The organism is Pantoea sp. B270, assembly GCF_018726825.1.
Classification (GTDB): Bacteria; Pseudomonadota; Gammaproteobacteria; order Enterobacterales; family Enterobacteriaceae; genus Pantoea; species Pantoea dispersa.
Genome location: NZ_JAHCSX010000001.1, coordinates 3,191,429 through 3,422,114 on the forward strand (window position 1 = coordinate 3,191,429; position 230,686 = coordinate 3,422,114).

The 230,686-nt window shown below is 57.5% G+C and carries 200 protein-coding genes, 1 tRNA gene, 3 pseudogenes and 1 riboswitch (2 of these 205 cut by a window edge); of the genes and pseudogenes, 115 read left to right on the forward strand and 89 right to left on the reverse strand.

Annotation, left to right across the window (positions count from 1 at the left end; all coding sequences use genetic code 11):
* A protein-coding gene (gene ftnA / locus KOL70_RS15125; protein WP_058759556.1) for a non-heme ferritin crosses the window boundary here: on the reverse strand, nt 1-8 show its 5' end (the start). It extends 499 nt beyond the left edge of the window; the window shows 8 of its 507 coding nt (coding positions 1-8); it begins with the start codon at nt 6-8; its stop codon lies off the left edge, out of view.
* 457 nt (nt 9-465) lie between these two features.
* Between ftnA and KOL70_RS15130 the strand changes: the two genes are divergently transcribed.
* From KOL70_RS15130 to KOL70_RS15140, 3 genes are read left to right on the forward strand one after another with little or no spacing between them, the layout of a single operon-like run.
* On the forward strand, nt 466-1,134 hold the full coding sequence (locus KOL70_RS15130; protein WP_021507665.1) for a nucleoside recognition domain-containing protein: 669 nt from the start codon (nt 466-468) through the stop codon (nt 1,132-1,134).
* Nucleotides 1,124-1,597 carry a YjiG family protein gene (locus KOL70_RS15135; protein ID WP_021507664.1) on the forward strand — a complete coding sequence of 158 codons (474 nt, stop codon included), beginning with the start codon at nt 1,124-1,126 and terminating at the stop codon, nt 1,595-1,597. Before KOL70_RS15130 ends, KOL70_RS15135 begins: the two co-directional genes overlap by 11 nt.
* A 10-nt stretch (nt 1,598-1,607) precedes the next feature.
* Complete coding sequence (locus KOL70_RS15140) at nt 1,608-2,711, forward strand: M20 peptidase aminoacylase family protein (RefSeq protein WP_058759555.1); 1,104 nt, start codon at nt 1,608-1,610, stop codon at nt 2,709-2,711.
* Between the two features lie 6 nt (nt 2,712-2,717).
* On the opposite strand, the gene KOL70_RS15145 is transcribed toward KOL70_RS15140, so the two are convergent.
* Nucleotides 2,718-3,206, reverse strand: coding sequence for a hypothetical protein (locus KOL70_RS15145; RefSeq protein ID WP_215480840.1), 489 nt, complete (start codon nt 3,204-3,206; stop codon nt 2,718-2,720).
* Nucleotides 3,207-3,642: 436 nt separating this feature from the next.
* Between KOL70_RS15145 and prfC the strand changes: the two genes are divergently transcribed.
* The 10 genes from prfC to mrdA all read left to right on the forward strand — a co-directional run bounded on the left by prfC (nt 3,643) and on the right by mrdA (nt 15,156).
* Nucleotides 3,643-5,232, forward strand: a complete 1,590-nt coding sequence (gene prfC, locus KOL70_RS15150) for a peptide chain release factor 3 (protein WP_021507661.1) — start codon at nt 3,643-3,645, stop codon at nt 5,230-5,232.
* Nucleotides 5,233-5,491: 259 nt separating this feature from the next.
* Nucleotides 5,492-6,082, forward strand: a complete 591-nt coding sequence (gene osmY, locus KOL70_RS15155) for a molecular chaperone OsmY (RefSeq protein ID WP_021507660.1) — start codon at nt 5,492-5,494, stop codon at nt 6,080-6,082.
* 98 nt (nt 6,083-6,180) lie between these two features.
* On the forward strand, nt 6,181-6,342 hold the full coding sequence (locus tag KOL70_RS15160) for a DUF1328 domain-containing protein (protein ID WP_007893192.1): 162 nt from the start codon (nt 6,181-6,183) through the stop codon (nt 6,340-6,342).
* Nucleotides 6,343-6,520: 178 nt separating this feature from the next.
* The gene (locus KOL70_RS15165) at nt 6,521-7,573 is read left to right on the forward strand and encodes a patatin family protein (protein ID WP_031279725.1); all 1,053 of its coding nucleotides are present in this window, start codon (nt 6,521-6,523) and stop codon (nt 7,571-7,573) included.
* On the forward strand, nt 7,570-8,346 hold the full coding sequence (locus tag KOL70_RS15170; RefSeq protein WP_132465909.1) for a TatD family hydrolase: 777 nt from the start codon (nt 7,570-7,572) through the stop codon (nt 8,344-8,346). Before KOL70_RS15165 ends, KOL70_RS15170 begins: the two co-directional genes overlap by 4 nt.
* A gap of 413 nt (nt 8,347-8,759) precedes the next feature.
* The gene (deoC, locus tag KOL70_RS15175) at nt 8,760-9,539 is read left to right on the forward strand and encodes a deoxyribose-phosphate aldolase (RefSeq protein WP_058770662.1); all 780 of its coding nucleotides are present in this window, start codon (nt 8,760-8,762) and stop codon (nt 9,537-9,539) included.
* 111 nt (nt 9,540-9,650) lie between these two features.
* A complete protein-coding gene (gene deoA / locus KOL70_RS15180) occupies nt 9,651-10,973 on the forward strand; it encodes a thymidine phosphorylase (protein ID WP_215480841.1) in 1,323 nt (440 codons plus the stop codon).
* A gap of 94 nt (nt 10,974-11,067) precedes the next feature.
* Nucleotides 11,068-12,291, forward strand: a complete 1,224-nt coding sequence (gene deoB, locus KOL70_RS15185) for a phosphopentomutase (RefSeq protein WP_021507655.1) — start codon at nt 11,068-11,070, stop codon at nt 12,289-12,291.
* A gap of 34 nt (nt 12,292-12,325) precedes the next feature.
* Nucleotides 12,326-13,039 carry a purine-nucleoside phosphorylase gene (deoD, locus tag KOL70_RS15190; protein WP_021507654.1) on the forward strand — a complete coding sequence of 238 codons (714 nt, stop codon included), beginning with the start codon at nt 12,326-12,328 and terminating at the stop codon, nt 13,037-13,039.
* A 227-nt stretch (nt 13,040-13,266) separates the two neighbouring features.
* Nucleotides 13,267-15,156, forward strand: a complete 1,890-nt coding sequence (gene mrdA, locus KOL70_RS15195) for a penicillin-binding protein 2 (RefSeq protein WP_021507653.1) — start codon at nt 13,267-13,269, stop codon at nt 15,154-15,156.
* On the opposite strand, the gene KOL70_RS15200 is transcribed toward mrdA, so the two are convergent.
* The 5 genes from KOL70_RS15200 to KOL70_RS15220 all read right to left on the reverse strand — a co-directional run bounded on the left by KOL70_RS15200 (nt 15,157) and on the right by KOL70_RS15220 (nt 19,461).
* Entirely contained in the window at nt 15,157-15,867 is a 711-nt protein-coding gene (locus KOL70_RS15200; RefSeq protein ID WP_215480842.1) for a GGDEF domain-containing protein, read from the reverse strand.
* A complete protein-coding gene (locus KOL70_RS15205; RefSeq protein ID WP_021507651.1) occupies nt 15,864-16,250 on the reverse strand; it encodes a DUF1987 domain-containing protein in 387 nt (128 codons plus the stop codon). Before KOL70_RS15205 ends, KOL70_RS15200 begins: the two co-directional genes overlap by 4 nt.
* A gap of 6 nt (nt 16,251-16,256) precedes the next feature.
* Complete coding sequence (locus tag KOL70_RS15210; protein WP_058780400.1) at nt 16,257-16,808, reverse strand: SiaB family protein kinase; 552 nt, start codon at nt 16,806-16,808, stop codon at nt 16,257-16,259.
* A gap of 10 nt (nt 16,809-16,818) precedes the next feature.
* Nucleotides 16,819-18,042 carry a SpoIIE family protein phosphatase gene (locus KOL70_RS15215; protein WP_141496221.1) on the reverse strand — a complete coding sequence of 408 codons (1,224 nt, stop codon included), beginning with the start codon at nt 18,040-18,042 and terminating at the stop codon, nt 16,819-16,821.
* A 93-nt stretch (nt 18,043-18,135) separates the two neighbouring features.
* A complete protein-coding gene (locus KOL70_RS15220; RefSeq protein WP_215480843.1) occupies nt 18,136-19,461 on the reverse strand; it encodes a PAS domain-containing methyl-accepting chemotaxis protein in 1,326 nt (441 codons plus the stop codon).
* Nucleotides 19,462-19,654: 193 nt separating this feature from the next.
* Here KOL70_RS15220 and KOL70_RS15225 point away from each other — a divergent pair.
* Nucleotides 19,655-19,730: transfer RNA gene (locus KOL70_RS15225), tRNA-Phe, on the forward strand.
* Between the two features lie 243 nt (nt 19,731-19,973).
* On the opposite strand, the gene KOL70_RS15230 is transcribed toward KOL70_RS15225, so the two are convergent.
* Nucleotides 19,974-20,135: a TIGR03758 family integrating conjugative element protein gene (locus KOL70_RS15230; protein ID WP_371824660.1), complete on the reverse strand. Its 162-nt coding sequence runs from the start codon at nt 20,133-20,135 to the stop codon at nt 19,974-19,976.
* On the reverse strand, nt 20,126-20,464 hold the full coding sequence (locus KOL70_RS15235) for an RAQPRD family integrative conjugative element protein (RefSeq protein WP_254185843.1): 339 nt from the start codon (nt 20,462-20,464) through the stop codon (nt 20,126-20,128). Before KOL70_RS15235 ends, KOL70_RS15230 begins: the two co-directional genes overlap by 10 nt.
* Before the next feature lie 103 nt (nt 20,465-20,567).
* On the opposite strand from KOL70_RS15235, the gene KOL70_RS15240 reads away from it, so the two are divergent.
* A complete protein-coding gene (locus tag KOL70_RS15240; RefSeq protein WP_215480844.1) occupies nt 20,568-21,128 on the forward strand; it encodes a hypothetical protein in 561 nt (186 codons plus the stop codon).
* A 4-nt stretch (nt 21,129-21,132) separates the two neighbouring features.
* Here KOL70_RS15240 and KOL70_RS15245 read toward each other — a convergent pair whose 3' ends face one another.
* The 8 genes and pseudogenes from KOL70_RS15245 to KOL70_RS15280 form a co-directional block, all read right to left on the reverse strand.
* Entirely contained in the window at nt 21,133-21,543 is a 411-nt protein-coding gene (locus tag KOL70_RS15245; RefSeq protein ID WP_215480845.1) for a hypothetical protein, read from the reverse strand.
* A gap of 57 nt (nt 21,544-21,600) precedes the next feature.
* On the reverse strand, nt 21,601-21,756 hold the full coding sequence (locus tag KOL70_RS15250) for a hypothetical protein (protein ID WP_215480846.1): 156 nt from the start codon (nt 21,754-21,756) through the stop codon (nt 21,601-21,603).
* A gap of 261 nt (nt 21,757-22,017) precedes the next feature.
* Complete coding sequence (locus KOL70_RS15255; RefSeq protein WP_215480847.1) at nt 22,018-22,926, reverse strand: hypothetical protein; 909 nt, start codon at nt 22,924-22,926, stop codon at nt 22,018-22,020.
* Nucleotides 22,927-23,197: 271 nt separating this feature from the next.
* Nucleotides 23,198-23,958, reverse strand: a pseudogene (locus tag KOL70_RS15260) (TIGR03747 family integrating conjugative element membrane protein).
* A pseudogene (locus KOL70_RS15265) lies at nt 23,958-24,353 on the reverse strand (conjugative coupling factor TraD, PFGI-1 class); the annotation flags it as partial. The pseudogenes KOL70_RS15265 and KOL70_RS15260, both read right to left, overlap by 1 nt.
* Nucleotides 24,354-24,430: 77 nt before the next feature.
* On the reverse strand, nt 24,431-24,937 hold the full coding sequence (locus KOL70_RS15270) for an integrating conjugative element protein (RefSeq protein ID WP_215480848.1): 507 nt from the start codon (nt 24,935-24,937) through the stop codon (nt 24,431-24,433).
* The gene (locus KOL70_RS15275) at nt 24,934-25,569 is read right to left on the reverse strand and encodes a lytic transglycosylase domain-containing protein (RefSeq protein WP_215480849.1); all 636 of its coding nucleotides are present in this window, start codon (nt 25,567-25,569) and stop codon (nt 24,934-24,936) included. The genes KOL70_RS15270 and KOL70_RS15275 overlap by 4 nt, the downstream gene beginning before the upstream one ends.
* Entirely contained in the window at nt 25,548-26,111 is a 564-nt protein-coding gene (locus tag KOL70_RS15280; protein ID WP_215480985.1) for a TIGR03759 family integrating conjugative element protein, read from the reverse strand. The genes KOL70_RS15275 and KOL70_RS15280 overlap by 22 nt, the downstream gene beginning before the upstream one ends.
* A 519-nt stretch (nt 26,112-26,630) precedes the next feature.
* Between KOL70_RS15280 and KOL70_RS23610 the strand changes: the two genes are divergently transcribed.
* From KOL70_RS23610 to KOL70_RS15290, 3 genes are read left to right on the forward strand one after another with little or no spacing between them, the layout of a single operon-like run.
* Entirely contained in the window at nt 26,631-27,683 is a 1,053-nt protein-coding gene (locus KOL70_RS23610) for a hypothetical protein (RefSeq protein ID WP_254185844.1), read from the forward strand.
* Nucleotides 27,655-29,142: an AAA family ATPase gene (locus KOL70_RS23615; RefSeq protein WP_254185845.1), complete on the forward strand. Its 1,488-nt coding sequence runs from the start codon at nt 27,655-27,657 to the stop codon at nt 29,140-29,142. The genes KOL70_RS23610 and KOL70_RS23615 overlap by 29 nt, the downstream gene beginning before the upstream one ends.
* A complete protein-coding gene (locus KOL70_RS15290; protein ID WP_215480850.1) occupies nt 29,139-30,977 on the forward strand; it encodes a hypothetical protein in 1,839 nt (612 codons plus the stop codon). The genes KOL70_RS23615 and KOL70_RS15290 overlap by 4 nt, the downstream gene beginning before the upstream one ends.
* Nucleotides 30,978-30,986: 9 nt before the next feature.
* Here KOL70_RS15290 and KOL70_RS15295 read toward each other — a convergent pair.
* A pseudogene (locus KOL70_RS15295) lies at nt 30,987-31,268 on the reverse strand (DUF3577 domain-containing protein); the annotation flags it as partial.
* A 106-nt stretch (nt 31,269-31,374) separates the two neighbouring features.
* On the opposite strand from KOL70_RS15295, the gene KOL70_RS23620 reads away from it, so the two are divergent.
* A complete protein-coding gene (locus tag KOL70_RS23620) occupies nt 31,375-31,551 on the forward strand; it encodes an antitoxin Xre/MbcA/ParS toxin-binding domain-containing protein (protein WP_254185846.1) in 177 nt (58 codons plus the stop codon).
* An 87-nt stretch (nt 31,552-31,638) separates the two neighbouring features.
* Here KOL70_RS23620 and KOL70_RS15305 read toward each other — a convergent pair whose 3' ends face one another.
* The 6 genes from KOL70_RS15305 to KOL70_RS15330 form a co-directional block, all read right to left on the reverse strand.
* Entirely contained in the window at nt 31,639-33,699 is a 2,061-nt protein-coding gene (locus KOL70_RS15305) for a pyridoxamine 5'-phosphate oxidase family protein (protein WP_215480852.1), read from the reverse strand.
* A 14-nt stretch (nt 33,700-33,713) separates the two neighbouring features.
* A complete protein-coding gene (locus KOL70_RS15310) occupies nt 33,714-34,328 on the reverse strand; it encodes a glutathione S-transferase family protein (RefSeq protein ID WP_371824661.1) in 615 nt (204 codons plus the stop codon).
* A gap of 159 nt (nt 34,329-34,487) precedes the next feature.
* Nucleotides 34,488-35,843 (reverse strand): PTS cellobiose transporter subunit IIC, encoded by a 1,356-nt coding sequence (gene celB, locus KOL70_RS15315; protein WP_215480854.1) that lies wholly within the window; start codon nt 35,841-35,843, stop codon nt 34,488-34,490.
* A gap of 153 nt (nt 35,844-35,996) precedes the next feature.
* Nucleotides 35,997-37,304 (reverse strand): 6-phospho-beta-glucosidase, encoded by a 1,308-nt coding sequence (locus KOL70_RS15320; protein ID WP_021507629.1) that lies wholly within the window; start codon nt 37,302-37,304, stop codon nt 35,997-35,999.
* Nucleotides 37,297-37,641: a PTS lactose/cellobiose transporter subunit IIA gene (locus tag KOL70_RS15325; RefSeq protein ID WP_254185847.1), complete on the reverse strand. Its 345-nt coding sequence runs from the start codon at nt 37,639-37,641 to the stop codon at nt 37,297-37,299. The genes KOL70_RS15320 and KOL70_RS15325 overlap by 8 nt, the downstream gene beginning before the upstream one ends.
* 59 nt (nt 37,642-37,700) lie before the next feature.
* Nucleotides 37,701-38,006, reverse strand: a complete 306-nt coding sequence (locus KOL70_RS15330; protein ID WP_021507627.1) for a PTS sugar transporter subunit IIB — start codon at nt 38,004-38,006, stop codon at nt 37,701-37,703.
* A gap of 291 nt (nt 38,007-38,297) precedes the next feature.
* On the opposite strand from KOL70_RS15330, the gene KOL70_RS15335 reads away from it, so the two are divergent.
* A complete protein-coding gene (locus tag KOL70_RS15335; protein WP_215480856.1) occupies nt 38,298-39,242 on the forward strand; it encodes a MurR/RpiR family transcriptional regulator in 945 nt (314 codons plus the stop codon).
* A gap of 16 nt (nt 39,243-39,258) precedes the next feature.
* Here the strand turns inward: KOL70_RS15335 and KOL70_RS15340 are convergent, their stop codons facing one another.
* The gene (locus tag KOL70_RS15340) at nt 39,259-40,347 is read right to left on the reverse strand and encodes a tartrate dehydrogenase (RefSeq protein ID WP_058770650.1); all 1,089 of its coding nucleotides are present in this window, start codon (nt 40,345-40,347) and stop codon (nt 39,259-39,261) included.
* Between the two features lie 16 nt (nt 40,348-40,363).
* Nucleotides 40,364-41,674: an MFS transporter gene (locus KOL70_RS15345; RefSeq protein ID WP_150059223.1), complete on the reverse strand. Its 1,311-nt coding sequence runs from the start codon at nt 41,672-41,674 to the stop codon at nt 40,364-40,366.
* A 130-nt stretch (nt 41,675-41,804) separates the two neighbouring features.
* On the opposite strand from KOL70_RS15345, the gene KOL70_RS15350 reads away from it, so the two are divergent.
* The 4 genes from KOL70_RS15350 to KOL70_RS15365 all read left to right on the forward strand — a co-directional run bounded on the left by KOL70_RS15350 (nt 41,805) and on the right by KOL70_RS15365 (nt 45,967).
* Nucleotides 41,805-42,713, forward strand: a complete 909-nt coding sequence (locus tag KOL70_RS15350) for a LysR family transcriptional regulator (RefSeq protein WP_031279716.1) — start codon at nt 41,805-41,807, stop codon at nt 42,711-42,713.
* A 118-nt stretch (nt 42,714-42,831) separates the two neighbouring features.
* The gene (locus KOL70_RS15355; protein ID WP_058759668.1) at nt 42,832-43,377 is read left to right on the forward strand and encodes a helix-turn-helix domain-containing protein; all 546 of its coding nucleotides are present in this window, start codon (nt 42,832-42,834) and stop codon (nt 43,375-43,377) included.
* Entirely contained in the window at nt 43,374-44,414 is a 1,041-nt protein-coding gene (locus KOL70_RS15360; protein WP_127833650.1) for an HlyD family secretion protein, read from the forward strand. The genes KOL70_RS15355 and KOL70_RS15360 overlap by 4 nt, the downstream gene beginning before the upstream one ends.
* Entirely contained in the window at nt 44,411-45,967 is a 1,557-nt protein-coding gene (locus tag KOL70_RS15365; protein ID WP_254185848.1) for a DHA2 family efflux MFS transporter permease subunit, read from the forward strand. Before KOL70_RS15360 ends, KOL70_RS15365 begins: the two co-directional genes overlap by 4 nt.
* A gap of 17 nt (nt 45,968-45,984) precedes the next feature.
* Here KOL70_RS15365 and uxuA read toward each other — a convergent pair whose 3' ends face one another.
* From uxuA to KOL70_RS15380, 3 genes are all read right to left on the reverse strand, one after another.
* Complete coding sequence (gene uxuA, locus KOL70_RS15370; protein WP_166719824.1) at nt 45,985-47,049, reverse strand: mannonate dehydratase; 1,065 nt, start codon at nt 47,047-47,049, stop codon at nt 45,985-45,987.
* A 132-nt stretch (nt 47,050-47,181) separates the two neighbouring features.
* On the reverse strand, nt 47,182-47,886 hold the full coding sequence (locus KOL70_RS15375) for a response regulator transcription factor (RefSeq protein WP_215480857.1): 705 nt from the start codon (nt 47,884-47,886) through the stop codon (nt 47,182-47,184).
* The gene (locus tag KOL70_RS15380) at nt 47,886-51,137 is read right to left on the reverse strand and encodes a transporter substrate-binding domain-containing protein (RefSeq protein ID WP_215480858.1); all 3,252 of its coding nucleotides are present in this window, start codon (nt 51,135-51,137) and stop codon (nt 47,886-47,888) included. The genes KOL70_RS15375 and KOL70_RS15380 overlap by 1 nt, the downstream gene beginning before the upstream one ends.
* 370 nt (nt 51,138-51,507) lie before the next feature.
* Between KOL70_RS15380 and KOL70_RS15385 the strand changes: the two genes are divergently transcribed.
* Nucleotides 51,508-52,470, forward strand: a complete 963-nt coding sequence (locus KOL70_RS15385; protein WP_150059227.1) for a sensor domain-containing diguanylate cyclase — start codon at nt 51,508-51,510, stop codon at nt 52,468-52,470.
* A 27-nt stretch (nt 52,471-52,497) separates the two neighbouring features.
* Here KOL70_RS15385 and KOL70_RS15390 read toward each other — a convergent pair whose 3' ends face one another.
* Nucleotides 52,498-54,366, reverse strand: a complete 1,869-nt coding sequence (locus tag KOL70_RS15390; RefSeq protein WP_215480859.1) for an amidohydrolase — start codon at nt 54,364-54,366, stop codon at nt 52,498-52,500.
* A gap of 162 nt (nt 54,367-54,528) precedes the next feature.
* On the opposite strand from KOL70_RS15390, the gene KOL70_RS15395 reads away from it, so the two are divergent.
* Nucleotides 54,529-55,437, forward strand: coding sequence for a LysR family transcriptional regulator (locus KOL70_RS15395; protein WP_021507614.1), 909 nt, complete (start codon nt 54,529-54,531; stop codon nt 55,435-55,437).
* On the opposite strand, the gene KOL70_RS15400 is transcribed toward KOL70_RS15395, so the two are convergent.
* Complete coding sequence (locus KOL70_RS15400) at nt 55,438-57,027, reverse strand: MFS transporter (protein WP_132465957.1); 1,590 nt, start codon at nt 57,025-57,027, stop codon at nt 55,438-55,440.
* Nucleotides 57,028-57,242: 215 nt separating this feature from the next.
* Between KOL70_RS15400 and KOL70_RS15405 the strand changes: the two genes are divergently transcribed.
* Nucleotides 57,243-58,064, forward strand: coding sequence for an alpha/beta fold hydrolase (locus KOL70_RS15405; RefSeq protein WP_215480860.1), 822 nt, complete (start codon nt 57,243-57,245; stop codon nt 58,062-58,064).
* A gap of 293 nt (nt 58,065-58,357) precedes the next feature.
* Here KOL70_RS15405 and treF read toward each other — a convergent pair whose 3' ends face one another.
* Both treF and KOL70_RS15415 read right to left on the reverse strand, forming a co-directional pair.
* Complete coding sequence (gene treF / locus KOL70_RS15410; RefSeq protein ID WP_058759659.1) at nt 58,358-60,016, reverse strand: alpha,alpha-trehalase TreF; 1,659 nt, start codon at nt 60,014-60,016, stop codon at nt 58,358-58,360.
* A gap of 348 nt (nt 60,017-60,364) precedes the next feature.
* Entirely contained in the window at nt 60,365-61,219 is an 855-nt protein-coding gene (locus KOL70_RS15415; RefSeq protein WP_058770640.1) for an SDR family oxidoreductase, read from the reverse strand.
* A gap of 101 nt (nt 61,220-61,320) precedes the next feature.
* Here KOL70_RS15415 and KOL70_RS15420 point away from each other — a divergent pair, with 101 nt between their 5' ends.
* A complete protein-coding gene (locus KOL70_RS15420; RefSeq protein ID WP_021507610.1) occupies nt 61,321-61,692 on the forward strand; it encodes a helix-turn-helix domain-containing protein in 372 nt (123 codons plus the stop codon).
* 22 nt (nt 61,693-61,714) lie between these two features.
* Here KOL70_RS15420 and yghX read toward each other — a convergent pair whose 3' ends face one another.
* Complete coding sequence (gene yghX / locus KOL70_RS15425; protein ID WP_215480862.1) at nt 61,715-62,605, reverse strand: YghX family hydrolase; 891 nt, start codon at nt 62,603-62,605, stop codon at nt 61,715-61,717.
* A 568-nt stretch (nt 62,606-63,173) separates the two neighbouring features.
* Here yghX and KOL70_RS15430 point away from each other — a divergent pair.
* From KOL70_RS15430 to nhaR, 7 genes are all read left to right on the forward strand, one after another.
* Nucleotides 63,174-64,598, forward strand: a complete 1,425-nt coding sequence (locus KOL70_RS15430) for a cytochrome ubiquinol oxidase subunit I (RefSeq protein ID WP_021507608.1) — start codon at nt 63,174-63,176, stop codon at nt 64,596-64,598.
* Complete coding sequence (cydB, locus tag KOL70_RS15435; protein WP_021507607.1) at nt 64,599-65,603, forward strand: cytochrome d ubiquinol oxidase subunit II; 1,005 nt, start codon at nt 64,599-64,601, stop codon at nt 65,601-65,603.
* 1 nt (nt 65,604) lies between these two features.
* Entirely contained in the window at nt 65,605-65,772 is a 168-nt protein-coding gene (locus tag KOL70_RS15440) for a DUF2474 domain-containing protein (RefSeq protein ID WP_021507606.1), read from the forward strand.
* Between the two features lie 297 nt (nt 65,773-66,069).
* Entirely contained in the window at nt 66,070-66,936 is an 867-nt protein-coding gene (locus KOL70_RS15445; RefSeq protein WP_215480863.1) for a helix-turn-helix domain-containing protein, read from the forward strand.
* A gap of 251 nt (nt 66,937-67,187) precedes the next feature.
* Nucleotides 67,188-67,331, forward strand: coding sequence for a hypothetical protein (locus KOL70_RS15450; RefSeq protein WP_164861030.1), 144 nt, complete (start codon nt 67,188-67,190; stop codon nt 67,329-67,331).
* 189 nt (nt 67,332-67,520) lie between these two features.
* Nucleotides 67,521-68,699: a Na+/H+ antiporter NhaA gene (gene nhaA, locus KOL70_RS15455; RefSeq protein WP_031279712.1), complete on the forward strand. Its 1,179-nt coding sequence runs from the start codon at nt 67,521-67,523 to the stop codon at nt 68,697-68,699.
* Nucleotides 68,700-68,728: 29 nt separating this feature from the next.
* Nucleotides 68,729-69,631 (forward strand): transcriptional activator NhaR, encoded by a 903-nt coding sequence (nhaR, locus tag KOL70_RS15460; RefSeq protein WP_127833659.1) that lies wholly within the window; start codon nt 68,729-68,731, stop codon nt 69,629-69,631.
* Nucleotides 69,632-69,682: 51 nt separating this feature from the next.
* Here nhaR and rpsT read toward each other — a convergent pair whose 3' ends face one another.
* Nucleotides 69,683-69,946, reverse strand: coding sequence for a 30S ribosomal protein S20 (gene rpsT, locus KOL70_RS15465; protein ID WP_013507813.1), 264 nt, complete (start codon nt 69,944-69,946; stop codon nt 69,683-69,685).
* 319 nt (nt 69,947-70,265) lie between these two features.
* Between rpsT and ribF the strand changes: the two genes are divergently transcribed.
* From ribF to folA, 10 genes are all read left to right on the forward strand, one after another.
* Nucleotides 70,266-71,204: a bifunctional riboflavin kinase/FAD synthetase gene (gene ribF, locus KOL70_RS15470; RefSeq protein ID WP_058774845.1), complete on the forward strand. Its 939-nt coding sequence runs from the start codon at nt 70,266-70,268 to the stop codon at nt 71,202-71,204.
* Between the two features lie 27 nt (nt 71,205-71,231).
* Complete coding sequence (gene ileS, locus KOL70_RS15475; RefSeq protein WP_215480864.1) at nt 71,232-74,051, forward strand: isoleucine--tRNA ligase; 2,820 nt, start codon at nt 71,232-71,234, stop codon at nt 74,049-74,051.
* A complete protein-coding gene (gene lspA / locus KOL70_RS15480) occupies nt 74,051-74,551 on the forward strand; it encodes a signal peptidase II (protein ID WP_021507598.1) in 501 nt (166 codons plus the stop codon). Before ileS ends, lspA begins: the two co-directional genes overlap by 1 nt.
* Nucleotides 74,552-74,560: 9 nt before the next feature.
* Nucleotides 74,561-75,031 (forward strand): FKBP-type peptidyl-prolyl cis-trans isomerase, encoded by a 471-nt coding sequence (gene fkpB / locus KOL70_RS15485; protein ID WP_021507597.1) that lies wholly within the window; start codon nt 74,561-74,563, stop codon nt 75,029-75,031.
* Nucleotides 75,012-75,965, forward strand: a complete 954-nt coding sequence (gene ispH, locus KOL70_RS15490; RefSeq protein ID WP_021507596.1) for a 4-hydroxy-3-methylbut-2-enyl diphosphate reductase — start codon at nt 75,012-75,014, stop codon at nt 75,963-75,965. Before fkpB ends, ispH begins: the two co-directional genes overlap by 20 nt.
* Before the next feature lie 223 nt (nt 75,966-76,188).
* Nucleotides 76,189-77,004, forward strand: coding sequence for a 4-hydroxy-tetrahydrodipicolinate reductase (gene dapB, locus KOL70_RS15495; protein ID WP_021507594.1), 816 nt, complete (start codon nt 76,189-76,191; stop codon nt 77,002-77,004).
* A 470-nt stretch (nt 77,005-77,474) separates the two neighbouring features.
* Nucleotides 77,475-78,623, forward strand: a complete 1,149-nt coding sequence (gene carA / locus KOL70_RS15500) for a glutamine-hydrolyzing carbamoyl-phosphate synthase small subunit (RefSeq protein WP_215480867.1) — start codon at nt 77,475-77,477, stop codon at nt 78,621-78,623.
* 13 nt (nt 78,624-78,636) lie between these two features.
* Nucleotides 78,637-81,861, forward strand: coding sequence for a carbamoyl-phosphate synthase large subunit (carB, locus tag KOL70_RS15505; RefSeq protein ID WP_021507592.1), 3,225 nt, complete (start codon nt 78,637-78,639; stop codon nt 81,859-81,861).
* Nucleotides 81,862-82,096: 235 nt separating this feature from the next.
* Nucleotides 82,097-83,239 (forward strand): porin, encoded by a 1,143-nt coding sequence (locus tag KOL70_RS15510; RefSeq protein ID WP_058774843.1) that lies wholly within the window; start codon nt 82,097-82,099, stop codon nt 83,237-83,239.
* Between the two features lie 288 nt (nt 83,240-83,527).
* Nucleotides 83,528-84,010: a type 3 dihydrofolate reductase gene (folA, locus tag KOL70_RS15515; RefSeq protein WP_031279709.1), complete on the forward strand. Its 483-nt coding sequence runs from the start codon at nt 83,528-83,530 to the stop codon at nt 84,008-84,010.
* Between the two features lie 249 nt (nt 84,011-84,259).
* Here folA and apaH read toward each other — a convergent pair whose 3' ends face one another.
* The 6 genes from apaH to lptD are packed head-to-tail and all read right to left on the reverse strand — an operon-like array spanning nt 84,260 to nt 91,070.
* Complete coding sequence (gene apaH / locus KOL70_RS15520; RefSeq protein WP_058774842.1) at nt 84,260-85,114, reverse strand: bis(5'-nucleosyl)-tetraphosphatase (symmetrical) ApaH; 855 nt, start codon at nt 85,112-85,114, stop codon at nt 84,260-84,262.
* A gap of 52 nt (nt 85,115-85,166) precedes the next feature.
* The gene (apaG, locus tag KOL70_RS15525) at nt 85,167-85,544 is read right to left on the reverse strand and encodes a Co2+/Mg2+ efflux protein ApaG (protein WP_021507588.1); all 378 of its coding nucleotides are present in this window, start codon (nt 85,542-85,544) and stop codon (nt 85,167-85,169) included.
* Between the two features lie 4 nt (nt 85,545-85,548).
* Nucleotides 85,549-86,373, reverse strand: coding sequence for a 16S rRNA (adenine(1518)-N(6)/adenine(1519)-N(6))-dimethyltransferase RsmA (rsmA, locus tag KOL70_RS15530; protein ID WP_021507587.1), 825 nt, complete (start codon nt 86,371-86,373; stop codon nt 85,549-85,551).
* Nucleotides 86,366-87,358 carry a 4-hydroxythreonine-4-phosphate dehydrogenase PdxA gene (pdxA, locus tag KOL70_RS15535; protein ID WP_059010320.1) on the reverse strand — a complete coding sequence of 331 codons (993 nt, stop codon included), beginning with the start codon at nt 87,356-87,358 and terminating at the stop codon, nt 86,366-86,368. Before pdxA ends, rsmA begins: the two co-directional genes overlap by 8 nt.
* On the reverse strand, nt 87,348-88,643 hold the full coding sequence (gene surA, locus KOL70_RS15540; RefSeq protein ID WP_031279707.1) for a peptidylprolyl isomerase SurA: 1,296 nt from the start codon (nt 88,641-88,643) through the stop codon (nt 87,348-87,350). Before surA ends, pdxA begins: the two co-directional genes overlap by 11 nt.
* Nucleotides 88,644-88,697: 54 nt before the next feature.
* Complete coding sequence (gene lptD / locus KOL70_RS15545) at nt 88,698-91,070, reverse strand: LPS assembly protein LptD (protein WP_223815704.1); 2,373 nt, start codon at nt 91,068-91,070, stop codon at nt 88,698-88,700.
* A 182-nt stretch (nt 91,071-91,252) separates the two neighbouring features.
* Here lptD and djlA point away from each other — a divergent pair, with 182 nt between their 5' ends.
* The gene (gene djlA, locus KOL70_RS15550; protein ID WP_021312869.1) at nt 91,253-92,065 is read left to right on the forward strand and encodes a co-chaperone DjlA; all 813 of its coding nucleotides are present in this window, start codon (nt 91,253-91,255) and stop codon (nt 92,063-92,065) included.
* A 14-nt stretch (nt 92,066-92,079) separates the two neighbouring features.
* On the opposite strand, the gene rluA is transcribed toward djlA, so the two are convergent.
* The 3 genes from rluA to polB form a co-directional block, all read right to left on the reverse strand.
* Nucleotides 92,080-92,739 (reverse strand): bifunctional tRNA pseudouridine(32) synthase/23S rRNA pseudouridine(746) synthase RluA, encoded by a 660-nt coding sequence (gene rluA / locus KOL70_RS15555; protein ID WP_021507583.1) that lies wholly within the window; start codon nt 92,737-92,739, stop codon nt 92,080-92,082.
* A 21-nt stretch (nt 92,740-92,760) separates the two neighbouring features.
* Nucleotides 92,761-95,667: an RNA polymerase-associated protein RapA gene (rapA, locus tag KOL70_RS15560; RefSeq protein WP_058774837.1), complete on the reverse strand. Its 2,907-nt coding sequence runs from the start codon at nt 95,665-95,667 to the stop codon at nt 92,761-92,763.
* A gap of 151 nt (nt 95,668-95,818) precedes the next feature.
* Nucleotides 95,819-98,179: a DNA polymerase II gene (gene polB / locus KOL70_RS15565; RefSeq protein ID WP_088517914.1), complete on the reverse strand. Its 2,361-nt coding sequence runs from the start codon at nt 98,177-98,179 to the stop codon at nt 95,819-95,821.
* A gap of 169 nt (nt 98,180-98,348) precedes the next feature.
* Here polB and KOL70_RS15570 point away from each other — a divergent pair, with 169 nt between their 5' ends.
* The gene (locus KOL70_RS15570) at nt 98,349-99,113 is read left to right on the forward strand and encodes a DedA family protein (protein ID WP_021507580.1); all 765 of its coding nucleotides are present in this window, start codon (nt 98,349-98,351) and stop codon (nt 99,111-99,113) included.
* Here the strand turns inward: KOL70_RS15570 and thiQ are convergent.
* The 4 genes from thiQ to sgrR all read right to left on the reverse strand — a co-directional run bounded on the left by thiQ (nt 99,110) and on the right by sgrR (nt 104,239).
* On the reverse strand, nt 99,110-99,811 hold the full coding sequence (gene thiQ, locus KOL70_RS15575) for a thiamine ABC transporter ATP-binding protein ThiQ (RefSeq protein ID WP_215480868.1): 702 nt from the start codon (nt 99,809-99,811) through the stop codon (nt 99,110-99,112). The genes KOL70_RS15570 and thiQ overlap by 4 nt on opposite strands.
* A complete protein-coding gene (thiP, locus tag KOL70_RS15580) occupies nt 99,795-101,405 on the reverse strand; it encodes a thiamine/thiamine pyrophosphate ABC transporter permease ThiP (protein WP_215480869.1) in 1,611 nt (536 codons plus the stop codon). Before thiP ends, thiQ begins: the two co-directional genes overlap by 17 nt.
* A complete protein-coding gene (gene thiB / locus KOL70_RS15585; RefSeq protein ID WP_141496242.1) occupies nt 101,381-102,367 on the reverse strand; it encodes a thiamine ABC transporter substrate binding subunit in 987 nt (328 codons plus the stop codon). Before thiB ends, thiP begins: the two co-directional genes overlap by 25 nt.
* A gap of 46 nt (nt 102,368-102,413) precedes the next feature.
* Nucleotides 102,414-102,507: riboswitch (TPP riboswitch) on the reverse strand.
* Nucleotides 102,508-102,577: 70 nt separating this feature from the next.
* Nucleotides 102,578-104,239 (reverse strand): HTH-type transcriptional regulator SgrR, encoded by a 1,662-nt coding sequence (gene sgrR, locus KOL70_RS15590; RefSeq protein WP_058770626.1) that lies wholly within the window; start codon nt 104,237-104,239, stop codon nt 102,578-102,580.
* Nucleotides 104,240-104,492: 253 nt separating this feature from the next.
* Between sgrR and KOL70_RS15595 the strand changes: the two genes are divergently transcribed.
* A complete protein-coding gene (locus KOL70_RS15595; protein ID WP_215480870.1) occupies nt 104,493-105,674 on the forward strand; it encodes an MFS transporter in 1,182 nt (393 codons plus the stop codon).
* A gap of 204 nt (nt 105,675-105,878) precedes the next feature.
* Here KOL70_RS15595 and leuD read toward each other — a convergent pair whose 3' ends face one another.
* The 4 genes from leuD to leuA are packed head-to-tail and all read right to left on the reverse strand — an operon-like array spanning nt 105,879 to nt 110,555.
* Nucleotides 105,879-106,484: a 3-isopropylmalate dehydratase small subunit gene (gene leuD / locus KOL70_RS15600; protein WP_021507574.1), complete on the reverse strand. Its 606-nt coding sequence runs from the start codon at nt 106,482-106,484 to the stop codon at nt 105,879-105,881.
* Nucleotides 106,485-106,487: 3 nt separating this feature from the next.
* A complete protein-coding gene (gene leuC / locus KOL70_RS15605; protein WP_127833668.1) occupies nt 106,488-107,894 on the reverse strand; it encodes a 3-isopropylmalate dehydratase large subunit in 1,407 nt (468 codons plus the stop codon).
* A gap of 4 nt (nt 107,895-107,898) precedes the next feature.
* Nucleotides 107,899-108,990, reverse strand: coding sequence for a 3-isopropylmalate dehydrogenase (leuB, locus tag KOL70_RS15610; RefSeq protein WP_058759633.1), 1,092 nt, complete (start codon nt 108,988-108,990; stop codon nt 107,899-107,901).
* Between the two features lie 2 nt (nt 108,991-108,992).
* Nucleotides 108,993-110,555, reverse strand: a complete 1,563-nt coding sequence (leuA, locus tag KOL70_RS15615; RefSeq protein ID WP_021507571.1) for a 2-isopropylmalate synthase — start codon at nt 110,553-110,555, stop codon at nt 108,993-108,995.
* Between the two features lie 309 nt (nt 110,556-110,864).
* Here leuA and KOL70_RS15625 point away from each other — a divergent pair, with 309 nt between their 5' ends.
* The 22 genes from KOL70_RS15625 to secA all read left to right on the forward strand — a co-directional run bounded on the left by KOL70_RS15625 (nt 110,865) and on the right by secA (nt 136,738).
* Nucleotides 110,865-111,044: a hypothetical protein gene (locus KOL70_RS15625; protein WP_125308878.1), complete on the forward strand. Its 180-nt coding sequence runs from the start codon at nt 110,865-110,867 to the stop codon at nt 111,042-111,044.
* A gap of 419 nt (nt 111,045-111,463) precedes the next feature.
* Nucleotides 111,464-113,188, forward strand: coding sequence for an acetolactate synthase 3 large subunit (gene ilvI, locus KOL70_RS15630; RefSeq protein ID WP_031279705.1), 1,725 nt, complete (start codon nt 111,464-111,466; stop codon nt 113,186-113,188).
* Nucleotides 113,189-113,190: 2 nt separating this feature from the next.
* Nucleotides 113,191-113,682 carry an acetolactate synthase small subunit gene (ilvN, locus tag KOL70_RS15635; RefSeq protein WP_010615603.1) on the forward strand — a complete coding sequence of 164 codons (492 nt, stop codon included), beginning with the start codon at nt 113,191-113,193 and terminating at the stop codon, nt 113,680-113,682.
* A gap of 197 nt (nt 113,683-113,879) precedes the next feature.
* Complete coding sequence (cra, locus tag KOL70_RS15640) at nt 113,880-114,890, forward strand: catabolite repressor/activator (protein ID WP_010615604.1); 1,011 nt, start codon at nt 113,880-113,882, stop codon at nt 114,888-114,890.
* A 492-nt stretch (nt 114,891-115,382) separates the two neighbouring features.
* Nucleotides 115,383-115,841, forward strand: coding sequence for a division/cell wall cluster transcriptional repressor MraZ (gene mraZ / locus KOL70_RS15645; RefSeq protein ID WP_021507569.1), 459 nt, complete (start codon nt 115,383-115,385; stop codon nt 115,839-115,841).
* Nucleotides 115,842-115,843: 2 nt separating this feature from the next.
* Nucleotides 115,844-116,785, forward strand: coding sequence for a 16S rRNA (cytosine(1402)-N(4))-methyltransferase RsmH (gene rsmH, locus KOL70_RS15650; protein WP_021507568.1), 942 nt, complete (start codon nt 115,844-115,846; stop codon nt 116,783-116,785).
* A complete protein-coding gene (gene ftsL / locus KOL70_RS15655) occupies nt 116,782-117,102 on the forward strand; it encodes a cell division protein FtsL (RefSeq protein WP_021507567.1) in 321 nt (106 codons plus the stop codon). The genes rsmH and ftsL overlap by 4 nt, the downstream gene beginning before the upstream one ends.
* A 16-nt stretch (nt 117,103-117,118) precedes the next feature.
* Entirely contained in the window at nt 117,119-118,888 is a 1,770-nt protein-coding gene (locus KOL70_RS15660; protein WP_215480871.1) for a peptidoglycan glycosyltransferase FtsI, read from the forward strand.
* Nucleotides 118,875-120,362 (forward strand): UDP-N-acetylmuramoyl-L-alanyl-D-glutamate--2,6-diaminopimelate ligase, encoded by a 1,488-nt coding sequence (gene murE, locus KOL70_RS15665; RefSeq protein ID WP_058780438.1) that lies wholly within the window; start codon nt 118,875-118,877, stop codon nt 120,360-120,362. The genes KOL70_RS15660 and murE overlap by 14 nt, the downstream gene beginning before the upstream one ends.
* A complete protein-coding gene (murF, locus tag KOL70_RS15670; RefSeq protein WP_215480872.1) occupies nt 120,359-121,720 on the forward strand; it encodes a UDP-N-acetylmuramoyl-tripeptide--D-alanyl-D-alanine ligase in 1,362 nt (453 codons plus the stop codon). Before murE ends, murF begins: the two co-directional genes overlap by 4 nt.
* Nucleotides 121,714-122,796: a phospho-N-acetylmuramoyl-pentapeptide-transferase gene (gene mraY / locus KOL70_RS15675; protein ID WP_021507563.1), complete on the forward strand. Its 1,083-nt coding sequence runs from the start codon at nt 121,714-121,716 to the stop codon at nt 122,794-122,796. The genes murF and mraY overlap by 7 nt, the downstream gene beginning before the upstream one ends.
* Before the next feature lie 2 nt (nt 122,797-122,798).
* Complete coding sequence (gene murD / locus KOL70_RS15680) at nt 122,799-124,115, forward strand: UDP-N-acetylmuramoyl-L-alanine--D-glutamate ligase (RefSeq protein ID WP_058774827.1); 1,317 nt, start codon at nt 122,799-122,801, stop codon at nt 124,113-124,115.
* Nucleotides 124,115-125,329, forward strand: coding sequence for a cell division protein FtsW (gene ftsW, locus KOL70_RS15685; protein WP_021507561.1), 1,215 nt, complete (start codon nt 124,115-124,117; stop codon nt 125,327-125,329). The genes murD and ftsW overlap by 1 nt, the downstream gene beginning before the upstream one ends.
* On the forward strand, nt 125,326-126,384 hold the full coding sequence (murG, locus tag KOL70_RS15690; RefSeq protein ID WP_215480873.1) for an undecaprenyldiphospho-muramoylpentapeptide beta-N-acetylglucosaminyltransferase: 1,059 nt from the start codon (nt 125,326-125,328) through the stop codon (nt 126,382-126,384). The genes ftsW and murG overlap by 4 nt, the downstream gene beginning before the upstream one ends.
* Before the next feature lie 70 nt (nt 126,385-126,454).
* Complete coding sequence (gene murC, locus KOL70_RS15695) at nt 126,455-127,930, forward strand: UDP-N-acetylmuramate--L-alanine ligase (protein WP_215480875.1); 1,476 nt, start codon at nt 126,455-126,457, stop codon at nt 127,928-127,930.
* A complete protein-coding gene (locus tag KOL70_RS15700; RefSeq protein ID WP_058770620.1) occupies nt 127,923-128,843 on the forward strand; it encodes a D-alanine--D-alanine ligase in 921 nt (306 codons plus the stop codon). Before murC ends, KOL70_RS15700 begins: the two co-directional genes overlap by 8 nt.
* A gap of 1 nt (nt 128,844) precedes the next feature.
* Entirely contained in the window at nt 128,845-129,684 is an 840-nt protein-coding gene (gene ftsQ, locus KOL70_RS15705) for a cell division protein FtsQ (protein WP_058780440.1), read from the forward strand.
* A complete protein-coding gene (gene ftsA / locus KOL70_RS15710; protein WP_013507861.1) occupies nt 129,681-130,937 on the forward strand; it encodes a cell division protein FtsA in 1,257 nt (418 codons plus the stop codon). The genes ftsQ and ftsA overlap by 4 nt, the downstream gene beginning before the upstream one ends.
* Before the next feature lie 71 nt (nt 130,938-131,008).
* The gene (gene ftsZ, locus KOL70_RS15715) at nt 131,009-132,163 is read left to right on the forward strand and encodes a cell division protein FtsZ (RefSeq protein ID WP_021507556.1); all 1,155 of its coding nucleotides are present in this window, start codon (nt 131,009-131,011) and stop codon (nt 132,161-132,163) included.
* A 101-nt stretch (nt 132,164-132,264) separates the two neighbouring features.
* Nucleotides 132,265-133,182, forward strand: a complete 918-nt coding sequence (lpxC, locus tag KOL70_RS15720; RefSeq protein WP_031279703.1) for a UDP-3-O-acyl-N-acetylglucosamine deacetylase — start codon at nt 132,265-132,267, stop codon at nt 133,180-133,182.
* Nucleotides 133,183-133,454: 272 nt separating this feature from the next.
* On the forward strand, nt 133,455-133,961 hold the full coding sequence (gene secM / locus KOL70_RS15725) for a secA translation cis-regulator SecM (protein WP_058774823.1): 507 nt from the start codon (nt 133,455-133,457) through the stop codon (nt 133,959-133,961).
* 71 nt (nt 133,962-134,032) lie between these two features.
* A complete protein-coding gene (secA, locus tag KOL70_RS15730) occupies nt 134,033-136,738 on the forward strand; it encodes a preprotein translocase subunit SecA (protein ID WP_059010287.1) in 2,706 nt (901 codons plus the stop codon).
* A gap of 40 nt (nt 136,739-136,778) precedes the next feature.
* On the opposite strand, the gene KOL70_RS15735 is transcribed toward secA, so the two are convergent.
* On the reverse strand, nt 136,779-137,165 hold the full coding sequence (locus KOL70_RS15735) for a transcriptional regulator (RefSeq protein ID WP_021507552.1): 387 nt from the start codon (nt 137,163-137,165) through the stop codon (nt 136,779-136,781).
* 185 nt (nt 137,166-137,350) lie between these two features.
* On the opposite strand from KOL70_RS15735, the gene mutT reads away from it, so the two are divergent.
* A complete protein-coding gene (gene mutT, locus KOL70_RS15740) occupies nt 137,351-137,746 on the forward strand; it encodes an 8-oxo-dGTP diphosphatase MutT (RefSeq protein WP_058774821.1) in 396 nt (131 codons plus the stop codon).
* Between the two features lie 26 nt (nt 137,747-137,772).
* Here the strand turns inward: mutT and yacG are convergent, their stop codons facing one another.
* The 3 genes from yacG to coaE are packed head-to-tail and all read right to left on the reverse strand — an operon-like array spanning nt 137,773 to nt 139,335.
* Nucleotides 137,773-137,970, reverse strand: a complete 198-nt coding sequence (gene yacG, locus KOL70_RS15745) for a DNA gyrase inhibitor YacG (RefSeq protein WP_058770616.1) — start codon at nt 137,968-137,970, stop codon at nt 137,773-137,775.
* Nucleotides 137,971-137,978: 8 nt separating this feature from the next.
* Nucleotides 137,979-138,722: a cell division protein ZapD gene (zapD, locus tag KOL70_RS15750; protein WP_058759493.1), complete on the reverse strand. Its 744-nt coding sequence runs from the start codon at nt 138,720-138,722 to the stop codon at nt 137,979-137,981.
* A 4-nt stretch (nt 138,723-138,726) separates the two neighbouring features.
* A complete protein-coding gene (gene coaE, locus KOL70_RS15755; protein ID WP_058780442.1) occupies nt 138,727-139,335 on the reverse strand; it encodes a dephospho-CoA kinase in 609 nt (202 codons plus the stop codon).
* A 208-nt stretch (nt 139,336-139,543) separates the two neighbouring features.
* On the opposite strand from coaE, the gene KOL70_RS15760 reads away from it, so the two are divergent.
* Nucleotides 139,544-140,584 carry a GMP reductase gene (locus KOL70_RS15760; RefSeq protein ID WP_150360697.1) on the forward strand — a complete coding sequence of 347 codons (1,041 nt, stop codon included), beginning with the start codon at nt 139,544-139,546 and terminating at the stop codon, nt 140,582-140,584.
* A 30-nt stretch (nt 140,585-140,614) separates the two neighbouring features.
* Here the strand turns inward: KOL70_RS15760 and hofC are convergent, their stop codons facing one another.
* The 4 genes from hofC to nadC form a co-directional block, all read right to left on the reverse strand.
* A complete protein-coding gene (gene hofC / locus KOL70_RS15765) occupies nt 140,615-141,814 on the reverse strand; it encodes a protein transport protein HofC (RefSeq protein WP_215480877.1) in 1,200 nt (399 codons plus the stop codon).
* Nucleotides 141,807-143,195: a type II secretion system protein GspE gene (gene gspE / locus KOL70_RS15770; protein ID WP_058770613.1), complete on the reverse strand. Its 1,389-nt coding sequence runs from the start codon at nt 143,193-143,195 to the stop codon at nt 141,807-141,809. Before gspE ends, hofC begins: the two co-directional genes overlap by 8 nt.
* Nucleotides 143,188-143,637 (reverse strand): prepilin peptidase-dependent pilin, encoded by a 450-nt coding sequence (gene ppdD, locus KOL70_RS15775; protein ID WP_058759497.1) that lies wholly within the window; start codon nt 143,635-143,637, stop codon nt 143,188-143,190. The genes gspE and ppdD overlap by 8 nt, the downstream gene beginning before the upstream one ends.
* Nucleotides 143,638-143,813: 176 nt before the next feature.
* Nucleotides 143,814-144,710: a carboxylating nicotinate-nucleotide diphosphorylase gene (gene nadC, locus KOL70_RS15780; protein WP_215480879.1), complete on the reverse strand. Its 897-nt coding sequence runs from the start codon at nt 144,708-144,710 to the stop codon at nt 143,814-143,816.
* 182 nt (nt 144,711-144,892) lie between these two features.
* Between nadC and ampD the strand changes: the two genes are divergently transcribed.
* Nucleotides 144,893-145,444, forward strand: a complete 552-nt coding sequence (gene ampD, locus KOL70_RS15785) for a 1,6-anhydro-N-acetylmuramyl-L-alanine amidase AmpD (RefSeq protein ID WP_010618114.1) — start codon at nt 144,893-144,895, stop codon at nt 145,442-145,444.
* A gap of 16 nt (nt 145,445-145,460) precedes the next feature.
* Nucleotides 145,461-146,315, forward strand: a complete 855-nt coding sequence (ampE, locus tag KOL70_RS15790; RefSeq protein WP_058780446.1) for a beta-lactamase regulator AmpE — start codon at nt 145,461-145,463, stop codon at nt 146,313-146,315.
* Here the strand turns inward: ampE and KOL70_RS15795 are convergent.
* The 3 genes from KOL70_RS15795 to aroP form a co-directional block, all read right to left on the reverse strand.
* The gene (locus KOL70_RS15795; protein ID WP_215480882.1) at nt 146,297-147,250 is read right to left on the reverse strand and encodes a family 43 glycosylhydrolase; all 954 of its coding nucleotides are present in this window, start codon (nt 147,248-147,250) and stop codon (nt 146,297-146,299) included. The genes ampE and KOL70_RS15795 overlap by 19 nt on opposite strands.
* A complete protein-coding gene (locus KOL70_RS15800) occupies nt 147,247-148,653 on the reverse strand; it encodes a glycoside-pentoside-hexuronide (GPH):cation symporter (RefSeq protein ID WP_058780448.1) in 1,407 nt (468 codons plus the stop codon). Before KOL70_RS15800 ends, KOL70_RS15795 begins: the two co-directional genes overlap by 4 nt.
* A 154-nt stretch (nt 148,654-148,807) precedes the next feature.
* Nucleotides 148,808-150,163: an aromatic amino acid transporter AroP gene (gene aroP, locus KOL70_RS15805; RefSeq protein ID WP_058759500.1), complete on the reverse strand. Its 1,356-nt coding sequence runs from the start codon at nt 150,161-150,163 to the stop codon at nt 148,808-148,810.
* 512 nt (nt 150,164-150,675) lie between these two features.
* On the opposite strand from aroP, the gene pdhR reads away from it, so the two are divergent.
* The 4 genes from pdhR (at nt 150,676) to lpdA (ending at nt 157,739) form a co-directional block, all read left to right on the forward strand.
* Complete coding sequence (gene pdhR, locus KOL70_RS15810) at nt 150,676-151,440, forward strand: pyruvate dehydrogenase complex transcriptional repressor PdhR (RefSeq protein ID WP_021507539.1); 765 nt, start codon at nt 150,676-150,678, stop codon at nt 151,438-151,440.
* Between the two features lie 126 nt (nt 151,441-151,566).
* Complete coding sequence (aceE, locus tag KOL70_RS15815) at nt 151,567-154,233, forward strand: pyruvate dehydrogenase (acetyl-transferring), homodimeric type (RefSeq protein WP_021507538.1); 2,667 nt, start codon at nt 151,567-151,569, stop codon at nt 154,231-154,233.
* Nucleotides 154,234-154,247: 14 nt separating this feature from the next.
* Nucleotides 154,248-156,140, forward strand: coding sequence for a pyruvate dehydrogenase complex dihydrolipoyllysine-residue acetyltransferase (gene aceF, locus KOL70_RS15820; RefSeq protein WP_215480884.1), 1,893 nt, complete (start codon nt 154,248-154,250; stop codon nt 156,138-156,140).
* Nucleotides 156,141-156,314: 174 nt separating this feature from the next.
* Nucleotides 156,315-157,739 (forward strand): dihydrolipoyl dehydrogenase, encoded by a 1,425-nt coding sequence (gene lpdA, locus KOL70_RS15825; protein WP_058759502.1) that lies wholly within the window; start codon nt 156,315-156,317, stop codon nt 157,737-157,739.
* 149 nt (nt 157,740-157,888) lie between these two features.
* Here lpdA and KOL70_RS15830 read toward each other — a convergent pair whose 3' ends face one another.
* Nucleotides 157,889-158,035, reverse strand: coding sequence for a Hok/Gef family protein (locus tag KOL70_RS15830; protein WP_021314460.1), 147 nt, complete (start codon nt 158,033-158,035; stop codon nt 157,889-157,891).
* A 766-nt stretch (nt 158,036-158,801) separates the two neighbouring features.
* On the opposite strand from KOL70_RS15830, the gene acnB reads away from it, so the two are divergent.
* Together acnB and yacL are read left to right on the forward strand one after the other, a co-directional pair.
* On the forward strand, nt 158,802-161,399 hold the full coding sequence (acnB, locus tag KOL70_RS15835; protein ID WP_088516643.1) for a bifunctional aconitate hydratase 2/2-methylisocitrate dehydratase: 2,598 nt from the start codon (nt 158,802-158,804) through the stop codon (nt 161,397-161,399).
* A gap of 168 nt (nt 161,400-161,567) precedes the next feature.
* Entirely contained in the window at nt 161,568-161,930 is a 363-nt protein-coding gene (gene yacL / locus KOL70_RS15840) for a protein YacL (protein WP_031279698.1), read from the forward strand.
* Between the two features lie 39 nt (nt 161,931-161,969).
* On the opposite strand, the gene KOL70_RS15845 is transcribed toward yacL, so the two are convergent.
* The 4 genes from KOL70_RS15845 to KOL70_RS15860 form a co-directional block, all read right to left on the reverse strand.
* Nucleotides 161,970-163,289, reverse strand: coding sequence for an MFS transporter (locus KOL70_RS15845; protein ID WP_215480885.1), 1,320 nt, complete (start codon nt 163,287-163,289; stop codon nt 161,970-161,972).
* A gap of 41 nt (nt 163,290-163,330) precedes the next feature.
* Nucleotides 163,331-164,284: a phosphoglycerate dehydrogenase gene (locus KOL70_RS15850; RefSeq protein ID WP_215480887.1), complete on the reverse strand. Its 954-nt coding sequence runs from the start codon at nt 164,282-164,284 to the stop codon at nt 163,331-163,333.
* A 152-nt stretch (nt 164,285-164,436) separates the two neighbouring features.
* Nucleotides 164,437-165,321 carry a dihydrodipicolinate synthase family protein gene (locus KOL70_RS15855; protein ID WP_127833687.1) on the reverse strand — a complete coding sequence of 295 codons (885 nt, stop codon included), beginning with the start codon at nt 165,319-165,321 and terminating at the stop codon, nt 164,437-164,439.
* Nucleotides 165,322-165,332: 11 nt separating this feature from the next.
* Entirely contained in the window at nt 165,333-166,487 is a 1,155-nt protein-coding gene (locus KOL70_RS15860) for an iron-containing alcohol dehydrogenase (RefSeq protein ID WP_215480889.1), read from the reverse strand.
* A 188-nt stretch (nt 166,488-166,675) separates the two neighbouring features.
* Here KOL70_RS15860 and KOL70_RS15865 point away from each other — a divergent pair, with 188 nt between their 5' ends.
* Genes KOL70_RS15865 through KOL70_RS15875 form a run of 3 tightly spaced genes read left to right on the forward strand, consistent with a single transcriptional unit; the run spans nt 166,676 to nt 169,688 of the window.
* Nucleotides 166,676-167,947 carry a four-carbon acid sugar kinase family protein gene (locus tag KOL70_RS15865; protein ID WP_021507529.1) on the forward strand — a complete coding sequence of 424 codons (1,272 nt, stop codon included), beginning with the start codon at nt 166,676-166,678 and terminating at the stop codon, nt 167,945-167,947.
* Nucleotides 167,892-168,920, forward strand: a complete 1,029-nt coding sequence (locus KOL70_RS15870; RefSeq protein WP_216864062.1) for a D-threonate 4-phosphate dehydrogenase — start codon at nt 167,892-167,894, stop codon at nt 168,918-168,920. Before KOL70_RS15865 ends, KOL70_RS15870 begins: the two co-directional genes overlap by 56 nt.
* A gap of 6 nt (nt 168,921-168,926) precedes the next feature.
* The gene (locus tag KOL70_RS15875; protein WP_022547144.1) at nt 168,927-169,688 is read left to right on the forward strand and encodes a DeoR/GlpR family DNA-binding transcription regulator; all 762 of its coding nucleotides are present in this window, start codon (nt 168,927-168,929) and stop codon (nt 169,686-169,688) included.
* Between the two features lie 78 nt (nt 169,689-169,766).
* Here the strand turns inward: KOL70_RS15875 and speD are convergent, their stop codons facing one another.
* The 3 genes from speD to KOL70_RS15890 form a co-directional block, all read right to left on the reverse strand.
* Nucleotides 169,767-170,576 (reverse strand): adenosylmethionine decarboxylase, encoded by an 810-nt coding sequence (gene speD / locus KOL70_RS15880; protein ID WP_021507527.1) that lies wholly within the window; start codon nt 170,574-170,576, stop codon nt 169,767-169,769.
* A gap of 19 nt (nt 170,577-170,595) precedes the next feature.
* Entirely contained in the window at nt 170,596-171,450 is an 855-nt protein-coding gene (gene speE / locus KOL70_RS15885; RefSeq protein WP_141496261.1) for a polyamine aminopropyltransferase, read from the reverse strand.
* A 109-nt stretch (nt 171,451-171,559) separates the two neighbouring features.
* A complete protein-coding gene (locus KOL70_RS15890) occupies nt 171,560-171,907 on the reverse strand; it encodes a YacC family pilotin-like protein (protein ID WP_021507525.1) in 348 nt (115 codons plus the stop codon).
* A 177-nt stretch (nt 171,908-172,084) separates the two neighbouring features.
* On the opposite strand from KOL70_RS15890, the gene cueO reads away from it, so the two are divergent.
* Nucleotides 172,085-173,698 (forward strand): multicopper oxidase CueO, encoded by a 1,614-nt coding sequence (gene cueO, locus KOL70_RS15895; protein WP_141496262.1) that lies wholly within the window; start codon nt 172,085-172,087, stop codon nt 173,696-173,698.
* Here cueO and KOL70_RS15900 read toward each other — a convergent pair.
* On the reverse strand, nt 173,685-174,980 hold the full coding sequence (locus tag KOL70_RS15900) for a cystathionine gamma-synthase family protein (RefSeq protein ID WP_215480891.1): 1,296 nt from the start codon (nt 174,978-174,980) through the stop codon (nt 173,685-173,687). The genes cueO and KOL70_RS15900 overlap by 14 nt on opposite strands.
* 154 nt (nt 174,981-175,134) lie before the next feature.
* On the opposite strand from KOL70_RS15900, the gene hpt reads away from it, so the two are divergent.
* The 4 genes from hpt to KOL70_RS15920 all read left to right on the forward strand — a co-directional run bounded on the left by hpt (nt 175,135) and on the right by KOL70_RS15920 (nt 178,769).
* Complete coding sequence (gene hpt / locus KOL70_RS15905) at nt 175,135-175,671, forward strand: hypoxanthine phosphoribosyltransferase (protein ID WP_021507522.1); 537 nt, start codon at nt 175,135-175,137, stop codon at nt 175,669-175,671.
* Between the two features lie 245 nt (nt 175,672-175,916).
* A complete protein-coding gene (locus KOL70_RS15910; protein ID WP_021507521.1) occupies nt 175,917-176,843 on the forward strand; it encodes an ABC transporter ATP-binding protein in 927 nt (308 codons plus the stop codon).
* The gene (locus KOL70_RS15915; protein ID WP_021507520.1) at nt 176,840-177,610 is read left to right on the forward strand and encodes an ABC transporter permease; all 771 of its coding nucleotides are present in this window, start codon (nt 176,840-176,842) and stop codon (nt 177,608-177,610) included. Before KOL70_RS15910 ends, KOL70_RS15915 begins: the two co-directional genes overlap by 4 nt.
* 151 nt (nt 177,611-177,761) lie before the next feature.
* Nucleotides 177,762-178,769 carry an acyltransferase gene (locus KOL70_RS15920; protein WP_215480893.1) on the forward strand — a complete coding sequence of 336 codons (1,008 nt, stop codon included), beginning with the start codon at nt 177,762-177,764 and terminating at the stop codon, nt 178,767-178,769.
* 36 nt (nt 178,770-178,805) lie between these two features.
* Here the strand turns inward: KOL70_RS15920 and panD are convergent, their stop codons facing one another.
* The 9 genes from panD to thpR all read right to left on the reverse strand — a co-directional run bounded on the left by panD (nt 178,806) and on the right by thpR (nt 185,912).
* Nucleotides 178,806-179,186, reverse strand: a complete 381-nt coding sequence (gene panD / locus KOL70_RS15925) for an aspartate 1-decarboxylase (protein ID WP_021507518.1) — start codon at nt 179,184-179,186, stop codon at nt 178,806-178,808.
* Between the two features lie 85 nt (nt 179,187-179,271).
* Entirely contained in the window at nt 179,272-180,126 is an 855-nt protein-coding gene (panC, locus tag KOL70_RS15930; RefSeq protein ID WP_021507517.1) for a pantoate--beta-alanine ligase, read from the reverse strand.
* Between the two features lie 15 nt (nt 180,127-180,141).
* Nucleotides 180,142-180,936 (reverse strand): 3-methyl-2-oxobutanoate hydroxymethyltransferase, encoded by a 795-nt coding sequence (gene panB, locus KOL70_RS15935; RefSeq protein WP_088516660.1) that lies wholly within the window; start codon nt 180,934-180,936, stop codon nt 180,142-180,144.
* A gap of 82 nt (nt 180,937-181,018) precedes the next feature.
* Nucleotides 181,019-181,504 (reverse strand): 2-amino-4-hydroxy-6-hydroxymethyldihydropteridine diphosphokinase, encoded by a 486-nt coding sequence (gene folK / locus KOL70_RS15940; RefSeq protein ID WP_058780459.1) that lies wholly within the window; start codon nt 181,502-181,504, stop codon nt 181,019-181,021.
* Nucleotides 181,501-182,916 carry a polynucleotide adenylyltransferase PcnB gene (gene pcnB, locus KOL70_RS15945; protein WP_206099480.1) on the reverse strand — a complete coding sequence of 472 codons (1,416 nt, stop codon included), beginning with the start codon at nt 182,914-182,916 and terminating at the stop codon, nt 181,501-181,503. The genes folK and pcnB overlap by 4 nt, the downstream gene beginning before the upstream one ends.
* 38 nt (nt 182,917-182,954) lie before the next feature.
* A complete protein-coding gene (gene gluQRS / locus KOL70_RS15950; protein ID WP_371824662.1) occupies nt 182,955-183,890 on the reverse strand; it encodes a tRNA glutamyl-Q(34) synthetase GluQRS in 936 nt (311 codons plus the stop codon).
* 70 nt (nt 183,891-183,960) lie between these two features.
* The gene (gene dksA / locus KOL70_RS15955; RefSeq protein ID WP_021507512.1) at nt 183,961-184,416 is read right to left on the reverse strand and encodes an RNA polymerase-binding protein DksA; all 456 of its coding nucleotides are present in this window, start codon (nt 184,414-184,416) and stop codon (nt 183,961-183,963) included.
* Between the two features lie 239 nt (nt 184,417-184,655).
* Nucleotides 184,656-185,372: a DNA/RNA nuclease SfsA gene (gene sfsA / locus KOL70_RS15960; RefSeq protein WP_021507511.1), complete on the reverse strand. Its 717-nt coding sequence runs from the start codon at nt 185,370-185,372 to the stop codon at nt 184,656-184,658.
* Entirely contained in the window at nt 185,373-185,912 is a 540-nt protein-coding gene (thpR, locus tag KOL70_RS15965) for an RNA 2',3'-cyclic phosphodiesterase (protein ID WP_215480895.1), read from the reverse strand.
* A gap of 35 nt (nt 185,913-185,947) precedes the next feature.
* Between thpR and hrpB the strand changes: the two genes are divergently transcribed.
* The 6 genes from hrpB (at nt 185,948) to fhuB (ending at nt 197,303) form a co-directional block, all read left to right on the forward strand.
* Nucleotides 185,948-188,425 carry an ATP-dependent helicase HrpB gene (hrpB, locus tag KOL70_RS15970; protein ID WP_127833695.1) on the forward strand — a complete coding sequence of 826 codons (2,478 nt, stop codon included), beginning with the start codon at nt 185,948-185,950 and terminating at the stop codon, nt 188,423-188,425.
* Nucleotides 188,426-188,523: 98 nt separating this feature from the next.
* On the forward strand, nt 188,524-191,052 hold the full coding sequence (gene mrcB / locus KOL70_RS15975; RefSeq protein ID WP_104188135.1) for a bifunctional glycosyl transferase/transpeptidase: 2,529 nt from the start codon (nt 188,524-188,526) through the stop codon (nt 191,050-191,052).
* Between the two features lie 328 nt (nt 191,053-191,380).
* Entirely contained in the window at nt 191,381-193,600 is a 2,220-nt protein-coding gene (gene fhuA / locus KOL70_RS15980; protein ID WP_215480896.1) for a ferrichrome porin FhuA, read from the forward strand.
* Between the two features lie 44 nt (nt 193,601-193,644).
* On the forward strand, nt 193,645-194,439 hold the full coding sequence (gene fhuC / locus KOL70_RS15985; protein ID WP_215480898.1) for a Fe3+-hydroxamate ABC transporter ATP-binding protein FhuC: 795 nt from the start codon (nt 193,645-193,647) through the stop codon (nt 194,437-194,439).
* A gap of 9 nt (nt 194,440-194,448) precedes the next feature.
* Nucleotides 194,449-195,327, forward strand: a complete 879-nt coding sequence (gene fhuD / locus KOL70_RS15990) for a Fe(3+)-hydroxamate ABC transporter substrate-binding protein FhuD (protein WP_215480900.1) — start codon at nt 194,449-194,451, stop codon at nt 195,325-195,327.
* Nucleotides 195,327-197,303 (forward strand): Fe(3+)-hydroxamate ABC transporter permease FhuB, encoded by a 1,977-nt coding sequence (gene fhuB, locus KOL70_RS15995; RefSeq protein WP_211726669.1) that lies wholly within the window; start codon nt 195,327-195,329, stop codon nt 197,301-197,303. Before fhuD ends, fhuB begins: the two co-directional genes overlap by 1 nt.
* Nucleotides 197,304-197,338: 35 nt before the next feature.
* Here the strand turns inward: fhuB and hemL are convergent, their stop codons facing one another.
* Entirely contained in the window at nt 197,339-198,619 is a 1,281-nt protein-coding gene (gene hemL / locus KOL70_RS16000; RefSeq protein WP_021507502.1) for a glutamate-1-semialdehyde 2,1-aminomutase, read from the reverse strand.
* Nucleotides 198,620-198,840: 221 nt separating this feature from the next.
* Here hemL and erpA point away from each other — a divergent pair, with 221 nt between their 5' ends.
* Nucleotides 198,841-199,188 (forward strand): iron-sulfur cluster insertion protein ErpA, encoded by a 348-nt coding sequence (gene erpA, locus KOL70_RS16005; RefSeq protein ID WP_021507501.1) that lies wholly within the window; start codon nt 198,841-198,843, stop codon nt 199,186-199,188.
* Nucleotides 199,189-199,221: 33 nt separating this feature from the next.
* Here the strand turns inward: erpA and KOL70_RS16010 are convergent, their stop codons facing one another.
* The 3 genes from KOL70_RS16010 to mtnN all read right to left on the reverse strand — a co-directional run bounded on the left by KOL70_RS16010 (nt 199,222) and on the right by mtnN (nt 201,077).
* On the reverse strand, nt 199,222-199,473 hold the full coding sequence (locus KOL70_RS16010) for a hypothetical protein (RefSeq protein WP_058780468.1): 252 nt from the start codon (nt 199,471-199,473) through the stop codon (nt 199,222-199,224).
* 106 nt (nt 199,474-199,579) lie between these two features.
* The gene (gene btuF, locus KOL70_RS16015; RefSeq protein ID WP_150360719.1) at nt 199,580-200,386 is read right to left on the reverse strand and encodes a vitamin B12 ABC transporter substrate-binding protein BtuF; all 807 of its coding nucleotides are present in this window, start codon (nt 200,384-200,386) and stop codon (nt 199,580-199,582) included.
* Nucleotides 200,379-201,077, reverse strand: coding sequence for a 5'-methylthioadenosine/S-adenosylhomocysteine nucleosidase (gene mtnN, locus KOL70_RS16020; RefSeq protein ID WP_021507498.1), 699 nt, complete (start codon nt 201,075-201,077; stop codon nt 200,379-200,381). Before mtnN ends, btuF begins: the two co-directional genes overlap by 8 nt.
* Nucleotides 201,078-201,175: 98 nt before the next feature.
* On the opposite strand from mtnN, the gene dgt reads away from it, so the two are divergent.
* The 3 genes from dgt (at nt 201,176) to KOL70_RS16035 (ending at nt 205,603) form a co-directional block, all read left to right on the forward strand.
* Nucleotides 201,176-202,669 carry a dGTPase gene (gene dgt / locus KOL70_RS16025; protein WP_215480902.1) on the forward strand — a complete coding sequence of 498 codons (1,494 nt, stop codon included), beginning with the start codon at nt 201,176-201,178 and terminating at the stop codon, nt 202,667-202,669.
* Between the two features lie 136 nt (nt 202,670-202,805).
* On the forward strand, nt 202,806-204,245 hold the full coding sequence (gene degP / locus KOL70_RS16030; RefSeq protein ID WP_058759526.1) for a serine endoprotease DegP: 1,440 nt from the start codon (nt 202,806-202,808) through the stop codon (nt 204,243-204,245).
* A 200-nt stretch (nt 204,246-204,445) separates the two neighbouring features.
* Nucleotides 204,446-205,603 carry a CdaR family transcriptional regulator gene (locus tag KOL70_RS16035; protein ID WP_215480908.1) on the forward strand — a complete coding sequence of 386 codons (1,158 nt, stop codon included), beginning with the start codon at nt 204,446-204,448 and terminating at the stop codon, nt 205,601-205,603.
* Between the two features lie 38 nt (nt 205,604-205,641).
* On the opposite strand, the gene KOL70_RS16040 is transcribed toward KOL70_RS16035, so the two are convergent.
* From KOL70_RS16040 to map, 4 genes are all read right to left on the reverse strand, one after another.
* Nucleotides 205,642-206,034 (reverse strand): DUF3461 family protein, encoded by a 393-nt coding sequence (locus KOL70_RS16040; RefSeq protein WP_010616197.1) that lies wholly within the window; start codon nt 206,032-206,034, stop codon nt 205,642-205,644.
* Nucleotides 206,035-206,328: 294 nt separating this feature from the next.
* The gene (gene dapD, locus KOL70_RS16045) at nt 206,329-207,153 is read right to left on the reverse strand and encodes a 2,3,4,5-tetrahydropyridine-2,6-dicarboxylate N-succinyltransferase (protein ID WP_021507493.1); all 825 of its coding nucleotides are present in this window, start codon (nt 207,151-207,153) and stop codon (nt 206,329-206,331) included.
* A gap of 172 nt (nt 207,154-207,325) precedes the next feature.
* Nucleotides 207,326-209,980 carry a bifunctional uridylyltransferase/uridylyl-removing protein GlnD gene (gene glnD, locus KOL70_RS16050; protein ID WP_021507492.1) on the reverse strand — a complete coding sequence of 885 codons (2,655 nt, stop codon included), beginning with the start codon at nt 209,978-209,980 and terminating at the stop codon, nt 207,326-207,328.
* Between the two features lie 197 nt (nt 209,981-210,177).
* Entirely contained in the window at nt 210,178-210,972 is a 795-nt protein-coding gene (gene map, locus KOL70_RS16055) for a type I methionyl aminopeptidase (protein WP_021507491.1), read from the reverse strand.
* A gap of 317 nt (nt 210,973-211,289) precedes the next feature.
* On the opposite strand from map, the gene rpsB reads away from it, so the two are divergent.
* From rpsB to accA, 17 genes are all read left to right on the forward strand, one after another.
* Nucleotides 211,290-212,009, forward strand: a complete 720-nt coding sequence (gene rpsB, locus KOL70_RS16060) for a 30S ribosomal protein S2 (protein WP_031279692.1) — start codon at nt 211,290-211,292, stop codon at nt 212,007-212,009.
* A 180-nt stretch (nt 212,010-212,189) separates the two neighbouring features.
* On the forward strand, nt 212,190-213,041 hold the full coding sequence (tsf, locus tag KOL70_RS16065; RefSeq protein WP_141496275.1) for a translation elongation factor Ts: 852 nt from the start codon (nt 212,190-212,192) through the stop codon (nt 213,039-213,041).
* A 153-nt stretch (nt 213,042-213,194) separates the two neighbouring features.
* Nucleotides 213,195-213,920: a UMP kinase gene (gene pyrH / locus KOL70_RS16070; RefSeq protein WP_010616191.1), complete on the forward strand. Its 726-nt coding sequence runs from the start codon at nt 213,195-213,197 to the stop codon at nt 213,918-213,920.
* 148 nt (nt 213,921-214,068) lie between these two features.
* Entirely contained in the window at nt 214,069-214,626 is a 558-nt protein-coding gene (gene frr, locus KOL70_RS16075) for a ribosome recycling factor (protein ID WP_021507488.1), read from the forward strand.
* Between the two features lie 115 nt (nt 214,627-214,741).
* On the forward strand, nt 214,742-215,944 hold the full coding sequence (gene ispC / locus KOL70_RS16080; RefSeq protein WP_215480909.1) for a 1-deoxy-D-xylulose-5-phosphate reductoisomerase: 1,203 nt from the start codon (nt 214,742-214,744) through the stop codon (nt 215,942-215,944).
* A gap of 165 nt (nt 215,945-216,109) precedes the next feature.
* A complete protein-coding gene (ispU, locus tag KOL70_RS16085) occupies nt 216,110-216,862 on the forward strand; it encodes a (2E,6E)-farnesyl-diphosphate-specific ditrans,polycis-undecaprenyl-diphosphate synthase (RefSeq protein ID WP_058759529.1) in 753 nt (250 codons plus the stop codon).
* An 18-nt stretch (nt 216,863-216,880) separates the two neighbouring features.
* Nucleotides 216,881-217,738, forward strand: a complete 858-nt coding sequence (gene cdsA / locus KOL70_RS16090; RefSeq protein ID WP_010616187.1) for a phosphatidate cytidylyltransferase — start codon at nt 216,881-216,883, stop codon at nt 217,736-217,738.
* 12 nt (nt 217,739-217,750) lie between these two features.
* The gene (rseP, locus tag KOL70_RS16095) at nt 217,751-219,100 is read left to right on the forward strand and encodes a sigma E protease regulator RseP (RefSeq protein WP_215480910.1); all 1,350 of its coding nucleotides are present in this window, start codon (nt 217,751-217,753) and stop codon (nt 219,098-219,100) included.
* A 51-nt stretch (nt 219,101-219,151) separates the two neighbouring features.
* Nucleotides 219,152-221,563 (forward strand): outer membrane protein assembly factor BamA, encoded by a 2,412-nt coding sequence (bamA, locus tag KOL70_RS16100; protein ID WP_021507483.1) that lies wholly within the window; start codon nt 219,152-219,154, stop codon nt 221,561-221,563.
* Between the two features lie 113 nt (nt 221,564-221,676).
* Nucleotides 221,677-222,174 carry a molecular chaperone Skp gene (gene skp / locus KOL70_RS16105; protein ID WP_021507482.1) on the forward strand — a complete coding sequence of 166 codons (498 nt, stop codon included), beginning with the start codon at nt 221,677-221,679 and terminating at the stop codon, nt 222,172-222,174.
* A 3-nt stretch (nt 222,175-222,177) separates the two neighbouring features.
* The gene (gene lpxD / locus KOL70_RS16110; protein WP_021507481.1) at nt 222,178-223,203 is read left to right on the forward strand and encodes a UDP-3-O-(3-hydroxymyristoyl)glucosamine N-acyltransferase; all 1,026 of its coding nucleotides are present in this window, start codon (nt 222,178-222,180) and stop codon (nt 223,201-223,203) included.
* 194 nt (nt 223,204-223,397) lie between these two features.
* Nucleotides 223,398-223,853 (forward strand): 3-hydroxyacyl-ACP dehydratase FabZ, encoded by a 456-nt coding sequence (gene fabZ, locus KOL70_RS16115; RefSeq protein WP_013507953.1) that lies wholly within the window; start codon nt 223,398-223,400, stop codon nt 223,851-223,853.
* 3 nt (nt 223,854-223,856) lie between these two features.
* Nucleotides 223,857-224,645 (forward strand): acyl-ACP--UDP-N-acetylglucosamine O-acyltransferase, encoded by a 789-nt coding sequence (lpxA, locus tag KOL70_RS16120; RefSeq protein WP_021507480.1) that lies wholly within the window; start codon nt 223,857-223,859, stop codon nt 224,643-224,645.
* A 3-nt stretch (nt 224,646-224,648) separates the two neighbouring features.
* Nucleotides 224,649-225,797 (forward strand): lipid-A-disaccharide synthase, encoded by a 1,149-nt coding sequence (gene lpxB / locus KOL70_RS16125; RefSeq protein ID WP_058759532.1) that lies wholly within the window; start codon nt 224,649-224,651, stop codon nt 225,795-225,797.
* Nucleotides 225,790-226,416, forward strand: coding sequence for a ribonuclease HII (gene rnhB / locus KOL70_RS16130; RefSeq protein ID WP_215480911.1), 627 nt, complete (start codon nt 225,790-225,792; stop codon nt 226,414-226,416). Before lpxB ends, rnhB begins: the two co-directional genes overlap by 8 nt.
* Nucleotides 226,417-226,447: 31 nt before the next feature.
* Nucleotides 226,448-229,930 (forward strand): DNA polymerase III subunit alpha, encoded by a 3,483-nt coding sequence (dnaE, locus tag KOL70_RS16135; protein ID WP_058770581.1) that lies wholly within the window; start codon nt 226,448-226,450, stop codon nt 229,928-229,930.
* Between the two features lie 12 nt (nt 229,931-229,942).
* A protein-coding gene (accA, locus tag KOL70_RS16140) for an acetyl-CoA carboxylase carboxyl transferase subunit alpha (protein ID WP_021507476.1) crosses the window boundary here: on the forward strand, nt 229,943-230,686 show its 5' portion. The gene runs 216 nt beyond the window's last position; 744 of the gene's 960 nt are visible here — the first part of the coding sequence; its start codon is at nt 229,943-229,945; the stop codon falls past the right edge of the window.

Sequence of the window (230,686 nt, forward strand, 5' to 3'; positions counted from 1 at the left end):
GTTAACATGGCTGAGTCCTTTTTAATTTGTCAGGTGAAGTACGGCGAATTATGCATCAATCTATACTTTTTTGTGAAGGTTTTTTCGTAAAAAAGTTGAATTTATCTTATTGATTATAAATGGAATTATTCCGCTAGTTGAATGCGAAGAATTCTCAACTTTGACTAATTTTCATTCACGGTCCGCAGCACTGTTTTAGTGCAGCTGTGTTGCCTGCTGGCGGTGCAGCGCACAACCGCACCGATCACTTCTTCGCCAGTCAACCCGCCGATAAAATAAGCACTGGCGCGACCAGCAATAAACCTGGCACGGCGATATAAACGCTTATTCCGGCTGCTGCTTGTTACTGAACAAAATTAGCCATAGCGAAATTAAAGAAAGTGCGCATTGGCATAAATCCTGCTTGGTTAATAGTTCCGTATATTGCAACCACGTCTGGCAGAAATAGGGTCAGCAGGAGAAACGATGTCTGAAGAAAAAATCATGGCCGCGCCACAAACGGTCACGGCGAGCGCCGGAAATTATCTCGCGCTGATACTGGCAATACTGTTTTTTTCCGGTTTGCTTTATAAGGTCGAAGGCTTTAGCTGGCTGGGCGCGTTTGATTTCACCACGCTGGGCGGCAGCTTTGGCACCATCAAAGAGTCAGGTTCCACCTTTCTCGGCGCTGGTGGCATCAGCGCCAAAGCCGGCTTCCTGTTCGCGCTGTCGCTGGCACCCACTGTGATGCTGGCACTGGGCGTGCTGGAGATTTTCACCCACTACGGTGCGATTCGTGCCGCCCACACGCTGCTGACGCCACTGCTGAAACCGCTGATGGGGTTGCCGGGACGCTGCGGCCTGGCGCTGATTACCGATCTGCAAAGTACCGATGCCGGCGCGGCGCTCACCAAAGAGATGGCGGATCAGCAGCAAATCGGTAAAAAAGAGCTGGTGGTGATGAGCGCCTGGCAATATTCCGGTGCCGGACTGATCAATAATTATTTTGCCATTGGCTCGGCGCTATTTGCGTCCATGAGTGCACCAATCATTATTCCGCTGTTGCTGATGTTTGTGCTGAAATTCGTCGGTGCGGCATTTGTCCGTTTTGTGTTAAACAGTGTTTATAAGAAGGATTTTGCTGATGTCAAATAACGTACAGACGCGGGTCAATAATAATCCGTTTGATATTTTTATTGTCGGCGCGCGTAAAGGCTTCCATATTGCTATTCACAATCTGATGCCCAATGTGGTGATGGCCTACGTACTGGCGGAAGTGCTGAATCTGCTCGGCATCATGCAGTTTCTTGGCCACGCGTTTGCACCGCTGATGGGGATTTTCGGTTTGCCCGGCGAGGCGATCACCGTGCTGCTGACCGCATGGCTGTCATCCTCGGCCAGCGTCGGGGTGGCGGTGAGCCTGATGGCCAAAGGCCTGCTGAGCGGTACCGACATCACTATCCTCGCACCGGCGATTTTTCTTATGGGGTCGCAGTTGCAGTACATGGGCCGCCTGCTGGGCGTTGCTGATGTGCCGAAAAAATACTGGCCGCTGCTGATGCTCACCAGCATTATCAATGCGGTTATCGCTATGTTCGTGATGCGTTTTTTTGTTTAGGAGCGAAACGGTGTCCAGAGTTCTCGATCACTACCATTTTCTGCATGAAATCCCCGAGCTGGGGTTTCAGGAAGTTAAAACCTCGGCCTACATCGCCGGCCAGCTGGAACAGGCTGGCATTAAGGTCACGCGCGGCATCAACCAGACCACTGGCATCGTGGCGGAGATCGACAGCGGCGTGCCCGGCCCGGTGCTGGCATTGCGCGCCGACATGGATGCGCTCGGGCACGTGATCGACGGCGTTGCCTGCGCCCGCCATACCTGCGGCCATGACGGCCACTCGTCGGTGGTGCTGACCGCCGCGCAGGAGCTGCTGCAGGAAGGCGCTATTAAAAAAGGGCGGCTGAAGCTGCTGTTCCAGCCGGCTGAAGAGCTGGGGGCCGGCGCGCTGGCGATGATTGAGGGCGGCGCGCTGGATGACGTGGAGATGATCCTCGGCTTCCATTTGCGCCCGCTGGAGGAGTGTCAGGTCGGGCAGGCGACGCCTGCGGTGATCTATTCAGCGTGCAGCACGCTGGAGGCCACCATTAAAGGTGTTCCGGCCCATGCCGCACGACCGCATCTGGGCGTCAATGCGCTTGATGCGGCAGTCCAGGCGGTGCAGGCGGTGAACAGCATTCATCTGGCACCGGGCCTCACCTGGAGCGTAAAAGCGACGCGCTTCCTGTGCGACGCCGGCGTGACCAACTCGGTGCCGGACGAGGCGCGCGTGGTGTGGGATCTGCGTTCGCAGGAGAACGCGCCGATGGAACTGCTTAAAGAGAAAGTCAGCCAGGCGATTCAGCACAGCGTGGCCGCGCTGGGCGCAACCGCTGAAGTGGTGGTGCTGAAAGAGATGCCGGCGGCGGAAATTGATGCCGATGCCACCGCGCTGCTGAGCGCCGCGATTGTCGATGTGCTCGGCGAGCAGGGATTACTGGCGGCGAAAACCACGCCGGGCAGCGAGGATTTCTTCTACTATCCGGTGAAAAATCCGCAGGTGAAAGCCGGTTTCTGGGGGCTGGGAACCAATCTGGTGCCGGGACTGCACCATCCGCAGATGCGCTTTGAACTGAGTTCGCTAGAGATCGGCGTGAAGATCTTCAAGGCGGCGGTGGTGCGCATGCTGGGATAACGCGCCTCAGCGCGCGCCCGCGCCTACGGTCTGGTTCCACACCATCTCATCAAGCAAAATCGAGCTGTGCTGGCTGGTCTCAATCACCAGTGAGACCGGCTTCATGCCGGCGAAGCAGAACACTTCGTGGCGCTTTTTGCTGGCGTTCAGGCGACGAAACGCCACGATGCGTCCGGCACGGTTGTAGAAGCGCACTTCGCTAAAGTAGGTGTTGAGACCGATGTAGCTCAGCACCAAATCGTGCAGCGGCGGCAGATCAAACTTCACCAGCGTCTGCCGCTCAATCACCAGCGCGCACTTGTCACTGTCGGCGTGATATGGTGCTAACGACACCGCGCCCCGTCGGGCGGTGACCGACAGCGCGGCGTCCAGCATGTACGGATACTCCGGGACAAAATGCTGACCGGCAGAAAAACCGGGGCGCGGCGTGAGCAGATGATGCAGGTGCGCCGGCAGGCTGCTGCGGGAAAAATCAGCGCGGCCGGTGGCTGGCACGGCGGCGTTACGCGTTGATCAGCAGCATCTCGCCGGGTTTGCGGTACATCTGCGCGGGCGACGACAGGGCGGCGTTTCGGTGCGACGGGCTGTAGGTATGTGGGTTAAGCTGTAGAGTCATTTTGCTGTCCTTGCCGGGGTGACGGTTCCGGACAGGCATTCTCAGCCACACATCGCTTAGTGTTTACAAGACATGTCCTGAACTGCGCGAGCATCGTCTCATTCTGCCGCAGATTCCCCCGCCTGCTGAAATATTGTATGCTATGCCGCCTCAATGCTGATGGGATAACCGGACTGCCGCCAATGTAGATCGCACACACCCTGCTGTGACCCGACGCGCATGCGTCGCCATTGGCACCGTTATCCGCCGGACTGGCTCCGGAATGATTTATTCGCAGCGCGCCGCTCGCGTGTTGCCCTGAAGAAGAATTCACTCATGTCTATTGCTCCCTTTTTAGAAGAAGTGGCGCGCCGCCGTACCTTTGCGATCATCTCGCACCCGGACGCCGGTAAAACCACAATCACCGAAAAAGTCCTGCTGTTCGGACAGGCGATCCAGACCGCCGGTACCGTTAAAGGTCGCGGCTCCAGCCAGCATGCCAAATCAGACTGGATGGAGATGGAGAAGCAGCGCGGTATCTCCATCACCACCTCGGTGATGCAGTTCCCGTATCGCGACAGCCTGGTTAACCTGCTGGATACCCCCGGGCACGAAGACTTCTCGGAAGATACCTACCGTACGCTGACGGCGGTGGACTGCTGCCTGATGGTGATCGACGCCGCGAAAGGGGTTGAGGATCGTACCCGCAAGCTGATGGAAGTGACCCGTCTGCGCGACACGCCGATCATCACCTTTATGAACAAACTGGACCGCGACATTCGCGATCCGATGGAACTGCTGGATGAGGTCGAGAGCGAGCTGAAAATCGCCTGTGCGCCGATCACCTGGCCGATTGGCTGCGGCAAGCTGTTCAAAGGCGTGTATCACCTCTACAACGACGAAACTTACCTGTATCAGAGCGGCAAAGGCCACACGATTCAGGAAGTGCGCGTGGTAAAAGGGCTGGCGAACCCGGAACTGGACGCGGCCGTCGGCGAAGAGCTGGCGCAGCAACTGCGCGACGAGCTGGAGCTGGTGCAGGGCGCATCGCACGAGTTCGACAAAGAGCTGTTCCTGAGCGGCGAAATTACGCCGGTGTTCTTTGGTACCGCGCTGGGCAACTTTGGCGTCGATCATATGCTGGATGGTCTGGTTGCCTGGGCGCCGGCGCCAATGCCGCGCCAGACGGATACCCGTAAAGTTGAAGCCAAAGAGGAGAAGTTCAGCGGCTTCGTGTTTAAGATTCAGGCCAACATGGACCCGAAACACCGTGACCGCGTGGCCTTTATGCGCGTGGTGTCCGGCAAATATGAGAAGGGCATGAAGCTGCGTCAGGTGCGTACCGGTAAAGATGTGGTGATCTCCGATGCGCTGACCTTCATGGCGGGCGACCGTTCGCACGTTGAAGAAGCTTATCCGGGCGATATCATCGGCCTGCATAACCACGGCACTATCCAGATTGGCGACACCTTCACCCAGGGCGAAACCATGAAGTTCACCGGTATTCCGAACTTCGCCCCGGAACTGTTCCGTCGCATTCGCCTGCGCGATCCGCTGAAGCAGAAACAGCTGCTGAAAGGGCTGGTCCAGCTGTCGGAAGAGGGCGCCGTGCAGGTGTTCCGTCCGGTGCACAACAACGATCTGATCGTGGGTGCGGTGGGCGTGCTGCAGTTTGATGTGGTCGTGGCGCGTCTTAAGAGCGAGTACAACGTTGAGGCGATTTACGAGGCCATCAACGTGTCGACCGCCCGCTGGGTTGAGTGCAGCGACGCGAAGAAGTTCGACGACTTCCAGCGCAAAAACGAGATCAACCTGGCGCTCGATGGCGGTGACAACCTCACCTATATCGCCCCGACCATGGTCAACCTCAACATCACGCAGGAGCGCTATCCTGACGTGACCTTCCGTAAAACGCGCGAGCACTAAGTTTGCCGTCTTCACCGGGCTGCTGCTTTCTGCCGCCCGGTTTTCTCCGATACAGACTCCTCTTAATTGCGCTGCGGTTATCGCTTTTTGGCGATATATCAACCACAAAAGCCAGCAAAAGCTGTAATCCCTACTATGATTATTCTGTCGGACGAGAAAACGGACCTGTGGGTCTGATTACGTCCATCACGCAGCAACGTGGTGTGTTGCTGGCGCATTCGCGGTTGCGAGTGGGTTAACTGATAGAAGGATGATATCGATGAATAAGACTAAGATTGCTAAAACCCTGATTGCTGCACTGGCCGGTACTGCGCTGTTAAGCGGCGCGGCAATGGCGGCTGATACCAGCAGCAGCGCGGGTTCCAAAATCGATAGTTCTATGAAAAAAGTCGATGGCTTTATGGATGACAGCGGCATCACCGCCAAAGCCAAAGCCGCGCTGGTGGACGATGAAGCGATTAAAAGTACGGATATCTCGGTAAAAACGCAGCAAGGCGTCGTGACGCTGAGCGGTTTTGTCACCTCGCAGGACCAGGCCGAGAAGGCTGTGGCGCTGGTGCAGAAGGTGGAAGGGGTTAAATCCGTCAGCGACAAACTACACGTCAGAGACAGCAAACAGAGTTCATTGAAAGGTTATGCAGGTGATGCAGCAACCACCAGTGAAATAAAAGCTAAACTTTTAGCAGATGACATTGTGCCATCGCGCAACGTGAAGGTGGAAACCACCGATGGCGTGGTACAGCTGTCCGGGGAAGTGGCGAATCAGGCCCAGTCCGATCGGGCTGAGAAGATCGCCAAAGCCATTGAAGGCGTGAAAAGCGTGAAGAATGACCTCAAGGTGAAATCTTAACGCAACCGGAACGGCATCACCAACGGTGCCGTTCCGTATTAAAAACAGTGATGTGAAGAATAAGCAGTTCGATTTTCACTATGGTAAAGGAGAGGCTTATGTTTCGTTGGGGTATTATCTTTCTGGTCATCGCTCTGATTGCTGCAGCATTAGGTTTTGGCGGTCTGGCGGGTACGGCAGCATGGGCAGCTAAAATTGTCTTTATTGTCGGTATTATTCTGTTCCTCGTGAGCCTGTTTACCGGGCGCAAACGACCCTGACCCACTGCGTTAACCATGTTAACCCGCTAGTCACATAAAGCGGAGGCCAGTCATTGCCACCATTGAAGGTGCGCCGCGACGATTGCAGGATGCGGTTGGTCAGGGAACGACAATGACTGGTTCTCCGGGATGCTGATTGAGCGCCTCCCTCAGAGCAGCAAACACTGAGGGACATCCATTGGGAATACGCATCCCGGTGTCGCTGGACACCTTTGAGCCACTGGCACTCACGCCATTCAAATCCAAAAAAATCGCGCTGGTCTGCGAAGGCGGCGGGCAACGCGGCATCTTCACGGCGGGCGTACTGGATGAATTTCAGCGCGCAGGGTTTAACCCCTTTCAGTTAATGCTCGGCACCTCAGCCGGGGCACAAAACCTCTCAGCCTTTGTCTGTGCTCAGCCCGGTTATGCGCGGCGCGTGATTACCCGTTACACCACCAGTAAACTGTTTTTCGATCCGCTGCGTTTTGTACGCGGTGGCCACCTGATCGATCTTGACTGGTTAGTGGATATCACTAAACAGGAGTTCCCGCTGGCGCTGAGCAGCGCCGAAAGCCTGTTTGCCAAAGGCAGCGAATTTTACATGTGCGCCTGCCGCAGCGATGATTACAGCGCGCAGTATTTCAATCCCACCAACCTGACCTGGCATGACATCATTAAGGCTTCCAGCGCGATCCCCGGTTTCTACCGCAGCGGCGTGTTGATGGATGGCGTGAGCTATCTCGACGGCGGCATCAGCGACGCCATTCCGGTGCGCGAAGCGGCGCGGCGTGGCGCCGATACCATTGTGGTGATCCGTACCGTGCCGTCACAGATGGCGTATACGCCGAAGTGGTTTAAACGCATGGAGCGCTGGCTGAGCGACAGCGCCCTGCAGCCAATGATCAATATTCTGCATCAGCACGAAGAGAGCTACCGCCAGATTCAGCAGTTTATTGAACAGCCGCCGGATAATCTGCGCATCATTGAAATCTTTCCGCCAAAGCCGCTGGCCAGCATGGCGCTGGGCAGTCGTCTGGCGTCACTGAATCAGGATTATCATCTGGGCCGCCGCAGCGGGCGCTATTTCCTGGCGACGCTGGGCCAGTGGCTGAGCGATGCTGAACCGCTGGCGCGACCGATTGCCGTGACGCCGCCAGCCGCCGTCGCCAACGCGCCGGATAACCGGCCGGTCAGCACGCCGCCGCTGGCGGGTAATGACGCCGATTACGATGCAGGATCGCTGGCATGAGATTTATCGACACCCACTGCCACTTTGATTTTCCGCCATTTGTCACCGCTGCCGAACACAGTATCGCGCAGGCGGCGCAGGCGGGTGTGGAACGCATCATCGTGCCGTGCGTGGATGCCAGCCGTTTTGCCGTGGTGAGCCAGCTGGCACAGCAGCATCCGGCGCTGTATAGCGCGCTCGGGCTGCACCCGATCAATATTGCACAACATCAGGATGACGATCTCGATCGCCTTGAGCAGCACCTGCAAACGCCGGATGTAAAACGCGTGGCGATCGGGGAGATCGGGCTGGATCTGTATATGGAAGCGCCGGATTTTGCGCGGCAAACCCGGCTGCTGGAGGCGCAGCTGAAGCTGGCAAAGCGCTATGATTTGCCGGTGATCCTGCATTCGCGACGTACGCACGATCAGCTGGCGCAGCATCTGCGCCGTCACGACGTGCCGCGACGCGGCGTGGTGCACGGCTTTGCCGGCAGCCAGCAGCAGGCGGAGCGTTTCATCGCCCTTGGCTACGCGATTGGTGTCGGCGGCACCATCACCTATGCACGCGCCAGCAAAACCCGCCACACCATCGCCAGCCTGCCATTGCAGGCGCTGCTGCTGGAAACTGATGCGCCGGATATGCCGCTGCACGGTTTTCAGGGCCAGCCAAATCGCCCGGAACGGGCGCGTAATGTGTTCGAAGTATTGTGCCAGCTGCGCCCGGAACCGCCCGATGAGATCGCCGATGCGCTGTGGCACAACAGCCTGCGTTTGTTCGCGCTGCCGGATTGAGTAATGATCCTGCGCCTGCCACTATCTCACTTCAGGTAATAGCGCCGTCACGGTTAATGGCCGTTGCAGTTTTGCCAGCGGCACAATTTATTGCGCGATGAATCGCGTCGCTGCAACCCCTCTGCCACTTCTGATGATGTGCTGACAACCCCCGCTCATTCTCAAATTAACTACGCTTTAACGATATCCGATACCTTTTTGCGGCAACATTTGTGATAATAATCACAATCGCATCGTGCCGCGCTGTTGAGTAAAATAGCGATTTAATGTGATTAATATCGCTAAATGCATGTATATCAGAGCGCGGTTTCCTTTTCCTTGTGACAAGTCTCGCAATTCCACGCGGCGTGGGTTGTTATAATTATCACATTCTCCGGTGAGCAGATTTCACCGGCCTGACTTTGGAGAGCACCATGACCGATCTGAACGCGGCCGCGCAGCGCGCGCTGCAACTGATGGACCTGACCACCCTGAATGAAGACGATACCGATGAAAAAGTGATCGCGCTGTGCCATCAGGCGAAATCACCAGCCGGTAACACGGCGGCGATCTGTATCTATCCGCGCTTTATCCCGATTGCACGTAAAACGCTGCGCGAGCAGGGCACGCCGGAAATTCGTATCGCGACCGTCACTAACTTCCCGCACGGTAATGACGACATCGACATCGCGCTGGCGGAAACCCGTGCGGCAATCGCCTATGGCGCGGATGAAGTTGACGTGGTGTTCCCGTACCGTGCGCTGATTGCCGGTAATCGTGACGTCGGCTTTGCGCTGGTAAAAGCCTGTAAAGAGGCCTGCGCGGCGGCGAACGTGCTGCTGAAAGTGATCATCGAAACCGGCGAGCTGAAAGAGGAAGCGCTGATTCGTGCGGCGTCCGAAATCGCGATCGATGCCGGCGCGGATTTCATCAAAACCTCTACCGGTAAAGTGCCGGTCAACGCCACGCCAGAGGTAGCGGCGATCATGATGCAGGTAATCCGTGACAAAGGCGTGCAGCAGCAGGTGGGCTTCAAACCGGCTGGCGGCGTGCGCACGGCGGAAGATGCCGCTATCTATCTGCAGCTGGCCGACGACATCCTCGGCAGCGGCTGGGCGGATGCGCGTCATTTCCGCTTCGGCGCTTCCAGCCTGTTAGCCAGCCTGCTGAATACCCTGGGCCACGCTACGGCGACCAGCAAAGCCGGTTATTGATCCACGCGGCCGCCAAAATGGCGGCCCACGGTGTCACTGCCGTCAGGTGCGCATTGCTGCGCAGCTGGCGGCTGTCATTCAGCGATACATCGCTTTTCCGGGGAGGCAACCTTGTTCCTGCCACAAGAAATTATTCGTAAAAAACGCGACGGCCAGCCGCTGAGCGAAGCGGAAATCCGCTTTTTCATCAACGGCGTGCGTGATAACAGCGTGTCTGAAGGGCAAATCGCCGCGCTGGCGATGACGATTTATTTTCACGACATGAACCTGGAAGAGCGCGTGGCGCTGACCATGGCGATGCGCGATTCCGGCACGGTACTCAACTGGCAGGCGCTGAATCTCAACGGACCGATTGTTGATAAACACTCGACCGGCGGCGTGGGCGATGTCACTTCGCTGATGCTGGGTCCGATGGTGGCGGCCTGCGGCGGCTACGTGCCTATGATTTCCGGGCGCGGCCTCGGTCACACCGGCGGCACGCTGGATAAGCTGGAAGCCATTCCCGGCTTTGATATCTTCCCCAGCGACGATCGCTTCCGCCAGATCATCAAACAGGTCGGCGTTGCCATTATCGGTCAGACTAATTCGCTGGCGCCGGCGGATAAGCGGTTCTACGCCACGCGCGATATCACCGCCACCGTGGATTCTATTCCGCTGATCACCGCCTCGATCCTCGCCAAAAAATTAGCCGAAGGATTAGACGCGCTGGTGATGGATGTCAAAGTCGGATCCGGGGCGTTTATGCCAACCTTTGAGGCCTCGCAGCAGCTGGCGCAGGCGATTGTCGGCGTCGCCAACGGTGCGGGATGCAAAACCACCGCGCTGCTCACCGACATGAATCAGGTGCTGGCATCGAGCGCCGGTAATGCGCTGGAAGTGCGCGAAGCAGTGCATTTCCTCACCGGTGAGGCGCGCAATCCGCGGCTGCTGGAGGTCACGCTGGCGCTGTGTGCTGAGATGCTGATCTCCGGCAAACTGGCGGCGAACGAAGCCGAAGCGCGGCAAAAACTGCAGCAGGTGCTGGATAATGGTAAAGCGGCTGAGGTGTTTGCCCGCATGGTGGCGGCGCAGAACGGCCCGACGGATTTCATCGAGCAGATGGACCGCTACCTGCCGGCACCGATGCTGAGCAAAGCGGTGTACGCCGATCGTCCCGGCATCGTCAGCGCCATGGACACGCGGACGCTGGGCATGGCGGTGGTGGCGCTGGGCGGTGGTCGTCAGCGCGCCAGCGACAGCATTGATTACAGCGTGGGCCTCAGCGACATGATTACGCTGGGCAGTGAGGTCAATGCACAGCAGCCGCTGGCGGTGATTCATGCCGCGTCGGAAGCGCAGTGGCAGCAGGCCGCTGCGGCAGTGAAAGCGGCAGTGACGCTCAGCGACCACGCCCCGGAGGCCACGCCGGTGGTGTATCGCCGCATCAGCGAATAGTGGCGTAACTGCGTGCCAGGCAGCGGCCGTTCGGGTATACTGATCTGATCGCTTTTTTTTGACTTGTCATCGCGCTATGGCGCAGGAGACTTGCATGAAACGTGCTTTTATTATGGTTCTCGACTCCTTCGGGATTGGTTCCAGCAAAGACGCCGATAAATTCGGTGATGAAGGATCGGATACGCTCGGCCATATCGCCGAAGCGTGCTTTGAAGGCCGCGCCAATGAAGGCCGCGAAGGTCCGCTGCATCTGCCCAACATGACCGCGCTCGGCCTTGGCAAAGCGGCGGAACTCTCTACCGGCCGCTTCCCGCCGGGACTGGATCCGCAGGCGGAAATTATTGGCGCTTACGCCTATGCCAGCGAACTCTCTTCGGGCAAAGATACGCCGTCCGGCCACTGGGAAATCGCCGGGGTGCCGGTGCTGTTTGACTGGGGCTATTTCAGCGACAAAGAGAACAGCTTCCCGCAGGAGCTGCTGGATACGCTGGTAAAACGCGCCGATCTGCCGGGCTACCTCGGCAACTGCCACTCCTCCGGCACGGTAATTCTCGACCAGCTGGGCGAGGAGCACATGAAAAGCGGCAAGCCGATTTTCTACACCTCGGCAGATTCGGTGTTCCAGATTGCCTGTCATGAAGAGACCTTTGGCCTCGATCGCCTGTACGCGCTGTGTGAAATTGCGCGTGAAGAGCTGACCAACGGCGGCTATAACATTGGCCGCGTAATCGCACGTCCGTTTGTCGGCGATAAAGCCGGTAACTTCCAGCGCACCGGTAACCGTCACGATCTGGCGGTCGAACCACCGGCACCGACCATGCTGAAAAAGCTGGTGGATGAGAAGGGCGGCGAAGTGATTTCAGTGGGTAAAATCGCTGATATCTACGCGGAGCAGGGCATCACGCAAAAAGTTAAAGCCACCGGTCTGGATGCGCTGTTTGATGCCACCATTGAGCAGATGAAGAAGGCGCCGGACAACTCAATTGTGTTCACCAACTTCGTCGATTTTGACTCGACCTGGGGCCATCGCCGCGATATCGCCGGTTATGCCGGTGGGCTGGAGCTGTTTGACCGTCGTCTGCCGGAGCTGATGGCGCTGGTGAAAGAGGGTGATATCCTGATCCTCACCGCTGACCACGGCTGCGATCCGAGCTGGCATGGCACAGAGCACACGCGCGAGCACATCCCGATTCTGATCTACGGTCCAGAAGTAAAACCGGGCTCGCTGGGTTACCGCGATACCTTCGCCGATATCGGCCAGACCATCGCCAGCTATTTTGGCCTGTCCAGCATGGACTACGGCAAAAGCTTGCTGTAAAACAGCCACCACTTTTTGATAAGGAAGAACAACAATGGCAACTCCTCATATTAATGCCGAAATGGGCGATTTCGCGGACGTGGTGCTGATGCCAGGCGATCCGCTGCGTGCAAAACACATTGCCGAGACTTTCCTCGACGATGTGGTCGAAGTGAATAACGTACGCGGCATGCTGGGCTTCACCGGGACTTACAAAGGCCGCAAAATCTCCGTGATGGGCCACGGTATGGGTATTCCATCCTGCTCGATCTACACCAAAGAGCTGATCACCGATTTCGGCGTGAAGAAGATCATTCGTGTGGGTTCATGCGGTGCCGTGCGTGCTGACGTGAAACTGCGTGATGTGGTGATTGGTATGGGGGCCTGCACCGACTCAAAAGTTAACCGCATGCGTTTCAAAGATCACGATTTTGCCGCCATCGCGGATTTCGACATGGTGCGTAACGCGGTTGACGCAGCTAAAGCGCTGGGCGTGGACGCGCGCGTCGGTAACATCTTCTCCGCGGATTTGTTCTATACGCCGGACCCGCAGATGTTCGACGTGATGGAGAAGTACGGCATCCTCGGTGTGGAGATGGAAGCGGCCGGCATCTACGGTGTGGCGGCAGAGTTTGGTGCCAAAGCGCTGACCATCTGTACCGTATCGGATCATATCCGTACGCATGAGCAAACCACCGCGGCAGAGCGTCAGACGACGTTCAACGATATGATTAAGATCGCGCTGGAGTCGGTGCTGCTGGGGGATTGATTTTCCTGGGTTTTCCTTCGCCCTCACCCTAACCCTCTCCCGCACGCGGGAGAGGGAACTGATCGAGCAACATTTAATGCCCGGTCAACGCCCTGTCCCGCATTCCTGACACAGCAGCCCCATCGTAAACATCTGACACACTTTTACCCAGGCTTGTGCATCTTCCTGCTGGCTCTGCGGCGATCTCTCCCTATCATTAGCGTGATAATGAAGAGACTAAGCCCCTGATGAATTTCCGCAATTTCGAAGCCGAAGAGAAACTGTTTGTGCGCCGCGCGCTGGTGGCGTTTGCCCTGGTTGTTATCTGCTTCACCATTCTTGGCATCAACCTGTATCGCTTACAGGTGGATCAGCACAGCTATTACCAGACGCGTTCCAACGAGAACGACATCAAAATGATCCCCATCGCGCCAACGCGCGGGCTGATTTTCGATCGCAACGGCATCCCGCTGGTGCGCAACGTTACCTGGTACGACATCCTCGTCACGCCGTACAAAATCGACAACATGCAGGCGACGCTGAAGGCGCTGACGCCCATCGTTGATCTGACTCCGGATGATATCGAAACCTTTGAGCATGAACTGAAGCAGAGCAGCCGCTATAAACCGGTGGAGCTGAAGGCCGAGCTCACCGACGAAGAGGTGGCGCGCTTCTCGGTCAATCAGTTCCGCTTCACCGGGGTCACCATTGATACCTATCAGGATCGGGAATACCCGTACGGCGCCGATCTGGCGCACGTGGTCGGCTACGTGTCGAAGATTAACGATAACGATTACAAGCGGCTCAATGCCGAGGGCGTGGGTGAAAACTATGCCGCCGACCATAACATCGGCAAGCAGGGTATTGAGGGCTACTACGAATCCCTGCTGCACGGCAAGACCGGCTATCAGGAAGTGGAAGTAGATAACCACGGCCGCATCGTGCGCGTGCTGAAAGAGGTGCCGCCGGTGGCGGGCAAAAACATCTGGCTGACGCTGGATCTGCATCTGCAGCAGTATGTGGAGAGCCAGCTGGCCGGGCAGCGTGCGGCGGTGCTGATTGAGGATCCGCACGATGGCGGCGTGCTGGCGATGGTCTCCAGCCCGAGCTACGATCCCAACCCGTTCGTGAAGGGCATCAGCTACAAAGCCTATAAAACGCTGCTGCAGGATAAAAACCTGCCGCTGATCAATCGCGTCACCCAGGGGCTGTATCCACCGGCATCGACGGTAAAACCCTACATGGCGATGTCGGCGCTGCTGAGCAAAGTGATTACGCCGGGCACCACCTTCTTTGGCGCGCCGACCTGGACGCTGCCGGGCACCGATCGCAAATACCGCGACTGGAAAAAGTCCGGCCACGGCATGCTCGACGTCACCAAAGCGATTGAAGAGTCCGCCGACACCTTCTTCTATCAGGTGGCGTTCATGATGGGCATCGACCGCATCCACAGCATGCTCAGCCAGTTCGGCTACGGCAAACCTACCGGTATCGATTTGAATGAAGAGTACGCCGGGCTGCTGCCAAGCCGCGAATGGAAGCAGAAAGTGCATAAACATACGTGGTATCAGGGCGATACGGTATCGGTGGGCATCGGCCAGGGCTACTGGATCGCCACGCCGATTCAGATGGTGAAAGCCATGGTAGCGCTGATCAATAACGGCCGGGTAATTAATCCGCACCTGCTGGCCAAAGCGCAGCGCGGCACCTGGCAGCAGGTTTACCAGCCGACCGCGCCGCAGCCGCAGATTGGCGATGCGAAATCACCGTACTGGTCGCTTGTGCGCCACGCCATGTTTGGTATGGCTAACGCGCCTAACGGCACCGGTTATAAATATTTCCATACCGCGCCGTACGGCATCGCCGCCAAGTCCGGTACGTCGCAGGTGTTTAGCCTGAAGCAGAATCAGACTTACAACGCGAAGATGATCCCGGTGCGCCTGCGCGACCACATTTTCTATACCGCCTTTGCGCCGTTTAACAACCCGCAGGTGGCGGTGGCGCTGATTCTGGAAAACGGCGGTAACGAAGGTATTACGGCCGCGCCGGTGATGCGCAATATCCTCGACCATATCTTCCTGCCGCCGCCAGATAGCAGCGTGCCGATGCAGACGGCCAGCACCGCGCAGGTGCACTGATCAGCGGAAAAATACCCGGTTGCGACCGTGGTGTTTGGCATCGTAGAGCGCGGCATCGGCATTGCTGTACAGCGTGTCGAAATCGGAGCCCGGCTTGCCGTAGCTCACGCCGAGGCTGGCGGTCACCAGTTGCTGCGGCAGCACCGCGAGCGGCGAGGCGTTAAGCGAGGCGTGGATCGCACCGGCGACAATCACCGCGTCGGACAGACGATAGGGCGGCAGCAGCACGGTAAACTCTTCGCCGCCGATGCGGCCAATGCTGGCACCGGCCGGGCAGTGCGCCTGAATGCGCGTCACCAGCCCGCAAATCACCTTATCGCCCATCGGATGGCCGTATTCGTCGTTGATTTTTTTGAAGTGGTCGATATCCAGAATGATCAGCGCCGCCGGACCGCTCTCCAGCGTCTGGCTGATGCGCTGAATAATCGCGCCACGATTCCACACCGCCGTTAGCGGATCGTGGCTGGCTTTGTACTCCAGCTCCTGCGCCAGCTGGTTTAACTGCTCATTCACGCGGTTCAGCTCGCGCTCCGCGCGATCGCTGCGGGAGATGAGCCGCCAGGTTTCGCGCATCAGGCGCTGATAGTGGCGATTCAGGTGCAGCAGCGCCTCGCGGTAATCCTGCGCGCTCAGCGTGTTTTGCGCCGCCACATGCTGTGAGCGATTCAGCACCTCGCTCTCTTCACGGAACAGCTCATTGAGATCCATCATGACGCCAGTTCCGCCTGCAGATTAACCTGCAGATCGGTAAAATCCAGCGCCAGTTCCTGACCAAACTCTTCCGCGATGTCATCTTCCGCATCAAACAGCCAGTTCAGCGTGACGCGCTGACCGCGCTGTGCCAGCTGGTTGAACAGATCAAACAGGCTGAACAGCATTTTAGTGCTGGAGCTGTTGAAGTAGCGCAGCGCGATAGTGACGACCACCGCGTCGTTGTCGGTGGGTTGCCATTGCTCAAGGGCATCCAGCAGCGGGCGATAAAACGCCGCCGCGTTCTCCGGCCACGACTCGCCGCGCAGCGCAAACTGGCGGGTGGCAAAATCAAAACTCACTTCGGGCGTGCTCTCAGTGGCAGCGATAATCAGGTTTTGCATACAACCTCAATCCTGGTGAATGGTGGCTTTAAGCCAAAACGTGGCGTAGCCGCTGGCGGGCAGCGGACGCAGTTCATACTCCAGCGGTTCACTGACATCACGGGCAAGCGTCAGCAAACCGATATTGGCCCCTTTGCTGGTGGCGGGGCTCTCGGTGCGCAGACCGACACGGTAGGCCTGCTTAATTTCGTCGTTACTCATGGTACGCAGCAGATCGAGCCAGTCGCGCAGCTGCTCGCAGGCGGCCTGTTCGACCTGATTACTGCTCTCCAGCACATAGCTATCGCCGTCCACGTGCAGCGTTACGGTGCCAAAGCGAAAGTGCTGTTCGGCGTGGCTCAGGGTACGGCTGTCCTGCGAATAGCGTAGGATGTTCTGCACAATCTCGACAAAGCTGGAGAACAGCCGGCGGCGCACTTTCAGCGGGGCCTGCTGGTTTTCCAGAAACACTTTGATCACTTCACCCATCGCGGTGATGTTCTGCGGCGAAAAGAAGCCGGTATAGTGCAGCGCAACGCTGTCGGGCGGCAGGTGCGTGCCGGTGGAAGCTGGATGCATAAGAGGCTCGTTAATAACGCAGACCAAACCAGGTGACGTCATCGCGTCGCGGCTGGTTGCCCTGCCAGTGGAGAAATGCCTGCGCAAACGCCGTGGAGAGCTCGGCCATCGGCAGGGTTTTATGTTGTGCAATGACCGTCTGAATCCGCTTTTTACCGAACATAATCTGCCGCGCGCCGCCGGGTTGATCGGTCACGCCGTCGCTCATCACCAGCAGCACATCGCCGGGCTGCAGTGTGCGCTGCTGCTGCGGCCAGCAATAGTCGTGCGGTGTATCGGTGTAGCCAACGCCGACGCGATCGGCCTGCAGCGCGGCGGCTTCACCCTGTACCGGCTGCAGCACGGCGTGCATGCGCGCGCTGGCCCAGCTCAGCTGATGGCTGGCCGTCTCCAGCCGCAGCGCAATCGCATCGCAGCCGTCGTTGGACAGCGAAGTCTGTTGCGAGGCGTTAAGCTGGCCCAGGGTTTGTTTGATGTGGCGGTTAAGCGCCTGCAGCAGGGCAGACGGCGTACGATGGTTGTGCTGCAGCGCACGCTCCAGCGCCGCATGCAAAATCACCGTCATAAACGCGCCGGGAATGCCGTGACCGGTGCAGTCGGCAATCAGCGCCAGCCAGCCGTGCTCGTCGCGGTGAAAGGCGTAATAGTCGCCGCCCACGCCGTCGCGCGGCTGCCAGTGCAGGCACCAGTCGCTCAGCTGCTGCGCCATCTGCTGCCGCGAGCGGTCCAGCATCGCGTCCTGAATCACCCGCGCGTAATCGATGCTCTGTAAAATCTGCTGATGCTGCTGCGCCTGCAAATCGGAGACGGTACGAATCAGGTCGATACCGAGGCCGATGCCAATATAGCGGCCCTGTTCAGTCACGATAAAACCATCGGTCACTGATTTATCCCCGCTGGCGACCACCTGCTGCGCGACCCGATCGAGTTCGGTTTCGGCATCGATCACCAGCGGTTGTTTATCCATAAAGGCGATACAGCTTTTACGATCGTACAGCTCGCGGAAGAACGGACGCGTCATTTGCGACAGAAAGATGTGGCGGTTGATCATGCCGAACGGCGTGCCGTTTTCCACCACCGGCAGGCCAATCAAATCTTTGTGTTCGCTAAACAGCGCCATTACCGCCGTGTTGTCCATCGCTGGCGTGACGAACGGCACCGCAATACACAGCGAACGCGCGCGGGCACGACCCGTCAGGGCGCTAAGCCCGGTGCGGAAATCAGGCTGCTGCATGAGAAAGAGTCTGGCGTTGATTAGGAATAATCTTAGGTTACGGCACGGCGATGACACTTTTATGTCACCGCCGGCCAGCGCTCGCTGCTGCGCTTACTGCGGGGCTTTTAGTGTATCGGCGACGTGGCTGATGGCGCGCACCACCTCACTGGAGCTGCCGCGAATTTCGGCAATCACACCGCCCGCCTGCTGCGCGAGCACTACGCCCTGATCGGCACGTTTCAGGTTCGACGCGATGCCTTTCTGCGCCTTATCCGCCAGCAGGTGGTTATGTCTCACCCGATTCTCGATTTCGCTGGTGGCGCGATTGATGTTCGCTGCGAGGGTGCGTACTTCACTGGCAACCACGGCAAAGCTGCGGCCGTGATGACCGGCGCGCGCGGCTTCCACTGCCGCATTGAGCGCCAGCAGATTGGTTTGGTCGGCAATACGGCGAATACTCTCCACGATGGCGCCGATGCGATCGGAAGAGTCGCTCAGATCATTGATATCACCAGAAATACCGTGCAGTTCGCTGGCCAGCGCATTGATATTCTGCACGCTGTTTTCAATGACCGCCGCTCCCTGTTGCGTACTTTCACTGGTATGCAGCGCGGTTTGCCATGCCTGCTGCGCTGCTTCGCGCTCCAGCTGGTTCTTTTCCACCTGCGCGGTAACGTCGGTGGCGAACTTCACCACTTTGTACAACTCGCCGGCGCTGTTAAACACCGGATTATAGGTGGCGCGCAGCCAGACGGTGTTGCCCTGCTTATTGACGCGCTCGAACTGGCCGGAAATATATTCACCCTGATTGAGCTTGTGCCAGAAGCGACGATAGGCCTCGCTGGTGCGCATCTCAGGCGGACAGAACAGGCTGTGATGGCGACCGATGATCTCATCAGCGCGATAGCCCATGGTATTAAAGAAGTTATCGTTGGCCATCAGCACTTCACCTTTGAGGTTGAAGGCAATCACCGCCATCGAACGCTCAATGGCGGTGGTCATGGCGCGCTGCTCCTGCGCATCCATGATGCGCGCGGTGATATCACTCGCCAGCTTCACGATTTTAATCACCCGACCGTGGCGATCCTGCACCGGTACGTAGTTGGCTTCCAGCCAGATCGGACGGCTGTGCTTCGCCACGCGCAAAAACTTATCGCTGAAGCCTTCGCCGCGATTCAGACGCTGCCAGAACTCGCGATACTGCGGTGACTGCACCATATCCGGCGTGCAGAACAGGCTGTGATGCTGGCCGACAATTTCTGCCAGCGTGTAGCCCATGCGCTCCAGAAACAGCGCGTTAGCGGTGAGGATGTGACCATCAGGCGTAAACTCGACCATGGCGATGGCCTCCTGCAGCGAACTGAGCGTTGCGCTGTTGTGACTGCGTTTCTGCCACGCGAGGCGCGACAGGATTCCCGATGTAATAGTGCTGAACATGGTGGACCTTATTATGGTTATGGGATGTCAGCACGGTTATCGGCGTTGGTGGCTAAAAATTCACCACTAAATGACGCGGTTGCGCAGGTTTTTACCATCGGGTCCGGCGGTTGCTGCAAAAGGCAGCAGTCAGCTGATTTTTACCGAAAAGCGTTTGACGGTACGGCGCGAGTAAGGTTTAATGCGCCCCGTTGCCCGGATAGCTCAGTCGGTAGAGCAGGGGATTGAAAATCCCCGTGTCCGTGGTTCGATTCCGCGTCCGGGCACCAACATTCTGAAAACCCAGCCTTTATGGCTGGGTTTTTGCTTTTTGAAGCACCATTAGATTTCTGGTCACTTTGACTGCTGAGGTCACTGTACTGCTTCAGCTATCCAGTATGAGTCTTCCTCTTAAGTAACCTGACGGGTAAAGCACTTCAAAAATGGCTGCGTTAACTGGCGAACATCCAGATGCAGACGATCGGTTAAGCCATAGAACGGATAACAAATCGGACTAGCGCGGCATCCCTGACTTAGGTATTTTCCCGTCCATGCCTGACATCCACTGCAGCCCAGGCTGCCCAGAGAAACAGCACGCACAGTAGTAGCCCAACGGACACCAGATACAGAACGCTAATATCGATGTTGCCGGATGCCTTTTTAAACGCGTTAATCTGCGCGGTAATCATCGCCATAGCGTACGGCCTCGCGTGTAATCGCCGCTGACCTTGCCGTAATCCAGCGGTTGCGCACGCGAAGGCTGCGTGTAGCGGTCGATGCCAGCACGTATGGTGTTGAGGTCTTCGCTGGCTTTCTTGTAGTCGAACAGGTAACGGCGGCGGTTATTGGGATCGGACTGTGCAGCGACAGTCCGGGCGCGGTCGAGGGAGAGTTGAACCTGATCTAAAAGGCGTTGGGTGGTGGAGAGTTCATCGAGTTCTGAGCTATAGGCATTTCCAGTTAAAATTAGAAGAGAGATTGCACCGATGCTCACAGCCAGACTTGTTTTTTTCATTGCATTCATTAGAAGATCTCATGATATGATATGGTCAACATGAGGTTGTAATATTTTCAAAAAAATGTCCGTGAATAATTAAATGTTCAAATATAAAATTTGATAGGCGATTATGAATATAAAGAGGTTATTAAAGGCATTAGTTTCATACAAAGCAATATCTTTATATATCCCCACCATCTTAACATTGTATTTTGGATTTCATCCTTTTTCATCTAACAATGAAAAAACAGGTTTTCTAATTGGACAGTGGCGATATGATTATAACTACAACAATGAAGGAATGATGGTGAATGTGACTGGGAATACAACGTATTTTAGAAACGGAAAGTATAATTCAATTGCCAACATGACTCTTCAGGATGAAAAGACTTTCGATATTACTTGCCACTTGAATGTAGCTGGTTTCTGGGAAGAATTTGATGAAAACATCACCACAACTACTCAGGATGTGATCTTCTCGACTAATTCTTTAAAGTTAAACGGTTCAGAAGTCAGTGGTTATGACATTTGCAATGGTGGTACTAAAGCCACAACAGGTAAAAGCACCCTTGCGGCTATAGGTCAAAGTCAATCTTACAGAAAAATTTCAGAAAGTAAGGATAAGATAATCTTGCTAGCACAGAACTCTGTTGGAGAAGACTACACGATATATATGAAAAAAATAAAGTAAAAAGCTATCTGTTTTCTAAGAACCTTTTTGCAGGACCAATAAGAGTTATAGAGTTGGCTTTCTTATCATAATGAAACATTCCTGCTGCACAAATTACTGGAGTAGTAATATTCACAATTAGTGAGATTAGAACAGCTATACCACTGTCTATTGTAGCAGCTCTAATTAGACTTTCAGCATCATTATTTAAAAAGAAACGAAATGACAATCCAAAGAAAATAACAGATAAAAAATAAAGAACAATCATCAAAAGCAAGTGAAAGTTTCGCTTCAAGCTTATGGCTGTACTACTCTCCCAACCGTCGTTAGCAATAACGACAATCCCATCACCTCCTGAGTTAAGAGTGAAAACATCAACGTTTCGCCTAACCATCAGCAGGTTATTGATAGCTTTTAGAGGGGTTGGAAGGCTCATCAAAACAACTATTTCCCTGAATTGGATGTTGTCTGTTTTATAAATTTTAGAAAATAATTATTCGACAGAGTATTTATTTGATGAATCCTTCGCTAACTCTTTCATCATTTCCATCATTAAACCGCTTTCATCTTTTCTTATGTTGTTCCTATATGCTAAATAGCTAACTGCTGCTGCAGCGAAAGGTATGATGATAGCAATAATTGTATTCATACATGACATCCATAATAGTTGAGAAATTAGCGTATCTTATTTTCTGCCGCGCCGCCATAGTAGGTAACCTGCGGACGACAGAGAACAAAGTCGAGCTTTGAACATATAGGATTTGATATAAATTACGCACAACAGCTTATAGCAATATTACGATAGTATAAACCTCGGTGGCAGGAGTAACAGTCGTTGGCGCGGGGCGAAATGGTGACATAACCCAGGGGTGGAAACATCGCTCCGGTCACTTAATAGCAACTGAGAATCCTAATCGATAAATAATGCCACTTTTATTGCTTTCGCAATTGGTGTGTATTGGAACTTATGCATCCTTTTATAACTTCCTTTCCATCTGGTATAAATTTCAGTTCTTATGTTTGTGATTATTTCATGATGATCTTTATCACTTAGAATGTTTTTATATACTTCATTTTCAATTCCATACAAACCTTGTTTACCTGGCTCTTCATGCAAGTGGTGTATTGATATAATTAATGTTAACTTTGAAATGTAGCTTGCGAAATAAGCTGCACCTTCATCATTGGTACAAAAATATACATTATCACCATCGTCAATGAGTTTGTTTATTGTGTCTATTATTAAAAGATCGAACAGGAAGTTTTTCACTTCCTTTAAGCTGTATTTAAATTGAGGGTAATGAATCAAGCCTTTAAAATGATTATTTTTATCGCAATTTAAACTTATATTCATAAGGCATAAAAGAAGATAAAAGCTAATCTCACCTTTTTTAGAGTGTTCTTCATGATGCTTGATGAGGCAATTTATTCTTTCTAAGTTACTCCTCCCTTTAAACTTAGGTATGCTATTCATATAATCCTGATAGCGAATAAACATATTCTCATTGAATGCATTCTCATGCCATTTGCGAAGTGACTCCTTGATCCCCCTTAATTCACTGTTATCAGGAAGAGTCTCAAATGGTGAGTTTATAATAGCTGATTCATTATTGATGGACTGCTCTACTTCAGCAAGTACCGTTATAATATCACACGATAATGAGCTTAAGGAGTGAAAATAAGTTGAATACCTTCCAGAAACATTAGAGTCTAGGAAAACTTTTGGTGATTTACCCAATTCATTCATGGAAATTTGTGTGAGTGGCTTGAGGAAATCACGACCGTAAATCCATAAATCACTTTTATTTTTTGTTTTCATATTTAACTTCTCCTTTTTAAATTTCATTCCTGATTATACTTTTTATTTTTTAGGCGATTTTTCGATATGTAGAAATTATACCATTAAAGCAGTTGTTAGCGTCGAGGATAAACATATTATCTCAACTTGTCAGTGATAAAAATGAGCCCTGCACACTATAAGCCCGAAATCACTAAATTAATGCATAGGAATCGGATTTGATTCTGCCGCGCCTACGGCTTGCCTGCTGACGACAGCGCACAAAGTCAAGCTTCGCACGCTGTCGTCCAGCTCACAAATACTTCTTGAATGAAGCTGCTAGCACCGCCAGCGCCATTCCCAACATCAGCGCCGCAGGCAGCAGTAACAGATTCGGGTAAACCGCCGATGGCCATGACAGATACACCATGCAAGGTACATATAACGCGGGTTTAACGAAGCGTTTCGCATGATGATAAACAAAGCTAGATTCACACGCCGCACCATAGCGCCGCAGATCTCGCCTCCCCAAACCATCAACCACTGCGACCAGCACCACCATCAGAAACAGCGGTATTGAAAGCACCAAAATCGTCACGCGGATTAGCGTCACCACAGCGACATAAACCGTAGCCAATAGATATTCCTGCAGCGCCGATGCCAGCCAGCGGCTACCGGCACTCATCCGGCGGCAACGGCATTCCCACCGCTTTCCATTGCCTGATTTTGCTGAGCGATCCATCCCTGCAAACCGCTATCAACAACCAGCCACTGATAAACCTGAGTTACCCAGGCAGTGACTGTTTCCGTGGGCTGTGACAACATCAGGCTGCGCGTAAACTCAGTGGATAGATAGCCGCTCTCGATTTGCATCACTTGCTGACTATGCGCCGCGCCTTGTTCTGGCCAGAAGAAAGCAATGTCGACGTACTCCATTACCAGGTTGAAAAGCAACGACGCCAGCAACATGCCGATCAGCTTTCATGGCCATCCCCATAGCAGATTTAACAAAAAGCCATGCTCTTTGGGCTGCTGAACGCGAGCTGGAGGTGCTGAAGTGTTTGGTGGTGGCATCATTCACCTCCCGGCGGTTCTGCGCCAGCAGCGCCAGACCACCACGCTTCACTGGTGCGATAATTACGGCGCATCTCAGCAGCAATCTTCTGTAGGCTTTCCGGCATCAAATCGGTTTTATCAGCAGCAGGCAGCGGCATGCGAATCCTCCACAGCTTGCCGCCTTCCAGCAGCGCGAACGCTTGGCCTTTGGGCTGGTTGATGATGTCAGCCGGAGTGAGCATCGGCGTTTTCACCATGCTCACGCGGTCCTGCGTATTGGAGGTGAAATCGGTGCCTTGCTCCTGGTTGGTGATGTCGGTGTAACCAGAAACCAGCGTTTTAGAATACACATCCACTTCAGGCAGCTGGCTGGTAAGCAGCTCGGCGGTACGGTTCTCACGCACGCGCAGCAGTGCTCGAGAAAGGATGAAGAACAGTGAAAGCAGCATCAGCGCTGCATGGGGCACTCCATGCAATCTAGCGAATCCCATCACTCGGCTGATACCTGCTGGCTCAGTGAATGCTCGGTGATCAGCACCGGGTAATGTTCCAACTTGAGGCTGCGCGCCAAATCGCTACCTGATACCGGTGCGAGCTGCAGATCGGGCGCAATCTGGCGCAACTGCTGCAAGTATGCCGGGCTGCTTACGTTGACCACCATCCCAACCGCACCACGACGGGTTATTAGTTCAGCATTGCGTGATAACCATTTCTGCGATTGACCATCGTCACCAATAAGAAACAGCGCCCCAATACACGGCAACTCCAAAGCGCGTGGTTCAACCATGCCGGGAGTAAGTTCAGGTGTTGCCACTGGCAACACTGAACCTTCGCTGTAATCAGGTTGGATTGATTGTTGTTGCGGCTGAGGCTCAGCGTTGATTCCCTCATAAAACGGCGCTGCCGATTGACCGCCGAGATCAGCGATAACGTTGAGTTCCGCATGTGAGAGAAATGGCAGTGCGGCGATGGCGCCAGCCAGCACCAATTTTTTCATTGCTGCCTCCAGGGTTCTGTCCAGATGATTTCAGTTGAAGGTGTTTGGTTACTCGCGAGGTTGACGGGTGCCTGCGTTATGATTGGGCGAGGTTGAGCAGGCGTTAGTGAAGCCAGCTTTTGGCTGACAATCTGCCGATAGCATGCAGCAGGTTTACCGCCAGCCAGATGGTGATAGCAGCCAGCCGCTTTCAACCAGCTGCCGGGGCTTCGCTCCCAGCACTCGCGAAGAATGCGCGCCTCTGCGTTCAGGTTGATATAAGGATCAAACGCATCCCACGTTGAGCTGAAGCGATGGCCATTCCAGCCGAGATTGACCTGTGCGATACCGACATCGATTCTCTTAAGCGAATGGATTTTCATAAACTGCTGCTGCGCCTGCCAGGCAGCTTGTCGGCTTTCATAACGATAACCTTTACCCGCGGCGTTGATTTTCCAGGGCCACGGGCGTGTGCCGTGTGGCAGCTGGCGCGATGATTCAGCCAGCGCCAGTGAGTAGAGTGATTCAGCAGGCACGCCATGTTGCAGCGCGACTTTCTTATAACCCGACGGCACGCTTTGCATGTTGGTTGACGCCACAGAGCTGGCGGCACTCAGCAGCAAAGCGGCGGTTAGAACGCTGAGATATGCCATCCGCTTTCCCCTTGCTGGAGGAGAACCGGCATGATGCCGTTGCCGTAGCGCATCCAGCGGCCTGCATCGTGGTTCAGGGTGATACGGCGCTCGCGGACTTGCTCGGCGGGAATGCGGTGCTGTTGCGCCCAGTTGCGGACTTTCTGATCGCTGCCTTCACTATCGACAAGATAGGTATCTACGGGGCGTTTATCAGCGAGAACGGCGGAGAGTCGGATATTGCAGCGCTGGCAATCTCCTTCACGCACGAACAGCACCAGGCGACCACCTGAGTCATGCGCTATTCCTGCAGCGTTGCCTATATTCACCGACAGCATGTTGGGCATCAAGCGCTTCCAGGCAGCATCAACTTCGCGCTGGAATTTGAGTTCCTTTTCGGTACGCTCGTATTCTTGTTTTACCCAGAGTTCAGCGTAGTGATGGCGCTCGGCGTCGTTGCGGGCTTCAATTCCTAGTATGCTTATTGTGTCTAGATTTGGTGAAAGCTCTCCCCTTAATTTTTTCCTCAATGAATCAAGCCGTAATCTTCTAATTGATTCAATTCAATTGAAGATGTTTGGGTATGGTTTGTGCTTAATTTAAATGATTGCTTCTCCTATGATTTTAATTTCATTTTAGCTACTGATGAATGGCTAATCGTTAAGAACGACATCATGATGATTTTGGAAAAAATATCTATGCATTGAATAACTCCATATCCCTCAAATTCTTTAAGTGACCACTTTTTAATGATTTCATCGCGCTTAATCCTTTTATTCGTTCAATAAATAAAAAATGATAATCTTAAGGCATATATGCATTTATCAGCCGTTCTGATGTTAGATAAATGAACTCAAGGCACAGCTCCTTAACTTGAAAGGATAAAAGGCTTGATAATTTAATTTTTTTGGGATTTTATTCTGGTGGTGTGTATTAATATGGTTTTTAAGTTCTTTAGATAGTTTTTCTAGCAGGTTAGGTAGTCAATGACTTGATTACCACAATGAAATGTTGCTAATTATTATGTGTGTTTCAAAATGAAAAAGAAATTAAATCATTGATTTTAAATGGAAAATTAGAAAATGAGTCAACTTGAAAGAAGAGTCCTTTGCACTATTGAAAAAGGTTACAGCTCCGAACGAGAAGAGCAGATAGGAAAGCTTAGAGTCTTTTTTGAAATTCTAAATAATGGGGATATATCCCCAATTAATGAAAGCGAGCCTTTTTGCGAGACTGAGCAAGTTTTCGTCACAAGCGGCTATGCTGACATTAAAGAGAAATTCAAAAATACATTATTTGAAGTGATATGTATGCCTACCACGTTTGAACAAAAAGATGGGAACTGTAAATATGTTACACGCGCTAGCTCTTGCGAAGAAATAAAAGGATTGCAAGTTTGCCAGGTTTTTGATGAAAAGGTTCCAACACCAAACGAACCAATTATCGTAGTTAGTGATAGCCCTGCAACAAGAACTTTATTAGTTAGAGATGATAACTTTATATATGGACCTTTCGATTACACAAATACATATGACGAAAAAACAGATAGACATATCTTATCATTGAAGTCTATTAGCACTCCACTTAGTAAAATACCTCAGTATCATATAGGGAAAGTCGGTGCGCAAAAATGCGTTGCATATATTTCAGATAATAAATTTGGCCCAGTATTTTTAGCTAATGTTAAAAAAGTAATAGATTCTCTTGATGAAGAAATTGACTTCATTACTGACGACCAGATTATGTCTAATTATGGGAATAAAATTGCTTTAAATTCGGATTTTCGCTCATTTACCAAAGGTACTATAGCTCAGATTAGAAAACACTTCTCATCAATGACTGAGTATAGAACATTTCCTAATCGCTTTAGTCGCTTATTCCAATGCCTGGAAGACTCCTTGGCATGGGATGATACAAAAACTGAACTCATTCAAAGTTTTCTAGCAACAAAAGAGGGGAAGGAAGTTTTAATAAATTATATTTCACAAAATAAAGATGATTATTTTAAAGAGGAAAAAGCCAATCATCTGAAGAAAATAGCAGAAGAAACAAAAAAACAACATGAATTAATCGAGGAAATGAAGCAGAAGCGAGAAGCTTTAGAACTTGAAATTAGAAAAAAAACTAGGGAATGATTTTGAGCTAAATAATGATAATAATATTTCTAATTTGACTGATGAAAGAAGAAAACAAATTGAAGTTCAAATCACCGCAGAGAGAAACAAGCTCGATGGATTAATGAGTGAAGTTAAGTCCTTGGAGGAAAAGTATAAGAAATTTAAAGAATACGATAAGATTGATGAAGAAATTAAGACACTTGAGAACGATCGAGATCGTGCCCGTGATAAAAAGAAACAAATGGAAGAACAAGTCGATGAGGTAAGAGCTAAACTTAAAGAAAATAATGAGAGCCTAACAAGCAGATTAGTCAAATTAAAACCTGATGTTGATGCATTATGTGGATTAAGACCAAGAGCAGAGGCAAAACATCTTGATTATGATGTTGTGATAAAAGAACGTTATTCTTCAACTGATATTGAGGATATTAGAGAAGACTTTATCGATACCGTATTAGAAAATCTAAATAAGCAAGGCAGGAAAACTGACTATGCCACAGCAGCAAATATTCTAACTACAATATCACAATGTCAGTTTACTCTATTTAGTGGTTTACCTGGAACAGGAAAAACCTCGTTAGCAAAAATGTTAGGTAATTGCTTGGGTTTGAAAAATAGGTTTTTAAACATCCCTGTGGCAAGAGGTTGGACATCATCAAGAGATATTATTGGATTCTATAATGCATTGTCTCAGTCATTCTCACCTGCTGCGACAGGTCTTTATGAGCTTATCCAGCACTTAAATTATGAACTTGAGGAAAATAGAGATGCCGCGGCATCTATTATTCTTTTAGACGAGTTCAATTTATCTCAACCCGAGCACTACTTTAGTCCATTCCTCGAAATGGCTGACCCAGAATCCAAAAGAATATTAAATACGGGAAACCCGGATAAAGCATATTTGAATATTCCTGACTACCTCCGTTTCTTAGGGACAATCAACCAAGACGAATCAGTTCAGGCTCTGACACCAAGATTGCTCGATCGCGCTGCTATCATTAGTTTTGATGATTTTGAACAGAACTATGACTTGAATGTTTTAGGTGCTGAGAATTTACTGGAAAAAGCTCCTGATGCAATTAGTGGCAGGAAATTCATAGAAATATTTAAAGCTAATAGTTTAGATATGCCAGCAGATATCGAAAAAATATTGCAATCCGTCATCATGACATTAAGAGACGATAGTCCTGAGTTTGGAATTCCTGTGATAATTTCTTATAGGAAAATAAAGGCGATTCGATCATATTATAATGTTGCAGGTCCACTGATGTCGATGGAGAGTAAATATTTAGGGCTGGACTATGCTATTTGCCAACACATTATTCCTTTACTTAATGGATATGGACAAGGATTTGGAAAAAGGCTTGAAGCATTACTGATGATAATTCCAGATGAAATGGAAAAATCAATAAGGATGCTTAAAAGAGTCTTAAATCATGGCAACCAGAACATGTTTGGTTATGGACATAATTTATGATTCAGTGGAAAGTCTTCATCAATTCCATTGATGAAAGCTCATCATTTGAGCTTTCTCATGGAGTAACAATACAGATTAAAGAAACTGATAAATTATTATTTACTGTAAAGATGAATGCTGAAGACCTCTCATTGAGAGGTACGCCCACAGTAGTTGTAGGTGATATTCCTTTAATTATGATTATTGATGAGAATATCAATGATGATGGCTTTAACTTTATTTCTAATGAGGCTATTTATTCGCATAAGTCAAAGTATTTTTACAATTTCTTTGGGGAGAGTGAAGTCACTCTTTACTTTGATAATAAATTTGATGATGCAGTAAGTGCTAAATTTGATATTCTTGCAAGGAAAGAAAATGCCACTTTAGCAAATGAAATGCTGAGTTTTTTAACCACCAATCTGGAAGATGCGATTGCTATTTGCTTTTCAAGAAGTAGAAAGGGGGCAGACCTAGTTGGTGAGGATGGTTATAACTTCAACAAAATAGATGCTATTGAACAAGCAATATCCTATCTAAATGATTCAGTCTATAAATTTTTAAGGGACAGGAAATCCCTGATAAAAAGCGAAATTATTTTATCTGAAAATGGTCAGCCGACAGGACCAGATTCGGTATATTGGGCTCTAACCAATTTAGATAAGCTGTCTCCTGCAAATCAAGATGATGTAAATATATACTTTAATAATCGAGGTTATCATTACGAAAAGTTACCTAAAGAGATATCCTCAAGTGATTATGATGTTTACGAAAATAGAGTCATAAATTCTTTCCTTGCTGCTTCTGAAGATTTTTTATATCAATTAAAAGATCAGTATAGCATTTCTGAATCAACTCATCACCATGCCGAAAATAATGAGTATGTCAGATTCGATCATACAATGGCTAAGTTCTCACGAATGGCTTTAGATGTGAAAATTAAAGAGGTTGAAGCTTTAATTCTAAAGGTAGTAAATGTAAGGGTTTTGTTCTTAAAAATAATCCCATCAAAATACAAAGTGATTGCACCGCCACATATGACATCTTACGCAGCAAGGAAACATCATTACAGGGAGGCTTTCCATTTAATCGAGAAGTGTTACAGAGCGCAAGCTCCAGACTTCTCTAAGAACAAACTTCTATTAGGTCTAAAAAACCTATCGATTATTTACGAACTTGCTGCCTTGCTGATGCTTCATAAAAGCATATCAAAAGTTTTTGATACTGAACTCTCAGTGCAGAATTTCAGACAGCACGCTGATACTAATCCTTTCGGAGGCATTGATGTTGATCGGCCTGAAGGAGTGATCAATAATCACTTCTTATTTGAAAGTGAAGAGTTCTTAATTGAGCTTCTCTATGAAGCTAAAATATATCCTTACAGCCTCGAAAGTCGACCTGGAGATTTGATAGATACCAGTAATACTTACGGATCGATAAAATATGGGCGACACCATTTTTGCCCTGATTTTATATTAAAGGTAACATCTAAAAAGTGGGGTAATTCTTTTACTGCCATTTTAGATGCAAAACTCAAGGATCTGAATACTGTCAAAGATTATGATATTGACTCACTTACAAACAAATACCTATTAAACATTCATTCGGTGGGCGCAAATGGTGGACTAAAGATGTCTCCTGTAGATATTTTGATTATTTTATTTGCGCATGATAAAGGTGGGAGTATTTTGAGAAGAGTCGCGCCAAGACACTGTTTAACTGGCCAATTCCCTGTATTTCCACAATCAACTGCTATAGCTCTAAATCCCGGAGAGTTGTCAATACTTGATGAGCATTTGGCAAGTTTAAGGAAAATAATATCAAATGGAAAGGATGCAAGATTTTCCAACCTTTAGTTCAATAAACTACAAATAAATTAAAAGCCCCAGTCGGGGCTTTGGTTTAAATGAATTATTAACGTAGTTACGTTCTTTAGCATTCGACTTAGGCGGTGCAGACTCACTCTTTTCTGCTTTAAACACCATCGTCTGACCAATCTTGATCCAATCTACCTTAATCAGCCTAGCTTTCAGGCTAACCCACTGCTCGCTCGCATGATCACCTTTGTTGAGCGTGAAAATTTCAGACGTCAGGTTGCTGAAGGTAAACCCAAGCATAACTTTCTGGTCCTCGTCTACGGCTATCTGACCGAACCGCTGGAAGCGGGCCGATAAAATTTTTGCCATTACTTCTGAAGGCAAAGATCTTTATCCTGCTTACGCGCTGGACGTAGGCGGGCAACCGCTGCCGCAGATGAAGAAAATTATTCAGCTGTTTGGTGAAACAAAAACCCCCTGGTCACTGGCGCTCTGGTTTGGCTCACCGAATAGCTGGCTGGGAAATCAAAAACCGAAAGATCTTCTCGCCTCTGTGCCTGAACGGGTGCTGGAAGCGGTCGCGCGGGCAAAAGAGGGACCGGTACATGGATGAGAAAATAAAAACGCCAGCGGTAAATGACGATCTCACGGCCAGAATGGTGATCTGACCGAAGGCAAAACGATTTGCGGGGCACTCACCTCACAACGCCAGCTGCACCCCCGCGTCCCTGTCTTCGACCTGCGCTGGCACCGCGCAGCAGATCAGCACTTCATCCTGCGCCAGCGTGATGCCTGGCCGGGAAGTGTAAGTCACCGCGCCTTGCACCAGTCTGGTTTTACAGCTGCCGCAATGTCCGGCGCGACAGCTGTAGGCCGGGCTCAGGCCGCGCGCTTCGGCCAGCTCCAGCAGCGTGCCGGACTGCGGCGTCCAGCGCGCTTCTTTCAGCGACTCTGTAAACACCACCGGCACCGCTTCGGTCGCCACTGGCGGCAGCGCGGCGGGCGCTGGCGCATCCTCCTGCTGACGCTGCAGCGACGACGGACCAAACGCTTCGGCGTGAATACGCGCGTCGGCAATATTCAGGCCACGCAGTCCGTCATACATCGCCTGGGTAAATGACGGCGGGCCGCATAGATAGAAATCGTAATCGTTGAAGGGCAGCACCTGCGACAGCAGTGCCATATCGATGCGTCCGGCAACGTCATAATCCACGCCCGCTTCGGCTTCGCCCGGCTGGCTGAGCACCCGTACCAGTTTCAACGCACCTTCGCTGGCTGCCAGCAGCGCATCGATCTCACGCGCAAACGGGCGTTCGGCCAGATTACGCGCCGACTGCAGCAGATACACCGGGCGCATCCGGCGTTGGCGTCGGCCTTCATAAATCAGGTGACGCAGCATCGCCAGCAGCGGCGTGATGCCGACGCCCGCCGCCAGCAGCACCGCTGGCCGCGTTTCGTGTGCATCAATAGTGAAGTCGCCGGCCGGTGCGCGCACCTCCAGCCGATCGCCGACGCGCAGAGCATCGTGCAGATACTGTGATACGGCACCTTCACGCTTCACGCTGATGCGGTAATAACCATCCGACGGCGCAACTGACAACGTATATTGCCGAATCAGTGGTTTAGTGCTGCCCGGCAGCGTCAGGCGGATCGGCAGATGCTGGCCCGCCAGATGCGGCAGCACGCCAGCGCCATCATCCGGCATAAGATGAAACGAGCGAATCTGCGCGCTCTCATCGATAATTTGCGTGATGCGAAATGGTCGCCACTGCGCCGCCAGCTGCTGCGCCTGCAGGCGTTCGCTGGCGGACGGCCAGTCACCGGTCATCAGCGAGGCGGGCGATATGCCGTCTGGCTGATCGGCCCAGCGCAGGGCGAGGGCAGCGCGCCGGCGCACGATGCGGCGCGCGCTAAAGCGCCACAGCCGCTCGGCACCCTGAAAGGCCGCGATTTCGGCGGAATCGGTTATCACCGTGGCATCGCCGCTCATCTGCAATACATCGCCGCTGGCGTAGTCGATAAACAGCAGCCCGGCCTTGCCGTTGAGTACGATATTGCCGAGGGTGGAGAAGAACAGGTTGCCGTTGAAGTCCGGAATGGTCAGTACATCATCGGCAGCGATGCGCACAAAACCAGCTTTGCCGCCGCGATGCGAAACGTCCACCTGCCGGCGCGCCTGGTCGGCATAAGTGGTGACATAAAACGTGTCGGCTTGCCGGATGGCGGCGCGCGCGGCGTCATCCAGCGCGCTGAGCGTCTCAACCTCGCCCTGATAAGCCCTGCCGGGCGCATGGTCGAAGCGGAAATCGCGCAGCTGAATATAGCGCGGACAGTTGCCGAAGCTCTGGTCAACCTGCACGCGCAGGCCGCCGCCAATTGCCGTCAGCACGCCGTTCATGCGGTTGCGCCGCCGCGTGTGCAGCTCAATGCCGAGCAGGCCCACCGGCGCGCCATCGGTCATCCCGGCGGCCGCCGGATCGCTGGCGTCAGGACCGGCCGCGATATCCAGTGTGGTGGCGTTGGGCGAGAAGATAAAACCGGGCTGGCCTTCCAGCAGCGTGGCCCAGGCATCACCCTGTGCATCAACGCTGCCGGCAACGATAAACGGCAGCTGCGCGTAAAAGTCACGATGCTGATCGGGCATGTAATCGCGGATCACGCGCTGCCCGACATCGGCCATACGTTCTGCCACTCCCGCCTGCTGCTGCAGCGCAATTTCACCGTCATGCCATACCGGCAGCGTAATCAGTTTCTCGCCCATGATGCTGGCTCCTGTCAGGCGCGCAGGCCGGCGGCGGTCTGCGGAAAAGGCACAAAGCCGCGCAGCGCTTCAATCCGGCGCAGCAGCTGATTCACCGCAGGGTAACCGGACATCTCGACATTGCCTTCCGGCGCTCCGGCCAGGTAGCTGTATAAAGCGATGTCAGCAATGGTGGGATGGTCGCCCACCAGCCACTCACGCTGGCTGAGATGGCTTTCCAGCCGCGAAAGAATCAGATGCGCGCGCGCCAGCACCTCTTCCGCGTTGAATTTGGCACCAAACACGGTAATCAGGCGCGCCGCCGCCGGACCGTAAGCCAGTTCACCGGCCGCCACCGACAGCCAGCGCTGCACCTGGGCGGCACCCAGCGCATCTTCCGGCAGCCAGTCGCTGCGGTTAAATTTCTTCGCCAGGTACACCAGAATGGCGTTGGAATCTGCGATATAAACACCTTCGTCTTCCAGCACCGGCACCTGACCGAACGGGTTGATGGCGAGAAACGCCGGGGTTTTATGTTCGCCGCCAGGCAGGTCAACTTCGACCGTTTCATGCGCTATGCCGAGCAGTGACAGCGCCAGCAGTGCGCGGTGGGCGTGGCCGGAGAGCGCTAAATTGTACAGTTTCATCATGCGATTCCTCAGGTAGTGGCCGGGGTGATCCCGAGCCGTGGCCTAAGGTTCGCACAGCCGTATTGCTGGCAGAATAGCCAGATCTGCGAAGTCATTATTGCAAAAAGTGGAAGGATGCGGCCGGGTGCGCAGCAGGGCGCACCCGGCAGAGGGAGTGGTTCAGGAAGGCACGACGGCACTGCCGCTGGCGGCCTGCGCCTGCTGTTCGTTCTGCTGCTCTTCGCGCAGTTTCAGGCGATCCCACACGCGGAAAAACGGATAGTAGACCACCAGCGAAATCGTCAGGTTGACCACCTGCAACACCGTGCCGGAAATATGGCCGCCGGTGGCGAGATAGCCGCTGACGAAGATCGGCGTAGTGAAGGGCAGGGCGATGCCGGCCGGCGGCGCCACCAGACCGCTGCTCATTGCCGCCCACGAAACAATCACCAGCAGCACCGGCGTCAGGATAAACGGCAGAAACAGGTACGGGTTCATCACCAGCGGAATGCCGAACACCAGTGGCTCGCTGATGTTGAACAGCGCTGCCGGCGCGGCGATTTTCCCCAGCTGTTTCATCTGACGGCTGCGTGCGCGGATCAGCATAAAGATCACCAGTCCAAGCAGCGCGCCGGTGCCGCCGGGCGCAATCCATAAATCATAAAACTGCTGGGTAAATATGTGCGGAATCGGCTGGTTATGCTGAAAGGCTTCGAGGTTTTCACTCATGTTCGACAGCCATACCGGCTGAATGAACACCAGCACGATGGCATCGCCGTGCAGGCCGAGCGTCCACAGAATGCCAATCAGCAGCACCGAGAAAATCATCCCCGGCAGCGTGCCGCCGACGTGGTGCATCGGCAGACCAATCACCGTGGCGATCAGGTTGTTGATGTCGTGGAACGGTGAGGCTTCAACGGCCAGGCGCAGCAGCAGCACCACGGCCAGCACGCAGAAGCCGGGAACCAGCGCGAGGAACGATTTCGCCACCGCCGGCGGCACGCCTTCCGGCATCTTAATCACCAGGTTACGGCTGTGCACAAAGCGGTAGATTTCGGTGGAGAGCAGCGCAATCACAATCGCCACGAACAGGCCCTGACTGCCGATCAGCGAAATCGGCAGCACGCCGGTGACCAGCTGCGCGGGCGCGCCTTCAACCGGGGCGAACAGCGTCTGCTGCGGAATGGTCATCACAAACGCTACCAGCGCCATCGCGCCGCTGGTCAGCGGATCGAGCGTGCGGTATTTCTCCGCCAGCCGGTAAGCGATGCCGAAGCTGGAGATCAGCGCCATGATGTCGTAGGTGGCACGCACCGGATAGAGCAGTTTATTGCGCCAGCTGTCGCCGAACAGGTCGGCCATCAGATGGCTCCACGCCGGGATCGGCAGGTAGGCGAAGATCAGAAAAAAGCTGCCGATCAGCATGAACGGCATGTTGAGAATGATGCCGTCCCGCACGGACAGCACATGCTTCTGCCCGGCCACCTTGAGCGCGGCGGGCAGCACATAACGTTCGATGATATTACGGTTGGACATAGGGCCTCCTCGGGCACAATGGCGCAACAAATTAACAGGTCAATGCGTGTCATTTCGGCGCGGCAGCGGATACCTGCACCCGGCCGTCGCGGCGCAATTTATTGCGCGATGAAGCGCGCCGCGACGGCCAGGGTGCGGTTTGCGACAGGGATATCACGCAAACTGCGGCAGCCACGGTTGATTCAGCGTCAGCACTTCGTCCAGCAGCGCTTCGGCGCTGGCGACATCGCCGACCAGCGGATTGCCGACCAGCGCCAGCAGCGCGGCACCGCGATCGCCGTGCACCGCCGCATCGATGGTCAATCGCTCGAAGGCTTTGATCTGCTGCGTCAGCCCGTGCATCAGCGGTGGCAGCGCCCCAAACACCAGCGGGTGCGCGCCCTGCGCATCGACCACACAGTTCACTTCCACCACCGCGTCGTCCGGCAGACCGTGAATCGCCCCACGGTTCTGGCAGTTCACCACCAGATTTTGCCCGCTATTGTTATGGATGGCGCTGATGAGCTCAACGGCCACTTCGGAGTAATATGCGCCGCCGCGAAAACTCAGCTGCTCCGGCTTGTGCGCCAGCTGCGGATCGGCATACAGCGCGAACAGCTCGGCTTCCACCTTCATCACTTGTTCGGCGCGCGTTCCGGCCTGGCCGTGCTGCGCTTTTTCCTGCTCTTCGGCCAGCATCTGCGGTGTTTGCCAGTAGTAGCGGTGATAAGGGCAGGGAATCGCCTGCAGCGCGCGCAGAAACGCCGGCGACCACGGCATCTCTTTGATGTTATTCATGGTCAGCGCCTGGCCTTCGCACAGCTGTTCGATCACCCCGGCGGTCACGTCCTCGCCGCGGCACAGCACCTGATGCACCCACACCAGATGGTTCAGCCCGGCGAAGCGCAGCGCCACCTCGTCAAACGGCGCCTGTAACATGCCGGCGATCATATGGTGCATATTCACCGGCACGTTACACAGGCCGATGATCTTCGCGTTGCTGTAGCGCGCCACGGCTTCGGTGACGATGCCCGCCGGATTGGTGAAGTTGATGATGAAGGCGTCCGGCGCCAGCTGTTCCACTTTGCGCGCAATCTCCAGCATCACCGGAATGGTGCGCAGCGCTTTGGCGAAGCCGCCGACGCCGGTGGTTTCCTGGCCGAGACGGCCATACTTCAGGCCCAGCCGCTCATCGGCGGCGCGTGCCGCCAGCTGGCCGACGCGCAGCTGTGTCAGCACAAAGCGCGCGCCGCGAATCGCCTCATCCAGCGCAAAGTGCACGCTGACCTTAACCTGCTCCAGCCCGTTTTTTTGCAGCATGCGGCGCGTGAGATCGGCGATGATCTGCACCTTTTCGCGTCCTGCCGCCACATCCACCAGCGCCAGTTCGGTTACCGGCAGCTGCGCATAACGGTTGATGATTCCCTCCACCAGCTCCGGCGAATAGCTGCTGCCGCCGCCAATGATTGCTATCTTAAGCATCGTTTTCTCCTGCCGTGGTACGGCGATAGAGTTCAATGATTTCGCCCGCTAAATCCTGAATCAGCATGGCGTTCATCAGGTGATCCTGGGCATGAACCAGAATCAGGGTAACCGGCAGCCGGCCGCTGCCTTCGTCCAGGCTAATCAGCGCCGTCTGCTGCTGGTGCGCGCTGCTCACGTTTTCCCGCGCCGCCGCCAGCTGCTGCTGTGCCGCATCAAACTGGCCGGCGCGCGCCAGCCGCAGGGCGCTGAGGGCGGCACTACGCGCAGCACCGGCCTGCACCAGCAGCAGCATGATCTCCTCTTCCGGAACCACCATTTCGTCATCTTCAGGCATGCAGAATCTCCCACAGCGCAACGCCGTGTGTTATCAGTCAGATTGGGGGAAACGAAGAATCAGGAAGCGCGCAGCGCCAGCGCTTTATCCAGCACCTGTTCGCCGCGCATCATGCCGTAATCCATCATGTCGATAACGGCGACCGCCTTGCCCTGCGGGGCCGCGATGGCGGTGAGGCGGGCAGCTTCAAACTGCACCTGCGGGCCGAGCAGCACCACGTCTGCGTCCGGCAGGATACGTTCGAAATCGGCCACCGGGACGGCCTGAATGTTGATCGCCAGCCCGCGCGCTTGTGCGGCGTGCTGCATTTTATTCACCAGCATGCTGGTAGACATGCCGGCGGCACAGCAAAGAACAATGCGCATAATTTATCCTCCTGTGAATTGACTCCGGCATTTAAGACCTGTCGCAGTCGCACTGTAAATACCCTGCGGCCAGATGATTTTGTGATGAAAGTTATTTAAAGTATTATTTATCAATAGCTTAATCATTAAACTGCCATGAAAATAATTTTCATTGGTGTGATCGGCACGATGATTTTCTGTTGCGAGTGCTTTAATTCCAGGAAAATTCAGTGCGCTCAGCTGAAAAAAATCTCACCATGAAAAATATTTTCATGCATCATGAGAGTTCGTTACTGAGGATGTGATGAGCTAATGGATATTGTCTGGCAACTGCAGCAGCAGTCGGCGCGTTTTGATGCGCAGGAATCAAAGCTGGCGCGATTTATTCTGGATAACCTGCACGCCAGCGCGCAGGCCACTATGGAGAGTCTGGCGACGCAGGCGGGTGTCAGCCCGGCTGTACTCCAGCGCTTTGCTGCCTCGGCGGGCTACCGCGATCTGGATGATTTTCTGCACCAGGTGCGCCAGGCCGGCCAGCAGGAAAGTGCGTTTATGACGGTGATTCGTCAGCGGCAGGCTTCGCTCAGCCAGCAGGAGCAGCGGGTGGCGCGCGCCATCCTGCGTGACGCCGCGTTTGCGGCCTCGGCCACCATTGAACAACTGGCCAGCCGGGCGGAAGTCAGTGCGGCGACCATTACCCGCTTTGCCCGTTCGGTCGGCTGCGACGATATTCGCGATCTGCGTATGCGGCTGGCACGCGCCAGCGCCGAGCCAGCCAGCGCCAGCCACGGTGCGCTGCCGCAGCTGGTGAGTCTGCATCAGGCGCTGACCCAGCAGTGGCAGCTGCTGGATGACAGCCGCTGGCAGCAGGCGGCGCAGGCGCTGCGTCAGGCACGCAGCGTGTTGCTGATCGGTGCCGCCGGCCAGCACACGCCGCTGGTGGCGGAAGTGCAGCAGCGGTTGAGTGAAGCCGGGCTGGCGCTGGCGTGGATCCAGGACGACAACCTGCTGCGTCTGACGCTCAGCCGTTTGCAGCCGGACGATCTGCTGCTGATCCTCGCGCCGGACACCATCAACAGCAGCGTGCTCAGCGCGGTGCATCACGCTCACATCCAGCAGACCCCAGTGATGGCGCTGTGCCCGGCGGCGCTGGATCTCGCCAGCCAGGCCAACTACTGGCTGCCGCTGCCGGATGCAGCACCGGCGCGGCGCTATGGCATCCTGCTGGCGCTGGACCGGCTGGCGGCGGCGCTGTAACACCCCGGCTTTCGACTCAGGCGGTTGCCGCCACCTGAGATTTGGCTTCAATAAACTGCACCAGCGCGCGCGTCACGTCAGCGGTGGTGGCGCTGCCGCCGATGTCCGGCGTCAGAATGCCCGCCGCACACACGTGCTCAATGCCCTGCATTATCAGCGCGGCCGCGTTGCGCTCGCCCAGATGCTCCAGCATCTGTACCGCGGTCCAGAAGGTGGCGATCGGGTTAGCGATGCCTTTGCCGGTGATATCAAACGCCGAGCCGTGAATCGGTTCGAACATCGACGGAAAGCGCCGCTCCGGATCGATATTGGCGGTTGGCGCGACGCCGAGACTGCCGGCCAGCGCGCCGGCGAGGTCGGAGAGAATATCCGCATGCAGGTTAGTGGCGACAATGGTATCCAGCGATTGCGGGTGCAGCGTCATGCGGTGCGTCATGGCATCCACCAGCATCTTGTCCCACTGCACATCCGGAAACTCCTGCGCCACTTCCGCCGCAATTTCATCCCACATCACCATGCCGTGCCGCTGGGCATTGGATTTGGTCACCACCGTCAGCAGTTTGCGCGGCCGCGACTGCGCCAGTTTAAAGGCGTAGCGCATGATGCGCGTCACGCCGACGCGGGTGAAAATCGCCACTTCAGTGCCCACCTCTTCTGGCAGGCCGCGGTGCGCACGGCCGCCGTTGCCGGAGTATTCCCCTTCCGAGTTCTCGCGCACGATTACCCAGTCAAGATCGCCCGGTCCACGGTTGCGCAGCGGCGAGGTCACGCCCGGCAGAATTTTGGTAGGCCGCACGTTGGCGTACTGATCGAAGCCCTGACAAATCGGCAGGCGCAGCCCCCACAGCGTGATGTGATCCGGCACGTCCGGCGCGCCCACCGCGCCAAAGTAGATGGCATCAAACTGCTTCAGCGTCTGCAGGCCATCTTCCGGCATCATCACACCGTGCTGTTTGTAGTAATCCGAGCCCCAGTCAAAGGTCTGCACGTCAAACGTCAGCTGTTCATCGTGCCGCGTCAGCGCCTGCAGCACCTCAACGCCAGCCGAAATCACTTCCGGGCCAATACCGTCTGCCGGAATCGCGGCAATTTTGTAGTTACGCATAGTGTTCTCCAGTCAATTAATGGGTATGAGGATGAGGCAGATCGGCGCTTTGCGGTTTTGGCGTGTGCGCGGCGAGAATCAGCACGATGAGCGCGGACAACGCCAGCAGCGCGGCGACGAAATAGAGTCCCCAGGTGTAGCTGCCGGTTTGCTGGCGGATCACGCCAATCATCATCGGGCCGACAAAACCGCCGAGGTTGCCGATGGAATTAATGGTGGCGATGCCGGCAGCTGCGGCCGGCCCGCTGAGAAACAGCGTCGGCATGCTCCACAGCGGCGGTTTGGAGGCGCTGATGCCGACCGTGACCAGCGTCAGCGCAATAATCACCGCCAGCAGCGTGCTGACGTTGCCGGCGTAAATCAGCCCGGCGGCAGCCAGTAAACAGGCGCCAATGACGTGCCAGCTGCGCTCTCCGCGACGATCGGAGTGACGCGCCCACAGGATCATGCCGATCACGCCGATCACCGCCGGGAAAGCATTGAGGAAGCCGATTTCCAGCGAGGAGGCGCCGAAGCTGCGGATGATTTGCGGTGACCAGATCCCCAGCGTATACAGCCCGGCCGACGTGCCGAAGTACACCAGCGCCAGGGCCAGTACGCGCTTGTCCGCCAGCCCGCGCCAGGCGCTGCTGTGGCCGTGCTGCGTCGACCGCGCCTGCTCTTCAGCCTGCATGGTCTCCTGCAGCCAGCGCCGCTCTTCTGCGTTCAGCCATTTAGCCTGCGCCGGACGGTCGGTGAGGAAAAACAGCACTACGATGCCCAGCAGCAACGCCGGAATCGCTTCTAATACAAACATCCACTGCCAGCCGGCGTAGCCCAGCAGACCATGCATCTCCAGCAGCGCGGCAGAGACCGGCGAGCCAAGCGCGGTAGAGAGCGGGGCGGCAGCCATGAAGATGGCGGTAACCTGCGCGCGCTTCGCCGCCGGAAACCAGTAGCTGAGGTAGAGAATGATGCCAGGAAAGAAACCGGCTTCCGCCACGCCGAGCAGAAAGCGCAGGAGGTAGAAGCTGGTGGTGCCCTGCACCAGCGCCATGCAGCCGGAGACCAATCCCCAGCTGATCATCACGCGGGCGATCCAGATGCGTGCGCCCACTTTGTGCAAAATTAAATTCGACGGGACTTCAAACAGAAAATAGCCGAGGAAAAAGATCCCGGCGCCAAAACCAAATACCGTGGGCGAGAAACCTAAATCCTGATTCATGGTTAACGCGGCAAAACCAATATTGACGCGATCGAGAAATGCGATGAAATAGAGCAGCATGATGAAGGGCACAATGCGCAACGTCACTTTACGCATCACCCTTTTTTCGAGGTGAGATTTCATATTAAAGTGCTCCAGATTGTGTAGGGTAGTATTATTTTCTGGTTGTCGAATGCAGTATGCAGGTTTGTATTGCGCGATCATCAGGCGTGGATTATATAAACTATTTGAATAATCGTGCGGTGAGGGAAATGTGGATATAAATCAATTGCGTTGTTTTGTCGCGGTGGGTAAAGAACTGCATTTCGGTCGGGCGGCACAAAGTATGGAAATGATGCCTGCATCACTTTCCCGCTTTATTCGCCTGCTGGAGGAGGATCTCGGCGTGCGCCTGTTAAACCGCTCAACGCGCAATGTTTCATTAACCGCCGAGGGAGCCCTGTTTTTTGACGAAGCGGGAAAACTGATCGATCAGTTTGATGCGCTGGCGCTGCGTTTTAAAGGCGGATTAAAAGATGAACGCCGGACATTACGCATTGGCGCTATCGATAGCGCCGCGCGCGGTTTAGTTCCGGCACTGCTGAATTTATTTGTGCCGCGTCATCCGCTGAGCGATATCCATATTATCGAAGATAAAACCCTTAACCTGATTCCTAAATTAAAATCCGGCTGGCTGGATATGATTATTATCCGCGCGCCGCAGCGCATGGATGCGTCACTGGCGCTGCGTTTTATTACCCGCGAAAGTTGCGTGCTGGCAGTGCCGCTGACGCATCCGCTGGCGGATAAAGCGCAGGTGACGGTGGCGGATTTTCAGCATGAAGCCATGATCATTCCGGACCGCCGCACCCGGCCGCACAGCCACGATCTCACCATCAGCCTGTTTAAGCAGGCCGGCCTGACGCCACATATCGCGCAATATGCCGAAGAGAAGCAAACCATTCTCAGCCTGGTGTCCGCCGGCCTCGGTCTGGCGGTGGTACCAGCCTCTTATCGCACCATGAACAGCGACAGCGTGCGCTATATCGCGCTGACGTTACCTGAGCAGATCAAAGGCTTGCCGCTGAGTATTGCGTGGCAGAAGGGCAACGAAGATCCGCTGTTGCGTGAAATGCTGCGTCTGCTGCATGACCACCGGCAGGAATTGATCGACAGGCTGTGAGGCTGCGCCAGAACGCGCGCTGACGTTCTGTTTATTACTTTCATTATGCAAGTGACTTGCAAAATGAAAGTTACCCTGCCACAGTATCCCGCATCGACTTCACATCGGGAACTGGCCCATGAAAAACCAACCTCTGTGTAATATGCCGTGCCCTATCGCACGCAGCCTTGGACGCGTCGGCGACGGCTGGAGCATGCTGATCATGCGCGATGCGCTGGCCGGCTTTACCCGCTTTGATGAATTTCAGAAAAGCAGCGGCGTGGCACCCAATATTCTGTCGCGCCGGCTGAAAGAGCTGGTAGAGGATGGATTGCTGGAAAAGGTGTGTTACAGCGACACTCCGGCACGCTACGAGTACCAGCTCACTGCGGCGGGCCGCGATTTTCGTACGGTAATACTGGCGCTGGCCGAGTGGGGTAGCACCCACTTTTCACCGGAAGGGCGGCAGATGCAGCTGGTTGAAAGCGCCACCCAGCGCCCGGTGACGCCGCAAATGGTCGACAGCGCCACCGGCCAGCCGCTCTCCAGTGACAAATACCAGATGGTGCCAGGCCCGGCGGCCAGCCCGATGATGCACTATCGCCAGCAGTATCTGGCGAGAAAGCGCGCAGGCGATACGGCGCAAAAATTCGCCCCGCAGACGGTGGCCGGGAACGAACCATGAGCCTGACGCGGAAAAAAGCGGCACTGCTGCTGATGCTGGCCTGCGGCGGCGTGGCGCTGGCCGGCTATGGCTATTACTGGTGGCACAGCGCGCGCTTTATGCCTTCGACCGATGATGCTTACGTCGGCGCGGATATCAGTGCGATTTCGGCCAAAGTGTCCGGCTATGTCCAGACCCTTACGGTGCAGGATAATGCGGCGGTTAAAAAGGGCGACCTGCTGGTGCAGCTGGATAACCGCGACTATCGGGCGGCGGTTGACCGTGCGGCGGGCGAAGTCGCCGCGCAGCAGGCGGCGCTGCAGGATATCGTCGCCACGCGCCAGCTCCAGCTGGCCACCATCGACGGCGCGCGTGCTGCGCTGCTGGCGGCGCAGGCGGTGACGCAGAAAACCACCGCCGACCAGCGCCGCTATGATGCGCTGGTAAGCAGTGCGGCGGTGTCGCAGCAGATTCGCGATCATGCGCAGGCCGATTACCATCAGGCGCTGGCGCAGGAAGGCAAAACCCGTGCCGATCGCGCGGTCGCCGAACGTCAGCTGCAGGTGCTGGATGCGCGCGAGCAGCAGACGCACGCCGCGCTGGCACAGGCGCAGGCCGACCTGGCACTGGCACAGCTCAATCTGGAATACACCGCTATCCGCGCGCCGTTTGATGGCGTGATCGGCAATCGCCGCGCCTGGGCCGGTTCGTATGTCAGCAGCGGCACGCAGCTGCTGTCGCTGGTGCCGGCGCAGGGGCTGTGGATTGACGCCAACTTTAAAGAGAGCCAGCTGGCGCACATGCGGCCAGGCCAGACGGCAACAATTGTGGCGGACGTGCTGCCAGGCCGCACCTTCAGCGGGCATGTCGCCAGCCTGTCGCCCGCGACCGGTTCGCGCTTCAGCATTCTGCCGGCGGAAAACGCCACCGGTAACTTCACCAAAATTGTCCAGCGCGTGCCGGTGCGCATTGCGCTGGACGGCGATGCGGCCACGCTCGGGCTGTTGCGTCCGGGACTGTCGGTGACCGTGACCGTCGATGAGCGCAGCGCGCAATGAGCCGCGTGGTCGCCGCGCCGATCGCGCCCGCGCAGATGCCGGTCAGCCGGAAAGTTTTCGCCTTTGCCACCCTGTGCATCGGCATGTTTATCGCGCTGCTGGATATCCAGATTGTCTCAGCTTCGCTGCGCGACATTGGCGGTGGCCTGTCGGCGGGCGATGATGAAACCGTGTGGGTGCAGACCAGCTACCTGATCGCCGAAATCATCATTATTCCGCTCTCCGGCTGGCTGGCCAGCGTGCTGTCTACGCGCTGGCTGTTCGCCGCTTCGGCCTGCGGCTTTACGCTGATGAGCCTGCTGTGCGGCTGGGCGTGGAACATTCAGAGCATGATCGCGTTCCGTGCGCTGCAGGGGCTGGCGGGCGGCTCAATGATCCCGCTGGTGTTCACCACCGCCTTCGCCTTTTTCCAGGGCCGGCAGCGGGTGATTGCTGCCGCGACCGTCGGCGCGCTGGCGTCGCTGGCACCGACGCTCGGCCCGACCGTTGGCGGCTGGATCACCGATAACTTCAGCTGGCACTGGCTGTTTTTTATCAACATCATTCCCGGTATTTACATCACCATTGCGGTTCCGCTGCTGGTGAACATCGACGCGCCCAACCGCGAACTGCTGCGCGGTGCGGATTATCTCAGCATCGTGCTGCTGGCGCTGTCGCTCGGCTGTCTGGAATATACGCTGGAAGAGGGGCCGCGCTGGGGCTGGTTTGATGATGACACCATTGCCACCACCGGCTGGATTGCGCTGGCGGCGGGCGTGTTGTTTGTGATCCGCACGCTGCGGCATGCCAAACCGATCGTCGATTTACGCGCGCTCAAGGACCGCGACTTTAGCCTCGGCTGCTACTTCTCGTTTATGGCGGGCGTGGGGATCTTCGCCACCATTTACCTTACGCCACTGTTTCTCAGCCAGGTGCGCGGCTTCAGCGCACTGGAGACTGGACTGGCGATCTTCTCTACCGGGGTGTTTCAGATTCTGTCGATCCCGCTGTATGCCTGGCTGGCGAACCGCGTCGATCTGCGTATTTTGCTGGCGGCGGGGCTGATCTGTTTTGCGCTGTCGATGCATTTCTTTGTGCCGATTACGCATGACTGGGGGGCGAAGGAGCTGCTTTTTCCGCAGGCATTTCGCGGTATGGCGCAGCAGTTTGCCGTGGCACCCACGGTGACGCTGACGCTGGGCAGTTTGCCACCGGCCCGCCTGAAGCTCGCGTCTGGCCTGTTTAATCTGATGCGCAACCTTGGCGGCGCGATTGGCATTGCCCTGTGCGGTACGGTGCTCAACGACCGCACCAACCTGCACTTTAATCGGCTGGCGGATCACCTCAACAGCACCAGCCTGACGCTGGGTGATTTTCTGCAGGGGCGCGCTCAGGCGCTGATGGCCAGCGGCCTGAGCCCGGATGCTGCGCATACGGCCGCGCTGCAGTCGCTGGCGGCGCTGACGCTGCGTGAAGCGCGCACCCAGGCCTTTTCCGACGCGTTCTGGCTGATCATGACAGGCTTTTTCGTCGCGGCGCTGCTGGTACCGTTACTGAAAAAGCCACAGGGATGAGGCTCGCCCGCAGCCTGTCACCGCTTGCTCAGCGCTTCCCACAGGCCCAGCAGATAGGTGGTGCCCAGCGCGCGGTCGTACAAACCGTAGCCTGGGCGTCCGGTTTCACCCCAGATAAAGCGGCCGTGATCCGAACGGATATAGCCGTCAAAGCCGTTGTCATACATCGACTGCAGCACTTTATACATATCCAGCGAGCCATATTCCGTCGGATGCGCGCACTCGTAGAAATCTTTATCGCGGATGATCTTGATGTTGCGCACGTGGGCAAACGGGATGCGCTTGCGGCGCGAGAATTCGGCCAGAATGGCATAGACATCGTTCTGCGGATCCTCGGCAATCGATCCGGTGCACAGCGTGATGCCGTTGGCTTCAGAATCGACGACGTTACAGATCCAGTCGAGATCGTCGCGGTTCTTCACCACGCGCGGCAGACCGAAGATCGAATACGGCGGATCGTCCGGGTGGATCGCCATCTTCACGCCCACCTCTTCGCACACCGGGATCACCGCTTTGAGGAAATAGGCGAGGTTTTCACGCAGCTTCGCGTCATCAACGTCCTGATATTTGGCAAACAGCTCCTGAACTTTTGCCAGCCGTTCCGGCTCCCAGCCCGGCAGCGCGAAGCCGTTGGCGCTGCCCAGTACTTCTTTCACCACTTCGTCGAGGCTTTTATCAATGCCCTGCTTCTCGAAGGCCATGGTGATGGAGCCATCCGGCAGCACGTAATGCATATCCGTCTTCATCCAGTCGAACACCGGCATGAAGTTGTAGCAGATCACTTTTACCCCGGCGGCCGCCAGGTTGCGGATACTTTGCTGATAATTGGCGATGTAGCGATCGCGGCTCGGCAGGCCGATCTTGATGTCGTCGTGAATATTTACACTCTCAATCACTTCAACCGTCAGTCCGGCTGCGTGCACCTGATCGACCAGCGCCTGGATCTTCTCCTGCGGCCAGGTTTCGCCCACCGGCACATCGTAGAGTGCGCCCACCACGCCGCGTACGCCCGGCACCTGGCGAATATATTCCAGCGAAACCTTGTCTTCCTTCGGCCCAAACCACCGCATTGTCAGCTGCATTATGTCATCCACCGTCATCGTGTCTGTATGATAACGGCTAAACTACCATACTAGAATTCATGAGGGCAGCCTTGTGCGGCGATTAAGCCTTGATCCGCGTCACAGAACCAGTTTTATCCGCAGCGCAGTCGCTTACTGGGTGGTCACCAGCTCGGTGAAATATTGCTTGTACTTAAACAGTTCGAGATCCGAGCGCAGCCCCAGTTTGCGCAGCGCGGTCTGCTTCTGACCGCTGATGGTTTTGCGGCTGCGCGCGTATTTACCGGCGATCTGCGTAATGCTCAACCCGTCGAGATAACAGCGAATCACCTCGATTTCGCGCGGGCTCAGCTCGCGCAGCAGCAGCGTGATGTCGTCGCCCGCCTGGCGCGGCGTCAGGTAGTCGTGCATCTCGCGATCGCTCTCCTGGAATTTATCCAGCTCCAGCATTATGTCCGGCGTCAGGAAGCGCTTGCCGCGACAGATTTGATGGATGGCGTCGATCAGTACCTCCTGATCGTGGCTTTTGCCGACAAATCCCTGTACACCGGCTTTCAGCAACAGCTGGACAATCGCCGGTTTCTCCACCGCGGATGACACCAGAATCTTCAGCTGCGGGTAGTGCAGGCGCAGCTGTTTCACCATTTGCAGCCCGTCGAGCTGGTCTTCACCCAGCATGTAATCCAGCACCAGGATATCGAGCGGGTGGCGCTGCAGGAAATTCATCAACTGCTGGCGCTGGGCAAAAGCCCCGGCCAGATCGAGCTGCGGCTCCTGCGCTAAGCGGTACTGCATGGCTTTACCAATCAGCGGATGATCGTCCAGCACGGCAATCTGCCAGATTGCGCTCTCTTTCATTACATCACCTCTTCAGGAATAGGTGTTTCCAGGGCACGCAGGAACAGCGCGTCCAGCTCGGCCACCGCCCCGGCGACCTCCGGCAGCAGCTGTTGTAATAGCGCACCATCTTCATGCTCCGCCGCCTGTTCGGCGGCGCGGCAGCGATGTTGCAGCGCGTCGGCGCGCAGCATTCGGGCACTGCCGAGTAGCTGATGCGCGGCGTGACGCGCCGAAGCAAAATTGTTCGCAGCCACCGCCTGCGTCAGCTGGGCGAGATCGTAACTGTTCTGCTGGCGCGCGGTGGTCACCAGGTCGCGCCACGCCTGCGGGTTGTTTGCCGCCAGATTCTCCAGCGTCAGCAGGGTATCGTCGCGCGTCGGGTTCATCGGTGCGCCGGTGATCACCTGCAGCAGCTGCGCGCGCTCCAGCGGTTTAAACAGACAACCGTTCATGCCGGCGTCCTGCGCCAGCTGAGCCACGCGCTCCTCCGCCATCGCCGTCAGGCCGTAAACCGGTACCGCGCGTCGCACCAGGCGCTTCTCTTCGGCGCGCAGCTGGCGGGTGAATTCGAAGCCGTCCATCTCCGGCATGTTGCAGTCGGTAATTACGCGGTCCGGCTGATTTTCGCGCCACAGCGCCAGCGCCGCTGCACCGCCATCCGCCACCAGTACATGGTGCCCGGCGTAGCGCAGCTGCTGGGCCAGCAGCAGGCGGTTGGTGGCGTTGTCATCGACAATCAGAATGCGCAGTGCAGCCTGTTTTGCTGGCTCCACCGGCTGTGGCAGGGCGGGCTGCTCATGTTCAATGCTCGCCGCTTCCGCGCGGAAGCGCAGCATAAACACGCTGCCGTCACCCGGTTCACTCTCGACGTGCAGCTCGGTGCCGAGCATCACCGCCAGCCGGCGGCAGATATTCAGGCCTAACCCGGTGCCGCTGGCGCGGTTGCTGCCCTGATCGACCTGAATGAACGGCTCGAAGATCGCCTGCTGCTGCTCTGCCGTCAGGCCAACCCCGCTGTCGCTCACCTCCAGCACATACTCCGGCCGCGTGCTCTCTGCCTGATACAGCGCCACTTCGACTTCGCCGTGCGAGGTAAACTTGATGGCGTTGCTCACCAGATTGGAGAGAATTTGCTTCAGCGCCACCGGGTCAAACAGCACCTGGTCCTGCTCCAGCTCCAGCACGATATTCAGCGCCAGCCCCTTGTTGAGCGCCACCTGGCGGAACAACGCTTCGCAATCCCGCACCACTTCACTGAGCGACATCGGCTGCAGCTGCACGCTGAAATGCCCGGATTCGATTTTGGCCAGGTCGAGAATATCGCCCACCAGCGACAGCAGCGAACGCGACGACTCCCAGGCGACATCAATGTTTTTCTGCCGCTGCTGTTCATTACTCTGGCCAAGATGCTCGATTTCCAGCAGGCCAATCAGCGCCGCCAGCGGCGTGCGGATTTCATGACTCATGTGCGACAGGAAGGTGCTTTTCGCTTCGCTGGCGCGCACCGCGACTTCGTTGGCTTTGCGCAGGTCGGCCATCAGCGCTTCGATATGCGCCAGCTGCTCGCTGATTTCACGCTCGTGCTCGCGCTGTTTGGCCAGCGAGGCTTTCAGCAGATGGTTACGCCACAGGAAAAACAGCAGGCCCAGCCCGGCCACGGCGACGATGCGCAATATATAGCTGCGATAGCTTTGCCACGAGGTGCTGGTAGCGGGCGGCGTGTATTTGATCCAGCGCTCCATCAGCGACTGCATGGTCGGCTGCGGAATATCGGACAGCGCTTTGTTAAGGATCGACAGCAGCACCTGATCCTGGCCATTGACCGCCATCGCCATGCGGAACATCGGCAGCGGCGCGACAAACGCGACCTTAAAGCTGTCATTAAAGTGATTGTTGAGCAGAAACAGCGACGACTCGTACGGCACGATAAAGCCATCCAGCTGCTTATCGAGTAGCTGACCGAGCGAATCAATCGATACGCCATTTTCGACGAAGTTGATGCCCGGCCAGCGCTCACGTAAATCGTAACGATAGTAGGCGCGCTCATAGATACCGACGCGCTTGCCCGCCATCTCATCAAAGCTTTTCCACGGGCTGTCTTTGCGCGTCACCACTACCCACGACGAGTAGATGTAAGAGCGGGTGTAGCGGATTTTGTCGTCCTGCTGCGCGGTGGCGTCGCTGACGGCGATAATCGCATCGCGCTGGCGGTTGAGCGTATCGCGCATGTTGCTCAACCCCTGAATCGGATTGTAGCGAAAGCGAATGCCGGTGCGCTGGGAAATCATTTTCAGCAGGTCCATGCTCAGGCCGACCACGCGCTGGCGGTTATCAGTAAAGGTAAACGGCGTATGCGAAGGATCGTAATTAACGGTGATCTCGCGGTGCTCTGCCAGCCACGCGGCCTCTTTGTCGCTGAGATCCAGCGGATGGTTTTTAACCACCGACTGATAATCCAGGCTCCAGGCTTCCGCGATCTGTACCGCGTTGCGCAGCGGAATGTTTTTCAGGATTTCATCGATGGCTGCGATCAGCGGCAGATTGGCACTGTTGCTGGCAAAGCGCGCGTCGACATCGTTGGTGTACGGTGTGCTGTGCGCCTCAATCACGTTCTGCAGGCCGCGATGCGAAAGAAAGCGCTGAGTGGCGCTGTTGCTCCAGAACAGGGTGTTTTCGCTAAACGCGGTGTCGGTGTAGGCCCACAGCGGCGGCGCGGCCGGCGCCAGCGTGGCGCGCGGATAGCGCTTGTGCAGCAGCGCTTTGAGTTCCGCATCACCATAATAGAGCAGACGATAGCGGCTATTTTTCAGTTCACTGTCGAAGGTCGCGTTACGTTTGCTGATTAATACGCTGCGCGCCAGTGAATACGGCAGGCTCAGCGCCAGCTGCGTATCCTGATTAGCGGCCAGCGTGTAGTAAGGAATCAGATCGACTTCACCGTCGTTGAGCGCATCCACCAGCTCCAGCCGGGTTTTATACACCTTGATTTTCACCGGCAGATTTAACGCCTTCGCCACGATGGCCAGATAATCGGCCGAGAGTCCTTCGTAGGTATTGGCTTCAAACGACACGGAATAGGGCGGCAGCGGGTTGTTCCACACGCCGACGCGCAGTACAGAGTGCTGTTTCAGCCACTGCTGGCTCTGCGGCGACAGCGTGACTTCCGGTGCCACCAGACCATAGCGCGGCGAGAAATTTAACGTGGTTGCACCCCAGGCAGACAGGCAAAAGCCCAGTAACAGAAGGAGGCTGAGGATGCGTTTACTCACGGATGATTTCACTCGCTGGACCGGTTGCGCGCGCCGCCACTATGACGGCACTTCTTCTCTGACGGCACGTTACGCGTCAGGCATCCTTCAACAGCGACTTAATACAAGTGGACTTAAATCGTGCTTAAGAAATTTCTTAAAAACAGGAGAGAAAATTCCTGGTGAAAGGCAGGTTCCGCCGGCGCGCCGAAGCGAAGCGCGCTGCTATTTTTAGTAAGTGTAAGTTTTGTTTGCTGAAATTACCGCGTTGCTTCGCCATTCCTGCTGAACCCGGCGCAATTTTCCGACGCTAATCGCCTTTTCATTTGTTTTATTTACAGAATCTATCGTGCAGGCAAAATAGCCCTTATTTTCTCTCCAGCGATCAACCATGTCCGAAGAAGCGCTGCGCCAGCAGATTCAGAACCTGAAAAAGCACAATGCGCGCCTCAAGCGCCTGGCGCACGACGCGCGTAATAAGCTGAACGCGGCGCTGGACGGCACCGGCTTGTGCCTGTGGCAGCTGGATATTCCCAGCGGCAAGCTGGTGATTTTTAACCGGCGCTGGGGCGCGATGCTCGGCTTTCAGGCGAAAGAGACCAAAGCGCGCTTTGATGCCTGGCGCGAGTGCCTGCATCCGGAAGATGCCGATGAGGTGCTGCGCGCCTTTTACGATCATATTGAAGGGCGCGCGCCCTATTACGAGGCGCTGCACCGTATGATCGGCAAGAACGGCAAAATCACCTGGGTGCTGGATCGCGGCCGCGTCAGCGAGTGGGACGAGCAGGGTAATCCGCTCAAAGTGACCGGCACCCATATCGATATGACCAAAGAGAAGAATTACGAAGCCCAGCTCTCCCTGCTGGCGCATCACGACCCGTTAACCGCGTTGCCCAACCGCCACGCGCTGCAGGCGCATTTTAGTCAGCTGCAACGCGCCGGGCCGCTGTGCGTGGCGTTTATCGACCTCGACAACTTTAAGCACGTCAATGACACGCTCGGCCATCGCAGTGGTGACGAGGTGCTGATTCAGCTCAGCCAGCGCATCCGCGATTTGCTGCCGTCAGAGGCCATCGTCGGGCGGCTTGGCGGCGATGAGTTCGTGCTGCTGCTGCCGTTTTTGATTGACTACCCGAAGGTGCGCATTCTGGCGCAGGCGGTGCTGGATGCGGCGCTGACGCCGTTTGACGTCGACAATGGTCATGCGCGGATTGGTGCTTCGATCGGTATCGCCCCGGTACACCGGCGCGACAGCTTCGACGACGCGCTGACCCGGGCAGATGGCGCGATGTACCAGATTAAAAAGAACGGTAAGCAGGGCTTTGGCCTGGCAGGCAATATATCGATGGGGTGAGGGCCAGCGCCCGCACCCCTTGATCACTTAAAACGCAAAACAGGAACAGCCCAGCGCACCCCAGAACGCGTTATTGTCTGACACCGGCACCGATGACTGGCGCGCCACATCATGAGCGTGGCTGTGCACGCCACAGGGGCCGCTGCACTGGTGTACCTGCGGCATCCGCGCGGCGCGGCCGCTGGTCTGCGGCGGGGCGCTGCGGTAGTGACCGGGCACGGTAACCACCGGCGACCACTCCGGCAACACCGGCACCGGCGGCGGTGCCAGCGGCGTGAAGCTGCCGGCGGCATACACCACATTGCCATCCACCAACGTCAGCACCGATTCAATGCCTTTGATCTCCTCTTCCGGTACGCTGAAGAAATCTTTCGACAGCAGCACCAGATCCGCCAGCTGGCCGACTTTGATCTCACCTTTGGCGCTCTGCTCGCTGGAGAACCAGGCGCTGCCTTTGGTCCATAGCATCAGCGCGGTTTCACGGTCGATGCGTGCGTTGTCATCGTACAGCTGCATCCCGCCGACGGTACGGCCTGAAACCAGCCAGTACAGTGCGGTCCACGGGTTATAGCTGGCAACGCGGGTGGCATCGGTACCGAGGCCGACCGGCACGCCGGCCTCCAGCATGCGCGCCACTGGCGGCGTCTGCTTCGCGGCCTCTTTACCGTAGCGATCGACAAAGTATTCTCCCTGGAAAGCCATGCGATGCTGCACCGCCAGGCCGCCGCCGAGCGCTTTTACCCGCTCAATATTGGCTTCAGTGATGGTTTCCGCATGGTCAAAGAACCAGTGCAGGCCATTGAACGGAATGTCGCGATTCACCTTCTCAAACACATCCAGCATGCGGCTGATCGATTCGTTATAGGTGGCGTGCAGGCGGAATGGCCAGCGATGCTCCACCAGGTGACGCACCACGCGCTCCAGCTCATCTTCCATGCCGGGTGCCAGATCCGGGCGCGGTTCAAGGAAATCTTCGAAGTCCGCCGCCGAAAACACCAGCATTTCACCGGCACCGTTGTGGCGCAGGAAATTGGTGCCCTGGCCCGGCTTCAGCATATCGGTCCACTTCTCAAAGTCTTCCAGCTCGTGGCCGGGACGCTGGGTGAACAGGTTATAGGCGATGCGTACCGTCAGCTGCTTTTTCGCGTGCAGTTCGGCGATCACGTTGTAATCGTCCGGGTAATTCTGGAAGCCGCCGCCGGCGTCAATGGCGCTGGTCAGACCGAGGCGGTTCAGTTCACGCATAAACTGACGCGTCGAGTTAACTTGCTGTTCCAGCGGCAGTTTGGGCCCTTTCGCCAGCGTGGCGTACAGCAGCATGGCGTTAGGACGGGCGATCAGCATGCCGGTCGGATTGCCATTGCTGTCGCGCTGGATTTCGCCGCCCGGCGGGTTGGGGGTCTCTTTGGTGTAGCCCACCACTTTCAGCGCGGCGCGATTGAGCAGCGCGCGGTCATACAGATGCAGAATGAAGACCGGCGTATCGGGCGCGGCGGCGTTGATTTCGTCCAGCGTCGGCATGCGGCGCTCAGCAAACTGGAACTCGCTCCAGCCCCCGACCACGCGCACCCACTGCGGTGACGGCGTACGCAGGGCCTGTTCGCGCAGCATACGCAGCGCATCGGCCAGCGACGGCACGCCTTCCCAGCGCAGCTCAAGGTTGTAGTTGAGGCCACCGCGAATCAGATGCAGGTGGGAATCGTTCAGGCCGGGAATGCCGGTGTGCCCTTTGGCGTCGATGATTTGCGTGTCGCTGCCGGCAAAGCGCATGACGTCTGCTTCGCTACCTACGGCGAGGAACTTGCCGTCTTTGATGGCCACGGCGGTAGCCAGCGGGTTCGCGCGGTCGACGGTGTGAAACTTACCGTTGGTAAAAATCAGGGATGCGGTCGTCATTCTGTTCTCTCCGTTAAATTAAGCGTAGCGGCCCTTAGCCACCGTGTTAATGCGCGGTTAAAAATGCTTGCGCCGATGAGGAAAAAAATACGAAATGACAGCAGTTATTGATAACGGATTGTTTTTACGTTGTCGTTCAACTTTTTTTACGGAGGGTAGGGAATGCGTTTAAATCTGGAGGCGCTGCTGATTCTGGATGCGCTCGATCGTCATGGCACCTTTGCCGCTGCGGCCGCGCGACTGTTCAAAACCGCGTCGGCGTTGAGCTATACCGTGCAGAAGATGGAGAGCGATTTAAAAATCACGCTGCTCGATCGCTCCGGCCATCGCGCCACATTCACGCCGACCGGCCGCCTGATGCTGGAAAAAGGGCGGACGCTGCTGCGTGCGGTGAACGAGCTGGAGCAGCAGGCGCGCTACGTGGAGAGCGGCTGGGAGAGTCTGCTGACCATCAGCGTGGATGCTTCGCTGCCGTTCAGCATCCTCACACCGCTTATTGACGAATTTTATCAGCAGCACCCGCACACCCAGCTGCAGTTCCGTCAGGACGTGCTGGCCGGCTGCTGGGAAGCGCTGCACTACGGCGAAGCGGACATTGTCTTTGGCGCGGTTCAGGAACCCGCCACGCGCAAAGAGATTGTCTGCCAGCCGCTGGGCTGGCTGGAGTATGTGTTCGCTGTCGCTCCTGACCATCCGCTGGCGGCGGAGCCCGAACCGCTGCTGCGTGAACAGATTCGCCAGTATCGCGCGGTCACGGTGCATGATTCATCCCGCCACGGTGCCGGGATGGATTTACGCGTGCTGGATGAGCAGAAGACGCTGAGCGTGCATGATTTCCCGGCCAAACTGCAGGCGCATCTCGCCGGGCTCGGCTGCGGTTATCTGCCGCTTTACCTGGCGCGCCCGCACCTGGCGAGCGGTGCGCTGGTGGCGCGCCAGCTGGACAGCGAGTGCCGGCGCGATATCGCCTATCTGGCGTGGAATGAGAGCGCCTGCGGCAACGCGGCTATCTGGTGGCGCGAGCGCCTGCCGACGCTGCCCGGCCTGAGTGACATCTACGCGCCAGCCTGATCACAGCGCAATATGATGGCTGACCTGCGGGGGTTCATCACCCTGATGGAACTGCAGCACCGCCTGCTGTAACTCAGCATCGGCGCGCGAGACGCGCTGGTGCTGACGCAAATGCTCCTGCCATGACTCCACCATAAACCACTCCAGCAGCGCTCCGGCATCGTCGGTCTGCTCCATTAATCCCCACGCATAGGCACCGTCACGACGTCGCGCCTGCGCCAGTTTGTGCATGGCGTGCTGGAAAGCGGCGCGATCGGCCTGGGGAACACGGTAGCGAATCTGGATCAGTACGGCACCACGGCGGATATCCACCGCATCGCTCACCACCGGTTCAGCCCAGTGCTGCGCCGGCTGCAGATCCGCTTCGCCCGCCGGCAGCGCCAGCCGTTTTGCCAGCAGCGCCGTGATGAGCAGCGCCGCGCCGGCCAGCATCAGCGTTGGCGCCAGACCTATGTGCTGGGCGATCAGCCCCCAGGCCAGACTGCCACCCGCCAGCGTGCCGTTGAACACCATCAGATAGACCGCCAGCCCGCGACCGCGCACCCAGTCGGGCAGCACCGCCTGCGCCACGCCGTTGAGGGTCGTCAGCGCGATGATCCAGCCGGTGCCCAGTACCAGCATCAGCAGCAGCGCCAGCCACTGTGGCGGACTGAGCGCCAGCGCCACCATGACCAGCGCGCTGAGCACGGCGGAGAGCAGCATCAGTCCATCATGGCTCAGCCGGGCACGCAGGCGCGGCAGCAGCAGTGCGCCGGCAATGGCACCGGCACCGACGGCCCCAAGCAGCAAGCCATAAAAGCCCGCGCTGCCATGCAGCATGGTGCGCGCCACCAGCGGCAGCAGCGCCCAGATGGCACTGGCGAAGGCAAAATACAGCGCGGCGCGCAACAGTACGCGGTGCAGTTCGCGGCTGGCTTTCACATAGCGCAGCCCGGCGCGGAAAGCGCCAAAGAAGTGCTCATTCAGCGCGGTAGCGGCTTTCGCCGGACGTTTCCACCACAGCAGCGCGGCGATGACGAAAAAATAACTGGCGACATCGGCACCGTAAGCGGCCATAGCACCTAAACTTGCCAGCAGCAGGCCGCCGGTAGCCGGTCCAATCGCCCGGGCAATGTTGATGCCCAGCGAGTTGAGCGCGACGGCATTTTTCAGCTCATGGCGGGGTACCAGTTCCGGCACGATGGCCTGCCATGCCGGACCGAACAGCGCCGCGCCGACGCCGCCGACAAAGGTCAGGCCGATCAGCCATTCAACGGTGAGCCAGTGGTTGTGCGACAGCAGCAGTAGCGTGCCGCTGACGCTGGCCATCAGCAGCTGCACCACAATTAGCAGTCGGCGGCGGTCAACAATATCTGACAGCACGCCGGCCGGCAGCGCCAGCAGGAACACTGGCAGGGTGGCGGCGGTTTGCATCAGCGCGACGGCGGTTGGGTTATCCGACAGTCCGGTAATCAGCCAGGCGCTGGCAACGTCACGGATAAAGCTACCGGTATTGCCGAGCACCGAAGCGGTCCAGATCACGGCGAAAAGCCCGTAGGCGAAAGGGGAAAACGCGCCGCTGCGCGCTGTTTGTGGATTTGGCTGGTTCATCAGGCTGTTCCTGTCTGTGTGCGATGAGAGCACGATACGAAGCTCGCCCGTCAGGAGATAGCGGAAAAAATCGGCCAACTTGTACAAGGATTTTTGACGGCAGGGCTTAGCAAAAATCTTTGCACAAGTTGTCAAAATCTCTGCTTTAGGTTTTTCCAGCATCCCACGCTAGTTTGATTGCCAGACACAACATCACTGACTAACGGAGAAAAAACATGAGCACATTCAAGACTAAAGACGGCGTAAACCTGTACTTCAAAGACTGGGGCAAGGGGCAGCCGGTGCTGTTCAGCCACGGCTGGCCGCTGGATGCCGATATGTGGGACAGCCAGCTCAACTTCCTCGCCGAGCGCGGCTACCGCGTCATCGCGTTTGACCGCCGCGGCTTTGGTCGCTCCGATCAGCCGTGGGAAGGCTACGATTACGACACTTTTGCCGACGATATTCACGGCCTGATCGAGCATCTGCAGCTGGATGAGGTGACGCTGGTGGGCTTCTCGATGGGCGGCGGGGATGTGTCGCGCTACATCGGTCGTTATGGTACCGCGAAAGTGAAAGGACTGGTGCTGCTGGGCGCCGTTACCCCGATTTTTGGTAAAACCGACGATCACTCGGAAGGGGTGGAAGCAGCGGTGTTTGACGGGATCAAAGCGGGTTTGCTGAAGGATCGTGCGCAGTTTATCAAAGAGTTCGCCACGCCGTTTTACGGCACCAACGCGGGCCAGACGGTTTCCGATGGGGTGCTGACGCAGACACTGAACATTGCGCTGCTGGCGTCGCTGAAAGGTACGCTGGATTGCGTGACCGCGTTCTCTGAGACGGATTTCCGTGCGGATATTGCCAAAGTGGATGTGCCGACGCTGGTGATCCACGGCAGTAACGACCAGGTGGTGCCGTTTGAAGCTACCGGCAAGCTGGTGCATGAGATGATTGCGGGTTCACAGCTGAAAGTGTATGAGAACGGCCCGCACGGTTTCGCGGTGACGCATCAGGACCAGCTGAATGCGGATCTGCTGGCGTTTTTGCAGGGGAATTGAGGGGGGAGTGCATTTTTCCCCTCACCCTAACCCTCTCCCGCCCGCGGGAGAGGGGACCGTTCGAGTGAACAATTAATTCATTAATTACATATGGCAGCGTTTCCCTCTCCCGCCCGTGGGAGAGGGGACCGATCGAGCGGGGGATTGGCTCTTGAATTAACCTGGGCTGTCTCAGTCCTGCATATGGCAGCGTTTCCCTCTCCCGGTGGGAGAGGGCCAGGGTGAGGGCATCAGGCCGCAGTATCCCGCATCAGGCCGCCGCATCCTGCCTGCCACTCCACCCAACTACGCCGTCAGTCCGCCAGCAAATGCCCGTACATCGCCAGCAGGCGACGGGTGACGCCGTTGGTCCAGCCGAAGCCGTCCTGCAGCGGATACTCACCGCCGCCGCCCGGGCGGGCGCGATCGCCGCTGATATCGTACTTCTCTACCAGCTTATGGTGCAGCGAATAGAAATTCTTCACCGTGGTCAGCCAGTTGACCGCAATCTCGGTTGCCAGCGTCTCTTCACCGTAGTTATTCAGTCCGACCACCGCCATCCACTGCAGCGGTGCCCAGCCGTTGGGTTTATCCCACTGCTCGCCGCTCTCCACCATGGAGGTCACCAGCCCGCCCTGCGTCAGCAGCAGCTGGCGCAGCGCCACCGCCTGCAGATGCGCCTGCTCGGGTGATGCCAGCCCCAGGAACAGCGGTACCACCGCCGCTGCGGTAAAGGCACCAAAGCGTTCACGTCGCCAGTCGTAGTCGCGGTACACGCCAGCGGTGTTGTCCCACAGATAGCGATGAATCGCCTGCTTGCGCGCATCCGCCTTCTTCTGCCACGCCAGGCCGGTGAGTTCTTCGCCCTTCGCGTGCGCCAGCGTCGAGATCATCAGCTCCAGCTTGTAGAGAAACGCATTCAGATCCACCGGAATAAACTGGGTGGTGCGAATGCTGGCCAGACGCTGTGGATCGCGCAACCAGCGCGAAGAGTAATCCCAGCCGGAAGCGGCACCGGCGCGCAGATCGCGATAGACCTCGCTGGCCGGCCGACGCGATTTGCTGGCGGTTTCCACATCTTCCATCCACGACTCATCGCGCGGCGTGTCGCGATCGTCCCAGTAGCGGTTGAGCAGCGAACCATCCGGCATGCGCACCACGTGGCGATAGGCCTGGTGCGGCATCAGCTCGCCGGCTCCGTCCATCCAGAACTGATACTCTTTCATCAGCTGGTCAAGATAGCGCTTCGCGCCGCGAATGCCGTCCTCTTCAAACAGCTCGACCATCAGCGCGAACACCGGCGGCTGCGAGCGGCTGAGGTAATAGGTACGGTTGCCATTCGGCACGTGACCGTAGTTATCAATCAGCCAGGCGAAGTTGTCCGCCATATGACGCAGCAGATCGTCGCGGCCCGCTTCGGCCAGTCCCAGCATGCTGAAGTAGGAGTCCCAGTAATACGTTTCACCAAAACGCCCGCCGGGCACCACGTAGGGCTTCGGCAGCGGCAGCAATGACGAATGCGGTAAATGCTGCTGCGGCATTTTGGTTAACACTGGCCACAGATCGTCAATATGCTCCGTCAGGGTTTTATCCGGATTGGAAACATAAAAACTCTCATTGACCTGCGGTAAATAAAAATGCTCGTGGACAAATTTTTCCAGGTCGAACTCCGCCGAACGTTTGCGGCGGCGATAGCGGATTAAAATATCCAGCGGATCGAATTTAGGCGCGCAGTCCGGAAACGTTTTGCTGTCGGCAAAAATACGTGACGTCTGCACGTGCTCAAACAGCTCCAGATAGCGATCGGCAGGCGTCAGCGCATCAGGCGCAGGCAGGCCTTCGATCAGCTCGGGTTCCGGCTCCGAATCCTGCATACCTTCGCGGATAAACTCGTGAGGATCGTATTGATACCCCAGATCAGCATGGGCTTCGTGTTCTCCGAAAGCTTGACGTTGCTGGTGGTTAGTATTAATAGCGGCCTCCTGAAATTGCCTGGTTGCTCAAAGGACAAATTATAGATCTCTGACCCGATGAGACAACAATGCGAAATATCTATGAACGTAATAAATCTTGTCGATTGATCGGCTATTTTAGGCTTTTTTCAGCGAATACAACGCCCTATATTTCAGGAATTGAAAGCAGTGTTTCAGATGAAGCTTTAAATAAATGAACAGATTTATCTGTAAATAAGAAAATCGTCAGTGATAACGGCAAAAAAGCGGGAAGAGGTTGATCATTTGATGGCAAACGAGACGGGGAAAAGAGGGCTTTTCGTCGCCCTCACCCCGGATTTCACCGCAGGTGAGGGCGCCATCAGCGCCTTACTTTGCCAGCGTGGCCTTAATTACCGCGGCGAACGGTGTGGTCGGGCGGCCAATGAGTTTGCTGAGCGTGTGACTGTCGTCGAACAGGGCACCCTGAGCGGCACCGGCGTCGGAATCCGCCAGCAGTTCGGCCAGCGGCGCGGGTAAACCGGCTCCGATCAGCGCCGCGCTGAACTCCGCAGGCGGCAGGTTAACGTACTCCACCTGTTCGCCGGACTGGCGGGCGATCTCCGCACTGAATTCTGCCAGCGTATAGCTGTCATCGCCGGCCAGTTCGTATACTTTGCCGGCCTGATCGTCACGACTGATCACCTCTGCCGCCGCGGCAGCATAATCCTCGCGCGCCGCCGACGCGATGCGCCCGTTGCCCGCCGCGCCGATAAAGGCATGATGCGCTAACGCCGGTGCGATGCTGGCCGCATAGTTTTCGCTGTACCAGCCGTTACGCAGCAGGGCATAAGGGATGCCTGAAGCCTGCAGCAGCGCTTCGGTGGCGCGGTGTTCGACGCCCAGACCCAGCGGCGAGGTATCGGCATGCAGCAGACTGGTATACGCGATAAATGACACGCCCGCCGCTTTGGCGGCATCAATCACCGCCCGGTGCTGGGCTTCGCGCTGGCCCACTTCGCTGGAGGAGATCAGCAGCACTTTCTGCACGCCGGCAAAGGCGCCCTGCAGCGTCTGTGGCTGGTTGTAATCCGCGGTACGCAGCGCGACGCCGAGCGCCTGCAGGTCCTGCGCCTTTTCCGGTGAACGTACCACCGCGATGATCTCGCTGGCCGGTACTTTTTTCAGCAAGGCATTAATCACTAAACGGCCCAGTTGGCCAGTGGCTCCGGTAATCGCAATCATGGTGTTTTTCCTCAGGTTGAACTGGTATGGAAACAGCCTACGAGATAAACTAACTTTTAGTAAGTACTTACAGATTTGTTAGTTTGAGCGGAGTGATGTAAATGGCTGAAAACCTGAGTGATAAATTTTCCCGTGGTGAATTGCTCAATGTGAACTGCCCGTCACGTGAAGTGTTAAAACGGATTACCAGCCGCTGGAGTGTGCTGGTGTTACTGGCGCTGCGTGCTGAGACGCTGCGCTTCAGCGAACTGCGCCGCCGGATTGGTGGCATCAGTGAACGCATGCTGGCGCAGACGCTGCGCTACATGGAAGAGGATGGCTTCATTGAGCGTATCGCTTATGAAGTGGTGCCGCCGCACGTGGAGTACCGGCTGACGGCGCTGGGCCATGAGGTGGAAGGGCAGGTCATCGGCCTCGCCGACTGGCTGGAAAGCAATGTCCACCGCATCATTAAAGCGCCGCAGACAGCGTGAGTGCCGTCGCGGCGCGCCAGGCTCAGGCGTGCAAATATTTCTCAAACCAGCCGAGTGTGCGACCCCATGCCAGTTCTGCGGCAGCTTTGTCATAGCGTGGCGTTGAGTCGTTGTGAAAGCCGTGATTCACGCCGGGATAAATATACGCTTCATAGGTTTTGTGGCTGGCTTGCAGGGCGGCTTCATAGGCTGGCCAGCCTTCGTTGATGCCTTTATCCAGCGCGGCATAGTGCAGCAGCAGCGGCGCCTGAATGCGCGCCACATCTTCCGCTTTTGGCTGGCGGCCGTAGAACGGCACGGCGCAGGCCAGCTCAGGAAACGCCACTGCCGCCGCATTTGCTACGCCGCCGCCATAACAGAAGCCGGTGATGCCGACCTTGCCGTTCCCCTCGGGATGCTGCATCAGGAAATCGACCGCCGCGAAGAAATCGTTCATCAGTTTGGCCGGGTCGACTTTGGCCTGCATCGCGCGGCCCTCTTCATCATTGCCCGGATAGCCGCCCAGCGAACTTAAGCCATCCGGCGCCAGCGCGACATAGCCCGCTTTGGCGACCCGTCTCGCCACGTCTTCAATGTAAGGATTCAGGCCGCGATTCTCGTGTACCACCACCACGGCACCCAGCTTGCCGCTGGCGTGAGTCGGGCGCACCCGATAAGCGCGTACCTCGCCATGTCCCTGGGGCGACGGGTAGTGAATGTATTCGGCGTTGATATCAGGGTCGGTAAACGACACCTGCTCTGCCAGCGCATAATTGGGGCTCATGGCGCTGAGCAGGGTGGCTCCGGTCATGCCGGCGATGGTGAACTTCGCGGCCAGCGAGAGAAACTCGCGCTTGCTGATGCGACCGTGCGCATAGTAGTCATAAAGCTCAAGCAGTTCCTGGGGAAAATCCTGGGCGGTAAGACGGGTCATAACCTCTCCTTCGCTGATTAACCGGACTGTGCTGCTTTAACAAAGCACAGCCTGACGCCGCTGGCAAATGCCATGCCCCATCGGGTTAATGCGCGATGGCTCACAGAATGTCACCGAAAGACAGCAAATTAATTTCTTTTTGGTCTATAAAAATTATCTTTTAATTAACAAAGTTTCTTTCTGGCGACTGTGCAGGAAATTTTACAGCGTAACGTGAAGGTGCGGTCCTCTGCCGTTTTGTCTGGCGCAGTAATTAACAGCTAAATTAGCCAGTTACCAGATTAACGCCTTTTCCTCTCGCTCTGCTTAATAACAAGATTGTCACAATAAATCACGGGATTTAACCTTAACTTAGTGATTTTAAACAAGTAGTTTCTGGTGAAAACAATGATCGAAATCAAAAAATACTGTTATAGTTTTAGCCATTCCCACTGTTTCTTTTTGTTCTCGCCGCTTGCCTTACAATTGGCGTGAATCTCTTTCGACGTCACGAAATAATAATTTTGTGCGTCAACCTTGTTAATTATAAGTAAAAATTCGGTGCAATCTTGTGGCAAAGAGGTAAGCAATGTTTGGATTAGATGCCTTCCACCTGGCCAGGATTCAGTTCGCCTTTACTGTTTCCTTCCATATTATTTTCCCGGCCATCACCATCGGTCTCGCCAGTTTCCTGGCGGTGCTCGAAGGCATGTGGCTGAAAACCCGTAACGAGACCTATCGCGATCTCTACCACTTCTGGTCCAAAGTCTTTGCCGTTAACTTCGGTATGGGCGTGGTGTCCGGGCTGGTGATGGCGTATCAGTTTGGTACCAACTGGAGTGGCTTCTCGCAGTTTGCCGGCAGTATTACCGGTCCGCTGCTGACGTATGAAGTGCTCACCGCCTTCTTCCTTGAAGCGGGCTTCCTCGGCGTGATGCTGTTTGGCTGGAACCGTGTTGGACCGGGCCTGCACTTCTTTGCCACCTGCATGGTTGCGCTCGGCACTATCATCTCGACCTTCTGGATCCTCGCGTCCAACAGCTGGATGCATACCCCGCAGGGCTACATCATAGAGAATGGCATCGTGGTGCCGCAGGACTGGTTTAAGATTGTCTTCAACCCGTCGTTCCCGTACCGCCTGTTCCATATGTCGGTGGCGGCCTTCCTCGCCAGCGCCTTCTTTGTTGGCGCGTCTGGCGCGTGGCATCTGCTGCGCGGTAACGATAACCCGGCAATCCGTAAAATGTTCTCCATGGCACTGTGGATGGCACTGATCGTGGCGCCGATTCAGGCGATGATCGGCGATGCGCACGGCCTGAATACCCTTGAGCATCAGCCAGCAAAAATTGCGGCGATTGAAGGCCACTGGGAAAACCCGCCGGGGGAAGCGACGCCGCTGATTCTGTTCGGTATTCCGGATATGGATGAAGAGCGCACCAAATATGCGCTGGAAGTGCCGTACCTCGGCAGCCTGATTTTGACCCACAGCCTGGACAAACAGGTCCCGGCGCTGAAAAGCTTCCCGAAAGAGGACCGCCCGAATTCGCTGGTGATTTTCTGGTCGTTCCGCGTCATGGTGGCAATGGGCCTGCTGATGATCACCCTCGGCGTGCTAAGCCTGTGGCTGCGCTACAAAAAGCGGCTATATAACTCCCGGCCGTTCCTGTGGTTCGCCCTGCTGATGGGCCCATCCGGCCTGATCGCCATTCTTGCCGGCTGGTTTACCACGGAAATTGGTCGTCAGCCATGGGTGGTGTACGGCGTGCAGCGCACCATTGATGCGGTGTCGGCACATGGTGATTTGCATATGAGCATCAGCCTGCTGGCTTTCATCCTCGTCTATTCGTCGGTGTTTGGTGTCGGCTACGTTTACATGATGCGCCTGATCAAGAAAGGTCCGCTGACCGGCGAGGGTAAAGATGTGCGCCACGGTGGTCCGGGGCAGGATAAAACACCTGCGCGTCCGCTTTCTGCGGCCCATGAGAGTCTGAACGAACCGCAGGAGGGTAAATAAATGATCGATTTCTCCATTATCTGGTTCGCCATTATCGTATTCGCCACCCTGATGTATATCGTGATGGATGGCTTCGATCTTGGCATCGGTATCCTGTTCCCGTTCAATAAAGATGCAGTTGAGCGCGACATGATGGTGAATACCGTTGCGCCGGTCTGGGATGGCAACGAAACCTGGCTGGTGCTGGGCGGTGCCGGTCTGTACGGTGCGTTCCCGCTGGCCTATTCGGTGATTGCCGATGCGCTGGCTATTCCGCTCACCGCGATGCTGATTGGCCTGATTTTCCGTGGCGTGGCGTTTGAGTTCCGCTTTAAGGCCACCGAAGAGCACCGCGCGTTCTGGGATAAATCATTTATCGCCGGTTCACTGCTGGCGACCTTCAGTCAGGGCGTTGCGGTCGGTGCGATTATCGATGGCTTCCCGGTGAAAGGACGCGAGTTTGCCGGCTCGGCGCTGGACTGGCTGGCGCCGTTCCCGCTGTTCTGCGGCGTCGGTCTGGTGGTGGCGTACGCGCTGCTGGGCTGTACCTGGCTGATCATGAAAACCGAGCATGAGCTGCACCGTAAGATGTCCGCGCTGGCGACGCCGCTGGTGATCGCGCTGCTGCTGATTGTCGGCATTATCAGCCTGTGGACGCCGTTCACCCACGATGCGATTGCGCACCGCTGGTTCAGCCGTCCTAACCTGTTCTGGTTCCTGCCGGTGCCGGTGCTGGTGCTGCTGTGTTCGTGGGGCATCGTGCGCGCCATTAAGCGTGAGGCGCACTACTCGCCGTTCCTGCTGACGCTGGCGCTGGTGTTTCTCGGCTTCTCCGGCCTTGGTATTAGCGTGTGGCCGCACATTATTCCGCCGTCGATCACTATCTGGGACGCCGCGTCACCGCCGCAGAGTCAGGCCTTTATGCTGGTCGGTAGCTTACTGATTATTCCGGTGATTCTGGGTTACACCTTCTGGAGTTACTACGTGTTCCGCGGAAAAATCAAAGCCGACGAAGGATACCACTGAGATGCAAACCGAGGTCAGCAATATGAACAACCCCACTGAAACGAAAGCCCCCTGGTGGAAGCGCGTGCTGTGGTTAGTAATCATCTACGGCGCAAGCGTGCTGGCACTGGGCGTGGTGGCATCACTGTTTCGTATGATGATGACGGCAGCGGGCATGCGTTCGCACTGAGTGGTCGATGAGGGCAGGCACGCCTGCCCGGTGTTATCGGTCGCCATTAATGGCGACCCTGCAAGGCGATGCACGATTTTCACAGGGTGCGCATTAATGCGCACCGCTACGCGCAGGCACATCACTGCTCAACGATGCGATGCCGTTAAGACGATAAAAGGTTAGTTACCTAAGCAATTAATGCTTTTCCCGTCTCGCTGTCTTTACTCTTCCTTACGTTATCCATACGATTTTGTTATGTTTATGTGACGGATTACGCAAAAGCACCGCCTTTCCCAACCCATTCAATTAAAAAAAATGCTCAGCCTGAATCTGAAAAAACAGTACATCAACGATCTGGTGGACTGGATCGAGGCCAATCTGACCGACGAGCTCAACATCGATCTGATTACCCTCAAATCCGGTTACTCCAAGTGGCACATGCAGCGCATGTTCAAAGAGATGACCGGCCAGACGCTGGGCTCGTACACGCGCAAACGTCGCCTGACGCTCGCTGCCATGGCGCTGCGCCTGACCAGCATGCCGCTGATTGATATCGCCGTGCGGTTTGGCTTTGATAATCAGCAAAACTTTACCCGGGTGTTTAAAAGCCACTTCGCCATGACGCCAGGCGCTTATCGCCGCATCCCTGAGATGCAGATGAAAGACTTCCACAGCCGCATCTCAACCCAGCGGCAGTGGGTAAGTGCGCGCCTGGCAGAGAAGCCGGAGCTGAAGTTGTGTGGAGAAGTAATCGAGTGGGAGTGCCGCTTCGGCGAATACATTGACCACCACAATCACGTGGTGGCGCAGCATACGCGTGATTTCATCGCCTTCGCCGGCCAGCACGTGCAGCGTGGCTGGCTGGGTTTCCAGTTCAGCCCGGGGGTTAACTCCAGCGATCAGCAGCATATCAGCCTGTTTCAGGCGCTGGAGAGCCAGTACGCCGACGTGCTGACCGGCAATGTACAGAACTGGACCGGTGAAAGCGGACTGTATGCGGAGATTGACTGGCACGGCGCGCCGGAAGAGATCAATGCGTTCACCGCAGAGGTGTACTACAACCATCTGCCTGCGCTCGGCGTGGCACGGCGGCCGGGCAAGGACCTGATTAAGCTCGATCTCCGCTACAGCACGCCGGATCTGCTGCAGGGCACCTTTTACATTCCGGTCAAAGTCGGATAATGCATAAATCGTGCGGTAAACTGTGATAAACCGCACGATTTTATAAATTCCTGCGCCTGAGTGGCGTAAAATCCTTCACTGAAACCTGACTGACCGTGGAAAACACTGTTTGCCACCTCTCAGGCTGGATCATCACCTGCATGCCTGGTCCATTCCGGACCGTTAGAGTGAAAAGACAAAAAATTATGCGACTTCTACCGTTGTTACTTTCAACAGCGCTTGTGGCGTTTTCCGCGCTGGCAAGTGCCCAGATGGCTGAGCCTTTCTCACCGCCAGGCGGTCTGCATCCGCATCAGCCTCACTGCGCCCAGCATGAGATTGCCGGCGATAATGCGCTGCCACAGCAGCGTACGGATGACGTGACGCTGCTGACCTGCACGAACCACCAGGCCTGACGGCGCGCTACCTGCTTAACGACCAGCGCCGTATTGCGTCCGTCCGCTTTTAGCCCTCCCACCGCTGCAATACGCCCGGCCTGGCGAATAACTCGAAAATCCCGAGCAATAAACGAGACATAAGCTGCTTTTAACGAGGTGTTACAGCGGCTAAACTTCTCCACCAAATGTCTCTGCTCAGGAGGAGTTGTGAACAAACCCCGTAGTATTCGAAGCTTGCTGAAAAGCTTTATCGAAAGTGACGCCAGCAACGGCATGGTGCTGATTCTGGCGGCGGTGGCGGCGATGGTGCTGGCCAATAATGCCGCCACCGCGCAGGGCTATCAAAACCTGCTGGCGGAGCCGGTACAGATTCGCTTCGGCGCGCTGGATATCAGCAAAAACCTGCTGCTGTGGATTAACGATGCGCTGATGGCGCTGTTCTTTCTGCTGATTGGCCTCGAAGTGAAGCGCGAACTGATCAGCGGCGAGCTGGCCAGCCGCGATCGCGCGATCTTCCCGGTGATTGCTGCGCTGGGCGGCATGGTTGCGCCGGCGCTCATTTTCCTGCTGTTCAATCATGATAACGAAGTTGCCCGCAACGGCTGGGCTATTCCCACGGCCACCGATATCGCCTTTGCGCTCGGCGTGCTGGCGCTGCTCGGCAGCCGGGTACCAGCGGCGCTGAAAGTGTTCCTGATGGCGCTGGCGATCATTGATGACCTCGGTGCCATCGTGATTATTGCGCTGTTCTATACCAGCGATCTGTCAGTGTTGTCGCTGAGCGTGGCGGGCGGCGCTATCGTGCTGCTGGCGATCCTCAATCGTTGCGGCGTGCGCAACATCGCGGTGTATATGCTGGTGGGCGTGGTGCTGTGGACCGCGGTACTGAAGTCCGGCGTGCATGCCACGCTGGCGGGCGTGGTGGTGGGCTTCTTTGTGCCGCTGGAGGAGAAAGAGGGACACTCACCGGCTGAGCACCTGGCGCACGGCCTGATGCCGTGGGTGAACTGGCTGATCCTGCCGCTGTTCGCGTTCGCCAATGCCGGCATCTCGCTCAGCGGCATTACCTTTGGCGATGTGCTGTCGCCGGAGCCGCTTGGTATTATCCTCGGTCTGCTGATTGGTAAACCGTTAGGTATCACGCTGTTCTGCTGGCTGGCGGTGAAGCTGCGGCTGGCGGCGTTGCCAGGCAGCACCACCATTCGCGACATTATGGCAATCGGCGTGCTGTGCGGTATCGGCTTTACCATGTCGATCTTCATCAGTTCGCTGGCGTTTGACGCCGCGCATGAACAGCTGGTGACGTTCTCGAAGCTGGGCATTCTTAGCGGTTCACTGCTGTCGGCGGTGATAGGTTATACGCTGCTGCGCATCAAACTGCGCTAATAAGGAGAGGCGCAAGCCTCCTTTATGGTATGAATCAGCTCAATTTTAATCATCTCTACTACTTCTGGCAGGTGTGCAAAACCGGTTCGGTGGTGCGCGCCGCTGAAGTGCTGTGCCTCACGCCGCAGACCGTAACCGGCCAGATCAAAGCGCTGGAAGAGCAGCTGGATGGCGTGCTGTTTCGCCGTCAGGGGCGCGGCCTGGTGCCCACCGAGCTGGGGCAGCTGGTGTTCCGCTATGCCGATCGCATGTTTATGCTCAGCCAGGAAATGCTCGATATCGTTAACTACCGCAAGGAGTCGCATCTGCTGTTTGATGTTGGCGTGGCGGATGCGCTGTCAAAACAGCTGGTGAGCAAGGTGCTGGAAACGGTGGTGATGGCCGGCGAGAAAATTCAGCTGCGCTGCTTTGAATCAACGCATGAAATGCTGCTGGAGCAGCTCAGCCAGCATAAGCTGGATATGATCCTCTCCGACTGCCCGATAGATTCAACCCAGCAGGCCGGGCTGTTTTCGGTCAAGCTCGGCGAATGTCCGGTTAGCTTCTGGTGTAATGCGCCACTGCCTGAGCTGCCATTTCCGGCCTGTCTGGAGCAGCGGCGCCTGCTGCTGCCCGGCCGGCGTTCGATGCTGGGGCGCAAGCTGCTGAACTGGATCCACAGCCAGGGGTTACAGGTTGAGATTCTCGGTGAATTTGATGATGCGGCGCTGATGAAGGCGTTTGGCGCGCAGAACAATGCGATCTTTGTCGCACCGACGCTGTACGGGGATGAGGTCTATCGTGACGATAGCGTGCGCGAGATCGGCAGGCTGGAGACGGTGATGGAGGAGTATCACGTTATTTTTGCCGGGCGCATGATTCAGCATCCGGCGGTGCAGAGTATTTGCCATCGCGACTTCAGCGCGCTGTTCAGCCATGGATCGCAGGCATAAAAAAACCGGCGAAGCGCCGGTTCTTTTAACAAAGCGATAAACAGACGGCGATTAAGCCAGTTTGTTGATCTGAGCAGTCAGGTTTGCTTTATGACGTGCAGCTTTGTTTTTGTGGATCAGACCTTTAGCAGCCTGACGGTCCACGATTGGTTGCATTTCGTTGAATGCGTTCTGCGCAGCAGCTTTGTCGCCGGTTGCGATAGCCGCGTATACTTTCTTGATGAAAGTACGCATCATAGAACGATTGCTCGCGTTATGCTTGCGACGTTTCTCAGATGTTACGGCGCGTTTCTTAGCTGATTTGATATTAGCCAAGGTCCAACTCCCAAATGTGTTCTATATGGACAAATCAAAGGCCGAGGACTATGCCTTTTGCGCCTTCTTTTGTCAATGGATTTGTGCAATAAAGCGTCGTTTTAACCACGACACCCGCTTACGTAATTGATGGCGCAAGATTCTACCAGCAACACCGCGCTGAATACAGTATTTCGCAACAAAATTGTTGTGATGGGGCCGGAGCCGCCAGCCAGCGGGCGCCTGACGCTGAATCAGGCGCAGGAAAGGCACGCAGACGGGTTAACCTGAACGCTATTCAAGGGTATAATCCGCCGATTTCCACCGGTTTGAGTCAGCCATGAAGTTTATCCGCGGTATTTACAATCTGAAAGAGCAGCATCGCGGCTGCGTCCTGACCATTGGTAATTTTGACGGCGTGCATCGCGGCCACCAGGCGCTGATGGCGGAGTTAATTGCCGAAGGACGTAAACGCAACCTGCCGGTGGTGGTGATGCTGTTTGAGCCACAGCCGCTGGAGCTGTTTGCCGGCGACAAAGCGCCGGCGCGCCTGACGCGTCTGCGTGAAAAGCTCAAATACCTCGCACTGGCCGGCGTTGACGCCGTGGTGTGCGTGCGCTTCGATCGCCGTTTTGCGGCACACTCAGCACAAAGCTTTATCAGCGAACTACTGGTCGACAAGCTCAATGTGAAATTCCTCGCAGTGGGGGATGATTTCCGCTTTGGCGCTGGTCGCCAGGGGGATTTCCTGTTATTACAGAAAGCCGGTGCGGAGTATGGCTTTGAGGTCATCAGCACCCAGACCTATTGTGATGGCGGCAAACGTATCAGCAGTACGGCGGTACGTCAGGCGCTGGCGCAGGACGATTTTGCTCAGGCGCAGCAGCTGCTCGGTCATCCGTTCAGTATTTCTGGCCGCGTGGTGCACGGTGATGCACTGGGACGCACCATTGGTTTCCCGACCGCCAATCTCCCGCTTCGTCGCACCGTGACGCCGGTAAAAGGTGTCTTTGCGGTAGAAGTGCTGGGGCTGGGCGAGCAGCCGATTCCCGGCGTGGCAAACATTGGTACGCGCCCGACGGTAAAAGGTCTGCGTCAGCAGCTTGAAGTTCACCTGCTTGACACACATATGAATCTTTATGGGCGCCACATTGAGGTGGTGCTGAAGCAGAAGATTCGCGACGAACAGCGTTTCGCTTCGCTGGACGCGCTGAAAGAACAAATTGCGAAAGATGTGGTGACGGCCCGCCAATTTTTTGGGCTAAAAACACCGGTTTAATGACCGAAATACGGAACCGAGAATCTGATGAGTGACTATAAATCTACCCTGAATTTGCCGGAAACGGGGTTCCCGATGCGTGGCGATCTGGCCAAACGCGAACCGGGAATGCTGCAACGTTGGTATGATGACAACCTGTACGGCATCATCCGCGCAGCCAAAAAAGGGAAAAAAACCTTTATCCTGCATGATGGCCCTCCATATGCGAACGGCAGCATTCATATTGGTCACTCAGTTAACAAGATTCTGAAAGATATTATCGTTAAGTCGAAAGGCATGGCGGGCTTTGACTCGCCGTATGTTCCCGGCTGGGACTGCCACGGCTTACCGATTGAGCACAAAGTTGAGCAGATGATTGGCAAGCCGGGCGAGAAAGTCAGCGCAGCTGAATTCCGCGCAGCCTGCCGCAACTACGCGGCGGAGCAGGTTGAAGGCCAGAAGAAGGACTTCATCCGCCTTGGCGTGCTCGGTGACTGGGATCGTCCTTATCTGACCATGAATTTCCAGACCGAAGCCAACATCATTCGCGCGCTGGGCAAGATTATCGGTAATGGCCATCTGCACAAAGGCGCCAAGCCGGTGCACTGGTGCATGGACTGCCGTTCCGCGCTGGCGGAAGCGGAAGTGGAGTATTACGACAAAACCTCACCTTCTATCGACGTGATGTTTAACGCGCTGGACGCCGATGCGGTACGCGCGAAGTTTGGCGTTGCGGCGTCAGAAGGCCCGGTTTCACTGGTTATCTGGACCACCACGCCGTGGACCATGCCGGCAAACCGCGCCATCTCGCTGCATCCGGAATTCGACTACCAGCTGGTGCAGATTGCCGGCCGCAGCCTGATCCTCGCGAAAGATCTGGTGGAATCGGTGCTGAAACGCGCAGGCATCAGTGAGTGGCAGGTGCTGGGCGAATGCAAAGGCGCCGCGCTGGAGCTGCAGCTGTTCCAGCATCCGTTCCTTGAGCAGATCCAGTCGAAAGTGGTGCTGGGCGAGCACGTCACGCTGGACGCCGGTACCGGTGCGGTGCACACCGCGCCAGGCCACGGTCCGGATGACTATGTGATCGGCCAGAAGTACGGCATCGAAACCGCTAACCCGGTCGGACCGGACGGCGCGTATCTGCCGGGCACCTATCCAACCCTGGATGGCGTTAACGTATTTAAAGCCAACGACATGATCGTTGCGCTGCTGCAGGAGAAAGGCGCGCTGCTGCACGTGGAAAAACTGCTGCACAGCTATCCGCACTGCTGGCGTCATAAAACGCCGATCATCTTCCGTGCTACGCCGCAGTGGTTTATCAGCATGGATCAGAAAGGCCTGCGTGCGCAGTCGCTGAAAGAGATCAAAGGCGTGCAGTGGATCCCGGACTGGGGCCAGGCGCGTATCGAAGCGATGGTCGCTAACCGTCCGGACTGGTGCATCTCGCGTCAGCGCACCTGGGGCGTGCCGATGGCGCTGTTCGTCCATAAAGAGAGCGAGCAGCTGCACCCGGATACGCTGGAGCTGATGGAGAAAGTGGCGCAGCGCGTCGAGCAGGACGGTATTCAGGCGTGGTGGGATCTCGATCCGCGCGATCTGATGGGCGATGACGCCGATCACTACGTCAAAGTGCCGGATACCCTCGACGTCTGGTTTGACTCCGGATCGACCAGCTTCTCGGTGGTGGATGCGCGTCCGGAATTTGACGGGCACGCACCGGATATGTATCTGGAAGGCTCGGATCAGCATCGCGGCTGGTTCATGTCGTCGCTGATGATCTCCACGGCGATGAAAGGCAAAGCGCCTTACCGTCAGGTACTGACCCACGGCTTCACCGTCGACGGTCAGGGCCGCAAAATGTCGAAATCAATCGGCAACACCGTGGCACCGCAGGATGTGATGGACAAGCTGGGCGCGGATATTCTGCGTCTGTGGGTGGCCTCGACCGACTACTCCGGTGAGATGGCAGTATCCGACGAAATCCTGAAACGGGCCGCCGACAGCTATCGCCGTATCCGTAACACCGCGCGCTTCCTGCTGGCGAACCTTGCAGGCTTCAACCCGGCGACCGACTGCGTCAGCCCGGAAGAGATGGTGGTAGTGGATCGCTGGGCCGTAGGCCGTGCGCTGGCGGCACAGCAGGACATCGTGCAGTCGTACGAGAACTACGATTTCCACGAAGTGGTGCAGCGTCTGATGCACTTCTGCTCCATCGAGATGGGCTCGTTCTACCTCGACGTGATCAAAGATCGTCAGTACACCGCGAAGGGCGACAGCCTGGCGCGTCGCAGCTGCCAGACCGCGCTGTGGCATATCGCTGAAGCGCTGGTGCGCTGGATGGCGCCGATCATGTCGTTCACCGCGGATGAGATCTGGGGCTATCTGCCTGGCGAGCGTCCACAGTACGTGTTCACCGAAGAGTGGTATCAGGGCCTGTTTGGTCTGGCGCAGGATGAACCGCTGAATGATGCGTACTGGGCAGAACTGCTGAAAGTGCGCGGTGAAGTGAACAAGGTGATCGAGCAGGCGCGCAGCGACAAGCGCATCGGCGGCGCACTCGAAGCCACCGTCACGCTGTACGCCGATCCGGAACTGGCGGCGAAGCTGCAGGCGCTGGGCGATGAGCTGCGTTTCGTGCTGCTGACCTCGGGCGCGACCGTGGCGGATTACGTGACGGCCAGCGACGAAGCGCAGCAGAGCGAGCTGTTAAAAGGTCTGAAAATCGTGCTGCATAAAGCAGAAGGCGAGAAATGTCCGCGCTGCTGGCATTACACTACTGACGTCGGCCAGAATCCGGAGCATGCTGCGGTATGTGGACGTTGCTACACCAACGTAGCCGGAAACGGTGAAGTGCGGAAATTTGCCTGATGAGTAAACTGTGCTCAACCGGACTGCGCTGGGTATGGCTGGTGCTGGTGGTGATCGTGGTCGATTTTGCCAGCAAGCAGTGGGTCATGAACAACATGATGCTGCATGAAACCCAGCCGCTGATGCCGTTCCTGAACCTGTTCTACGCGCACAACTATGGCGCGGCGTTCAGCTTCCTGGCAGACAAAGGCGGCTGGCAGCGCTGGTTCTTTGCCGGTATCGCCATCGCCATTGTGGTGTCGCTGCTGGTGATGATGTATCGCAATCGCGCCAGCAATAAATTAACCAACATTGCCTACGCGCTGATTATCGGCGGGGCGCTGGGTAACCTGTTTGATCGTGCCTGGCACGGCTTTGTGGTCGACTTTATCGACTTCTATGTCGGTGACTGGCACTTCGCCACCTTTAACATTGCCGACTGCGGTATCTGCATCGGTGCGGCGCTGGTGGTGCTGGAAGGCTTTCTCAGCCCGAAAGGCAAACAGGTCACGAATAAATAAGGGTAACAGATGACAGACATCGTTCAGCGCGACAGCGCGCTGCTGGTGCATTTTACACTGAAGCTGGAGGATGGCTCGACGGCTGAATCCACGCGCGCCAACGGCAAGCCTGCGCTGTTCCGTCTGGGAGATGGCAGCCTGTCGGCGGCGCTGGAGCAGGAGCTGGTCGGACGTAAAGTGGGCGATCAGCACGCCTTTACGCTCGAGCCGGAAGACGCCTTTGGCGCTGCCAGCCCGGATCTGATCCAGTACTTCTCGCGCCGTGATTTCATCGACGCGGGCGAGCCGGAAGTCGGTGCCATCATGCTGTTCAGCGGCATGGGCGGCAGCGAGATGCCGGGCGTGATTCGTGAAATTTCCGGTGACTCGATTACCGTCGATTTCAACCATCCGCTGGCGGGTCAGCGCATTAAATTTGAGATTGAAGTGCTGGAGATCGATCCGGTGCTGGAGGCCAGCGATGCAAATCCTGTTAGCTAACCCACGCGGTTTCTGTGCAGGCGTCGACCGCGCTATCAGCATTGTCGAGCGGGCGCTGGAGATGTATGGCGCGCCAATTTACGTGCGCCATGAAGTGGTGCATAACCGCTACGTGGTCAGCAGTCTGCGCGAGCGCGGTGCGATCTTCATTGAAGAGATCAGTGAAGTACCGGACAACGCCATCCTGATTTTCTCGGCACACGGCGTTTCCCAGGCCGTGCGGGCCGAAGCGAAAGCGCGCAGCCTCACCATGCTGTTTGACGCCACCTGTCCGCTGGTGACCAAGGTGCATATGGAAGTGGCGCGTGCCAGCCGTAAAGGCGTGGAAGCGATCCTCATCGGCCACGCCGGCCATCCGGAAGTGGAAGGCACCATGGGTCAGTACAGCAATCCGAACGGCGGCATGTATCTGGTGGAGTCGCCAGAGGATGTGTTTAAGCTGCAGGTAAAAGATGAAAACAACCTGTGCTTTATGACGCAGACCACGCTGTCGGTGGATGATACCTCGGACGTGATCGATGCGCTGCGTCAGCGTTTCCCGGCAATCATTGGACCGCGTAAGGATGATATCTGCTACGCCACCACCAACCGCCAGGAAGCGGTGCGCGTGCTGGCGCAGGATGCGGAGGTGGTTCTGGTGGTCGGCTCGAAAAACTCCTCCAACTCGAATCGTCTGGCGGAGCTGGCGCAGCGTGCCGGCAAGCTGGCGAAGCTGATTGATTCTGCGGATGATATTCAGGAAGAGTGGGTCAAAGGCGTGCAGTGTATCGGCGTTACCGCCGGCGCTTCGGCTCCGGATATTCTGGTGCAGCAGGTGATTCAGCGCCTGCGTGAGCTGGGCGGCGAAGCGGCGATTGAGCTGATTGGCCGTGAAGAGAATATCGTGTTTGAAGTGCCGAAAGAGCTGCGCGTCGACGTACGCAACGTGCAGTAAGCACTTCAATTTGCTGACAGAAACAGGCCGACAATGTTCGGCCTTTTCTTTATCCTTTATTACCTCAGCCGTGACTTCCAGCGGGCGGGATTGCTTTTACTGATAATCTATCGCGGCTGGCCTAAAATTCTTATTATCCCGTTATTATTGTGGCGTGACTGTTATCTGACCGTTAACCTGTTTACGCTTTGCATGCATAGTTTTGTATCAGGAATGAATAAATATGAGTGAAATCCGCATTGCTATTGTTGGTGCGCCGGGTCGCATGGGACGCAATCTGATTCAGGCCGCACAGCAGGCGGAAGGCGTGGTGTTAGGCGCGGCGCTGGCGCGCAGCGGTTCCTCGCTGCTGGGGGCGGATGCCGGTGAACTGGCGGGAATCGGCAAAACCGGCGTACGGGTGACCGACGATCTGCGGCAGGTGGTGAATGATTTCGATGTGCTGATCGATTTCACCCGTCCGGAAGGCACGCTGGAATATCTGGCGTTCTGCCGTCAGCATCAAAAAGCGATGGTGATTGGCACCACCGGTTTTGATGAAGCCGGTAAGGCAGCCATCCGTGAAGCGGCTGAAGAGATTGGCATCGTGTTTGCCGCGAACTTCAGCGTAGGCGTCAATCTGGTGCTTAACCTGTTACAGCAGGCGGCAAAAGTGATGGGCGACTATGCGGATATTGAGATTGTGGAAGCGCATCACCGCCATAAAGTGGATGCGCCATCTGGCACGGCGCTGGCGATGGGAGAGGCGATTGCCGACGCCATGCACTGGAAGCTGGATGAGCACGCGGTTTACGCGCGCGAAGGCCATACCGGCGAGCGCAAGGCGCAAACCATCGGCTTTGCCACCGTGCGCGCGGGCGATATTGTCGGTGAGCACACCGCGATGTTTGCGGATATCGGCGAGCGCGTAGAGATTACGCACAAGGCTTCCAGCCGCATGACCTTCGCCAATGGGGCCGTTAAGGCTGCTGCATGGCTAAAAGATAAGAAATCTGGCCTTTATGATATGCGTGATGTGCTGGATTTATCGATGTTGTGAGTGTTGTGAACCATCGTGATGTGGTTATTTCAATCGGTAAGATATTGATTGAACAGGGCAATGTTTTCATTGCCCTTTATTTTATCTGTAAAATGGCGATCTGATTGTCATTTTTGTTTGTGGTTCTTATTTTTATGATTTATCTGCACGTTTTTTCATGTTGAGTGGCTTTTTTTGACCATTTGGTCAAAAATTTACGTAGTTGGCCGGTGTTTTGCCATTAATTGCGTCAGGCAACCGATTATTTATCGGAGATCTCTCACTATTTTGTCGCCTTGCTTCACTTTTAACATTCAGTAGCCCGAAATATACAAAAAAATAACCGCTCAGGGTAGACAATCACCAGGTCGATCATTAGAATGCGCGCAATTTGCCAAAAATCGAGCGGTCAGGCGGTTTTTGCATTGATTCAGCGCATCATTTTGAATTAATATGCAGATATTGTGACTGTTTATTCCCTGGAGGATGTTTTGATTAAGTCAGCGCTCTTGGTTCTGGAAGACGGAACCCAATTCCACGGTCGGGCCATCGGGGCAACGGGATCGGCAGTGGGGGAGGTCGTTTTCAATACGTCAATGACCGGTTATCAAGAAATCCTCACTGATCCTTCCTATTCCCGCCAGATCGTCACCCTCACTTATCCTCATATCGGCAACGTTGGTGCCAATGCCGCCGATGAAGAATCCAGTCAAATCCATGCTCAGGGCCTCGTCATCCGCGATCTGCCGCTGATTACCAGCAACTTCCGCAGCGAAGAGAGCCTGTCAGCCTATCTGCAGCGCAACAATATTGTCGGTATCGCCGATATCGATACGCGCAAACTGACGCGCCTGCTGCGTGAGAAAGGGGCGCTGAACGGCTGCATCATCGCCGGCGACAGTCCGGATGCGGCGCTGGCGCTGCAGAAAGCCCAGTCGTTCCCGGGCCTGAAAGGCATGGACCTGGCGAAAGAAGTGACCACGGCGGAAACCTACGCGTGGCAGCAGGGGAGCTGGGCGCTGAAAGGCGGCCTGCCCGAGCAGCAAAGCGCTGACGCGTTGCCGTTCCACGTGGTGGCTTATGACTACGGCGCCAAGCGCAACATTCTGCGCATGCTGGTGGATCGCGGCTGTCGCCTGACGGTTGTCCCGGCGCAAACGCCGGCTGATGAGGTGCTGGCGCTGAATCCGGACGGGATTTTCCTGTCGAATGGCCCTGGCGACCCGGAGCCGTGCGACTACGCCATCAGCGCGATTCAGGCTTTCCTGAAAACCGACATTCCGGTGTTTGGTATCTGTCTTGGCCATCAGCTACTGGCGCTGGCCAGCGGTGCGAAAACCGTGAAGATGAAGCTTGGCCATCACGGTGGCAACCATCCGGTGAAAGACCTCGATAACAATACTGTGATGATCACCGCGCAGAACCACGGTTTTGCCGTCGATGAAACCAACCTGCCGGCTAACCTGCGCGTGACCCATGTTTCCCTGTTTGACCAGACCGTACAGGGCATTCACCGCACCGATAAACCGGCGTTCAGCTTCCAGGGACATCCGGAAGCCAGCCCAGGCCCGCACGATGCGGCGCCGCTGTTCGATCACTTTATCGAACTGATCGAAGCTTACCGTTCTAACGCGAAGTAATCAGGAGCCCACGATGCCAAAACGTACTGACATAAAATCTATCCTGATCCTTGGCGCTGGCCCGATTGTGATTGGCCAGGCATGTGAATTCGACTATTCAGGTGCGCAGGCGTGTAAAGCGCTGCGTGAAGAGGGATACCGCGTCATTCTGGTGAACTCTAACCCGGCCACTATCATGACTGACCCGGAAATGGCGGATGCGACCTACATCGAGCCTATCCACTGGGAAGTGGTGCGTAAAATCATTGAAAAAGAGCGTCCGGATGCGGTGCTGCCGACCATGGGTGGTCAGACCGCGCTGAACTGTGCGCTGGAGCTGGAGCGCCAGGGCGTGCTGGCCGAGTTTGGCGTGACCATGATTGGTGCCACCGCCGATGCGATTGATAAAGCTGAAGACCGTCGCCGCTTCGACGTGGCGATGAAGAGCATCGGCCTGGATACCGCACGTTCCGGTATCGCGCACACCATGGAAGAAGCGCTGGCGGTAGCGGAAGAGGTCGGTTTCCCGTGCATCATTCGTCCGTCGTTTACCATGGGCGGCACCGGTGGCGGTATCGCTTACAACCGCGAAGAGTTTGAAGAGATTTGCGAGCGCGGCCTCGATCTGTCGCCAACCAATGAGCTGCTGATTGATGAGTCGCTGATTGGCTGGAAAGAGTACGAGATGGAAGTGGTGCGTGATAAAAACGACAACTGCATCATCGTCTGCTCGATCGAAAACTTTGACGCCATGGGGATTCACACCGGTGACTCCATCACCGTGGCGCCTGCCCAAACGCTGACCGATAAAGAGTATCAAATCATGCGTAACGCCTCGCTGGCGGTGCTGCGTGAAATCGGTGTCGAAACCGGCGGTTCCAACGTCCAGTTCTCGGTGAACCCGAAAGATGGCCGCCTGATCGTCATTGAGATGAACCCGCGTGTGTCGCGCTCTTCAGCGCTGGCCTCGAAAGCGACCGGCTTCCCGATTGCCAAAGTCGCGGCCAAGCTGGCGGTGGGCTTTACCCTCGATGAACTGATGAACGACATCACCGGCGGCCGTACGCCGGCCTCGTTCGAGCCGTCCATCGACTACGTCGTCACCAAGATTCCCCGCTTCAACTTCGAGAAGTTTGCCGGTGCCAATGACCGTCTGACCACGCAGATGAAGTCGGTTGGTGAAGTGATGGCGATTGGCCGCACGTTCCAGGAGTCGATGCAGAAAGCGCTGCGCGGTCTGGAAGTGGGCGCCAGCGGTTTCGACCCGAAAGTGGATCTGGATGATGGCGAAGCCCTGACCCGTATCCGCCGCGAGCTGAAAGATGCCGGTTCTGACCGCATCTGGTATATCGCTGATGCGTTCCGTGCCGGCATGTCAGTCGACGGCGTGTTCAACCTGACCAACGTTGACCGCTGGTTCCTGGTGCAGATTGAAGAGCTGGTGCGCCTGGAAGAGCAGGTGGCGCGCGAAGGTGTCAACTCGCTGAGCGCAGATTTCCTGCGTGCGCTGAAGCGTAAAGGCTTTGCCGATGTGCGTCTGGCAACGCTGGCGGGCGTGGCGGAGAGTGAAATCCGCAAGCTGCGTCATCAGTTCAACCTGCATCCGGTTTACAAGCGCGTGGATACCTGTGCGGCAGAGTTCGCCACGGATACCGCCTACATGTACTCCACCTATGAAGAAGAGTGCGAAGCCAATCCTAATCAGGATCGCGACAAAATCATGATTCTGGGCGGCGGGCCAAACCGTATCGGTCAGGGTATTGAGTTCGATTACTGCTGCGTGCATGCGGCGTTAGCGCTGCGTGAAGACGGTTACGAAACCATTATGGTCAACTGTAACCCGGAAACCGTGTCAACCGATTACGACACCTCAGACCGTCTCTACTTCGAGCCGGTGACGCTGGAAGACGTGCTGGAGATCGTGCGCATCGAGCAGCCAAAAGGCGTTATAGTGCAGTACGGTGGCCAGACGCCGCTGAAGCTGGCGCGCGCGCTGGAAGCGGCTGGCGTGCCGGTGATTGGTACCAGCCCGGATGCCATTGACCGCGCGGAAGACCGTGAGCGTTTCCAGCAGGCGGTGGATCGCCTGAAACTGAAACAGCCGGCTAACGCCACGGTGGCGACTCTGGAACAGGCGGTAGAGAAAGCCGCAGGGATTGGCTATCCGCTGGTGGTGCGTCCTTCATACGTGCTGGGCGGCCGGGCGATGGAAATCGTCTATGACGAAGTGGATCTTAAGCGCTACTTCCAGACTGCGGTGTCCGTGTCCAACGATGCGCCAGTGCTGCTGGATCGCTTCCTCGATGACGCGGTGGAAGTGGACGTCGATGCGATTTGCGACGGCGAACGCGTGCTGATTGGCGGCATCATGGAACACATTGAGCAGGCGGGCGTGCACTCCGGTGACTCGGCCTGTTCGCTGCCGGCGTACACCCTGAGCACTGAGATTCAGAACGTGATGCGCCAGCAGGTGGAAAAGCTGGCGTTCGAACTCAACGTACGTGGTCTGATGAACGTGCAGTTTGCGGTCAAGGACAACGAAGTTTACCTGATTGAGGTGAACCCACGTGCCGCGCGTACCGTGCCGTTTGTCTCCAAAGCCACCGGCGTGCCGCTGGCGAAAGTGGCTGCGCGCGTGATGGCTGGTAAAACCCTGGCTGAACAGGGCGTAACCGAAGAGGTGATTCCGCCGTACTACTCGGTAAAAGAAGTGGTGCTGCCGTTCAACAAATTCCCGGGCGTGGACCCGATTCTTGGTCCGGAAATGCGTTCGACCGGTGAGGTGATGGGCGTGGGCCGCACCTTCGCGGAAGCATTCAGCAAAGCCATGCTCGGCGCGCAGAGCAATATGAAGAAGCAGGGGCGTGCGCTGCTGTCGGTGCGTGAAGGCGACAAGAAACGTATTGTTGACCTGGCCGCGAAGCTGCAGAAGTTTGGCTTCGAGCTGGATGCGACGCACGGTACCGCCGTGGTGCTGGGTGAAGCCGGCATCAATCCGCGCCTGGTGAACAAGGTGCACGAAGGGCGTCCGCACATTCAGGATCGCCTGAAGAACGGTGAATACACCTACATCGTCAACACCACCGCAGGACGCCAGGCGATTGAGGATTCTAAACTGATTCGCCGCAGCGCGCTGCAGTACAAAGTGCATTACGACACCACGCTGAACGGTGGTTTTGCTACCGCGATGGCGCTGAATGCGGATCCGACCGAAAAAGTGATTTCGGTGCAGGAAATGCACGCGCAGATTAAAGGCTAAACCGCCTGCTCTGTGACTAAACGGCCCCGCGCGGGCCGTTTTTTTTGGCCTGTTTTGCCTGTGCTGCATAAGGTTATACGTTACAAATCTATTGATTTGACATAATTTTTATCAGTTGATGCGAAACCAGTTACATTCAGGCGTATCCGCACAAAATTATAAATACCTCCCCGCTAAGCGCACCGTACTATTCCGCTGCTCAATCATAGAGCGCTCACCTTTACGGGATATAAAAATGAAAATGCGTGCTTTCACTCTCAGCGCAGTGGCTGCGTTACTTGTTGCTGCACCTCTCGCCAGTCAGGCGGAAATCACCCTGCTGAAGCAGGATCCGCAGGCCGGCGATCCGCTTAGCCGTCTTGATTTCAAAGTGGGCGGCAGTATTCGTCCGCAGTATCTGCATCAGAACGGGGTTAACGATAAATCGTATAAGCGTAACGGCTACGACGGCGGTTCACGTTTCCGCTTCAGCGCCAACTACTACCTGTTTGACGATGTCAGCTGGGTGGGTTACTACGAGCTGGGCGTTAACTTCCCGGCCTGGTGGGGCTGGGATAACCACTATGCGGACGGTGCCCACAACACCACGCGTCGCCAGCTGTATACCGGTTTCAAAAGCGCATCGCTGGGCGAGCTCTATTTTGGCCAGCAGAACAGCGTTTATTACGATGTCGTCGGCGCTAAAACCGATATCTGGGACTACGATATGCTGGCCCAGGCACCGGGTAACGGCATCAACGGTGACTACGACGGATCTTACCGCTCGCGCAAGATGCTGAAGTATAAAAACACCTTTGGCGATGCGGATGTCTATGCCGCTTATCTGTTTGAAGATGACGACTATCTGCCGGGCAACGGCCTGCGCTACAAGCGCAAGGGCGGCGGTTCGCTGGGCGTGAACTATCACATCACCAAAGATCTGGCGTGGGGCACCGCGTGGAACTACACCCGTGCGGATATCCGCAATCCGGGCAATGGCGACAGCAAGCGTTACGACCAGAATATCTACGGTACCGCGCTGAGCTGGACGCCGGACAACTGGACGCTGTCCGCCGGTGCGGGCTGGTATGAGAACTTCTCGCCAACCAAACGCAACACCGTTAACAACTACTTCGCGGATGATGCGTGGGGCGTTGAATACTTCGCCGGTTATAAATTCCCGATCGGCCAGTATGCTGTGAAGAGCATCCAGCCGTACTTCATGGGCGATCGCCTGGAGTTCGTCAACGGACGTAACTACAAGCGTATCGATAACGGCGTGGGCGTCAGCGCGCAGCTCGACTACGGTTTCCGCGTCGACTACGAGTACGTGATCACTTCCAGTACCGATAAATCACTGGGCAACGTTAATCTGGTGCGCCTGCGCTACGATTTCTGATGCGTAAATCAACGGCTCCTGCGGGAGCCGTTTTTTTTGGGGCGGACACAGTGCGCTTTTCTTTACACAGCGCGCGGGCAGCGTGGAGCATCACCCTGAGTTGTAGCGCCTTCACCGCGAATTCTGGCGGCTCTTTCCGCTAACTGCCGCAAAGCCGGAGTAAAACTCTGTCGCTCAGACAAAACGCCGAGCCAAGCGGGCTTTACGTAAATAGCACGGTCGTCCTATCGACGAAAGTTTCACCTTTACGTATCATTGCGCCAATTTTTTTCCTGTAGGTCTTTTAACATGATTAGTTTGATCGCGGCACTGGCAGCAGATCGTATTATTGGCATGGAAAACGCCATGCCATGGCACCTGCCTGCCGACCTCGCGTGGTTCAAGCGCAACACGCTGAACAAACCGGTGATTATGGGCCGTCTGACCTTTGAATCGATTGGTCGCCCGTTACCGGGACGCCTGAATATTGTGGTCAGCAGCCAGCCCGGCAACCATGACGGCGTGACCTGGGTGACGTCGCCGGAAGAGGCAATTGCCGCAGCGGGTGAGGCAGAAGAGATCATGGTGATTGGTGGTGGCCGGATTTATGCGCAGATGCTGGCGCGTGCCGATCGTCTCTATCTGACGCATATCGATGCGGAAGTGGAAGGCGACACCCAGTTCCCGGATTACGAGCCGGACGAGTGGCAGTCGACGTTCAGTGAGTTCCACGATGCCGATGCGCAGAATTCGCACAGTTACTGCTTTGAGATTCTGGATCGCCGTCGTTGATTGTGGCCAGTTGCGCATGAATGCGCAGCCTGTAAAGGCAGGGATCAATCGCTGTTTATGACCTTCCAGGTGCGCATAAATGCGCACCCTACAACGGCAGGGACCAATCTCTGTTTATGACGCGATAAACCCGTGCAATATCAGGCTGATGGCTATCACGGTACAGATGGTCGTTGTAGGGTCGCCATTTATGGTGACCAAAAAAAAGCCCCGCTAACATCGCGGGGCTTTTTGTTTACTGCATATCGCTCAGGGGGAGGGCGCATTCACCGCGCTTTCCGCCATGGCCTGGTCACGGTTCGAGACCTGGGTGTAATACTGGCCGCTCTCCCAGTGCAGCAGGGTCAGCGTTCCGCCCCAGCAGCAGCCGGTGTCGAGCCCGATCACATGCTCTGGCGTGCCTTTTCCTTCCAGCGAAGCCCAGTGACCAAAGATTTGCGTATAATCACTGCTGATTTTGCCGGGCACCTGGAACCACGGTTTCAGCGGCGGCGGCGCTGAGGCGGGTGCCTCTTTGCAAATCATGTCGAGCTGACCATTGGGGAAACAGAAGCGCATGCGCGTCAGCGCATTGGTGCTGAAACGCAGGCGCGCCAGTCCGCTCAGTTCCGGTGTCCAGTTGTTCGGCATGTCGCCATACATGGCATCGAGAAACAGCGGATAGCTGTCGCTGGATAAGACCGCCTCAACTTCGCGCGCGCACTGCTGTGCCGTCTCCAGATCCCACTGCGGCGTAATGCCAGCATGCGCCATCAGCAGCTTTTTCTCTTCATCCACCTGCAGCAGCGGCTGGCGACGCAGCCAGTTAATCAGCTCGTCGGCATCGTCCGCTTCCAGCAGGGGCGTCAGGCGATCCTTGGGCTTGTTACGGCTGATACCGGCATACACTGCCAGCAAATGCAGGTCATGGTTGCCCAGCACTATGCGCACACAGTCTCCGAGCGACCTGACGTAGCGCAGTACCTCAAGCGAACCCGGACCGCGCGCCACCAGGTCGCCGGTCAGCCAGAGCTCGTCCTGCTGCGCATCGAAATTGACCTGCGCCAGCAGCGCACGTAATTCGTCATAACAGCCGTGAATATCGCCAATCAGGTATGTACTCATTAAGTCAGTCCGATGAAAACGCGCCGCCCGGACTGGCCGGGCGGAGGAGGAATTAGTGAATGTGGGTTTGCACCGCGAGGCGGAACACCGGAATCTCCACGTGGAAGGTCTCGCCCTCTTCGTCGATCATCACATAGTGTCCCTGCATGGTGCCCATCGGCGTTTCCAGAACCGCACCGCTGGTGTACTGAAACTCATTGCCGGGCGCGATATGCGGCTGCTCACCGACCACGCCTTCACCCTGCACTTCGGTCTCGCGCCCGTTGCCATTGGTGATCAGCCAGTAGCGGCTGCGCAGCTGCACGCTGTTGCGCCCGAGGTTACGGATGGTGATGGTGTAGGCAAACACGTAGCGATCCTCATCGGGAGAGGATTGCGATTCCACATACTGACTCAGTACCTGAACACAAACGCGGGCCAGTTCACTCATGCACTCAGTTCTCCGCAGATTCAGCCTGATGATTGCCCAGCCAGTTTGCCAGCTGGCAATACTGCGCCACGGTGACATTTTCTGCCCGCAGCGAGGCGTCGATGTTGAGTTCATCCAGCGCACCGGCCGTGAACAGGTGTCCCAGGCTGTTACGCAGGGTTTTGCGTCGCTGACCAAACGCTTCGGTGGTGATACGGCTCAGTAAACGCACATCGCTGACCGGATACGGTGGCTGGGTAAAGGGCACCAGACGCACTACCGCCGAATCCACTTTCGGTGGCGGGGTGAACGATTGTGGTGGCACTTCCAGCACCGGAATCACCTGACAATAATATTGCGCCATCACGCTGAGACGCCCGTAAGCTTTGCTGCCCGGGCCGGCTACCAGACGGTTAACCACCTCTTTCTGCAGCATGAAGTGCATATCTTTAATCGAACCAGTATAGCTGAAAAGGTGGAACATCAGCGGCGTCGAGATGTTGTACGGCAGGTTGCCGAATACGCGCAACGGCTGACCCTGCTCCTTTGACAGCGCGGAGAAGTCGAAGGTCATCGCATCCTGCTGATAAATCGTCAGCTTAGGACCGAGGAACGGGTGCGTCTGCAAACGCGCGGCAAGGTCGCGGTCCAGCTCGACGACAGTCAGCGCATCAAGACGCTCGCCCACCGGCTCGGTTAACGCACCCAGCCCTGGGCCAATCTCCACCATGGCTTCACCCTTTTGCGGATGAATAGCGGAGACGATGCTGTCGATAATGTACTGATCGTTCAGGAAGTTCTGCCCGAAACGTTTACGGGCGTAGTGCCCCTGATGGACGCGATTATTCATTACTGCTCTTGATCATAGTGATGGCGAGGTTAAGCGCCGTAATAAAGCTGCCCGGCTCTGCGCTGCCCAGACCGGCGAGTTCCAGCGCGGTGCCGTGGTCAACAGAGGTACGGATAAATGGCAGGCCGAGGGTGATATTCACCGCGCGACCAAACCCCTGAAATTTTAGCACCGGCAGGCCCTGGTCGTGATACATCGCCAGCACCGCATCGGCGTGCTGCAGATATTTCGGCTGAAACAGCGTATCGGCCGGTAACGGACCGGTGAGCTGCAGGCCCTGCTGGCGCAGTTCGTCGAGCGCCGGAATGATGGTATCGATCTCTTCCCGGCCCATATGACCGCTTTCGCCAGCATGCGGGTTGAGGCCGCAGACAAAGATATGCGGCTGCGGAATGCCAAACTTACGCTGCAAATCCTGATGCAGGATGGTGATCACTTCATGCAGACTGTCACGGGTGATGGCGTCCGCGACATCTTTCAGCGGCAGATGCGTGGTGGCCAGCGCCACGCGCAACGCTTCGGTCGCCAGCATCATCACCACGCGATCGCCACCGGCGCGCTCAGCAAAGAACTCGGTGTGACCGGTGAAGGGGATGCCGGCGTCATTGATCACGCCTTTGTGTACCGGACCGGTCACCAGCGCGGCAAACTCGCCGCTGAGGCAGCCGTCGCAGGCGCGGGCCAGCGTCTCCAGTACGTAATGACCGTTGGCGACCGTCAGTTCGCCGGCCGTCACCGGCTGCGCCGTCGCGATGGGCAGCAGCGTCAGCGTACCGGCCTGCTGCGGCTGCGGTGCCACCCCGGGCTGATAGTCACGCAGCGTCAGCGGCAAACCCAGTTGAGCCGCGCGCTGGCGCAGCACGTCGCCGTCTGCGCACACCACCAGCTCAACCGGCCAGTCACGCTGAGCCAGCGCAACGGCGAGATCGGGACCAATCCCGGCGGGTTCGCCGGGCGTGATCGCCACACGATAATTACTGACCATTGCCATCCAGAATCTTCACGTAAGCACTGGCGCGCTGTTCCTGCATCCAGGTTTGCGCTTCTTCGGCAAACTTACGGTTGAACAGCAGACGGTAAGCGCGCTCTTTCTGCGCGGCATCGGTTTTATCCACCTGACGGGTATCCAGCAGCTGAATCAGGTGCCAGCCGAAGGAGGAGTGCACCGGCGCACTGACCTGGCCTTTCTGCAGCTTCAGCAGCGCATCACGGAAAGCCGGATCGTAGATTTCCGGTGACGCCCAGCCAAGGTCGCCGCCCTGGTTCGCGGAACCCGGATCGTCGGAGAACTGTTTCGCGGCAGCGGCGAAGGTGGTTTTGCCACTCTTGATGTCTGCGGCGATCTGTTCAATCTTCTGACGTGCCTGATCGTCGGTAAGGATCGGTGACGGCTTCAGCAGAATGTGGCGGGCATGCACTTCGGTGACCGAAATGTTTTTGCTCTCGCCGCGCAGATCGTTCACTTTCAGGATATGGAAGCCAACGCCAGAGCGGATTGGGCCGACGATGTCGCCTTTCTTCGCGCTGCTCAGCGCCTGCGAGAACAGCGTTGGCAGCTCTTCAATTTTGCCCCAGCCCATGTTGCCGCCTTTCAGCGCCTGCGGATCGGCAGAGTAGGTCACGGCCAGTTTACCGAAATCGGCACCGCCTTTCAGTTCACCCACCAGCTGACGCGCCAGCGCTTCCTGGTCATCAACCTGCTGCTGAGTTGGATTTTCCGGCAGCGGCAGCAGAATCTGACTGATGTTAAGTTCGGTGCCCTGGGTATTCTGCGAGCCGATCTGCTTAGCCAGCGTATCCACTTCCTGCGGCAGAATGGTGACGCGACGGCGCACTTCATTGTTACGCACTTCAGAGATCAGCATCTCTTTGCGGATCTGCGCGCGATAATCGTTGTAGTTCATCCCGTCATAGGCCAGACGGCTGCGCAGCTGATCAACGCTCATGCGGTTCTGCGCGGCGATGTTCTGGATCGCCTGATCCAGTTGCTGATCGCTCACCTGCAGACCGGCTTTTTCGCCCATCTGCAGAATGATGGCGTCCATGACCTGGCGTTCAAGGATCTGATGACGCAGGGTTTTGTCATCCGGCAGCTGCTGACCAGCCTGCTGCGCCTGTGACTTCACGGTGCGCAGCATGTTGTCTACGTCACTTTCCAGCACCACGCCGTTGTTCACGACTGCGGCAACTTTATCGACCATCTGTGGGGCTGCGAACGCAGTGTTAGCGGTGATCGCCACACCAAGAATCAGCATTCTCCAGTTCTTCATACTTTATCCATTGTTGTTTCCGCACTGCGGGATAGCCTGTCAAATATCACAACATCAGAAAGCGCGCTGATAAGGGATGATGCCCTGACGCAGCATTTCATTGGTGCCTAAGCCATAGTTAGAACTCAGACCACGCAGCTCAATGTTGAATGAGATTTGGTTGTCATACTTGCTGTCGTTGTTTTCCCAACCGTTGATCTTGCGTTCGTAACCCAGACGAATGGCGTAGCAGCAGGAGCTGTACTGCAGACCGACTAGCTGCTCGGCCGGACGGCTGTTGCGGGTGTCATAGTAGTAACCCCCCACCAGCGACCAGGCATCGGCAATCGGCCAGCTGGCCGTGGCGCCCACCTGCGAGATACCGTTTTTGTAGATCGGGTTAGTGACATAGCTGGGGTTATTCAACGCCTGCGCCACATACTCCGGGCTACTGTAGCGATAGCTCAGCTGCACCATACGGTCGGCATCACGACGGTATTCCACAATGGCATTGCCCTGGGAAACGTTGTCCAGCCGCGTATCGTATTGCAGGCCGCCGCGCACGCCCCAGCGATCGCTGACTTTCCAGTAAGTATCACCCGCCCACACCAGGCTACCGGTATCATCTTCTTTATTCGTCTGGTTTACGCCGGTACGAGACGGGGTAAACGAGTAGATTTGACCCACGGAAACGTTAAAACGTTCAACCAGATCGTTATCATAAATACGCGTGGTCACGCCGGTCGCCACTTCGTTAGACGAAGCGATACGATCGAGGCCGCTGTAGGTGCGATCGCGGAACAGGCCGGTGTAGTCGGTCTGCAGCAGCGTGGAGTCGTACGGATAGATGTTGCTCTGGTCGCGATACGGGATATACAGGTACTGCACGCGCGGTTCCAGCGTCTGGGTGTAGCCTTCAGCCCAGTCCATATTGCGGTCAAATACCAGGCGACCATCTACCTTGAACTGCGGCAGGGTGCGGTTGACCGACTCTTTCAGCTGATTGGTGCGGGTGGTATCGATATTTTCGTTGTAGTAGTTAACGTTATCCTGCTGGTAATGCGTTGCCAGCAGCTTTGCCTCGGTATCCAGACTGGCCCAGCCGTTGGACAGCGGCAGGTTGAGCGTTGGCTCGATGTGCAAACGCGTCGCTTCCGGCATTCGGTTACTGACGTTAGTGAACTTCACCGCCTGCGCATAGATGCGACCGTCAAACGGCCCGATATCGTTCTGGTACAGATTGACATCCAGCTGCGGCATCGCCCGATACACGTTCTGGCTGCTGGTATTACCAAACACCTGGAAGTCTTTGCTGGACAGCGTCGCATCCCAGTTGGTGTCAGCGTAGCCTACGCTGAATTTCTGCGTGGCGTAGCCGTCAGTCGAGCTGTAGTACTTCGAATCCAGGTCGTTGAAGTAATAAGGATCGCTGACTTTGGTGTAGTCGGCGTTGAAGCGCCAGTGCTGATCGTAGACGCCGGAGTGACGCCAGTAGAACAGCCAGCGGTCGTCGTTGCTGTCGTTCTGCACCGACGGTCGCGCGGCTTTATCTTTGTTGTACTGATTGTCAGACGGCAGATAGTCCAGCTCTAACAGGCCGGCACCAAACTGCGTCAGGTAGCGGAACTCGTTCTGCAGCTGCAGACCGCGCTTGCTCATGTAGTGCGGCGTAATAGTGGCATCGGCCTGAGGCGCGATGTTCCAGTAGTACGGCAGCATGAATTCGAAGCCGTTGTTGCTGCCGTATTTCGCGTTGGGGATCAGGAAGCCGGAGCGGCGGCGGTCGCCAATCGGCAACTGCAGATACGGGCTGTAAAACACCGGCACGTTGCCGAGCTTAAAGCGCGCGTTCCAGATCTCCGCCACTTCTTCTTCACGGTCCTGAATCACTTCCGAACCGACCACGCTCCAGCTGTTGGAACCCGGCAGACAGGAGGTAAAGCTGCCGTTTTCCAGAATGGTATAGCGGTTATTACCGCGCAGTTTCATCTGGTCAGCATCACCGCGACCCTGACGGCCGACCATCTGATAATTACCGTTCCACACGTTGGTGTCTTTGGTGTTCAGATTGGACCAGGCTTTCGGACCTTTCAGGATGACCTGGTTGTCGTCATAGTGCACATTACCCAGCGCATCGACGGTACGCACCGGCGTCGTTTGTCCGTCCTGCTGACGCTGATGCAGCTGCATCTCGTCGGCAACCAGACGGCTGTTCCCCTGCTGCACATCAACATTACCGGTGAACACCGCGTCGTTCGGATAGTTCCCTTTTGCTGAGTCAGAGTTGATGGTTACCGGCAGCGAATTCGCGTCGCCACTGACCAGCGGACGGTTGTAGCTCGGCACGCCCAGCATACACTGCGACATCAGATCGTCGGCCAGTGCATGCTGACTATAAAGCGCTGCACCAATCATGGTAGCCAGCAGGGTAGGTATACGTTTTTTCATACGCGGTTTCGATAATTCCATGAAAACTGGCATCATGCCGACAATCCGGACAGAGACTAACGTACCGCCCGGCGTTGCGCCAGTGTTAATCCTGCTCTGCCTGCGTTGCCGTTAGGCGCGGAGATAAATGACAGGTATGATAATGCAATTTTCAGCCGCAAGCATGGCGAATTGAGGAGTTTATGCGCTACTGGGGAAAAGTTATTGGTCTGGCTCTCGGCTTACTTTCCGGAGCAGGCTTTTGGGGCATCGTACTGGGTCTGATCATTGGTCATCTGTTTGACAAAGTGCGCAGCGTAAAAGGACAGGGCTACTTCGCCAACAATCAGGCGCGTCAGACGCTGTTCTTCAGCACCACGTTCCAGGTGATGGGCCATCTGACCAAGTCGAAAGGGCGCGTCACCGAAGCGGATATCCAGATTGCCTCTTTATTTATGGACCGCATGCAGCTGCATGGCGAGGCGCGTACCGCGGCACAGCGTGCGTTTCGTGAAGGTAAGCAGAGCGAATATCCGTTACGTAACAAGCTACGCGAGCTGCGCAGCGCCTGCTTTGGCCGTTTCGACCTGATTCGGATGTTTCTGGAAATTCAAATCCAGGCGGCGTTTGCTGATGGTTCGCTGCATCCCAACGAGCGTCAGGTGCTGTACGTCATCGCGGAAGAGCTGGGGATTTCCCGCGCGCAGTTCGACCAGTTCCTGCGCATGATGGAGGGCGGTCAGCAGTTTGGTGGCGGTTCGTCGTACGGCGGCGGCGCTTATCAGCAGGCGAAACGTGGCCCGACGCTGGAAGATGCCTGCAGCGTGCTGGGGGTGAAAAGCAGCGACGACAGCACCACCATCAAGCGCGCCTACCGTAAGCTGATGGCCGAGCACCATCCGGATAAGCTGGTGGCGAAAGGTCTGCCGCCGGAGATGATGGAGATGGCGAAGCAGAAAGCGCAGGAAATTCAGGCCGCGTATGACCTGATTCGCAAAGAGAAGGGCTTTAAATAAGGGGCGGCGGCCCCTTAAAAATCGGCCGGCTGGCGAAACGTCATGCTGTTGCCAAACGCCGGATGGGTAATGGTCAGCGATTCGGCGTGCAGCTGCAGGCGTGGCGCCATGGCTAACGCCTCGGGATGGGCATAGAAGCGATCGCCGAGAATCGGATGCCCCAGCGCCAGCAGATGCACGCGCAGCTGGTGTGAGCGGCCGGTGATCGGCTTCAACTGCACCCGCGCGCTGTTATCGGCGTCATACGCCAGCACCTGATACTCCGTCTGCGCCGGCTTACCCAGCTCCACACTCACCATCTGCTTCGGCCGGTTAGGCCAGTCGCAAATCAGCGGCAGATCGATCATGCCCTGTTCCGCCGCCGGATGTCCCCAGACGCGCGCCACGTACTGCTTCGCGGGCTCGCGCTCGCGAAACTGCCGCTTCAGCTCGCGCTCGGCCGCCTTGGTCAGCGCCACCACAATCACACCGCTGGTGGCCATATCGAGCCGGTGCACCGACTCCGCCTGCGGAAAGTCACGCTGGATGCGCGTCATCACGCTGTCCTTGTGCTCCTCAAGGCGGCCGGGCACCGACAGCAAACCGCTCGGCTTGTTAACCACCATGATGTGCTCGTCCTGATACAGAATATGCAGCCAGGGGTCGAGCGGCGGATTGTAGGGTTCCATCAGCATGATTCAGCGCGGCCTCAGCGATTATTGGTGTGTCACAACGATCAGACGCAGCGCATCCAGCCGCCAGCCAGCTTCACCGAGGCTGGCCAGCACCTGCTCGCGGTTGCTCTCCAGCGCATCAACCTCATCATCACGGATGTTGGGGTTGACCGCTTTCAGCGCTTCAAGGCGCGACAGCTCGGCGCTCAGCTTCTCATCGGCTTCGGCTTTGGCCGCCGCAATCAGCGCCTGCGCTTCCGGCACGATGACTTTTTCCGCCTGCGTCAGGATGTGATGCACATCCTGCTGCACCGCGTTCACCAGCTTGCTGCCGGTATGGCGATTGACTGCGTTGAGCTGACGGTTAAAGCTTTCGAACTCCACCTTGCCGGCGAGATTATTTCCGGCGCGATCCATCAGCAGGCGGACCGGCGTGGGCGGCAGGAAGCGGGTAAGCTGCAGGTGCTTCGGCGCCTGTGCTTCGACCACATAGATCATCTCTACCAGCAGCGTGCCGACCGGCAGCGCCTTGTTCTTCAGCAGCGACAGCGCACAGCTGCCGGTATCGCCGGAGAGAATCAGGTCGAGGCCGTTGCGAATCAGCGGATGTTCCCAGGTAATGAACTGGGTATCTTCGCGTGACAGCGCCTGGTTACGATTAAAGGTTACGGTGCAGCCATCTTCCGGCAGGCCGGGGAAATCCGGCACCAGCATGTGGTCCGACGGCGTCAGGACGATCAGGTTATCGCTGCGATCTTCCTGGTTGATCCCGACGATATCAAACAGGTTGAGCGCAAAGTTCACCAGCTCGGTGTCGTTATCCTGCTCGCCGATGGCATCAGCCAGCGCCTGCGCGGCTTCGCCGCCGTTCGAGTTCAGCTCCAGCAGACGGTCGCGCCCCTGCTCCAGCTGCGCCTTCAGCGTGTCATGCTGTTTGCGGCTCTGGGCGATAAAGTCGTCCAGCCCCTGCGGGTTGTCCGGCGCGGCCAGATACTCAATCAGCTGCGGGTAGGCGCTGTCGTAGATGGTGCGGCCGGTCGGGCAGGTGTGCTCAAACGCGTCCAGCCCTTCGTGATACCAGCGCAGCAGCACTGCCTGGGCGGTTTTCTCCAGCCACGGCACCAGAATCTGGATGTCATGCAATTGGCCGATACGATCGAGACGGCCGATACGCTGCTCAAGCAGATCCGGGTTAAACGGTAAATCGAACATCACCAGCCGGCTGGCGAACTGGAAGTTACGCCCTTCCGAGCCGATCTCCGAACACAGCAGCACCTGGGCGCCATCTTCCTGCGAAGCGAAGAAGGCGGCCGCGCGGTCGCGTTCGATGATTGATAGCCCCTCATGGAACACCGCGGCGCGGATGCCTTCACGCTCGCGCAGCACCTGCTCCAGCTGCAGCGCAGTGGCCGCTTTGGCGCAAATCACCAGCACTTTCTCTTTACGGTTGCTGGTGAGATAGCCCATCAGCCACTCAACGCGCGGGTCGAAATTCCACCAGGTGCCGCTGTCGCCTTCGAATTCCTGATAAATCTGCTCGGGATACAGCATGTCGCGCGCGCGCTCTTCCGCCGTTTTGCGCGCCGCCATAATGCCGGAGACTTTAATCGCCGTCTGATACTGCGCCGGCAGCGGCAGGCGAATCTGATGCAGTTCGCGTTTCGGGAAACCCTTCACGCCGTTACGCGTGTTACGGAACAGCACGCGGCTGGTGCCGTGGCGATCCATCAGCATCGAAATCAGCTCTTTACGCGCGTCGTCTTTGCCGTCGCGATCGCTGTTCGCCACCTGCAGCAGCGGCTCGATGTCCTGCTCGCCGACCAGATCGTTGATCAGGTTCATCTCGTCTTTGCTGATGGCGTGATCGGCCAGCAGCGTACTGACGGCGTCAGCCACCGGGCGGTAGTGCTGCTGCTCGGCCACGAACTGCGCGAAATCGTGGAAACGATTCGGGTCCAGCAGACGCAGACGGGCAAAGTGGCTCTCCATGCCGAGCTGTTCCGGCGTCGCGGTCAGCAGCAGCACGCCGGCGGTCTTTTCCGCCAGCTGTTCGATAACCTGATATTCGCGGCTCGGCGCGGCTTCGCTCCACGCCAGATGGTGCGCTTCGTCAACCACCAGCAGGTCCCAGTCAGCTTCGGCCAGCAGCTCCAGCCGCTGTTTGTTGCGGCGGACAAAATCCAGCGAGCAGATAATCAGCTGCTCGGTATCAAACGGGTTGTCGCTGTCGTGCTGCGCTTCGGTGTAGCGATCGTCGTCGAACAGGGCAAAGCGCAGGTTGAAGCGGCGCAGCATTTCCACCAGCCACTGGTGCTGCAGGGTTTCCGGCACCACGATCAGCACGCGCTCGGCGCGTCCGGCCAGCAGCTGCTGCTGGATAATCATCCCGGCTTCAATGGTTTTACCGAGGCCGACTTCATCGGCCAGCAGCACGCGCGGTGCGTGGCGGCGACCGACGTCATGTGCGATGTGCAGCTGATGCGGAATCAGGTTGGTGCGCATGCCGCGCAGGCCGCTAATCGGCAGGCGATACTGTTCGCTCTGGTATTTGCGTGCGCGAAAGCGCAGGGCGAAGCGATCCATACGGTCCAGCTGGCCGGCAAACAGGCGATCCTGTGGCTTGCTGAACACCAGTTTGCTGTCGAGCATCACTTCGCGCAGCACCACGTTGCTTTCGTCGGTATCAAGACGCGTGCCGATGTAAGTCACTAAATCGTTTTCGTTGCGGACTTCATCAACCTGCATCTGCCAGCCTTCGTGGCTGGTGACGGTATCACCCGGATTAAAAATCACGCGGGTGACCGGAGAATCATTACGGGCATAGAGGCGGTTTTCGCCGGTGGCGGGAAACATCAGTGTGACCATGCGCGTATCCAGCGCCACGACTGTCCCCAGTCCCAGCTCACTTTCCGTATCACTAATCCAGCGTTGACCCAGTGTAAAAACCATATATTTTTTGCTCGATTCTCTAAAAGATAGAAAGACGTTCGCCTGCTCTCAGACAATACCCCACCGCCAGACAGTTATCTGGTCAGCTGGTGCACGCGGTGAGAATCAGGAAGGGCGCTATGGTACTGGATGGCAGGGCATTCGTCACCTGTCAAAAAAGCCCCAGTTGCCCGGTGATCAGTGTAGCAAAGTCATCGCCGACAAACGGTAAAATCCCCTCGGCGATCGGCTGTAGCTGTTTGCTGACGTAATGATCGTAATCCAGCGGCGTGCTGCGCGCTTCCAGCGGCTCCGGCCCGGCGGTGGCCATGACGTAGCGGATCGATCCGCCGTTCTGATACTGCAGCGGACGCTGCAGTTTACGGTTATGTTCATCGGCGAGGCGCGCGGCACGCACGTGGGGCGGCACGTTGCGTTCGTAATCTTTCAGCGGCCGGCGCAGGCGCTTTTTATACACCAGCAGATCGTCCAGCTCGCCGGCCAGCAGCTGTGCTACGGTGTCGCGAATGTAATCCTGCCAGGGTTCACCGCGGAAGATGCGGCCATACAGCGTCTGCTGGAACTGCTGTGCCAGCGGCGTCCAGTCGGTGCGCACCGACTCCAGCCCTTTAAACACCAGCCGCTCGTCGCCGTCGCGGCGAATCAGTCCGGCGTAGCGCTTTTTACTGCCCTGTTCGGCCCCGCGTATGGTTGGCATCAGGAAGCGGCTGAAGTGGGTTTCGTACTCCAGCTCCAGCGCGCTGTCGAGACCGTAAGTCTGCTGCAGATGCTGTTGCCACCAGCGATTCACGTGCCCGGCCAGCCGCTGGCCGATCGCGGCGGCATCGGCTTCGCTGTGGGCGCTTTTCAGCCAGACAAAAGTAGAATCGGTGTCACCGTAAATCACGTCAAAACCTTCGGCTTCAATCAGCTCACGCGTTTGCTGCATGATGGCGTGACCGCGCAGGGTGATCGACGAGGCGAGGCGCGGATCGAAAAAGCGACAGGCGCTGGTGCCGAGTACGCCATAAAAAGCGTTCATGATGATCTTCAGCGCCTGCGACAGCGGCTGGTTGCCGTCACGTTTGGCGGCCTCGCGCCCCTGCCAGATCTGGCCGACAATCGCCGGTAAACAGTGGGTGCGGCGCGAAAAGCGCGCGTGGCGAAAACCGGGAACCGAATCGGCGTCGTCCGGATGCGCCAGGCCTTCGACCAGCCCGACCGGATCAATCAGAAAGGTGCGGATGATCGACGGATAGAGGCTTTTATAATCCAGCACCAGCACCGAATCATACAGTCCGGGGCGCGAATCCATCACGTAGCCGCCAGGGCTGGCTTCCGGTGCCACTTCGCCGAGATTAGGCGCGACAAAGCCGGCGCGGTGCATTCGCGGAATATACAGGTGGCTGAACGCCGCCACCGATCCGCCGTGGCGATCCACCGCCAGGCCATTGACGGTGGCGCGCTCCAGCAAAAACGGCATGATCGCGGTGTGCTGGAAAATACGCGTAACCAGCTCACAATCCTTCAGGTTGTAGGTGGCCAGCGCCGGTTTGTCGTGGGCAAAGCGCCAGTTGATCTCTTCCATGCGCTGCCACGGATTGTTGATGGCTTTGCCTTCGCCCAGCAGCTCGCGCGACACCGCTTCCAGGCTGAATGAGGCGAAGTCCCAGAACGCCGATTTCAGCGCCTCGATACCGTCAATCACCAGCCGGCCACTGGCCTGAGCGAAGAACACGCCGGGCTTAAAGCCGTGCTCGCGCCACTCCAGCGGCTGCTGCTGACGGCCAAGACGCAGCGGAATACCGTAGCGGTCGGCATGTTTTTGCAGCACGCGCAGGTCGAACTGCACCACGTTCCAGCCGATGATGACATCGGGATCGTGACGGGCGAACCAGGCGTTAAGCTGCTCCAGCAGCTGTGGCCGGCTGTCGAGGTAAATCAGCTCAAAATCCAGCTGGCTGGCATCACCGTTCGGCGGGCCGAGCATATACACCTGGCGCTGGCCGCAGCCCTCCAGCCCGATGCAGTACAGCTCGCCGTGCTCGGTGGTTTCGATGTCGAGCGACACCCATTTCAGCTGCGGACGGTAATCGGGATGCGGCTTGAGGCGCGCGTTGACGAGGCTGTCGCCGCGCGGCTCGCCGCTGAACCACACCGGTGCCGTGATAAAGCGCTCCATCAGGTAGCGTTCCGGCGGGCGGATATCTGCTTCATACACCGCAATGCCGTTTTCACGCAGGCGTTTTTCGATGCTTTGCAGCTGTCGGTGGCTGCGGCAATAGAGTCCCAGCACCGGTCGGCGCCGGAAATCTTTCAGATCCAGCGGTTGCAGGCGCGTATGGCGCTCGTCGCGAATCAGCGCTTCGGTTTGCGCCTGGAACTCCCGGGGAATAAACGCCACTGACTCCTGCGCAGGCAGCACCAGGCGCTGCGGGCCCTGGTCGGTGGCCAGCCACAGCACCACTTCGCTGCCGGTCGGGGTATCCCGCCAGTGTCGAGTCAGCAAAAATCCTGCGCGCGGTTCGGTCACGTTAACTCCGGAGAATGAATTCATTTCAGTATATCATGGATGTTTATACAGTGTACTGCCGGTGGTGCCGTCGTATGCGCGGCGCGGGCGTGCGGCAGCGCGGGGAATTGCTTGACGCTGTGGGGCTGTCTCAGGACAATCCAGCCTCTATATTCCGCAGAGGATAGTTATGGAAGCCTGGATCCAACACCTGTTTACGCAATCGCTGGAGTACGCGCTGATTGCCGTGGCGCTGGTGACCTTTCTTGAGTCGCTGGCGTTTGTCGGCCTGCTGCTGCCGGGAACGGTCCTGATGGCCAGCCTCGGCGCGCTGGTGGGCAGCGGACAAATCGGGCTCTATCCGGCGTGGGCCGCCGGGCTGGCCGGCTGTCTGATTGGCGACTGGGTGTCGTACGGCATTGGCTGGAAATTCCAGGGACCGCTGCACCGCTGGAAATACCTGCAAAAATACAAAGGGCTGCTGGATAAAACCGAGCACGCGCTGCATCAGCACAGCATGTTCACCATCCTCGTGGGGCGCTTTGTCGGACCGACGCGTCCGCTGATTCCGCTGGCGGCCGGCATGCTGGAGCTGCCGGTGCGTAAATTTCTGCCGCCGAACATTATCGGCTGCATCCTGTGGCCGCCGGCTTACCTGATGCCGGGCATTCTGGCGGGCGTGGCGATCGACGTGCCGCAGGCGGCGCAGGGCGACAGCTTCAAATGGCTGCTGCTGGCGGTGGCGCTGCTGCTGTGGATCGGCGGCTGGCTGCTTTGGCGCTGGTGGCGCAGCGGCAAAAGCGTCGACTGGGCCACGCCTTATCTGCCACTGGCGCGGCTGCGCTGGCTGGCTCCGCTGATGGCGCTCATCGGCGTGGGTGCCTTTATTGCGCTGTTGTTCCACCCGATGATGCCGATTTTCCTGCAGCTGCTGTGGAAAGTGTTCTTCGCTTAACGCGGTGATACGCCAAGGATGGCGGCCGCCGGGCTTTCTCCGCGCAGCAGGCTGGCGGTGCTGCCATCCCAGTACACCCGACCGTCAACAATCACCAGGCTGCGTGACGCAATCTGCTGCGCATCCTCCAGACTGTGCGACACCATCAGCAGCGTGATAGTGCGCGCCTCGCACACCGCGCGCACCAGCTGTAACATCTCGCTGCGCAGCGCCGGATCGAGTGCCGAAAACGGTTCGTCCAGCAGCAGTACCGGCTGATTGCGCAGCAGGCAGCGCGCCAGCGCCACGCGCTGTCGCTGACCGCCGGAGAGCTGGCCGGGCAGACGCGTCAGCATCGATTCCAGCCCGGTTTGCTCCGCAATCTGCTGTACCTGCTGCTGCTGTTCGCGCGTCAGCTTCAGGCCGGGATGCAGGCCCAGCCCCAGATTTTGCTGCACTGTCAGGTGCGGAAACAGATTGTTCTCCTGAAACAGCATTGATACCGGTCGCGCGGAAGGCACGCTGCGGGTATGGTCGACGCCATCGATCAGCAGGCTGCCCTGACTCACCGGCAGAAAGCCGCCGAGCAGGCTCAGCAGGGTACTTTTGCCCGCGCCGCTCGGGCCGAGAATGGCGAGACGTTCACCGGCCTGTGCGCTAAAGCTGAAGCGCATCGGCAGATGATGGTAGAGATAAGTAAGGTTATTCAGTGTCAGCATGGCTACCTGGTAATTTTTCCATTAGCGTAAACAGCAGCAGGCATAACAGCAGCAGTAGCAGCGCGGTCACCGCGCCATCGGCACCGCGATAGGCGCCAATCTGCTGGAACAGATAAAACGGCAGGGTGCGGAAATCGGCGCTGCCGAACAGCGCCACCACGCCGAAATCCCCAATCGACAGCACGCAGGCAAATGCCAGCGCCTGTGCCAGCGGACGTTTCAGCGCCCGCAGTTCAATCAGCCGCAGGCGAGTAAACCCACTGATGCCCAGCGAGGCGCACAGCTGAGCGTAGCGCGCGCTGAGATCGCGCATCGGATTTTCCAGCACTTTCATAGCGTAGGGGATGGCGATCAGCGCGTTGGTGAAGATCACCAGCGCATCGGCACGCTGCGGCAGGCCAACGGTGGCGTTGAACAGCAGAAAGAACCCGCTTGCCAGCACGATGCCCGGCATCGCCAGAATCAGCATTCCGCTGAGTTCCATGGCCTGCGCGGCGAAGCGCTGCTGACGCTGGCGCAGTTCGCGACTGCTCCACAGCAGCATCATGGTCAGCAGCACGCACAGCACACCGGCACCGAGTGCGATACGCAGCGACGTCCACGTGGCCTGCCACAGCGCGGACTGTTGCAGCGCGCCGGCAATGCCGCCGCGTAAGCCGTCGACCAGCACCGCCGCCAGCGGTGGCAGCAGTAACAGCAGTGCCAGCGTAATCAGCAGCGTATCCGCGACGCGTGCGTGCCAGGAATCCTGCGGATCGCGCCAGCCGCGCACCGTCTGGCTACCGGCCGGAATCGCTTTACTGAAGCGCTGGCTGAGCAGCACCAGCAGCAGACAGCAGCCGAGCTGCAACAATGCCAGCAGCGCGGCGCGGCCGGGATCGTAATCAAAGCTAAGCGCCTGATAAATGGCCAGCTCCAGCGTGGTGGCCTGCGGACCGCCGCCCAGTGCCAGCACGGTGGCAAAACTGGCGAAGCACAGCATAAAGATCAGCGCCGCCGTCGGCAGCAGCGGACGGCGCAGCCACGGCCACTCCAGCAGGCGAAACAGCGGCCAGCCGCGCAGACCGAGCTGCGCCGCCAGCTGGCGCTGCTCGCCGGGAATGCTCTCCAGCGCCTGCAGCAGCATGCGCGTCGCCAGCGGCAGATTAAAGAACACGTGCGCCAGCAAAATACCCTGCAGGCCATAGGGCGAGAAGTGATAATCGATACCGACTGTGGCACACAGCTGCGCCAGCCAGCCGCTGCGCCCATAGACGCTCAGCAGACCGAATACGGCGACCAGCACCGGCAGCACCAGCGTCATGGCGCACAGGCGCAGCAGCAGGGTGCGGCCGGTAAAACGGCGGCGATAGAGCGCGCGGGCCAGCAGAATGGCTGGCAGCACCGAGAGCAGCGCTGACAGCAGCGCCTGTTCAAAGGAGAACGCCAGCACATGGTGCAGATAGCTATCGCTGAGCAGCGCGCGCCAGTCGGTGGCCGGCGCGGCGAGCAGCAGGGCACCGAGCGCCAGCAGCGCGACCGCACACAATAGCAGTGCGCTAAGCGCTCCGGGCAGCAGCCAGCCGGGCATCAGCGGCTGACGGCGCGCTGCCACGCGCTAATCCACGCCGCGCGATGGTCAGCCACCTCTGTCGGGGTGTATTGCAGCGCATTCGCAGGCACCGGCAACGTCTGATAACCGGCGGGTAAATCGCTTTTAATTACCGGATACATCCAGTTGCCGGTAGGAATGGTGCGCTGAAACGCTGGCGACACCATAAACTGCATGAATTGCTGCGCCAGCTGCGGCTGTTTGCTGCTGGCGAGCTGCGCGCCCACTTCTACCTGCAGATAGTGACCTTCGCTGAACGGCGCGGCGGCGTAGTTATCCTTTTTCTCTTCAATAATGTGGTAAGCCGGCGAGGTGGTATAGCTCAGCACCAGATCGCTTTCGCCTTTGAGGAACAGACCATAAGCTTCGCTCCAGCCTTTGGTGACGGTCACGGTTTTGCTGGCCAGCTTCTGCCAGGCCGCCGGTGCGTCATCGCCGTACACTTTCTGCATCCACAGTAGCAGACCGAGCCCCGGCGTGCTGGTGCGCGGGTCTTCATAAATCACCCGCCATTTTTCCGGGCTTTCGACCAGCTCCTTCAGGCTGTGCGGCGGATTCTTCAGCTTGTTTTTGTCGTAAACGAACGCGAAGTAGCCGTAATCAAACGGGATAAAAGTGTCATTGTGCCAGCCGTCCGGCAGTTGCAGTGCACGAGTATCCACCGTGCTTTTGCTGAACAGGCCGGTTTTTTCCGCCGCCTGAATCAGGTTATTGTCCAGCCCCAGCACCACGTCGGCCTTGCTGTTTTTTCCTTCCATGCGCAGGCGATTAAGCAGCGATACGCCATCCTCCAGCGCCACATAGTTCAGCTCACAGCCGCAGCGGGCCTCAAAGGCTTTTTTCACTGCCGGACCGGGGCCCCAGTCGGCGGCGAACGAGTCGTAGGTATAAACCGTGAGAACGGGTTTGGCCGCCAGAGCCGGCGCAGCGATCAGCAGCAACAGGGGCAGAACTTTATTTAACACTTTGCGTTCCTTAAGGAGAAGGTAAGGTTGCGTCGCAAAGGATCTGAGGGCGGAGCATCTCAAATCCCTACGCCGGTACGAGCCGGATCAGGTTCGACGGGTCTCTCTCAGCCAGTTAACCGGCACCCCGTTGAGAACGACATATTCTAGACATTTACAGGACAACGCGAAAGGTTCACCTGCCGGTCGTGTTGTCTCATGCTGCCCTTTTTACAGCTCCGGCGGGGCGAACCAGGCGGACTTGAAGTCAAACCAGCCGAGCGTGTTCAGCCGCACGCCACGCATGCTGCGCTGGCCCTCCAGCAGCAGCCAGTGATGAAACAGCGGATGCAGATAGTCGCTGTTTACCAGCTGTTTGCTCCACTCCGCCAGCGGCAGCGCTTTCTCACGCCAGCGCGCGGCGTCGGCCTGCCAGTCGAGCGGGATACAGTGATGCATCAGCGGTAGCTCGTAGAGCTGAGCGAACAGGGCGTAGTCGAGCGGCAGGGTAAAGTTGACGCTGCCCAGCCAGATGTCACTCTCGCCCGCGCCGTCGAACCAGCTTTCGTAGCTCACTTCGCGGGTAATCAGCTCGACGCCCTGCTGCGCCAGCAGCGGCCGTAGCGCATTGGCGATGCCCTCGTGTTCGACGTGGTGGCTGTACCAGCTGAGCGTCAGCTGGGTCACGCCGTCGGGCTTGTGGGCTGGGGTGATATCGCGCCGATGGTGCCAGCGCGGCAGCAGACCATAAGCCGGGAACCAGTAGCGCTGATAGCCGACGCCGGCATGATTGAGCAGCGCGATAGGGTTAAGCAGATCGCTCACCCAGCGGCGGAAACCGGCATCGCGCCCGCGTTCAGAGCGCTGATCGAACAGCAGAAAATAGCAGCCCTCTTCGAGACGACTCTCTTCCGATTTTTCGTCGTCGTTTTCGCCTTCCAGTTTTACACCGGCGTAGACCAGCTCATCGCTGATCTCCGGCAGCACCCAGATCGAGACATCATCAATCAGCGCGCGGTAGCCGAAGTAGTCATCAAACGCGGCGATTTTCAGCTGGGTTTGCTGATTGCGCACCACGCTGTACGGACCGGTGCCAATGGGCTGACGGGCGAAGTGGCGCAGTGTCGGCCATTCACGCGGCAGAATCATGGCGCTGACGCTGGCCAGCAGCCACGGCAGCCAGCAGTCCGGCTGGCTGAGATGGATATCCAGCGTCCACGGCGCCGGCGAGTGCAGTTGGTCGATATGCGAAAACAGCGGCTGGCTGCGCACCCGTTCCAGCGAGGCGATGACATCCTCCATCTCCAGCTCGCGACCATGATGAAAGCGGATTGCCGGCCGCAGGAAGAAGCGCCAGTGCAGCGGAGAGGTTTGCTGCCAGTGATGGGCAATGTCGGCGGCGATTTCCCCCTTTTCCTCATTTATACGCGTCAGGCCGCTGAATATCTGTCGCGCCAGATGGGTTTCTGAACGGCGCAGCGGCGAGCCGGGCAGCAGGTTAGGCAGGGGCCGGTAGTAGAGCACGCGCAATATATGCTTGCCCTGGCGAAAGCTGCGGCCAAGGTGCGCGGCAATCATCTGTCGCACCTGGTTTTTATCGCCCACCAGCTGCACCAGCTGGTCGATGCGATCCTGCTCCAGCAGGTCTTCTGCGCGCTGCTGCTGTAGCGCCAGTCCGGTGTAGCAGAAGCTCAGCAGCGAGCGTTTACCGCGACCGGCTTCAGCCTGCCAGATCAGCCAGCCCGCCGCCTGCATGGCGTTCAGCAGATTACGCATGTGGCGGCGTGAGCAGTGCAGCAGTTCGGCCAGCTCGCTCAGCGTGGTTTCCTGATCCTGGCCCTGACAGTGTTGCCACAGGCGAATGAATTGCTGTTGCAGACGCGCAGAGGACATAAAAGGGGAACTCCTTCTCGACTTCGCTCAGTTTTTCCTGCCCCATATTAGAGGCATACTGGCGGGCAATGGAAGAGCGGGAGGCATTCAGCAATGAATGGCGCTCTGCCAGCGGTTCCGCCGACGTGGAACCTTTTCTGAGTAGGGTGCAATTTCACCGCCAGCGGAGTTTTTCTCTGCTGGCTTTTTTCGTTTTGCTGTGGAATCTTCTACGCTGTTTTTTCCCGGTCTTTTTCCTCAAAGGGATTTCTGCATGAAATCGCTGTTACCGCGGCCGCGCCGCCTGAATCCGGTTTACCTCTCCTTTATGGCGGTGTCGTTTATGGTCGGCGTGGCGGGGGCGTTACAGGCGCCGACGCTCAGCCTGTTTTTGACGCGCGAGGTGCAGGTGCGGCCGTTCTGGGTCGGCCTGTTCTTTACCATCAACGCCGTCGCCGGGATCGTGATCAGCCTGCTGATGGCGAAGCGTTCAGATAACCGTGGCGATCGCCGTCACCTGATCCTGTTTTGCTGCCTGATGGCGGTGGCCAACGCGCTACTGTTTGCCTTTAACCGTCACTATCTGACGCTCATCACCCTCGGCGTGCTGCTGTCGGCGCTGGCCAGCGTGGCGATTCCGCAGATCTTCGCGCTGGCGCGTGAATATGCCGATCAGTCAGCGCGGGAAGTGGTGATGTTCAGTTCGGTGATGCGCGCGCAGCTGTCGCTGGCGTGGGTGATTGGGCCGCCGCTGTCGTTCGCGCTGGCGCTCAACTACGGCTTCGTTACGCTGTTCTGCGTGGCGGCGGTGATTTTTCTGCTGAGTATGCTGCTGATCTGGCGCACGCTGCCCTCGGTGCCGCGCATCGCCGCCACGCCGGAGCAGGTGCTGATGCAGCTCAGCCCGTGGAAAGACAGCCAGGTGCGGCTGCTGTTTATCGCCTCGGTGGTGATGTGGGCGTGTAATACCATGTATATCATTGATATGCCGCTGTATATCAGCACAACCCTTGGCCTGCCGGAGAAGCTGGCGGGTCTGCTGATGGGCACCGCCGCCGGGCTGGAGATCCCGATCATGCTGCTGGCCGGCCATTACGCGAAGCGCTACGGCAAGCGCAAGCTGATGTTGCTGGCGCTGGTAGCGGCGATTGTATTTTATCTCGGGCTGGTGCTGTTCCGTTCTCAAACCGCGCTGATGGTGCTGCAGCTGTTTAACGCCGCGTTTATCGGCATCATCGCCGGCATTGGTATGCTGTGGTTTCAGGATTTGATGCCGGGCCGTGCCGGTGCGGCGACCACCATGTTCACCACCTCGATTTCAACCGGGTTGATTATCGCCGGCCTGATTCAGGGGATACTGAGTGAGCGCTTTGGTCATGAGTCGGTTTACTGGCTGGCGCTGGTGATGGCGGTGGTGGCGCTGGTGCTGGCGGCGCGGGTACGGGATGCGCGGTGAGGGCGGTTTGGAGGTTGAAGGTCGCCATCAATGGCGACCCTGCAGGGCATTGCGCGTTTCGGGCATGTTTTGCACATTTTTGGTCGCCATAAATGGCGACCCTACAGGGCATTGTGCATTTAAGCATCTTTGGTCGCCATAAATGGCGACCAAATTACTGACGCGTTTGCTGTAGGGTGCGCCTTGCTGCGCACCGGGTAAACCTTAACGCAGAAACGCTGGCTGGCTGGATTCGTAGCTGGCGATGGACGCTTCATGCTGCAGCGTCAGGCCAATGCTGTCGAGGCCGTTGATCATGCAGTGACGGCGGAAGCTGTCGATTTCAAAGTGGTAAACCTTGTCGCCGGCGGTGACGGTCTGCGCTTCGAGATCGACGGTGAAGCGGATGCCCGGCTGCGCGGCCACCAGTTTGAACATCTCATCGACCTGCTCTTCGCTCAGCTTCACCGGCAGCAGCTGGTTGTTGAAGCTGTTACCGTAGAAGATGTCGGCGAAACTCGGCGCAATCACCACGTGAAAACCGAAGTCGGTCAGTGCCCACGGCGCGTGTTCACGCGAGGAGCCGCAGCCAAAGTTCTCACGCGCCAGCAGGATGCTGGTGCCTTTAAACTCCGGCTTATTCAGCACGAAGCTGGCGGTCGGCTGGGTGCCGGCATCATCATCAAAACGCCAGTCGTGGAACAGGTGCGCGCCAAAGCCGGTGCGCGTCACTTTCTGCAAAAACTGCTTCGGGATGATGGCATCGGTGTCGACGTTTGCGGCATCCAGCGGGGCCACAATCCCGGTGTGTTGGGTAAATTTGTTCGCCATGGCTTAAGCTCCCTGAGTCAATTCACGAATGTCGGCAAAACGACCGGTTACCGCCGCCGCAGCAGCCATCGCCGGGCTCACCAGATGGGTGCGACCGCCGCGACCCTGGCGACCTTCAAAGTTACGGTTACTGGTTGAGGCACAGCGCTCGCCCGGATTCAGACGGTCGTTGTTCATCGCCAGGCACATCGAACAGCCCGGCAGACGCCACTCAAAACCGGCTTCGAGGAAGATTTTGTCCAGGCCTTCGGCTTCAGCCTGCGCTTTCACCGGACCGGAACCTGGCACCACCATCGCAACCACGCCCGGCGCGACTTTGCGGCCTTTGGCGATCGCGGCAGCCGCGCGCAGATCTTCGATACGTGAGTTGGTGCAGGAACCGATAAACACTTTATCGATCGCTACCTCAGTCAGTTTGATGCCCGGCTGCAGATCCATATAGGCCAGCGCCTTCTCGGCGGAAGCACGTTCAACCGGATCGGCAAACGAGGCCGGATTCGGGATGGCCTGATCCACGGCCATCACCTGGCCCGGATTGGTGCCCCAGGTGACCTGCGGCGCGATATCGGCAGCATTCAGAGTCACAACGGCGTCAAACTTCGCGTCGCTGTCGGACTTCAGGGTGCGCCAGTAAGCCACCGCCTGTTCCCACTGCTCGCCCTTCGGCGCAAACTGCTTGTCTTTCAGATAGGCAAACGTGGTGTCATCCGGTGCCACCAGTCCCGCTTTGGCGCCCATCTCAATCGCCATGTTGCACAGCGTCATGCGGCCTTCCATGCTCAGCGCTTCAATCGCCGGGCCACAGAATTCAACCACGTGACCGGTGCCGCCGGCGCTGCCGGTTTTACCGATGATCGCCAGTACGATGTCTTTGGCGGTGATACCCGGCGCAGCTTCGCCCAGCACTTCAATCTTCATGGTTTTCGCCCGGCCCTGTTTCAGGGTCTGGGTGGCGAACACGTGCTCCACTTCGGAGGTGCCGATACCGAACGCCAGGGAACCGAAGGCGCCGTGCGTTGCGGTGTGCGAGTCGCCGCAAACGATGGTCATGCCCGGCAGCGTCATGCCCTGCTCAGGACCGATCACGTGCACAATGCCCTGGAACGGGTGGTTCAGGTCATACAGCTGAATGCCGAACTCAGCACAGTTCTTCATCAGCTCCTGCATCTGGATACGCGCCATTTCACCCGAGGCGTTGATGTCTTTGGTCTGGGTGGAAACGTTGTGATCCATGGTGGCAAAGGTCTTCGACGGCTGGCGCACTTTACGGCCGTGCGCACGCAGACCGTCAAACGCCTGCGGCGAGGTGACTTCGTGAATCAGGTGACGATCGATATACAGCAACGGCGTTTCGTCTGGCGCTTCGTGAACGACATGTGCATCAAATAACTTCTGGTATAAGCTTTTCATTTTGTTATTTTTCCTCGCTGATGTAACCGGCAATGATGCTGCCCATTTCATCGGTGCTCACGGCAGGGCCGTCACCGGCCAAATCACGGGTGCGATGGCCCGCTTCCAGCGCACGGCTTACCGCGCGCTCAATGCTATCCGCAGCGGCGTCAGCGTTCAGGCTGAAACGCAGCAGCATCGCCAGCGACAGAATCTGCGCAATCGGGTTAGCAATGTTCTGGCCAGCGATATCCGGTGCGGAACCGCCCGCCGGTTCGAACAGGCCGAATCCCTCTTCATTCAGGCTGGCCGAAGGCAGCATGCCCATCGAGCCGGTAATCATCGCGCACTCGTCCGACAGAATGTCACCAAACAGATTCGAGCAGAGTAAAACGTCAAACTGCGACGGATCCTTAATCAGCTGCATGGTGGCGTTGTCGATGTACATATGGCTCAGCTGCACATCCGGATAATCTTTTGCCACTTCGTTGACGATTTCACGCCACATCACCGAGGTCGCCAGCACGTTAGCTTTATCAACGGAAGTCACTTTATTACGGCGCTTGCGCGCAGCTTCAAAGGCGTTGCGGGCAATACGCTCGATTTCGAAACGGTGATAGACCTCGGTATCAAAAGCGCGTTCATGCGCGCCGCTGCCTTCGCGGCCTTTCGGCTGGCCGAAATAGATGCCACCGGTCAGCTCACGCACGCACAGGATGTCGAAACCGCGGGCAGCGATGTCGCTGCGCAGCGGGCAAAATGCTTCCAGACCTTTGTACAGCGCCGCCGGGCGCAGGTTGCTGAACAGTTTAAAGTGTTTACGCAGCGGCAGCAGCGCACCGCGCTCAGGCTGGCCGGCTGGCGGCAGGTGTTCCCATTTAGGACCGCCGACCGAGCCGAACAGAATGGCATCGGCCTGCTCAGCACCGGCCACGGTGGCGGCGGGTAAAGGTTCACCGTGACGATCGATGGCGATACCGCCGACATCATATTCGCTGGTGGTGATGCGCATATCGAAGCGCGCGCGAATCGCGTCGAGAACTTTCATGGCCTGCGCCATCACTTCCGGACCGATTCCGTCGCCTGGCATTACCGCAATATGATAAGACTGAGTCATAGTTACACCGTTTCCTTCTGATCTTTAAATTTACGCTGCAATTCTTTTTCGACCTGCTTTGCCCGCCAGATGTTGTTCAGGGCATTCACCATCGCTTTCGCCGAGGATTCGACGATATCGGTCGCCAGGCCCACGCCGTGGAATTTACGCCCGTTGTAGTTGACCACGATATCGACCTGACCCAGCGCGTTTTCGCCGTGGCCTTTCGCGGTCAGCTTGTAGTTCACCAGCTCAGCATCGAAGCCGGTGATACGGTTAATAGCCTGGTAGACGGCATCAACCGGACCGTTGCCGGTGGCGGCGTCGGCTTTGGCCTCTTCGCCGCAGCCCAGCTGCACTGACGCCGTTGCGGTGACGCTGGAGCCGGTCTGCACGTTGAATTCGTTCAGCTGGAAGTACTCCGGCTCTTCATTCTGCTTATTAATGAAGGCCAGCGCTTCCAGGTCGTAATCGAACACCTGGCCTTTCTTGTCCGCCAGCTTCAGGAAGGCGTCGTACAGCGTATCCAGGTTGTAATCGGACTCTTTATAACCCATCTCTTCCATACGGTGCTTCACGGCGGCACGGCCGGAGCGGGACGTCAGGTTCAGCTGAATTTTGTGCAGGCCAATCGATTCTGGCGTCAGGATTTCGTAGTTTTCGCGGTTCTTCAGCACGCCATCCTGATGAATGCCGGAGGAGTGGGCGAAGGCGTTGGAACCGACCACCGCTTTGTTGGCGGGGATCGGCATGTTGCAGATCTGGCTGACAATCTGGCTGGTGCGGTAGATTTCCTGATGATTGATATTGGTGTGCACGTTCATGATCTGCTGACGGGTTTTAATCGCCATGATCACCTCTTCCAGCGCACAGTTACCGGCGCGCTCGCCCAGGCCGTTCAGCGTGCCTTCGACCTGACGCGCACCGGCCAGTACCGCCGCAATAGCGTTACCGGTCGCCATGCCCAGATCGTCATGGGTGTGAACGGACAGAATCGCTTTGTCGATGTTGGGTACGCGCTGTACCAGCTGACCAATGATGTTGGCGTACTCGCCCGGCAGGGTATAGCCCACGGTGTCCGGAATATTAATGGTGGTCGCGCCGGCATTGATCGCGGCTTCTACCATGCGGCACAGATCGTCAATCGGCGTACGGCCACCGTCTTCGCAGGAGAACTCAACGTCATCAGTATAGTTGCGCGCCCGCTTAATCATGTGTACCGCGCGTTCAATCACTTCCGGCAGCGTGCTGCGCAGTTTAGTGGCGATGTGCATCGGCGAAGTGGCGATAAAGGTGTGAATACGGAAGGCATCGGCCACGCGCAGCGATTCGTAAGCCGCGTCGATATCTTTCTCGACACAGCGCGCCAGACCACACACGCGGCTGTTTTTGATGGTCCGGGCAATGGTCTGCACGGATTCGAAATCACCCGGCGAAGAGACCGGAAAACCGACTTCCATTACATCCACGCCCATCCGTTCCAGCGCCAGGGCGATCTGCAGTTTTTCTTTAACACTCAGGCTGGCCTGTAATGCCTGTTCGCCGTCGCGCAGAGTGGTATCGAAAATTATTACTTGCTGGCTCATGGTCATCTTCCTTTTGCATTGACTTCGCCGGTGCTACGAGCATAAAAAAACCCGCGCAGTGGCGCGGGTTTTTTAACTTTCAGCAGGTTCGAATCAGTTGTTGATTTCGCCCACGAGTCTACCGCGCAAACTGGATGCGTTAAGTCGTAGACCGAGTAGACGAAAAGAACGTGACATGAATCAAACCTCGTAAAATGAGTGCTGCACATATTGGTACTGGATTCGCCTGGCGATGTCAACCCTAAGTGAAAGGGTATTTCTCTGGCCGGAAAAGGGCGATGTGCTGGGATTATCGGCCATCACAGAGCATTGCCATTAATTAACGGTGGCTTAGCGCGTTATGCCACTTTAAAAAATCTTTTAAAAAAGGCGGGTAATTTTAAGTTGCTGAATTATATGTTTTTAGTAAGGCTTATTCGTCAGGTGGAAAAACAAGATAAAGCTTGTTGCTTAGCAGATTGTGATGTGGAAGAGGGATTTAAGAGTTAATCACGCCAGAAACGCGGTAGCGGAAAAAATTGTGGGCTAAACACGCTGGCAATATGAAAATCATATTTCTTACAACACGCTGTAAATAATCTGCAAACCAGCATTTTCCTCTGTCCTTATGCCATCGCATTAGTTTATTCCTCCCGGGCGATAATCACGCGTCAGTGCCTTTTTTGCCATTGACAGCGCCGTGCCGCCTTATGACGTTTGCAGGCCGGGTTTTCTGCGGTTATGGTAATCGACCTACTCTCAAAAGAATCCACGCAGGTAGATTCCCTGTACCTGGAAGACGGAATGCATAGCGTCTTCTGAGCATAAACATAAGGTTTTGATCTTAATTGGCAATAAAGGGACAGATGCGAGCGGCACGCAGGATAGCGTTTGCTGGCGCAGCTGGCTCTCAAGCCTGGAGGCAGAAAATGGAGATGTTGTCAGGAGCCGAAATGGTCGTCCGTTCGTTAATCGATCAGGGCGTTAAGCAGGTATTCGGTTATCCGGGCGGTGCAGTGCTCGATATTTATGATGCGCTGCAAACGGTCGGTGGTATTGACCACGTGCTGGTGCGCCACGAGCAGGGCGCCGTACATATGGCGGATGGCCTGGCGCGCGCGACCGGCGAAGTCGGCGTGGTGCTGGTCACCTCAGGTCCTGGCGCCACCAACGCTATCACTGGTATTGCGACCGCTTATATGGATTCCATTCCGCTGGTGATCCTCTCCGGTCAGGTGCCGTCCTCGCTGATTGGCTATGATGCCTTCCAGGAGTGCGACATGGTGGGGATTTCGCGTCCGGTGGTGAAGCACAGCTTCCTGGTGAAAAGCACCGAAGAGATCCCGACGGTGCTGAAAAAAGCCTTCTGGCTGGCGGCCAGCGGTCGTCCGGGGCCGGTGGTGATCGATCTGCCAAAAGATATTCTGAATCCGGCTAACAAGCTGCCATACGTGTGGCCGGAAACCGTCAGCATGCGCTCTTACAATCCGACGCTGCAGGGCCACAAAGGCCAGATCAAGCGCGCGCTGCAGACGCTGCTGGCGGCGCACAAGCCGGTAATTTACGTCGGCGGCGGGGCCATTACTTCTGGCTGCGAGGCGGAACTGCTGCAGCTGGCAGAACAGCTGAATATTCCGGTCACCACCTCGCTGATGGGGCTGGGCGCGTTCCCGGGCACGCATCGCCAGTGTGTGGGCATGCTCGGTATGCATGGCACCTATGAAGCCAACATGACCATGCACAATGCCGATCTGATCTTTGGTATCGGCGTACGCTTTGACGACCGCACCACCAATAATCTGGCGAAGTATTGCCCGAATGCCACCGTGATGCACATTGACGTCGACCCGACTTCGATTTCCAAGACCGTCAGCGCCGATATTCCGATTGTCGGCGATGCCAGACAGACGCTGACGCAGATGCTGGAGCTGCTGGCGCAGAGTGAGGCGAAGCAGGAGCTCGACAGCCTGCGTGACTGGTGGCAGAGCATTGAAGGCTGGCGCAGCCGCAAGTGCCTGGAATTTGACCGTACCAGCGACAAAATCAAACCGCAGGCGGTGATCGAAACCATTTGTCGTCTGACGCACGGTGAGGCGTATGTGACCTCGGACGTCGGCCAGCACCAGATGTTCGCCGCGCTTTACTATCAGTTCGATAAACCGCGTCGCTGGATCAACTCCGGCGGCCTCGGCACCATGGGCTTTGGCCTGCCGGCGGCACTCGGCGTGAAGATGGCGCTGCCGCAGGAGACCGTAATTTGCGTGACCGGCGACGGCAGTATCCAGATGAACATTCAGGAGCTGTCGACCGCGCTGCAGTACGACCTGCCGGTGCTGGTGCTGAACCTGAACAACCGCTTCCTCGGCATGGTGAAACAGTGGCAGGACATGATTTACTCCGGCCGCCATTCACAATCCTATATGGAATCGCTGCCGGACTTCGTGCGCCTGGCGGAAGCCTATGGCCACGTGGGCATCGCGATTCAGCATCCGGCTGAGCTGGAAGAGAAGCTGCAGCTGGCGCTCGATACGCTGGCGAAAGGGCGTCTGGTGTTTGTGGATGTCACGGTGGACGGCAGCGAGCACGTCTACCCGATGCAGATTCGCGGTGGCGCGATGGATGAGATGTGGTTGAGCAAAACGGAGAGGACTTAATTATGCGTCGTATTTTATCAGTTCTGCTGGAGAACGAATCCGGCGCATTGTCGCGCGTGGTGGGGCTGTTTTCCCAGCGCGGCTATAACATTGAGAGCCTGACCGTCGCGCCGACCGATGATCCTACCCTGTCGCGTATGACCATTCAGACCGTGGGCGACCAGAAAGTGCTGGAGCAGATCGAAAAGCAGCTGCATAAGCTGGTGGACGTGTTGCGCGTCAGCGAACTGGGGCAGGGCGCTTACGTCGAGCGTGAAATCATGCTGGTGAAGATTCAGGCCAGCGGGTACGGTCGCGAAGAGGTAAAACGCAGTGCGGAAATTTTCCGTGGGCAGATCATCGATGTGACGCCGACGCTGTACACGGTTCAGCTGGCCGGCACCAGCGATAAACTCGACGCGTTCCTCAACACCGTGCGCGAAGTGGCGGAAATCGTTGAAGTGGCGCGTTCCGGCATCGTCGGGGTATCACGCGGCGATCGCGTAATGCGTTAATACCGCAAAGTTATCATCGGTTTTCAAGCTAACCCGGCGGAATGCCGGGTTTTTTTATTTTATGCGCTTCGGCCGCTTGTGCATGAAAAGCGGTTGCTCAGCGTACTGTTCTGCGGTTAGATGTTACAAATGTTTTACCCTTAGCTACTCTGCGGACATTTTCGCCAGCCCTGGCTTATCAGAATTAAGGTGTCATCGTGAAACTGGATGAAATTGCGCGCCTGGCGGGCGTGTCGCGCACCACGGCGAGCTATGTCATCAATGGCAAAGCGCGGCAGTATCGTGTCAGCGACAAAACCGTTGAGAAAGTCATGGCGGTGGTGCGTGAGTACAACTATCACCCCAACGCGGTGGCTGCGGGCCTGCGCGCCGGACGCACCCGTTCGATTGGTCTGGTGATCCCCGATTTGGAAAACACCAGTTATACCCGCATCGCCAACTATCTCGAACGCCAGGCGCGTCAGCGCGGCTATCAGCTGCTGATTGCCTGTTCCGAAGATCAGCCGGATAACGAAATGCGCTGCATTGAGCACCTGCTGCAGCGTCAGGTGGATGCGATCATCGTCTCCACGTCGCTGCCGCCGGAACATCCGTTCTATCAGCGCTGGGTCAACGATCCGCTGCCGATTATCGCGCTGGACCGCGCGCTGGATCGTGAACACTTCACCAGCGTGGTTGGTGCCGATCAGGATGACGCGCAGGCGCTGGCGGCTGAATTGCGTCAGCTGCCGGTGAAAAACGTGTTGTTTCTCGGCGCGCTGCCGGAGCTGTCGGTCAGCTTCCTGCGTGAAATGGGTTTCCGCGAGGCGTGGCAGGGCGATGAACGCCCGATCGATTTCATCTACTGCAATAGCTTTGACCGCGCCGCAGCGGCGACACTGTTTGAAAAATACCTCGAAGACCACGCGATGCCCGAAGCGCTGTTTACCACCTCGTTTGGCCTGCTGCAGGGGGTGATGGACGTGACGCTGAAGCGTGACGGCCGCTTGCCGACAGACCTGGCTATTGCGACTTTCGGCGACCACGAATTATTAGACTTTCTGGAGTGCCCGGTGCTGGCGGTAGGGCAGCGCCATCGCGATGTTGCTGAGCGTGTGCTCGAGCTGGTGCTGGCTTCGCTGGATGAGCCACGCAAACCGAAGCCGGGTTTAACCCGTATCCGCCGTAATTTATTCCGCCGCGGACAATTAAGTCGTCGCGCTAAATGAAGCGTCGGGCGAGATGTCGCCCGCGCTAATTTCTCTCATCCATATTTAACCAGACGCACACGGGCGTAAAAAAGCGTAAATTATCATCGCCCCGGCTGACGAATTATCGGCGCTGGATTTTCTTATTTGTTTACATCTTCAGCAATCGCGCATAGCAGAGCTGACGCGATGGTGCTGGGCTTCCTTTCAGAAATCCCCTAAAATGCCGCCGCCGTCGCAGATTGGGGCAGAATAATCGCAGCGGTAAAATTGCGCTAATTTTCACCGATAAATCTGACGCAAATTTTTTTTATACTGTTATTCATCAGGTTAATTTTAAATTGACCATTCATTCTCCTCTTATTCTTCTCTCCGGTTAATTTCATTCGGTGTAAAGAGTGATATTCACTTGCCGTTGCGGCTTGACAAGGATTTCATCGGCTCCGTAAACTCGTTTCGTGGTAAAAAGTGGGATAAAGTGGTGAAAACGGGTAACTGAGGGGTAGGGCTGGCATGTTCCGTGGAGCAACGTTAGTCAATCTCGACAGCAAAGGGCGCCTGGCGGTGCCGACGCGTTATCGCGAATTGCTGCTCGCAGAGTCTCAGGGTCAAATGGTTTGCACCATTGACCTCCATCAGCCCTGCCTGCTGCTTTATACCCTGCCCGAATGGGAAATTATTGAGAAAAAACTGGCCCGGTTATCCAGTATGAATCCGAACGAGCGTCGCGTGCAGCGTCTGCTGTTAGGACATGCCAGCGAGTGCCAGATGGATAACGCAGGCCGTTTACTGCTGGCGAATACGTTGCGCCAGCATGCGAGCCTGACCAAAGAAGTGATGCTGGTTGGACAGTTCAATAAGTTTGAGCTGTGGGATGAACAGACCTGGTATCAACAAGTTAAGGACGATATTGACGCAGAACAGTCAGCTCAGGAGCCTTTATCTGAGCGGTTGCAGGACTTGTCGCTATAGCTATGCAGGAAAATTTTAAACACACCACGGTGCTGCTGGATGAGGCGGTTAACGGCCTTAATATCAGGGAAGACGGCATTTATATTGACGGCACCTTTGGTCGCGGCGGTCACTCACGCCTGATCCTGTCGCAGCTTGGCGCGCACGGACAGTTACTGGCGATCGACCGCGATCCGCAAGCCATAGCCGCAGCCGCTGAGATAAAAGATCCACGTTTTTCGATTGTGCACGGGCCGTTTTCAGCGCTGGCTGAGTATGTCGAAGAGCGCGGGCTGACCGGCAAAATCGACGGCGTACTGCTGGATTTGGGCGTCTCTTCGCCTCAGCTGGATGACGCCGAGCGCGGTTTCTCCTTTATGCGCGACGGGCCGCTGGATATGCGTATGGATCCGACGCGCGGTCAGTCGGCAGCCGAGTGGTTGCAGAGCGCGGAAGAGGCAGATATTGCATTTGTGCTGAAAACCTACGGCGAAGAGCGCTTTGCGAAACGCATCGCCCGCGCCATTGTCGAGCGCAACCGGGAACAGCCGATGACGCGCACCAAAGAGCTGGCCGATCTGATTGCGGCGGCAACGCCGGTAAAAGACAAGTTTAAGCATCCGGCGACGCGCAGCTTCCAGGCGATACGCATCTGGATCAACAGTGAGCTGGAAGAGATCGATATCGCGCTCAAAGGGGCATTGACGGTGCTGGCACCGGGCGGGCGTTTATCCATCATCAGCTTCCACTCGCTGGAGGATCGGCTGGTGAAGCGCTTCATGCGTGACCAGAGCCGCGGACCGCAGGTGCCGGCCGGGATTCCGATGACCGAGAGCCAGCTGAAAGCGCTGGGCGGACGTGAACTGAAAACCCTCGGCAAGCTGATTCCTGGCGAAGCCGAAGTCAAAGACAACCCGCGCGCGCGCAGTTCGGTCCTGCGTATCGCTGAGAGAACCGCATCGTGATTGGCAATGAGCGTCACAGTCTGCCCGGCGTCATTGGTGGCGATCTGCTGCGTTTTGGCAAGATCCCGCTGCTGCTGCTGATCGCCGTGCTGGTTTCTTCGGTGCTGGTGGTGACCACCACGCATAAGACCCGTCTGCTGACGGCGCAGCGTGAGCAGCTGGTGCTGGAGCGTGATGCGCTGGATATCGAATGGCGCAACCTGATCCTCGAAGAGAATGCGCTGGGCGATCACAGCCGGGTAGAACGGATAGCAACCGATAAGCTGCAATTGCAGCATGTTGATCCTTCACAGGAAAATATTGTGGTGCAGAAATAAGGAATCGCAGACCTCAATGAGCGGCGCAGGCAAAACGCTGAAGTTAAGAAAACAGGAAGATAAGGCCAGCTTTGTAAGCTGGCGTTTTGCGTTGCTGTGCGGCTGTATTCTTCTGGCGCTGGGCGGATTGCTGTCGCGCGTGGCGTGGCTGCAGGTGATCAGCCCGGATAAGCTGGTGAAGGAAGGCGATTTACGTTCGCTGCGCGTGCAGGAAGTGCCTACCGCGCGCGGCATGATCAGCGATCGCGCCGGACGCCCGCTGGCGGTAAGCGTGCCGGTTAACGCCATCTGGGCCGATCCCAAAGAGCTGACCGAGCACGGCGGCGTCACCGTTGATAGCCGCTGGAAAGCGCTGTCGGATGCGCTGTCGATCCCGCTGGATCAGCTGGCGGCGCGCGTCAACGCCAATCCAAAAGGGCGCTTTATTTACCTCGCCCGTCAGGTTAACCCGGCGATTGGCGAATACGTGAAAAAGCTCAAGCTGCCCGGTATTTACCTGCGTCAGGAGTCGCGCCGCTACTATCCGGCCGGCCAGGTCACTGCCCACCTGATTGGCTTCACCAACATTGACGGCCAGGGCATTGAAGGCATCGAGAAGAGCTTCGATAAATGGCTGACCGGTGAGCCGGGCGAACGTACCGTGCGCAAAGACCGTTACGGGCGGGTGATTGAGGATATCTCCTCGGTTGACAGTCGCGCCGCGCACAACCTGACGCTGAGCATCGACGAGCGCCTGCAGGCGCTGGTGTATCGCGAACTGAACAATGCCGTTGCCTTCAACAAAGCCGAATCGGGCACTGCGGTGCTGGTGGACGTGAACACCGGCGAAGTGCTGGCGATGGCCAACAGCCCGGCTTACAACCCCAATAATCTCAGCAACACGCCGAAAGACGTCATGCGTAACCGCGCTATCACCGACATCTTCGAGCCAGGTTCCACCGTGAAGCCAATGGTGGTGATGACCGCACTGCAGCGCGGCGTGGTGAAAGAGAACAGCGTTCTGAACACCGTGCCGTATCGCGTCAATGGTCATGAGATCAAAGACGTGGCGCGCTATAACGAATTGACCCTTACCGGGGTTCTGCAGAAGTCGAGTAACGTCGGGGTTTCGCGCCTCGCGTTAGCGATGCCCTCCTCAGCGCTGGTAGAAACTTACTCGCGCTTTGGCCTGGGTAAACCGACCAATTTGGGGCTGGTCGGGGAAAGTAGTGGCTTATACCCTCAAAAACAACGGTGGTCTGACATAGAGAGGGCCACCTTCTCTTTCGGCTATGGGCTAATGGTAACGCCGTTACAGTTAGCGCGAGTCTACGCAACCATTGGCAGCTACGGCATCAACCGCCCGCTGTCGATTACCAAAGTTGACCCGCCGGTGGCGGGCGAGCGCGTTTTCCCGGAAGACCTGGTGAAAACCGTGATGCACATGATGGAAAGCGTGGCGCTGCCGGGTGGCGGTGGTGTTAAAGCCGCCATCAAGGGCTATCGCATCGCGATCAAAACCGGTACCGCGAAAAAAGTCGGGCCGGACGGACGCTACGTCAATAAATACATTGCTTACACCGCGGGCGTTGCGCCTGCCAGTCGCCCGCGTTTTGCGCTGGTGGTGGTGATCAACGATCCCCAGGCCGGTAAATATTATGGTGGTGCGGTTTCTGCACCGGTGTTTGGCGCCATCATGGGCGGTGTCCTGCGCACCATGAACATTGAACCGGATGCGCTGCCAACGGTGGATAAAAACGAGTTGGTGAAGAATAAGAGAAGTGAGGAATCAAGTGACAGATCGTAACCTGCGCGACTTGCTGGCCCCGTGGGTGCCTGGCGCGCCGGCGCGTCCACTCCGTGACATGACACTGGACAGCCGCGCTGCGGCTGCTGGCGATCTGTTTATCGCCGTGGCGGGCCATCATGCTGATGGACGTCGATTTATTCCACAGGCCATCGCCCAGGGTGTGGCGGCGGTCATTGCCGAGGCTGAAGGTGAAGCCAGCGATGGTGATATCCGTGAGATGCACGGCGTCCCGGTTATCTATCTGGCCCAGCTGCCGCAGCGCCTTTCCGCGCTGGCCGGGCGTTTCTACCAGCAGCCGGCTGAAAAATTAAAGCTGATTGGTGTGACCGGCACTAACGGCAAAACCACCACCACGCAGCTGATTGCGCAGTGGGCCAACCTGCTGGGCGAAACCGGCGCGGTGATGGGCACGGTGGGCAATGGTCTGTACGGTCAGCTGGTGCCGAGTGAAAACACCACCGGTTCAGCGGTGGATGTACAGCATATTCTGCACGACCTGGTCGGGCAGGGGGCTACCGTGGCGGCGATGGAAGTCTCTTCGCACGGTCTGGTGCAGCATCGCGTGGCCGCGCTGCCGTTTGCCGCCGCGGTATTTACCAATCTGAGCCGCGATCACCTTGATTATCACGGTGACATGCAGGGCTACGAATCAGCCAAGTGGCTGCTGTTCTCTGAGCATCAGGTGGGCGAGGCCATCATCAACGCTGATGATGAAGTGGGCCGCCGCTGGCTGGAAAAATTACCGGATGCCGTGGCCGTTACGCTGGGCAACAATCTGCAGCCCGGCTGTCGTGGCCGCTGGCTGCAGGCGACAGCGATCGATTATCACGACGGCGGCGCACACGTGCAGTTCAGTTCAAGCTGGGGCAACGGCGAGTTTGACAGCCGCCTGATGGGCGCCTTTAACGTCAGCAATCTGCTGCTGGCGCTGGCGACACTGCTGACGCTGGATTATCCGCTCGACACGCTGGTGGCCAGTGCCAGCCAGCTGCAGCCGGTGTGCGGTCGTATGGAAGTGTTCACCGCCGCGCACAAGCCGACGGTAGTGGTGGATTACGCACATACGCCAGACGCGCTGGAGAAAGCGCTGGAAGCGGCCCGGCTGCACTGCAAGGGCCAGCTGTGGTGCGTATTTGGCTGCGGTGGCGACCGTGACAAAGGCAAACGCCCGCTGATGGGCGCGATTGCCGAACAGTTTGCCGATATCGTGGTGATCACCGATGACAATCCGCGGAGCGAAGAGCCGACGGCGATTGTTAACGACATTCTCACCGGCCTGCTCGATCCGGGCCGGGCCCGCGTCATAGCAGGACGAGCGCAGGCGGTCACTCATGCGGTAATGCAGGCCAGCGCCGACGACATCGTGCTGGTGGCCGGTAAAGGCCATGAAGATTATCAAATCATCGGCAACCGCCGCCTTGACTACTCTGACCGCGACACCGTCGCCCGTTTGCTGGGGGTAATGGCATGATTCCGGTTACGCTGAAAACCCTGGCAGAGATTAGCGGTGGGCAGCTGCACGGCAGCGATCTCACTATTGCGGATGTCACTACGGATACCCGTAAAGTCACCCCAGGCAGCCTGTTTGTCGCGCTGGTGGGCGAACGTTTTGATGCGCACGATTTTGCCGCCGACGCTATCGCCAGTGGCGCACAGGCGCTGCTGGTGAACCGTCGTTTAGCGGTTGACGTGCCGCAGGTGGTGGTCGCTGACACGCGTATCGCTTTTGGTCAGCTCGGCGCCTGGGTGCGTCAGCAGGCGAAAGCGCGCGTGGTAGGGCTGACCGGCTCCTCCGGTAAGACCTCCGTGAAAGAGATGACCGCGGCGATTCTGCGCCAGTGCGGTGAAACGCTGTATACCGCCGGCAATCTCAACAACGATTACGGCGTGCCGATGACGCTGCTGCGTCTTACCCCGCAACACGCGTATGCCGTGATTGAAATGGGCGCGAACCATCAGGGTGAAATCGCCTACACCACCAATCTGGTGCGTCCGGAAACCGCGCTGGTCAACAATCTGGCGGCGGCGCATCTGGAAGGCTTCGGTTCACTGGCGGGCGTGGCAAAAGCCAAAGGCGAAATCTTTGGCGGCTTACCGGTGCACGGCACCGCAATCATCAACGCTGACAGCAACGATCTGCCCAACTGGCAGCCGCAGTTTGCTGACAAAACCCTGTGGCGCTTTTCGCCGCAGCCGATGGCAGACGCGGAGTTCCGCGCCAGCGATATCGTACTGCGCGCTGACGCCACGCTGTTTACCCTGCACACGCCGCGCGGCGACATCGCCGTCGAGCTGCCGCTGCCGGGTCGGCACAATATCGCTAATGCGCTGGCTGCTGCCGCGCTGGCGCTGTCGGTTGACGCGCCGTTAACCGCTATCCAGTCTGGCCTTAAAACCCTACAGCCCGTTCCTGGGCGCCTGTTCCCGATTCGCCTCGCCGGAAATCAGCTGCTGCTGGATGACAGCTACAACGCTAACGTTGGCTCAATGACCGCCGCTGCGCAGGTGCTGGGCGATATGCCGGGCTTCCGCGTCATGGTGGTCGGCGACATGGGCGAACTGGGCGACGAAGCCGAAGCCTGTCATCGTCAGGTGGGCGAAGCGGCGAAAGCCGCCGGTATTGATTGTGTGCTGAGCACCGGTAGGTTCAGCCATTTGATTAGTGAAAGCAGCGGCCGGGGCGAACATTTCGCCAGTAAAGCTGAACTGATTGAACGTTTACGCACGCTGCTGTCCCAACATGCGGACATCACTATTTTGGTTAAAGGTTCACGTAGTGCCGCCATGGAGCAGGTAGTACAGAGCTTACAGGAGAAAGGAACATGCTAGTCTGGCTGGCCGAACATCTGGTCGCATTTTATTCCGGCTTTAACGTCTTTTCCTATCTGACGTTTCGCGCCATTGTCAGCCTGCTGACCGCTCTGTTCATCTCTTTATGGATGGGCCCGCGCCTGATCGCCTGGCTGCAGAAACTGCAGATTGGCCAGGTGGTACGTAACGATGGTCCGGAGTCGCACTTCAGCAAGCGCGGCACGCCGACCATGGGCGGCATAATGATTCTGACCTCCATCACAGTTTCGGTGCTGATGTGGGCTTATCCGTCCAATCCTTACGTCTGGTGCGTGCTGGTGGTGCTGGTCGGTTTTGGCGTGATTGGCTTCGTTGATGACTACCGCAAAGTGGTGCGTAAAGACACTAAAGGGCTGATCGCGCGCTGGAAATATTTCTGGATGTCGGTGATTTCGCTCGGCGTGGCGTTCGCGCTGTTCATTGCCGGTAAAGATACGCCTGCCACACAGTTGGTGGTGCCGTTCTTCAAAGATGTTATGCCGCAGCTCGGCCTGTTCTACGTGGTGCTGGCCTACTTTGTAATTGTCGGAACCGGTAATGCGGTCAACCTGACAGACGGTCTGGATGGCCTAGCCATCATGCCAACGGTGTTTGTCGCGGCGGGATTTGCGCTGGTGGCCTGGGCGACCGGTAACGTGAAATTTGCCGAGTACCTGCACATTCCGTATCTGCGTCACGCCGGTGAGCTGGTGATTGTCTGTACCGCGATTGTCGGGGCCGGTCTCGGCTTCCTATGGTTCAACACCTATCCGGCGCAGGTCTTTATGGGCGACGTGGGTTCGCTGGCGCTGGGTGGCGCACTGGGCACGCTGGCAGTGCTGCTGCGTCAGGAATTTTTGCTGGTGATCATGGGTGGCGTATTTGTGGTCGAGACGCTGTCGGTGATTCTGCAGGTGGGGTCGTTCAAGCTGCGCGGTCAGCGTATTTTCCGCATGGCACCGATTCACCACCACTATGAACTGAAAGGCTGGCCGGAGCCGCGCGTGATCGTGCGCTTCTGGATTATTTCGCTGATGCTGGTGCTGATTGGCCTGGCAACGCTCAAGGTACGTTAATCATGGCTGACTATCGGGGCAGAAAAGTCGTCATCATTGGATTAGGCATTACCGGCCTCTCCTGTGTTGATTTCTTCCTCGCGCAGGGCGTGACGCCCCGCGTGATGGATACCCGTGTGTCACCGCCGGGGCTGGACAAACTGCCAGAGCAGGTGGAGCGCCACGTTGGCGGTATCAACAGCGACTGGCTGCTGGCATGCGATCTGATCATCGCCAGCCCGGGCATCGCGCTGGCGCACCCGGCGCTGAGCGAAGCGGCTGACGCCGGCATTGAAATTGTCGGCGATATCGAACTGTTCTGCCGTGAAGCGCAGGCGCCGATTGTGGCGATCACCGGTTCCAATGGCAAAAGTACCGTCACCACGCTGGTGGGCGAAATGGCGCGCGCCGCGGGCTGGCAGGTGGGCGTAGGCGGCAACATTGGGCTGCCAGCGCTGACACTGCTCAAATCGCCGGCGCAGCTGTATGTGCTGGAGCTCTCCAGCTTCCAGCTGGAAACCACCTACAGCCTGAAAGCGGCGGCGGCAACCATCCTCAACGTCACTGAGGATCATATGGATCGCTATCCGCTCGGCATGCAGCAGTACCGCGCCGCTAAATTACGCATCTATGAAAACGCGGATATCTGCGTGGTGAATGCCGACGATGGCATGACCATGCCGGTGCGCGGCGCCGATCGCCGCTGCGTCAGCTTTGGCATCGACGTGGGCGATTATCACCTCAACCAGCAGCAGGGCAGTACCTGGCTGCGGGTGAAGGGCGAGAAAGTCCTTAATACCGACGAGATGAAGCTGGTCGGGCAGCACAATTACACCAATGCGCTGGCCGCGCTGGCGCTGGCCGATGCGGTGAATATCCCGCGCGCCTCCAGCCTGAAAGCGTTAACCACCTACAGCGGCCTGCCGCATCGCTTCCAGCTGGTGCACGAAGCGCATGGCGTGCGCTGGATTAATGATTCGAAAGCCACCAACGTGGGCAGCACCGAAGCCGCGCTTAACGGCCTGCAGGTGAAAGGTACGCTGTGGCTGCTGCTGGGTGGCGATGGCAAAGGGGCGGACTTTACGCCGCTGGCGCGCTATCTGCAGGGCGACAACGTGCGGCTGTTCTGCTTTGGCCGCGACGGCGACGCGCTGGCCGCGCTGCGTCCGGCAGTGGCGACGCGCACCGACACGCTCGAACAGGCGATGACGCAGATTGCCGCGCAGGTGCAGGCGGGCGACATGGTGCTGCTGTCACCGGCGTGCGCCAGCCTCGACCAGTTCCGTAATTTTGAACAGCGTGGCGATCGCTTCGCGCAACTGGCGAAGGAGCTGAGCTGATGCGTATTCCCGGAGCCAGTATCGCCAGTTTTATTTCGCTGCGCCTGCGTGATTGGGTGATGGGCGCGCGCGACAACGACGACGCGCCGGTGGTGCTGTATGACCGCACGCTGCTGTGGCTGACATTTGGCCTGGCGATTATCGGTTTTGTCATGGTCACCTCGGCGTCGATGCCGGTTGGACAACGTCTTAACGACGATCCGTTCTACTTTGCCAAGCGTGATGCCTTTTATATCGCCCTGGCGCTGGGGATGGCGTTAGTGACGCTGCGCGTACCGATGGATTTCTGGCAGCGCTACAGTAACGCGATGCTGATGGCTTCGGTGGCGATGCTGCTGATCGTACTGGTGGTCGGTAGCTCAGTTAACGGCGCATCGCGCTGGATCGCGCTGGGGCCGCTGCGTATTCAGCCGGCGGAGTTATCCAAGCTGTCGCTGTTCTGCTATCTCGCCAGCTATCTGGTGCGCAAAGTGGAAGAGGTGCGTAACAACTTCTGGGGCTTCTGTAAGCCGATGGGCGTGATGGTGGTGCTGGCGGTGCTGCTGCTGGCCCAGCCGGACCTCGGCACCGTGGTGGTGCTGTTTGTTACCACGCTGGCGATGCTGTTCCTAGCGGGTGCCAAACTGTGGCAGTTCCTGGCGATTATCGGCTCCGGCATTTTCGCCGTGGTGCTGCTGATTATCGCGGAACCTTACCGTATGCGCCGCGTGACCTCCTTCTGGAACCCGTGGGAAGATCCGTTCGGCAGCGGCTACCAGCTGACTCAGTCGCTGATGGCGTTTGGCCGCGGTGAGTTCTGGGGGCAGGGCCTGGGCAACTCGGTGCAGAAACTGGAGTATCTGCCGGAAGCGCACACCGACTTTATCTTCTCAATTATCGGTGAAGAGTTGGGTTATGTCGGTGTGGTTTTGGCGCTGTTGATGGTATTCTTCGTCGCTTTTCGCGCAATGTCGATTGGCCGTCGCGCGCTGGAGATCGACCAGCGTTTTTCCGGCTTCCTCGCCTGTTCCATTGGCGTGTGGTTTAGCTTCCAGGCGCTGGTTAATGTTGGTGCGGCGGCGGGTATGCTGCCGACCAAGGGCCTGACGCTGCCGCTGATCAGTTACGGTGGATCGAGTCTGATCATTATGTCGACCGCCATCGTGTTTTTATTGCGCATAGATTATGAAACACGTCTGGCAAAAGCCCAGGCGTTTACCCGAGGTGCCCGATGAGTGGTAAACGGCTGATGGTCATGGCAGGGGGTACCGGCGGACATGTGTTCCCCGGACTGGCCGTGGCGCATCATCTGATCGAACAAGGCTGGCAGGTGCGCTGGCTGGGAACCGCAGACCGGATGGAAGCCGATCTGGTGCCAAAGCATGGCATTGATATCGACTTCATTCGCATCAGCGGACTGCGCGGTAAAGGCGTAAAGGCCCTGCTGCTGGCACCGGTGCGCATTTTCAATGCGTGGCGCCAGGCGCGCCGCATCATGAAAAACTGGCAGCCGGATGTGGTGCTGGGCATGGGCGGTTATGTTTCCGGGCCGGGCGGCCTTGCGGCATGGAGTTGCGGCATCCCGGTGGTGCTGCACGAGCAGAACGGCATTGCCGGGCTGACCAATAAGTGGCTGGCGAAAATCGCTACCACAGTGATGCAGGCCTTTCCGGGCGCGTTCCCCACTGCTGAGGTGGTGGGCAACCCGGTGCGTAATGATGTGCTGGCGCTGCCGCTGCCGGCGCAGCGTCTGGCACACCGCAGCGGGCCGATTCGCGTGCTGGTGATTGGCGGCAGTCAGGGCGCGCGCATCCTCAATCAGGTCGTGCCGCAGGTCGCCGCCGAACTGGGTGACGCCATCACGCTGTGGCATCAGACCGGCAAAGGCGCACGGGAGACCGTGCAGCAGGCGTATCAGGCCGCTGGTCAGCCGCAGCACAAGGTCACCGAGTTTATCGATGACATGGCGCAAGCCTATGCGTGGGCCGATGTGGTGGTGTGCCGCTCCGGCGCGCTGACCGTCAGTGAAGTGGCGGCGGCGGGTTTACCGGCGATTTTCGTGCCGTTCCAGCACAAAGATCGTCAGCAGTACTGGAATGCGCTGCCGCTGGAAAAAGCCGGCGCGGCCAAAATTTTCGAGCAGCCGCAGTTTACTGCTGCGGCCGTCGCAGACACGCTGCGCCACTGGGATCGCGCCACGCTGCTGGCGATGGCGGAAAAAGCCCGCCAGGTCGCGATTCCTGATGCGACCGAACGGGTGGCACAAGAGGTTGCGCGCGTCGCGAAGTAAGTTAACCGGTCAGTTTGACTGGCCCGCATCTGAATGCAGGTGCAAACGGGAAAACAGGTAACAGAGACAGATGAATACACAACAATTGGCAAAACTGCGTTCTATTGTGCCCGAGATGCGTCGCGTCCGGCACATCCACTTTGTCGGCATCGGCGGTGCCGGCATGGGCGGTATTGCCGAGGTGTTGGCGAACGAAGGCTATCACATTAGCGGCTCCGATCTGGCGCCCAATCCGGTTACGCAGCATCTGGCCTCGCTGGGCGCGACCATTTACTTCAACCATCGCCCGGAAAATGTTACCGACGCCAGCGTCGTCGTGGTTTCTACCGCCGTGGCGCAGGATAACCCGGAGCTGGTGGCGGCGCGTGAGCAGCGTATCCCGGTGATCCGCCGGGCGGAGATGCTGGCTGAGCTGATGCGTTTCCGTCACGGCATTGCGATTGCCGGCACGCACGGTAAAACCACCACCACCGCGATGGTGACCAGTATTTATGCGGAAGGCGGTCTCGATCCGACGTTTGTCAATGGCGGTCTGGTTAAAGCGGCGGGTACGCACGCGCGCCTCGGCAGCAGCCGTTATCTGATTGCGGAAGCGGACGAAAGCGACGCGTCTTTCCTGCATCTGCAACCGATGGTGGCGATTGTCACTAACATCGAAGCGGATCACATGGATACCTATCAGGGCGATTTTGAGAACCTGAAGCAGACGTTTATTAACTTCCTGCACAACCTGCCGTTCTACGGGCGCGCGGTGATGTGCGTGGACGATATGGTGATTCGCGATCTGATTCCGCGCGTGGGCCGTCAGGTCACCACCTATGGTTTCAGCGACGATGCGGATGTGCGGGTCGAAAACTACGAACAGCGCGGCGCGCAGGGCCACTTCACCCTGATTCGTCAGGACAAGCCGGTGCTGCACGTGACGCTGAATGCGCCGGGTCGCCATAACGCGCTGAACGCCGCGGCAGCCGTGGCGGTTGCCAGCGAAGAGGGCATTGACGACAACGCTATTCTGGCGGCGCTGGAGAGTTTCCAGGGCACCGGTCGTCGTTTTGACGTGCTGGGCGAGTTCGACACTGCGGCTGTTAACGGCAAAGCGGGCAGCGCGATGCTGGTCGACGATTATGGTCATCATCCGACCGAAGTGGATGTCACCATCAAAGCGGCGCGCGCCGGCTGGCCAGAGAAAAAGCTGGTGATGGTGTTTCAGCCGCATCGCTATACGCGCACCCGCGACCTGTTCGATGATTTCGCCAATGTGCTGTCGCAGGTGGATGTGTTACTGATGCTGGATGTCTACCCGGCGGGCGAAGCCGCCATTCCGGGCGCGGACAGCCGTTCACTGTGCCGTGCCATCCGCAATCGCGGCAAGGTCGATCCGATTCTGGTCTCCGAGCACGAAGCGCTGCCGGATGCGCTGGCACCGCTGCTGTCCGGCGACGATCTGGTGATTGTGCAGGGCGCCGGCAACATCGGCAAAATTGCCCGCAAGCTGGCTGAGATTCAGCTGCAGCCGGCTCTGAACACGGAGGCGCGCCATGGCTGAGAAAGTCGCGGTATTGATGGGCGGTACCTCCGCCGAGCGCGAGGTGTCACTGATGTCCGGCAGCGCGGTGCTGGCGGGACTGCGTGAGATGGGCATTGATGCGCACGGTGTCGACACCCGTGACGTCTCAGTGCTGGACCTCCGGCAGCAGGGCTTTGCCAAAGCGTTTATCGCGCTGCACGGTCGCGGTGGCGAAGACGGCACGCTGCAGGCGCTGCTGGAGTTTCTGCAACTGCCCTACACCGGCAGCGGCGTCATGGCGTCGGCCATCACCATGGATAAACTGCGCAGCAAACTGCTGTGGCAGGGCAGAGGATTGCCGGCGGGCAAATTTGTCTGGCTGACGCGCCAGCAGTATGAGCAGGGGCTGGATGCTGCAGCGCAGGCGTCGATTGACGCGCTCGGACTGCCGCTGTTTGTGAAGCCAAGCTGTGAAGGTTCCAGCGTTGGCATCAGCCGCGTGAACCAGGCGGAAGCGCTGCCAGCCGCGTTGCAGGAGGCGTTTCGCCATGATGATGACGTGCTGGTGGAAGCTTTTCTCAGCGGTGCCGAATATACCGTGGGCATCGTCGGCGACGAAATTCTGCCGTCAATCAGAATTCAGACTGCCAGCGAGTTCTATGACTATGAAGCAAAATACATTTCTGACGATACTCAATACTTCTGCCCGAGCGGCCTGAGTGCGGAGAAAGAGGCGGAACTGCAGACATTAGTGCTGGCCGCGTGGCGCGCGTTAGGCTGCAGCGGCTGGGGGCGGGTTGATGTGATGGTCGACGGTGACGGCAATTTCCAGCTGCTGGAAGTGAACACCTCGCCAGGCATGACCAGCCACAGCCTGGTGCCGATGGCGGCAAAGCAGGCGGGATACAGCTTCCCGCAACTGGTGGCGCGCATTCTGGAGCTGGCTGACTGATATGTCTCAGGCGGCACTGCGCGTTAGAAATCGCGAACCTCAGGAGCGTGCGCGCTCCGGACGGAGCAACGGAGCACGGCTGTTTGGCATCGTGTTCCTGCTGCTGGTGATGGGCATCATGGTGGCTGGCGGCCTGGTGGTGCTGAAGTGGATGAATGATGCGTCGCGTCTGCCGCTGTCGAAGCTGGTGGTGACGGGCGAAACCCACTACACCACGCACGATGATATTCGTCAGGCGATTTTATCGCTCGGCGCGCCGGGAACGTTCATGTCGCAGAACGTGGACATTATCCAGCAGCAGATCGAGCGTTTACCGTGGATTAAACAGGTTAGCGTGCGCAAGCAGTGGCCTGATGAGCTGAAGATAAACCTGGTGGAGTTTGTCCCGGTGGCACGCTGGAATGACTCGCACATGGTGGACGCCGATGGCGTCTCCTTCAGCGTCCCGGCCAGCCACATCGGCAAAGAAACGTTGCCGATGCTGTATGGGCCGGAAGGCAGTGAGAAAGAGGTATTGGCCGGCTATCACACCATGAGTGATGTGCTGCGGGCCAGTAAGTTTACCCTGAAGGTCGCGTCGATGACGGCGCGGCGCTCGTGGCAGCTGGTGACCAGTGACGATGTGCGCATCGAACTGGGGCGCAGCGACACCATGAAGCGTCTGAACCGTTTTATTGAGCTCTATCCGGAGTTGCAGCAGCAGGGCCAGAGTCAGAACCAGCGCATCAGCTATGTTGATCTACGCTATGACTCCGGCGCCGCAGTAGGCTGGGCACCGGCACCGATTGAGCCACAGGACAGTAATCAGCAACAAAACCAGGCACAGGCTAAACCACAATGATCAAGGCAACGGACAGAAAACTGGTAGTAGGACTTGAAATCGGCACTGCGAAGGTCGCCGCCCTGGTTGGGGAAATTCTGCCCGATGGTATGGTCAACATTATTGGCGTCGGCAGCTGCCCGTCCCGCGGTATGGACAAAGGCGGCGTGAACGATCTGGAGTCGGTGGTGAAGTGCGTTCAGCGCGCCATCGACCAGGCGGAATTGATGGCAGACTGCCAGATTTCGTCGGTATACCTTGCTTTATCGGGCAAACATATTAGTTGTCAGAACGAAATCGGGATGGTTCCGATTTCCGAAGAGGAAGTCACTCAGGATGATGTGGAAAACGTGGTGCATACGGCGAAATCCGTTCGCGTGCGCGACGAACATCGTATTCTGCATGTGATTCCACAGGAATACGCCATCGATTATCAGGAAGGCATCAAAAATCCGGTTGGCCTTTCCGGCGTGCGTATGCAGGCCAAGGTGCATCTCATCACCTGCCACAACGATATGGCAAAAAATATCGTGAAAGCCGTTGAACGTTGTGGCCTGAAAGTTGACCAACTGATTTTTGCCGGACTGGCATCCAGTTTTTCGGTGCTGACCGAAGATGAACGTGAGCTGGGAGTCTGTGTTGTTGACATCGGTGGCGGTACAATGGATATCGCGGTGTACACCGGCGGCGCGCTGCGTCATACCAAAGTGATTCCCTATGCCGGGAACGTGGTGACCAGCGACATCGCCTATGCCTTTGGCACACCGCCAACCGACGCCGAAGCGATTAAAGTGCGTCATGGTTGTGCGCTGGGTTCGATTGTCGGCAAAGACGAAAACGTCGAGGTGCCGAGCGTGGGTGGACGTCCGCCGCGCAGCCTGCAGCGCCAGACGCTGGCAGAAGTGATTGAGCCGCGTTACACCGAACTGCTGAATCTGGTGAACGACGAGATTCTGCAACTGCAGGAGCAACTGCGTCAGCAGGGCGTGAAGCATCATCTGGCAGCCGGTATTGTGCTGACCGGCGGTGCGGCGCAGATTGAAGGTCTGGCGGCCTGTGCACAGCGGGTGTTCCACACCCAGGTGCGCATCGGTCAGCCGCTTAACATCACCGGTCTGACGGATTATGCGCAGGAGCCGTACTACTCGACGGCGGTTGGCCTGCTGCATTACGGCAAAGAGTCACACATGAACGGTGATGCAGAAACGGAAAAACGTGCTTCAGTGGGCAATTGGTTTAAACGCATTAACAGCTGGCTGAAGAAAGAGTTTTAATTTTTTGAAAAAGGAGATCATCAGGCAATGTTTATGATCTCCAGGCGACAGGCACATAACGGAGAGAAATCATGTTTGAACCTATGGAATTAACCAATGACGCGGTGATTAAAGTCATCGGCGTCGGCGGTGGCGGTGGCAACGCCGTAGAGCACATGGTACGCGAGCGTATCGAAGGTGTGGAATTCTTCGCTGTGAATACCGACGCACAGGCGTTGCGTAAAACGGCGGTCGGCCAGACGATTCAGATCGGGACCAATATCACTAAAGGTCTCGGTGCGGGTGCTAACCCGGAAGTCGGTCGTACCTCGGCGGAAGAGGATCGCGAAGCACTGCGTTCTGCGCTGGAAGGGGCAGACATGGTGTTTATCGCCGCGGGCATGGGTGGCGGTACTGGTACCGGTGCAGCTCCTGTGGTGGCTGAAGTAGCCAAAGATTTAGGTATCCTGACGGTTGCGGTGGTGACGAAGCCCTTCAACTTCGAAGGGAAAAAACGCATGGCGTTTGCTGAGCAGGGTATCGCAGAGCTGTCCAAGCATGTTGATTCACTGATCACCATTCCTAACGACAAGCTGCTGAAAGTGCTGGGCCGTGGTATCTCTCTGCTGGATGCCTTCGGTGCGGCTAACGACGTGCTGAAAGGTGCGGTGCAGGGTATCGCAGAACTGATTACCCGTCCGGGTCTGATGAACGTCGACTTCGCCGACGTGCGTACCGTGATGTCAGAAATGGGTTACGCGATGATGGGTTCTGGCGTTGCCTGTGGTGAAGACCGTGCTGAAGAAGCGGCCGAAATGGCGATCTCCAGCCCGCTGCTGGAAGATATCGATCTGTCGGGTGCGCGTGGCGTGCTGGTCAACATCACGGCGGGCTTCGACCTGCGTCTGGATGAGTTCGAAACCGTGGGTAACACCATCCGCGCCTTCGCCTCGGACAACGCGACCGTGGTTATCGGTACCTCGCTGGATCCAGAGATGAACGACGAGCTGCGCGTCACCGTGGTGGCGACCGGTATCGGCATGGACAAGCGTCCGGAAATCACTCTGGTGACTAACAAGCCTGCGACTCAGCCGGTCATGGATCATCGCTACCAGCAGCACGGCATGGCGCCGCTGCCGCAGGAGCAGAAACCGGCCGCGAAAGTGGTGAATGACCAGCCAGCGTCATCCAGCAAAGAGCCTGACTATCTTGATATTCCAGCCTTCCTGCGTAAACAGGCAGACTAAGAATATCCTGAGAATTGGGATTCTCCGCTCTTTGTGCTAAAGTATTCGCCCGCCGGTAATTTATACTGGCGGTCGGATGGGTAATATTGCGAGATAATGCGATGATCAAACAAAGGACATTAAAACGTATTGTTCAGGCGACTGGCGTCGGTTTGCATACCGGCAAAAAAGTCACGCTGACTTTACGCCCTGCGTCGGCTAATACCGGGGTCATCTATCGTCGCACTGACTTGAATCCACCGGTTGATTTCCCGGCTGATGCAAAATACGTGCGCGACACCATGCTGAGTACCTGCCTGGTGAACGATGAAGGCGTGCGTATTTCGACGGTTGAACACCTGAATGCTGCATTGGCAGGTCTGGGTATCGACAACATTATTGTTGAAGTTGATGCGCCAGAAATTCCGATCATGGATGGCAGTGCCGCGCCTTTTGTTTATTTGCTGATGGATGCCGGTGTCGAAGAGCTGAACAGTGCGAAGAAATTCGTGCGCGTGAAGCAAACGGTACGGGTAGAAGATGGCGATAAGTGGGCCGAGATTAAACCGTACAACGGTTTTTCACTCGACTTCACCATCGACTTCAAACATCCGGCGATCGACTCAAGCTCGCAGCGTTACCAGCTCAATTTCTCGGCTGAATCCTTTGTGCGTCAGATTAGCCGTGCGCGCACCTTCGGCTTTATGCGTGAAATCGAATATCTGCAGTCTAAAGGCCTGTGCCTGGGCGGTAGTTTAGATTGTGCGATTGGCCTCGATGACTTCCGCGTATTGAATGAAGATGGCCTGCGCTTTGAAGATGAGTTCGTGCGTCACAAAATGCTGGACGCCATCGGCGACCTGTTCATGTGTGGTCATAACGTGATTGGCGCATTCTCTGCGTTCAAGTCCGGCCATGCGCTGAACAACAAACTGTTGCAGGCGGTACTGGCGAAGCAGGAAGCCTGGGAATGGGCGACCTTCGAAGACGAAGCTGAACTGCCACTGGCCTTCAAAGCGCCAAATTTAGTGCTGGCTTAATAAGTCAGCCATCAAACGGCGGGCTTCCCTGACACCCTCTCCGGTCAGTGGAACCCGCCGTTTTTTATTGCCCGCCGCTGGCGCTGTAATCCCGCTCGCAAAACCCTGTTGTCAGCGACCAAACCCTGCGCAAAAAAACGTGAAATCCGCCGTAAGCCCTTTAATCCCTGATGTCGAAGCCCCACATAAGTGCTATTATCTGGCGCTCATGTAAGCAGGGTGCGTAACGTAACTCTGGCTTAGCGCTTAATGACTGGCATGATGGACGAAAGGTGATCGGGATTTTCTCACGCTGGCGACAACTCGGCAGACGCTATTTCTGGCCTCATCTCCTGTTGGGAATGGTGGCGGCCAGTCTCGGCCTGCCTGCCTGTGCACAAAGCGCAGAGCCCACCAGCAGCGATTCGCCGGTCAGCAGCCTGTTTACCGGCAAGGTGGTGCGATTTGATCACCTGATTCGCCTGCAGGAAAGCGCGCGCCGTCCCAGTTTCAACGTTGATTACTGGCATCAGCACGCCATCCGCACCGTCATTCGCCATCTCTCATTCAGCATGACGCCGCCCGCGACAGCGGAAGCGGAGCATGCATTGCCGCTGGCGGCGCAAAAGCTGGCGCTGATTGACTCGCTGCAGGCGCTGCTGACTTCACCCGCGCAACCTTTAGCCACGATGGCACCGCCGTCGCGAGCGCACCATGTTTCGCCCAACGTTCACTCTTCTGCTGACTGGCAGGCTGCTATTCATGGCATCCGCGCCGGACCTTTCATTGCTCAAAGCTAACGTTATTTTCCTGTTTCTGTTTTTTGCCTTTGCAGCCCGTATTGTCACGGCTGAATTGAGATAAATTTATTATGTTAATCAAATTGTTAACGAAAGTTTTTGGTAGCAGCAATGATCGTACTCTGCGCCGCATGCGTAAAGTGGTCGATGTCATCAACAAGATGGAGCCGGAGTTCGTCAAACTGTCTGACGACGAACTGAAAGCGAAAACCGATCAATTCCGCGAGCGCCTGAAAAAAGGTGAAACGCTGGAGAGCCTGATTCCTGAAGCCTTCGCCACCGTGCGTGAAGCCAGTAAGCGCGTGTTTGGCATGCGCCACTTTGACGTGCAGCTGATCGGCGGCATGGTGCTCAACGAACGCTGCATCGCGGAGATGCGCACCGGTGAGGGTAAAACCCTGACTGCGACGCTGCCGGCCTACCTGAACGCGCTGAGCGGCAAGGGCGTGCACGTTGTGACCGTCAACGACTATCTGGCGCAGCGTGACGCCGAAAACAACCGTCCGCTGTTTGAGTTCCTTGGTCTGACAGTCGGTATCAACCTGCCGGGCATGCCGGCGGTGGCCAAGCGCGCTGCCTATGCAGCCGATATCACCTACGGCACCAACAACGAATACGGCTTCGATTATCTGCGCGATAACATGGCCTTTAGTCCGGAAGAGCGCGTACAGCGTAAACTGCACTATGCGCTGGTGGATGAGGTGGACTCGATCCTGATCGATGAAGCACGTACGCCGCTGATTATCTCGGGTCCGGCCGAAGACAGCTCCGATCTCTACATTAAGGTCAACAAAATCATTCCACACCTGGTGCGCCAGGAAAAAGAAGACTCGGATAACTTCCAGGGCGAAGGTGACTTCTGGGTGGATGAAAAAGCCCGTCAGGCGCACATGACCGAACGCGGTCTGGTGAAAGTGGAAGAGCTGCTGGTCAGCCAGGGCATCATGGATGAGGGCGAATCACTCTACTCGCCGACCAACATCATGCTGATGCACCACGTGACGGCAGCACTGCGCGCCCATGCACTGTTCACCCGCGACGTTGACTACATCGTGAAGGACGGCGAGGTGATCATCGTTGATGAACACACCGGCCGTACCATGCAGGGACGTCGCTGGTCTGATGGCCTGCACCAGGCAGTCGAAGCCAAAGAAGGTGTGGAGATCCAGAATGAAAACCAGACGCTGGCTTCCATCACCTTCCAGAACTACTTCCGTATCTACGAGAAACTGGCCGGTATGACCGGTACCGCTGATACTGAAGCGTTTGAATTCAGCTCCATCTACAAGCTCGATACCATCGTGGTACCGACCAACCGTCCGATGGTGCGTAAAGATATGGCCGATCTGGTCTACATGACCGAGAAAGAGAAGATCGACGCCATTATCGAAGATATTCGCACCTGTACGGCTAACGGGCAGCCGGTACTGGTGGGCACCATCTCGATTGAAAAATCGGAAGTGGTATCTCAGGAGCTGACGCGCGCGGGTATTAAGCACAGCGTACTGAACGCCAAGTTCCACGCCAGCGAAGCGGATATCGTGGCGCAGGCAGGTCAGCCAGCCGCGGTAACCATCGCGACCAACATGGCCGGTCGTGGTACGGACATCATGCTCGGCGGTAGCTGGCAGGCGGAAGTGGCCGCGCTGGAAAACCCGACGGAAGAGCAGATTGAAGCCATCAAGGCGGCGTGGAAACTGCGCCATGATGCGGTGCTGGCGGCAGGCGGTTTGCACATTATCGGTACCGAACGCCACGAATCACGCCGTATCGATAACCAGCTGCGCGGCCGTGCGGGCCGTCAGGGTGACGCCGGTTCTTCGCGCTTCTATCTGTCGATGGAAGATGCGCTGATGCGTATTTTTGCCTCCGATCGTGTGTCCAACATGATGCGTAAGCTGGGTATGAAGCCGGGTGAAGCGATTGAGCATCCGTGGGTAACCAAAGCAATTGCTAATGCGCAGCGCAAAGTGGAAAGCCGCAACTTCGATATCCGTAAACAGCTGCTGGAATACGATGACGTCGCTAACGATCAGCGCCGCGCCATTTACAGCCAGCGTAACGAACTGCTGGATGTCTCTGACGTTTCGGACACCATCAACAGCATCCGCGAAGATGTGTTCAAAGCCACTATCGACACTTACATTCCGCCGCAGTCGCTGGAAGAGATGTGGGATGTTCCGGGGCTGGAAGAGCGTCTGCGCAATGATTTCGATCTGGATCTGCCGATTGCTGAGTGGCTGGATAAAGAGCCGGATCTGCATGAAGAGACGCTGCGTGAGCGCATCATGAGCCGCGCCAGCGAAAACTATGCGGCGAAAGAAGAAGTGGTCGGCGCAGAAATGATGCGCAACTTCGAAAAAGGCGTGATGCTGCAAACGCTCGACTCGCTGTGGAAAGAGCATCTGGCGGCGATGGACTATCTGCGTCAGGGTATCCATCTGCGTGGCTATGCGCAGAAGGATCCGAAGCAGGAGTACAAACGTGAATCTTTCGCCATGTTTGCCGCGATGCTGGAGTCGCTGAAGTACGAAGTGATCAGCACCCTGAGCAAAGTGCAGGTGCGGATGCCGGAAGAAGTGGAAGCGATGGAGCAGCAGCGTCGTGAAGAAGCAGAGCGCCTGGCACAGCAGCAGCAGCTCAGTCACGTCGATGACGACACCGCAGCGGCCGCTGCACTGGCGGCACAGGGCGGTGAGCGAAAAGTGGGACGTAACGATCCGTGCCCATGCGGCTCAGGTAAAAAATACAAACAGTGTCACGGTCGTCTGGCCTGATAACAAAAAGGAGCCCGCGGGCTCCTTTTTCTTTGGCTGATTAGCGGGTAATCGCCATCAGCTTCTCCTCATTCAGCCGCACGCCATGGTAGGGCAGCGTAACCAGCAGCCCATCCGGCAAACCATAGCGTTTCAGCAACGCCCGGCTCTGAAACAGCAGCTGGTGATAGTTGTTATCGCTGATCCCCGGATAGCTCTCATTCCATACTGTGGCGATGATCTGCCGTTTCGAGGTGATGCGCAGCAGCAGGCAGGAGAAGAAGCGCTTCTGCGCTTCATTAAGCGGGATGGTCTTCTGTTCTGGCCACCAGGTTAAAGTGTTTTGCGCGCTGTCGAGCGTCAGGATGTCGTGAAAAACCAAATGGCGTAAGGTATTCATCTGTTTCTGTGCGTCTTGCGCCAGAAACGTTGTTAGTTTGCGTTCCATGTGTAGTCGGCCTGGCTAGAGTAAAGTGGCTGCGAGTATTCCCAACATGGCGCCGTGCGATCATTACGACCTGTCTTAATAACTGGAATCTGTGCGACAGGATCGCGGTGAAGCCGACAGCAGTTAACATCGTCCGGCGTCTGCTTTAAAATCAGCGCTCACTCACTACAAGCGGAATCCAGCTTATGAAACACCTGCAGGTTGCGGTGGGCATCATTCGCAATGCCAGTCGTCAGATCTTTCTTGCCCAGCGCGCAGCAAGCTCCCACATGGCCAACAAATGGGAGTTCCCGGGCGGAAAAATTGAACAGCACGAAAGCGCAGAACAGGCGTTAAAACGTGAGCTGATGGAAGAAACCGGTATTGAAGTGACGGCGGCGAAAGCGATTGGTCAGGCCGACCACAGTTACGATGACCTGCGTGTTACGCTGCATTTCTTCCTGGTGGAGGGCTGGCAGGGTGAGCCGTGGGGACGCGAAGGTCAGCCGCAGCGTTGGGTCGAGCAGCGTGATTTGCTGGCCGATGAATTTCCACCTGCCAACCACGCCCTGATTGCCCGCTTAGTGGCGGGCGAGATTTAAACTCAGGGGCTGCGTGCCCCTGCCGATTACGGCTGCTCTTCACTCCAGTCGTCACTCTCCGTCATGTCTCCGCTGCTGGGAATGCGTTTCTCTTCAGCGGCCCACTCACCCAGATCGATCAACTGACAGCGTTTGCTGCAAAACGGGCGCCACGGGCTGAGTTCATCCCACATCACGGCTTTACCGCAGTTGGGGCAAGGTACGGTAATCATCTCTTCCTGCATAACATCCTCTAACAACAGGCTAATTCAAAATTCAGTCGCGCCGGCACTTCACCGCGTTCGCTATCGAGCGGTAAAAAGCGGATGGCATAGCGGCTTTTATGACCAGAGACCTGCGGATAGAGCGCATCTTCCAGCGTCAGCTGCAGGCGCAGCAGGTCGGACCCTTCGGCGTTATCCTGATAAAAGCCGTTGAGGCTGGTCTGATGGCGAAACACGCCTGACTGACGAATCAGGTTGAGGATCATCGTCAGGCTGTTGCGCAGCGGATCGAGCGAGGCCAGCCAGCTATTCACCAGGGTATCGCGCAGCGCCTGTGGCTGGTGCAGCCAGATGTGTAAACCCGGCAGATCAAAACTGCAGCAGCCGCCGGGAATGCTCAGGCGCTGACGTACGGAGGCAATCAACCGGTCTTCGCGCAGCTGCTGACCCATGCGCGGCGCGGCCATCAGCTCGCTGGATTGCTGCTTCAGCTGTTCGCGCAGCTGGCTGACGGTGTGTTCATCGACACCCGGCACATCCAGCCAGGCACGCAGTTTTTGCTGCTGACGCTCCAGCTCTTTTAACAGCTCGGTGCGCATATCGCCGCGTTCGAAGATATCCAGCAGGTCGCCAATAATACGAAACACACCCAATGCCGCAACCGAGCTGTTGACCGGCAGCGTTTCGTGCAGCTGGTTGATCAAAAACTCCACGCGCAGCCAGGTGCGCATTTTCTCATTCAATGGGTGTTCAAACAGAACCACTGTGCTCATGATATTAATCCCGTCCGGTTGCTGCCAGGCGCAAATAGCGCTGGTGAAGTTCAGCAACGCGCGGCAAAGCCTGTTCCGGCGTGCCACTGTTATCAATGATGTCATCCGCGCAGGCTAAACGCTGCTGACGGCTGGCCTGCGCGGCAAGAATCCGTTGCGCCTGGCTGAGAGAGATACCATCACGCTGGCGGGTGCGCTGCAGCTGCGTGGCCTCATCGACATCCACGACTAATACCCGATCAGCCTGATGCTGCAGACCATTTTCTACCAGCAGCGGCACTACCCACATGACGTAAGGCGAAGTCGCCTGCGCCTTCAGCTGCTGGGTACGGGCGTTAATCAGCGGATGCAGCAGTTGATTGAGCCAGTTTTTCTCTTGCGGCTGCTGGAAAATAATTTCCCGCAAACGCGCGCGATAAAGCGTGCCTTCTGCGGTCAGAATCGATTCTCCGTGGCGTTTCACAATCGCATTGAGCGCAGGTGTGCCCGGTTCAACCACCTCGCGGGCAATCACATCGGCATCAATGATGTCGACGTTCAGCGCGGCAAAAGCGTTAGCAATGGTGCTTTTACCACTACCAATGCCGCCGGTCAGTGCAACGGTAAAAGGCATAGCGTTCTCTCAACATTTTTCTCATCTGCCGCAGCGTGATGAGAGCCCGATCACAATCGGTTTTCTCAGCTAAATTTAACGGATTGTAGCTTAAATAAAGTGAAATTCGCAGTCTTGTCGCGGAACGAATGGCGCGTATGATAACGACACTGGAGCCGTGAGCGCTACCCGAACTGCGGTTCGTCGTCACTAACCAGGACACTCTGCTATGCGTATCGAAGAAGATGTAAAACTGGGCTTTAAAGATGTATTGATCCGCCCGAAACGCTCCACGCTGAAAAGCCGTTCCGAGGTTGAGCTGGAACGTACGTTCACCTTCAAACATTCAGGCCTCGCCTGGTCCGGCGTTCCGGTGATTGCCGCCAACATGGATACCGTCGGCACCTTTACCATGGCCGAAGCGCTGGCTGGCTTTAACGTGCTGACCGCCGTTCACAAGCACTACAGTGTTGAAGCGTGGCAGACCTTTATCCAGCACGTACCGGCCACGGTGCTCAGCCACGTGATGGTCTCCACCGGCACCTCAGAAGCAGATTTCACAAAGTTAAGCGCGATCCTCGCGCTGTCGCCCCAACTCAATTTTATCTGTATTGATGTGGCAAACGGCTACTCCGAGCACTTTGTTGCCTTCCTGCAGCGCGCGAGGGAAAGCTTCCCGGGGAAAACCATTTGCGCCGGGAATGTGGTGACCGGTGAAATGGTCGAGGAGCTGATTCTGTCCGGTGCCGACATTGTGAAGGTGGGAATCGGTCCGGGTTCGGTCTGCACCACACGCGTCAAAACCGGCGTTGGCTACCCGCAACTCTCTGCGGTGATTGAGTGTGCTGATGCGGCGCACGGCCTCGGCGGGCAGATTGTCAGTGACGGCGGTTGCGCCGTGCCGGGCGATATCGCCAAGGCGTTCGGCGGCGGCGCTGACTTCGTGATGCTCGGCGGCATGCTGGCGGCACACGATGAGTGCGAAGGCACTCTTGTTGAAGAGCAGGGCGAGCAGTTTATGCTGTTCTACGGCATGAGCTCCGAATCCGCGATGAAACGTCATGTGGGCGGTGTGGCGGGCTACCGCGCCGCAGAAGGTAAAACCGTTCGTCTGCCGCTGCGTGGACCGGTCGCGGAGACGGTGAAAGATATCCTCGGCGGGCTGCGTTCGGCCTGTACTTACGTCGGCGCAGAGCGCCTGAAAGAGCTGACCAAACGCACCACCTTTATTCGTGTGGCAGAACAGGAAAACCGCGTCTTTAACCGCTGATGTGCCGCAACGGGCGCCGCGTGCGCCCGTTTAACGTATGGCGTCTCCCAGACCAAATACCGGCAGATACATGGCAATCACCAGCGTGCCGACAATGCCGCCAATCACCACTATCATTAATGGCTCCAGCGAAGCGGCGAGGCTGTCTGCGCGCGTCAGCGTTTGCGCTTCGTGCCACTCCGCCAGTCGCGCCAGCATCACATCCAGCGCACCGGCCTCTTCACCAACGCGGATCAACTGAGCGCACAGCGGTGTAAACAGCGGATGTCCCTGTAGCGCCTGATGCAGCGGTGCGCCAGCGGCAATGTGCTGCTGTAACGCCACGATGGCATCGCGCCACAGTCGCGCGGCCAGCGTCACTTCCACCGCCTGCAGGCTTTGCAGCAGCGTCAGTCCGGCCTGCTGCGTCAGTTGCAGAATCGCATATATCTGGCTGAGCTGACCGCCGCGCCACAACGGGGCCAGCAGCGGAAGCCGCAGCAGCCACTGCTGGCAGCGCTTTTGCCACGCAACGGATCGTCGGTAGGTCAGACGCGCCAGCCACCCGGACGCCACACCGCACAACAGCAGCGGCAGCGCCGCCTGCTGCAACAGTGCCGACAGCGCCATCACGCCGGCGGTAAAGGCCGGCAGCGGTGCGTCAAAGCTGGCGTACACCGCAACAAATTCCGGCAGTACAAACAGCAGCATCCCGGCGCTGACCGCCAGCGCCACCAGCAGGATAAACAGCGGATAGCGCAACGCTTTCACCACTTTCTGGCGCAGAAACTGTTGCCTGCTCTGCTGTAGTGCCAGCTGACGGCAGCACTCGTCCAGTTGCCCGGTCAGCTCACCTACCTGCATCAGTGCCGGAAACAGCGGCGGGAAAATATCCGGCCAGGCGCGCAGCGCCTGAGAAAACGGCTCTCCGGCCATGACCCGCTGTTGCAGAAGGCTCAGCAGCACGCGCCAGCCTGCATGAGGATGGCCGCTGGCCAGCAATGTCAGACTCTCCGCCAGCGGCAGCCCGGCTTTCAGCAACGTCGCCAGCTGGCGCATCAGGTCAATTTTCTGCTGCCACTTCCAGTCACGCGCGCGCCAGCATTTCCCGCGCTGCCAGCTCACCACCAGCAGGCCGCGATCGCCCAGCTGGCCGAGCAGGGCATCCTGCGTGGGCTGCAGCGACTCGCCCTCCTGCAGCAGGCCCATGCTGTCGAGTGCCTGCCAGTGAAACTGGTAGCGATTAGCCATTGCCAAGGCCCACCACGCGCTGCATCTCCTCGAATGAGGTGTCACCGCGGCTCACCGCTTCCAGCCCGGCGGTCAGCAGCGTTTTCATTCCCTGCTCCGCAGCCAGCGTCAGCAGGTGCTCCAGCGGCATATCAGCCGAGATGGCGTTCTGCAACCTGCTGCTCATCGGCAGGATTTCAAACAGCGCCAGGCGGCCGTAGTAACCGGAGAAGCAGTGATCGCAGCCGGGCGCACGCCAGGTTTGCAGCGTGCCGGGCCACATGTCGCCCGGCAGATGGGCAATCGCCTGGCCCGGCTGACGGCAGTGCACGCACAAACGGCGCACCAGCCGCTGCGCCACCACCAGCTGTAACGCCGGGCCAAGCAGATAGCCGGGAATGTCCATCTGCCGTAAGCGGGTCAGGGTTTCGGCCGTCGAGTTGGTGTGCAAAGTCGAGAGCACCAGATGTCCGGTTTGCGCCGCTTTTACGGCGATACTGGCGGTTTCAGCATCACGGATTTCACCGATCATTATGACGTCCGGATCCTGCCGCAGCAGCGCGCGCAATACGCGGTTAAAATCGAGACCGCTCCGTGGCTGTACCTGTGTCTGGTTAATCCCCTGTAGCGGAATTTCCAGCGGGTCCTCCACGCTGCAGACGTTTTTCTCCGGCACGTTGAGGGCGCTAAGGCTGCTGTACAGCGTAAAGGTTTTGCCGCTGCCGGTTGGGCCGGTGACCAGAATCAGCCCCTGCGGTTTGGCCAGCGCGTTTTTCAGCAGGCGCAGCTGTGGTACTGGCATGCCCAGCTTATCGAGCGCAATGGCGCTGTTTTCGCTTTGCAGCAGGCGCACCACCGCTTTTTCCCCCTGGCTGACCGGCAGGGTCGACAGGCGGAACGCCGCCGGTTTGTCATCCATCTCCAGACTGAACTGACCATCCTGCGGCAGCCGACGCTCCGCGATATCCAGACCGCCGAGAATTTTCAACCGTGCCAGCACGGCGGCGGGTGGGGCATCCGGTAACTGCGGCAGCGGGTGCAGCACGCCGTCAATCCGCAGCCGTACGCGCAGCCCGTGACGCTGCGGTTCAAAGTGCACATCGGAGGCGCGTCGCTGTATGGCCTGGCGCAGAATCTGATCCACCGCGTGAATGGCGGACTCGGCGCTGGCCTGTTCGCGCGGTGCCGCACTGCTTTCTGGCTGGTGCAGCAGCTGCTCCAGCCGTGCGGCGGGCCAGCATTCGACCTCGACTGCGCACTGGCTGGCAAACTGCAGCGCCTCTAACAACAGCGGGTCTGGCGCGTCCGCGACCGCCACGCGCAAGTGCGTGGCGTCATGGTGCAGTATCACGGCCTGATAGCGGGCACACAGCGCCTGCAGGGTGCTATCCGGCTTATCCATTGTTTTCTTCCTTGTCGGCAAAGCGGAACTGCTCGAGACAGCTGTCGCGCAGGCTGGTGTTGTCGCTGGTGCAGCTGCGTTGCCAGCTGAGTGCGCCTTCCGCCGCATTCCATATCGGCAACATTGCAACGGTTAACCCCGTCAGGCTCTCCTGGCCGGTCAGCGTAATGGCACCATTCACCACGCTCAGGTTCGCCACATAGCGTGAGCCTTTGGCGGCGGGAATACCGCGCTCGCCGGCCTGACACTGCGCCGGTCCGCCGCGCTCGATTGCGCACAGCTCCACGGCAGTTTTATAGGGCACCATGGTTTGCAGCATGTCGGTCAGCGCGGCACGTTGCAGATAATTTTGGTAAGCGGGCAGGCCAATGGCGCTGAGGATGGCGACGATACCGATAACAATCATCAGCTCGATCAGGGTAAAACCGCGTTGTTTATCCATAATGAGGCTCCTTGTTGTGGAGCCGCAACGGTAAGAAAGGGCGGGCAAAAGCGGAAGGGGGCGCGTTTCAATCCCGGAAAGGGGCGCGCAGACAATGTAGCGCGTTACAGGCGAAGCCACATGATGATGGAAGCCGGCTCGCAAACTGCCGCCAGCACCGGCGGCTTAGCTATACGTCAGACTTCGCGAAAACGCATCGACAGATCGAGTGCCTGCACGTGCTTAGTCAGCGCGCCCACCGAGACATAATCCACTCCGGTGGCGGCGATCTGCGGCAGCGTCGTCTCCGTCACGTTGCCGGACACCTCCAGCAGTGCGCGCTTCGCAGTCAGCGTAACCGCCTGCTGCATCATCGCCAGCGTGAAGTTATCCAGCATGATGATGTCGGCGCCGGCCGCCAGCGCCAGCTGCAGTTCGCTGAGACTTTCCACTTCCACCTCGACCGGCACATCCGGGTGCAGCCACAGGGCTTTCTCCACCGCTTTACTGACCGAACCGCTGGCAATGATGTGGTTTTCTTTAATCAGGAAAGCGTCGGACAGGCCCAGGCGATGATTCTGCCCGCCGCCGCACAGCACCGCATACTTGAGCGCGGTGCGCAGGCCGGGCAGGGTTTTGCGCGTATCCAGCAGCTGGGTATTGCTGCCAGACAAGAGCGCCACATAGCGGTTCACGGCTGTCGCCACGCCGGAGAGCGTCTGCACAAAGTTTAACGCGGTGCGTTCTGCCGTCAGCAGCAACCGTGCCGGTCCCTTTAATTCAAACAACAGCTGATCGGCCACCAACGGTTGGCCGTCTTCGACGTGCCAGGTAATGGAAACGTTATTGCCCAGCTGGATAAACACTTCTTCCACCCAGCGTTTACCACAGAAAACACCGGCTTCGCGGGTGATAATGCGCGCTTCAGCCTGCGCCGCCTGCGGCAACAGCTGGGCGGTGATGTCGCGGTCAGCGTCAACGTCACCGCCTAAATCCTCCTGAAGCGCGCGCGCCACGGTTTCCGGGATATCCAGCTGAATACGTTTAAGCAGTTCCTGACGACGATGTTCGGGATTATAACGACGCGACACCATGATTTTGCGGCTCCCCCCTGCGGATTACGTGCGCTCACCTTAGCCTGATTTTGCAGCTATTGCCAGACACGCCAGGTGAAATGTTTAGTATCCTTAACTTGCTGATGCCATAACGCATTAAGTCACAAGCAGCGAGGTGGAATCATGGTATTCTCAGCCAGATTTTGTTCAGGATAACAGGCATGAAACTGGAACACGGCTGGATCACGAGCGCACGCAAGGTGCCGTCGCCGCACTTCAATGCGCGGCCGGATAACGAAGCGCCGTCGCTGCTGATCATTCATAACATCAGTCTGCCGCCGGGCGAATTTGGCGGTCCGTGGATCGACCGGCTGTTCACCGGTACGCTACCGGCTGATGCGCATCCCTATTTTGCGGATATCGCCCAGTTACGCGTGGCGGCGCACTGTCTGATTCGCCGTGACGGTGAGCTGGTACAGTATGTTTCCTTTGACCAGCGCGCCTGGCATGCCGGCATTTCGCAGTTTGCCGGACGGGAAAACTGCAACGATTTTTCCATGGGCATTGAGCTGGAAGGCACTGATACGCTGCCCTACACCGATGCCCAGTACGCTACGCTGCAGCAGGTTACCCGCCTGCTGATGCAGCATTATCCGCTGACGCCGCAGCGTATCACCGGTCACAGCGATGTTGCGCCGGAACGCAAGACCGATCCCGGTCCGGCATTTGACTGGATACGCTATAAACAGGCTATCGGGCAGGAGCACCCCTGACACCGCAGGAGCAGGTATGACGTTGTTTAGTTTGTTGTTAGTTTTGGGTTGGGAACGCCTTTTCAAATTAGGTGAACACTGGCAGCTGGATCATCGGCTTGAGCCGCTGTTTCGCGGTCGCCAGCGCTTCTCATTGCTGCGTACGCTGCTGATGACCGTGATCGCCATGCTGCTGGTCTGGGTGGTGGTGTGGAGCCTGAAGGGCATTCTGTTTGGCGTGGCGCAGCTGCTGTTCTGGATTGTGGTCGGTTTGCTGTGCATTGGTGCCGGCTCGGTGCGGTTGCATTACCACCAGTATCTTAAAGCGGCGAGCCACGATGATGAAGCGGCCCATCAGGCGATGGCGGCAGAGCTGACGCTGATTCACGGCGTGCCGGTTGACTGTAGCGAGCGCGAATTTCTGCAGGCGCTGCAAAACGCGCTGATCTGGATTAATTTCCGCTTCTATCTTGCGCCGCTGTTCTGGTTTGTGGTCGGTGGCCCTTACGGGCCAGTGTTGCTGGTGGGGTATGCGTTTCTGCGCGCCTGGCAGAGCTGGCTGGCAAAACACCGTTCCCCGCTGGAACGCGCACAGTCCGGCATCGATCGCATTCTGCACGTGCTGGACTGGATTCCTGTGCGGCTGGCCGGTGTGGCTTATGCGCTGCTCGGCCACGGCGAGCGTGCGCTGCCGGCATGGTTTGCTGCGCTCAGCGATGTGCATCGTCCACAGTATCAGGTGCTGACCAGCCTGGCGCAGTTCTCGCTGGCGCGCGATCCGCATCTGGATAAAGTGGAAACGCCACGGGTCGCCGTGGCGCTGGCCAAACGCGTTTCGCTGGTACTGGTCGTGGTAGTGGCGCTGCTGACCATCTACGGCACGTTAGTGTGATCGGCAGGCGGCACGCCGAAATCCGGTGTGCCGTCTTCGCGCCAGGCAAAATATTTAAGCCGCGTATGGCGGTTGGGATCCCACAGCGGATCGCCCTCAATTTCGGTGTAATTCCGCGCGTGATACACCAGCACATCCTGTCCTGCTTCATCCACGGTAAAACTGTTATGCCCCGGACCGTACTGGTGATTATCCCAGCTGGTGGCAAATACCGGCCGCGCCGATTTGTGCCATGCACTGATGTCGAGCGGATCGGCCTGCGCGTCAATACTCAGTATGCCGAGGCAGTAATTTTCGTCTGTGGCGCTGGCTGAGTAGGTGACAAACAGCCGCTCGCCATGGCGAATCACCGCCGGTCCCTCATTGACGCTAAAGCCGGCACACTCCCACTCATACTCCGGCCGGCTGAGCATCAGCGGCTGGGTTTTCAGCGTCCACGGATTCAGTAATTCCGCCAGATACAGGTTGGAGTTACCGGGAATGGCCGGGTCTTTTTGCGCCCACAGATACCAGTTTTTGCCCTGATGTACGAAGTGGGTGGCGTCAAGGGCGAAGGTATCGAGGTGGGTTTGCACGCGGCGGCACGGCTGCCAGTGACCGCTGAGCGGATCGGCATCATCACATACCAGCGCGTACATACGGTGCTGAAACAGCCCCTCTTTGATTTCGCGGGACGGCGCGGCGGCAAAGTAAATCACCCACTGGCCATTAATCAGGTGCAGTTCCGGTGCCCAGATCAGGGCGCTGCAGGGACCGCTGTCCGGTTTACGCCACACGGTTGTGGCCGGGGCGGTAATCAGGCCGTCAAGCGTGCTGGCATAGCGCAGCTCCAGCCGATCGTACTCGGGCACCGAAGCGATAAAATAGTAGCCATCGCCGTGGCGCAATATAAACGGATCGGCACGTTGCGTAATAAACGGGTTAGGCCAGCTCATTTAATTTCTCCTGGTTGTGAGGTTGCGCGGCGAACGGGGGCAGATAAGTCATGGAAGTTGGCGCGACGCAGGGCGAGATCCTGCTGGATGGTGCGCATCAGCGCGCGGTCCACTTTCAGCAGGCGCACCACGCCGGCGGTGATCAGATAGCCGACGCCGGGGATCAGGGTAAACAGCAGCACAATGCCGTTGAGCGCGCTGGCAGACTGCTGCTTCGCTGCTGCGTCATAGCCATACATCGACAATAAAAACCCGACCATGGCACCCGCTACCGCCAGTCCGACCTTGAGGAAAAACAGGTTGCCGGAGAAGCTGATCCCGGTGATGCGTTTACCGGTTTTCCATTCGCCGTAGTCATCGACATCGGCCATCAGCGACCAGTGCAGCGGCGACGGGATTTGGTGCAGGATGTTCAGCAGGAAATAAGCAATTACCACGGTGACGGTGGCGTGCGGATCGATCCAGTAAAAGCCGCTGGAGAACAGCGCCAGCGCAATGTTGGTCCAGAAAAACACCTTCAGCTTGCACCAGCGATCGGTGAGGACTTTCGCCAGTGTGCTGCCCAGCATCATGCCGATGACGCCCAGGCTGATAAACAGCGTGGCAAAGTGCGTCGACTGGCCCATCACCCAGGTGACGTAATACATGGTGGCGGCCATGCGAATAAAACCGGGACAGACATTACAGAACGTCAGCAGCAGAATGCGCACCCACTGATCGTTCTTCCATACATCGCGCAAATCTTTCTTCAGATCATCGTTGCTCGGTACCGCCGGGCGAATACGCTCGCGCACCGTGGCAAAACAGAACAGAAACATCACCAGGCCAATCAGCGCCAGCACGCTCATCGCCAGCTGATAGCCGCGCGCTTTGTTGTCGCCGCCAAACCACTCGGCCATCGGCAGCAGCGACAGCGAGAGGATCAGCGTGGCGATGCCCACCATGACAAAGCGGTATGACTGGCAGGAGACGCGTTCACCGGGATCGTTAGTGATGACGCCGCCCAGCGAGCAGTAAGGAATATTGATGGCGGTGTAGGTCAGCGACATCAGGAAATAGGTGACAAATGCCCAGATCACCTTGTTTTCATAACTCCAGTCCGGGGTGGTAAACATCAGCACGCTGAACAGCACGTAGGGCAGCGATATCCACAGCAGCCACGGGCGAAAGCGTCCCCAGCGGCTCTGCGTGCGGTCGGCAATCGCGCCCATTATCGGGTCGGTCACCGCATCCAGCACCCGTACTGACAGCAACAGCGTGCCGACCAGCGCCGGAGCAAGGCCAAATACGTCGGTGTAGAAGTAGTTGAGGAACAGCATGATGGCACCGCCGATCATGTTGCATCCGGCGTCACCCATGCCGTATCCCAGTTTTTCTCTGAACGAGAGGGCTGCTCCTTTCATCAGTCGTCTCCTGCGACAAGTGGAGCAAAAATTATCAGCGTTAAATCAGTAACCTGGTGGGGAACAATCGGTCAGGATGATGGACAAAATACGCGGGCGGGGAAAAGTGTGAAGCGGATCGGCCCGGCAGCAGCGTGCCGGGCCCGGTGAAGCATCAGGCTTTCTGTACCCGATTTTTAACGGTATAACCCACGGCCAGCACCAGCAGCCACACCGGAATCAGCCACACTGAAATCGCCATACCTGGCGTCATCAGCATGATCACCAGAATGGCCGCCAGGAATAGCAGGCAGATCCAGTTACCCAGCGGATACAGCACCGCCCTGAAACGGGTGGTCACGCCCTGCTGGTCTTTTTTCTTGCGGAATTTCAGGTGCGCGAGGCTGATCATCGCCCAGTTGATGACCAGCGCGGAGACCACCAGCGACATCAGCAGGCCGAAGGCTTCGCCCGGCATCAGATAGTTAATCAACACGCACAGCGCAGTGGCTACCGCCGACACCAGAATGGTCGCCACCGGCACACCACGACGATCCACTTTCAGCAGCGCTTTTGGCGCGTTGCCCTGCTGCGCGAGGCCGAACAGCATGCGGCTGTTACAGTAAACACAGCTGTTATACACCGACAGCGCGGCGGTCAGGATCACCACGTTGAGCGCATTCGCCACCAGCGCATCGCCCAGTTCGTGGAAGATCAGCACAAACGGGCTGGTCTCTTCGGTGACGCGCGTCCATGGCAGCAGCGAGAGCAGCACCGCCAGTGAGCCGATGTAGAAAATCAGGATACGCCACAGCACCTGGTTGGTGGCTTTAGGGATGCTCTCTTGTGGATTGTCGGCTTCTGCGGCGGTGATACCCACCAGTTCAAGGCCGCCGAAGGAGAACATGATGATCGCCATCATCATCACCAGCCCGCTGACGCCGTGCGGCAGGAAACCGCCCTGGTTCCACAGGTTGCTGACGCTGGCCTGAGGGCCGCCGTTGCCGCTAAACAGCAGCCAGCCGCCAAACAGGATCATACCGATGACCGCCACCACTTTGATAATCGCGAACCAGAACTCCATCTCACCGAACACTTTGACGTTGGTCAGGTTGATGGCGTTGATCACCACAAAGAAGATAGCCGCAGTGGCCCAGGTAGGGAATTCCGGCCACCAGAACTGAATATATTTGCCGACGGCGGTGAGTTCAGCCATCGCCACCAGCACATACAGCACCCAGTAGTTCCAGCCGGAAGCAAAGCCGGCAAAGTTGCCCCAGTATTTATAGGCGAAGTGGCTAAAGCTGCCGGCCACCGGCTCTTCCACCACCATTTCGCCGAGCTGGCGCATGATCAGGAAGGCAATAAAACCGGCGATGGCATAGCCGAGAATCACGGCCGGACCGGCCGATTTAATCACTGATGCGCTACCCAGAAACAGACCGGTACCGACGGCACCGCCCAGCGCAATCAGCTGAATATGGCGATTTTTCAGGCCGCGATGCAGCGTTTCGCCATGCTGTTGTTCCATACAAACCTCATGATGTTGTTATTGTGCACCTGCAGTGCGCGCACTGTAAGGCTGTTCTATCTGTGTACGTTTTTCTTTACGGTATCCGGCGGGCTGTGTGCAAGCCTGAGCTACCCTGGCGACCAGAATAGTGATAAGCGCGCCGCTTTGCACCTGCTTTTGCTTTTTGTGCTGAGAGATGGCTGAAAAAGCAGCAGCATCCTCTGCGCTTCCCTTGCGCTATTTCTGCCATGAATAAGGCTTAAACACGAATAGCATTCGCTTATGGCTACGCAGCCTGGTGCGCGCTAATGCAGTGTAAGGTTTGGTAAAAGTGAAATCTGTTAACATTTGCCGCGCTGAGACGCTTTTCTGCCAGATCCCGGTAAGTTAGCGCACGGTAACCGGTGTGTGCGGTGAAAGTGTGCGGGGGGCCATATAGACACAAGGTGAATACTTTGTTACTTTACGGGCACCATTTTTCAATTGGTATTACCAATTTACTCCGGACGTTTGGCTCATAAGAAGGGATGATGGCCTACAGTAAAATTCGCCAACCCAAGCTCTCCGATGCAATCGAGCAGCAGCTGGAATCCCTGATTATGGAAGGGACGCTCCAGCCGGGTGAAAAACTGCTTCCCGAGCGTGAACTGGCCAAACAGTTTGATGTCTCACGTCCATCGCTGCGCGAAGCGATCCAGAGTCTGGAAGCCAAAGGCCTGCTGCTGCGCCGTCAGGGTGGTGGCACCTTCGTACAGCAGAATCTCTGGCAAAGCCTGAGCGACCCGCTGGTCGGCCTGCTTGCTGAACATCCTGAATCCCAGTTTGACCTGCTGGAAACCCGCCACGCGCTGGAAGGCGTTGCGGCCTACTACGCTGCGCTGCGCGGCACCGACGAAGACCTGCAGCGGATTCGCGACTGTCACGTCAACATCCAGCAGGCGCAGGACAGCGGCGATTTAGATGCTGAGGCCGATGCGGTCATGAAGTATCAGATCGCTGTCACAGAAGCCGCCCATAATGTGGTGCTGCTGCATTTGCTGCGTTCGATGGGCCCTATGCTGGAACAGAACGTCCGTCAGAATTTCGAATTGCTCTACGCTCGCCGCGAAATGCTGGCGAAAGTGAGCGGTCACCGCGCCAGTATCTTTGAGGCGATTGTGGCTCGTGAGCCAGAACAAGCACGCGAGGCATCCCATCGTCACCTGGCGTTCATTGAGGAAATCTTGCTGGACAGAAGTCGGGAGCAGAGCCGTCGTGAACGCTCCCTGCGTCGTTTACAGCAACGTAAGGAATAACGCACGGCAATGAACGTGCGACATAAACGACGGGCCTGTCTTCTTGTGCTGTGAATCAGAAGCAAAGCACAAGCAGACAGGCTCCTGATAATTCAACGTATTAGACACAGATAAGGAATACACCCCATGTCAGAACGTTTACAGAATGACGTGGATCCGATCGAAACTCGTGACTGGCTACAGGCGATCGAATCGGTCATCCGTGAAGAAGGTGTTGAGCGCGCGCAGTATCTGATTGATCAGGTATTGAGTGCTGCACGCAAAGGCGGTGTGAAAGTGGCAGCGGGCGGCAATGCCGTCAGCAACTACATCAACTCCATTGCGGTCGAAGATGAGCCGGAATATCCGGGGAACACCTCTCTTGAACGTCGTATCCGTTCCGCAATCCGCTGGAACGCCATTATGTCGGTTCTGCGTGCGTCGAAGAAAGATCTGGAGCTGGGTGGTCACCTGTCGTCTTTCCAGTCTTCTGCCACCATTTATGAAGTGTGCTTCAACCACTTCTTCCGCGCGCGTAGCGAGCAGGATGGCGGCGATCTGGTCTATTTCCAGGGCCACATTTCTCCGGGCATCTACTCTCGTGCGTTCCTTGAAGGACGCCTGACTGAAGAGCAGATGAACAACTTCCGTCAGGAAGTCCACGGCAACGGTCTCTCTTCCTATCCGCATCCAAAACTGATGCCGGACTTCTGGCAGTTCCCGACCGTGTCGATGGGTCTCGGCCCACTGAACGCCATCTATCAGGCGAAGTTCCTGAAATATCTGGAACACCGCGGCCTGAAAGATACCTCTAAGCAGACCGTTTACGCCTTCCTTGGCGATGGCGAGATGGACGAACCAGAATCCAAAGGGGCGATCACCATCGCTACCCGTGAGAAGCTGGATAACCTGGTGTTCATCATCAACTGTAACCTGCAGCGTCTCGACGGTCCGGTCACCGGTAACGGTAAGATCATCAACGAGCTGGAAGGCATCTTTGCCGGTGCTGGCTGGAACGTGATCAAAGTGATCTGGGGCGGACGCTGGGACGAGCTACTGAAGAAAGACACCAGCGGCAAGCTGATTCAGCTGATGAACGAAACCGTTGACGGCGACTATCAGACCTTCAAATCACGCGACGGTGCGTACGTGCGCGAGCACTTCTTCGGTAAATACCCGGAGACTGCAGCGCTGGTGAAAGACTGGTCAGACGAAGAGATCTTCGCCCTGAACCGTGGTGGTCACGATCCGAAGAAAATCTACGCGGCCCTGAAGAAAGCGCAGGAGACCAAAGGTCAGCCTACGCTGATCCTGGCGCATACCATCAAAGGCTATGGTATGGGTGACACCGCGGAAGGTAAAAACATCGCGCACCAGGTTAAGAAGATGAACATGGATGGCGTTCGCTACATCCGCGACCGCTTCAACGTGCCAGTGGCTGACGACAAGATCGAACAGCTGCCGTATGTGACCTTCGAAAAAGGCTCAGAAGAGTACAACTACCTGCACGGCCAGCGCGAGAAGCTGGGTGGCTATCTGCCAACCCGTCAGGCTGAGTTCAGCGAAAAGCTGGAAATGCCGGCGCTGGAAGAGTTCAGTGCGCTGCTGGAAGAGCAGAGCAAAGAGATCTCTACCACCATCGCCTTCGTGCGTGCGCTGAATGTGATGCTGAAGAACAAGTCGATCAAAGATCGTCTGGTGCCGATCCTCGCGGACGAAGCGCGTACCTTTGGTATGGAAGGTCTGTTCCGTCAGATTGGTATCTACAGCCCGAACGGCCAGCAGTATACGCCGCAGGACCGTGAGCAGGTTGCTTACTATAAAGAAGACGAGAAAGGCCAGATTCTGCAGGAAGGGATCAACGAGCTGGGCGCAGGGTCTTCCTGGCTGGCGGCGGCGACCTCTTATAGCACCAACAACCTGCCGATGATTCCGTTCTACATCTATTATTCGATGTTTGGTTTCCAGCGCATCGGCGATCTGATGTGGCTGGCAGGCGACCAGCAGGCGCGCGGCTTCTTGGTGGGCGGCACGTCCGGTCGTACCACGCTGAACGGTGAAGGTCTGCAGCATGAAGATGGTCACAGCCACATTCAGTCGCTGACTATCCCGAACTGTATCTCTTACGATCCGTCTTACGCGTACGAAGTGGCAGTCATCATGCATGACGGTCTGGTACGTATGTACGGCGAAGCGCAGGAAAATATTTACTACTACATCACCACGCTGAACGAAAACTACCACATGCCTGCGATGCCGCAGGGTGCGGAAGAGGGTATCCGTAAGGGTATCTACAAGCTGGAGACGGTAGAAGGCAGCAAAGGCAAAGTGCAGCTGCTGGGCTCAGGTTCTATCCTGCGTCACGTGCGCGAAGCGGCACAGATCCTGGCGAAGGATTACGGCATCGGTTCTGACGTCTACAGCGTAACCTCGTTCACCGAGCTGGCACGCGACGGTCAGGATTGTGAGCGCTGGAACATGCTGCACCCAACGGAGACTCCACGCGTACCGTACATCGCTCAGGTGATGAACGACGCGCCGGCGGTGGCATCGACCGACTACATGAAGCTGTTCGCAGAGCAGGTTCGCAGCTACGTGCCAGCCAGCGATTATCGCGTGCTGGGTACCGATGGTTTCGGCCGTTCAGACAGCCGCGAAAACCTGCGTCACCACTTCGAAGTGGATGCGTCATACGTAGTGGTTGCAGCCCTGGGTGAACTGGCTAAACGCGGCGAAATCGAGAAGAAAGTGGTGGCGGATGCGATCGCGAAATTCAACATCGATGCCGATAAAGTTAACCCGCGTCTGGCTTAAGAGGTAAGAGAGTAATGGCTATCGAAATTAACGTACCGGATATCGGGTCAGACGAAGTTGAAGTCACCGAGATTCTGGTCAAGGTGGGCGACAAGGTTGAAGCCGAACAGTCGCTGATCACCGTGGAAGGCGATAAAGCCTCGATGGAAGTGCCTTCGCCGCAGGCCGGCGTGGTCAAAGAGATCAAAATCGCGACCGGTGACAAAGTGAATACCGGTTCACTGATCATGATTTTCGACGCCGAAGGTGCAGCTGCTGCGGCACCGGCCGCCGAAGAGAAACCAGCGGAAGCCGCACCTGCTGCGGCTGCCGCCAGCGAAGCGAAAGACGTTAACGTACCGGATATCGGCGGCGATGAAGTCGAAGTCACCGAAATTCTGGTTAAAGTGGGCGACAAAGTGGCGGCTGAGCAATCGCTGATCACCGTCGAAGGCGACAAAGCGTCCATGGAAGTGCCTGCACCGTTTGCCGGTGTGGTGAAAGAGATCAAAATCGCCACAGGCGACAAGGTGAACACCGGTTCACTGATCATGATCTTTGAAGCCGAAGGCGCGGCGCCAGCAGCGGCTGCCAAACCTGCCGTGAAAGAAGCGGCGGCCTCCGCGCCAGCCGCGGCTGCGGGTGCCAAAGACGTTAACGTCCCGGATATCGGCGGCGACGAAGTGGAAGTCACCGAAGTGCTGGTCAAAGTAGGCGATAAAGTTGAGGCTGAGCAGTCACTGATCGTGGTGGAAGGCGATAAAGCGTCAATGGAAGTTCCGGCGCCGTTTGCCGGTACGGTTAAAGCGCTGAAAGTGGCTACCGGCGATAAAGTCAGCACCGGTTCGCTTATCATGGTGTTCGAAGTAGAAGGCGCTGCGCCGACTGCTGCGGCACCTGCAGCGAAACAGGAAGCCGCACCAGCTGCAGAAGCCAAACCGGCTGCTGCACCTGCGCCAGCAGCGGCGAAAGCCGATGCGAAGAGCGAATTTGCTGAAAACGATGCTTACGTGCACGCCACGCCGGTGATTCGTCGCCTGGCGCGCGAGTTCGGTGTTAACCTGGCGAAAGTCAAAGGCACCGGCCGTAAAGGTCGCATCCTCAAAGAGGACGTGCAGGCTTACGTGAAAGACGCGGTGAAACGCGCTGAAGCGGCACCGGCTGCGGCCGCAGGCGGCGGTATTCCGGGCATGCTGCCATGGCCGAAAGTGGACTTCAGCAAGTTCGGTGAAATCGAAGAAGTGGAACTGGGTCGTATCCAGAAAATCTCGGGTGCTAACCTGAGCCGTAACTGGGTAATGATTCCGCATGTGACTCACTTCGACAAAACCGATATCACCGATCTGGAAGCGTTCCGTAAGCAGCAGAATGCGGAAGCCGAGAAGCGCAAGCTGGATGTGAAGTTCACCCCGGTGGTGTTCATCATGAAAGCGGTCGCCGCGGCACTGGAGCAGATGCCACGTTTCAACAGCTCGCTGTCGGAAGATGGTCAGAAGCTGACGCTGAAAAAGTACATCAACATCGGTGTGGCGGTGGATACGCCAAACGGTCTGGTGGTTCCGGTGTTCAAAGACGTGAACAAGAAAGGCATCACTGAGCTGTCGCGTGAGCTGATGGCGACGTCGAAGAAAGCGCGTGATGGCAAACTGACCGCCAGCGATATGCAGGGCGGCTGCTTCACCATCTCCAGCCTTGGCGGCCTCGGCACCACGCACTTCGCGCCAATTGTTAACGCGCCGGAAGTGGCTATCCTCGGGGTGTCTAAGTCGGCGATGGAGCCGGTGTGGAACGGCAAAGAGTTCGCTCCGCGCCTGATGATGCCGATTTCGCTGTCGTTCGACCACCGCGTCATCGACGGTGCGGATGGTGCGCGCTTCATCACCATCATTAACAATATGCTGTCTGATATTCGCCGTCTGGTGATGTGACGTTAATCAAGGCCGGCAAATGCCGGCCTTGTTGTAAGCATTCGGAGTTGCCGCGGTTGGCAGTTTGTTAACAATTCTGTAAACTCTCGCGGTGAAATGTCCCGGTGGAGATAGGGCATCAAGAGCCTGGGAAAGGGTCGCTTTTGACCGCCGGCAATCTAACAAGAGGTCATGATGAGTACAGAGATTAAAACTCAAGTCGTGGTACTTGGGGCAGGTCCTGCAGGTTACTCTGCAGCCTTCCGTTGCGCTGATTTAGGTCTGGAAACCGTACTGGTAGAGCGCTACAGCACCCTCGGCGGTGTCTGTCTGAACGTCGGCTGTATCCCGTCAAAAGCGCTGCTGCACGTGGCGAAAGTCATCGAAGAAGCTAAAGCTCTGGAAGAGCACGGTATCGTGTTTGGCCAGCCGCAGACTGACATCAACAAAATCCGTACCTGGAAAGAGAAAGTCATCACTCAGCTGACCGGTGGTCTGGCTGGCATGGCAAAAGGCCGCAAAGTGAAAGTGGTCAACGGTCTGGGTAAATTCACCGGTGCTAACACGCTGGTAGTGGAAGGAGAGGGCGGCGCAACCACCATCAACTTCGACAACGCCATTATTGCTGCTGGCTCGCGTCCTATCGAACTGCCCTTCATTCCGCATGACGATCCGCGCGTGTGGGACTCTACCGATGCGCTGGAGCTGAAAGAAGTTCCGAAGCGTCTGCTGGTTATGGGCGGTGGCATCATCGGTCTGGAGATGGGTACCGTCTATCATGCGCTGGGTTCAGAGATCGACGTGGTCGAGATGTTTGACCAGGTGATCCCGGCCGCCGATAAAGATGTGGTGAAAGTGTTCACCAAGCGTATCAGCAAGAAATTCAACCTGATGCTGGAAACCAAAGTCACCGCGGTAGAAGCGAAAGACGACGGTATCTACGTATCAATGGAAGGTAAAAAAGCGCCGGCTGAACCACAGCGTTACGACGCAGTGCTGGTGGCGATTGGCCGTGTACCGAACGGTAAAGGTCTGGATGCTGGCAAAGCAGGCGTGGAAGTGGACGATCGCGGCTTTATCCGCGTCGACAAACAGATGCGCACCAACGTGCCACACATCTATGCTATCGGTGACATCGTCGGTCAGCCAATGCTGGCGCACAAAGGCGTGCACGAAGGTCACGTGGCGGCAGAAGTGATTTCCGGTCTGAAGCACTACTTCGACCCGAAAGTGATCCCTTCTATCGCCTACACCGAGCCAGAAGTGGCCTGGGTGGGTCTGACCGAGAAAGAAGCCAAAGAGAAAGGCATCAGCTACGAAGTGTCCACCTTCCCGTGGGCGGCATCGGGCCGTGCTATCGCGTCTGACTGCGCAGACGGTATGACCAAACTGATCTTCGACAAAGAGACGCACCGTGTTATTGGTGGCGCGATTGTCGGTACTAACGGCGGCGAGCTGCTGGGTGAAATCGGTCTGGCTATCGAGATGGGTTGTGATGCCGAAGATATCGCGCTGACCATCCACGCGCACCCAACCCTGCACGAATCGGTTGGCCTGGCGGCGGAAGTGTTTGAAGGTAGCATTACTGACCTGCCAAATCCGAAAGCGAAAAAGAAATAAGTTCGCCTTAGGCTTAGGTTAATTAACGGCTCCTGTAAGGAGCCGTTTTTGTATTAATTGAAAACGTAAGTTGAATAGATAAAAGCGGGCGCAGGAGCAACACGTTAAACGTTGCCGGAATAGCGGAGGAGACCCTCCGCTATTGAAGTTTACTGTTGTGCTTCGTAAGCCATGACAGCCGATAATTCAGCCGCGAATATCCGCAGTCGTAATTCACACAGTGAACTGCGATTTGCCAGGCATAAACCTAACAGGATGAGCCCGCTGATAATCAGCGTGCTGAATTTCACCTTCATAGTCACTTACTCCTTGCATTAGCACGAGCAAGCCACTACCCTGACACTGTCTGGGTGTTTTGGGTAGTGGCTCACCCGTGCGGTTAATGAAAATTAATCGCACGGTTCACCTTCCACCATCCACCTCAATTTCTTTTGCAGATCTTAAGGCAGATAGCCTCAAGCGCCCGCAGGCAGTCTACGCTATTTATTTATCATTTCCTCTTTTATTTTTTATCTCTTTTTTAAATCGCAGTTATTTTTTAAGGGTGTATTTTAATTGAATAACTAAATTTAAAGGTTAATTTAACCATGCACTGCGTTGATAATTCATTAAATGTGCACAAAGCATTGCGTTCAATATTTATCAGGTGTTGTGGTATTAATTTTTCCTCAGGAAAACGTGTGTGGGAAGTTAAACGGTAGCCGTTTAGTGCAGCGCATCAGCACATAACCAAAAGTGAATGAACCGGCCCGAAAGGGGATTGCAGGTTATGGATTCGCGGTGTGAAGGCCGGAGGCGACAAATTACGCGCTACCACCTGGTTCCACTGGCTATCGGCACAGGCGCGAACAGGCACTACCAGAGCCGCTCTGGCTTGTCTCCTGGCGCAAAGCGCAGACAAATCTGCTAAATAACGCGCGGATGTTGCTTTTTTGTAAACGGATTAACAATCAGCCGAAATCCTGCTATGCTGGCCGACGCAGAACCGGGCACCTCACCCTACTGTTTGACAGCATCAACAGGTGCACCGGAAAGCTATACAATGAGAGCGAGGAGAACGTCGTGCTAGAAGAATACCGTAAGCACGTTGCCGAGCGTGCTGCCCAGGGAATCGTACCTAAGCCGTTAGATGCTTCCCAAATGGCCGCGCTGGTTGAACTGCTGAAAAACCCGCCAGCGGGTGAAGAAGAATTCCTGACTGACCTGCTGGTCAACCGTGTCCCGCCGGGTGTTGATGAAGCGGCGTATGTAAAAGCCGGATTCCTGGCAGCTATCGCAAAGGGCGAAGCCCACTCTCCTCTGGTCACTCGTGAAAAAGCAGTCGAACTGCTGGGCACCATGCAGGGCGGCTACAACATCCATGCGCTGATCGAGGCGCTTGACGATGAGGCCCTGGCACCGATTGCCGCTGAAGCACTGTCCCACACGCTGCTGATGTTCGATAACTTCTACGACGTCGAAGAGAAAGCCAAAGCGGGTAATCCCCACGCGAAGAAAATCCTCCAGTCCTGGGCTGATGCAGAATGGTTCCTTAAGCGTCCTAAGCTGGCAGAAAAAATCACCACCACCGTGTTCAAAGTGACCGGCGAAACCAACACCGACGACCTTTCTCCGGCGCCGGATGCATGGTCACGTCCGGATATTCCACTGCACGCGCTGGCGATGCTGAAAAACCCACGTGACGGCATCGAACCCGACGATGTTGGCAACGTTGGCCCGATCAAACAGATTGAAGCTCTGCAGCAGAAAGGCTTCCCGCTGACTTACGTCGGTGACGTGGTTGGTACCGGTTCTTCACGTAAGTCCGCGACCAACTCAGTGCTGTGGTTCATGGGTGACGACATTCCGTATGTGCCGAACAAAAAAGGCGGCGGTCTGTGCCTCGGCGGTAAAATCGCGCCGATCTTCTTCAACACCATGGAAGATGCCGGCGCGCTGCCGATCGAACTCGACGTTGAGCGCCTGAACATGGGCGATGTGATTGACGTTTACCCTTACAAGGGTGAAGTACGCAATCACGAGACCAATGAACTGCTGGCGACCTTTGCGCTGAAAACTGACGTGCTGCTGGATGAAGTGCGCGCCGGTGGCCGTATTCCGCTGATTATCGGTCGCGGCCTGACCACCAAAGCGCGTGAGTCGCTGGGTCTGCCGCACAGCGATGTGTTCACCAAAGCCAAAGATGTGGCCGAAAGTAACCGTGGTTACTCGCTGGCGCAGAAAATGGTGGGCCGCGCCTGCGGCGTGGCAGGGATTCGTCCTGGCGCCTACTGTGAACCGAAAATGACCTCGGTCGGCTCTCAGGACACCACCGGTCCAATGACCCGTGATGAACTGAAAGATCTGGCGTGTCTGGGCTTCTCCTCCGATCTGGTGATGCAGTCCTTCTGTCACACTGCCGCTTATCCGAAGCCGGTCGATGTCACCACACACCACACGCTGCCGGACTTCATCATGAACCGTGGCGGTGTCTCGCTGCGTCCGGGCGATGGCGTGATTCACAGCTGGCTGAACCGTATGCTGCTGCCGGATACCGTCGGCACTGGCGGTGACTCACACACCCGCTTCCCGATTGGCATCTCGTTCCCGGCCGGTTCTGGTCTGGTGGCGTTTGCCGCAGCGACGGGCGTAATGCCTCTGGATATGCCGGAGTCAGTGCTGGTGCGCTTCAAAGGCGAAATGCAGCCGGGCATCACGCTGCGCGATCTGGTGCACGCGATTCCGCTGTACGCCATCAAGCAGGGTCTGCTGACCGTTGAGAAGAAAGGCAAGAAAAACATCTTCTCCGGTCGCGTGCTGGAAATCGAAGGTCTGCCGAAGCTGAAAGTTGAGCAGGCATTTGAGCTGACCGATGCCTCGGCCGAGCGTTCTGCGGCGGGTTGTACCATCAAGCTGGATAAAGAGCCGATCATCGAGTATCTGAACTCCAACATCGTACTGCTGAAGTGGATGATCTCCGAAGGCTACGGCGACCGTCGTACGCTGGAGCGCCGTATTCAGGGCATGGAAAAATGGCTGGCCGATCCGCAACTGCTGGAAGCCGATGCCGATGCGGAATACGCAGCGGTAATCGAAATCGATCTGGCGGAAATCAAAGAGCCAATCCTGTGTGCGCCGAACGATCCGGACGACGCGCGCTGGCTGTCTGACGTGCAGGGCGAGAAGATCGACGAAGTGTTCATCGGTTCGTGCATGACCAACATCGGTCACTTCCGTGCGGCAGGTAAACTGCTGGACGCACACAAAGGCCAGCTGCCAACCCGCCTGTGGGTAGCGCCGCCAACCAAGATGGATGCCGCGCAGCTGACAGAAGAGGGCTACTACAGCGTCTTTGGTAAGAGCGGTGCGCGTATCGAGATTCCGGGCTGTTCACTGTGCATGGGTAACCAGGCGCGCGTGAAAGACGGCGCGACGGTGGTTTCCACCTCGACCCGTAACTTCCCGAACCGTCTGGGTACCGGTGCCAATGTGTTCCTGGCATCAGCCGAGCTGGCCGCGGTCGCTTCCCTGCTGGGTAAACTGCCTACGCCGGACGAGTATCAGCAGTTTATGGTGCAGGTGGATAAAACCGCTGCCGACACCTACCGCTACCTGAACTTCGATCAGCTGGGCCAGTACACCGAAAAAGCGGACGGAGTGATTTTCCAGACCGCGGTGTAAAATACGCCTGCCAGTGAAAAAGGGACGAGCGCATCGTCCCTTTTTTTATGCGCTTTTTTCCCTCGCCGTCTCCAGGCATAATGCGAGCGCGATCCCACTTTCTTGCGCGCGCTGCGCACAAAATGCACGAAAGCGTGCCGTCTGGCGCGCCACTGGTATGAGGCCAACATGGAATATGAATTTCTGCGTGACGTGACCGGTCAGGTCCGGGTGCGCATGTCGATGGACCACGAAGCGGTGGGGCACTGGTTCAATGAAGAAGTGAAAGAGAACTTTGCGCTGCTGGATGAAGTCGAAGCCGCGGTGCGTGCAGTCAAAGGCACGCAGCAGCAGTGGCAGCGCGTCGGGCACGAATATACGCTGTGGCTGGATGAGGAAGAGGTGATGATCCGCGCCAATCAGCTGGCGTTAGAGGATGACGGCCTGGAAGAGGGCATGACTTATTACGATGAGGAGAGCCTGTCGTTCTGCGGCGTGGAGGATTTTCTTGCGGTGATTGCTGCTTATCGCCGGTTTATGGCCGGCCGTTAACGGGCGCCCGCAGCCGGGGCGCCACTGCCGTTGCGCAGGTTACACGCCGTTAATGGCGGAACGGGCGTGGGATAAAGGTCCTTCATCCACAATCGGTTCGACCTTGCCAAGCAGGAACAGGTAGTTAAGGATGCCGATCACCACCAGCACCGCCGAGAACACCAGCGCCCAGGTAAAGTGGCCGGTGGCACCGACGATAGCGCCGGTAATGATTGGCCCGACCGCGCCGCCCATATTGGAGACGGTATTCTGCAGCCCGGCAACAATTGACACGCTGTTGGTGGGCGCAACATCGCCCGGCAGCGCCCACACCTGAGATGCCGCGACGGTGGTGCCGGACTTGGCAATACACAGCAGCAGTACCGTCATGAACACGGAATCGGTGAACGGCGCGAATCCGATGCACAGCGCCATCAGCAGGCCAATCGTCAGGAACAGCTTGCGCGTGGCGGTCAGCGACAGCACTTTTTTGTGCACCATACGGTCCGACGCCCAGCCCGCCAGCACTTCAATTACCATGCCGCAGATCAGCGGCAGCGCCGCCACCATGCCCATTTTCAGGAAATCCATCCCTTTGTCTTTCACCAGGTAGGTTGGCAACCAGGTGATAAAGAAGTAGGAGGTGTAATTGATGGTGAAGAAGCCAATACACATCGCCCAGATGTTGCGGTAGCGCAGCAGCTTGTACCACTTCATCGGCCGCACGTTCTTATCGCCGTGCTTCTGCGCCTGGCCATCGCGGATCAGGCGCACTTCATCGGTGCTGATCGCTTTGTGGTCTTCCGGGTTCTCGGCATAAATGAAGTACCAGGCGATGACCCAAATCAGCCCGACGGCACCAATCGCCAGAAAGGTCAGACGCCAGTCGAACAGCGCGATCATAAAGACGATCAGCGGCATGGCGACGGCCCCGCCAAATTTTGATGCGCTGTCGAACAGGCCGGAGACGGTGGCGCGCTCGCGATCCGGGAACCAGCGCGCGGTAATACCGGCGTTGCTGGGATAAGCCGCCGCTTCACCCACGCCGAGCGCCAGACGCAGCGCCAGCAGCGATTTAAAGCCGGTGGCGAGCCCCATCGCCATGGTGGCAATCGACCACCAGCCGACAGCGATTCCGAGGCCTTTTTTCTGGCCGAAGCGGTCGGCAAACCAGCCTGCCGGGATCTGCAACAGCGCGTAGGACCAGAAAAATGCCGCCATGATAAAGCCCATCATCTCCGGATTGATGTCGAGCTCGGTGATCAGGTGCGGTGCGGCGGCAGAGAGTACGGTACGATCAATATAGTTAATGGCAATGGCCAGCCACATCAGGCCGGCGATCCACCATCTGATGCGTGTTGAGCGTGCGGTGTTGGTCATAATCATTATCCACGCGAAAAGGGTGACAGAGGAGGGCGGCGTCAGGCCAGCCCGTTCATGATATTCATCGGGCGTTCGCCCTGTTTTATACACTGCACAATCTGCGTCACGCAGCGTTCACCAATGGCGCTGATGGCACCGTCGGTATAACCGGCAAGGTGCGCCGTGGGGATAAAGTTACTCAGGGTGAACAGCGGATGCTGCGCCAGCGGCTCCTGCACAAAGACATCCGCCGCCGCACCGGCAATCACGTTATCCTGCAATGCCTGGTAGAGATCCTGCTCATTCACCACGCCACCGCGTGACGCGTTGATGAGAAACGCGCTCTTCTTCATGCGCTTCAGGCGCGCGGCGTCGAACAGGTTTTGCGTCTGGTCGGTGAGCGGCATATGTAAGGTGATGAAGTCGCTGTGCTCCGTCAGCTGATCGAGGCTGACAAACGTCACGCCGTGTTCGGCGGCGAAGGCGTCATCGGGGTAAAAATCGAAGGCGAGGATGCGCATATTGAAGCCTTTAGCGCGCAGTGCCACCTGCTTACCGATATTGCCCAGGCCGATGATGCCGAGCGTTTTGCCGTAGACGTCGGTGGCAAAAATGCGCGGCCAGTGGCCGGCGCGGGTCTCTATTGCGGCGGTGGTGATCTGGCGCGCGCTATTGAGAATCAGCGCAAAGGCGAAATCGGCAACCGCGTGTTTGTTCGCGTCCGGCACGTTTGTCACGTAAATACCGCGCGCACGGGTTGCGTCGAGGTCGATGTTATCGACGCCTACGCCGTGCTTGCAGACAATTTTCAGCTGCGGTGCCAGCGACAGCAGCGCATCGTTGACCTCGGTGAAGGCCACGATCAGGGCGACGGTGTCGGCGAGATGCGGCGCCAGCGCGCTGAGCGGCGCGTCGGCGGGCAGCGTAATCAGCTCAAAGCCCTGCTGGCGCAGTGTGTCGATCGGCGCGGCGTCATAGCGGGCGAACGAAGGTGAAGTACAGATGACTTTCATAGCAAATGCGTCCCGGTGTTAATAACAGCAGCCATCGCTGCCTGAATCCGCCCCGCCAGCCTGATGGCGGCAGGGGGAGCGGCGCCTGTATTGCGAGATGAATCGCGCCGCTACCACAGCTGCGTGCGGTAAGTGCTTTGAATTTACTGGCTTTACTGCAAATACTGATTCACGATCTGGCGGATCTTCTGCTCTTCCTCCGCAGAGAAGCGCACCGCATAGCGGCTGTCGCCGACCTCATAGCCGAGCAGCGCCACGGCTTTTTTCACCGCCGCCGGGGAAAAACCAATGCTGTAGAGATCGGTACGCAGGCCGGTGACGTTCTCCTGAGCGGCGCGCGACCCGGCGATGTCGCCGGCATGGAAGCGCGCCCAGATGGCGTTAATCTCTTTCGGTGCCACGTTAGCCAGCCCGGAAATACAGGCGGAGCAGCCATCGACAAAGCCCTGATGAATCAGTGAATCCGGCCCGTTAAGCACGTTGAAATGCGCAATACCTGCCGCTGCCTGCAGAAAGCCGCTCAGGCTTTCGTAGCTGCCGGCACTGTCTTTGATGCCAATGATGTTGGGATGCGCTGCCAGCGTACGCACGGTTTCCGGCTGCAGCGTATTACCGGTGCGCGCCGGAATGTTGTAGAGAAACAGCGGGACGTCGAGGGCGTCGGCCACGGCGCGGTAGTGATCAATCAGCTCTTCCTGTTTAAGCGGGACAAAGTAAGGGGTGATCACCGAGACGGCATCCACGCCCAGCTTTGCCACCTGCCTGCCCAGCCGGATAGTCTCACGCGTCGAGATCTCGCCAATGTGCGCCACCACCGGTGCGCTGCCGTTTACTTCGTCGACGCAGGTCTCGGTCACCGCCAGCTTCTCCTGCTCGTTCAGCACGAAAAATTCCCCGTTGGTGCCGCCGCAAAAAATACCGTTACCGGCGCTCAGCTGACGCCGAATCTGTTCACGCTGCGCTGCAGGATTATAGGCTCCGTCGCGATCAAAAGTGGTGACGATGGCGGTCAGTACGCCCTGAATGGTGTTGCTCATGATTTCCCCGCTCATGCTGAGTGATTTAACGCCGGAAACAGCGTCAGGTAGACGTTGCGCACATCGTCGGCGCTGACTTTCATCGGTACATTCTTCATCAGGCGCTGCACGTCCAGCGCGGCTTCGACCAGATACGGCAGATGATCCGGCCCGATGCCCAGCGCTTCCAGGCTGGCCGGCAGTTTAAGGCGCTGCACCAGCGCGGCGAAATAGGCCACCAGCGCGTGCGATTTGGCCTCTTCATCCAGTGCGCTATCGGCATCCGGCAGCAGATCGTAGGCCTGCGCGAACTTGCTCACCGCCGCCGGACGCACAAACTGCATGCACGGCGCCAGCAGAATGGCGTTGGCCACGCCGTGCGGCAGATGATACTTGCCGCCCAGCGGATACGACATGGCGTGCACCAGGTGCGTCCCGGCATGGGCGATCGCCGCTCCGCCGTAGTAGGACGCCCACAACATATTCAGCCGTGCTTCCAGGTTGTCCGGTTCGGCAAGGGTCTTTTCGAGGCTGGCGAACAGCTTTTTCATGCCGATCAGCGCATAGTTATCACTCACCGGATTGGCCACGGTGGCGGTGAAGCACTCAATCAGGTGGCACAGCGCATCAATCCCGGTCGACGAGGCGATGTGCGCCGGCATGCTGGTGGTCAGTTCCGGAATCAGCGCCACGTAGTCCGGCAGCATCACCGGCGAAATAATACCGACCTTGGTCTCTCTCTCCGGAATGGCAAGGATGGCATTGGGCGTGGCTTCCGAGCCGGTGCCGGCCGTGGTCGGGATCAGTAAAGAAGCGGTACGCGTGTGCGGCTTCTCACCGGCCAGCAGCGCCGTCAGGGTTGGCGCATCGGCCACGCACAGCACGGACAGCAGCTTCGCCACATCCAGCACGCTGCCGCCACCAATGCCGATCACCAGATCGACGTCGCCGTGCGGCAGCGCCGCAACAATCGCCGCCACATCATGCTGGCTCGGTTCGGGCGGCACCGTATCAACCAGGCTCAGGCTGGCGATCTGCTGCTGCAGCCGGGCGATAAGCGCCTGCACCGCCGGAATACCCAGAATGTTTTTATCCGTGACCAGCAACGCCTTCTGCTTATCCTGCAGTAAATAGCTGAGATCGTTCAGAGCCTGATAGCCACTGATCACGGTGCTGTTGATATTCATGTCATGCCCTTATAACGGTTTTGCACATTATGATTAGGTTTGCTCAATACTGTGCGGGATGTATCCCTTTCTGAGGCTAAATTTATAGGCGATATCGATTTCAATTAATTTGATCTTGCTCACATATAATCAATCATGATTGAATATAATCAAATGCAGCACGACAAGGGGCCGTGACAGGAGAGATAATGACTTCATCGCCATGGAAAACGCCCGTTCTGGTGATTGCCGACGATTTTACCGGCGCCAATGACGCAGGCAGCGGTTTCGCGCTGGCCGGCGCGCGCGTCCACGTGCTGTTCAATAACCTGACACCCCCGGAGGCCGGCGCTGCGGATGTGCTGGTGATCAGCACCGATAGCCGCGCGGTCAGCGCAGCGGAAGCCGCCAGCCGCACGCATGCCGCCATGCAGCCGCATCAGCAGATAGCGCAACACGACTGGCTGTTTAAGAAGATTGACTCAACGCTGCGCGGCAATCCAGGCGCTGAGGTGGCGGCCGCGCTGCAGGTCAGCGCGAAACGGCTGGCGCTGGTGGTGCCGGCGGTGCCTAAGCTGGGCCGCATCACGCGCGGCGGGGAAGTGTGGATCCATCAACAGCGCCTGATCGACACCGAATTTGCCAGCGATCCTAAAACCCCGGTGACCAGCAGTAACGTGCTGACGCGCCTGCAGATGCAATGCGATCTGCCGGGCGAGCAGATCGATCTTGCCACGGTACGCAGTGGCACGCTGGCCGCACGGCTGGCGACCAGTCAGGGCCTGCTGGTACTGGACGCGGAACAGCAGGCGGATATCGACGCCATTATCGCGGCTGCCGCGACGCTGCCGGAACGTCCGCTGCTGGTCGGCGCGTCCGGGTTAAGCGATGCGCTGGGTGCGCATCTTGCTGCGCGACCCTCTCGCCCGGTGCTGGCGATAGTCGGTTCGATGAGCGCCATGGCGCAGCAGCAAATCGCCCGGCTCGCCAGCCAGCGTGACATCCGCTTGATTGATATTGATATTTGCCAGCTGTTTGCCACACCGGCATGGCCGCAGGCGGCAGCCTGGCAGCAGGCGATGGTCCAGGCGCTGCGCGAGGGCGTGCACTGTGTGGTGCGCACCACGCAACAGGCTGACCAGCGCCACGCGATTGCGCAGCTGTGTCAGCAGCAGCAGATTACGCGCCAGCAGCTCGGCGAGCGCATCTGCCAGTTTCTGGCGCAGCTGACGCGCGCCGTCTGCGCGCACATTCAGCCTGCCGGCCTGTTTCTTTCCGGCGGTGACGTGGCCATCGCAGTGGCGCAGGCGTTCGGGGCCAGCGGCTTTCAGATTCAGGGCCAGGTGGCGGGCTGTGTGCCGTACGGGGTTCTGCTTAACAGTGAATTACACCTGCCGGTGATGACCAAAGCGGGTGGCTTTGGTGATGAAAACACCCTGGCAGAAGCCATTCGTTTTATTGAGGAGAAGTCGAGTGAATAACACTATTGCGGTGACCATGGGCGATCCGGCGGGCATCAGCCCGGAAATCATCATTAAAGCGCTGGCGGAAGGGGAGCTGGCGGGCATTCCGGCGGTGGTGGTCGGCTGTGCCGCGACGCTGCGTCGGGTGCTGGCGCTGAACATTACGCCGCACGCCGAGCTGCGCGTGCTGGACAGCGTGCAGGATGCGCATTTCGCACCGGGCATCATTAACGTCATCGATGAGCCGCTGGCCGATCCTGATGCGCTGCAGCCGGGCAAGGTACAGAAGCAGGCTGGCGATCTGGCCTGGCGCTGCGTGAAGCGCGCCACCGAACTGGCGCTGGCGGGCGACGTGCAGGCGATTGCCACCGCCCCGCTGAACAAAGAGGCGCTGCACGCGGCGGGCCACCTTTATCCCGGCCATACCGAACTGCTGGCGCAGCTGACCCAGACCAAAAATTACGCCATGGTGCTGTATACCGACCATCTGAAAGTGATCCACGTGACCACGCACATCGCGCTGCGTAAGTTCCTCGACACGCTGAACGGCGAACGTATTCAGACGGTGATCGGCATGGCTGACCGCTTCCTGCGCCGCGTGGGCTATGACCAACCGCGCATCGCCGTCGCCGGGGTCAATCCGCACGCGGGCGAGAATGGCCTGTTTGGTGATGAAGAGATCACCACGGTGACGCCAGCGATCCAGGCAATGAAGCAGCAGGGCATTGATGTCTATGGGCCGTGCCCGCCGGATACGGTGTTTTTACAGTGCCAGCAGGGGCAGTACGATATGGTAGTGGCGATGTACCACGATCAGGGGCATATCCCGTTGAAACTGCTTGGTTTTTACGATGGCGTCAACATCACGGCGGGACTGCCGTTTATCCGCACTTCCGCCGACCACGGCACGGCATTTGATATCGCCTGGACAGGTAAAGCGAACTCTGCGAGCATGGCGATCTCGATTAAACTCGCGATGCAGCTTGCATAGGGAAATATGAAGGGACAAAGCCGTCTCGACCAGATTATGGACTATCTCAAAAGTCATAATCTGGTCACTGTTGAACAGCTGGTGAGCGCCATTTCTGCTTCGCCAGCCACCATTCGCCGCGATCTGATTAAGCTGGACAAGGAAGGGGTGATTAGCCGCAGCCACGGCGGCGTCACGCTGAACCGCTTTATCCCGACGCAGCCGACCACGCTGGAGAAGATGCAGCGTAACCTGGCGGAGAAGCAGGCCATCGCGCAGTTCGCCGCCAGCTATGTGCAGTCCGGCGATGCGGTGGTGCTGGATGCCGGCACCACCATGCTGGAACTGGCACGACAGCTGACCCATTTGCAGCTGCGGGTGATCACCGCCGATCTGCACATCGCGCTGTTTCTGTCGGAGTTTAAACAGATTGAGACCACCATCATCGGCGGCCGCATCGACGACTCCAGCCAGTCGTGCATTGGTGAGCACGGCCGGCGCCTGCTGCGCAGCATCAATCCGGACATTGCGTTTGTCAGCTGTAACTCATGGAGTATTGAGCGCGGTATTACCACGCCGACCGAAGACAAAGCCGGGCTGAAGATGGATCTGCTGGCCAACGCGCGCCGGCGCATTCTGCTGGCCGACAGCAGTAAATATGGCTCATGGTCGCTGTACTGCGCGGCACCGATTGATAGCCTGACCGATGTGGTGACAGATTCCCGCCTTGATGAAGCGGTATGCCGTGATTTGCGCGAGCGCGGCATTGGCCTGCAGCTGACCGCGTAAATGTGCTGCCCGCATCAGCGGGTGAATGACGTGCGCTGCGCTACCGCGGCGCAGCCTTCACCCACTGCTGGCGCTGAGTTATAACAACTTCAATCCCGTCGCCGGAATATTGCGTCCGTAGTAAATCTCACGCATCTCCTTCCACAGCAGATTGGTAATGCGCTTGTGCTCCTGCGGGCTCAGCTCTTCAGGTTTGGTGTTGAACAGGTAATACTTCAGATCAAATTCTTTCAGCAACATCTTGGTATGAAAGATGTTTTCCTGATAAACGTTAACGTCCACCATGTCGTACATCGCTTTCATATCCTCGGACATGAAGTTCTGAATGGAATTGATCTCATGGTCGATGAAATGCTTCACGCCATTGACGTCGCGGGTGAAGCCGCGCACGCGGTAATCCACGGTCACGATATCCGACTCCAACTGGTGGATCAGATAATTCAGCGCCTTCAGGGGCGAAATCACGCCGCAGGTCGAGACTTCAATGTCGGCGCGGAAGGTACATAAACCGCCTTCCGGGTGACTCTCCGGATAGGTGTGCACGCAGATGTGACTCTTGTCGAGGTGCGCGACCACCGAACTGGGCAGCGGGCCGGGATGCTCGGAATTATCGATATCCTGCGGATTGATCGGCTCTTCGCTGACCAGAATCGTCACGCTGGCACCCTGCGGCTCATAATCCTGGCGCGCGATATTCAGCACGTTAGCACCGATGATTGAGCAGGTCTCGGTGAGGATTTCCGTCAGGCGGTTGGCGTTATATTGCTCATCAATATAGGCAATATAGCCATCACGTTCGGCTTCGCTATTGGCATAGCAAATGTCGTAGATACAAAAACTCAGGCTTTTGGTCAGATTATTGAAGCCATGTAGTTTTAGCTTTTGCAATTGGGTTCACCTCCTGAGGTCAGCTGAGTGCGTTTAAAAGATATTGCGGCAGGGCAAAGCTGCCGATGTGCAGCTGGGGTGTGTAGTAACGGCAGGGCAGTCCGGCTGCGGCAAAACGTGACTGCAGCGTCGCAAGGTCCGGCTGGCGCAGCGCCGGATTATCGCTCGCCCAGGCGAAGGTCATGATGCCGCCGTAGTAAGTCGGAATCGCCGCCTGATAAAAGCTGACGTCAGCGAAATAGTGGCTGAGTTTGCGGTGGCTGTTGACCGCTTCATCCTGCTGCAGGAAGCAGACGCCGTTCTGCGCGACAAACACGCCACCGGGATTGAGTGCCTGTTTGCAGCCGGCATAAAACGCCGAGGTGAACAGACTCTCGCCGGGACCGATTGGATCGGTACAGTCGGAGATGATCACATCAAACCGTTCCTGCGTCTGGCTGACGAAGTTAACGCCATCGTCGATCACCAGCTGCAGACGCGGATCGTCGTAAGCGCCGGCGCTGTGGTTAGGCAGATAGGTTTGACAGAAATTCACCACGCCGGCATCAATTTCCACCATGGTGATGTGCTCAACGCTTTGATGCCGGGCGACCTCACGCAGCATCGCGCCGTCACCGCCGCCGATAATCAATACGCGCCGGGCGTTGCCGTGCGCCAGAATCGGCACGTGCGTCATCATTTCGTGATAGATAAACTCATCGCGCTCGGTGGTTTGCACCACGCCGTCCAGCGCCATCACGCGGCCAAACGCGGCGTTCTCAAAGATCACCAGATCCTGATGCGCGGTTTTATCGCGGTATAGCAGATTGTCTACGCTGAAATATTGGCCAAAGCCGCTATGCAGCGTCTCATGCCAGGTCTCTTTGTCGGCCATGCCGGAGCGCTCCTTATGCTGTTAACGCGCAATAATGCCAGAAAAAAGCATAACGAATTATGACCGTGCTTGCACGGTCAGGGCGTTAACAGCAGCGCAGGGCGGAGGATTATTTCACGTAGGCAAGCAGGCTGAGGGAATCGCGCGCCAGCGACTTACACTTTTTGTCGTTGGTGATGGCGATACCGCTCAAATCTTTGTAGCTCTCTTCACCGAGGGATTTCATGTTGTAAGCGCTGTAATTGCTCAGATCCCAGCGGTTTTGCTGGGCAAAAAACACCAGTGCTTTACGAATCTGCGCGTCGGGCAGATCCTGATAGCCGCAATCATTTTTCAGATAGACAAACACCGCGGTGAGGTCAGCCAGATCTTCTGCTTCGGATTCGCTCAGGGCAAAACTGGTGGAGGAGAAGCCAAGGAGTCCCGCCAGCAGCAGGATCTTGATGCTTTTCGTCATAATCGTTCTCAACAAGGGACAATTTAATGACGTTAACACAGTTATTGCCGGGATTCCGCTAAATTTGGCTAAATGGGCCACTGGCGCGTTTTTTATCCCGGCGGGCGCTTTCATCGCTTGACCCTCCCGCAGGGGAAAGGTTTACGCTGTGCCCCTATTCACGATAAGGATATGAATATGCAACGTCGTCATTTTCTCAAGCTGACTGCCGCCCTCAGTGCAGCCGGCGCGCTGCCCTTCTGGAGCCGCTCGCTGATGGCCGCTACGCGCCCGCTGTTGCCCATCCCGTCGCTGCTGGAGCCCGATGCACACGGCCAGTACACGCTGACCGCCATGACCGGCAGCAGCCAGTGGAACGGCAAATCCGTCCCAACCTGGGGTTACAACGGTAGCCTGCTCGGCCCGGCGCTGCGCCTGCAGCGTGAGAAAAGCGTCACCGTCAATATTCATAATCGCCTGCCGGAAGCCACCACGCTGCACTGGCACGGGCTGGAAATTCCCGGCGCGGTGGATGGCGGTCCGCAGGCGCTGATTGCGCCCGGCGCCACGCGTCAGGTGAGTTTTACCCCCGATCAACCGGCGGCGACCTGCTGGTTCCATCCGCATCAGCACGGCAAAACCGGCTATCAGGTGGCGCAGGGGCTGGCGGGGCTGGTACTGCTGGAAGATGAGGCGTCCGGCAAGCTGCGGCTGCCGATGCAGTGGGGCGAAGATGATGTGCCGCTGATTTTCCAGGATAAGCAGCTCACTCAGGACGGCACGCGTATCGATTATCAGCTGGATATCATGCGCGCCGCCGTGGGCTGGTTTGGCGATTTGATGCTGACCAATGGCGTGCCGTATCCGCAGCACGCGGTGCCGCGCGGCTGGCTGCGGCTACGCCTGCTCAACGGCTGCAATGCGCGTTCGCTGCACATCGCCGCCAGCGATAAACGTCCGCTGTACGTGGTGGCGAGCGACGGTGGCCTGCTGGCTGAACCGGTGAAGGTGGAGAGCCTGCCGCTGCTGCCGGGCGAGCGCTTTGAAGTGCTGGTGGATACTTCAGACGGCAAAACCTTCGATATCGTAACGCTGCCGGTCACGCAGATGGGCATGACGCTGGCGCCGTTCGATCAGCCGCTGCCGCTGGTGCAGATTCTGCCGCTGCGCGTGATGGCCAGCGGTACGCTGCCGGACCAGCTGGTGGATGTGCCGCCGCTGCCGGCAACGGAAGGGCTGCAGAGCCGCTGGCTGCAGCTGATGATGGATCCGCAGCTGGATCAGCAGGGCATGCAGGCGCTGCAGCAGCGCTACGGTGCCAAAGCGATGGGCAGCCAGCACGGCGCGGGCAAAGCGATGGATCACGGCAGCATGAACATGGACCATGGCGCGATGGATCATGGCAACATGGATCACGGCGATATGGCGATGGATCAGGGTAACCACGCCAGCAGCGCCGCATATGATTTCCACAACGGCAACAAAATCAACGGCCAGGCCTTTAACATGGAAAAGCCCATGTTTGCCGTGCCGCTGGGCAAGTATGAAAAATGGACCATCTCCGGCGAAGGCGACGCCATGCTGCATCCGTTCCATATTCACGGCACGCAGTTCCGCATTCTCTCCGAGAACGGCAAGCCGCCTGCGGCGCATCGCGCCGGCTGGAAAGACATGGTCAGCGTCAACGGCTGGCGCAGTGAAGTGCTGGTGCGCTTCAACTACGTCGCCGATACTGAAAATGCCTATATGGCGCACTGCCATCTGCTGGAGCATGAAGATACCGGCATGATGCTGGGCTTTACGGTGAGCTGACGGTCGCTTCCAGCGCCAGGCGAATATCTTCAATCAAATCATCAGCATGTTCGATGCCGATCGACAGGCGCACCGTCGCGTCGGTGATGCCGATGCGCTCCCGCACCTCCTGCGGCACGCCGGAATGGGTGGTGCTGGCGGGATGGCTGGCGAGCGACTCGGTGCCGCCGAGGCTCACCGCCAGTTTGAACAGTGCCAGCGCGTTGAGAAAGCGGAATGCCGCAGCCTGGCCGCCCTCGATATCAAAGGAGAAGGTGGAACCGGCACCGCTGCACTGGCGCTGCCAGGTTTCTCCTGCCGGACTGCTGGCGTCGAGATAGGGCAACCAGTGCAGTTTCGCCACCTGCGCGTGATCGCGTAAAAATGCCGCGACCTTTTCCGCATTGCTGGCGGCTTTCTCCATGCGCAGCGACAGCGTTTCCAGCGAGCGGCCAATCATCCAGCTGGAGTGCGGATCGAGCTGGGTGCCAATCGCGCTGCGCAGCGAACGCACCTTGTTAATTAACGCCCGGCTGCCCAGCGCGGCGCCGGCAATCAAATCGGAATGACCGCCGACATATTTGGTCAGCGAGTAGAGCGAGATATCCGCGCCGTGCTGCAGCGGACGCTGAAACAGCGGGCCGAGCAGGGTGTTGTCGCAGGCGAGAATCGGCCGGGAGCCCTGCTGCTGGGTGATCACCTCTGCCACCTGACGCATCAGTTGGATATCTACCAGACTGTTGGTGGGGTTGGCCGGCGTTTCAATCAGAATCATCGCGACGCGCCCGCGCTGCCACGCCAGCTTCGCGGCCTCATACACTTTATCTTCGTCGGTGCCGTCGCTGAACCCCACCGCTTTGATCTCCAGATCGTGCAGCGTTTTGCTCAGCAGCGTTTCGGTGCCGCCGTACAGCGGCTGCGAGTGCAGGATCACTTCGCCGGGACGGGCAAAGGTCAGCAGCGTGGTGGCAATCGCCGACATGCCGGAAGAGAACAGCGCGGCGCTTTCGGCACCTTCATAAATGGCCAGCCGATCTTCGACGATCTCGCTGTTAGGATGGTTGAAGCGGGAATAGACCAGCCCACCGCTTTTGCCCGCCGGCGGTTGCTGGCGACCGGCAACGAAATCGAAAAATTCTTTGCCCTCTTCGGCGCTGTTAAACACAAAGGTTGACGTCAGAAACACCGGCGGCTTCACCGCACCTTCTGACAGGCGCGGATCGTAACCGTAGTTAAGCATCTGCGTTTCCGGATGCAGTTCACGCGTGCCGATCTGCGTTTTTTTACCTGATGAAGCGGCCATAGGGATCTCCAGAGAGAGCGGGCAGGATGCTTACAGTTAACGCCAGCGCAATAAATTTCGCCACGATAACGTTTGCGTTCTGTGCGCGGCGTTAGCCTGTGCGTCGACTATGATAGAATGCGCGGCTTTCTGAAAACCTTCTTAGGCGAATGCAATGAAACACACCGTCGACGTGATGATCTCTGAGCAGGAGATCGCAACCCGTATTGCCGAACTGGGCAAGCAGATCAGCGAGCACTACCGCAACAGCGGCAGCGAAATGGTGCTGGTCGGCCTGCTGCGCGGCTCCTTCATGTTTATGGCAGACCTGTGCCGCGCCATTGATGTCGCGCACGAAGTCGACTTCATGACCGCCTCCAGCTACGGCAGCGGCATGTCCTCCACGCGCGACGTGAAAATCCTCAAAGATCTCGATGAAGACATTCGCGGCAAAGATGTGCTGATCGTCGAAGACATCATCGACTCCGGTAACACCCTGAGCAAAGTGCGTGAAATTCTGCAGCTGCGTGAGCCAAAATCGCTGGCGATCTGCACGCTGCTGGATAAGCCGGAGCGTCGTGAAGTTGAGGTGCCGGTCGAGTTTGTCGGCTTTACCATTCCGGATGAGTTCGTGGTCGGCTTCGGTATCGACTACGCACAGCGCTATCGTCATTTGCCGTATATCGGCAAAGTTACGCTGCTGGACGAATAACCGCACAATCTTCCAAGGCTGATTCCCTCCGCCTGCGATAAGATGCGCAGCCCGTAACTCAATGACTTACGGGCTCGGCACGCGTTTTCCTGCGGCACGCAGAGTGGTAGAGTGTGGTGGGTTATCACTCTGCGCAATTCCTTTGATTTCACAACCGTTATCGCTGAATAACCCCGCACGCTCGACGCGAGCGCACTATCATTTCATATGGCTATGATGTCACTACAACAGGGTACGGACTCGCAATGACTTATGCACTGGAACTTTCCGGGCTGACCAAGACCTATCCCGGCGGCGTACAGGCGCTGAAAGGCCTCGATCTCAACGTGGAAGCAGGCGACTTTTATGCCTTACTGGGCCCTAACGGTGCCGGTAAGTCCACCACCATTGGCATTATCAGCTCGCTGGTGAACAAATCCAGCGGCAGCGTGCGCGTGTTTGGCTACGACCTGCAGAAAGATGTGGTCAACGCCAAGCGGCAGCTTGGGCTGGTGCCACAGGAATTCAACTTTAACCCGTTTGAAACCGTAATGCAGATTGTGGTTAATCAGGCCGGTTATTACGGCGTGGAACGCGCCGAAGCGAACAAGCGCGCGGAAAAATACCTTAATCAGCTCGACCTGTGGGGCAAGCGTAACGAACGGGCGCGCATGTTGTCCGGCGGGATGAAGCGCCGGCTGATGATTGCCCGGGCGCTGATGCATGAACCGAAACTGCTGATTCTTGATGAGCCGACGGCTGGCGTGGATATCGAACTGCGCCGCTCGATGTGGGTGTTCCTGAAAGAGCTGAACGCCAAAGGCACCACCATCATCCTGACCACCCACTATCTGGAAGAGGCGGAAATGCTGTGCCGTAACATCGGCATCATCCAGAGCGGCGAGCTGGTGGAGAACACCTCAATGAAAGGGCTGCTGTCCAAGCTGCAGTCGGAAACCTTTATCCTCGACCTGGCGCCGCGCAGCCCGCTGCCGCAGCTGGAGGGCTTCCAGTATCGTCTGGTTGATACCTCAACGCTGGAAGTGGAAGTGATGCGTGAACAGGGGCTGAATAGCGTATTCAGCCAGCTGAGCGCGCAGGGCGTGCAGGTGCTCAGCATGCGCAATAAAGCGAATCGTCTGGAAGAGCTGTTCGTCAGCCTGACGCAGGGAAAAACAGGAGTAACCGCATGACGCATCTGTACTGGGTTGCGCTCAAGAGTATCTGGAGCAAAGAGATCAACCGTTTTGCCCGCATCTGGATTCAGACGCTGGTGCCGCCGGTGATCACCATGACGCTGTACTTCATTATCTTTGGCAATCTGATCGGCTCACGCATCGGCGATATGCACGGCTTCAGCTACATGCAGTTTATCGTGCCGGGCCTGATTATGATGGCGGTGATCACCAACGCTTACGCCAACGTCGCCTCGTCATTCTTCAGCGCCAAGTTCCAGCGCAACATTGAAGAGCTGCTGGTGGCGCCGGTGCCGACGCACATCATTATCGCCGGTTATGTCGGCGGCGGCGTAGCGCGCGGCGTGTGCGTGGGCGTGCTGGTGACGGCGGTGTCGCTGTTTTTCGTGCCGTTCCACGTATTCTCGTGGCCGATGGTGGCGATCACGCTGCTGCTGACGGCGATTCTGTTCTCGCTGGCGGGCCTGCTGAATGCGGTGTTTGCGCGCACCTTTGACGATATCAGCCTGATCCCGACCTTCGTGCTGACGCCGTTAACTTACCTCGGTGGCGTATTCTACTCGCTGGCGCTGCTGCCGCCGTTCTGGCAGGCGGTGTCGAAGCTCAATCCGGTGGTGTACATGATCAGCGGGTTCCGCTATGGCTTCCTTGGCATCAACGATGTTCCGCTGGTGTTGACGCTGTCAGTGCTGGTGGCGTTTATCGTGGTGTTTTACGTGCTGGTGTATGCGCTGATTCAGCGCGGACGCGGCTTGCGCACCTGAGGCGCAGGTCCGAATAAGAAGCCGCTGCCGGCGTCGTCCGGCGGCGGCTTTTTTTTACCCACTCTTCGCAATTCCAGACGCGTCTTGTGCTTTCAGTCTGTGGCTTTCCCCATAGTGGCCGCTGACCAAAAAAGCAGCGGGGAAGCGAAGAGTGAATCGGGTATCATGGATTGATAATTTACGCGGCATGAGTATTCTGGCGGTGATTTTTTTGCACTGTATGATTGCAGTGAACCAGCAGGCCGGGCACTTCACTGCCTTTAACGAGCTGGTGAATCAGCTGCTGGCGCCGGTGCGTATGGGGCTGATGTGCTTCGTCTCCGGACTGTTCGTCGCCAGCGGTTTACGCCACGGGCAGGCGCGCTATCTGCGAAACAAAGTCAGCAGCATTCTCTATCCGTTTGCCGTCTGGGCGCTGATCTACGGCGGGCTGAAGTGGACCTTCAGCGCGATGGCCAATCACCCACAGTCGCCGCTGGCCATCGCGCTCGGCCATCTGAGCGGCGGCGATATCACCTGGTTTCTGCACTCGCTGTTTCTGTTCTTTGTGCTGATTATCCCGGCGCGCCGCCTGCCTGCGGCGCTGGTGCTGACATTGTGCGTTGCCGGTGCGGTGCTGCTGCCGCCGGTGCCGCCTGACTCGCTGTTTGCCAGTTTCGACAACCTGCATCTGAACAAGTCGCTGGTGCTGTTTGCCTTCTTCTACAGCGCCGACTGGCTGGTGCGCCAGGATATTGATATTGCCGCGTTCGCGCAGCGTCGTACGCCGCTGCTGCTGTCGCTGATCGCCTTTATGTTGCTTGCGGTGTTCAGCCTGTGGGGCGGGCTGCGTCAGCATTCGCCGTGGCTGCTGCCGCTGGCGCTGCCCTCAATCCCGCTGTTCGTTGCGCTGGCCTGTCGTATCAATCTGCGGGCGATTAACTACGTTGGCCGCCATTCGATTGTGTTTTATCTGTCGCACTATCTGGCGATTCAGGTGTGCAGTAAATTGCTGCGCCACGACGGCCACTCTGCGTGGCTGGCTGACCTGCATTTTGTGCTGGCGTTCAGCGTCGCGCTGGCGTTGCCAACGGCGCTGTGCGTACTGCGGGCAAAAGGATGGTTTGACTGGTTGTTTACGCTGAAGCGCAAAGGGCAGCCGCAGCTGGCGGGCGTATAAGGGAAAGGCGCGCTGTCAGTACAGCGCGCGGGATGATCAGGCCACCTGCACCGGCAGCGCTTTAGCGATACGTTTCATCTCGTTATCGCCGTCGAAGTAGGCCACTTTGGGCTGCCAGCTGCGCGCTACTTCATCTTCCACCTGCACATAAGAACAGATGATCAGCAGATCGCCCTGACAGGCACAGCGCGCGGCTGCACCGTTGACCGAAATGATTTTCGAGCCACGCTCGGCGGCAATGGCATAGGTAGAGAAGCGCTGGCCGTTGGTGACGTTATAGATGTCGATGGCTTCGTATTGCAGAATGCCGGAGGCATCAAGAAAATCCTGATCGATGGCGCAGGAGCCTTCATAATGCAAATCCGCCTGCGTCACTTTTACGCGGTGCAGTTTGCCTTGTAATACGGTACGAATCATAGCGTGATACCTTTGTTATACCCGTGCGCGGCCGGTTTCCACCGCGCAGTGTGTAGCGGGTACATGCTGCCCATAAACGACGGCGTTAAACCGTCAGATCCACTTGCTGATTATCAATCAAACGCGCATTGCCAAGCCAGGCGGCCATCAGAATCACTGCGCGCTGGCTGTCGACCGTCAGCGGCTGCAGCGTATCGGCATCGCAGATGGCCAGGCCGTCCGGGCGCAGGCCCTGATCGCGCAGCGTCTGTTCGGCGTGCTCAATAATCTCATCCACGTGCCGCTCGCCGTTGCTGAGGCGCTGCGCCATGCTGTTCATCACCTGGCTGAGCACCGGCGCCAGCTTGCGTTCATCGGCAGTAAGATAGCCGTTACGTGAGCTGAGCGCGAGACCGTCTTTGGCGCGCACCGTCGGCACGCCAACGATGTCAATGTCAAAGCCCATGTCCGCCACCATCTTGCGGATGATCGCCAGCTGCTGAAAATCCTTCTCGCCAAAACAGGCGATATCCGGCTGTACCAGATTAAACAGCTTACTGACGATGGTCGCCACGCCGCGGAAATGACCGGGACGGCTGGCGCCCTCCAGCAGCGAGGAGAGGCCCGGGACTTCAACAAACGTCTGGCTGTCGAGACCCTGCGGATAGACATCGGCCGGCGCCGGGGCAAAGACCAGGTCGACGCTGTGGCGATTGAGTTTTTCACAATCGTCCTGCAGCGTGCGCGGATAGCGCGCCAGGTCGTCGGCGCGATCAAACTGCATCGGGTTAACGAAGATCGATACCACCACGATATCTGCGCGCTGGCGTGCTTCATCCACCAGCGTCAGATGCCCCTCATGCAGGTTGCCCATAGTGGGCACCAGCGCGATGCGTTTACCTGCCTGGCGCCAGCGTCGAATCTCACGGCGCAGCAGCGGCAGCGTTTCAATGATCAGCACTGCAAATCTCCTGATTTACTGGAAACTGTGTTCGGCAGCAGGGTAGGTGCCTGCCTCAACGTCGGCCATATACTGGCGAATTGCCGCACGAATGTCGCCGGTTTCCGCAAGGAAATTTTTGGCAAATTTTGGAATGTGGCCGCCGGTAATACCAAACGCGTCGTGCATCACCAGAATCTGGCCGTCGGTGACGTTACCGGCACCGATGCCGATCACCGGTACCGACAACGCTTTTGTGACGCGCTCAGCCAGCGCGACCGGCACGCATTCCAGCACCAGCAGCTGCATACCGGCCGCTTCCAGCGCCAGCGCATCCGCCAGCAGGCGCTCGGCTGCCGCTTCATCGCGCCCCTGCACCTTGTAGCCACCGAAGATATTAACCGACTGCGGTGTCAATCCCAGATGACCACACACCGGCACGGCGCGTTCGGTCAGCATGCGCACGGTCTCTGCCAGCCAGGCGCCGCCTTCCAGTTTTACCAGGTTGGCACCGGCGCGCATCAGCTGCGCGGCACTGTCAAAGGTTTGCTGCGGCGTGGCGTAACTCATAAATGGCAGGTCGGCCATCACCAGCGCGTTAGGCGCACCGCGCCGCACGGCGGCGGTGTGATAAGCAATATCGTCGACCGTCACCGGCAGCGTGGAATCATGGCCCTGCACGGTCATGCCGAGCGAATCGCCAATCAGCAGCAGCGGAATGCCCTGGTCGGCAAACAGGCGCGCGAAGCTGAAATCGTAGGCGGTCAGCGTGGCGAACTTGCGGCCGCTGGCTTTCAGCTGGCGTAAGTGAGAGAGGGTGGTGGGTTTCATCGCAATCTCCAGCATTTTCTGATGCGCGCAGTGTACTGGATTGATTGCAAAGGCGATACGACGGGCGTGCGATTCTGCCGCGTCAGGCGGACCACAAGCGAATGCTGCTGCGGTCCAGCGTCGCCAGAATGCCGGCCAGCGGCTGGCCGTTCGGCAGGCGCAGCGTCGGCGCGATTTCCAGCAGTGGCACCAGCATGAAGGCGCGGTTGTGCATATCGTAGTGCGGCACCGTCAGGCGCGGCGTGTGGATCACTGCATTGCCGAACAGCATGATATCGAGGTCCAGCGTGCGCGGTCCCCAGCGTTCAGCTTTGCGCACCCGGCCATGCTCCAGCTCAATGCGCTGGGTGTGATCGAGCAGCGTTTCCGCGGCCAGTGTGGTCTCCAGTGCCACCACGGCGTTGAGGTAATCCGGCTGATCCGGCGGGCCGTACGGTGGCGTGCGATAAAACGCGGAGGTGGCTACGCGGTGGGTATCGGGAATGGCATCCAGCGCGGCCAGCGCTGCATCAACCTGATGCAGCGGATCGGCGAGATTACTGCCTAAGGCGAGATAGACCCGCGTCATGACGCGCTGTGGTTGCTGTCGCGGCGCGGGCCAGCTGGACGACGGCGCGGACGGCGTGGTTTACGGCGCGGAGCCGGATCGTCACCCAGGGTGTTGAGCATGGTCTTCTGCTGTGTCGGCACCGCCGACTGGAACTCGCCCCACCACTGGCTGAGGCGCAGCAGCTCGGCGTTGTTCTCGACTTCTGCGCGCAGCGCCAGCAGGTCGTAGGCGGCACGGAATTTAGGATGCTCCATCAGCTTCCATGCGCGCTTACCGTGACGGCGCGACATGCGCAGCTGCAGCTGCCAGATATCGCGAATCAGCGTGGTGATACGTTTCGGAATCGCCAGCGCACGGCAGGCTTCATCCAGCGTTTCGTTCATGGACAGCGCAAAGGCGTCGAAATAGGTCAGGCCGCTCTCCTGCGCAATCTGCTCGGCTGACTCCAGCTGCGGATACCAGAACATCGCCGCAAACAGGAACGCCGGATTCACGCGCATATCGTTGTGCAGGCGGGTATCGGTGTTTTTCAGCACCTGGGCCAGCATGCGCTCCATCGGGCTGTCGCCCTGTTCGGTGAAGTTGCGCGCCAGCGTCGGGAACAGCGGCTGGAACAGCTGGTATTCACGCATCATCAGATAGGTGCGATAACCGTAACCGGCCTGCAGCAGCTTCAGCGACTCTTCAAACAGGCGCGCCGGCGGAATGTCATTCAGCAGCGTGGCGAGGCGGGGAATCGGCTCGGCGGTTTCCGCCGCAATGCTCATGTCCAGCTTGGCGGCGAAGCGCACCACGCGCAGCATACGCACCGGATCTTCGCGGTAGCGCGTTTCCGGATCGCCAATCATGCGGATGATGCCTTCCTGCAGATCCTGCAGGCCACCGACGTAATCGCGCACGGTGAAATCAGCCACGCTGTAATAGAGGCTGTTGATGGTTAAATCGCGGCGCTGCGCATCATCTTCAATGTTGCCAAAAATGTTGTCGCGCAGCAGCATGCCGTTCTGACCGCGCTGCGAACCGTTGCGATCGTCGACGCTCTCTTCCTGATGGTGGCCGCGGAACGTGGCGACTTCGATCACTTCCGGACCGAACATCACATGCGCCAGACGGAAGCGACGCCCGACCAGGCGGCAGTTGCGGAATAGCTTACGCATCTGCTCCGGCGTGGCGTTGGTGGTCACGTCAAAGTCCTTCGGCTTTTTACCCAGCAGCAAATCGCGCACGCCGCCGCCAACCAGATAGGCTTCGTATCCGGCTTTGTTCAGGCGATACAGCACTTTGAGAGCGTTTTCGCTGATATCTTTGCGTGAGATATTGTGGCTTTCCCGGGGGATAACGGTCATCAGACTTACGGTTTCCACCTCTTCAGGGGCCTCCTCATCACGCTTGAGGACTCTCCGGCAAAAATTAGCGACTCGGGTAAAAATGGGACACCTCGACAGTGAGAAAATGGGTGTGAATAAAATCAGCGGCTAATCATAGCCTGTTGCGAACCATTTAGGAATGGCGTTGTCGCCTCATCCGGTTGTTGCGCATCATGCCGCGGAATCGATGCGCTATCCCAGTGTGTAACCGCATGGTCCAGCAACGCCTCCAGCCCATGGTCCTGCCAGCCTGGCAAAACCGACTGCCCCAGAAAGCTCAGCGCCTGCACCAGCACCGGTCGCGGATCGCCGTCCGGTAAGGCTGGCGCGTGGTTCTGCTTCGACAATTTATTACCGTCCGGGTTAATTGCCAGCGGCAGATGCAGATAAGCCGGCACCGGCCAGCCAAACTGCTGATACAGCGCAATCTGGCGCACCGTTGGCTCAATCAAATCCGCACCGCGCACAATCTCCGTCACGCCCTGAAAATGGTCATCGACCACCACCGCAAGGTTATAGGCGAACAGTCCGTCACGACGGTGAATAATAAAGTCTTCCTGCGCCAGACGCGGCTCCGCCTGCAGATGGCCGCGCAGGCGATCGTCAAAACCGTACACCGGCGCATGCTGACGCAGCCGCAGCGCGGCGCCGTCCGGCGGCAAATGTAAATCGCGGCAGTGACCGTCGTAAAAGCCGCCCAGCTGCTGAATGCGGCTGCGCGGGCAGGTACAAAAGTAGCTTTGACGGTGTTCGCGCAGCCAGCTCAGCGCCGCGCGATAGGCCTCGTGGCGCTGCGACTGCCACAGCACGTCGCCGTCCCAGTGCAGCCCATAATGCGTCAGCTGACGCAGGATGCGCGTTGCGGCACCGGCGACTTCACGCGGCGGATCAATATCTTCAATGCGCACCAGCCAGCGGCCCTGCTGCGCGCGCGCGCTCAGGTAGCTGCCTAATGCGGCTATCAGCGAACCGAAATGAAGATCACCGGAAGGAGAGGGGGCGAAACGCCCGATGCAGGGAAGCGTGGCGGACATCATGCTGTGGTACACCGCACGGCGGGAAAACAGTGGTTTTCCCGGCTGTGCGGCGACAGTCTGTTAACGGCCATTAGCCTGCCATCTGCTTCTCGCGGATTTCTGCCAGCGTTTTGCAGTCAATGCAGAGATCGGCGGTCGGACGCGCTTCGAGACGGCGGATACCAATTTCGACCCCACAGGATTCGCAGTAGCCAAAGTCGTCGTCTTCCACTTTCTTGAGCGTTTTCTCAATCTTTTTAATGAGTTTGCGCTCACGATCGCGGTTACGCAGCTCCAGGCTGAACTCCTCTTCCTGGGCGGCACGGTCAACCGGATCCGGGAAGTTGGCAGCTTCGTCCTGCATATGCGACACAGTACGGTCTACTTCATCCCTGAGTTGGTTGCGCCAGGCTTCCAGAATCTTGCGGAAATGGCTCAGCTGGGCGTCATTCATATACTCTTCGCCCGGTTTCTCCTGATACGGCTCCACCCCAGCGATGGCGAGGATACTCAGGGACGATGTTTTACGGTTTTGCCCTTCTTGCATGTTGTTTCTCCTGGATAACACGCACTACCCGTTCTGTTTCAGATTGCGAAAGCCTTTGCCTGCAACCCGACGCATGCGGGGCATATCGATTCCCATCAGGGAAAAAAACAGGCCGCTATAAATAGCAGAAGCAATCAAGGTTGGCAATTATTCATGAACGCACCTTGACAAGCCTGTGAGGAACAGCGTATTTAGCGCACCGCTCAGAACATTCTTATCACAGCAAATAACGTTAAATATTACAACTGTGCGTTAATCGTTACCGTTAACGGCCGGGTAAGTAACATTTCTGCCGGTGAAATCTGAGCCTGATACGCCAACACTTCCACACCGCAGCGCTGCGCCTGTACCAGTAGTTCTGCGTATTGCGCATCGATATGGTGCGCCGGGGAAACGTCCTCAATCCCCGTGTGCAGAACAGCAAACAACAAAACGGCCCGGTGGCCTTCTGCCGCGATAGTGCTTAATTCGCGCAGATGTTTCTGTCCACGAGCCGTCACCGCATCCGGAAAATAGCCTTTACCATTTTGTAAAAGGGTGACGGACTTGACTTCAATATAGCAGTTGGCTTTGCCCTCCGCTTGCAACAGGAAGTCAATTCGGCTTTTTTCCGTGCCGTATTTCACCTCAGCCTGGCAGTGGCTATAAGCGGATAATTCCGGAATTGCATCGCGCAGCAGCGCCTCGCGCACCAGTTGGTTGGCGCGCAGGGTGTTGACGCAAATCCAGTGGCCCTGCGCGGTTTGCGTTATTTCCCAGCTATGCGGATATTTGCGCGTCGCGCTGGCCGAGGTGGAGTACCACACCGTGTCGCCTGGCGTGGCGCAGCCGGTCATCGCACCGGTATTGGCGCAGTGCAGGGTAAAGGTGTCACCTTCAGGCGTAATGACATCGGCTAAAAAACGTTTATAGCGGGTGATTAAGCGGGCTGATTGTAACGGCGGATCGAACTGCATTTATGCTCCTGCGGCAGATAACAGCGGCCAGCGCGCCAGCCGGCGATAGCGCGTGCGTCCCTGCGTGAAACTGGACGCAAACAGCGCGAAATGACTCACCTCAACGCGCCAGTGAAAACCGCGCGGCGGCAGCGCCACGGCCTGCGCCGCGTGGCGCAGCAGGGTGATGTGGGGATGGAACGGCTGCGTACTCTGCGCACAACCATGGCGCGCGGCCTGGGCGCGCAGCAGGTTGGCCAGCTGCAGTAAACCGCGCGGCGCGCGCTGGCAGCCAAGCCACACCACGCCGGGACGCGGCCAGTGACCGGCGTCATCGAGATCCAGCGTAAAGCCCGGCTGGCGGATGCGTGCCGCCAGCTGCTGCAGCTGCTCCGCCGTTTCCGTGCTGACCTCACCGAGAAACGCCAGCGTCAGGTGCAGATTCGCCGACGCCACCGGTTTACCCGCGTCTGCGGCGAAGCAATCGGCCCGCCATTGCACCAGTTGTTGCTGGAGGGCATCAGGCAATTCGAGGGCAAAAAACAGTCGTTGCGTGGCCATGCTGAACTCCGGTAATTGGCGCCGGGTGGTGTACAATGCGCGCCATCTTAGCACAGGCAGAGTGGGAGTTGAGTGTGAGTGAGTTACCGGTAAGCGAGGTACTGCCTGCATTGCTGGCCGCGCTGGCGCAGTCGCCACAGGTGCTGCTGGCGGCCCCGACCGGCGCCGGGAAATCCACCTGGCTGCCGCTACAGCTGCTGCAACAGGCGCAGCTGTCAGGGCAAATCATCATGCTGGAGCCGCGCCGGCTGGCGGCACGCAACGTGGCACAGCGGCTGGCGGAACAGCTGGGTGAACAGCCGGGCGGGACGGTAGGCTATCGGCTGCGCGGGGAAAACTGCAGCAGCGCAGCGACGCGTCTGCTGGTGGTCACCGAAGGCATTCTGACGCGCATGCTGCAGCGCGATCCGCTGCTGGAGGGCGTATCGCTGGTGATCCTCGACGAATTCCATGAGCGCAGCCTGCAGGCTGATCTGGCGCTGGCGCTGCTGCTTGATGTGCAGCAGGGATTGCGCGACGACCTGAAAATTCTGCTGATGTCGGCAACGCTGGATAATCAGCAGCTACGCACGCTGCTGCCCGACGCGCCGTTTATTGCGTCACAGGGGCGCAGCTTTCCGGTGATTCGACGTTACGCCTCGCTCAATCCGCAGCAGCGGTTTGAAGAGGCAGTGGCGCGCGAGGTGGCACAGTTGCTGCGGGATGAGCCCGGTTCGCTGCTGCTGTTTCTGCCCGGCGTGGCGGAGATTGAACGGGTGAAGCGTGAACTGGCGTCGCGCGTCAGTGATGAGGTGGATTTATCTCCTTTATATGGTGCGCTGTCGCTGGAGGCACAGCGGCGAGCCATCCTGCCGGCCGCGCCGGGCCGGCGTAAAGTGGTGCTCGCCACCAATATCGCCGAGACCAGCCTGACGATTGAAGGCATTCGCCTGGTGGTGGACAGCGCGCTGGAGCGCGCGGCGCAGTTTGACGTGCGCAGCGGCGTGACGCGTTTGCTGACCCAGCGCATCAGCCAGGCATCAATGACGCAGCGCGCTGGCCGCGCCGGTCGCCTGGCGCCGGGGATCTGTCTGCATCTGCTGCCGCAGGAGCAGGCGCTGCGTGCGGCGGCGCAGAGTGAGCCGGAGATACTCACCAGCGATCTGGCCTCGCTGCAGCTGGATTTACTGCAGTGGGGCTGTCAGGACGCGGCTCAGCTGCAATGGCTGGATAGTCCACCGGCGCGCAGCCTGCAGGCGGCACGTCAACAGCTGCAGCGGCTCGGCGCACTGGATAGCGAATGGCGGCTCAGCGCGCGCGGCCGTAAAATGGCGCAGCTCGGCAGCGATCCACGTCTCACGGCGATGCTGTGCGCCGCCGGCGACGATGTGCACGCCATCGCCAGCGCGGCGTTGCTGGTGGCGATTCTGGAGGATCCGCCGCGCAGCGGCAGTGTCGATCTGCGTGATGCGCTCAACCAGCCACAGCCGCAGTGGCTGCGGCGCGCGCGCCACTGGCAGCAGCGCCTGAATGCAGGTCAGGGGCGCGTTGACGCCGATCGCTTCCCGGCGCTGCTGGCCGCCGGATTTGCTGACCGGCTGGCGCAGCGTCGCGGTCACAGCGCGCGCTATCAGCTCGCCAATGGTATCGGCGCAATGCTGGATGAGCACGACGGCCTGAGCCGCTATGAGTGGCTGATTGCACCGAGCCTGCTGCAGGGGGCCAGCAGCGCCGATGCACGCATGCTGCTGGCGCTGCCGGTAGAGATGGATGCGTTACGCCAGCAGTGCCCGCAGCTGGTTGAGCAGCGCACCGATGTGGACTGGGATGACGACAAAGGCACGCTGCGCGCGTGGAAGCGGGAAGCGATTGGCGCGCTGATCCTGCGGGCCCAGCCGCAGGCGCGGCCCGAGCCGGAGATCCTGCATCCGGCGATGCTGCGCTGGATCCGCGAAAAAGGGCTGGCGGTGCTCGGCTGGACGCCAGAGGCAGAGCAGCTGCGTGTGCGCCTGCAGTGCGCCGCGCAGTGGCTGCCGGAAGAGGCGTGGCCGACGCTGGATGATGACACACTACTGGCCTCGCTGGAGCACTGGCTGCTGCCGGAGATGGGCGCAGTACGCGATTTAAAAGGGCTGCAGAGCGTTAATCTTGTCAGCGCTTTATTACATTTGCTGACATGGTCACAGCGGCAGCGGCTGGATACTGTGCTGCCAACTCATTACACTGTGCCGACCGGAAGTCGCCTGCCGATTCGCTACGACGCGGAAAAGCCCCCCGTGCTGGCGGTGCGTATGCAGGAGATGTTTGGCGAGGCGCAGAACCCGGCGGTTGCCGATGGGCGCGTTCCGCTGGTGCTGGAGCTGCTTTCGCCGGCGCACCGTCCGCTGCAGATCACCCGCGACCTCGCGGCGTTCTGGCGCGGTGCGTATCCTGAAGTGCAGAAAGAGATGAAAGGGCGCTATCCCAAACATCCGTGGCCGGACGATCCGGCCAGCGCCTTGCCGACGAGGCGCACCAAAAAATATTCCTCGTAGCCCGCAGTGGATCGAATTCAGAGGGTTCTGCCATGCGCGGCACGAGAAAGCAGTTAGAGTAGCGGCGCTGCCGTAGCTATGCCTGGAGAAAACAAAGCATGTCTGGGAACGATCGCGAACCTATTGGGCGCAAAGGAAAAGCGCCAAAGCCGCCGCGTAACGTTACGCGCCGGGGTCGCCGCAGGGAGCCTGAAGATGATATCGATCAGGACGATTTTGACGAAGATGATGAGGAGAGTGCGCCGGTGCCACCCAAAGGTAAAGGAAAACGACCCGCGCGTGGCAAACGCCGCTGGTTAGGCTGGTTGATTAAACTCTTCCTGGTGTTTGTCGTGGTGATGGCCGCCTGGGGCGTCTATCTCGATTCGGAAATCCGCAGCCGCATTGACGGTAAAGTGTGGCAGCTGCCAGCAGCCGTGTACGGGCGCATGGTCAGCCTCGAACCGGGCATGGCTTACGACAAGAAAGAGATGATTGCGCTGCTGGAAGGCACGCAGTATCGCGAAGTGTCGCGCATTACCCGTCCGGGTGAGTTCAGCGTGAAAGGCAACACCATTGACCTGCTGCGCCGTCCGTTTGATTTTCCGGACAGCAAAGAGGGCCAGATTAACGCGCGTCTCACCTTCAGCAACAACGAGCTGAGCGAGATTAAAAACCTCGATACCGGACGCGACTTTGGCTTCTTCCGCCTCGATCCGCGGCTGATCACCATGTTGCAGTCGCCAAACGGCGAGCAGCGTCTGTTTGTGCCGCGCGCCGGGTTCCCGGATTTGCTGGTCGATACGCTGATCGCCACCGAAGACCGCCACTTCTACGAGCATGACGGCATCAGCCCGTACTCGATTGGTCGCGCCTTCCTCGCCAATATCACCGCCGGTAAAGCGGTGCAGGGCGGCAGTACGCTGACGCAGCAACTGGTGAAAAACCTGTTCCTCACCAACGAACGCTCGCTGTGGCGTAAAGCGCGTGAAGCCTATATGGCGGTGATCATGGATGCGCGCTACAGCAAAGATCGCATTCTTGAGCTCTACCTGAACGAGGTGTATCTCGGCCAGGCGGGCAATGACCAAATCCGCGGTTTCCCGCTGGCCAGCCTGTACTACTTTGGCCGCCCGGTGGACGAACTGAGCCTTGATCAGCAGGCGATGCTGGTCGGCATGGTTAAAGGTGCGTCGCTGTACAATCCGTGGCGTAATCCGCAGCTGGCGCTGGAGCGTCGTAACCTGGTGCTGCGTCTGCTGCAACAGCAGAAAGTGATCGATCAGGAGCTGTACGACATGCTGTCGGCGCGGCCGCTTGGCGTTCAGCCGAAAGGTGGGGTGATCACGCCGCAGCCGGCATTTATGCAGATGGTGCGTAATGAGCTGCAGGCGAAGCTGGGCGATAAGGTCAAAGACCTCTCCGGCGTGAAGATCTTCACCACGCTCGATCCGATTTCGCAGGATGCGGCGGAAAAAGCGGTTGAAGACGGCATTCCCACGCTGAAGAAACAGCGCGGGCTGAAAGATCTGGAAACCGCGATGGTGGTAGTCGACCGCTTCAGTGGTGAAGTGCGCGCCATGGTCGGCGGTGCCGATCCGCAGTTTGCCGGCTATAACCGCGCGCTGCAGGCGCGTCGCTCGATTGGTTCACTGGCAAAACCGGCGACCTATCTGACCGCCCTCAGCCAGCCAAACAGCTATCGCCTGAACAGCTGGATCGCCGACGAGCCGATCGCGCTGAAACAGCCAAACGGTTCGGTGTGGAAGCCGATGAACGACGATCGTCGCTTCAGCGGTAAAGTGATGCTGGTGGATGCGCTGACTAACTCGATGAACGTGCCAACCGTTAACCTCGGTATGACGCTGGGACTCGACGCGGTAGTGGATACCTGGACCAAACTGGGCGTGCCAAAAGATCAGCTGCATCCGGTACCGGCGATGCTGCTGGGGGCGCTTAACCTGACGCCGATTGAAGTGGCGCAGGCGTTCCAGTCAATTGCCAGCGGCGGTAACCGCGCTGCGCTGTCGGCGGTGCGCTCGGTGATTGCGGAAGATGGCACGGTGCTGTATCAGAGCTTCCCGCAGGCGCAGCGCGTTGAGCCGGCGCAGGCGGCGTATCTGACGCTGTATACCATGCAGCAGGTGGCCGATCACGGTACGGCGCGGGCGCTGGGCGCACGCTTCCCGGGTGCGCATCTGGCGGCGAAAACCGGTACCACCAATGACCTGATCGACAGCTGGTTTGCCGGTATTGATGGCAAAGAAGTGGCGATCACCTGGGTTGGCCGCGACAACAACCAGACCTCGAAGCTGTACGGTGCCAGTGGTGCGATGCAGATCTATCGTCGCTACCTCGACAACCAGGCGCCGATGCCACTGGTCCTGACGCCACCGGAAGATATCACTCAGATGAATATCGATTCGGCCGGTAACTTTGTCTGCGGCAGCGGCAGCAGCACCTGGCGTTCGCTGCCGGTGTGGGCGCTGGATCCGAACGCGCTGTGCCAGCAGCAACAGCAGCAGATTCAGCAGCAGCAACAGCAAGAGCAGCAACAGCAACAGCAGCAACAGCAGCAGCCGCAGGGCGAGCAGAAAGACTCTGACGGCGTCGCGGGCTGGATTAAAGATATGTTTGGCAGTAAATAAGCCATCCGGCACTGCACCTGCTTTATACCTTCAGAGCCTGTGCAGTGCCGGCGTTTTACCACCACGTGGCGGTGCCAGATACATGGCGGCGCTCCAGCCTGAGTCTTGCATAAAAGCTGAATTTAACTCCCTCTGGCGCTGCGGCGCCTTTTTCTTTGCCCGCCATTTTTTTAGCCGCGATCATGGATATGTGCGATCCGCTGGCAAACTCACCGCCAGCAGGCATTACATCTTGCGGTGCTTGCCGGGTTTCGCCTAAAATCCGTGCGTCTAATAATCATTCTCGTTTCCATTCGCCTGCATTGTTCTATTTTCATGAGATCCCACTATGAATGCGCGAAACACTTTTCCTTGTTCTCTGCGCGCGGTGACCACCCGTCGACCGCTCGCGTTATTGATTTCCCTGACTCTGGGCACACTCAGCATGCAGGCGCTGGCCGAAGATACCGTGGTGGTGACGGCTGATGGCGGCAGCGGCGTAGTGCAGGAGAGCGCATGGGGACCGTCGCCGACCATCGCCGCCAAACACAGCGCGACCGGCACCAAAACCGATACGCCAATCGAGAAGAATCCGCAGTCGGTGTCGGTGGTGACGCAGGAAGAGATGTCAATGCATGCGGTGACCAGCGTCAAAGGTGCGTTCAATTACACGCCAGGCGTGCTGACCGGTAACCGCGGCAGCTCGGACGTTATCGACGCGCTGTCGATTCGCGGCTTCAGCGAAACCAACACCAACCAGTATCTGGATGGCCTGAAGCTGCAGGGTGACAACTACTCCGAATTCGCTATCGATCCTTACTTCCTCGAGCGCGCGGAGCTGCTGCGCGGTCCGGTGTCGGTGCTGTACGGTAAGAGCAACCCGGGCGGTGTGGTGTCACTGGTGAGCAAGCGGCCGACCCAGGAGACGCTGCGTGAAGTCCAGTTCCAGATGGGCACCGACAACCTGTTCTCCACCGGCTTCGATTTTGGCGGCTCACTGGATGATGACGGCGTTTACAGCTATCGCCTGACCGGCCTGGCGCGCAGCGCCGATGCGCAACAGGAGATGAACAAAGAGAAGCGCTATACGATTGCGCCTTCGTTCAGCTGGCGTCCCGATGCCAATACCCGCTTTGACCTGCTGACCTACTTCCAGAACGAACCGGAAACCGGCTATTACGGCTGGCTGCCGCGTGAAGGCACCGTGGTGGGCATCACCCGGCCGGACGGCAGCAGCTATAAGCTGCCCACCAATTTCGATGAAGGCGAAGACAGCAATAAGATCTCGCGCAACACCAAAATGGTTGGCTACAACTTTGAGCACAGCTTTAACGATACCTGGACGGTGCGCCAGAATCTGCGCTATGCCGAAATGCAGACCGATTATCGCAGCATTTATGGCTTCGGTTATAACCCTGAGAATCAACTGATTACCCGCAATGCCGCATTCTCAAAAGAAAAACTCAACCAGTTTGCCGTGGATACGCAAGCGCAGGCTAAATTCGCAACCGGTGATTTAGCCCATACGTTACTGCTGGGCGTCGATTTTCAGCGCACCCGTAACGATATTGATGGTCAGTTCGGCACCGCCACCGGCCTGAGTCCATTCAATCCGCAATATGGCAACGACAGTTACACCCCTTATGACGATCCTTATCAGCGTTTGAACCAGCAACGCCAGACCGGTCTGTACGCGCAGGATCAAATGGAGTGGAACCGCTGGGTGCTGACGCTCGGTGGCCGCTACGACTACGCGATGAATTCCGTTACCGACCGCGTAGCGCAGAGCGTTGATCGCCAGAACGATCAGGCCTTTACCTGGCGTGGTGGCGTTAACTATGTGTTCGATAATGGCATTGCACCTTATTTCAGTTACAGCGAAGCGTTTATTCCTAATGCTGGCGCAACATGGGGCGGCGAAGCGTTTGATCCGTCACGCGCTAAACAATATGAAGCGGGCGTAAAATACGTTCCCAAAGATCGTCCGATTGTCATGACGGCGGCGGTCTATCAGCTGACCAAAACGAAGAACCTGACGGCCGATCCCGATGCAAGCCATCAATTTGCCAGCGTGCAAAGCGGTGAAATCCGCTCACGCGGCGTCGAGCTGGAAGCCAAAGCGGCGCTTAACGCCAACATCAACCTGACGGCGGCTTACTCTTATACCGATGCGGAATACACCGAAGACACCTTGCTGAGAGGCCGTACGCCGGTGCAGGTGCCGAAGCATATGGCTTCGCTGTGGGGCGATTACACCTTCCACGAAACCGCACTGTCGGGCTTCACCGTGGGGGCCGGAGTGCGCTACGGGGGTGAAAGCAAAGGCCTGTACGCTGACAATGAGCAAAATGGCGTGAAATCCAACCAGAACTTTGACGTCGCCGCGTACACCACTGTAGATGCCGCACTGAAGTACGATCTGGGCCGCTTCGGTTTGCCGGGCTCAACCGTGGGCGTCAACATCAATAACCTGTTCGATCGCGAATACGTTGCCAGCTGCTACCGCGACTACGCCTGCTACTGGGGCGCAGAGCGCCAGATCGTCGGTACCGCCACCTTCCGCTTCTGATACTGAACACAGGGCGCTGCGGCGCCCGTTAACCAGGGATTATCATGCAGCATCCGCACCACGCAGAAACCACCTTTTCACTGGAAAACGTCAGCTTCCGTGTGCCCGGCCGCACGCTGCTGCATCCGCTGTCGCTGACTTTCGCCCCGGGCAAAGTCACCGCGCTGATCGGGCATAACGGTTCCGGTAAATCCACGCTGCTGAAGATGCTCGGCCGTCACCATGCCGCCAGCGAAGGGCGCGTGATGCTCAAAGGTGAAGCGGTTGATACCTGGAGCAGTAAAGCTTTTGCACGTCAGGTAGCCTATCTGCCGCAGCAGCTGCCCGCGGCGGAGGGCATGACGGTGCGCGAGCTGGTGGCGATTGGGCGCTATCCGTGGCACGGTGCGCTGGGGCGCTACGGCCAGGAAGATCGCGATCGGGTAGACGAGGCGATTGCGCTGGTTGGACTGAAACCCTTCGCCGGGCGGCTGGTGGACAGTCTGTCCGGCGGCGAGCGGCAGCGTGCGTGGCTGGCGATGCTGGTGGCGCAGAACAGCCGCTGTCTGCTGCTGGACGAACCCACGTCGGCGCTGGATATCGCCCATCAGGTTGATGTGCTGGCGCTGATTCAGCGCCTCAGCCACGAACGCGGCCTGACGGTGATAGCGGTACTGCACGATCTCAACATGGCGGCTCGCTACTGTGACCGGCTGGTGGCGCTGCGCGCGGGCGAAGTGATCGCGCAAGGCGGACCGGAAGCGATTATGCAGGCCGGGGTGCTGGGTGATATTTATGGCATTCCGATGGGCATTCTGCCGCATCCACAGGGCGGCGCGCCCGTCAGCTTTGTCTACTGAGGCCTCGTGATGTTCGACATTTCCCGTCGCCGTCTGCTGACCGCGCTGGCGCTCTCACCGCTGATGAACCTTGCACCGCTGCACGCCGCGCCGCCGGACAGCCAGCGCATCCTGGCGCTGGAGTGGCTGCCGGTGGAGTTGCTGATGGCGCTCGGCGTCGCCCCGCTCGGCGTGGCCGATCTGCACAACTACGCCATCTGGGTGGGTGACCCGGTCTTGCCGGCCGGCACCCTCGATCTCGGCTTACGCACCGAACCCAATCTGGAACTGATGACCCAGCTGGCACCGTCACTGATCCTGCACTCCAACGGTTACGGCCCGGCGGTCGACAAGCTGGAGCGCATTGCGCCGACGATGGGCTTTGACCTCAACAGCGGCGATGGCAAACCGTTCACCACCGCGCGCACATCGCTGCATGCGCTGGGTGCCCGGCTTGGCCTTGAAGCGCAGGCACAGGCCCATTTGCACTGGGTGGATGGTGAAGTGGCGGCCGCGCGTGAGCGGTTACGTCCGTGGGCGCAGCGTCCGCTGCTGCTGATGTCGCTGATGGATCCGCGTCACACCATTACCTTCGGTAAAGGCAGCCTGTTCCTCGAGGTGATGGAGCAGCTTGGCCTGCGCAATGCCTGGCAGGGCGAAACCAACTTCTGGGGCAGTGCGGTGGTCGGGCTGGAGCGGCTGGCGGAGGTCGGTGACGTTGAGGTGATCTGCTTCGATCACGATAACGAACGCGATATGCAGCAGGTGACGCAAAGCGCACTGTGGCAGGCGCTGCCGTTTGTCCGTTCCGGCCGTTTCCGGCGGGTGCCGGCGGTGTGGTACTACGGCGCCACTTACTCAGCCATAAAATTTATTCGCGTGCTGGAACGCGCGCTGGAGTCGCACTGATGCGCAACCGTCTGTTTCCCGTCGCGCTGCTCAGCGTGCTCAGTTTACTGGCGCTGGCGCTCACGTTTATCAACCTGCGCCAGGCGCTGCCATTGGCGCAGTGGCAGCAGGCGATGTTCGCGCCGGATATCGATAACATCCGTCAGGTGGTGTTCCACTACAGCCTGCTGTCGCGGCTGGCGCTGGCGCTGCTGGTTGGGGCCGGACTTGGCCTTGCGGGCCTGCTGTTTCAGCAGGTGCTGCGCAATCCGCTGGCGGAGCCGACCACGCTGGGCGTCTCTTCCGGCGCGCAGCTTGGCCTGACCGTCGCCACTCTGTGGCAGCTGCCGGGCGGGGAGCTGACGCAGCAGTTTGCTGCGATGGGCGGGGCGGTGCTGGTCGGCGTGCTGGTGTTTGGTATCGCCTGGGGCAAGCGTCTGTCGCCGGTGACGCTGATCCTGGCCGGTCTGGTACTGAGCCTGTATGCCGGCGCGGTTAATCAAATCTTTGCCATCTTCAATCACGATCAGCTGCAAAACATGTTTCTGTGGAGCACCGGCGCGCTGAACCAGCTCGACGGCCACAACGTGGCGCTGCTGTGGCCGCGCCTGCTGCTGGCGTTCGCACTGGCGCTGGCGCTGTTGCGTCCGCTGACGTTGATGGGGCTGGATGATGGCGTGGCAAAAAACCTCGGTCTGGCGCTGTCGGCGGCGCGCATTGCCGCGCTGGCGCTGGCGATCCTGCTCAGTGCGCAGCTGGTTAACGTCGCCGGTATCATCGGCTTTATCGGGCTGTTCGCGCCGCTGCTGGCGAAGATGCTGGGGGCGCGTCGTCTGCTGAGCCGCTTGCTGCTGGCGCCGCTGATTGGCGCACTTCTGCTGTGGCTGGCCGATCAGTGCGTGCTGTGGCTGACTGCGCACTGGCGTGAAGTGTCAACCGGGACGGCTACCGCGCTGATTGGCGTGCCGATTCTGCTGTGGCTGCTGCCGCGTCTGCGCACGGGCTCGCTGCCGCCGGCGATGAATGCCGGCGACACAGTGCCGCAGGAGCGGCAGGCCGTGCTGCGCTGGTGTCTGGCGGGCGTGATGATTCTGGCGCTGTGCAGTCTGGCGGGCATTGCGTTTGGGCGCGACGCACACGGCTGGACGTGGGTCAGCGGCGATATGCTGCAACAGCTGCTGCCGTGGCGCGTGCCGCGCGTGCTGGCGGCGCTGGTGGTCGGCACGATGCTGGGCGTCGCCGGGGTGCTGATTCAGCGTCTGACCGGTAATCCGATGGCCAGTCCGGAAGTGCTGGGCATCAGCTCCGGAGCGGCCTGCGGGGTGGTGGTCATGCTGTTCTTTGTGCCCGGCAACGCGGTCGCCTGGCTGCTGCCTGCCGGGGTGCTGGGCGCAGCGCTGACGCTGCTGGTGATTATGCTGGTGGCCAGCCGCGGCGGTTTTGCACCGGAACGCATGCTGCTGGCCGGAATGGCGCTGAACAGTGCGTTCGTCACGTTACTGATGGTGTTGCTGGCGAGCGGCGATCCGCGCATGGCCGGGCTGCTGAGCTGGATTTCCGGTTCGACGTACAACATCTCAATGACGCAGGCGCTGCAGAGTGCTGTCGTGGGCATGATACTGGTGGCGCTGGCACCGCTGGCCAGCCGCTGGCTGACGCTGCTGCCGCTCGGCAGTGCCACGGCGCGCTCAGCCGGCATGGCGCTGAACCGATCGCGCTTCGGCCTGCTGTTGCTGGCGGCCGCGCTGACCGCCACCGCGACGCTCACTATCGGTCCGCTGAGTTTTATTGGCCTGATGGCGCCGCATATTGTGCGCATGCTCGGCTTCCGTCGCGCGCTGCCGCAATTGCTGATGGCAGGCCTGCTCGGCGGGGGCCTGCTGGTGTTCGCCGACTGGTGCGGGCGCATGCTGGCCTTCCCGGATCAAATCCCGGCAGGCCTGATGGCGACCTTCTTCGGCGCGCCGTATTTTATCTGGCTGCTAAGGCGCGCTTAGTGAAGCGGGGCGCTATGAATGGCGCCCCGGCAGGTTTACAGCTGCGCGAAGCAGCGGCGTGCGGCATCGACGGTGCGCTGAATATCTTCCTGGCTGTGCGCCAGTGACATAAAGCCGGCCTCATAGGCCGATGGCGCGAGGTAAACACCTTCCTGCAGCATCAGATGGAAGAAACGCTTAAAGCGCTCCACATCGCACTTCGTCACGTCGGCGTAGCAGGTCACGCTGTCGGCGTCGGTGAAGAAAATACCGAACATGCCACCGACGTGGTTCACCACCAGCGGGATATTTTCCGCCTCTGCCGCCGCCAGCAGGCCAGCACACAGCTGGTCGGTGAGTGCGGTTAAGGTCGCATGGGTGCCTGGCTGCGCAATCTGCGACAGGCAGGCAAAACCGGCGGCCATGGCAATCGGATTGCCGGACAGCGTGCCCGCCTGATACACCGGGCCAGTGGGAGCCAGCGCGGCCATCACTTCGCGGCGGCCGCCAAAAGCACCAACCGGCATACCGCCGCCGATGATCTTGCCGAGGCATGTCAGGTCTGGCGTAACGTCGTAATACGCCTGGGCACCGCCCAGCGCCACGCGGAAGCCGGTCATCACTTCATCGATAATCAGCAGCGCGCCAAACTCATCGCACAGCGCACGCAGGCCCGGCAGGAATTCCGGCTGCGGCGGGATGCAGTTCATGTTGCCTGCCACCGGTTCGACGATGATACAGGCGATCTCTTGCGGATACTGCTCAAACGCCGCGCGCACCGAGTCGAGATCGTTATAGGTGCAGGTCAGGGTATGACGGGCGAAATCCGCCGGCACGCCTGGCGAGTTGGGCTGGCCGAGGGTCAGCGCACCGGAACCGGCTTTCACCAGCAGGCAGTCAGCGTGGCCGTGGTAGCAGCCCTCAAATTTGATGATCTTGTCACGCTGGGTGAAACCGCGCGCCAGGCGGATGGCGCTCATGGTGGCTTCGGTGCCGGAGTTAACCATCCGCACCATATCCATGCTCGGCACCAGCTCGCACACCAGCTCGGCCATCTTCACTTCCATCTCGGTCGGCGCGCCAAAACTCAGGCCGCGCGCGGCGGCTTCGATCACCGCATTGCGAATGGTGGCGTTATTGTGGCCCAGCACCATCGGCCCCCAGGAGCCGACGTAATCGATATAGGCTTTGCCATCGGCATCATACAAATAGGCACCGTCGGCGCGTTCGATGAACAGCGGCACGCCGCCCACACCGGTAAAGGCACGCACCGGGGAGTTCACGCCGCCCGGGATCAGGCGTTGTGCTTCGGCATACAGGTTTTCTGACTTACTCATGGTTCGGCTCCTGCTGTTCTGGAAAAAATCTGGCGCCATTCTACGGAAGAGCGGCCGGTGAAGAAAGGCGCGCGGCCGCTTGCGCCTGCGACATTGCTATACTTTATGCCATAACTGGCGGCACACAGTGTCAAGGGCGCTACTTGATTGCACTGGACGGCTGGCAGATAATAGCGAAATTGAGGTCGTTTTCTGACCTGGACGTTTACCCGGAGTAAAAGATGAGTGACGACGTAGCCGCGCTGCCTCTGCAGTTCACCGATGCAGCAGCGAAAAAAGTAAAAAACCTGATTGCGGATGAAGAGAATCCGGCGCTGAAACTGCGCGTATATATTACCGGCGGGGGCTGCAGTGGCTTCCAGTATGGTTTTACTTTTGACGATCAAATGAATGACGGCGACATGACCATCGAGAAGCAGGGTGTGGCGCTGGTAGTTGACCCGATGAGCCTGCAGTATCTGGTGGGTGGATCGGTTGACTACACCGAAGGTCTGGAAGGTTCCCGCTTTATCGTGACTAACCCGAACGCCAAAACCACCTGCGGCTGCGGCTCCTCTTTCAGCATCTGATGCTGGGCTGGCTGCCGTTCTGGCAGCCATGATTTACCACTCAATCGTCACTAAGCGAGCCGTTTCACGGCGCATCGCATCGCGGTTCAATACGCTTTGTGTCACGCGCGGCTGCGCGCTGAAATGTCGGCCGCAGTCAACAGACGGCAGCGTCTGCTCACTCGGGCGTGAGATATCGCAGCGGGAGAAAATCGTTAGCGAGACGGCGATAGAGCCCGTGGTGGTTGCCGCACCGATCGGTGCAGCCACGATCAGCCCTATGGCCAGCAGCAGCGCTCTGGTCATGGTGAAATCCTGGTGATGTCAAAAGTGCGCTATGCGCTAAAAGGGCACAGAGCATACGTGGCCGCTGTGCCTTGTTATTTGATTTTCGACATGAATCGTCGAATCTTTAGTCTGGTAATGCTTTATTTTTCGTCGGATGTAAAGCTTCGCACAATTGTTTTGCCGCCAGCAGCAGGCGCGGACCCGGCCGGCTCAGCCAGTCATCGTTAAGCGCAATCACCGGCACGTTAAGCTGCGGCTGCCAGAAGCGCGCGACGCTGGCGGCGCGGCTGGCATCACCGCCAGTGACAATCGCCTGCGGATGCCGCATCAGCACCTGCTCCCGGCTCACCTGAGGCCAGCTCACACTGCTGTCAGCAAAGATATTGCGACCGCCGCACAGGGTGATAACCTCATTCTGCAGCGTGCTGCGCGCGGCGGTAAACAGCGGCTGCTGGCCAAACTGCAGAAACAGCGGCACCGGCGTTTGCTGCTGATAGCGCTGACGCAGCGTCTGCAGCTGCTGGTGTAACGCCTGTGCGGCCGCGGTGGCCCGCTGGGGCTGTGGGCTCCAGCGCTGCAGCGCTGCCAGCGCGTCAATCATCTGATCGAGTGATTGCGGATCGATCCATTCCACATGGATGCCCAGACGCTGTAGCTGCTCCACCTGGCGTAGCGGATTGCCGCCGCGCCAGGCCAGCACCACATCCGGCCTGAGCTGCACAATGCGTTCAACGCGAATGCCCTGCCAGTTCGCCACCTGCTCCAGCTGGCGAGCAGCAGCGGGATAGTCTGACCAGGCGCTCACCGCCACTGGCGTGATGCCGGCGGCAAACGCCAGTTCGGTGAGATGCGGCGACAGGGTAATGACGCGCGGTGCGGCCAGCAGACTGTGGCACAGCAGCCACAGCCCGAGCAGCAGATATTTAGCCACGCGCCAGCTGAGCCAGCAGGTTTTCCACCATCAGTGACGACTGTTTAGCCGCCACGCTGAGGAACTCTTCGAAACTCAGATGCGACGCTTTATCGGCCACGTCAGAAATAGCGCGTACCACCACGAACGGCACCTTAAACTGATGGCAAACGTGACCAATCGCCGTGGCTTCCATCTCTACCGCAATTGCCTGCGGGAAGGTGCTGCGGATACGCTCCAGCGGCGCGGCGCCATTGATAAAGGCGTCACCGCTGACCACCAGCCCGCGCACCGCGTTGAGATCCAGCTGTTTGATCACCTGCTCTGCGGCGGCAATCAGCGCACTGTCCGCGACAAACGCCGCCGGGCAGCCCGCCATCTGACCAGGCTCATAGCCAAAAGCGGTGACATCGGCATCGTGATAACGCACTTCATCGGACACCACGATATCGCCCACCTGCAGTGTTGGTGCCAGACCGCCTGCGGAACCGGTGTTGATCACCAGATCCGGTTTGCACAGCTCCAGCAGCAGCGTGGTACCCAGCGCCGCCGCGGTTTTACCGATGCCCGATTTCAGCAGAGCCACCTCAACGCCGTTGAGCGTACCGGTGTAAATTTCGCAGCCGGCCAGCGTCAGCGTCTGACGGTTTTCAATTTTGTCACGCAGCAGTGTGACTTCCTGCTCCATCGCGCCAATAATGCCTGCTTTCATAAAGAATCTCGCTGTAGTTATGGATGTATAAGGCTAAAGTGAGGCATAGTCTAACATGGCTCAATGGGGATCAATTCAGGAAAAAATAAGGGGTAACAATGGCGACGATCAATTTCAGGAAGAAGATCAGTTTCACCCGCCCTTATACCAGCCGCAAAGATCCCGAAGGCGAATACTTTATTACTCGCCACTTTGAAAGCGATCGTGGACGCATTATTAATTCTGCCGCGATTCGCCGTCTGCAACAAAAAACCCAGGTGTTTCCGCTGGAGCGGAATGCGGCCGTGCGCTCGCGCCTGACCCATTCGCTTGAGGTGCAGCAAACCGGGCGTTACATCACCAAAGAGATTCTGCATACGCTGAAAACCCAGGGCGGCGGGCTGGCAGCATACGGCCTAGATGGCTTTGAGGGCGCGGTCGAGAGCCTGGTGGAGATGGCCTGCCTGCTGCACGACGTCGGCAACCCGCCGTTTGGCCATTTTGGTGAAGCGGCGATCAATGACTGGTTTGATGACAACCTGCCGGCCGAACTGGTGGATCCGCTGGTGGCGGGCGTGGCGGATGACGCGCAGCGTGCCGATTTCGACCGGTTAAATGCAATGATTCGTCAGGATTTGTGCCATTTCGAAGGGAATGCGCAGGCTATTCGGCTGGTGCATACCCTGCTGCAGCTAAATCTTAGCTATGCGCAGGTGGCGTGTATTTTAAAATACACCGCGCCGGCGTGGTGGCAGGGTGATAAGCCGGCGGAGTTCAGCGTGTTAATGAAAAAGCCGGGTTTCTATTTATCCGAACGTGAATATGTGGCCGATCTCCGCGCGGCAACGGATATACCTGAGCACCACCGTTATCCACTGACCTGGATAATGGAAGCGGCTGACGATATCTCCTATTGTATTGCCGACCTCGATGACGCCGTAGAAAAAGACATCTTCACCGTCGATACGCTCTATCATTCTTTGCTCAAAGCCTGGGGCCCGGTGAAACCCGGCGACGCGTTCAGCCGCACCATTAATGAAGCGTGGAAAGAGGCCAATCAGAAAAAGCGTCGCAGTATTAGCGATCAATTTTTCATGTCGCTGCGGGTTAACGTCCAGAGCGTGCTGGTCAGCCATGCGGTGCGCCGCTTTGTTGATAATTTACCTGCCATTTTTGCCGGCAGCTTTAATCATGCGCTGCTGGAAGATGACGGTGATGAAGGGCGCCTGTTAAAATTATTTAAAACCGTGGCGCGCCAGCAGGTGTTTAATCACCCTGAAGTTGAGCAGCTGGAATTACAGGGTTATCGGGTCATTAAAGGATTACTGGAAATTTATCAGTCGCTAATGCAGCTCGATTATGAACAGTTTACCACGTTAATGAATGAGGATTTTCTCGCGAAACATCCGATTGAAACCCGACTGTTTCATAAACTTTCCGGTAAACATCGCAAAGCTTATCAGCAACAGATGCGTAACCTGGTGGTGCAGCATAAATATCAGCGATTGTTATGGGAACGTTATTATCGCTCGCGGCTGATTCAGGACTATATCAGCGGGATGACGGACAATTACGCCTGGGATGAGTATCGTCGGTTGATGGCGGTGGAATAAGCGCAGTTTTGTAAAGACGAAGAATAAATTTTTACCTTTGCCCAATACTTTATCAGGAACTTCGCGCTAAAAACTTAATCTCATCATCACGACCACAGCAATGGTCTGCACGTTAATTTCAGAGAGACACAGACGAATGAAAAAAAGCACATTAATGTTAAGTGCGCTGGCGCTTAGTCTGGGCATGGCGTTAAGCCCTGTCAGTGTTTTCGCGGCGGAGACAGCGTCTTCCTCCAGTCAGCAACTGCCCAGCCTGGCACCGATGCTGGAAAAAGTGATGCCTTCCGTGGTCAGTATCAGCGTGGAAGGCAGCACCACGGTGAAAACCCCGCGCATGCCGCAGCAGTTCCAGCAATTCTTTGGCGATAATTCCCCGTTCTGTCAGGACGGATCGCCGTTCCAGGGTTCACCTATGTGCCAGGGCGGCGGCGGTGACGGTAGCGACGATGGCGCCAACGCGCAGAAGCAGCAGTTCCGCGCGCTCGGTTCTGGGGTAATCATCAACGCCGACAAAGGCTATGTGGTTACCAACAACCACGTGGTAGATAACGCCACCAAAATTCAGGTACAGCTGAGCGATGGCCGTCGCTACGATGCTAAGGTCATCGGCAAAGATCCGCAGTCTGACATCGCGCTGATCCAGCTGCAGGATGCGAAAAACCTGACGGCAATTAAGATCGCCGACTCCGACAATCTGCGCGTCGGTGATTACACCGTGGCCATCGGTAACCCGTACGGCCTGGGCGAAACGGTCACGTCCGGCATCGTCTCGGCGCTGGGGCGCAGCGGCCTTAACGTCGAAAATTACGAAAACTTTATCCAGACTGATGCCGCCATCAACCGCGGCAACTCCGGCGGTGCGCTGGTTAACCTGAACGGCGAGCTGATCGGTATTAACACCGCGATCCTCGCACCGGACGGTGGCAACATCGGTATCGGCTTTGCCATCCCGAGTTCCATGGTGAAAAACCTGACCGCGCAGATGGTGGAGTATGGCCAGGTGAAACGCGGCGAGCTGGGCATTATGGGCACCGAGCTCAACTCCGAGCTGGCTAAAGCGATGAAAGTGGATGCGCAGCGCGGCGCGTTTGTCAGCCAGGTGCTGCCAAACTCCGCGGCGGCGAAAGCCGGCGTGAAAGCGGGCGATGTGGTGGTCTCTATGAACGGTAAAGCGCTGACCAGCTTTGCGGCGCTGCGTGCGGAAGTCGGCTCGCTGCCGGTCGGCACCAAACTGCAGCTGGGCCTGCTGCGCGACGGCAAACCGCTGAACGTGACGGTTGAGCTGCAGCAGAGCTCACAGGATAAAGTGCAGTCCGCGACGATTTACACCGGCATTGAAGGCGCCGATCTCAGCAACGTCGACAGCAACGGCCAGAAGGGCGTGCGCGTTGACAGCGTGAAAGCCGGCAGCGCAGCGGCACGTATCGGCCTGAAGAAAGGCGATGTGATCCTCGGTGTGAACCAGCAGGCGGTAAGCAACCTTGGCGAGCTGCGTAAAATCCTCGACACCAAACCGTCGGTGCTGGCGCTCAACGTCAAGCGCGGCGACAGCAGCCTCTATCTGCTGATGCAGTAAACCTTTTATTGGTCTCTCAGGCGAGCTTCGGCTCGCCTTTTTATTGCCTGTATTCTGCTGCGCCCCCAGTCATCTGTGCCTTCCCAGTGTGACCGCTGCCGCAATTCCGGTAATCGCCCTGCGGCTATGTGCAGTTGCACAATGCCAGGGGGAATCGGGATGCGTATTCTGTCGGTTCGTCCCGAATTCTGGAGTGTTTGATGGCCACCTATCATCTTGATGCGCGACTGGCTCAGGATATCGTTGCCCGCACCATGAAAATTATCGACAGCAATGTCAATGTGATGGATGCGCGCGGCCGCATTATTGGCAGTGGCGATCGCGAGCGTATTGGCGAATTGCACGAGGGCGCGCTGCTGGTGCTGTCACAGGGCAGGGTGGTTGATATTGACGAAGCGGTGGCTAAACACCTGCACGGCGTGCGGCCGGGCATCAATTTACCGCTGCGCATTGACGGCGACATCGTCGGCGTGATTGGCCTCACCGGCCAGCCCAGCACGTTACGCCATTACGGCGAGCTGGTGTGCATGACGGCAGAGATGATGCTGGAACAGGCGCGCCTGATGCATATGCTGGCGCAGGACAGCCGCCTGCGTGAGGAGCTGGTGCTGAACCTGATCCGCAGCGATACGCTGTCGCCAGCGCTGAACGAATGGGCGCAGCGACTGGGCATCGATCTCAATCAGCCGCGCGTGGTGGCGGTGGTGGAAGTGGACAGCGGACAGCTGGGGGTCGACAGCGCGATGTCGGAACTGCAGCAATTACAGACGCTGCTGACCACGCCCGATCGCGACAACCTGATCGCCATTGTTTCGCTCACCGAAATGGTGGTGCTGAAGCCAGCGCTGAATGCCCATGGCCGTTACGATCAGGACGATCATCGCCGCCGCGTCGATCAACTGCTGCAGCGCATGAAAGAGAGCGGTCAGGTGCGGATGCGCATCGCGCTCGGCAATTTCTTTACCGGGCCCGGCAGCATTGCGCGCTCTTACCGCACCGCCCGCACCACCATGATGGTGGGCAAACAGCGCATGCCGCAGCAGCGGAGCTTCTTCTATCAGGATCTGGTGCTGCCGGTGCTGCTGGATAGCCTGCGCGGCGGCTGGCAGGCCAGCGAGCTGGCACGTCCGCTGGCTAAGCTGAAGAGCATGGACAATAACGGTTTGCTGCGGCGCACGCTGGTTGCGTGGTTCAGCCATAACGTGCAGCCGAGCGCCACGGCGCGCGCGCTGTTTATTCATCGCAATACGCTGGAGTACCGCCTGAACCGCATCTCGGAACTGACCGGCCTCAACCTGGCGAACTTTGACGATCGGCTGCTGCTGTATGTGGCGCTGCAGCTTGATGAGCAGGCATAAAAAAGGCCAGCAGCGGCTGGCCTGAGAAGCGGCGGAAATTAGCGACCGTTGCGGGTCAGCTGATCGAGATCGGATTCGATTTCCGCGATTTTGTTCGACACCACGTTCTCCAGATGGCGCAGATCGGCGAGGATTTTGCGCTTCAGATCCACTTCTACCTGATCGCGCTGGCAGATCTGATCCAGTTCGTCGATCACGTAACGCAGGTTAGGGCTGATTTCCTGAATCTCTTTATAACCCTGGGTGGTGTGATCGGCCACCACGGTTTTGCGCTGACGCGGGTATTTAAACTTCACGCTTTTGGCGAAGAACTCGCCCTTGTCTTTGCGGAAGTAGATTTTCAGGATGTCGTTGTTGGCTTCCTGACGCAGGCTGTAGCGGTCAATGTCTTCAGGATTGCTGATACCTAAGCTTTTCAGGTTGTCGTACATAGCGTTTATATTCCATCTGAGAGTGAGTGAGCGCGCAGGATTATCATCATCATTCGGCTGCGTAATAAGCGCAACGAACCGAACGCTTACGGCATACTTAATCAACTGTAGACACAAAAACCGGGATGAACAGTGCGCGACCGGAGTTAACTGGCGCGGATTATGACCTGTTTGAAAAACAAACGCACCTGTTAATTCGCGGCGCGAAACAGGTAATGGCGGCAGGAGTGTAAAGAAAAAATGACGGGCCTGGATACAGGCCCGTGGGCATAAAAATACGCGTGAAGAAAAAACTTAATCGATGGTACGCAGCAGTTCGTTGATGCCGGTTTTTGCCAGCGTTTTCGCGTCGACTTTCTTCACGATCACCGCACAGTACAGGCTGTAGCTGCCATCTTTAGACGGCAGGTTACCGGAAACCACCACCGAACCTGCCGGTACGCGACCGTAGTGCACTTCACCGGTTTCGCGGTCATAAATTTTGGTGCTCTGGCCGATGTAAACGCCCATGGAGATTACCGAACCCTCTTCGACGATCACGCCTTCAACGATCTCGGAACGGGCACCGATAAAGCAGTTATCTTCGATGATGGTTGGATTGGCCTGCAGTGGTTCCAGTACGCCGCCGATGCCGACGCCGCCGGACAGATGCACGTTTTTACCAATCTGCGCACAGGAGCCGACGGTGGCCCAGGTGTCAACCATGGTGCCTTCATCGACATACGCACCGATGTTGACATAGGACGGCATCAGCACGGTGTTGCGCGCGATGAACGCACCCTGACGCACTGCGGCCGGTGGCACGACGCGGAAGCCGGCGCTTTTAAAGCGCGCTTCATCCCAGCCGGCAAATTTCATCGGCACTTTGTCGTAGAAGCGGGTTTCTGCCCCGTCGATCACTTGGTTGTCGTTGATACGGAACGACAGCAGTACCGCTTTTTTCAGCCACTGATGCGTTACCCATTCGCCGTTGATCTTTTCTGACACGCGCAGTTCACCGCTGTCCAGCAGGCCAATCACCTGGTTGATCGCTTCACGGGTGGCGCTGTCCACGCTGGTCGGCGTAATGTCGGCGCGGCGCTCAAAGGCAGATTCGATAACGCTCTGTAACTGTTGCATATTTAATTCCTGAGTCTGTCATTGCGGATGCACGCCAGCTGGCGTGCAGAGTAAAATTATCGGGCAAACATCCTTCATGCTGCAGAACGGTGGCGCGCCTATCGGAGCGAGATCTACGGATGGGCCGGGTCACCAGGCCAATGCATCGGCAACGTGAAGAATGGAAGCCGGGTCACATTTTATCGTTTGGATTAAGTACCTCTGTCAACCGTTGTTGCAGCACGGAGCGCATTTCGGCATCCAGCGCACGTCGTTCGCTGTTGGCAAGGATGAACAAATCTTCCACCCGTTCGCCGATGGTGCTGATGCGGGCGCCGTGCAGCGAAACACCGAGGTCAGCAAACACTTCGCCCACGCGCGCCAGCAAACCTGGCTGGTCCAGCGCCACCAGCTCCAGATAGCTGCGGCGGTCGGTATGGGTGGGCAAAAAGTTGACTTCGGTATCGACGCTGAAGTGTTTCAGACGTGACGACGGCCGGCGCGTACGCGGTGGCACCCACTGCGTTTGCGTGATCGCCTGCTCCAGCGCCTGAATAATCAGCGGATGGCGATCTGCTGCCAGCGGACTGCCGTCCGGCTCCAGCACAATAAAGGTGTCCATGGCCATGCCGTCGCGGCTGGTAAAGATCTGCGCATCGTGCACGCTCAGATTACGGCGATCGAGCTCTCCGGCTACGGCGGCAAACAGATAAGGGCGATCCGGGCTCCAGATGAAGATCTCGGTGCCGCCGCGCGTGGCCTGCGGGCTTACCAGCACCAGCGGTTTGCTAAGGTCATGGTTGATCAGATGCCGCGCGTGCCACGCCAGCTGGTTGGGCGTATGGCGCAGGAAGTAGTCGGCGCGGCAGCGGCTCCAGATATGATGCAGGCGCTCTTCGTTGAGATTTTCCATGCGCAGCAGCGCCAGCGCCTGCAGCCGGTGATGACGCACGCGCTCGCGCAGATCCGGGCTGTTCTCCATACCGCGGCGCAGCTGTTTTTCGGTGGCGAAGAACAGCTCACGTAGCAGGCTCTGTTTCCAGCTGTTCCACAGGCTTTCATTGGTGGCACAGATGTCGGCAACCGTCAGGCAGGCCAGATAGCGCAGCCGGTTTTCATTTTGCATCACTTCAGCAAACTGCTGAATCACCGTGGGGTCCTGAATGTCGCGACGCTGAGCAGTCACCGACATCAGCAGGTGATGACGTACCAGCCACGCCACCAGCTGCATTTCGCGCGAATTGAGGCCGTGCAGCTCAGCAAAGTCCAGCGCGTCCTGCGCGCCGAGAATCGAGTGGTCACCACCGCGCCCTTTGGCGATATCGTGCAGCAGCGCGGCCATCAGCAGCAGCTCCGGCTGCGGCAGACGCGGCCACAGCTCGACGCACAGCGGGTGCATCGGGCGCGTGGCTTCGTCGGCAAAACTTTCCAGCTTCTGCAACACGCGGATGGTGTGCTCATCCACGGTGTAGGCGTGGAACAGGTCGAACTGCATCTGACCGACAATGTTGCCCCACAGCGGCGTATAGGCCCACAGTACGCTGTGGCGATGCATCGGCAGCAGCGCGCGCTTTACCGCGCCAGGATGGCGCAGAATCGCCATAAAAGTGCGGCGCGCTTCGGGGATCTGACACAGCGGCTGTTGCAGATGACGGCGGGCGTAGCGCAGCTGGCGTAGCGTGGTGGAATAGATGCCGGTGATGGTTTCGTTACGCACCATCACGTAAAACATGCGCAGAATCGCCTGCGGCTCGCGCTCAAACAGCGTGGGATCGCGCAGGTCAATCAGATTACCGCGCAGCTGAAAATCCTCATCGATGCTGCGCGGCTTCTCGGTGGTCGACAGCGCCAGAATGGCTTCGTCAAACAGCTGCAGCAGCATCTGGTTCAGCTCGCCGATACGGCGCGTGACGCGATAGAAATCTTTCATCATGCGCTCAACCGGCTCATTGCCTTCGCCGCCATAGTTGAGGCGCTGTGCCACGTTGAGCTGGCGATCGAACAGTAAGCGGTTATCGTAGCGCGGCAGCGTCAGGTGCAGCGCGAAACGGATGCGCCAGAGAAATTCCTGGCACTCATTGATCTCATTGCGTTCGGCTTCAGTGAGAAAGCCAAAGCCGACCATCTCATCCATGGTGGTGGCGCCAAAGTGGCGGCGCGCGACCCACTGCAGGGTATGAATGTCGCGCAGCCCGCCCGGGCTGCTTTTGATATCCGGTTCGAGGTTGTAGCTGGTGCCGTGATAACGCTGATGGCGTTCCAGCTGCTCCTCAATTTTGGCAGCGAAGAAGCGTGACGACGGCCAGAAACCGTCGCTGAAGATATTCTTTTGCAGTTCGAGAAACAGCGCCACGTCGCCGGTCAGCATGCGCGACTCAATCAGGTTGGTGGCGACGGTGAGATCCGACAAGCCCTCCAGCAGACACTCTTCCAGCGTGCGTACGCTGTGGCCGACCTCCAGCTTGAGATCCCACATCAGCGTCAGCAATTCTGAGGTGCGCTGCGCGGCAGCTTCGTCCAGTGGCTGACGACTCAGGATCAGCACGTCGATGTCCGACAGCGGATGCAGCTCGCCGCGGCCATAGCCGCCCACCGCCACCAGCGCGATCTCTTTCATCTGGTCAAAGCCAAACAGTCGCCACAGCCGGCGCAGCAGGCGATCGATAAACAGCGTGCGCGCATCAATCAGTGATTCGATATCGCTGCCGGCGTCAAAAGCGCTGCCCAGATGCTGCTGGAACTGTTCAAGATACTGTTTGAGTTTGTCGCGCGTCAGCGCGTCGTCTGGCCAGCTGGCGGGGGAATCGGTCAGGCCTTTGTGTACTGCTTCGGTCACGCTACCACTCATCAACATGCCTCTTCTGCGCCATAAAAAGCGGGCTTAACGCCGTGATGCCATTCAGTTAGCCACCGTCCGTGACATCACCGCAGTAGCGGCGCGGGTTAACGCGCAACTGATGGCGCCGCTACGGGAGGTGCAGGGATGGGTGAACCTAAACTGACAGGCGTTCGTTTTGAGCCGGCCTGTTATCCTGATGACGAGCGTTACGCGTTGTTTTCCAGCACCGCTGGAATAGTGTCGTCGGCGCGCAGCGTCAGGATTTCACAGCCGTTTTCCGTCACCACAATAGTATGCTCATACTGTGCGGACAAGCTGCGATCTTTGGTTTTCACCGTCCAGCCATCTTTCATGGTGCGGATGCGATAATCACCGGCGTTTACCATCGGTTCGACGGTAAACGTCATGCCAGCCTGCAGCACCACGCCGCTGTCGTCGGCATCGTAATGCAGCACCTGCGGCTCTTCATGGAAGCCTTTACCGATGCCGTGTCCGCAATACTCGCGAACCACGGAAAAATCCTGTGCTTCCACGTATTTCTGAATCGCCCGGCCCAGTTCACGCAGGCGAATGCCCGGCTTCACCAGACGCAGCGCAATGTACAGGCTCTCCTGCGTAACCCGGCACAGGCGCTCGCCCTGAATCGTCGGTTTGCCGACGATGAACATCTTTGACGTATCGCCATGGTACTCATCTTTGATCACCGTGACGTCGACGTTAACGATATCCCCGTCTTTCAGCACGCGATCGTCGCTGGGAATACCGTGACATACCACTTCGTTGACCGAAATACACACCGATTTCGGAAAGCCGTGGTAGCCGAGACAGGCTGAAATGGCCTGCTGCTTTTCGGTGATGTGCTGGTGGCACAGACGGTCAAGCTCGCCGGTGGTGACGCCTGGCACGACGTGTGGGGCGATCATCTCCAGCACTTCTGCAGCCAGACGGCCCGCCACGCGCATTTTTTCGATTTCTTCTGGGGTTTTGATTGAAATGGCCATTAAATAATCCGCAATCGCCGCAATTTTCGACAATAATGAGTTCTGTGGCAGTCATGTTAGCAGTCAGCAAATGGGCTGCCAAATCGGGATTACAGCCTGCCGCTCATGCTAACAACTGTTGGCGTATTCCTGCGCATTGTGGTATAAAGCGCGCCGACGATTCTCTGTCACCTCGTATGAGAGGGCAGGAAACGCATAAATCTCATTATGTGTACTAAAACACACATGTATCGACACGTACGCCGGGGTGCCTCGTAAGAGGTCGGTTGTATGGGATACATGGAGGCCCAACCCCAAACAAACTTTTAGAGGTAATCATGGCAACTGTTTCCATGCGCGACATGCTCAAGGCTGGTGTTCACTTCGGTCACCAGACCCGTTACTGGAACCCAAAAATGAAGCCATTCATTTTCGGTGCGCGTAACAAAGTTCACATCATCAACCTTGAGAAAACCGTACCAATGTTCAACGAAGCCCTGGCTGAGCTGAACAAGATCTCTTCCCGAAAAGGTAAGATTCTGTTTGTTGGTACCAAGCGCGCTGCTGCCGAAGCGGTAAAAGAGTCTGCACTGAGCTGCGACCAGTTCTTCGTTAACCACCGCTGGCTGGGTGGTATGCTGACCAACTGGAAAACCGTTCGTCAGTCAATCAAACGCCTGAAAGATCTGGAAACTCAGTCTCAGGACGGTACTTTCGACAAACTGACCAAGAAAGAAGCACTGATGCGTGCTCGTGAGCTGGCCAAGCTGGAAAACAGCCTGGGCGGTATCAAAGATATGGGCGGTCTGCCGGATGCACTGTTCGTTGTTGACGCTGACCACGAACACATCGCAATCAAAGAAGCAAACAACCTGGGTATCCCGGTATTTGCTATCGTTGATACTAACTCTGATCCAGACGGCGTTGATTTCGTTATCCCAGGTAACGACGATGCGATCCGTGCTGTAAGCCTGTACCTGACTGCCGTTGCCACTACCGTGCGCGAAGGCCGTTCACAGGACCTGGCTGAGCAGGCTGAAGAAGCTGCTGAAGCTTAATAAGGTTCGCTCTTTCTGAGAGCCCTTAGACATCAGATGTGATCTGTTAAGGGGCCGTGAAGGCCCCTTTATTTATCTCACTTAGTCACGCACCCTTTTCGGGCTGGCGGGGCAAGTAAATTTTCCGCAACAAGTTTCTGACAGTGTGAAAGCACTGCGAGACGAATCGAGGATTCTGGAATGGCTGAAATTACCGCTGCACTGGTAAAAGAACTGCGCGAGCGTACTGGCGCAGGCATGATGGACTGCAAAAAAGCGCTGACCGAAGCGAACGGCGACATTGAGCTGGCGATCGAGAACATGCGAAAGTCTGGTGCGATCAAAGCTGCTAAGAAAGCAGGCAACGTGGCTGCTGACGGCGTGATCAAAACCAAAATCGCTGGCGACTATGGCGTGATTCTGGAAGTGAACTGCCAGACTGACTTCGTGGCAAAAGATGCCGGTTTCCAGGCCTTTGCTGACAAAGTGCTGGACGCTGCTGCTGCCGGTAAAGTGACTGATGTGGAAGTTCTGAAAGCGCAGTTCGAAGAAGAGCGCGTGGCACTGGTTGCGAAAATCGGTGAGAACATCAACATCCGTCGTGTTGCTGTCCTCGAAGGCGCAGAGCTGGGTAGCTACCTGCACGGCGCGCGCATCGGCGTTCTGGTTTCAGCGAAAGGCGCTAACGAAGATCTGATCAAACAGATCGCGATGCACGTTGCAGCGAGCAAGCCTGAATTCGTTAAACCAGAAGACGTTTCTGCTGACGTGGTTGAGAAAGAGTACCAGGTTCAGCTGGACATCGCGATGCAGTCTGGCAAGCCAAAAGAGATCGCAGAGAAGATGGTTGAAGGCCGTATGAAGAAATTCACCGGCGAAGTCTCTCTGACCGGTCAGGCTTTCGTTATCGATCCGAGCAAAACTGTTGGCCAGGCGCTGAAAGAGAAAGGCGCTGACGTGATCAACTTCATCCGCTTCGAAGTGGGCGAAGGCATTGAGAAAGTCGAATCTGACTTTGCAGCCGAAGTTGCTGCCATGTCCAAACAGTCTTAATGGTTTGCAGGAACCGCCGAGAGGCGGTTCTTTTTTGTCTGCGTTTTGGCGCAGCAATTTTCAGTCTCATCCCAATAGCTTTTCTCACGCGCTAAGCGGATGATCGATCAGATTTAACTTCTCATTCATCTTATCTTCCAGGAAGAATTGACCATGGCGACCAACGCAAAACCTGTATATCAACGTATCTTACTGAAACTGAGCGGCGAAGCACTGCAGGGTGCCGAAGGTTTTGGTATCGACGCGAGCGTGCTTGACCGTATGGCGCAAGAGGTGAAAGAGCTGGTTGAGCTGGGCATTCAGGTGGGTGTGGTAATTGGTGGCGGTAACCTGTTCCGTGGCGCGGGTCTGGCGCAGGCAGGTATGAACCGCGTGGTCGGCGACCACATGGGGATGCTGGCGACCGTGATGAACGGCCTGGCAATGCGTGACGCACTGCATCGTGCGTACGTTAACGCGCGCCTGATGTCGGCGATTCCGCTGAACGGCGTGTGTGATAACTACAGCTGGGCAGAAGCCATCAGCCTGCTGCGCAATAACCGCGTGGTGATCTTCTCTGCCGGTACCGGCAACCCGTTCTTTACCACCGACTCAGCGGCCTGCCTGCGCGGCATCGAAATCGAAGCGGACGTGGTACTGAAAGCGACCAAGGTCGACGGCGTCTACTCAGCCGACCCGGTGAAAAATCCGGATGCCACGCTGTATGAACAGCTGACCTACGGTGAAGTGCTGGAAAAAGAGCTGAAAGTGATGGATCTGGCCGCCTTTACGCTGGCGCGCGACCATCAACTGCCGATCCGCGTCTTCAATATGAACAAGCCTGGCGCGCTGCGTCGCGTAGTGATGGGTGAAAAAGAAGGCACCCTGATTACGCATTAATACCCGACGCAGGATAAAATAAGGTATATTCTGTTGGCGCGCTGCACTGCTGTCGCGCAGCATTCAGGATGATCGATGTTTATCGATACCGTTTCCGTTCCGCTGCGTCCGGAAGTGGCCAGGTCAAACCGAATCCAAGGGTTTCAACGTGATTAACGATATTAAAAAAGATGCTGAAACGCGCATGGACAAATGCGTGGAAGCATTCAAAAACACCATCAGCAAAGTGCGCACCGGTCGTGCTTCGCCTTCACTGCTCGACGGCATCGTTGTGGAATATTACGGTACGCCAACGCCGCTGCGTCAGCTGGCCAGCGTCACCGTTGAAGATTCACGCACGCTGAAAATCAACGTGTTCGATCGCTCAATGGGTCCGGCAGTCGAGAAAGCCATCATGGCTTCTGACCTCGGCCTCAACCCAAGCTCAGCCGGTAGCGACATTCGTGTTCCACTGCCTGCGCTGACCGAAGAGCGTCGTAAAGATCTGATCAAGGTTGTGCGTGGCGAAGCCGAGCAGGGTCGTGTTTCCGTGCGCAACGTGCGCCGTGACGCGAACGACAAGATCAAGGCGCTGCTGAAAGACAAAGAGATCAGCGAAGACGACGAACGTCGCTCGCAGGACGAGATCCAGAAAATGACCGACGTTCGCATCAAACACGTTGATGCGGCGCTGGCCGAGAAAGAGAAGGAACTGATGGAATTCTGATTCCGTCATTTGCCTGACAAAACGCCGTTCAGAGACGTAGTACGACTCTGGCGGCGTTTTACATTGTGCCCGGCGTACGCGCGGGCGCGCACCACGACTTCACAGGGACAGCACCATGAAGCGATTAACTCTGCTGGGTTCGACCGGCTCAATTGGCACCAGCACGCTGGCGGTAGTGGCGGCGCATCCTGAGCTCTATCAGGTGACTGCGCTGGTGGCCGGTCAGAATGTGGCGCTGATGGCCGAACAGTGTCAGCAATTTAAACCGCGCTACGCGGCGATGTCCGACGACGCTTCCGCTGCGGCGCTGCGTGAACGACTGAAAGCACTCAACATGGATACGGAAGTGCTCTCCGGCGTTCAGGCCGCCTGCGAACTGGCCGCACTGGATGAGGTCGATCAGGTAATGGCCGCCATTGTGGGCGCTTCCGGCTTACAACCGACGCTGGCCGCCATTCGCGCCGGCAAAACCGTCCTGCTTGCCAATAAAGAATCGCTTGTCACATGCGGCCGTTTGTTTATGGAGGCGGTACGCCAGCATCAGGCGCAGCTGCTGCCGGTCGACAGCGAGCACAACGCCATTTTTCAGAGTTTGCCCGCTTCCATACAGCATCAGTTGGGGTACGCTGATCTGCGGGAGAATGGCATCGAGTCGATTCTCCTTACGGGATCGGGTGGTCCTTTTCGTGACACGCCATTAGCCGAGCTGGCCGCTATGACGCCAGATCAGGCCTGTGCGCATCCGAACTGGTCAATGGGGCGTAAAATCTCCGTTGATTCGGCCACCATGATGAATAAAGGTCTTGAATACATTGAAGCCCGCTGGCTGTTTAACGCCACCGACGCACAAATGGAGGTCATCCTGCATCCGCAGTCGGTGATTCACTCCATGGTGCGATACTGCGACGGTAGCGTGCTGGCGCAGCTGGGTTCACCCGATATGCGCACGCCAATCGCCCACAGCATGGCCTGGCCGGCACGTATTACCGCAGGCGTAACGCCGCTTGATTTCACCCGAATGAAGGCGCTGACGTTTGCTGAGCCGGACTACGAACGCTATCCCTGCCTGAAGCTGGCAATCGATGCATGCGCAACCGGACAGGCGGCCACCACCACGCTGAACGCAGCCAATGAAGTCGCGGTAGCGGCATTTCTGCAGCATCAGATTCGCTTTACCGATATCGCGGCCATCAACAGTGAAGTGCTGGCAACCCTGCAGTGTCAGGAGCCGGGCAGCGTGGATGACGTGATGGAGATTGATCGGATCGCACGCGTGCGGGCCACGGCGTTGCTGCCGCGCTTTCGTTTAGCCGGTTGATGGTGGCGCTATTTGTTCGCTCAGGGTGAAAATGGTATAGTCGCTCGCTCGCGTTTTACGGCCCGACATTGTTTCGATGTCATCCGGTGAGGTTACCGGCGTTTGCCGCAGGCGCAATGTATTCAGAAACCACAGCATTTCTGATGAAAGGAATTATTACGCGTTATGTCGTCCAACAATCACAATACAATCGATGACGGGTCGTACTGCACGCCACGTCACGTGGCCATCATTATGGATGGTAATGGTCGCTGGGCAAAAAATCAGGGCAAACTGCGTATTTCAGGCCACAAAGCCGGGGTAAAATCAGTACGCCGGGCTGTCAGCTTTGCGGTCAGCAACAAGCTGGAAGCGCTCACGCTCTATGCGTTCAGCAGTGAAAACTGGAGCCGACCGGTACAGGAAGTGACGGCCTTAATGGAATTGTTTGTCTGGGCGCTCGACAGCGAAGTCAAAAGCCTGCACAAGCACAATGTGCGTCTGCGCATTATTGGTGATATCAGCCGTTTCAATAACCGCATTCAGGAACGCATTCGCCGCGCCGAGGAACTGACTCAGCAAAATGATGGACTCACCCTCAACATTGCTGCCAACTATGGCGGCCGTTGGGATATTATCCAGGGTGTAAAAAAACTGGCTGAACAGGTTCAGGAAGGACTGCTACGTCCTGACCAGATAACTGAAGAAAGTCTGGCTCCGCATCTGTGTATGCAGGAGCTGGCGCCGGTGGATTTAGTGATAAGGACCGGGGGAGAGCATCGGATCAGCAACTTCCTGCTGTGGCAGATCGCCTATGCTGAGTTTTGGTTTACCGATGTTCTCTGGCCTGATTTTGATGAACACGTTTTTGAAGGTGCACTGAATGCATTCTCTCTGCGGGAGCGACGCTATGGCGGCGCTGCACCAGGCGGCGCCTGAGCAACCTGGGGGTAACCTTTGCTGAAGTCTCGTCTGATCACCGCGTTTATTCTGATTCCGCTGGTGATCGCTGCTCTGTTTTGGTTGCCGCTGTCCGGTTTTGCGATTACCACCATCATCATCTGCATGCTTGCCGCCTGGGAGTGGGGGCAGCTGGCGGGGATGGCAACGCGTCAGCAGCGTATCTGGCTGGCGGTGCTATGCGGCCTGCTGCTGGCGGTGATGCTGTTCACCCTGCAACCCTATCAACGTAATCTGCACCAGTTCCAGATGGAGAGCTCGCTCTGGGCCTCGCTGGGCTGGTGGATTGTCGCGCTGTTTCTCGTGCTGTTTTATCCGGCCTCCGCTGCGCTGTGGCGCGCATCGCGTCCGCTGCGCCTGCTGTTTGGCGTGCTGACCGTGGTGCCGTTCTTCTGGGGCATGATGGCGCTGCGCCAGTATCACTATGACACCGACCATTTCGCCGGCGCCTGGTGGCTGCTGTTCGTGATGTTCCTCGTCTGGGGCGCGGATTCCGGTGCTTACATGTTTGGTCGTCTGTTCGGCAAGCATAAGCTGGCGCCGAAAGTCTCGCCGGGCAAAACCTGGGAAGGCTTCTTTGGCGGACTGCTGTCATCGGCGATTATCGCCTGGCTGTTTGCGCTGCTGGCCCCGCTATCGGTGGCGCCGGGCACGCTGATTATCTGCGCCGTGATTGCCACGCTGGCCTCCGTGCTGGGCGATCTCACGGAAAGTATGTTCAAACGTGAAGCCGGTATCAAAGACAGCGGTAACCTGATTCCGGGGCACGGTGGTATCCTCGATCGCATTGATAGCCTGACAGCCGCAGTGCCGGTATTTGCCTGCCTGCTGCTGCTGGTGTTCCGCACCCTCTGAGGATAAGCGACGATGTTGAGCATACTCTGGAGTTTTGTCGCCTTTATCGTGGCGCTCGGCGTGCTGATTACGGTGCACGAGTTCGGCCACTTCTGGGTGGCGCGTCGCTGCGGTGTCAAAGTAGAACGCTTCTCGATCGGTTTCGGCAAAGCCCTGTGGCGTCGCACTGACCGCCAGGGCACGGAATACGTGATCGCGCTGATTCCGCTCGGTGGCTACGTCAAAATGCTCGACGAGCGCGTAGAGAGCGTGCCCGCTGAGCTGCGTCATCAGGCCTTCAACAATAAAACCGTGCTGCAGCGTGCCTCAATCATTGCCGCCGGTCCCATCGCCAATTTCATCTTTGCCGTGTTCGCCTACTGGGTGGTGTTCATCCATGGTGTGCCGGGTGTTCGCCCGGTGGTCGGCGAAATTATGAGCGGTTCCGTCGCGGCAGAAGCGCAAATTACCTCCGGCATGGAACTTAAAGCGGTTGACGGTATCGAAACGCCTGACTGGGATGCTGTGCGCCTGGCGCTGATCGGTAAAATCGGCGACAGCAGCGCCACGCTGACCGTGTCACAGTTTGGTCAGCAGGCGACGCAGCAGAAGCAGCTCAATCTGCGTGACTGGCAATTTGAACCGGACAAACAGGACCCGGTGGTCGCTTTAGGTATTCGACCGCGCGGGCCGCAAATCGAAACCACGCTGGCAGAAGTGCAGGCGCGTTCACCGGCAAGTGCTGCCGGTTTGCAAGCCGGCGACAGGATCGTTAAAGTCGATGGTCAGCCATTAACGCAATGGCAGGTTTTTGCGGCTCAGGTTCGGGATAATCCCGGCAAAAACATGGCGCTGGAGGTTGAGCGTAACGGTGAACCGTTAACGCTGACGCTAACGCCGGAAGCGAAACCGGGCAACGCAGCGGAAGGTTTTGCCGGGGTGATCCCGCGTATGATCCCGCTGCCGGATGAGTACAAAACGGTAAAACAGTACGGACCTTTCGCCGCGATTGGTGAAGCCGGTGTCAAAACCTGGCAACTGATGAAGCTGACGGTTTCGATGCTGGGCAAGTTGATAACCGGGGACGTTAAGCTGAATAACCTGAGCGGGCCAATTTCGATTGCGCAGGGTGCCGGATTATCAGCTGAATATGGGGTGATTTATTACCTGATGTTCCTCGCGCTGATTAGCGTCAACTTAGGGATCATCAATCTGTTCCCTCTGCCGGTTTTAGATGGTGGACATCTGCTCTTTCTGGCGATCGAAAAGATCAAAGGTGGACCGGTGTCCGAGCGAGTTCAGGACTTCAGTTATCGCATCGGCTCAATTTTGCTGGTGCTTTTAATGGGGCTTGCACTTTTCAATGATTTCTCTCGCCTGTAATCGCTGGAACGCAGACAGGCGCGGGATGTGTTAGGAAAACGCATAACAACGATGGCGATGAAAAAGTTGCTCATAGCGTCGCTGCTGTTTAGCAGCGCCACCGTTTACGGTGCAGACGATTTCGTAGTGAAGGACATTCATTTCGAAGGTCTACAGCGAGTCGCCGTCGGCGCGGCTCTGCTCAGCATGCCGGTACGCGTCGGTGATACGGTGAATGATGATGACATCAGAAACACCATTCGCTCACTGTTCGCTACCGGTAACTTTGAAGATGTCCAGGTTCTGCGTGACGGCACCACCCTGATTGTTCAGGTGAAGGAACGTCCGACCATTGCCAGCATCACCTTCTCCGGTAACAAAGCGGTGAAAGAGGATCAGCTGAAGGAGAACCTTGAGGCCTCCGGTGTGCGCGTTGGCGAAGCGCTTGACCGCACCACGCTCTCTTCCATCGAGAAGGGGCTGGAGGACTTTTACTACAGCGTCGGTAAATATACCGCCAGCGTCAAAGCCATCGCGACGCCGCTGCCGCGTAACCGTGTCGATCTGAAATTCGTCTTCCAGGAAGGCGTCTCGGCCAAGATCCAGCAGATCAACATTGTCGGCAACAAAGCGTTCAGCTCAGACGAACTGATCTCCCGCTTCCAGCTGCGCGATGAAGTGCCGTGGTGGAACGTGGTGGGCGATCGTAAATACCAGAAGCAGAAACTGGCGGGCGATCTCGAAACCCTGCGCAGCTTCTATCTGGATCGCGGTTATGCGCGTTTCAATATTGATTCCACGCAGGTGAGCCTGACGCCGGACAAGAAAGGCATCTACATCACCGTCAACATCACCGAAGGCGATCAGTACAAGATTGCCGGCGTGATCGTCAACGGCAGCATGGCAGGCCACTCGGCGGAAATTGAGCACCTGACGCAGATTCCTAACGGTGAGCTGTATAACGGCACCAAAGTCACCCAGATGGAAGATGACATCAAGAAGCTGCTGGGCCGTTATGGCTACGCCTATCCACGCGTGGTGACGCAGCCGGAGATCAACGATGCGGATAAAACCGTTAAGCTGCACATCAACGTTGATGCCGGTAACCGTTACTACGTGCGTAAAGTGCGTTTTGAAGGTAACGACACCTCGAAAGATGCCGTACTGCGCCGCGAAATGCGTCAGATGGAAGGCGCATGGCTGGGCAGCGACCTCGTCGATCAGGGCAAAGAGCGCCTGAACCGTACCGGTTACTTCGAAACCGTGGACGTTGATACCCAGCGCGTTCCGGGCTCGCCAGACCAGGTTGACGTGGTTTACAAAGTCAAAGAGCGTAACACCGGTACCTTCAACTTTGGTGTGGGTTACGGTACGGAGAGTGGCGTCAGCTTCCAGGTCGGCGTGACCCAGGAGAACTGGCTCGGCACCGGTAATACCGTCGGCATCAGCGGTACCAAGAACGACTACCAGACCTACGCAGAATTCTCACTCACCGATCCATACTTCACGGTGGACGGTGTGAGCCTCGGCGGCCGCCTCTTCTACAACGACTTTAAAGCGGATGATGCTGATCTCTCCGACTACACCAACAAAAGTTACGGTGTGGACGGTACGCTCGGCTTCCCGGTTAACGAAAACAACACGCTGCGCGTCGGCTTAGGTTATGTGCACAACGACCTGTCCAACATGCGTCCGCAGGTGGCGATGTGGCGTTACCTCGACTCGGTGGGGCGTCATCAGGGGCTGAATGATGACGGTGATTTCTCTGCGGATGACTTCACCTTCAACTACGGCTGGACGTACAACACGCTCGATCGTGGTTTCTTCCCGACGCGCGGTAACCGTACCAACCTGAACGGTAAAGTGACCATTCCGGGCTCTGATAACTCGTTCTATAAAGCGACGCTGGACACCCAGCAGTACGTGCCGCTGAACCGTGATGGCACCTGGGTGGTGCTGGGTCGTGGCCGTGTTGGCTACGGTGACGGACTCGGTGGCAAAGAGATGCCGTTCTATGAGAACTTCTACGCCGGCGGTTCCAGCACCGTGCGTGGCTTCCAGTCCAACACCATTGGTCCGAAAGCCGCTTACCTGAACGATCGCTCGTCGAGCTGTAATCTGACCGATCCGGACGGCATCTGTAAGTCTGACGATGCGGTGGGCGGTAACGCCATGGCGATCGCCAGCCTTGAGCTGATTACGCCAACGCCGTTCCTGAGCGAGAAATATGCAAACTCAGTACGTACCTCGGTATTTATGGATGCCGGTACCGTCTGGGATACCAAGTGGCAGAATACCGCGGAAACCCGCGCGGCGGGCATTCCGGACTACAGCGACCCGAACAACATTCGCGTCTCTGCCGGTCTTGCGCTGCAGTGGATGTCGCCACTTGGACCACTGGTGTTCTCCTACGCACAGCCAGTGAAAAAAGTCGAGGGAGACAAAGCAGAACAGTTCCAGTTTAACATCGGTAAAACCTGGTAAGGTTCTGAGCACGGAAGCAGAGTCGTAGTACGGCATCGCGCCGGCGCCAGACGGGAGCCGGACGATGCCAACACTGTGTCGCTGACACAAACGTTGATGGTAAGGAGTTTATAGTGAAAAAGTTGTTGTGTGCCGCAGGTCTGGGTCTTGCTTTAGCGGTTTCCGCGGGCGTTCAGGCTGCTGACAAAATTGCAGTGGTAAACGTGTCCAGCATTTTCCAACAGTTACCGCAACGTGCGACCGTTGCTAAACAGCTGGAAAACGAATTCAAGGGCCGTGCCACTGAGCTGCAGAGCCAGGAGCGCGATCTGCAGACTAAAATGCAGAAACTGCAGCGTGATGGTTCAACCATGAAGGCCAGCGACCGCAGCCGCATGGAAAAAGACATCATGTCACAGCGCGAAGCATTCTCGACGAAAGCGCAGGCTTTCGATCAGGATAACCGCCGTCGTCAGATGGAAGAGCGTAACAAACTGCTGAGCCGTATTCAGGACGCAGTGAAGAAAGTGGCGGACAGCGAAGGGTATGACGTGGTAATCGACGCCAATGCCGTTGCCTATGCTTCTAACGCGAAAGACATTACTGCTGACGTGCTGAAACAGGTTAAATAATCGATGTCATCAATTCGACTGGCTGATTTAGCCCAGCAGTTGGATGCAGAATTGCACGGAGATGGCGATATCGCCATCTCCGGCATTGCTTCTATGCAATCCGCCACCCCTGGTCAAATCACTTTTCTTGCCAACAGCCGCTACCGCGAGCAGCTCGCACAGGTTCAGGCCTCAGCCGTGGTGCTGACGGAAGCGGATCTGGAGTGGTGTAAAACCGCCGCGCTGGTGGTGAAAAACCCTTACCTGACTTATGCCCGCATGGCACAACTGCTGGACACCACGCCGCAGCCCGCGCAAAATATCGCGCCCAGCGCCGTGATCGATCCGAGCGCGAAGCTGGGGAACAATGTCTCGGTGGGCGCTAACGCGGTCATCGAGTCCGGCGTTGAGCTGGGTGATGACGTGGTGATTGGCGCCGGCTGCTTTGTCGGCAAGCGCACGCGCATTGGCCGTGGTTCCCGTCTGTGGGCCAACGTTACGGTTTATCATGAGATTCAGATTGGTCAGGATTGTCTGATTCAGTCTGGCACCGTGATTGGTGCCGATGGTTTCGGTTATGCTAACGACCGCGGCAACTGGGTGAAAATTCCTCAGCTGGGCACCGTGGTGATTGGCGATCGGGTAGAAATTGGTGCCTGTACCACGATCGATCGCGGTGCGCTGGATAACACTCTGATCGGCAATGGTGTTATCATAGACAACCAGTGTCAGATTGCGCACAACGTCGTGATTGGTGATAACACCGCGGTTGCCGGTGGTGTGATCATGGCGGGTAGTCTGAAGATTGGGCGTTACTGTATGATTGGCGGAGCCAGCGTCATTAACGGCCATATGGAAATCTGTGACAAAGTGACGGTAACCGGCATGGGCATGGTCATGCGTCCCATCACAGAGCCTGGGGTATACTCATCGGGTATCCCGCTGCAACCCAACAAAACCTGGCGTAAAACGGCAGCGCTGGTGATGAACATCGATGACATGAGCAAACGCTTAAAAGCCATCGAACGCAAGGTCGGCAAAGACGACTGAGCACATCCCGGCTCTACCCGCTTTCATAATAAAGCAGCGTACCTTCTTTCACCTCGGGGTTAACCAGAGTGCGGCAGCAGGTATCATGGTAAGCGAAACGCCACTGAACTGATTTGCGGCCTGCGAAAGATCATTTTGATCGGTGCAGGCCGTGTTATTGTTGCCATCAGATTTTTTAGGACAGGAAGAGTATTTTGACAACTGAAACGCATACTCTGAAAATTGAAGAGATTTTAGAACTGCTGCCGCACCGCTACCCGTTTTTGCTGGTTGACCGCGTGCTGGAATTTGAAGAGCATAAATATCTGCGTGCGGTAAAGAACGTTTCTGTTAATGAACCGTTTTTCCAGGGACACTTCCCTGGTAAACCGATTTTCCCAGGCGTTCTGATCCTGGAAGCGATGGCGCAGGCGACCGGTATTCTGGCGTTTAAAAGCGTTGGAAAACTGGAACCGGGCGAGCTGTACTATTTCGCCGGTATCGACGAAGCCCGTTTCAAGCGTCCGGTAGTGCCGGGCGACCAGATGATCATGGAAGTCACCTTCGAGAAGACCCGCCGTGGCCTGACGCGCTTCAAAGGCGTGGCAACCGTAGACGGTAAGATTGTCTGTGAAGCGACCATGATGTGTGCCCGTAGCCGGGAGGCATAATTAGTGATTGATTCAACCGCCAGCATCCATCCAACGTCCATCATTGAAGAAGGTGCGGTGATCGGCGCCAACGTCCAAATCGGTCCGTTTTGTGTTGTCGGAGCGAACGTGGAAATTGGCGAAGGCACGGTGCTGAAATCGCACGTGGTGGTGAATGGCCACACGCGTATCGGTAAAGATAACCAGATCTACCAGTTCGTTTCGATTGGCGAAGTGAATCAGGATCTGAAATATGCCGGTGAACCGACCCGCGTTGAAGTCGGCGATCGCAACCGCATCCGCGAGAGCGTCACCATTCATCGTGGCACCACGCAGGGTGGCGGCCTGACCAAAGTCGGCAGCGACAACCTGCTGATGGTCAACGCGCACATTGCCCATGACTGCGTGATCGGCAATCGCTGTATTCTGGCCAACAACGTAACGCTGGGCGGCCACGTTACCGTGGATGATTTTGCCATCATCGGCGGCGTGACGGCGGTGCACCAGTGGTGCACCATTGGTGCCCACGTGATGGTAGGCGGTTGTTCCGGCGTCGCGCAGGACGTGCCGCCGTACGTGATTGCGCAGGGCAACCATGCCACGCCGTTCGGTGTCAATATCGAAGGCCTGAAGCGTCGTGGCTTCAGCAAAGAAGCACTGCACGCCATTCGTAACGCGTACAAGCTGCTGTACCGCAGCGGTAAAACGCTGGATGAAGTGAAGCCGGAGATTGAAGAACTGGCTAAACTTCATAGCGAAGTGCAGCCTTTCTACGACTTCTTTGCCCGTTCTACCCGTGGATTGATTCGTTAATTCATGTCAGTGCGTCCCTTAACGATTGCCCTGGTCGCCGGAGAAACCTCCGGCGATATTCTTGGTGCCGGATTGATTCGTGCGCTGAAAGCGCGCCATCCTGACGCGCGCTTCGTTGGCGTTGCCGGTCCGCTGATGCAGGCCGAAGGCTGCGAAGCCTGGTACGAGATGGAAGAGCTGGCGGTAATGGGCATCGTTGAGGTGCTTGGCCGCCTGCGCCGTTTGCTGCACATCCGCAAGGATTTAACCCAGCGCTTTACCGAGCTGCGGCCGGATGTCTTCGTCGGCATCGATGCCCCGGATTTCAACATCACGCTGGAAGGCAACCTCAAGCGTGCCGGCATTCGCACCATTCATTACGTCAGTCCTTCCGTATGGGCCTGGCGACAAAAGCGTGTGTTCAAAATTGGCCGCAACACCGATCTGGTGCTGGCGTTTCTGCCTTTTGAAAAAGCGTTTTACGATCGCTACAACGTGCCGTGCCGCTTTATCGGGCACACCATGGCCGATGCGATGCCGCTGCAGCCGGACAAACTGGCCGCGCGGCGTGAATTAGGCATCGCGGATGATGCGCTGTGCCTCGGCCTGCTGCCGGGCAGCCGCGGCGCGGAAGTGGAGATGCTCAGCGCCGATTTCCTGCGCGCTGCACAGCTGCTGCGCCAGCGCTATCCGGCGCTGGAGATCGTGGTGCCGCTGGTTAACGCGAAGCGGCGCGCGCAGTTCGAGCAGATTAAAGCCAGCGTCGCGCCGGAATTGCCGATGCACCTGCTGGATGGCAAAGGGCGCCAGGCGATGATCGCCAGCGACGCAGCGATTCTGGCTTCCGGCACTGCAGCGCTGGAGTGCATGCTGGCGAAATGCCCGATGGTGGTGGGCTATCGTATGAAGCCGTTCACCTTCTGGCTGGCGAAGCGGCTGGTGAAAACCCCGTACGTTTCGCTGCCTAACCTGCTGGCCGGCCGTGAGCTGGTGCAGGAGCTGCTGCAGGAGGAGTGCCAGCCTGCAGCGTTAGCCGCGGCGCTGGAGCCGCTGTTGCATGCCGGTCCGGAGCGTGACGCGCTGCTGGCCACTTTCACCCAATTGCATCAGCAGATTCGCTGGAACGCCGACGAACAGGCGGCGGATGCGGTACTGGAGATTGCCAATGGCTGAATTTGTCTATCCTGACGCCCGGCTGATTGCCGGCGTTGATGAAGTCGGACGTGGCCCGCTGGTCGGTGCCGTGGTGACCGCCGCCGTGATCCTCGATCCGGCGCGGCCGATTGCCGGCCTGGCGGATTCCAAAAAGCTGTCTGAAAAGCGCCGCCTTGCGCTGTTTGATGAAATCAAAGAGAAAGCGCTGGCGTGGAGCCTGGGCCGCGCTGAGCCGGAAGAGATTGACCAGCTGAACATCCTGCACGCCACCATGCTGGCGATGCAGCGCGCGGTTGCCGGTCTGCATATTGCACCGGATTTTGTCCTGATTGATGGCAACCGCTGTCCGGCGCTGCCGATGCCGTCGCAGGCGGTGGTGAAGGGCGATAGTCTGGTGCGGGAAATCAGCGCCGCCTCGATCATCGCCAAAGTCACGCGCGACCGCGAAATGGCCGAGCTGGACCTGCTGTTTCCGCAGTACGGTTTCGCCCAGCACAAAGGCTATCCGACCGCGCTGCACATGGAAAAACTGACGCAGTTTGGTGCCACACCTCACCACCGCCGCAGCTTTGCGCCGGTGCGTAACGCCCTGATTGATGCTGATGTGCTGGCCGCGCGCCAGCCGACTACGCTTTAATAGCCTGACGCTGTTTTAACCGGAAACTGATATGGCTGAACCTCGTTTTATACATCTGCGCGTACACAGCGATTACTCCATGGTCGATGGTCTGGCCAAGACCGGGCCGCTGGTAAAAAAGGCGGCCGCGCTCGGCATGCCAGCCATTGCCATCACCGACTACATCAACCTGTGCGGGCTGGTGCGCTTTTATGGCAGCGCGCACAGCGCCGGTATTAAACCGATCGTCGGGGCCGACTTCCAGGTGGCCAGCGATTTGATGGGCGATGAGCTGACGCAGCTCACCGTGCTGGCCGCTAATAACACCGGTTACCAGAATCTGACGCTGCTGATTTCGCGCGCTTACCAGCGCGGTTACGGTATCGCCGGACCGATTATCGATCGCGACTGGCTCCTGGAGCTGGGCGAAGGGTTGATTCTGCTGTCGGGCGGACGGCGCGGCGACGTCGGTCGCAGCCTGCTGCGCGGCAATAACGCGCTGGTGGCGCAGTGCCTGAGCTTCTATCAGCAGCATTTCCCTAACCGCTACTATCTGGAACTGACGCGTACCGGCCGGCCAGATGAAGAGGCCTATCTGCACGCCGCGGTTGAGCTGGCGATTGCTGAATCGGTGCCGGTGGTGGCCACCAATGAAGTCTGCTTCCTCAACGAAGAAGATTTTGATGCCCATGAAATCCGCGTGGCGATTCACGACGGCTACACGCTGGACGATCCTAAACGTCCGCGCAACTACAGTCCTCAGCAATATATGCGCAGCGAAGAGGAGATGTGCGAGCTGTTCTCGGACATCCCGGAAGCGCTGGAAAACAGCGTAGAGATTGCTAAGCGTTGTAACGTCACGGTGCGCCTCGGCGAATATTTCCTGCCGCAGTTCCCGACCGGCGACATGTCGACCGAAGATTTCCTGGTGATGAAGTCGCGCGAAGGGCTGGAGGAGCGCCTGGCGTTTCTCTTCCCGGATGAGCAGGTGCGTGCCGAACGCCGGCCGGAGTATGACGAGCGTCTCGACATTGAGCTCAACGTCATTAACCAGATGGGCTTCCCCGGCTACTTCCTGATCGTGATGGAGTTTATCCAGTGGTCGAAGGACAACGGCATTCCGGTCGGGCCGGGGCGTGGTTCCGGTGCCGGTTCACTGGTGGCCTATGCGCTGAAAATTACCGATCTCGATCCGCTGGAGTTTGACCTGCTGTTCGAACGTTTCCTTAACCCGGAACGTGTCTCGATGCCCGACTTTGACGTCGACTTCTGCATGGAAAAACGTGACCAGGTGATCGATCACGTGGCTGAGATGTACGGCCGCGATGCGGTGTCGCAGATTATCACCTTTGGTACCATGGCGGCGAAAGCGGTGATTCGCGACGTTGGTCGGGTGCTGGGGCATCCGTACGGCTTTGTTGATCGCATCTCGAAACTGATCCCGCCGGATCCCGGCATGACGCTGGAAAAAGCGTTCCAGGCGGAACCGCAGCTGCCGGAGATCTACGAAGCTGACGAAGAGGTCAAAGCGCTGATCGACATGGCGCGCAAGCTGGAAGGGGTCACGCGTAACGCCGGCAAGCACGCCGGTGGCGTGGTTATTGCGCCGACCAAAATCACCGATTTTGCGCCGCTGTACTGCGATGAGAACGGCCAGTTCCCGGTCACCCAGTTCGATAAAAACGACGTGGAATACGCCGGACTGGTGAAGTTTGACTTCCTCGGCCTGCGCACGCTGACCATCATCGACTGGGCGCTGAAGATGATCAACCCGCGGCGTGAAAAGCAGGGTTTACCGCCGATCGATATCGCCGCCATCCCGCTGGATGACAAAAAAAGCTTCGACATGCTGCAACGCTCGGAAACCACCGCGGTGTTCCAGCTTGAATCGCGCGGCATGAAAGATCTGATCAAGCGCCTGAAGCCGGACTGCTTCGAAGATATGATCGCACTGGTGGCGCTGTTCCGTCCGGGGCCGCTGCAGTCGGGCATGGTCGATAACTTTATTGACCGTAAGCACGGCCGTGAAGCCATCTCTTACCCGGATATTCAGTGGCAGCATGAGAGCCTGAAGCCGGTGCTGGAGCCGACCTACGGCATCATCCTCTATCAGGAACAGGTGATGCAGATTGCCCAGGTGCTGTCCGGCTATACGCTGGGCGGCGCGGATATGCTGCGTCGTGCCATGGGTAAAAAGAAGCCGGAGGAGATGGCCAAGCAGCGTTCGGTGTTCCAGGATGGTGCTGAGAAGATGGGCATCAACGGCGAACTGTCGATGAAAATCTTCGATCTGGTGGAGAAGTTCGCAGGCTACGGCTTTAACAAGTCGCACTCTGCTGCTTATGCGCTGGTCTCCTATCAGACGCTGTGGCTGAAAGCACACTATCCGGCCGAGTTCATGGCGGCGGTGATGACCGCCGATATGGATAACACCGAGAAGGTGGTTGGACTGGTGGATGAGTGCTGGCGCATGGGGCTGAAAGTTCTGCCGCCAGACATTAACTCCGGGCTCTATCCGTTCCACGTCAACGATGACGGAGAGATCGTGTACGGCATCGGCGCCATCAAAGGCGTGGGTGAGGGGCCGATCGAAGCGATCCTCGAAGCGCGTAATCAGGGCGGCTACTTTAAAGAGCTGTTTGATCTCTGCGCCCGCACCGACACCAAAAAGATCAATCGTCGCGTGATGGAAAAACTGATCATGTCCGGCGCGTTTGATCGTCTTGGCCCGCACCGCGCGGCGCTGATGAGCGCGCTGGGTGACGCCCTGAAGGCGGCGGATCAGCATGCCAAAGCCGAAGCGACGGGACAGGCGGATATGTTCGGCGTGCTGGCGGAAGAGCCCGAGCAGGTTGAGCAATCTTACGCGGCCATAACGCCGTGGCCGGAACAGGTGCAGCTGGACGGCGAGCGTGAGACGCTCGGTCTGTATCTCACCGGTCATCCGATCAATCAGTATCTTAAAGAAATTGAGCGCTACGTTGGCGGCATGCGCCTGAAAGACATGCATCCAACAGAACGTGGTAAAGTGACCGTTGCGGCCGGGCTGGTGATTGCCGCCCGCGTCATGGTCACCAAGCGCGGCAACCGAATTGGTATCTGTACTCTTGACGACCGCTCTGGCCGTCTCGAGGTGATGTTATTTACCGATGCGTTAGATAAATACCAGCAGCTGCTGGAGAAGGACCGTATCCTGATCGTCAGTGGACAGGTCAGCTTTGATGACTTTAGCGGTGGGCTTAAAATGACCGCCCGGGAAGTCATGGACATCGACGAAGCGCGGGAAAAATACGCGCGCGGACTTGCTATCTCGCTGACGGACAGGCAAATTGATGACCAGCTTTTAAACCGTCTCCGCCAGTCTCTGGAGCCTCATCGCTCCGGGACCATTCCGGTGCATCTCTATTATCAGAGAGCAGATGCGCGGGCGAAGCTGCGCTTTGGTGCAGCGTGGCGTATTTCGCCCAGCGATCGTTTACTCAACGATTTGCGGTCGTTAGTAGGGTCGGAGCAGGTGGAACTGGAGTTTGACTAAAACAGGAACATTATGAGTCTTAATTACCTGGATTTTGAACAGCCAATCGCTGAACTGGAAGCGAAAATCGACTCGCTGAAATCGATTGGTCGTTCGGATGAGAAACACGATATTAATCTGGATGAAGAAGTGCAGCGTCTGCGCGAGAAAAGCGTCGAGCTGACCCGTAAAATCTTCTCCGATTTGGGTGCATGGCAGGTTGCGCAGCTGGCGCGCCATCCGCTGCGTCCTTATACGCTGGACTATGTCCGCAATGCGTTTGACGATTTTGACGAGCTGGCCGGTGACCGCGCCTATGCCGATGATAAAGCCATTGTTGGCGGCATCGCTCGTCTGGATGGGCGTCCGGTGATGGTCATTGGCCATCAGAAAGGCCGCGAAACCAAAGAGAAAATCCGGCGTAACTTCGGTATGCCAGCACCCGAGGGCTACCGTAAAGCACTGCGTCTGATGGAGATGGCCGAGCGCTTTAAGATGCCGCTGATCACCTTCATCGACACGCCGGGTGCCTATCCAGGCGTGGGCGCGGAAGAGCGCGGTCAGTCTGAAGCGATTGCCCGCAATCTGCGCGAGATGTCAGGCCTGAAGATCCCGGTGATCTGTACCGTGATCGGCGAAGGCGGCTCCGGCGGCGCGCTGGCGATTGGCGTTGGCGATAAAGTGAATATGCTGCAGTACAGCACCTATTCGGTGATCTCACCGGAAGGCTGTGCGTCAATTCTGTGGAAGAGCGCCGACAAAGCGCCACTGGCCGCA

Coding starts and splice junctions, on each gene's coding strand:
- KOL70_RS15130 (WP_021507665.1), top strand. CDS start 466: ATGTCTGAAGAAAAAATCATGGCCGCGCCACAAACGGTCACGGCGAGC.
- KOL70_RS15135 (WP_021507664.1), top strand. CDS start 1,124: ATGTCAAATAACGTACAGACGCGGGTCAATAATAATCCGTTTGATATT.
- prfC (WP_021507661.1), top strand. CDS start 3,643: ATGTCTATTGCTCCCTTTTTAGAAGAAGTGGCGCGCCGCCGTACCTTT.
- osmY (WP_021507660.1), top strand. CDS start 5,492: ATGAATAAGACTAAGATTGCTAAAACCCTGATTGCTGCACTGGCCGGT.
- KOL70_RS15160 (WP_007893192.1), top strand. CDS start 6,181: ATGTTTCGTTGGGGTATTATCTTTCTGGTCATCGCTCTGATTGCTGCA.
- KOL70_RS15170 (WP_132465909.1), top strand. CDS start 7,570: ATGAGATTTATCGACACCCACTGCCACTTTGATTTTCCGCCATTTGTC.
- deoC (WP_058770662.1), top strand. CDS start 8,760: ATGACCGATCTGAACGCGGCCGCGCAGCGCGCGCTGCAACTGATGGAC.
- deoB (WP_021507655.1), top strand. CDS start 11,068: ATGAAACGTGCTTTTATTATGGTTCTCGACTCCTTCGGGATTGGTTCC.
- deoD (WP_021507654.1), top strand. CDS start 12,326: ATGGCAACTCCTCATATTAATGCCGAAATGGGCGATTTCGCGGACGTG.
- mrdA (WP_021507653.1), top strand. CDS start 13,267: ATGAATTTCCGCAATTTCGAAGCCGAAGAGAAACTGTTTGTGCGCCGC.
- KOL70_RS15200 (WP_215480842.1), bottom strand. CDS start 15,867: ATGATGGATCTCAATGAGCTGTTCCGTGAAGAGAGCGAGGTGCTGAAT.
- KOL70_RS15205 (WP_021507651.1), bottom strand. CDS start 16,250: ATGCAAAACCTGATTATCGCTGCCACTGAGAGCACGCCCGAAGTGAGT.
- KOL70_RS15210 (WP_058780400.1), bottom strand. CDS start 16,808: ATGCATCCAGCTTCCACCGGCACGCACCTGCCGCCCGACAGCGTTGCG.
- KOL70_RS15215 (WP_141496221.1), bottom strand. CDS start 18,042: ATGCAGCAGCCTGATTTCCGCACCGGGCTTAGCGCCCTGACGGGTCGT.
- KOL70_RS15220 (WP_215480843.1), bottom strand. CDS start 19,461: ATGTTCAGCACTATTACATCGGGAATCCTGTCGCGCCTCGCGTGGCAG.
- KOL70_RS15230 (WP_371824660.1), bottom strand. CDS start 20,135: ATGGCGATGATTACCGCGCAGATTAACGCGTTTAAAAAGGCATCCGGC.
- KOL70_RS15235 (WP_254185843.1), bottom strand. CDS start 20,464: ATGAATGCAATGAAAAAAACAAGTCTGGCTGTGAGCATCGGTGCAATC.
- KOL70_RS15240 (WP_215480844.1), top strand. CDS start 20,568: ATGAATATAAAGAGGTTATTAAAGGCATTAGTTTCATACAAAGCAATA.
- KOL70_RS15245 (WP_215480845.1), bottom strand. CDS start 21,543: ATGAGCCTTCCAACCCCTCTAAAAGCTATCAATAACCTGCTGATGGTT.
- KOL70_RS15250 (WP_215480846.1), bottom strand. CDS start 21,756: ATGAATACAATTATTGCTATCATCATACCTTTCGCTGCAGCAGCAGTT.
- KOL70_RS15255 (WP_215480847.1), bottom strand. CDS start 22,926: ATGAAAACAAAAAATAAAAGTGATTTATGGATTTACGGTCGTGATTTC.
- KOL70_RS15270 (WP_215480848.1), bottom strand. CDS start 24,937: ATGAAAAAATTGGTGCTGGCTGGCGCCATCGCCGCACTGCCATTTCTC.
- KOL70_RS15275 (WP_215480849.1), bottom strand. CDS start 25,569: ATGGCATATCTCAGCGTTCTAACCGCCGCTTTGCTGCTGAGTGCCGCC.
- KOL70_RS23610 (WP_254185844.1), top strand. CDS start 26,631: ATGAGTCAACTTGAAAGAAGAGTCCTTTGCACTATTGAAAAAGGTTAC.
- KOL70_RS15290 (WP_215480850.1), top strand. CDS start 29,139: ATGATTCAGTGGAAAGTCTTCATCAATTCCATTGATGAAAGCTCATCA.
- KOL70_RS23620 (WP_254185846.1), top strand. CDS start 31,375: ATGAAGAAAATTATTCAGCTGTTTGGTGAAACAAAAACCCCCTGGTCA.
- KOL70_RS15305 (WP_215480852.1), bottom strand. CDS start 33,699: ATGGGCGAGAAACTGATTACGCTGCCGGTATGGCATGACGGTGAAATT.
- KOL70_RS15310 (WP_371824661.1), bottom strand. CDS start 34,328: ATGATGAAACTGTACAATTTAGCGCTCTCCGGCCACGCCCACCGCGCA.
- celB (WP_215480854.1), bottom strand. CDS start 35,843: ATGTCCAACCGTAATATCATCGAACGTTATGTGCTGCCCGCCGCGCTC.
- KOL70_RS15320 (WP_021507629.1), bottom strand. CDS start 37,304: ATGCTTAAGATAGCAATCATTGGCGGCGGCAGCAGCTATTCGCCGGAG.
- KOL70_RS15325 (WP_254185847.1), bottom strand. CDS start 37,641: ATGCCTGAAGATGACGAAATGGTGGTTCCGGAAGAGGAGATCATGCTG.
- KOL70_RS15330 (WP_021507627.1), bottom strand. CDS start 38,006: ATGCGCATTGTTCTTTGCTGTGCCGCCGGCATGTCTACCAGCATGCTG.
- KOL70_RS15335 (WP_215480856.1), top strand. CDS start 38,298: ATGGATATTGTCTGGCAACTGCAGCAGCAGTCGGCGCGTTTTGATGCG.
- KOL70_RS15340 (WP_058770650.1), bottom strand. CDS start 40,347: ATGCGTAACTACAAAATTGCCGCGATTCCGGCAGACGGTATTGGCCCG.
- KOL70_RS15345 (WP_150059223.1), bottom strand. CDS start 41,674: ATGAAATCTCACCTCGAAAAAAGGGTGATGCGTAAAGTGACGTTGCGC.
- KOL70_RS15355 (WP_058759668.1), top strand. CDS start 42,832: ATGAAAAACCAACCTCTGTGTAATATGCCGTGCCCTATCGCACGCAGC.
- KOL70_RS15360 (WP_127833650.1), top strand. CDS start 43,374: ATGAGCCTGACGCGGAAAAAAGCGGCACTGCTGCTGATGCTGGCCTGC.
- KOL70_RS15365 (WP_254185848.1), top strand. CDS start 44,411: ATGAGCCGCGTGGTCGCCGCGCCGATCGCGCCCGCGCAGATGCCGGTC.
- uxuA (WP_166719824.1), bottom strand. CDS start 47,049: ATGCAGCTGACAATGCGGTGGTTTGGGCCGAAGGAAGACAAGGTTTCG.
- KOL70_RS15375 (WP_215480857.1), bottom strand. CDS start 47,886: ATGAAAGAGAGCGCAATCTGGCAGATTGCCGTGCTGGACGATCATCCG.
- KOL70_RS15385 (WP_150059227.1), top strand. CDS start 51,508: ATGTCCGAAGAAGCGCTGCGCCAGCAGATTCAGAACCTGAAAAAGCAC.
- KOL70_RS15390 (WP_215480859.1), bottom strand. CDS start 54,366: ATGACGACCGCATCCCTGATTTTTACCAACGGTAAGTTTCACACCGTC.
- KOL70_RS15395 (WP_021507614.1), top strand. CDS start 54,529: ATGCGTTTAAATCTGGAGGCGCTGCTGATTCTGGATGCGCTCGATCGT.
- KOL70_RS15400 (WP_132465957.1), bottom strand. CDS start 57,027: ATGAACCAGCCAAATCCACAAACAGCGCGCAGCGGCGCGTTTTCCCCT.
- KOL70_RS15405 (WP_215480860.1), top strand. CDS start 57,243: ATGAGCACATTCAAGACTAAAGACGGCGTAAACCTGTACTTCAAAGAC.
- KOL70_RS15415 (WP_058770640.1), bottom strand. CDS start 61,219: ATGATTGCGATTACCGGAGCCACTGGCCAACTGGGCCGTTTAGTGATT.
- KOL70_RS15420 (WP_021507610.1), top strand. CDS start 61,321: ATGGCTGAAAACCTGAGTGATAAATTTTCCCGTGGTGAATTGCTCAAT.
- yghX (WP_215480862.1), bottom strand. CDS start 62,605: ATGACCCGTCTTACCGCCCAGGATTTTCCCCAGGAACTGCTTGAGCTT.
- KOL70_RS15430 (WP_021507608.1), top strand. CDS start 63,174: ATGTTTGGATTAGATGCCTTCCACCTGGCCAGGATTCAGTTCGCCTTT.
- cydB (WP_021507607.1), top strand. CDS start 64,599: ATGATCGATTTCTCCATTATCTGGTTCGCCATTATCGTATTCGCCACC.
- KOL70_RS15440 (WP_021507606.1), top strand. CDS start 65,605: ATGCAAACCGAGGTCAGCAATATGAACAACCCCACTGAAACGAAAGCC.
- KOL70_RS15445 (WP_215480863.1), top strand. CDS start 66,070: ATGCTCAGCCTGAATCTGAAAAAACAGTACATCAACGATCTGGTGGAC.
- KOL70_RS15450 (WP_164861030.1), top strand. CDS start 67,188: ATGGCTGAGCCTTTCTCACCGCCAGGCGGTCTGCATCCGCATCAGCCT.
- nhaR (WP_127833659.1), top strand. CDS start 68,729: ATGAATCAGCTCAATTTTAATCATCTCTACTACTTCTGGCAGGTGTGC.
- ribF (WP_058774845.1), top strand. CDS start 70,266: ATGAAGTTTATCCGCGGTATTTACAATCTGAAAGAGCAGCATCGCGGC.
- ileS (WP_215480864.1), top strand. CDS start 71,232: ATGAGTGACTATAAATCTACCCTGAATTTGCCGGAAACGGGGTTCCCG.
- lspA (WP_021507598.1), top strand. CDS start 74,051: ATGAGTAAACTGTGCTCAACCGGACTGCGCTGGGTATGGCTGGTGCTG.
- fkpB (WP_021507597.1), top strand. CDS start 74,561: ATGACAGACATCGTTCAGCGCGACAGCGCGCTGCTGGTGCATTTTACA.
- ispH (WP_021507596.1), top strand. CDS start 75,012: ATGCAAATCCTGTTAGCTAACCCACGCGGTTTCTGTGCAGGCGTCGAC.
- dapB (WP_021507594.1), top strand. CDS start 76,189: ATGAGTGAAATCCGCATTGCTATTGTTGGTGCGCCGGGTCGCATGGGA.
- carB (WP_021507592.1), top strand. CDS start 78,637: ATGCCAAAACGTACTGACATAAAATCTATCCTGATCCTTGGCGCTGGC.
- KOL70_RS15510 (WP_058774843.1), top strand. CDS start 82,097: ATGAAAATGCGTGCTTTCACTCTCAGCGCAGTGGCTGCGTTACTTGTT.
- folA (WP_031279709.1), top strand. CDS start 83,528: ATGATTAGTTTGATCGCGGCACTGGCAGCAGATCGTATTATTGGCATG.
- apaH (WP_058774842.1), bottom strand. CDS start 85,114: ATGAGTACATACCTGATTGGCGATATTCACGGCTGTTATGACGAATTA.
- apaG (WP_021507588.1), bottom strand. CDS start 85,544: ATGAGTGAACTGGCCCGCGTTTGTGTTCAGGTACTGAGTCAGTATGTG.
- rsmA (WP_021507587.1), bottom strand. CDS start 86,373: ATGAATAATCGCGTCCATCAGGGGCACTACGCCCGTAAACGTTTCGGG.
- pdxA (WP_059010320.1), bottom strand. CDS start 87,358: ATGGTCAGTAATTATCGTGTGGCGATCACGCCCGGCGAACCCGCCGGG.
- surA (WP_031279707.1), bottom strand. CDS start 88,643: ATGAAGAACTGGAGAATGCTGATTCTTGGTGTGGCGATCACCGCTAAC.
- lptD (WP_223815704.1), bottom strand. CDS start 91,070: ATGAAAAAACGTATACCTACCCTGCTGGCTACCATGATTGGTGCAGCG.
- djlA (WP_021312869.1), top strand. CDS start 91,253: ATGCGCTACTGGGGAAAAGTTATTGGTCTGGCTCTCGGCTTACTTTCC.
- rluA (WP_021507583.1), bottom strand. CDS start 92,739: ATGCTGATGGAACCCTACAATCCGCCGCTCGACCCCTGGCTGCATATT.
- rapA (WP_058774837.1), bottom strand. CDS start 95,667: ATGGTTTTTACACTGGGTCAACGCTGGATTAGTGATACGGAAAGTGAG.
- KOL70_RS15570 (WP_021507580.1), top strand. CDS start 98,349: ATGGAAGCCTGGATCCAACACCTGTTTACGCAATCGCTGGAGTACGCG.
- thiQ (WP_215480868.1), bottom strand. CDS start 99,811: ATGCTGACACTGAATAACCTTACTTATCTCTACCATCATCTGCCGATG.
- sgrR (WP_058770626.1), bottom strand. CDS start 104,239: ATGTCCTCTGCGCGTCTGCAACAGCAATTCATTCGCCTGTGGCAACAC.
- KOL70_RS15595 (WP_215480870.1), top strand. CDS start 104,493: ATGAAATCGCTGTTACCGCGGCCGCGCCGCCTGAATCCGGTTTACCTC.
- leuD (WP_021507574.1), bottom strand. CDS start 106,484: ATGGCGAACAAATTTACCCAACACACCGGGATTGTGGCCCCGCTGGAT.
- leuC (WP_127833668.1), bottom strand. CDS start 107,894: ATGAAAAGCTTATACCAGAAGTTATTTGATGCACATGTCGTTCACGAA.
- leuB (WP_058759633.1), bottom strand. CDS start 108,990: ATGACTCAGTCTTATCATATTGCGGTAATGCCAGGCGACGGAATCGGT.
- leuA (WP_021507571.1), bottom strand. CDS start 110,555: ATGAGCCAGCAAGTAATAATTTTCGATACCACTCTGCGCGACGGCGAA.
- ilvI (WP_031279705.1), top strand. CDS start 111,464: ATGGAGATGTTGTCAGGAGCCGAAATGGTCGTCCGTTCGTTAATCGAT.
- ilvN (WP_010615603.1), top strand. CDS start 113,191: ATGCGTCGTATTTTATCAGTTCTGCTGGAGAACGAATCCGGCGCATTG.
- mraZ (WP_021507569.1), top strand. CDS start 115,383: ATGTTCCGTGGAGCAACGTTAGTCAATCTCGACAGCAAAGGGCGCCTG.
- rsmH (WP_021507568.1), top strand. CDS start 115,844: ATGCAGGAAAATTTTAAACACACCACGGTGCTGCTGGATGAGGCGGTT.
- KOL70_RS15660 (WP_215480871.1), top strand. CDS start 117,119: ATGAGCGGCGCAGGCAAAACGCTGAAGTTAAGAAAACAGGAAGATAAG.
- murF (WP_215480872.1), top strand. CDS start 120,359: ATGATTCCGGTTACGCTGAAAACCCTGGCAGAGATTAGCGGTGGGCAG.
- mraY (WP_021507563.1), top strand. CDS start 121,714: ATGCTAGTCTGGCTGGCCGAACATCTGGTCGCATTTTATTCCGGCTTT.
- murD (WP_058774827.1), top strand. CDS start 122,799: ATGGCTGACTATCGGGGCAGAAAAGTCGTCATCATTGGATTAGGCATT.
- ftsW (WP_021507561.1), top strand. CDS start 124,115: ATGCGTATTCCCGGAGCCAGTATCGCCAGTTTTATTTCGCTGCGCCTG.
- murG (WP_215480873.1), top strand. CDS start 125,326: ATGAGTGGTAAACGGCTGATGGTCATGGCAGGGGGTACCGGCGGACAT.
- murC (WP_215480875.1), top strand. CDS start 126,455: ATGAATACACAACAATTGGCAAAACTGCGTTCTATTGTGCCCGAGATG.
- KOL70_RS15700 (WP_058770620.1), top strand. CDS start 127,923: ATGGCTGAGAAAGTCGCGGTATTGATGGGCGGTACCTCCGCCGAGCGC.
- ftsQ (WP_058780440.1), top strand. CDS start 128,845: ATGTCTCAGGCGGCACTGCGCGTTAGAAATCGCGAACCTCAGGAGCGT.
- ftsA (WP_013507861.1), top strand. CDS start 129,681: ATGATCAAGGCAACGGACAGAAAACTGGTAGTAGGACTTGAAATCGGC.
- ftsZ (WP_021507556.1), top strand. CDS start 131,009: ATGTTTGAACCTATGGAATTAACCAATGACGCGGTGATTAAAGTCATC.
- lpxC (WP_031279703.1), top strand. CDS start 132,265: ATGATCAAACAAAGGACATTAAAACGTATTGTTCAGGCGACTGGCGTC.
- secA (WP_059010287.1), top strand. CDS start 134,033: ATGTTAATCAAATTGTTAACGAAAGTTTTTGGTAGCAGCAATGATCGT.
- KOL70_RS15735 (WP_021507552.1), bottom strand. CDS start 137,165: ATGGAACGCAAACTAACAACGTTTCTGGCGCAAGACGCACAGAAACAG.
- mutT (WP_058774821.1), top strand. CDS start 137,351: ATGAAACACCTGCAGGTTGCGGTGGGCATCATTCGCAATGCCAGTCGT.
- yacG (WP_058770616.1), bottom strand. CDS start 137,970: ATGCAGGAAGAGATGATTACCGTACCTTGCCCCAACTGCGGTAAAGCC.
- zapD (WP_058759493.1), bottom strand. CDS start 138,722: ATGAGCACAGTGGTTCTGTTTGAACACCCATTGAATGAGAAAATGCGC.
- coaE (WP_058780442.1), bottom strand. CDS start 139,335: ATGCCTTTTACCGTTGCACTGACCGGCGGCATTGGTAGTGGTAAAAGC.
- KOL70_RS15760 (WP_150360697.1), top strand. CDS start 139,544: ATGCGTATCGAAGAAGATGTAAAACTGGGCTTTAAAGATGTATTGATC.
- hofC (WP_215480877.1), bottom strand. CDS start 141,814: ATGGCTAATCGCTACCAGTTTCACTGGCAGGCACTCGACAGCATGGGC.
- gspE (WP_058770613.1), bottom strand. CDS start 143,195: ATGGATAAGCCGGATAGCACCCTGCAGGCGCTGTGTGCCCGCTATCAG.
- ppdD (WP_058759497.1), bottom strand. CDS start 143,637: ATGGATAAACAACGCGGTTTTACCCTGATCGAGCTGATGATTGTTATC.
- nadC (WP_215480879.1), bottom strand. CDS start 144,710: ATGGTGTCGCGTCGTTATAATCCCGAACATCGTCGTCAGGAACTGCTT.
- ampD (WP_010618114.1), top strand. CDS start 144,893: ATGAAACTGGAACACGGCTGGATCACGAGCGCACGCAAGGTGCCGTCG.
- ampE (WP_058780446.1), top strand. CDS start 145,461: ATGACGTTGTTTAGTTTGTTGTTAGTTTTGGGTTGGGAACGCCTTTTC.
- KOL70_RS15795 (WP_215480882.1), bottom strand. CDS start 147,250: ATGAGCTGGCCTAACCCGTTTATTACGCAACGTGCCGATCCGTTTATA.
- KOL70_RS15800 (WP_058780448.1), bottom strand. CDS start 148,653: ATGAAAGGAGCAGCCCTCTCGTTCAGAGAAAAACTGGGATACGGCATG.
- aroP (WP_058759500.1), bottom strand. CDS start 150,163: ATGGAACAACAGCATGGCGAAACGCTGCATCGCGGCCTGAAAAATCGC.
- pdhR (WP_021507539.1), top strand. CDS start 150,676: ATGGCCTACAGTAAAATTCGCCAACCCAAGCTCTCCGATGCAATCGAG.
- aceE (WP_021507538.1), top strand. CDS start 151,567: ATGTCAGAACGTTTACAGAATGACGTGGATCCGATCGAAACTCGTGAC.
- aceF (WP_215480884.1), top strand. CDS start 154,248: ATGGCTATCGAAATTAACGTACCGGATATCGGGTCAGACGAAGTTGAA.
- lpdA (WP_058759502.1), top strand. CDS start 156,315: ATGAGTACAGAGATTAAAACTCAAGTCGTGGTACTTGGGGCAGGTCCT.
- KOL70_RS15830 (WP_021314460.1), bottom strand. CDS start 158,035: ATGAAGGTGAAATTCAGCACGCTGATTATCAGCGGGCTCATCCTGTTA.
- yacL (WP_031279698.1), top strand. CDS start 161,568: ATGGAATATGAATTTCTGCGTGACGTGACCGGTCAGGTCCGGGTGCGC.
- KOL70_RS15845 (WP_215480885.1), bottom strand. CDS start 163,289: ATGACCAACACCGCACGCTCAACACGCATCAGATGGTGGATCGCCGGC.
- KOL70_RS15850 (WP_215480887.1), bottom strand. CDS start 164,284: ATGAAAGTCATCTGTACTTCACCTTCGTTCGCCCGCTATGACGCCGCG.
- KOL70_RS15855 (WP_127833687.1), bottom strand. CDS start 165,321: ATGAGCAACACCATTCAGGGCGTACTGACCGCCATCGTCACCACTTTT.
- KOL70_RS15860 (WP_215480889.1), bottom strand. CDS start 166,487: ATGAATATCAACAGCACCGTGATCAGTGGCTATCAGGCTCTGAACGAT.
- KOL70_RS15865 (WP_021507529.1), top strand. CDS start 166,676: ATGACTTCATCGCCATGGAAAACGCCCGTTCTGGTGATTGCCGACGAT.
- KOL70_RS15870 (WP_216864062.1), top strand. CDS start 167,892: ATGAAAACACCCTGGCAGAAGCCATTCGTTTTATTGAGGAGAAGTCGA.
- KOL70_RS15875 (WP_022547144.1), top strand. CDS start 168,927: ATGAAGGGACAAAGCCGTCTCGACCAGATTATGGACTATCTCAAAAGT.
- speE (WP_141496261.1), bottom strand. CDS start 171,450: ATGGCCGACAAAGAGACCTGGCATGAGACGCTGCATAGCGGCTTTGGC.
- KOL70_RS15890 (WP_021507525.1), bottom strand. CDS start 171,907: ATGACGAAAAGCATCAAGATCCTGCTGCTGGCGGGACTCCTTGGCTTC.
- cueO (WP_141496262.1), top strand. CDS start 172,085: ATGCAACGTCGTCATTTTCTCAAGCTGACTGCCGCCCTCAGTGCAGCC.
- KOL70_RS15900 (WP_215480891.1), bottom strand. CDS start 174,980: ATGGCCGCTTCATCAGGTAAAAAAACGCAGATCGGCACGCGTGAACTG.
- hpt (WP_021507522.1), top strand. CDS start 175,135: ATGAAACACACCGTCGACGTGATGATCTCTGAGCAGGAGATCGCAACC.
- KOL70_RS15910 (WP_021507521.1), top strand. CDS start 175,917: ATGACTTATGCACTGGAACTTTCCGGGCTGACCAAGACCTATCCCGGC.
- KOL70_RS15915 (WP_021507520.1), top strand. CDS start 176,840: ATGACGCATCTGTACTGGGTTGCGCTCAAGAGTATCTGGAGCAAAGAG.
- panD (WP_021507518.1), bottom strand. CDS start 179,186: ATGATTCGTACCGTATTACAAGGCAAACTGCACCGCGTAAAAGTGACG.
- panB (WP_088516660.1), bottom strand. CDS start 180,936: ATGAAACCCACCACCCTCTCTCACTTACGCCAGCTGAAAGCCAGCGGC.
- folK (WP_058780459.1), bottom strand. CDS start 181,504: ATGACGCGGGTCTATCTCGCCTTAGGCAGTAATCTCGCCGATCCGCTG.
- gluQRS (WP_371824662.1), bottom strand. CDS start 183,890: ATGATGTCCGCCACGCTTCCCTGCATCGGGCGTTTCGCCCCCTCTCCT.
- dksA (WP_021507512.1), bottom strand. CDS start 184,416: ATGCAAGAAGGGCAAAACCGTAAAACATCGTCCCTGAGTATCCTCGCC.
- sfsA (WP_021507511.1), bottom strand. CDS start 185,372: ATGCAGTTCGATCCGCCGTTACAATCAGCCCGCTTAATCACCCGCTAT.
- thpR (WP_215480895.1), bottom strand. CDS start 185,912: ATGGCCACGCAACGACTGTTTTTTGCCCTCGAATTGCCTGATGCCCTC.
- hrpB (WP_127833695.1), top strand. CDS start 185,948: ATGCGCGCCATCTTAGCACAGGCAGAGTGGGAGTTGAGTGTGAGTGAG.
- mrcB (WP_104188135.1), top strand. CDS start 188,524: ATGTCTGGGAACGATCGCGAACCTATTGGGCGCAAAGGAAAAGCGCCA.
- fhuA (WP_215480896.1), top strand. CDS start 191,381: ATGAATGCGCGAAACACTTTTCCTTGTTCTCTGCGCGCGGTGACCACC.
- fhuC (WP_215480898.1), top strand. CDS start 193,645: ATGCAGCATCCGCACCACGCAGAAACCACCTTTTCACTGGAAAACGTC.
- fhuD (WP_215480900.1), top strand. CDS start 194,449: ATGTTCGACATTTCCCGTCGCCGTCTGCTGACCGCGCTGGCGCTCTCA.
- fhuB (WP_211726669.1), top strand. CDS start 195,327: ATGCGCAACCGTCTGTTTCCCGTCGCGCTGCTCAGCGTGCTCAGTTTA.
- hemL (WP_021507502.1), bottom strand. CDS start 198,619: ATGAGTAAGTCAGAAAACCTGTATGCCGAAGCACAACGCCTGATCCCG.
- erpA (WP_021507501.1), top strand. CDS start 198,841: ATGAGTGACGACGTAGCCGCGCTGCCTCTGCAGTTCACCGATGCAGCA.
- KOL70_RS16010 (WP_058780468.1), bottom strand. CDS start 199,473: ATGACCAGAGCGCTGCTGCTGGCCATAGGGCTGATCGTGGCTGCACCG.
- mtnN (WP_021507498.1), bottom strand. CDS start 201,077: ATGAAAGCAGGCATTATTGGCGCGATGGAGCAGGAAGTCACACTGCTG.
- dgt (WP_215480902.1), top strand. CDS start 201,176: ATGGCGACGATCAATTTCAGGAAGAAGATCAGTTTCACCCGCCCTTAT.
- degP (WP_058759526.1), top strand. CDS start 202,806: ATGAAAAAAAGCACATTAATGTTAAGTGCGCTGGCGCTTAGTCTGGGC.
- KOL70_RS16035 (WP_215480908.1), top strand. CDS start 204,446: ATGGCCACCTATCATCTTGATGCGCGACTGGCTCAGGATATCGTTGCC.
- KOL70_RS16040 (WP_010616197.1), bottom strand. CDS start 206,034: ATGTACGACAACCTGAAAAGCTTAGGTATCAGCAATCCTGAAGACATT.
- dapD (WP_021507493.1), bottom strand. CDS start 207,153: ATGCAACAGTTACAGAGCGTTATCGAATCTGCCTTTGAGCGCCGCGCC.
- glnD (WP_021507492.1), bottom strand. CDS start 209,980: ATGAGTGGTAGCGTGACCGAAGCAGTACACAAAGGCCTGACCGATTCC.
- map (WP_021507491.1), bottom strand. CDS start 210,972: ATGGCCATTTCAATCAAAACCCCAGAAGAAATCGAAAAAATGCGCGTG.
- rpsB (WP_031279692.1), top strand. CDS start 211,290: ATGGCAACTGTTTCCATGCGCGACATGCTCAAGGCTGGTGTTCACTTC.
- tsf (WP_141496275.1), top strand. CDS start 212,190: ATGGCTGAAATTACCGCTGCACTGGTAAAAGAACTGCGCGAGCGTACT.
- pyrH (WP_010616191.1), top strand. CDS start 213,195: ATGGCGACCAACGCAAAACCTGTATATCAACGTATCTTACTGAAACTG.
- ispC (WP_215480909.1), top strand. CDS start 214,742: ATGAAGCGATTAACTCTGCTGGGTTCGACCGGCTCAATTGGCACCAGC.
- ispU (WP_058759529.1), top strand. CDS start 216,110: ATGTCGTCCAACAATCACAATACAATCGATGACGGGTCGTACTGCACG.
- rseP (WP_215480910.1), top strand. CDS start 217,751: ATGTTGAGCATACTCTGGAGTTTTGTCGCCTTTATCGTGGCGCTCGGC.
- bamA (WP_021507483.1), top strand. CDS start 219,152: ATGGCGATGAAAAAGTTGCTCATAGCGTCGCTGCTGTTTAGCAGCGCC.
- lpxD (WP_021507481.1), top strand. CDS start 222,178: ATGTCATCAATTCGACTGGCTGATTTAGCCCAGCAGTTGGATGCAGAA.
- lpxB (WP_058759532.1), top strand. CDS start 224,649: ATGTCAGTGCGTCCCTTAACGATTGCCCTGGTCGCCGGAGAAACCTCC.
- rnhB (WP_215480911.1), top strand. CDS start 225,790: ATGGCTGAATTTGTCTATCCTGACGCCCGGCTGATTGCCGGCGTTGAT.
- dnaE (WP_058770581.1), top strand. CDS start 226,448: ATGGCTGAACCTCGTTTTATACATCTGCGCGTACACAGCGATTACTCC.